This window comes from Pseudonocardia petroleophila (assembly GCF_014235185.1).
Classification (GTDB): Bacteria; Actinomycetota; Actinomycetes; order Mycobacteriales; family Pseudonocardiaceae; genus Pseudonocardia; species Pseudonocardia petroleophila.
The window spans coordinates 5,587,604-5,818,289 of record NZ_CP060131.1; the positions used below are offsets into that span (position 1 = coordinate 5,587,604).

Here is a 230,686-nt window from a genome sequence, read left to right on the forward strand (position 1 = left end):
TGCCCGGTCGACGCCGCGACCGCGGTGGCCATCTCCTGGACCATCCCCGCGGTGCCGTCGCCGAGGGTCCGGGCGATCGTGCGCGGGTTGGCGACCAGCGCGCGGGCCTCGACGCTGAACGCCAGCGGCGTGCCCGCGCGGTCCAGGATCGAACCGCGCTCGGCGGGCACCACCAGCTCGACGGTGCGCTGGCGCTCCGCGGCCGCCGTCAGCTCGGAGGCCTGCACGGTCTGCACGGTGACGAGCTTGAGCGTGGCCAGACCCAGCGCCACGACGAGCACGATCCGGCCGACCTTGAACCGGGCGTCGTGGTCGCGGGCGCGCGGCGCCGGGCGCCGCGGCGCGGCCTTCCGCACGACGGGTGCGGTGCGGGCCGCTCCGCCGGGCCGGGTCCGGGGCGGGGCGGAGGGCATCAGCCCGCGGCCGGGTCGGCGGCGGGCTGCGCGTCGACGGGCTGCGTGTCCGCGGGCTGCGTGGCGACGGGCTCGGCGGCGGGCTCGGCCACGACCGGGGCGACCCCGGCCGCCAGGTCCGGGTCCAGTGCCGCGTTCGGGTCGACCGCGTTCGGGTCGGCCGGCGCGTTCGGGTCCACGGGCGCGTTCGGGTCCACGGCGGCGTTCGGGTCCACCGGCGCGTTCGGGTCCACCGGCGCGTTCGGGTCCACCGGGACCGGGGCGGGCGCCGGGGCCGCGACGACGGGCGGTGCGGGCGCGCGGGCCGCCAGGGGTTCCCCGACGACGGTGACCGCGCCGTCCTCGCCGACGACGAGCCGGGCCGGGTCCTGCACCGGCACCATCCCCATCTCCGACGCGCGGCGGGCGAGCTCGGGGGCCGAGGCCGCCACGGCGACCTCCCGGCGCAGCCGCTCCACCTGCTCGGTCAGCGCGCCGGTCTCGTCACGGGCGGCCTGCAGCCGGTAGGAGTCGGCCGCCGCGGCCGTGGACAGCCACAGCGTCGTCACCAGTCCGACGCCCAGCAGCACCATCACCAGCAGCACGAACTGCGCCCGGCGGGTCGATGGCCCGGACCGCGCGGGACGCGCGCCGCCGCCGACGAGGCGGCGCAGCCGCTCGTCCCGCTTCGCGTAGGCCCGCCGGGCCGCGGGCGCCCCCCGCTGGGCGGGGATCACCGCCGGCTCGGGTGCGCGCGCCGGCCGGGGCGCGGTGCGCACCCGGGAACGTTCGGTCACCGGCGCGCTCATGTCTGCCCCACCTCCGTGCTCATGCCGCGTTCCCCCCCATGGGTCCCGCCTGGATCCGTTCCGCCGCCCGCAGGCGCACCGAGGCGGCCCGCGGGTTGTCGGCGATCTCGTCGTCCGTCGCCTGCTCCGACCCCCGGGTCAGCAGCCGCAGCTCGGGGCCGTGCCCGGGCAGCTCGACGGGCAGGTCGACCGGGGTGCGCGAGCCGGACCGCCCGGCCAGCTCGCGCTTGACCATCCGGTCCTCCAGCGAGTGGTAGGACAGCACCACGAGGCGGCCGCCGACCGCGAGCGCGTCGAGCGCGGCGGGCAGTGCGCCGCGCAGCGCCTCCAGCTCGGCGTTGACCTCGATCCGCAGCGCCTGGAACGTCCGCTTCGCGGGGTGCCCCCCGGTCCGCCGCGACGCCGCGGGCACCGCGGTGTAGAGCAGCTCGACGAGCTCCGCGCTGCGCCGCAGCGGCGCCGTCGCCCGGCGCCTGCCCACCGCCTGGGCGATGCGCAGCGCGAACCGCTCCTCGCCGTACTCCCGCAGCACACGGGCCAGCTGCGGGACGGGGTAGGTGTTGAGCACGTCGGCCGCGGTGGGCCCGGTGGTGGGGTCCATCCGCATGTCGAGGTCGGCGTCGCGGGAGTAGGAGAACCCGCGCTCGTCGGCGTCGAGCTGCAGCGAGGACACGCCGAGGTCGAACAGCACGCCGTCGACGGGCCCCAGCCCCCGATCGGCGAGCACCTCGGCGATCTCGTCGTAGACCGCGTGCACGAGGTGCGTGCGGTCGGCGTACGCGACGAGCCGGCGCCCGGCGAGCGCCAGGGCGTCCGGGTCGCGGTCGAGGCCGACGAGGACCAGCCGCGGGTGCGCCGCCAGCAACGCCGCCGCGTGGCCGCCGAGGCCCAGGGTGGCGTCGATGAGCACGGGGGGTGGCCCGGGCCGCGTCAGAGCGGGCGCGAGCAGCTCGGCCACACGGGGCAGGAGCACCGGGACGTGCCTGGCCCCAGCCGGCCCGTCCTGATCATCCTGCACTGCTCACCTCCCACGCCCTGCCCGCCACCGCCGCCGTACCGCCGTGCCCCGCCGTCGGTGACCCGCGGACCGCACCCGTGCTCCCCAGCCTGGGTGTGGTCGGCGGTGTCCCCACCCGGACGCCGCGCGCACCTCCACGTCACCGCCGGACCTGGCACCGGGGAAGGTGCGCCAGGGCCGCAGGCGTCGGGGAAGGGACGCGGCGCCCGGGTGGGGACACCGACACGTTCGTTCCTCGCGGGCTCAGATGAGCCCGGGAAGGACCTCCTCCTGCGCTTTCGCGTACTCGTCCTCGTGCTGTTCCTGGTACTGCTGCCAGGCCTGCGCGTCCCAGATCTCGGCGCGCGTGAACGCGCCGATCACCACGCAGTCCTTGCTGAGCCCCGCGTAGCGCCGCAGCTCCGCGTTGATCGCGATGCGGCCCTGCGAGTCGGGGTTCTGGTCGTCGGTGCCGGAGAAGAGGTTGCGTTGGAACACCCGGGCCGACTCGCTGGTGAGCGGAGCCGAGGCGACCTTCGCCGCCATCTCGCCGAAGGCCTCCCTGGTGAACACGTAGAGGCAGTGGTCCTGCCCTTTCGTGATCATCAGACCGCCTCGCAGCTCGTCCCGGAACTTGGCGGGCAGCGTGAGCCGCCCCTTGTCGTCCAGCTTCGGGGTGTAGGTGCCGAGGAACATCGGCGCCACCTCCACCGCGGCCGGTGCCGAGGCGATCCCAGTGCGCCCCAGCGATCTCCACACTACCCCACTTCCCTCCACCGTCAACACGTGCCACGACCGCTCATCCGCTGGTCGCACGCGATAACCGCAGCTCAGGGCGTCGTCGATCCGGTGGGGGGCCGTGGGGCACCACACGGCCGCGCGACGACTTTCGTCGCCCAGGATGCTCCATTCAGCTACGCACAGTGACGGATATCGCCACACGAGACCTCCGGAGCCGGGCTGGTGGGGCGCCGTGGGGGGGCCGGTGGGGATCGCCCGCCGGAGCGGTGGGGGGAAGTGGTGGACGCCCCGACGTCACCCGTCCGGGTACGCCGATCGCCGCGGTTTGACAGACTGGGCCGCGGAGCGCCCCGTCGGGGGGCTCACGAAGCGCGAGGAGGTCGGGTGACGACGACGAGCAGCCGTTCCGGTCGGGACGCGGTCCCCGGCGTCGGGCTGGCCGAGGTGGCCGAGCTGAGCGCCCGGGTCGCGGCCAACATCCAGCGCGTGATCGTCGGCAAGCCCGACGTCGTGCGGGTCGCGCTGGTGACGCTGCTGGCCGAGGGCCACCTGCTCGTCGAGGACGTGCCGGGCGTCGGCAAGACGTCGCTGGCGAAGGCGCTGGCCCGGTCGATCGACTGCTCGGTCAGCCGCGTGCAGTTCACCCCCGACCTGCTGCCCGGCGACATCACCGGGATGTCGATCTACAACCGGCAGTCCACGGAGTTCGAGTTCCGGCCCGGCCCGGTGTTCGCCAACATCGTCATCGCCGACGAGATCAACCGGGCGTCGCCGAAGACGCAGTCGGCGCTGCTGGAGTGCATGGCCGAGCACCAGGTCACCGTCGACGGCGCCACCTACGCCCTCGCGAGCCCGTTCATGGTCGTGGCCACGCAGAACCCGATCGAGATGGACGGCACGTACCCGCTGCCCGAGGCCCAGCGCGACCGCTTCACCGCGCGCGTGTCCGTCGGCTACCCCGACGTCGCGGCCGAGCTCGCGATGGTCGACGAGCACGCCACCGTCGACCCCCTCGACTCGCTCGGGCCGGTCACCGACGCCCGTCGGCTGCACGCCGTCATCGAGGCGGTGCGGCACGTGCGCCTCGGGCCGGAGGTGCGGCAGTACTGCGTCGACCTGGTCGGGATCACCCGCCGGCTGCCCGAGGTGCGCCTCGGCGCCTCGCCGCGCGCCACCCTGCAGCTCGTGCGCGCGGCGAAGGCCCAGGCCGCGCTGGCCGGGCGCGGGTTCGTCGTGCCCGACGACGTGCAGGCCGTCGCCGTCCCGGTGCTCGCGCACCGCCTGCTGCTCACCCCGGACGCCCAGGCGTCGCGGCGCTCCGCGGTCGACCTCGTCCGCGCACTGCTCGGCCGCCATCCCGTCCCGCAGCGGGCGGGAGGCTGACCGTGCGGCCGGTGCGGACGACGGGGCGAGTGATCACGTGCGGCTAGCGGGCCTCACGACGCGCGGGCGCTGCCTGCTCGCCGCCGGCGCGGCCACCGCGGTCTCGGCGTTCGTCCTCGACGAGCGCGACCTGCTCCGCGTCGGCGCCTTCGTCGCCCTGCTGCCGCTGCTCGCCCTGCTCGTGTCGGTGTTCACCCGCCGCTCGGTGCGCGGGGCGCGGGAGGTCTCCCCCGAGCGCGTCCCGGCCGGCGGCGAGGTCGCCGTCGCGATCACGCTGCGGGGCGGGCCGCTGGTCGGGGCGCTGCGCCTGGTCGACGCCGTGCCGGACGCCTCGGGCCCGCAGCCGTCGGCGCCGCCCCGGTTCACGGTGCACCGGCTGTCCCCCCGCGCCGGCGCGCAGCTGTCCTACCCGCTGGTCCCCGCCCAGCGCGGCGTGCACCGGATCGGCCCGCTCACCGGCGGCTCCACCGACCCGCTCGGGCTCGCCGAGTTCGAGCGCGAGCTCGCCCCCGCCTCCCGGCTGGTCGCGCTGCCCCGGGTCGTCGCGCTGCGCGGCATGCCGCAGGCGCTCGGCTCCGGCGAGGGCACCCCGGGCGCCGCGCTCGCCCACCAGGGCCAGGGCCGGTCCGACGTCCTCGTGCGCCAGTACCGCCAGGGCGACGAGCTGCGCCGCGTGCACTGGCGCAGCACCGCCCGCCACGACGAGCTGATGGTCCGGCTCGAGGAGCGGCCGTGGCGCACCGGCACCACCGTGCTGCTCGACCGCCGCGACGCCGCGCACCGCGGCCACGGCCCCGACTCCAGCCTGGAGGTCGCGATCAGCCTCGCCGCGAGCATCTGCACCCACCTCGGCGGGCGCGGCGAAGTGATCACGCTGGTCACCGAGGACGGCGCCGAGCTGGGCACGGCCTCCGGCGACATCGACCCGCTGCTCGACACGCTCGCCGCGCTCCGCCCGGCCGCCCGCACCGACCTCGCGGGCCCCGAGCTCGCCGGCGACGTGCTCGCGGTGCTCGGGGCGCTCGGCGCGGGCGACCTGGAGTCGCTGGTCGCCCGCCAGCCCGCGGGCGGGCACGCGGTCCTGCTCGACGTCGCGGGCTGGGAGCCGGCCGGCCGCGGCCCCGACGTCGCCGCCGCGGCCACCGCGCTGCGCCGCGCCGGGTGGCGGGTCGCCGTCGCCCGTGCGGGCGTCGCGCCGGACCGGGCGTGGGACGAGCTGGTCGCCCAGAGCATCGGGAGCACGTCGTGACGCTCACCGCCCCCCGGCCCACCCGCAGCGCGCCCCCGGCCGCGGCCCCCGGCCCCGCGCCGCGCCCGCTGGCCCCGCTGCTGTGCGGGATCGCGGTGCTGCTCGCCGCGGGCCCGGTCTCCGCCGTCGTCCAGGGCCCGGCCTGGCTGGGCTACGCGGGCGCGGCGGTCGGGCTCGTCGCCGTCGTCGGGGTGGCGGCGTCGTTCGTGCCGCGGATCCCGGCCCTCGCCGTGGCCGTCGCGCAGGTCGCGGCGCTGATCGGCCTGCTCACGGCCCTGTTCAGCGACGAGGGCGTCGCCGGTGTGCTGCCCGGACCGGCCGCCGTCGCCGACCTGGGCGCGCTGCTGGTCGGGGCGGGCGGGCAGATCGACGTCGGCACCGCCCCCGTCGCGTCGACGCCGGAGATCCTGTTCCTCGTCACCGCCGCGCTCGGCCTGCTCGCCGTGGCGGTGCACCTGTCCGCCGTGGGGGCCGAGGCGCCCGCCGCGGCCGGGGTGCCGCTGCTCGCCGCGTTCGCGGTGCCCGCCGCGCTCGCCGACGACCTGCTCCCCTGGTGGACCCTCGCCACCGCCGCGCTCGGGTTCGGCCTGCTGCTGCTCGCCCCCGACGGCAACCGCCGCCAGATCCCGGGCGGCGCGGTGCTCGTCGCCGGAGCGGCGGTGCTCGCCCTGCTGGTCGGCACGGCCACGGCCTTCGTCGGCACCGCGGGCCGCTTCGACGGCGGCGGCGACGGCACGGGCCGCGGCGCGATCGGGCTGAGCCCGTTCACCGCGCTGCGCGGCCAGCTCGACCAGAGCACCCCCACCCCGCTGTTCGAGGTCCGTGGGCTGGCGCGGCCGCAGTACCTGCGCGCCCTGACCCTGAGCGACTACCAGGCCGGGGTGGGCTGGCAGGCCACCCGGCCGGGCCCGGGCGTCGACCCCGCCGGACCGTTCACGCCGCCGTCGGTGCCGGGCGACCTCGCCGACGTCACGATCGACAACGTCGGCTTCCGCGACTACTGGCTCCCGCTCTACGGCACCCCGCTGACGGTCGGCGGCCTGGCGCCCGACCTGTTCGTCTACGACGAGCCCAGCGGCATCGCCTACACCGCCCGCCCCCAGCAGCAGGACACGTGGACGCAGCAGGCGTTCCTGCCCGCCCCGACCACCGACCTGCTGCGCGCGGCGCAGGGCGAGCGGCCCGCGGCGATCTACGCGAACATCCTCGGCGTCGACCCCCGGGTCACCGAGATCGCGCAGCAGGTCACGGCGGGCGCCGCCACCGACTTCGACCGGGCGATGGCGCTGCAGGAGTACTTCACCGGGCCCGACAGCGAGTTCACCTACGACCTGGCCACGGCCCCGCCCGCCGGGGACGACGCGCTGGTCGAGTTCCTCACGGTCGGCCGGGTCGGGTACTGCGAGCAGTTCGCCTCCGCGATGGCCGTCATGCTGCGCACCGTCGGGGTGCCGGCGCGGGTGGCTGTCGGGTTCACCGCGGGCGCGCCCGTCGGCGACTACCGCGCCGTCGGCACCGGCGACGCCCACGCCTGGGTGGAGGCGTGGTTCCCCGGGATCGGCTGGACCGTGTTCGACCCCACCCCGCTCACCGACGGCCGCACGATCACCCCGCCGTACGTCGAGCAGGCCCGCGCGGAGGCCGCGAACGGCGGGGCCGGGGCGGACGGCGCCCCCGCTGTGCCGACCGCCCCCGTCCCGACCTCGGCCGCCGCCCCCACCGCCGACCCGCAGACGCCCGGGGCGGCCGCCCCCGCGCCCGCCCCGGCCGAGACCGGCCTGCCGCTGTGGCCGTTCGCCGTGCTGCCGGCGCTGGTGCTGCTGGGGCTGGTCCCGGCCCTGCTCCGGGCGCTGCGCGGGCGCTCCCGCCTCGCGGGCGCCACGGCCGGCGGCGAGGGGGCCGCCGCGGCGGCGTGGGAGGAGATCGTCGCGGCGTCGGTCGACCGCCGGGTGCCCGTCCCGGCCACCGACACCGTGCGGGCCGCCGCCCGACGCCTGGTGCGCGAGCACCGGCTCGACGCCGCGGCCCAGGACGCCGTGCGCGCCGTCGTCACCGCCGTCGAGGCGAGCTGGTTCGGCGACCGGCACCCGGCGCCCGGCGAGCTCACCGCACCGGTCCGGACGGTCCGCGCCGCGATCGCCGCGGGCAGCCCGATCACCCTGCGCGCCCGTCTGCTGCCCCCGTCGGTCCTCACGCGCCCGCCCCGCCCGGCCCCGGACCCGGCGACGACGAGCACCTGACCCGTACATCGCCGGCCCGGCAGCTCACCGGGCCCGGGCGGGCCCGCGCGCACGACAAGAGCCGCGGTGCCCGGACCGTGGTGGTCGGGGCTCCGCGGCTCGTGCGTGCGGGGCGCCTACTCCTGCTCGAAGCGGCGCCGGAAGCGCTCTTCCATGCGTCCGGTGAACCCGTTCTTCTCGGGCTCGGCCTCCGCGCTCGGGGCCGCGCCGGCGGGCGCCTTCCCCGACGAGGTGACGGCGAGCACCGATCCGCCGAGCATCACGACGAATCCCAGGACGCTGAGCACGATCAGCGCGACCATCCCGCCGCCGTCGGAGACGGACTGGATGACCACCCCGACCACGAGCATGACGAGACCGAGGGCGAACAGGGCGACGCCCTGCATGCGCCTGCGGCGGGTGGGTTTGCGCAACCGACCGCCGCGCACGGTCGATGCGAACTTCGGGTCCTCGGCGTAGAGAGCGCGCTCGATCTGTTCGAGCAGTCGCTGCTCGTGCTCGGAGAGGGGCATTACATCGCCTCCGGCACTACGTGTGCTGTTGTCGGTCATCTTCCAGGGTGCCGGAACGACGCGACGAACGCCCGGGGTGGGCCTCCTGAAGCAGAGGATACGAGCCCGCGGCCCAGTCGACCACCCGCACTCGTCGAGCGGGGGGTTGTGATTCACCGACGGCTCGACGAGGCGACCCCATCGGGTGTCCGGCGACCACGCTGCGGAGTGGTTCGACCACCCGGCGCAGTGGACTGCGCCCTCGTCGACCTCCCCGAGGCACCCGGAGGGGGCACCGGGCCCGATCACCGGTGACCGGCCGTCACCCACCCCGACGGGAGGTGCCGGGGATCACTCCGGCGAGCGCCGGGCCAGCACGTGCAGCCGTGCCGCGAGCTCGAGCAGTGCGGGGCGGGCCGCGGCCAGCGCCTCGAGCTCGGCGACCGCGCGGGACGCCGCGGGCCCCCCGTCGCGGACCGAGCCGGGCACCCACCCGTCGAGCACGCCGTCGCCCTGCACGGTCTCCGGCACGAGCCCGCCCTCGACGAGCAGCGCGTGCAGCTCGGCGGCGTCGAGCCGGCGGCGCAGGGGGTCGTCCGGGCCGCAGCGGCCGTTCGGGTCGACCAGCAGGGACCGGGCCTCGGCGAGGCGGCCGGCGATCGTGCGCCCGAGCACGGCGGCGTGGCGCCCCGCGACCAGCACGGAGACCGCCCCGCCGGGCGCGGTCGCGGCGGCCAGGGCCCGGACGGCGTGCCCGGCGTCGTCGACGACCTCCAGCAGACCGTGGCCGAGCACCAGGTCGGCTCCCCCGGCCGGCGCGACGTCGGCGAGCGCGTCGACGTCGCCCTGCACCGGGGTGACCAGCGCGTCGACGCCCGCCTCCCGGGCCCGGCGGTGCAGCGCGGCGAGGGCGTTGGGGCTGTTGTCGACGACGGTGACGGCGCAGCCCAGACGCGCGAGCGCGACGGCCCACGCCCCGCTGCCCCCGCCGACGTCGAGCACGTGCGGGACACCGCCACCGGCGGCCGACCGCTGCGCCGCTCGCGCGACCTCGGCCTCCAGCACGCGGTGCACGGGACCCGACGCCGCGGTCCCCGTCGGGTCGGGCGCGGGCGCATTCATGTCCAGCCTCACCGGCAGCAGCGTAGTGGGAGCCCCGGAGAGGTAGGTTGATCGCCGTGCAGGTCGTCGCCACATTGAGCCTCAAGGGTGGGGTGGGCAAGACCACGGTCGCCCTCGGGCTCGCCGGGGCCGCCCAGCAGCACGGTGTGCGCACCCTGCTGGTCGATCTCGACCCCCAGGCCAACGCCACCATCGCCCTCGACGTGGGCGACACCTCCGCGACGATCGCCGACGTCCTCGACGACCCGCGCCGCTCGGTCCTGCGGCGCGCGATCGTGACCAGCGGCTGGGGCGACGGGCTCGACGTGCTGGTCGGCGCCGAGCAGACCGAGCGGCACAACCACCCCGACCCCGGCGCGAAGCAGCTCAGCCGGCTGAGCCGGGCACTGGGCCGGTTGACCGACGACGGCGACCACGACACCGACGATCCCGACCAGGCGGACCACGACCTGGGCCCCTACCGGCTGGTCGTGATCGACTGCCCGCCGTCGCTCGGCCAGCTCACCCGCAGCGCGCTCGCCGCCGCGCACCGCGCCGTGCTGGTGACCGACCCGACGATGTTCGCGGTGTCCGGGGTGCAGCGCGCCTTCGACGCGGTGCAGACCGAGCGCCAGCGCGGCAACCCCGACCTGCAGCCGCTCGGCGTGCTGATCAACCGCGTGCGCCCGCGCAACGCCGAGCACGAGTTCCGCGTGGCCGAGCTGCGCGAGCTGTTCGGCCCGCTCGTGTTCAGCGGTGTGCTCCCGGACCGGTCGGCGGTGCAGCAGGCCCAGGGCGCGTGCGTGCCCATCCAGCGCTGGGACACCCCGGGCGCCCGCGAGGTGTCGGCGGTGTTCACCACGCTGCTGGGCCGGGTGCTGCGCAGCGAGCGCCGCCCCCGCGCGGCGACGGCGCCGCCGCCCACCCGCTGACGGCCGTCACCGCAGCGGGATCGACCCCGCGACCAGCGCGACGAACTGCTCGGACTGCCGGAGCAGGTCGTCGGCCGCCCGCCGGTCGACCAGCCGGGCGATGCCGGCCTCGGCGGCCGCCCGGGTGTCGGAGCAGGAGGCGAAGAACGCCGCCCACTCCCCCAGCTCGGGTGCGACGGTGGCCAGCAGGTCCCACGCCCCGCGCGGGGCGCCGCGGCGCGGCTGCGGAGCGGCGCGCACCGCCAGGACGGCGGCCGCCGCCCGCAGCGAGGCCAGGTAGGCCGCCGGGTAGCGGCGCAGCGGGTCGGTCTCGTGGTGGGCCTCGGCGAGGCCGTCGGCGGCCTGGCGCAGCAGCGCGAGGGCCGAGCGGGACACCGGGGCCGCACGGGGTGCGGGTACCGGTCGATCGGTCGTGACCGTCATCGGAGCTCCTCCTCGGTGCTGCTGGCTACTCGGCGACCCGGACCAGGTCCCACACCCCGGGGCCCGCGCGCATGCGCAGCACGAACTCCCGGCCGGGGGCCTCCGGCTCCTCCGCCGACCGCGCCTCGACCCGCCAGCAGCGCAACCGGTCGCCCCCGACCGGCATGGGCGAGGGGAACGGCCACGGCGACTGCTCGATCCACCGCTCGCGGACGTCGACGACCAGGTAGCGGACCCCGCGCCGCTCCGGCCTGCGCTGGAACTCGACGGGCTCCCCGTCCTGCCACCGGACCTGGACGGGCGTGGGTTCCCGTGAACGGAACACCCGGCTGAAGGCACTCACCTGCACTCCTCCCGACCGGCCTGTTCCGACCGGCTCGTGCTCCGGCCGGTCTGGGCTCCGGCCGGCCCGGCCGGTCCGGTGGCTGGGCGCTTCCCCCGCCCGGCCACCGGACCCGCCGATGATCGAACGCATGTTCGATCCCCTCCAGTACAGCTCCCCGGGGCCGCCGCGTCAAGTCGCCGATGGTGCGGCGGGACGCGGGGGCGCCCTGCGTGGTCTGATGGCCGGGTGACCACCGCACCGGCCCGGCACCTCGTGGAACTGGGGCCGACCGATCTCGCCGCCCGCGTGGACGAGGCGCTCGCCGTCTACGTGGCGGCGATGGGCTACCCGCCGAGCACCGCCCGGCACCGCCGCACGCTGTGGCTCGACCACGTCCGGCGCCCCGGATGGCGCGCCGTCGGCTGGCTCGACGACGCCGACCGCCTGCTCGGCGTGGCCTACGGCTACTCCGGCGCGCCCGGACAGTGGTGGTATGAGGAGGTGGCCCGCGGGCTGCGCAGGCGCCCGGCCGACCGCATCTGGCTCGAGGACTACTTCGAGCTCACCGAGCTCCACGTCCGCCCCGACGCCCAGGGCGGCGGACTCGGCGAGGGGCTGCTCCGCGCGCTGCTGGCCGGCGCCGCGGCGCGCCGCGTGCTGCTGTCGACGCCCGAGCACGGCGACGGCCCCGTCAACCGGGCCTGGACGCTCTACCGGCGCACCGGGTTCTCCGACGTCCTGCGCCAGCACCGCTTCACCGGCGACGCGCGCCCGTTCGCGGTGCTCGGCCGCGAGCTGCCCCTCCCGGCCCCGCCGACGCCCGCGCCCCCGGGGTGACCGCGGGCGGATGGCACGATGACCCGATGCCGTCGTCGCGCCGCCGCCCCTCGCCCGTGGTGCTGCTGGTCACGCTGCTCGTCGCGCTGCTCGCGCTCTCCGGCTGCGCGCGCGTGCGTGCGGCGCTGGCCGTGCAGCCCGACGACACGGTCCGCGGCGAGATCGTCGTCGCCACCCCGGAGCAGAGCCCGGAGGACCCGGGCCCGGCCCTCACGGTCCCGGCGGGCCTCGCGTCCTCCGTCGACGTCTCGGAGTACCGCCAGGAGGGCTACGCCGGCTCGCTCGTGCGCTTCTCCGACCTGACGTTCCCGCAGGTCAGCGAGCTCATCACGGCCGCGGGAGAGCCGGGCGAGCGGGTGCGCCTCGACCTGCGCCGCGCGGGCAACCGGGTGGTCGTCGACGGGGCGGTGGACCTCACGAGCGTCGACGTCGACCGCTCCGACTTCCAGCTCAAGATCGCGTTCCCCGGCCAGGTGCTCGACGCCAACGGCGAGGCCGACTCCGGCGAGGTCAGCTGGACCTTCGAGGCGGGCGAGGTCGGCGACATCGAGGCCGTCGTGGCGTTCGACGACCCCGACGCCCCCTCCCCGCTGAACTGGAGCATCGGGCTGTTCCTGGTCGTCGCGCTGGCGGCGGGCGCGGTCGTGCTGCTCGCCCGCCGCACCCGCAACCCCCCGGTGCGGCGGGGCTGAGCCGCTAGGCCACCGGGACGCCGCGGCGGGCGCCGAGGTCGAGCCGCGACACCAGCTCCGACGTCGCCGTGGACCGGTTGAACGTGTAGAAGTGCAGCCCGCCCACACCCTCGGCGAGCAGGCGCTCGCATAGCTCGGTGGTGAGGTCCATGCCCGCGGCCCGGAACGCGGCCGGGTCGTCGGCGTAGCGCTCGAGCCGCTCCGCGAGACCGGGGGGCAGCGGGGCGCCGGACAGCTCGGGCCCGCGGTGCAGCGTGCGCACCGTCGTCAGCGGCATGATCCCGGGCAGCATCGGGACGTCGCAGCCGGCCGCGGCCAGGCGGTCGCGCAGCCGCAGGAAGCCCTCGGGCTCCAGGAACAGCTGCGTGATCGCGAAGTCGGCCCCGGCCCGGACCTTGGCGATCAGCCGCTCCAGGTCGGAGTCCTCGTCGGGCGAGCGCGGGTGGCCGTAGGGGAACGCGGCCACGCCGACGCAGAAGTCGCCCAGCCGGCGGGTCAGCGTGACGAGCTCGTCGGCGTAGGTGAGGCCGTCGGGGTGCGCCACCCACTCGCCCAGCGGGTCGCCGGGGGGGTCGCCGCGGACCGCCAGGATGTTGCGGATGCCCGCCGCCGCGTACTCGGCGATGACGTGGCGCAGCTCGGCCACCGAGTGCGAGACGGCCGTGAGGTGCGCCATCGCGACCAGGGTGGTCTCCGAGGCGATCCGGCCGGTGGTGCGCACGGTGCGGTCCCGGCTCGACCCGCCCGCGCCGTAGGTGACCGACGCGAACGCCGGGTCGAGCGGCTCGAGCCGGCGGATCGCCTTCCACAGCTCCGCCTCGCCCACCTCGTCCTTCGGGGGCATGAACTCCACCGAGAACACCGGTCGGTCGCCGCCGATCCGGTCGGTGATCTTCATCGGATGATCTCCAGGGTGTCGTCGCGCACGGCGCCGAGCCTACGGGGCCGGTCAGTCGGCGCGCCGGGCTCCGGCGCCGCCGTTAGGCTCGTCGTGTGCCTCCCCGATCGTCAGCCCGGCCGAGCTCGTGACCCGCACCGCCCCGGACCGCCTCCACGCCGACGACGACGGTCTCCCCGACGCCGTCGAGCGGGTGCTGGCGCAGTACCTGCGACGCCGGTGCGCCGAGGCCCGCGACGTCGACGCGGCCTTCGGTGCGGCCACCGACGCGCTCGCCGAGTTCGTGCTGAGCGGCGGCAAGCGGATCCGTCCGACGTTCGCCTGGTGGGGCTGGCGCGGCGCGGGCGGCTCGCCCGACGGCCCCGAGGCCCCCGCGGTGCTGGAGGCGATCAGCGCGCTGGAGCTGATCCAGGCCTGCGCCCTCGTGCACGACGACCTGATGGACGCCTCGGCCACGCGGCGCGGCCGTCCGACGGTGCACGTCGACTTCGCCCGCCGCCACGCCGAGGCCGGCTGGCGCGGGCGCCCCGCCCGGTTCGGGGCCGCCGCGGCGATCCTGCTCGGTGACCTCGCGCTGGTCTGGGCCGACGACCTGTTCCGGTCGGCGGGGCTCCCCCCGGAGGCCGTGCGCCGCGCCGCGCCGCCGTGGGAGGGCATGCGCACCGAGGTGCTCGGCGGCCAGTACCTCGACGTCCTGCACCAGTCCACCGGCGACGCCTCGCCGCGGGCGGCGCTGCAGGTCGACCGCTACAAGACCGCCGCGTACACCGTCGAGCGCCCGCTGCACCTCGGTGCCGCGATCGCCGACGCCTCCCCCGAGCTGACGGCCTGCTACCGGCGCTTCGGCGCCGACATCGGGATCGCCTTCCAGCTGCGCGACGACCTGCTCGGCGTGTTCGGCGACCCGGCGGTCACCGGCAAGCCCGCGGGCGACGACCTGCGCGAGGGCAAGCGCACGCTGCTGCTCGCCCTCGCCCTGGAGCGCGCGGCCGAGCAGGGAGCCACCGCGGCGGCCGAGGCGATCGAGACCGCGCTGGGCGACCCCGACCTCGACGTCGACGGCGTCGACCGCGTCCGCGGGCTGCTCGTCGACCTCGGCGCGGAGCAGGCGGTGGAGCAGCGCATCGCCGCGATGACCGGCTCCGCGCTCGACGCGCTGAGCACCGCCGACATCGAGGAGCCCGCCGCGACGCGGCTGTCGGAGCTGGCGATCGCGGCCACCCGGCGACGCCGATGAGCCTGCGGACGGTGTCGGGACCCACCGACCACGTGGTGGTCGTCGGCGCGGGGTTCGCCGGTCTCGCCACGGCGCTGCACCTGCTCGGCGCGGGCCGCCGCGTCACGGTCCTGGAGCGCGGCGAGCACCCCGGCGGCCGGGCCGGGCGCCTGGACCTGCACACCTCCGACGGCACCTACCGGGTCGACACCGGCCCCACCGTGCTGACGATGCCCGAGCTGTTCGCCGAGGCGTTCGCCGCCGTCGGGGAGAAGCTGGAGGAGCGGCTCGACCTCGTCGAGCTCGATCCCGCCTACCGCACCCACTTCGCCGACGGCTCCACCATCGACGTCCACGCCGACGCCGGGGCGATGGAGGCCGAGGTCCGGGCCGTCTGCGGTCCCGAGGCCGCCGCGGGCTACGTCCGGATGCGGGAGTGGCTCACGCAGCTCTACCGCGCCGAGATCGACCCGTTCATCGGCGCCAACTTCGACTCCCCGCTCAACCTGCTGGGTCCGGACCTGGCCCGCCTGGCCGTGCTGGGCGGGTTCGGCCGGCTCGGCCCGAAGGTCGAGAAGCTGCTGCCCGACGAGCGGCTGCAGCGGATCTTCTCCTTCCAGGCGCTCTACGCGGGCGTCCCCCCGCAGACCGCGCTCGGTGCCTACGGCGTCATCGCCTACATGGACACGATCGCCGGGGTGTTCTTCCCGAAGGGCGGGATGCGGGCGGTCGGGCAGGCGATGGCCGACGCCGCCGTCGCCGCCGGTGCGGAGATCCACTACGGACGGACGGTCACCGGGCTGGAGCGCGGGGCCGGCCGGATCACCGCCCTGCGCCACCGCCCCACCGACGACCCGGCGGCGGGCACCGACCGCACCGCGGCCGACACCGTGGTGCTCACCCCCGACCTGCCCGTCGTCCACGACCTGCTCGGCCGGGCACCGCGGCGGGTCGTGCCGCTGCGCTACTCCCCCAGCGCCGTCGTGCTGCACGCCGGACTGACGAGCACCCGCACCGAGGCCGCGCACCACACCATCTCCTTCGGCACGAAGTGGCGCGAGACCTTCCGCGAGATCATCGCCGACGGCCGCCCGATGAGCGATCCGTCACTGCTCATCACCCGCCCCACCGCGACCGACCCCTCGCTCGCCCCCGACGGCCGCGACCTGCTGTTCGTCCTCGCCCCCTGCCCCAACCTCGACGGCGCGGGCGGGCGGATCGACTGGGAGCGGATCGGCCCGGCCTACCGCGACGAGGTCCTCGGCGTCCTCGACGCGCGCGGGCACCCCGGGCTCACCGGCATCGCGGGCGACATCGCGGTGTCCGACCTGGTCACGCCGGCCGACTGGGCCGCGCAGGGCATGGCGGCGGGCACCCCGTTCTCCGCCGCGCACACCTTCGCCCAGACCGGCCCGTTCCGCCCGCGCAACCTGGTCCGCGGCTACGACAACGTCGTGCTGGCCGGCTGCGGAACCACCCCGGGCGTCGGGATCCCGCCGGTGCTGCTCTCCGGGCGCCTGGCCGCGGCCCGGATCACCGGCGCGACCCCGGGACGCAGGGTCCCGACGGGGGGCTGAGCACCGTCATGGCAGCATGGTTCGCGTCATGACCGCGCAGCCCTCCTCCCCCGTCGACCGGTCGGAGCCACCCGATCGGGTCGAGGCACCGACCGCCGACGCACCGCGTCCGGCGTCGACCTCTCGCGCCCGTCTGGGCGACCCGCCGCGGGGGACGCTGGTGCTCGGCGTCGTCGCGTCGCTGCTCATGGTCGTGGGCGGGTTCGGCGCGGCGGGTGTGCTCGTCGACGACCCGCTGCTGACGAACTCGCCGGTCGGCTTCTGGCGCTACGGCCACGGCCGCGAGATCGCCAACTCGCTGATCTACCTGGGCGTCGGGCTGCTGTCCTGGGCCTGGGTCCGGCTGGGCCGCGACGTGCTGGCCCGCCGCATCGGCGGCCGCGCCGTGCTGACGACCGCCACGGCCTGGATGCTGCCGATGCTGGTCGCCCCGCCGCTGTTCACCCGCGACGTGTTCAGCTACCTCGCCCAGGGCGCGCTGCCGCTGAACGGCTTCGACCCCTACGCCGTCGGGCCCGAGGTGCTGCCGGGGATCTTCACCGACAACGTCCACTACTTCTGGCAGGACACCCCGGCGCCCTACGGCCCGCTGTTCATCCTCTACGCCAAGTCGATCGCGTGGCTGGCCGGCGACCAGATCATCCTCGGCGTCGTCCTCATGCGCCTCGCGCTGGTCGTCGGGCTGGTCCTGCTGGTCCGGGCGCTGCCGGAGCTCGCGCGCCGGATGGGCGGGCGGCCCTCGCTCGCGCTGTGGATCGTCGTCGCCAACCCCGTGATGGTCATCCACATGGTCGGCGGCGGCCACAACGACCTGCTCGTCATGGGCCTGCTCGCCACCGCGGCGCTCGCCGCGCTGCGCGGGCAGCACGCGTGGACCATCGTGCTCGCCACCCTCGGCATGGCGGTCAAGGCGAGCGCGGGCGTCGCGCTGCCGTTCCTGGTGCTCGTCTGGGCGGCCACGATGACCGGGAGCGTCCTCGTGCGCACGCTGCGCGCCACCGCGTACGGCATCGCGATCTTCACGGGCACGTTCGCCCTGTGCACGGTCGCCGCGGGCGTCGGGCTGGGCTGGCTGCCCGCCCTGTCGGCCCCGTCGATGATCGTCAACTGGATGTCGCTGCCCACCGGCGCGGGCCAGCTGGTGCACTCGATCGTCAGCATCTTCGGGCCCGTGCCGATGCAGCCGTTCGTCAACGTCGGGCGGGCGGTCGGCGCCCTGATCCTGCTCGTCATCGCCGTGCGGCAGTGGTGGGCCGCGCGCGACGGCGGCCCGGACGCGATCCGCCGCGCCGGGATCGTGCTGCTCGCCGTCGCGCTGCTGTCGCCCACCACGCTGCCCTGGTACGTCAGCTGGGGCATGGCCCTGCTCGCGATGGTCGACTGGACGCCCCGCGCGCTGCAGGTCCTCGTGTTCTTCTCGCTCTGGCTGATGATCGTCTACTACCCGGACGGCGAGGCGGCGCTCTACGACCTGGCCGTGCTCGGGATCGGCGCGGCCCTGGCCGCCCTGGCCGCGGTGTCGCTGCTGCGCCCCGACCCGCTGGGGCTGAGCAGGCACCCGACGACCGCCGAGCCGCTTGTCCGGTAGCGGCGAGCTCGACGCCGCCGGGATCACCGACCCCGCGCTGCGGGCCGCGTACGCCACCTGCCGGCGGCTCAACGCCGTCCACGGCCGCACCTACTTCCTCGCCACCCGCCTGCTGCCGCCCGACCGCAGGCCGGCCGTGCACGCCCTGTACGGCTTCGCGCGCTACGCCGACGAGATCGTCGACGACCTCGACGACGACCGGCCCGTCGCGGAGAAGGCCGCCGAGCTCGACGCGCTGACCGCCGGCCTGCGGGCGGCCCTCGACGGCGCCCCGACCGGCGTGCCGGTCCTCACCGCGCTCGCCGACACCGCCCGCCGCCACGGCATCGACCACGCGCACTTCACCGACTTCATGACGTCGATGCGGATGGACACCGAGGTCACCTCCTACGCCACCGACGCCGACCTCGCCGTCTACGTGCACGGGTCGGCCGCGGTCATCGGGCTCCAGATGCTGCCGGTCCTCGGCACGACGGTGCCGATCGAGGAGGCGACGCCGCCCGCCACCGCGCTCGGCGTGGCGTTCCAGCTCACCAACTTCCTGCGCGACGTCGGCGAGGACCTCGACCGCGGGCGCGTCTACCTCCCCGCCGACGAGCTGGCCGCGTTCGGCGTCGACCGGGACCTGCTCACCTGGTGCCGGACCCACCGCCGTACCGACCCGCGCGTGCGGCGCGCGCTCGCGCACCTCGTCGCCCGGACCCGCGCCACCTACCGGCGCGCCCGGCCCGGCATCGGGATGCTGGAGCCGGTCTCCCGGGCCTGCGTCGGCTGCGCCTACACCCTCTACCAGGGCATCCTCGACGAGATCGAGGCGGCCGACTACGCCGTGCTGCACCGGCGGGTGGCCGTGCCGACCCGGCGCAGGCTCGCCGTCGCACTGCCCGGGCTGGGCCGCGCGGTGCTGGCTAGAAGGCCATCGCCTGCGCGCGGCGCTTGATCTCGCGGTGGCGCCCGGCCGCCAGGTTGTCCATCGGGGTGCCGGGCAGCGAGTCGTCCTCGCTGAACAGCCAGCGCAGGATGTCGTCGTCGGAGTACCCGCCGTCGCGCAGCACCGTGATCGTGCCGGGCAGGCCCTTCACGACCTCGGCCCGTTCCTCCTCGGTGACGAGGAACGCCGCGGGCACCACCACCTCGCCGCCGCGGCGCAGCGACAGGATCTGCCCGTCGCGCACCAGTTGGTGCACCCGGGACACGGGCTGGTTCAGCAGGGTTGCGACCTCGGCGACGGGCAACGTGACCACGTCGTCGGCCAGAACGGACACCTCACTCACGGTGGGCAGGATGCCACACGTGGCGGGTTCCCCGCGCCTGGTCCGGGCGCCGGGAGCCCGGCCGGTACCGTCGGGGGCGTGAACGCCCCGCCCGCCGCGCTGCTCGACGCGCGCTACCGGCTCGGTCCGGTGATCGCCCGCGGGGGCATGTCCACCGTCTACCGGGGCACCGACACGCGCCTCGACCGGCCCGTCGCCATCAAGGTGATGGAGCCGCGGCTGGCCGCCGACCCCGCGTTCCGCACCCGCTTCGAGCGCGAGGCCCGGTCCGCGGCCCGGATCGACCATCCCGCCGTCGTCGACGTCTTCGACCAGGGCGACGACCGCAGCGGGCCCGAGCCGGTCCTGTTCCTGGTGATGGAGCTCGTCGAGGGCGCCACCCTGCGCGACGTGCTGCGGCTGCGCGGCCAGCTGGGCGTCCCGGCCGCCGTCGCCGTGCTGGACCGGGTGCTGTCCGGCCTGGCCGAGGCGCACCGGCTCGGTCTGGTGCACCGCGACGTCAAGCCGGAGAACGTGCTCATCAGCTACGCGGGCGAGGTCAAGGTCGCCGACTTCGGGCTCGTCGTCGCGGCCGCCCAGGCGGGCGCCAGCCACGTCGGCACGATCATGGGCACGGTCGCGTACCTCTCCCCCGAGCAGGTCGCCACCGGCGCCGCCGACGCCCGCAGCGACGTCTACGCCGCCGGCATCCTGCTCTACGAGCTCCTCACCGGCGCCCCGCCGTTCACCGGCGACACCGCGATCTCGGTGGCGTTCCGGCACGTCAACGACCGGGTGCCGGCGCCGTCGCTGATCGCGGGCGACGTCCCGCCCGAGCTCGACGCGCTCGTGCTCCGCGCCACCGACCGCGACCCGGCCGCCCGCCCCGCCGACGCCGGCGCCCTGCTCGCCGACCTGCGGCGGGTCGCGCACCGCCTCGAGGTGCCGCGGGTGCCGGTGCCGGTACCCGCGCCGCCGCCGGTCACCGTCGAGGACACCCAGCCCGTGGTGGGCCCCGTCCCGCGCGGCACGCAGGCGCTGCCCGCCGGGCCGCGCACGTCGACCGACCTGCCCGCCCCGCCCGACCACGTCCACGCCCGGCGCCGCAGCCGGAGGTTCTTCGGGATCGGCGTCGCGGTCGTGCTGGTGGTCGCCCTCGCCGTCGGCGCGGTGGCCTGGTGGGTGGGCACCGGGAGGTGGACCGAGGTGCCGTCGCTGGTCGGGGTGCAGCGGTCCGCCGCCACCCAGCTGCTGGAGGACTACGACCTCGTCACCGGGCCCGCCACGGAGACCTTCGACGACGCCGCACCGGCCGGGGCCGTGCTGGCCACCGACCCGCCCGTGGGATCGCGGCTGCTGCGCGGCGAGGTCGTGCGGCTCACCGTGTCCACCGGACGCCCGGTGGTGCCCCTCGTCGACGCCGGCACGCCCGTCGCCGAGGCCGAGCGGCTCGTCCGCGACGCCGGGCTGACGCCCACCCGCACCAGCGGCGACGCCGAGTACGACGACACGGTGCCGGAGGGCGCCGTCATCCGCACCGTGCCCGCGGCCGGGCAGCCGGTGGCGATCGGCGGGCCGGTCACGCTCGTCGTGAGCCGGGGCGTCGAGCCGCCGCCGCAGCCGCAGCGGGTGTCGGTGCCGCTGGTCGTCGGGCAGACCGCGAACGAGGCCCAGGCCCTGCTCGCCGAGCTGGGCCTGAGCACCGTCGTGCAGTCGACGCTGCCGTTCCAGCTCAACGAGAACCCGACGGTGATCGGGCAGACCCCGTCGGCGGGCGCGGTGGTCGAGGCGGGCACCCAGGTCGTGCTGGACACCCTCTGACCCGCCCGCGGGGCTACCCGCGCAGCATCTCCGCCACGAGGAACGCCAGCTCCAGGGACTGCTGGGTGTTCAGGCGGGGGTCGCACGCGGTCTCGTAGCGGCCGCCCAGGTCGGCGTCGGAGATCTCCTGCGCGCCGCCCAGGCACTCCGTGACGTCCTCGCCGGTGACCTCGACGTGGATGCCGCCGGGGTGCGTGCCCAGGCCGCGGTGCACCTCGAAGAAGCCCTGCACCTCGTCGACGATGCGGTCGAAGTGGCGGGTCTTGTAGCCGGAGGTGGACTCGACGGTGTTGCCGTGCATCGGGTCGCACTGCCAGATGACCTTGTGCCCGGAGGCCTCGACCTTCTCCACGATCGACGGCAGCACGTCGCGGACCTTGCCGTTGCCCATCCGGCTGATCAGCGTGAGGCGGCCGGGCACGTTCTTCGGGTCGAGCCGCTCGACGTACTCGACGGCCAGCTCGGGCGTGGTCGTCGGGCCGATCTTCAGGCCGATCGGGTTGGACAGCAGCTCCGCGAGCGCGATGTGGGCGCCGTCGAGCTGGCGGGTGCGCTCGCCGATCCACAGGAAGTGCGCGGACAGGTCGTAGAGCCGCGCCTCCTCCCGCGTGCGGTCCATCCGCAGCATCGCGCGCTCGTAGTCCATGAGCAGCGCCTCGTGCGAGGCGTAGAACTCGACGCTGTGCAGGTTGTGGTCCTCCACGCCGCAGGCGTCCATGAACCGGACGGCGCGCTCGATCTCGGCGGCGACCGCCTCGTACCGCTCCCCCGCCGCCGACGTGCGCACGAAGTCCTTGTTCCAGTCGTGCACGGTGGACAGGTCGGCCATGCCGGTGGCGGTGAGGGCGCGCACCAGGTTCATCGCGGCGCTCGCGTTGGCGTAGGCCCGGACCATGCGCGACGGGTCGGGCCGCCGGGCGTCGGCGTCGGCGACGATCGAGTGCACGATGTCGCCGCGGTAGGACGGCAGCCCCAGCGCGTCGACGGGCGAGCTGCGCGGCTTGGCGTACTGGCCGGCGATCCGGCCGACCTTCACCACCGGCGTCGACGCGCCGTAGGTGAGCACGATCGCCATCTGCAGCAGCGTGCGGATGGTGGCGCGGATGTGCGGCTCGGTGTTGTCGACGAACGTCTCGGCGCAGTCGCCGCCCTGCAGCAGGAACGCCTTGCCGTTCGCGACGTCGGCCAGCCGCGACTGCAGGCGGTCGACCTCCGGCGGCAGCGTCACCGGCGGGACGCTCTCCAGCACCGTGCGGACGTGCGCGACCTCGGCCGCGTCCGGCCAGTCGGGCTGCTGCGCGGCCGGGCGGGAGAGCGCGTCGTCGAGACGGCTCCGCAGGTCGGCGGGAAGCGGCGGGAGCTCGGGCAGCACTTCGACCGGGGCGTCGACGGTCCAGTTCACGACGACACCCTACTCAGCGGGCCGCGACCGCCGACTCGATGGCCTCCCAGCGGCGCAGGTTGAGCCGGGCGTCGGCGAGCGCGTCGTGGGCGTCGGCGGTGGGCGAGGGCAGCGGGGGGCGGCCGGAGTCCTCCCAGCGCTGGCGCAGCTCGCGCGTGAACCGGGGCAGCGCCCGCGGCAGGGCGGGCATGGCCCCCCAGAGCTGGCACAGCGCGACGTGGTCGTAGGCGGCGATCCAGGCCCACAGCTCGATGTCTCCGCCGGGCTCGGTGATGAACTCGAGCAGGTCCGAGCGCAGCCGGGACCGGGAGCGCCACGACGGGTCGGCGGGCGAGGGCAGCTTGGGCAGCACGTTGGCCCGGACCCAGGCGCCCGCGCGCGAGGGGTCGAACTCCGTGGAGACCGCGTAGAACTCCCGTCCGTCCTCCCCGACGACCCCGATGGAGACCAGGTCGATCGTGGTGCCGTCCTCGATGAACTCGCAGTCGTAGAAGAAGCGCACGTCACGAGGTTAGCCGCCGGCGGTGCGGTCCGGCGCACCGCCGGACCGCACGTCGATCCCGGCCCCGCCCCCGCTAACGAAACGGGGCCCGCGGCGATGTCAGCACAGGAGCACCAGGCCCGCACGGCGGACCGGTACCCGCACGGACCTCGGGGGGCCCATGTCCGGACCATCGCCACCCCGTGCGCAGGCACGGGTCGCCGCACTCGTCGGTTCTCCGCCCGTCGCGGGGGCCGTGGTCTTCGTGCTGGCCCTGGCCGCCGCGCTGCTGCGCCCCGAGGGGTCCGGGGTGGCGGCGTGGTGGCCCGCCGCGGGAGTCGGCGTCGCCGCCGCGGCCTGCGCGACCGGCCGCAGGCGCCACGGCGTCCTGGCCGCGGTCGCGGTCGCGACACTCGCGGCCAACCTCGCCGCCGGACGGTCGCCCGTGCTCAGCCTGTGCTTCACCGCGGCCGGCGTCGCCGAGGCCGCCCTCGCCGCGCGGATCCTCACCCGCGACGGGCCCCCCGAGCTGGGCACGCTGCCCCAGCTGGGCCGGCTGTTCGGGGCGGCGGCCGCGGGCGCGGCGCTGGCCGCGACCGTCGCGGCGCTCGCCGTGGCCGGCCTGACCGCGGCCGACCCGTGGGCGGCGTGGTCGGCCGTGGCCGCCGCGCACGGGGCGGCGATCGTCGTGCTGGTCCCGGCGGTGATGCGGGTGCCGCCGCGACCGTCCGCCGCGCGCCGGGCCGAGACGGTCGGGCTGTGGGCGCTGGTCCTCGCCGTGTCCGTCGTCGTCTTCGCCCCGGGCCAGACGCTCCCGCTCGCCTACCTCGCCGTCGCGGCGCTCGTCGGCACGGGGCTGCGCCTGGGGGTCCGGGCGGCGTCGGCCCAGCTCGTCGCCGTCGCGGTGCTCGCCGCCGTGCTCGGCGGCCGGGGCGGCGGGCCGTTCGCCGCGGCCGGCCGGGAGCTCACCCCCGCCGTCGCCGGGACGCTGCTGCAGCTGTTCATCGGCTCGTGCGCACTCGTCGTGCTGGCGCTGGCGATCTCCGTGGCCCAGCGCGAGGCCGCGCTGGGCCGCCTCGCCGGGCAGCGCCGCTTCGACCGGGCCGTGCTCGAGGTCGTCAACGCGGGCGTGCTGGCCTGCGACGCGCAGGGGCGGATCGTCGTGCGCAACCGCGCGCACCGGCTCGCCACCGGCGTCGCGGACACCGGGGACGTCGAGCCGGGCCGGCTCGCCCGCGACCTGCGGGTCACCGCGGACGGGGTCCCGGTACCGGCCGACGGCACGCCGCTGCGGCGCGCGCTGCGCGGGGAGGAGCTCACCGACCTGTCGCTGCGGTTCGAGCCCGACGGGGGGCCGCCCACCGACGTCGTCGCGATGGCCCGCCCGATCCACGACGCCGACGGCGACCTGCTCGGTGCCGTCGCCGCGTTCACCGACGTCACCGCGGAGCGCGCGGTGCAGGAGCGGCTGCGGGAGAGCCTGGCGTTCCGGGAGGCCGTGCTCGCCGTCAGCCCCGACACGCTGTTCCTCGTCGACCCGGTCGCCCGCGAGACCGTGTGGCTCTCCCGCCCGGTCGACGGGCGGCCGGGACAGTCCCCGCCCGAGCTCGTCGCGATGGGGCCCGAGCACTGCCGGGACCGGGTGCATCCCGACGACGTCACGACCCTGCTCGACGCCGACGCGTCGGCGTCCGGGCTGCCCGACGGCGGGGTCCGCAAGGTGCGCCTGCGCATCCGCGACGCCGACGGCCGCTACCGGTGGGTGTCGCGGCGGGTCACCCCCTTCGCCCGCGACGCCGGCGGCACCGTGACCCGGCTGCTCGGCGTGGTCCGCGACATCACCGAGAACGTCGAGCTGGAGGAGCGCCTCGCCGCACAGGCCCTGCACGACCCGCTGACCGGGCTGCCGAACCGGCGGCTGCTCACCGACCGGCTGGCCACGGCGCTGCACCGGACCTCGCGCTCGGGCGACCCCGTGCCGGTCCTCTACTGCGACCTCGACGGATTCAAGATCGTCAACGACACCGCGGGCCACGCCGTCGGGGACGCGGTGCTCTGCGCCACCGCCGCCCGCCTGACGGAGGTGCTCCGGCCCCAGGACACCGTCGCCCGCGTCGGCGGGGACGAGTTCGTCGCCGTGCTCGACCCGGCCCTGCGCGCGGTCGACGACGGCGACGGGGACGGCGACGTGCGCAGCCAGGCCCGGGCGATCGCGCGGCGGATCATCGCCGCGCTGGCCGAGCCGGTCGTCGTCGACGGGGTGGAGCACCGGGTGTCGGTCAGCGTCGGCATGACCTTCGCCCGCTCCGGGGAGTCCCCCGAGCAGGCCCTCGACGACGCCGACCGCGCGATGTACCACGCCAAGCTGCGCGGCAAGGGCCGCCACGAGGTGTTCGACGGGGCGGCCGGTCGGGCGTGAGTCAGGAGGCCCGCGTGTCGGGCACGGGCGGCGGGGCCGGGCGGGGCTCCTCCTTCGCCGCGGCCTTCGCCGCGCGCTCCTTCACCGAGGCCGCGTACATGTCGACGTAGGTCTGCTCGGAGAGCTCCATGAGCGCGTACATGATCTCGTCGGTCATCGACCGCTCGATGAACCGGTCGCCCTCCATGCCGGCGTACCGGCTGAAGTCGAGCGGCTCGCCGACCCGGATGTGGACCTTGTGCGGGCGCCACATGCGCGACCCGATCGGGTTGACCTTGTCGGTGCCGATCATCGCGACCGGGACGACGGGGACGTCGGCCTCCAGCGTCATCCGGGCGACCCCGGTCTTGCCCTTGTAGAGGCGCCCGTCGGGCGAGCGCGTGCCCTCGGGGTAGATGCCGAGCAGCCGGCCCTCGCGCAGCACCCGGACCGCGGTGTCCATGGCGTCGCGGGCCGCGGAGCCGCCGGAGCGGTCGATTGGGATCTGGCCGACGCCGGTGAAGAACGCCTTCTGCAGGCGCCCGATCAGGCCGGGCTTGGTGAAGTACTCCGACTTCGCGGGGAACGTGATCCGCCGCGGCACCAGCAGGGGCAGCAGGAAGGAGTCGACCACGGCCAGGTGGTTGCTCGCGAGGATCGCGCCACCACGGGCCGGGATGTGCTCGAGCCCCTCGATCGTCGGCCGGCAGAACAGCCGCAGCAGCGGACCGAGTAGCACGAACTTGGACCACCAGTACAGCACCTGGGCGTGCCCCCTTCACCGCGACGGGCGTCAGCCTACGGACGGGGCAGGCGCCGCGACAACGGGCCGTGACCCACATCGGTTCCCGCGACCGCGCGGGCGTGTCAGGATGGCCCGGACCGTCGCGCGGCGGTGGGTGTGCGGTGGCGAGGAGTTCACGTGGGCGGCGATCCGGACGAGCGTCCGCACCCCGACGGCGGTGTCGACGACTTCGACGCCATCGTCGCGGGCTGGCGCCGGGAGGGCGAGGTGCCGCGCTGGCCCGACGAGGAGCCGGCGGCCGATCCGCCCGCCTCTCCCCCGCCCGCCCCACCGGCCGCGTCCGTCGTGCGGCCACCGGCGGCGGTCGCACCCGAGGACGAGCACTTCGTCCCCCCGGAGCCCCCGCCGCTGCCCCGGCTGGCCCCGCCCGCCGCCGTCGGGCTGGTGCTGCTGATCCTCGGCATCGTCCTGGTCACCGCGCCCGGGTGGGTCGGGGTGCCGGAGACCTACGGCATGCCGCTGGGGCTGCTCACCCTGGCCGCCGGGCTCGGGTGGCTGGTCCTGCGGCTGTGGCCCTCCCCGCCCCGCCCGGGTGAGGACGACGACGGCGCGGTGCTCTAGCCGCGACGCGGTGAGGCCGGGGCCCGGCCGCTCGATCCGGCGCCCCGCTGCATCCGCACGCCGGAGGAACCCCGCGGAGCGGGTGGATCGCCGCGGCGCACCCTCCTCGGCTGGCGGCTGTGGACGGGCGGGCGGGGATTCAGGCGACGTCGTGCTGACCCGGCCGCGCCGTCGACGGTCGACCGGCCGCCGGCGCGATCTCGGCGTGGTGGACCGCGCCGGTCGGAGTGGTGGTCGTGACCTTTTCTCCGACGACTTCCGCCCGCCATCCCGCGATCTCCCGGACGTGGTTGTGGAATGCGCACAATCCGCGCCCATTGGTGAACTCGGTGGTTCCACCGTCTTTCCAACGGCGGATGTGGTCGATGTGGCGGATCGGGGCGTCGCAGTACGGTTCACGGCAGCGATGCCCGTCCCGGGCCCGGATCAACGCGGCCAACCGCCCGGTGAACAGGCGGCTGCGGGAGTCCCCGCCGATGACGACGCCGTCGCGGGTGATCAGTCGTCGCCAGGTCCTCCGGCCGTCTCCGGTGGTGAGGAGCTCGACCGGGACGGGTCCGTGGCCGGGGACCTCGGCCGGGAGGGGGCTGTCGGCGTCGACCAGCGCTTCCACCGGCACCACGACCTGGATCTCGACGTTCACGTCGCGGGCGGTGGCTTGTCCGGTGAGGCGTTCGACCAGGGCGTCGGCCATGATCTGACCGCGCCCCCGGGTGACCGGTTCGGGCCGCACCGCGGCTTCGTTCACCACGGCGGCGAGGGCGGCGTAGCAGGCCACGGCCTCCTCGACGGGCAGGTGGGCGGTGAGGTCGGCCATGCCGTCGGCGGCGGGGCGGACCGACACGCGTCGTCCGGTGCGGGCGGCCCGGCAGCGGGCGGTGAACTTCTCCGGCGCGACCTGGGCGGCGAGGGACCGGGTGAGGTCGTGGATCCGGCGTACCCCGAGGGTCTCGACCCGCCGCTCGGCCAACCCCCGATCGACCTCCGCCCGCTCGGCGGGTGAGAGGTGCGCGGTGGCCGCCACGATGGTCGCGGTCTGGTACTCGCTCAGCCGTCCCGCGGTGAACAGTTCCCGGACCCGGGTGTGCCCGGCGTGCAGGTCCCGCGCGATCCGGACCCGCCGCCTGCCCTCGGTCGGCGACACCCGACAGGCCAACCCGACCTGGGCGGCGATGCTGCGTTCCAGCGCCTCCGGATCGACCTCACCGGCCGCGATCTGCGATTCCGCGTGTGCAGTCGCGAATTCCAGAACAGCCTCGGACTGCTCGGCGGCGATGGCCGCCTTCCGTTCCTCGAGCAGCGCGATCCGTTCGATGAGCAGCGCCTCGGAAGGCGCGCTGGAACGGGTCGGGGACATGACTCGAATATACCAGCGAATCGCCATTGATGCGAACGTCTGTTCGAACGAGCCGTCCCGAAGAGGTCCTCCGCCCGTGACCTCCTGGGCCGGGTCGCGCCGAGCGGAAAGGTGGGCAACCGGGGTGTCTCGCCGCGCTCACGACCTGCGCCCCGCGCGGTCGAACTGCAGCAGACCGTCGGCGCGGGCCGGGACCGTCGCGCGCCTCGGCGGGGCGACGGAGGACTCGGTGTCGAACACCTCGGCCGTGTCGGAGAGATGGGTCGACGACGCCCGGGCCGACCGAGGCGACCGGCCCCGCCCACGACCCGCGCCGACCCGAGCCGAGCCGAGCCGAGCCGAGCAGTCGACGCGCCTGAGATCGCAGCCGAGGCGACCGGCCCCGCCCCACGACCTGCACCGGGCCGAGCAGAACGGTCGGCAACCGCGATCGCGGCCGAGGCGTCGAGCCCCGCCCCCGTCGCCCGCCCGACGTCGCCGACGCGCGTGGCCGACGCACGGCCGGGCGGGCCCCACGGCCACCGACCCGGCCCCACCCCTCGATCCACCTGCTCACGGCCGACCGCGCACCCGGGACCCCGACCCCGACCCGATCAGCGGTCCACGCGGGCTCCCCACGTCAGACCGCGGCCGCCTCCAACGCGGCGGACCGCCGCACCTCGGCCCGCCCCAGGAGCAGCACGACCACCGCCCCGACGACGCACAGCGCGATCCCCACGAGGACGGCGACGTTCCAGCCCGCCACCAGTCCCGCGGCCCCGGCGTCGGGGCGCACGGCCAGCGCCGTCACCACGGTCACGCCGAACGCCGCCCCGATGTAGCGGCTGGCGTTGTTGATGCCGCTGCCCGCGCCGGCGCTGGTCGGGGGGACGCTGGCGACGGCCTCGCGGGCGAGCGTGGCGTTGAGCAGCCCGGTGCCGACGCCCGCGACCGCCATCCCCGCGACGAGCTGCCCGACCGGGGCGTCGGTGGTGAGCGCGGCCAGCGGGGCGAGACCGACCGCGATCGTCAGCATGCCGACCGCGAGGCGGAGCGCACCGGAGAACCGCAGCGGGATCCGGCGGGCGAGCAGCGAGCACCCGGCGCTGACCCCGGACCACGCCAGCACGAGCACCGACGCCACCACCGCGGAGTACGCCATCCCGCTCTCCAGCACGGTCGCCACGAACGACATCAGCGCGATGATCGACGCCCCCGTGACGAACGCGGCGAACGTGGCCGAGACCAGCGCGGGCCGGCGGAACAGGCCCAGCTCCAGCATGGGCTCGCGCACCCGCCGCTGGTGGACGACGAACAGCGCCAGCACGACCGTCCCGCCGACGAGGAGCCCGATCGCGAGCGGGCCCGTCCAGCCGCGCCTGCCCTCGGTCAGCCCGGCCAGCAGCAGCCCGGTGCCGACGGCGAGGAGCAGCGCGCCCGGGACGTCGACCCGGCGGCCGCGACCGGACCGCGACTCGGTCAGCAGCCGCTGCCCGGTGACCGCCAGCACGACCCCGAGCACCGTGAGGGTCACGTACGCCCAGCGCCAGCCGACCACGGCGTCGAGGACCGAGCCGAGCAGCGGGCCGACCGCCGGACCCGCCCCCATGCACGCGCCCCAGATGCCGGTGGCGCGGGCGCGCTCCGGCCCGGGGAAGGCGTGGCTGATCAGCGCGAGCCCGCAGGCGATCACCGCAGCCGCCCCGACGCCCTGCAGCACCCGCCCGACGACGAACGTCCACGGCCCGGGCGCCGCGGCGGCGGCGACCGAGCCCGCGGCGAGCAGGACCGCCCCGGCGACGAACACCCGCCGCCTGCCCACCTCGTCGCCGATCGCTCCGGAGGTGAGCAGCGCGATCGCCAGCCCGAGGCTCATCGAGCTGAGCACCCAGGACGTGGCGACCGGGCCGGCGCCCAGGTCGCGGGTGACCGCCGGGACGATCGACAGCGGCGCGGTGAACGCCGTCATCGCGAGCAGGGTGCCGCCCGCCGCGACGGCGAGGGTGCCGCCCGCCGTCGACGCCGTGCTGGTGGCCGTGCGGTCCATGCGGGTCCCCCGTTCTCGGATGCCGGACCGTAGCACGAATCGGTTCGGTCATTGAACCGATGTGCGAGGATGGGCACATGGTGCTTCCCCGCGACTACCACGGCCAGCGGTGCTCGATGGCGCGCGCGCTCGAGGTGGTCGGCGAGCGCTGGTCGCTGCTCGTGGTGCGCGACGCCTTCTTCGGGGTGCGGCGGTTCAGCGACTTCTCCCGCCACCTCGGCATCCCGCGCGCGGTGCTCACCGACCGGCTCGACCGCCTGGTCACCGAGGGCGTCCTGGAGCGCGTCCCCGGGCCGGGACAGCGCTCGGAGTACGCGCTGACCGCGAAGGGCATCGCGCTGTGGCCGGTGCTGCGCGCGCTCACCGAGTGGGGCGACGACCACTACGCGCCCGCCGGTCCCCGCCGCGTCTTCACCCACGCCGGCTGCGGCGGCGACGTCGGCGTGGACGGCACCTGCGCGCGGTGCGGCGACGCCGTCCCGGTCGGGGCGACGGTCACGGCGCCGGGCCCGGGCTGGGAGCCGCCCGGTCCGGGGGCCGACGCGGTGAGCCACGCGCTGGGCCGCCCGCACCCCCTCCTGGCCCCGCTGCCGTAGCCGGGTCGCCGGCGTCCTAGCAGGCGTCCCTGGCCAGCCTCGCCGCCCCGACGACCGCGGCGTCCTCGCCGAGCTGCGCGGTGCGGATGCGGGCCAGGGGGCGGCGGCCGGCGCCGGTGAGCCGGGCGGCGTAGTGCTCGCGGGCGTCGTCGAGGAACAGCGGGGCCGACGCCGACACCCCGCCGCCGATGACCACCAGCTCGGGGTCGAACACGTCGGCGACCAGCGCGAGCCCCTCCCCCAGCCAGCGGGCGAGGTCGGCGACCGCCGCGGTCGCGAGCGGGTCGCCGTCGCGGGCGGCCGCGGCGACCCGGCGGCCGGTGACCCGGCCCGGGTCGTCGACGACGAGGCGGCGCAGCGCGGGCGAGAGCCCCGGTTCGCGGGCGATCATCTCGACGGCGGTGGTGGCGAGCGCGGTGCCGCTGCAGTAGCGCTCCCAGCAGCCCGACTTGCCGCACGCGCACGGCCGGCCGCCGGGGACGACCCGCAGGTGCCCGAGCTCGGGCGCGACGCCGTGCGCTCCGCGGAACAGCACGCCGTCGATCAGCAGGGCGGCGCCGATCCCGGTGCCCAGCGCGACGAACACCGTCGTCGACGCCCCCGCGGCCGCCCCGAAGTGCCGCTCGGCCAGCGCGGCGGCGTTGGCGTCGTGCTCCACGACGATCGGCAGCCCGGTGCGCGCGGCGATCCGGTCGGCGACCGGGGCGTCGCGCCAGGACAGGTGCGGGGCGAACCGCACCCCGCGCAGGTCGGGGGTGATGAACCCGGCCAGCGCCAGCCCGGCGGCCCCGATCGGGTGCCGTGCGGCGAGCTCGCCGATCACCCGCGCGACGGTGGCCTCCAGCGCCGCCTCCCCCCGCGGGGTGGGTGCGTGCGCGGTGTCGAGGAGGGCCCCGTCGGCGTCGACGACTCCCGCGCGCACGCTCGTCCCGCCGACGTCCACCCCGACCGTCAGCCCGCTCCGGCTCAGCACGCAGCGGCCTCGCGCACCACGGGGATGTGCTGCACCCGCCGCGTGGGCGCGGGCGCCGGCTCCGGGGCGCCGCCGCCGGGGGCCGGCATCCCGTTGCCCTCGCGCAGCGCGGTCTGCAGCGCGTCGAGGAACCCGGCGGCCTGCTCGGCCAGGCGCACCGCGAGCTCGGGGCGCTCCCCGCGGAGCAGCCCGATCACCGCGCAGACCGGGCACACCGAGCACGGCGACGGCGGCGCCCCGTCCTCCGCCGCCGGGGCGATCCGGTCCAGCAGCAGCACCGCGACGGCGCGCAGCTCGGCCCCGAGCCCGGCGTGCGGCCCGCAGCCGGTCATCGGGTCCACACCGACGGGTCGGGGGTGAACACGACGCACAGGTCGTCGCCGACCAGCCGCGCCCCGGTCACCTCGCAGCGGCGCAGCACCGACGGCAGCGCGACCATCCGCCGTGTGCCGCCCGCGGTGACGGCGAGGTCGTCGCCGACGCGGGCGAGGTCGAGCGGGCCGTCGGCGGCTCCCGGCAGAGCCAGCACCAGCTCGAACTCCGAGTCCTTCGACGTGCCGGTGCCGGCCGTGCGCCGCACCTCCAGCAGGGGCGGGGCCTGGTCGCCGGGCGCGGCGGGGTCGTCGTCGCCGTAGAGCCCGCGGGCGATCTCGCGCAGCGCGGGGACGCCGGTCGGCTCGGCGGAGGTGTGGTCGGCGGTGCGCAGCGGCACCCCGATCGCGTCGAGGTCGGCGAGCACGGCCTGCTGCTCGGTGTGCCGCTCGCGCAGCCAGCGGGCGGCGGGGCCGCGCAGCGAGGGCGGCGGGCCGGGCACCAGCCGGTTGACCACGCAGTCGTCGACGCGCAGGCCGTGCAGGGCGAGCGCGGTGAGCGTGCGGCGGGTCTCCGCGGCCACGACGCGCTCCGGCGTCAGCACGAGCCGGATCGACGTGCGGGTGTGGTCGCCGAGCATCGCCCGCAGACCGCCGAGGTCCTCGGCCAGCGCGTCGAGGGCGACGATCGTGGACTCCCACGCCGACGCGGCCTCCCTGCCCCCCGACGCCATGCCCGCCAGCATCCCCCGGACCGCCCGGCGGTGCGCGGGGAACAGCCGCTCGACGTACCCGGACAGCGCCTCGGGCAGCCCGAGCAGCCGCAGCGTCTCCGCGGTGGGCCCGCAGTCGACGACGACGACGTCCCACGGCCCGTCCTCGGCGAGGCGGCGGACCTCGCCGAGCGCGAGGAGGTCCTCGACGCCGGGCAGCACCGTCAGCTCGTCGGCGACCAGCTCGTCGACCCCGGCCCCGGACAGGATGGTGCGGAGGTGGCCCTGCAGCTGCGACCAGGAGCGGTCCAGCAGCGCGTGGGTGTCGACGTGGGCGGCGTGCAGGCCGGGCTCGAGCTCGACGGGGTCGCCGCCCAGGTCGGCCTCCAGCGCGTCACCGAGGGAGTGGGCCGGGTCGGTGGAGACGACGAGCGCGGAGCGGCCGGCCCCGGCGAGATGGGCGGCCGTCGCCGCGGCGAGGGTGGTCTTGCCGACGCCACCCTTGCCGGTGAACAGGACGACGCGCACGGGGCGCAGGGTATCCGTCGCTCAGTTCGCGCTCTCGACCCGCCGCTTCAGGCCCTTCAGCGCGGTGTCGATGATCACCTTCTCGGCCTTGCGGCGGAGCATGCCGATCATCGGGATGTTGAGGTCGACGGCGAGCGAGTAGGTGACCGTCGTGGTGCCCTTCGCCTCGGTGAGGGCGTAGGAGCCGTCCTGGGCCTTCTGCATCTGGCCCTTGACCAGCGTCCAGGTGACGGCGCGGTCGTCGGGGGCCCAGGTGTAGTCGAGCGTGTAGGAGTCCTTGATCGGACCGGCGTCCATCGTGAACTTCACGCGCGCGGGGCGCCCGCCCGCGCCGGGCTCCAGCACCTCGACGCTCTTCACCTGCTCGGCCCACTCCGGGTAGGCCTCGAAGTCGGCGATCACCGCCATCACCTGCTCCGCGGGGGCGGCGATGTCGATCGAGGAGGTGGTCGCGTTGGCCATGCGGGCAGGTTACCGGCCGGTTTCCGGTGCCGTGTCACCAGCGCAGCACGTACGGCACCCCGGTGCGGCGGAAGTGCCCCACGTTGACGCACTCGGTCCGCCCGACCCGCGCACGCGCCGCCAGCGGCTGGTGCACGTGGCCGAACAGCGACGCCCGCGCCCCGTCGCGCACGCACACGTCGAGCAGCGCGGCCGACGACGACTCGGCGCGCCGCGAGACCACGTCGTAGGCGAGGTCGGGGACCGCGGGCGGGACGTGGCTGCACAGCACGTCGACCGGGCCGATCCGGGCCACGGCGGCGTCGAACTCCTCGGCGCGCAGCATGTTCGCCTTCCACGGCCCGCCGCGGCGCGGGGCGACGCCCGGCGGCAGCGGGGCCCCGCCGACGAACCCGAACCGCAGCCCGCCCAGCGTCACGACCCGGCCGTCGGCGGCCACGACGCCGTCGCGGACGAACTCGGGCCACAGGTCCGGCTGATCGACGTTGCCGGGGATCGCCCAGGTCGGGACCGTCATCGCGGCGAACAGCTCCGCGTACTGCTCGCGCACGGCGTCGGCGACGACCGCGGGCGGGTCGTCCACCGCCGACCAGGCGGCGCGCGCGAACTCCATCAGCTCGCCGGGGCGGCCGTTGGTGCGGATCTCGCCGAACCGGCGGCTGACGTCGGGCCCGAGCACGCGGCCGAGGATGCCGCGCTGCGGGTTCTGGTAGTCGACGAAGTCGACCAGGTCCCCGAGCACCAGCAGGGCGTCGGCCCCGTCGCCCGCACGGGCCAGCGCCTCGGCGTTGCCGTGGACGTCGCAGACCACGTGCACGCGCATGGTCCCGATCCTAGGTGGGCGGCTCGCCCGGGGCCCGCCCCGCCTCCAGCCGGTCCTTGCACGCGAACGCGACCGCCTTCGCCGCGCGCTGGCGGCGCCGGGCCTCCGCCGCCCCGCGCCGGGGCGGGGCGGGGGCCGGGCGCCCGTCGGGACCGGGCGGGTCGGCGCGCAGGAAGTAGTGCAGCACCGTGCCGTCGAGGACGGGTTCGAGCCAGACCTCCATGCTGCCGACGAGCGCGCCGGTCACCGTCCACCGGAAGCCCTGCACCCCGCGGTCGGTGTCGACGGCGAGGCTGAGGTCGGGCCACCAGCGCGCCCAGTGCGCGGGCGCGGCGAACTCCGCGGCCACCACCTCGGGGGGCACCGCCAGGAACGTCTCGTCCACCACGTCGACCGAGGGCACGTCAGCAGACTGCCGGACCGGGCGAATCGGACAGCCGTCACCCCTCCCCCTACCGCTTACCGCGCGGTAGGTTACTGCGAGCTATCAGCCGAGGAGGTCCGGTCCAGTGCGCGAGTACAGCGTTCCCGCCACCACCACCGTGGGTGACGAGGAGAACCTCGTCGACGCGGTCTACGACAACGAGGCCGCCCACGGCGGTGACGTGCTCTACCGCCGGCGCGGGGCGGACCAGCAGTGGACCGACGTCACCGCGGCGGAGTTCGCCGGGCAGGTCACGGCCGTCGCGCGCGGGCTGATCGCCTCCGGGGTCGCCGTCGGCGACCGGGTCGCGCTGCTGTCCCGCACCCGCTACGAGTGGACGCTGCTCGACTTCGCGGTCCTCGCGGTCGGCGGCGTCACCGTGCCGATCTACGAGACCTCGTCGGCCGAGCAGATCAGCTGGATCCTCGAGGACTCCGGCGCGGTCGGGATCGTCGTCGAGTCGCCCAAGCACGAGGCGCTCGTCGCCGGGGTCGCCACCGACGGCCTGAAGGTCTGGCAGATCGACTCCGGCGCCGTGGAGTCGCTGACCGCCGCGGGCGCCGACGTCCCGGCGGAGGAGGTGCAGGCGCGCCGCAGGGCCGTGGGCGCCGACGACCTCGCCACCCTGATCTACACCTCCGGCACCACCGGCCGCCCCAAGGGCTGCGAGCTGACCCACCGCAACCTGATCACCGAGGTGCGCGAGGTCACCGGGGTGTTCCCCGAGCTGTTCACCGCGGGCGGCTCGGTGCTGCTGTTCCTGCCGCTCGCGCACGTGTTCGGCAAGGCGATCCAGTGCGGTGCGCTGATCACGCGCACCATCGTCGGCCACACCCCCGACGTCACGCAGCTGCTGCCCGACCTCGCCTCGTTCAAGCCGACGTTCCTGCTCGCCGTGCCGCGCGTGTTCGAGAAGGTCTACAACGGCGCGCGCCAGCGGGCCCACAACGACGGCAAGGGCAGGATCTTCGACGCGGCCGCCGACACCGCCATCGCCTGGTCGAAGGCCCAGGACACCGGCGGCGCCGGCCTCGCGCTGCGCGCCAAGCACGCGCTGTTCGACAAGCTGGTCTACGGCAAGCTCCGGGCGGCCGTCGGCGGCGAGGTCGTCGCGGCCGTCTCCGGCTCCGCCCCGCTCGGTGCGCGGCTGGGCCACTTCTTCCGCGGGGTCGGGCTGCCCGTCCTGGAGGGCTACGGGCTCACCGAGACCTCCGCGGGCATCACGCTGAACACGCTCGCGGCGCAGCGCGTCGGCAGCGTCGGGCGCCCGGTGCCCGGGCACGCGGTCCGGATCGGCGAGGACGGCGAGATCCTGCTGTCGGGGCCGATCGTGTTCCGCGGGTACTGGCGCAACGAGACCGCGACCGCCGAGGCGATCGAGGACGGCTGGTTCCACAGCGGCGACATCGGCGAGCTCGACGACGCCGGCTTCCTCACGATCACCGGCCGCAAGAAGGAGATCATCGTGACGGCGGGCGGCAAGAACGTCGCCCCCGCCGTGCTCGAGGACCGCCTGCGCGCGCACCCGCTGGTCAGCCAGTGCATGGTCGTCGGCGACGCGCAGCCGTTCATCGGCGCGCTCGTCACCATCGACCCGGAGGCGCTGCCCGGCTGGCGCGAGCGCCACGGCAAGCCCGCCGCCGAGGGGGCCGCCGACCTCGTCGACGACGCCGACCTGCGCGCCGAGATCTCCGCCGCCGTCGACGAGGCGAACAAGGCCGTGTCGCGGGCCGAGCAGATCCGCGAGTTCCGGATCCTGCCCGTCGACTTCACCGAGGCGGGCGGGGAGATGACCCCGACGCTGAAGGTGAAGCGCCAGGTCGTCGCGAAGACCTTCGCCGACGACATCGCGGCCATCTACTCGGGCACCTCCGCGCGGTAGGCCGCTCGGCCCTGGCCGGTGGCCCGCCGCCGTGCCAGGGTCGACCCCGTGACCAGTCCCCCCGGGATCGCCGGCGTCTTCGACCTCGCCGCCGACACCTACGACGACGTCGGCGTGCCCTGGTTCCGGCCGATCGCGGCGGGGCTGGTCGAGGAGCTGGCGGTCGCGCCGGGCGAGCGGGTGCTCGACATCGGCTGCGGCCGGGGCGCCGCCCTCTTCCCGCTGGCCGAGGCCGCAGGTCCGGGTGGCCGCGTCCTCGGCATCGACCTCGCTCCGCGGATGGTAGAGCGCACCACGGCCGACGCACGGCACCTGCCGCAGGTGGAGGTCCGGGTCGCCGACGCCGTCGCCCCCGGTCTCCCCGCGGCGTCGTTCGACGTCGTCGCGTCGGCGCTGGTGCTGTTCTTCCTACCCGACCCGGGGGCCGCGGTCCGCGCCTGGGCCGAGCTGCTGGTCGACGGCGGCCGCACCGGCGTCACGACGTTCGGACCGCAGGACCCCCGGTGGCGGGCCGTCGACGAGGTCTTCGACCCCTACCTCCCGCCCGCGATGCTCGACGCCCGCACCAGCGGCCGCCGCGGCCCGTTCGCCTCCGACGAGGGCGTCGAGGCGCTGCTGCGCGACGCGGGGCTGCGCGAGGTCCGCACCGCGCACCGGACGGTCGAGGCCGTGTTCCGCGACACCGACCAGCTGCTGGCCTTCACCTGGTCGCACGGCCAGCGGGCGATGTGGGAGGCCGTGCCCGCCGACGAGCACGCCGCCGTGGCCCGGCGCGTCGCCGAGACCGCCCGCCACCACGGCGACGGCACGGGCCGGCTGGTCCTCACCCAGCAGGTCCGGCACACCCTCGGCCGCCGCTGACGTCCAGCAGCTCCCGCAGGGTCGCCACGCGCGACGGCCAGGCCCAGTCCCGGACCATCCGGGCCCGCCCGGCCTCCCCCATCGCCGCGGCGCGGCGCGGGTCGGCGAGCAGGGCCGTCACGGCGTCCGCGACGGCGTCGACCCGCCGCCCGTCGACGACGTGGCCGGTCACGCCCGGCTCGACGGTCTCCGGCGCGCCGCCGGAGTCGCCCGCCACCACCGGCAGCCCCGACGCCGCGGCCTCCAGCAGCGCGATCCCGAGCCCCTCGACGTCGAGGCCGCCGCGGCGGGTGCGGCAGGGCAGGGCGAAGACGTCGGCGACGGCGTGGTGCGCGGCCAGCTCGTCGTCGGGGACCTCGCCGGTGAGCACGACGTGCCCGGCCGTCCCGTGCGCGGCGGCGAGCCGGCGCAGGTGGTCGGCGTCCGGACCGCCGCCGACGAGCAGCAGCCGGGCGCCGGGCACGCGCTCCCGGACCCGCGGCCAGGCCCGGACCAGCACGTCCTGGCCCTTGCGCCGCACCAGCCGCGACACGCACGCCACCACCGGGGCGTCCCCGAGCCGGTGGCGCCGCCGCAGCCGGGCCCGGGCGGCGGGGTCGGGGGCGAACCGGGCGGTATCGATGCCCGAGGGCAGCGGCACCAGCGCGGCACCGGGGCCGAACGCGGCGGCGGTGCGGTCGCGGGTCCAGCGCGAGATCGTGGTCAGCGCGTCGGCGTCGGCCCCGATCCGGCCCAGCGCCTGCCGGGCCCCGGGCAGCAGCCGCCAGCCCGCCTCGTGCCCGTGCGTGCTCGCGACCACCCGCTCCACCCCCGCGCGGCGGCGCAGCCAGGGGCCCAGCAGCGCGAGCGGGGCGGCCGCGCCGAACCAGACGGTGCGGGCGTCGTACTGGCGGGCCAGCGCGGCGGCCCGGTGCGCGACGGCGGGGACGGGCAGCATCAGCGACGTCGGGTGGCGGTGCACCGGGTGCGGGAACGCGGCGTCGAACGCGGCTGCCCCCGGCCAGGCGGGCGCGTACACCACCAGCTCACCCGGGGGCAGCCGCCGCGCCAGCTCGTGCAGGTAGGTCTGGATGCCCCCGGTGCGCGGCGGGAAGTCGTTCGTCACCAGCAGGGTGCGGGGCACCCGCCCAGGCTAGATCGGCGGGGCGGAGAGCCCGGGCGGCGGCCGGTGGATCCGGCCGCCGCCCGTACCCGGGGAGCGGACGTGGCTCAGACGCGGCGGGCGCCGCTGAACGCGCTGCTGGACACGGTGGCGTACTTGACGACGTCGCCGGACTGCGGAGCGTTGATCATCTTTCCGTCGCCGGCGTAGATGCCGACGTGGCTGACGGGGCTGTAGTAGAAGACGAGGTCGCCGGGCCGCATGTCGTCCCAGGCCACCGCCTGGCCCACCCGGGCCTGCTGCGACGACGAGCGCGGCAGCGTGACGCCGGCCTCGGAGAAGGCCCACGAGGTGAGGCCGGAGCAGTCGAAGCTGCCCGGGCCCTCCGCCCCCCACTGGTAGGGCTTGCCGAGCTGGGTGATCGCGGCGCGCAGGGCGACGACACCGGCCCCGCTGCCGGTGACCGGCCCGCTGGGCCCGTCGACGGACGGGCCGAGCCGGTCGGCGCGCTGCTGCGGGCTGAGCCGCTCCAGGAGGCGCTCGGCCTCCTCGATGCGCATCTCGGCGTCGCGCTTGCGGGCGGCGACGTCCTGCTCCGCGGCCGCGGCGGCGTCGGCGGCCGACTGCGCCCGCGCGGTGGCGGCGTCGGCCTCGGCCTGGGCCGCCTCCGTCTGCCGCACGACGGCGATCAGCTGCTCCAGCGCCGTCCGCTGGTCGGTGGCCAGCAGCTCCAGCACCGACATCTGGTCGAGGAAGTCCTCGGGCGACCCGCTGGCGAGCAGGGCGTTGAACTGGTCGAGGTTGCCGCCCTCGAAGGTGGACATCGTCAGCGCGTCGACCTGCAGGCGGTACTCCTCCTCGCCGGCGCGGGCGGCGTCGGCGGCCTGCCGGGCGGGCTCGACGGCCGCGCGCATCCGGTCGAGCTCCTCCTGCCGCGCGGTGAGCTCGTCCTTCGCGGCGTGCCACTCCTCGGTCAGCGCCTCGGCCTCGCGCTGGACCTGCTCGAGCGCGGCGGCGGCGTCCTCGGCGTTGTCGGGAGGGGCGGGCTGTGCGGAGGCGACCGGGGCGAGGCCGAGCACGAGGGCCAGCACGCCGGCCACCAGCAACGTCAGCACCGCCGACACTCCGTGCCGGGTACCGCCGGGTGACACCACGCGGACGCGTCTCCTTCGTCTCCACCGTCACTCTCGATCGAACTCGCCGATCGACGTTTCTCCTATGGAGTAACGACGCTCGTCGATCGGAGTAACGACGGTGACCATGCGTTGCCATCCGCGTTCGAATGGCTGACGGACCGCACGGCCTCGGCGAGGTTACGGAGGCGTCCGGGGGGCGTCCAGCACGGGGCTCACCCGGCGCGCCGCGCGCGACGCGCCCACGGACGGCCGCACCGACCTGGGCGAACCGTTCGATAACGGTGTGATGTCACCCCACGTCACGGGACGCTCCCCCGGTGTCGCCGGACCCGGGCATCCGCCGACGCGGGGCGGCCACCAGCCGCAATCTCGGTACCAGGCCTTGATCGGCGAGCACATCGAGGGCGCGCCGCTCCGGTGCGTCGAGCTGCACCGTGGACGCGCCGGGCGGTCCGTCGGCCGCGGGCGCCGCGTCGTGGGGGCGCCGCGCCGGCACGCCGGGCACCCCGAGCAGCACCCCGATCACGCAGTCGCCGCAGGCGTTCCCGCGGACCTCGCAGCTGTCACAGTCGACGATCATGTGGCTCCCTCCCGGACGTGGCTCGTGCTCTGCCGCGCACGGTAGGGACGACCCCCGACAGTTCCGGGGCGCGCGGACCGCTCAGCCGCGCACCAGGCGCGTGAGGATCGCCGTCGACGGCACCGTGTAGGCCCCGCTGCGCTGCACCGACCGCACGACGGCCCCGTCGGACGTCGCCACCAGCACCGGCCGCCCCTGCGGCTCCGCGGCCACCAGCGAGCGGATGACGTCGTCGGCGATCACGCCCTTGTCGCTGAACAGCACCCGCACCCCGCGCGACCCGCGCACCGGGGCCGCCACGACGCCCGCCCCGTCGAACACGACGGTGACCTCCACGCCGGTCCGCGCGGCGAGCGCGGCGAGCTGGCCGACCAGCCGGGTGCGCTGGTCGGCCAGCGTCAGCTCCGGGTAGCCGGTCTTGCTGACGTTGTAGCCGTCGACGACGAGGTGCACGGTGGGCACCGCGAGCAGCGCGTCGAGCGCCGCCAGCCCGTCGACGGCACCGCCGCCCGCCGCCGTGCCCGCGCCCGTCACGAGGTCGCCGGGACGCGGCCCGCCCCCGCCGAGCGCCAGCTCGCGGCGCAGCCCCGCGACGGCCCCGCCGAGGGTGTCGACCAGCAGGCCCAGCCGCACCTCGTCGGCCTGGCGGGCCTCGCGCGCCGCCTGCCGGGCCGCCGCGACCTCCGCCGCCGCCCGGTCGGCCCGCCGGCGCTCCTGCTCCGCCCGGGCCCGCTCGCGGTCGGCGTCGGCCCGCGCGGTGGCCAGGTCGGCGGCCGCCGCCGCGCGCACCTCCTCGACCACGCGGTCGGCCGCCTCCCGCCCGTCGATCGCGGCCCGCAGCTTCGCCCCCTGCTCCGACACGCGCCGGCGCAGCTGCTGGTACTCGGCGTCGCGCTGCTCCCCCGCCGACCGGGCCTGCTCGCGGGCCTCGCCGAGCTCGCCGCGCAGGCGCTCCAGCTCGGTGGTCAGCTTGTCCACGCGCGAGAGCGCCGCGTCCCGCTCGGCGCGCAGCTCCCCCACGTCCCCCCGGCGCGCGGCCGCGGCCACGGCGTCGGCCGCCGCGGCGTCGCCGACCAGCACCGCGGCGGCCGCGGCCGTCAGCGCGTCGTCGGAGGCCGGGGCGAGCTCGCCGGGCCGGTGCTCGTCCCACCAGGCGACGACGGCGGTGCGGAACACCGTGGACGAGGCCAGCTCGGCCAGCAGCGCGGGGCCGCCGAGCTTCGCGCGCTTGGCCGGGGTGAACCGGGCCAGCCGGCGCAGCGGGACGGGCACCTCGGTGGCCGGCAGCCCGCCGACCGCGGCGGCCGCGACGTCGGCGAGCCTGCCCCGCACGGCGTCGGGCAGGCGCGACCAGTCCACGGGGTCCCCCCCGTCGGCTGCTGGCGTCCCGGACATCGCACCAGGTTATCCGCGCCGGGCCGGGGAGACCGCCACCGCGGCGCCGGGACGCCGGATCGGGGCCGGCCGATTCTGTCGGGGGGCCCGGCTAGCGTCCCGCGCCGTGACCGCTCCCCCCGTGTCGCCTCGCCCGTCGCCGCACGTCCAGCTCTCCTTCGACGAGCTGGGCACGCCCCTGCGCGAGGTCACGTTCGTGGTGCTCGACCTGGAGACCACCGGCGGGTCGGCCGCACAGCACGCGATCACCGAGATCGGGGCGGTGAAGGTCCGCGGCGGCGAGCGGATCGGCGAGCTGTCCACGCTGGTCGACGCGGGGGTCGGCATCCCGCCGGGGATCGTCGCGCTCACCGGGATCACCACGGCGATGATCCAGGCCGCCCCGCCGGTCGACGCCGTGCTGCCCGCGCTGCTGGAGTTCCTGCGCGGCGCGGTGCTGGTGGCCCACAACGCCCCGTTCGACACCGGGTTCCTGCGCGCGGCGTGCGAGCGCCACGGGCACGCCTGGCCGCGGCCCCCGGTCCTGTGCACCGCGCGCCTGGCCCGGGCGGTGCTGCCCCGCGAGGAGGCCCCGAGCGTGCGGCTGGGCGCGCTCGCGCAGCTGTTCGGCACCGTCACCACGCCCAACCACCGGGCCCCCGACGACGCGGCCGCCACCGTCGAGGTGCTGCACCACCTGCTCGAACGCATCGGCAACCTCGGCGTGCAGAGCCTGGAGGAGCTGCTCGCGCTGGCGAAGGACTCCGCGCCGCACCGGCCCACCACCGGGCAGCGGCGCAAGCGCACGCTCGCGCGCGGGGTCCCCTCGGCGCCGGGGGTGTACCTGTTCCGCGGCCCGCGCGACGAGGTGCTCTACGTCGGCACGAGCGGCGACCTGGCCCGCCGCGTCCGCAGCTACTTCACCGCCGGGGAGCGCAGGCGGCGGGTGCGCGACATGGTGGCGCTGGCCGAGCGCGTCGACACCGTCGTGTGCGCCCACTCCCTGGAGGCGGCGGTGCGCGAGCTGCGCCTGATCGCCGCGCACCGGCCCCGGTACAACCGCCGCTCGCGCAACCCGCAGCGCGGCTGGTGGGTGACCGCCACCGTGGAGCCGTTCCCGCGGCTGTCGGTCGTCACCGCTCCCCGCGACGGCGCGCTGGGCCCGTTCACCTCGCGCGGGGCGGCCACCGCGGCGGTGGAGACGCTGCTCGACGCCGTCCCGCTCCGCTCGTGCACGCCCCGGATCGCGCTGCGCCCCACCGGCACGCCCTGCGTCCTGCACGAGATGGGGCGCTGCGCCGCGCCGTGCGCCGGCCTGCAGTCGGTGGCCGAGTACGCCCCCGCCGTCGACGCGCTGGCCGACCTGGTCGACGGCCGCGACGACTCGCCGCTGCGCCGCCTCGCCGACGCCGTCGAGGCGCTGGCGGCCCGCGAGCGGTTCGAGGACGCCGCCGCGCGCCGCGACCGGCTGGCCGCCCTGATCCTCGCGCTGGCCCGCACGCAGCGCCTCGCCGCGCTGGCCCGGGTCTCCGAGCTGGTCGGGGCCCGGCCCGACGGGCGCGGCGGCTGGGAGGTCGCGGTGCTGCGCCACGGGCGGCTCGCCGCGGCCGGGGTCGCGCCGCGCGGGACGGCCCCCATGCCCGTGATCGACGCCCTGCGCCTGGGCGCGCAGACCGTCCTCACCGGCCCCGGGCCGCTGCGCGGCGCCCCGCACGAGGAGGTGCGGCTGCTGCACCGCTGGCTCGCCACCGGCGGCACCCGGCTGGTGCACAGCGAGCCCACCTGGTCCGAGCCGGCGCGCGGCGCCCCGTCGTGGGCGGCCTGGGCCGAGCGCGCCCGCCCGCTGGAGCTGCCCGACTGACGGCGACTACCGTCCGGGGCACCCCGCCGCCGACCCCCAGGAGCCCGCCCGTGATCACCGCGATCGTCATGGTGCACACCGCCGCCGACCGCATCCCGGAGACGGCGCAGGCCATCGCCGACCTCGACGGGGTCAGCGAGGTCTACTCCTGCGCGGGCGACGTCGACCTCATCGCGGTCGTGAAGGTCGCCCAGCACGACCAGCTCGCCGACGTCATCGCCGGGCGGCTCAGCAAGGTCGACGGGGTGCGGCGCACCGACACCCACATCGCCTTCCGCTCCTACTCCCGCGCCGACACCGAGTCGACCTTCTCCGCCGGCCTGGACTGAGGCTCAGGCCCGCAGGGCGGTCGAGACCCGGGCCCACTCGGCGAGCAGGCGCTCCCCCGCCCCCGAGTCGATCGCCTCGGCCACCCGCGGCAGGGCCGCGCGCAGGTCGTCGACGAGCGACGGGCCGGGGCCGTCGAAGGCCACCAGCGCCGCGGCGGAGTTGAGCAGCACCGCATCGCGCACCGGGCCGGTCGCCCCGGCCAGCAGGTCGCGGAACACCCCGGCGTTGACCGACGCGTCGCCGCCGCGGAGGTCCGCGTGGGTGGCGCGGGCGATGCCGAGGTCGGCGGGGTCGAGCGTCTCCACCCGCACCGTGCCGTCCGCGACGACCCGCACCGTCGACGTGGTGGCGGTGGTGAGCTCGTCGAGGCCGTCGTCGCCGCGCACGACCAGCGCGGACGCCCCGCGCGCCGCGAGGACGTCGGCGATCACCGGCGGCATCGTCGGGAAGGCGCACCCGATCAGCGACGCGGCGGGCTGGGCCGGGTTGGTCAGCGGGCCGAGCACGTTCATCGCGGTGGGCACGCCGAGCTCCCGGCGGGTGACGGCGGTGTGGCGCATCGCGGGGTGGAACACCGGCGCGAAGCAGAACCCGATCCCCACCTGCGCGACGCACCGCGCCACGGCCTCGGCGGGCAGGTCGATGGCGACGCCGAGCGCCTCCAGCACGTCGGCCGTGCCGCTGGCCGAGGACGCCGCCCGGCCCCCGTGCTTGACGACGGGCGCGCCGGCCGCGGCCACCACCACCGCCGACATCGACGAGATGTTGACGGTGTGGGCCTGGTCACCCCCGGTGCCCACGACGTCGAGGGCCCGGACGGGGACGGTGAACCGGCTCGCGTGCGCGAGCATCGTCTCCGCGAGCCCGCCGATCTCGGCGGCCGTCTCGCCCTTGGCCCGCAGCGCGACCAGGAAGCCGGCGAGCTGGGAGGGTGTGGCCTCGGCGGACAGGACGCGGTCCATCACCCAGGCGGTGTCGCCCGCGTCGAGGTCCTCGCCCCGGATGAGGCTCCCCAGCAGCGCGGGCCAGGTCCGCAGATCAGCCACCGGGAGGCTCAGCCCCGCGAGGGGGCGGACAGCTCGCCGGCCTGGGACCGGCGCAGCACGTCGGCCACCGTCTCGGCGGCGGTGATCGGGTCGAGCGGGTGCACGAGCACGGCGTCGGCCTGCGACCAGGTGGCCAGCCACCGGTCGTCGCGGCGGCGGACCGTCACGATGATCGGCGGGCAGTCGACGATCTCGTTCTTCAGCTGCCGCGAGACGCCCATGCCGCCGGTGGGCTGGGCCTCGCCGTCGAGGATGGCGAGGTCGACGCCCCCGGCGTCGGCGGCCGCCAGCACCTCGGCGATGCCGCTCGCCTCCAGGAACGTGACGCGGCCGAGATCGGGCGCCGGGCGCCTGCCGACGGCGTTGACGATGGCCTCCCGGACCTCGGGCCGGTGGCTGAGCACCAGCACGGTCAGGGCCTCACGGGCGACGGGGCTGTTCACGCGCGGAACTCTAGACCGCGCGGTGGCGGCGGTGTTCGAGAACCCGTTGGGTCCCCGACAGGCTGTAGAAGTTGGTCTGGGGTCATAATGCCCGAGTGACGACAGCGGCTCCCAACATCAGCGCGCGGATCCACTCGCTGAACCGGCCCAACCTGGTCAGCGTCGGCACGATCGTCTGGCTGTCCAGCGAGCTGATGTTCTTCGCCGGGCTCTTCGCGATCTACTTCACCGCGCGCGCACAGCACGAGGGCGAATGGCCCCCTGCCCCGACCGAACTCAACGTGCCCTACGCGCTGGCGGTGACGATCGTCCTGGTGGCGTCGTCGTTCACCTGCCAGTTCGGGGTCTTCGCCGCCGAGCGGGGTGACGTCTTCGGCCTGCGGCGCTGGTACCTGCTGACGCTGGCGATGGGCGCGTTCTTCGTGCTCGGCCAGGCGTACGAGTACAGCGTGCTGGTGCTCGAGCACGACACCACGCTCGCCTCGAGCGCGTACGGCACCGTCTTCTACATGGCGACGGGCTTCCACGCCCTGCACGTCATCGGCGGGCTGGTCGCGTTCGTGTACCTGCTCATCCGCACGAAGCTGAGCAAGTTCACCCCGCAGCAGGCCACCGCCGCGATCGTCGTGTCGTACTACTGGCACTTCGTCGACGTGGTGTGGGTCGGCCTCTTCGCCGTCATCTACTTCATCCGCTGAGATGGCCGACGCGGAGATGCCTGACACCGACATGCCGGAACTACCCGAGGGCGCATCGATGACCACCACACCGAGAACGCGCGGGGCGCGCAGCCGGTTCCGGCGCCGCCTCGCGGGAGCGATGGCGCTGGGCATCGGCCTGCTGTCGGCCGGCGCGCTGTACACCGTCGGCGCCCCGGCGCCGCAGGTCGCGCACGCCCAGGAGGCCGACGCGGCGCTGCTGGCGCAGGGCGAGGAGCTCTACAACAACGCCTGCATCACCTGCCACGGGTCGAACCTGCAGGGCGTCACCGACCGCGGGCCCAGCCTGATCGGCGTCGGCGACGCGGCCACCTACTTCCAGGTCTCCACGGGCCGCATGCCGCTGGCGCGCCAGGAGGCCCAGGCCATCCGCAAGCCCCCGCGCCCGGAGTTCGACCCGGAGACCGAGCAGGGCCAGGCCAACCTCGACGCGCTGGGTGCGTTCATCCAGGCCAACGGCGGCGGTCCGGTCCGGCCCGAGGCCACCGGCGAGGCGCTGCGCGGGGAGGACCCGGCCCGCGGTGGCGAGCTGTTCCGCCTCAACTGCGCGTCCTGCCACAACTTCACCGGCCGCGGCGGGGCCCTGTCCTCGGGCAAGTTCGCCCCGACGCTGGACCCGGCCACCGAGACCGTCATCTACACGGCGATGCTCTCCGGCCCGCAGAACATGCCGAAGTTCTCCGACCGGCAGCTCACGCCGGAGGAGAAGGCCGACATCATCGCCTACGTCAAGTCCGTGTCCGGCGACGTCGCGAACCCCGGCGGTGCCGGTCTCGGCGGCATCGGCCCGGTATCGGAGGGCCTCATCGCCTTCATCGTCGGCCTCGCCGGGCTGATCGGATTCGCTCTGTGGCTGGGAGCCAAGTCATGACCCTCTCCGAACAGGACCACTCGGGCGGGGTCCGCCGCCCCACCCCGGCCGAGCTCGACGAGATGACGCCGGACCAGATCGCCACGCTCGCGGCGAACCTCGACGACGTCGAGATCGTCCACAACGCGCGCAAGTTCCCGATCCCGGGCACGCGGGCGGAGAAGCGGGCCGAGCGGGCCGTGGCCCTCTGGTTCATCATCTCCGCGCTGTCCGGCCTGGCCTTCCTCGCGGCGTTCATCTTCTGGCCCTACGAGTACGTCCCGCCGTCGGACCCCGGTTACGGCGTCTACGTGCTCTACACCCCCGTCATCGGGGGCACGTTCGGCCTCGCGGTGCTGGCGCTGGGCATCGGCGTCATCTCCTACGTCAAGAAGTTCTTCCCCGACGAGGTGTCGGTGCAGCAGCGCCACGACGGCATCTCCGACGAGGTCGACCGCCGCACCGTGGTGGCCCAGCTGGCCAAGGCCGGCCAGGACACCGGGATCGGGCGCCGCAAGCTGATCACCCGCGCGGCGGGCGGCGCGGCGGGCGTGTTCGGGCTCGGGCTGGGCATCGCCGCGGTCGCCCCGCTGGTCCGCAACCCGTGGGCGGGCGGCGACGAGGCGGCCCTGTGGACCACCGGGTGGCGCGCCGTCGACGGCGAGACCGTCTACCTGCGCCGCGACACCGGCATCCCGGACGAGATCTCCCTGGTCCGCCCCGAGGACCAGGAGCCCGGCTCGATGGAGACGGTGTTCCCGTTCCGCGAGTCCGAGCGCGGCGACGAGGAGGCCCTGCTGCGCGCCCTGCGCCGCTCGGACAACCCCGTCATGCTCATCCGCCTGCGCCCGGGCACCGAGACGATCAAGCGCGCGGGCCAGGAGGACTGGAACTACGGCGACTTCTACGCCTACTCCAAGCTCTGCACGCACCTGGGCTGCCCGACCTCGCTGTACGAGACCCAGAGCCAGCGCATCCTGTGCCCGTGCCACCAGAGCCAGTTCCTGGCCACGGAGTACGCGAAGCCCGTCTTCGGTCCGGCCAGCAGGTCGTTGCCGCAGTTGGCGATTACAGTGAACGACGAGGGGTACTTCGTCGCCACCCGTGACATGGAACCCGTCGGACCGGCCTTCTGGGAGCGGAGATCATGAGCTCGATCACGACGCCGACAACGTCCGGCGGGGGCGCCAACGCCCTGGTCGCCGGGGCCCTGGACGGGGTCGACCAGCGCTACCACCCCGCAGCCGGCATGCGGAAGCAGTTCAACAAGGTCTTCCCGACGCACTGGTCGTTCATGCTCGGTGAGGTCGCGCTCTACAGCTTCATCGTGCTGCTGCTGTCCGGCACGTACCTGGCGCTGTTCTACGACCCCTCGATGGCCGAGGTCACCTACAACGGGGTCTTCGACAACCTCCGCGGCGTGCACATGACCCGCGCGTACGAGAGCACCCTGCACATCTCCTTCGAGGTGCGCGGCGGGCTGTTCGTCCGGCAGGTCCACCACTGGGCCGCGCTGCTGTTCATGGCGGCGATGGTCGCCCACATGTTCCGCACCTACTTCACCGGCGCGTTCCGCAAGCCGCGTGAGGCCAACTGGGTCATCGGCATCCTGCTGATCTTCATCGGCACGTTCGAGGGCTTCACCGGCTACTCGCTGCCCGACGACCTGCTCTCGGGCACCGGCCTCCGCATCGCCTCGGGCATCACGCTGTCGGTGCCGGTCATGGGCACGTGGACGCACTGGGCGCTGTTCGGTGGGGAGTTCCCGGGCACGGAGATCATCCCGCGGCTCTACATCATCCACGTGCTGTTGCTGCCGGGCATCCTGCTCGCGCTGATCGCGGTGCACGTGGGGCTGGTCTGGTACCAGAAGCACACCCAGTTCCCCGGCCCGGGCCGCACCGAGAAGAACGTCGTCGGCGTCCGGATCCTGCCGGCCTTCGCGGCCAAGGGCGGCGCGTTCTTCGCGGTGTTCGTCGGCGTCGTCGGCCTGATGGGCGGGTTGCTGCAGATCAACCCGATCTGGAACCTCGGCCCGTACAACCCGTCGCAGATCTCCGCGGGCTCCCAGCCCGACTTCTACATGGGCTGGTCCGACGGGATGGCCCGGCTGTGGCCCGCGTGGGAGATCTACCTGGGCAACTACACGGTCCCGGCGGTCTTCTTCCCGACCGCGGTGTTCCTGCCGATGATCTTCGTGCTGGCCGGGGCGTACCCGTGGATCGAGGCGCGGTTCACCAAGGACAGGGCGCTGCACAACCTGCTGCAGCGTCCGCGCGACGTCCCGGTCCGCACCTCGCTCGGCGCGATGGCGATCATGTTCTACATGGTCCTGCTGATCAGCTCGGCCAACGACTGGTTCGCCTTCTTCTTCGACGTGTCGCTCAACGCCACGACGTGGATGGGCCGGATCGGCCTGCTGATCCTGCCGCCCATCACCTACTGGGCCACCTACCGCATCTGCCTGGGCCTGCAGAAGGGCGACCGCGCGGTGCTGGAGCACGGCATCGAGACCGGCATCATCAAGCGGCTGCCGCACGGTGAGTTCATCGAGGTGCACCAGCCCCTCGCCGGGGTCGACGCCCACGGGCACCCGATCCCGCTCGCCTACCAGGGCGCCCCGGTGCCCAAGCGGATGAACCAGCTCGGCATGGGCGGCAAGCCCGTCGCCGGCTCGATGCTCACGCCCGACCCGCGCGAGGAGACCCTCGCCCTGGAGAAGGCGCGTGCCGAGGAGGCCGCGGCCGAGGCGGCCGTGCACGGCGGTCACTCCGGTGACGACGAGCGCGTGGCCCGCACGGGCCGCAAGGAGCTCGCGGGCAGCCCCGACGGGGGCCGTCCGAAGGACCCCGAGGACTGACCCGCCGCTCGCACGAACGGAAGGCCCCGCCGGATCTCCGGCGGGGCCTTCCGCGTTCCCTCAGACCCGCGTCCGCCGCAGGGACCACACCGCCCCGGCCAGCACCGCGGCGAACAGCGCCAGGTAGGCGTAGGGCCACAGCGAGATCGCACCGGTGGCCGGGACCGGGCCGACGTCGGGCCCGGGCAGCCGCGTGATCACCGCGAGCGTGGCGAGCAGGACCCCGCCCAGCCCGACGGCGGCGGCCCGCTCCCCCGCCGACGCCCGGCGGGCCAGCAGCACGACCAGCGGCACCACCCACACCCAGTGGTGCGACCAGGCGAACGGGGCGGCCGCCGCGGACCCCAGCCCGACGAGCGTGCCGGCCGCCAGGTCGTCGCCCCGGCGGTGCAGGCACGCCGCGACGGCGAGCGTGAGCAGGGCCAGCAGCGCGGCCGGCACCAGGTCGGGCAGGCCCGCCCGGGCCAGGAGGCCGGCGAGCGCGTGGTTGCTGGGCCCGGCGACGTCGGAGATCCGCCCCGCGGAGGCGAACGTGCCCCGCAGCCAGTACTCCACCGAGTCGGCCGGGGCCACCACGAACCCCAGCGCCCCGGCCGCGGCGAACGTGCCGAGCGCGGTGGCCGCCGCCCGGATGCGGCCGGTGAGCAGCAGGTGCGCGACGAACAGCAGCGGGGTGAGCTTCAGCGCCGCCGCCAGCCCGATCCCGACGCCGCGCCACCGGCTGCCCGGCCGCCCGAACAGGTCGCAGGCGACGACTGCGAGCAGCACCAGGTTGATCTGGCCGAGGTAGAGCGTGGTGCGGACCGGGTCGAGCCAGGTCGCGAGCGCCACCACCGCCATGAGGAGCGGCCCGGCCGCCCCGCAGCGCCGCACCACGACGGCGAGCAGCACCAGCCCCAGCAGCGTCCAGCCGGCCGCGAGGACGGGCGGCGGCAGCCAGACCAGCGGCACGAACACGAGAGCGGCGAACGGCGGGTACACGAACGGGAGGTCCAGCAGCACGCCCCCGCCGTAGAGCGGGCGTCCGGCGAGCACGGACTCCCCGCCCGCGCGGTAGACCTGCAGGTCGATGAGCAGGGTGTGGGCCTGCGGCCAGATCGCGAGCACGACGGCGTGGCCCAGCACCGCCGCCACGACGACGGCCGCGGCCGACCGGGCGTTCATGATCCCCACCGTAGGGGGAGGGCGGGTGGCCGCGACCACACGGACGCGCTAGTGTCCTCCCCATGCACATCGCACCCCTCGCCCTCGACGCGGCCGTACCGCCGCGCGTCGGCTGAGCCAGGTCGCCGGCGCGCAGCTCCCCCTCGTCTCCGAGGCCTGGCTCGGGTTCCCGACTCCCCTCGGACCCTGGAGCTCGACATGACCGTTCTGGACCACTCCCCCCGCACCACCTGGACGCCCCGCATCCCGCGTCGCCACGAGATCGTCACGACCGGCGGCATCGAGGGCGTCCTGCGCGTCGGTGACGCGCTGCGCGCCGGCGGCTACCCCGTCCGCGACTTCGCCGCCGACGTCCGTGACGGCGTCCCGTACAGCTCCGTCACCTGCACCGTCTCGCTGACCCGGGCCGAGGAGGCGTCGTTCGCCGACCGCCTCTGCACGCTGCTCGGCGTCGTCTCCGTGGAGCCCTGCTAGCCGGTCACGTTCTCCCGCAGCCGGTCGAGCAGGCCCGCCGGCACGGCGGTGTCGGCGTCGTCGAGGCCGGTGCGCAGGCGGGCGTCGAACGCCACCGCGGCGTCGCGCAGGCGCAGGAACGCGGCCCGCCCCTCCCCGGTCAGCTCCACGACGTGCACGCGGCGGGTCGCGGCGGCGGGTGAGCAGGCCGTCGCGCTCCATCGCGTCGAGGTGGTCGGTGAGCGTGGCGCCCTCGGTGCCGGCGGCCGCAGGGAGCGCCCGCTGGTCGGCGACGGGAGGTGCAGGCCGGTCGGGGGGACGGGGGAAGCCGGCACCGCCGGATCCTCTCCCCGTCCCACCGTTCGACGTCCCACGTTCCCGGACCGTCAGAGGATCTCCGGGCGCACGTCGAGCGTGGTGCGGTCGAGGCTCTCCAGCAGCGCGAACTGCGGGCCGGTGCGGGGGAGCTCGTGGCGCAGGAAGTAGCGGGCGGCGGCGCGCTTGCCGTCGGCGAAGTCGCCCTCGCGCTCCCCCACCGCCACCAGCTGCTCCAGCCAGATCCAGGCGACGACGACGTGCCCGACCGCCTCCAGGTAGGTCGAGGAGTTGGCCAGCGTGACGGCCGGGTCGTCGGCGGCCCACAGCGCGGCGGTGACCTCCGCGGTGCGGGTGGCGGCGGCCCCGACGGCGTCGGCCTCGGCGGTGAGCCCCGCGGCGCGGGCCCGCTCGACGCCCGCGCCGATCGTGTCGAGCAGCAGCCGCAGGCCGGCCCCGTCGTGCAGCACGACCTTGCGGCCGAGCAGGTCGAGGCCCTGGATGCCGTGCGTGCCCTCGTGGATCATGTTGAGCCGGTTGTCGCGCCAGAACTGCTCCACCGCGTACTCGCGGGTGTAGCCGTAGCCGCCGTGCACCTGGATCGCGAGGTCGTTGGCCGCGAGGCACCACTGCGACGGCCAGCTCTTGGCGATCGGGGTGAGCGTGTCGAGCAGCAGGTGCGCGCGGGCCCGGTCCTTCTCGGTCGCCGCCGTCCGCTCGTCGTCGAGCAGGCGGGCGCAGTAGAGGATCAGTGCGACCGCGCCCTCGGCGTAGGACTTCTGCGCGAGCAGCATCCGGGCGACGTCGGGGTGCTCGACGATCGTCGCGGGCCGCCCGTCGCGGCGGCCCTGCACGCGGGTGCGCGCGTAGTCCAGGGCGTGCAGGTAGCCGGTGTAGCCCAGCGCCGCCGCGTTGCCCCCGACGCCGACGCGCGCCTCGTTCATCATGTGGAACATCAGCGCGAGGCCCTTGCCCCGCTCCCCCACGAGGTACCCGACGGCCCCGGCCTCGCCGTCCGGCGTGTGCTTGCCCTCGCCGAAGTTGAGCAGCGTGTTGACGGTGCCGCGGAACCCCATCTTGTGGTTGACGCCCGCGAGCACGACGTCGTTGCGCTGCCCGTCGGGCAGGACCTTGGGCACGATGAACAGCGAGATGCCCTTCACCCCGGCCGGCCCCCCGGGGATCTTGGCCAGCACCAGGTGCACGATGTTCTCGGACAGGTCGTGGTCGCCACCGGAGATCCACATCTTGTTGCCGCGCAGGCGGTAGGTGCCGTCGTCCCGGGGCTCCGCGCGGGTGGTGATGTCGGCCAGCGACGACCCCGCCTGCGGCTCCGACAGGCACATCGTCCCGAAGAACCGGCCCTCCACCATCGGGCCCACCCACGTCTCGACCTGCTCCGGGGAGCCGTGCGCGAGCAGCAGGTTGGCGTTGGCGATCGTCAGGAACGGGTAGGCCGACGTGCCCACGTTGGCCGCCTGGAACCACAGGAAGCAGGCCTGCGCCACGGTCTGCGGCAGCTGCATCCCGCCGACCGACTCGTCCATCCCCGCCGACAGGATCCCGGTGGCGGCGAACGCCTCCAGCGCCTTCGCCACCTCGGGGATCATGTGCACGCGCTCCCCGTCGAACTCGGGCTCGGCGAGGTCGGCGGCCCGGTTGTGCGGGGCGAACTGCTCGGTGGCCACCTGCTCGGAGAGGTCCAGCACGGCGTCGAACGTCTCGCGGGAGTGCTCGGCGAACCGCTCGCGGGAGGTCAGCGCGCCGACGTCGAGCCAGTCGTGGAGCAGGAAGTCGAGGTCGCGGCGGGACAGCAGCAGAGAGCGCACGCCCCGAGGCTAACCCGCGAGTTTGCCGTGGGTGAACGTCGTGTTGTCCGTCGGCGCACGGCCGGGGCCGTGCGTCGGCCGACTCGCCGGGCGGGGATGGACGACTCGCCGGGCGCCGTCGGCAGACTCGCCGGGTGGGGGTGGCGGGGTCGGGTCAGGGTGCGCTGGCGCCGTGCGCCGCGTCGAGCATCTCCGCCAGCTCCGCGACCTTGACGCGCTCGGCGCCGCGCAGGCCGCCGCGGCGGACCTCCTCGGCGTCGAGGCGCAGCCACGACGTCCAGTCGACCGGGCGGACGCCGTGGGCGGCCAGCGCCGCCCGCAGGGCGTCGGGCTCGGGGTGGGCGGGGGCCGGGAGCGAGGGCAGGTCGGCCAGCAGCGCCGCGACCGTCTCCTGCGCGTCGCCCTTGTTCGTGCCGATGACGCCGGTCGGGCCGCGCTTGATCCAGCCCGTGACGTACGCGCCGGGCACCGGGACGCCGTCGGCGACGACCCGCCCGCCCTCGTTGGGGACGGTGCCGGTGGCCTCGTCGAACGGCAGGCCGGGGATCGGCTCGCCCGCGTAGCCGATGGCGCGCACGACCAGCCCGACGTCGAGGGTCTCCTCCTCGCCGGTGCCCACGACCCGCCCGGAGGCGTCGATCGCGGTGCGCTCCACGACGATCCCGGAGACCCGGCCGTCGCCGAGCAGCCGGACCGGGGACCGCAGGAAGCGCAGGTGGATGCGGCGCGGGGCGTCGCCGACGGGGCGGTCGACCCATTCGGTCAGCATCCCGAGGTTCTGCTTCTGCCGCCGGTCCTCCGGCTCGTCGACGCCCGCGGCGAGCAGCCCGTCGTCGTGCACCACGACCTGCGCGTCGGCAAGGTCGCCGATCTGGCGCAGCTCCGCCGGGGTGAACCGGACGTGCTGCGGGCCGCGGCGGATCAGGACGTGCACGTCGCGGACGGCGCTGGAGCGCAGCGCGTCGAGGACCGGGCCGGGGACGTCGGTGGCGGCCATCTCCTCCGCCGACTTCGCCAGCACGCGGGCGACGTCGAGCGCCACGTTGCCCGCCCCGACGACGGCGACGCCGGGGTGGTCGAGCGCCGGGTCGAGCCCGGTGAAGTCGGGGTGCCCGCAGTACCAGCTGACGAACTCCCCCGACCCGTACGAGCCCGCGAGCTCCTCCCCCGGCACGCCGAGGTCGCGGTCGAGCGAGGACCCGGTGGCGTGCACGATCGCGTGGAAGTGGGTGCGCAGCTCGTCGAGCGGGATGCCGCCCTCGCCGATCCGGACCCCGCCGAGGAACTCGACGTCGGCCGGGTCGAACGGCTTCTGCAGCACCCGGATCACCGACTTCATCTTCACGTGGTCGGGCGCCACGCCGTAGCGGACGAGGCCGTACGGCGCGGGCAGCCGGTCGAGCACCTCGATGCTCACCGGGTCCCCCGACGTCAGCAGCGCCGCCGCCGCGTAGAGCCCCGACGGGCCGGCCCCGATCACCGCGACGCGGTAGTTCACGACTCCTCCAGTGGCAGGAAGCGCGGCGCCCGCTTCTCGACGAACGACGCCACCCCCTCGCGCAGGTCCGGGCCGCCGATGAAGCGGTCGACGTGGGTGAACGAGCTCTCCAGCGCCTCCTCGTAGGTGGAGTCGGCGGCCTCGCGCAGCTGGGCGGCGATCACGGCGACGGCGCGCGGGGCGCAGTGCCGGGCCAGGTCGCGGGCGTAGGCCTGGGCGGCGGCCAGTACCTCGTCGCGCGGGACGACCCGGCTGACCAGCCCGAGCCGGTGCGCCTCGGCCGCGTCGAACACCCGGGCGGAGATCAGCAGGTCGGTGGCGTGCTCGGTGCCGATCATCCGCGTGAGCGTCCACGCGATCCCGTACTCCGCGACGAGCCCGCGGCGGGCGAACGCGGTGGTGAACCGGGCGGAGTCGGCGGCGAAGCGGACGTGGCAGAACAGCGCCTGCACCAGCCCGACGCCCGCGCAGGCCCCGTTGATCGCGGCGATCAGCGGTTTCGGGAAGTTCCGCGGCACCTCGACCGACTTGTGCGGCAGCACCGCGCCGTCCTGCGACAGGCCGTCGAGGCGGCCCATGTCGGCGCCGGGGCAGAACGTCGACCCCGCCCCGGTGACGACGACCGCCCGCACGGCCGGGTCGGCTGCGGCCGCGGTGAGGTGGCCGTAGTAGGCGTCCTCGAGGTCCTCACCCCAGCCGTTGCGCCGCTCCGGGTGGTTGAACGTCAGGGTGCGGACGCCGGCGTCGTCGGTGTCGGCCAGCACGGACTCCATGGGACGACCCTAACGGTCGAGTCCAACCGTTCGGCCGAACGAGCACCGGTAATCGTGGGGCTACCCTCCGGCGTCATGGCGCTCCCCGACGGAACGGTCCTGAGCAAGCGGGTGCTCGTCGAGCTCTCGCACGCCATCGAGCGGTTCGCGCTGGCCGCCGAACCGGGTGCCCCGCTCGTCGTCATCGCGATGTTCCAGCGCCTGTCCTACTTCCGGCGCGAGACCGACGTCTACACCGAGATCGCCGCGCGCAGCTCGGTCACCCTCGTCGGGCTCGTCGAGGACTTCCCGCCCGCGCTGCCGCCCGGCGTCCGCCACGTCCTGCTCGCCGAGGACGAGGAGCTGGCCCGCGAGTGGAGCGTCACGGTGCTCAGCCCGAACGGCGGGGCGACGCTCGTCGCGATCGACCAGGAGCGGGTCGACGCGGGCGCCCACACGCTGGAGGAGGGGCGCCGGTTCCGCGGGTACTGGTCCTTCGTCCGGGCCGACGCCTATCGCGAGGTGCTGCGGCTGCGGGCGCGGCTGACCCTGCCCGCCGAGACCGTCGAGGCCGTCGACGAGGTGCTGCACGCCGTGCTCGCCGCGCCGGAGCCGCGCCACCAGGACCGCTGGAACGTGCCGCTGCGCTTCCTGGCCGACCGCGTCGACGCCGGGGTCCGCGAGCGCGCGGGCCTGCAGAACCGGCTCGACTCGGCCGTCGGCCACCACGACGACGTCGCCGAGCGCGACCCCCGCACCGGCCTGCACACCGAGAGGTTCCTGGCCCGCTGGACCGCGGGGCTCGGCGCCGGGCTCCCCGTCGGACTGGTGCTGCTGCGGGTGCCGGGCGTGGCGGCGCTGCGCGCGAAGTACGGCCTGCGGGCCGAGCTGGCCGCGCTCACGGGCATCGCCGGCGGCGTCCAGGAGCTGCTCACCCCGACCGACCGCGTGGTGCGGCTGGGCCGGGAGGACTTCCTGCTGGTGCTGCCGTCCTGGCGCGAGGAGGACGTCCTCGGCCTGTGCGACCAGGTGTGCACCCGGGTGTCGGGCCTGGACCAGCAGTACCCGTTCGTCGCCCTGCCCGCCACGGCCGCCGCCACGGTCACGCGCGAGCGCCCGCTGCCCGTCGACCGCCTCGTCGCCCAGGTCGAGGGCGGGCGGCGGGTGAGCCTGCTCGTGTAGCGGGCTCAGGCCGGGACGCCCCGGAACGTGCGGCGGTAGTCCACCGGCGCGACGCCGACGACCCTGCGGAAGTGGTGGCGCAGCAGCGCACCGGTGCCGAACCCGCAGCGGGCCGCCACGTCGTCGACGCCGAGGGTGGTGTCCTCCAGCAGCCGCTGCGCGAGCAGCACGCGCTGCAGGGTGAGCCAGCGGTGCGGGGTGGTGCCGGTCTCGGCGACGAAGCGGCGGGCGAAGCTGCGGTCCGACATCCGGGCGCGCCGGGCCAGGTCCGACACCGAGTGCTCGTCGTCGAGGTGCTCGAGCACCCAGTCCAGCACCGGCGCGAGGCCGTCGGCGGTGCACTCCGGGATCGGCTGCTCGACGAACTGGCGCTGCCCGCCGTCGCGCTGCGGCGCCACCACCATCCGGCGCGCGATGGTGTTGACCACCGCGCTGCCCAGCTCCCGGCGCACGACGTGCAGGCAGGCGTCGATCCCGGCCGCCGTGCCGGCGCTGGTGATCACGTCGCCGTCGTCGACGTAGAGGACGTCGGGGTCGACGATCGCGCGCGGGAAGCGCTCCCGGAGCTCGTCGACGTGCAGCCAGTGCGTGGTGCACCGGCGACCGTCGAGCAGGCCGGCCGCGCCCAGCACGAACGACCCCGAGCAGACGCTGAGGACCGTCGCGCCGGCCCCGGCGGCGGCGCGCACGGCGTCGAGGACGTCCGGGGCGAACTCGCGCTCGTGGGTGGCCGCGATCGCCACGAGGTCGGCTCCGGCCAGCCCCTCCAGGCCGTGGTCGGGGGTCAGCGACGCCCCGACCCCCGTGCGCAGCGGCCGGCCCGCGACGGGCCCGCAGACCCGCAGGTCGATCGGGGGCAGGCCCTCGGCCGTGCGGTCGACGCCGAACACCTCGCAGAGCGTGGCGAACTCGAACATCGACACGGACGGCAGCACGAGCGCGGCGACGGAACGGAGCATGGCAGGATCTTATTCCTCATCGTCTCCTCTGCCACTGGTGGCGGCATCTTGCCGAGCGGAGACTTACTGCCATGACCACCGCACTCGTCGTCATCGTCCTCGTCGGCCTCGCCGTCTGGCTCTCCGCGGCCCGGCCCTCCCTGCCCCTCCCGGGGTCGTCCGTCGCCCCGGACTCCTACGACCGGGAGCGCCAGCTCGCCGAGCTGCGGGCCCTGTCCCGCTCGCGGGCCGACGTCCACCTGTGACGTCTGTCAGTCCCCGGGGCTGACCCGGCCCACTGCCGCGCCGCGGCCGGGCGCGGGACAGTACGTCCATGACCGATGTTCTGGAGATCGACGGCGTGGGCCACCGCTACGGCGCGCACGTCGCACTGGACGGGGTCGACCTGGCCGTCCGGGCCGGGGAGTGCGTCGCCCTCCTCGGCCCCAACGGCGCGGGCAAGACCACCCTGATCGGGCTCACGACCGGGCTGCTCGCCCGGCAGCGGGGGCGCGTCGCGGTGTGCGGGGGCGACCCCCGGCGCGCGGCCACCCGGCGCAGCCTCGGGGTCGTGCAGCAGACGATGGGCTTCCCGAGCACCGAGACCGTCGGCGAACTGGTGCGCGGTGCGGCGGTGCGGGCCGGTCGCCCGGCGGGCGCCGCGGCCCCCGTGCTCGCCGAGATCGGGATCGCCGACCTGGCGCCGCGGCGCGCCCCGAAGCTCTCCGGCGGGCAGCGCCAGCGCGTCGGGCTGGCGATGGCGCTGGTGGGCGACCCGGCGCTGCTGCTGCTCGACGAGCCCACCGTCGGACTCGACGTCTCCGCGCGGCGCGCGTTCTGGAAGATCCTCGCCGGGCGCCGCGACGCGGGCGTCGGCATGGTGCTGACCACGCACATCGTGGAGGAGGCCGCCGCGTTCGCCGACCGCGTGGTGGTGCTGCACCGCGGGCGGGTCGTCGCCGCCGACACCCCCGACGGCCTGACGTCGCGGCTCCCGGACCGCACCGTCACCGCCCGCACCTCCCTCGACGACCCGGCGCTGCGGGCGCTGCCCGGGGTGCGCACGGTCCGCCGCGACGGCGACCGCGTCCACGTCGGCACCGCCGCCCCCGAGGACCTGCTGCGCGAGTGGCTGGCGCTCGACCGCGGCCTGTCCGACCTGCGCGTCGATGGCGCGGGACTGGAGCAGGCCCTGGTCGCCCTGACCGGCGAGGACCTGGCGGAGGTGCCGGCGTGAGCGTCGCCGTCCTGCGGTCCGAGACCGGGGAGGGGCTGCGCGCGATCCTGCGCGAGCCGACCGCCCTGTTCTTCTCCGTCCTCATGCCCGTCGGCTTCTACGCCCTGTTCACCACGATCTTCGGCGGGCAGCAGCAGGAGAACGGCCTGTCCTTCGCCGCCACCTCGCTGGCCACCTACGGCGCGTTCGGCGTGGTGTCGGTGATGCTGCTCAACCCGGGGATCGGCGTCGCGGAGGACCGCACCCGCGGCTGGCTGCGCGTCAAGATGGTCTCCGCGACGCCGATCGGCGTCAGCCTCGCCGCCCGCCTGCTCGCCGCCCTGCCCTACGCCCTCGGCGTGCTGGTGGCGATGACCGCGGCGTCCGTGCTGATCACCGGCACCGTGATCGACCCGGTGACCTGGCTGCGCCTGGTCGCGGCGCTGGTACTGGGCGGGCTGCCGTTCGCCCTGTTCGGGATGGCCGTCGGGTTCGTGGCCTCGTCGAACGCGGCCGCGGCGATCCTCAACGCGGTCCTGTTCCCGATGGTGCTCGCGTCGGGGCTGTGGATCCCGCTCGGCCTCATGCCGGGGTTCATCCAGGCGATCGCGCCGTTCCTGCCGACCTACCACCTCGCGCAGCTCGCGATGGCCCAGATCACCGGGGCCCCGGCGCTCGGGCACCTGCTCGCGGTGCTGGCCACCACCGTCCTCGGCGCGCTGGTCGCCGGGGTCGCCTACCGTAACCTGCGCGTGTGAAGCGGGGATGGGGGTCGCTGTGGTACCTGCTCTTCCTGGGGTACCTGTTCCTGCAGCCGGCGTTCGACCCCGCCGCGGGGGCGTTCTCGTGGGTCGTCGCGGTCGGGTCGGCGCTGCTGTACGTCGCGTTCGTCCTGTACGCCTCGCCGCCCGGACACTGGGCCCCGGCCCTCGTCGCGGCGCTCGGCGTCCTCGTCGTGCCCGTCAACGTGGGCGGCACGGTGTTCTTTGTCTACGCCGCGGCCCACGCGGGCACGCTGCTCCCCCGCCGCTCGGCCACGCTCTGGCTGGGCGGGCTCACCGCGCTCGTCGGGGCGTCCGCGCTGGTGTCGAGCGCCCCGGCGCCGTACCTGTTCCTCAGCATCGCGCCGCCGCTGGTGTCGCTGTGGATCGTCGGGCTGGGCACGATGGAGGAGGCCGACCAGCGGCGCGCGACGGCCGAGCTGCGCGTCGACAACGCCCGCATCGAGCACCTGGCCACGCTCTCGGAGCGGGAACGGATCTCCCGTGACCTGCACGACCTGCTCGGGCAGACCCTGACCGGCATCGTCGTGCGCGCCCAGCTCGCGCAGCGCCTCCCCGGCCCCGACGCCGCCGCGGAGATGGCCGTGGTCGAGACGATGGCCCGCGACGCGCTCGGCGAGGTGCGGGCCACGGTGTCGGGCTGGCGCCAGGTGTCGGTCGACGACGAGATCACCGTCGCCCGCGACGCCCTCGCCGCCGCGGGCGTGGAGCTCGTCGTCCTCCGCGACGACGACCTCGTGCTCGTCCCGTCGGCGGAGAGCGCGCTGGCCCTGGCCCTGCGCGAGGCCGTCACCAACGTCGTGCGGCACGCGCACGCGCGGCGCTGCACGGTCGCGCTGCGCGGCGTCGACGGGCGGGTGGAGCTGGAGGTCGCCGACGACGGGGTCGGCGGCGCGGCGCGGGACGGCAACGGGCTCAGCGGGATGCGGGAGCGGATCGCGGCACTGGGCGGGTCGGTGCAGCGGCTGGCCCGCGACGGCACGGCGCTGGTCGTCGCGCTGCCCGCGGTGGTCGCCCGATGACCCGCCCGCCGATCCGGCTGGTGCTCGCCGAGGACCAGGCGATGGTGCTCGGGGCGTTCGCGCGGCTGCTGTCGCTGGAGGCCGACCTGGAGGTCGTCGCCACGGCCGTCGACGGCACCGAGGCGCTCGCCGCGGTCCGCGCGCACGACCCGGACGTGCTGGTCACCGACGTGGAGATGCCCGGGGCGACCGGGCTGGAGGTCGCGGCGGCGCTGCAGGGCGGCCGCACCCGGCTGGTGATCGTCACGACGTTCGCGCGGTCGGGCTACCTGCGCCGCGCGATGGACGCCGGGGTCGCGGGCTACGTCCTCAAGGACGCCCCGATCGACCGGCTCGTCGACACCATCCGCCGCGTGCACGCGGGCGAGCGCGTGATCGACCCGGCGCTGGCCGTCGCGGCGTGGGACACCGCCGACCCGATGACCGACCGCGAGCGCGACGTCCTGCGCCTGGCCGCGGACGGCCTGCCCAACGGCGAGATCGCGGCCACCCTGTTCCTCGCCGAGGGCACCGTCCGCAACTACCTGTCCACGGCGATCACCAAGCTCGGCGTGCGCAACCGCATCGAGGCGGCCCGGGTGGCGCGCGACCGCGGCTGGCTCTAGGCGGGCTCGCGCAGGCCGAGGTGGTCGCGCAGCGTCGGCCCGGTGTACCCGGTGCGGTAGCTGCCGAGGTCCTGCAGCTCCGGCACCACCTTCTCGACGAACTCGTCGAGCCCGCCGGGCGTCAGGTGCGGGACGAGGATGAAGCCGTCGGAGGCGTCCGCCTGGACGTAGTCGTCCATCTGCCGGGCCACCTCCTTCGGCGTGCCGACGAACGACTGGCGCGCGGTCGTCTCGATGATCAGCTCGCGGATCGAGAGCCCGCCCTTGGCCTCGGCGAGCTCGCGCCAGCGCTGCGCGACGGCGAGGGGGTCCTTCTCGTGGCGCACGCGGCCGCGGGTGATCTGCGCGCCGGGGTCGGGGTCGATGTCGGGCAGCGGGCCGTCCGGGTCGTAGGCCGACAGGTCGCGGCCCCAGACCTGTTCCAGGAACGCGATCGCGGTCTGCGGGCTGACCTGCGCGGTCCGGATCCGGTGCCCGTTCTCCGCCGCCTCCTCCGGGGTGTCGCCCAGTGCGAACGTGGTGGCGGGCAGGATCGTGATCTCGCTCTGCTCGCGGCCGTACTTCGCCATGCGGCCCTTGAGGTCGCGGTAGAACTCCTGGCCCGCCTCGACGCTGCCGTGCCGGGAGAAGATCGCGTCGGCGGTCTTCGCCCCGAACTCGCGGCCCTGGTCGGAGTCGCCCGACTGGATCAGCACCGGGTGGCCCTGCGGCGTCGGCGGGATCGGGAAGGTGCCGACCACGTCGAACTGGTCGCTGTGGTGGTCGACCGGGCGGCCGTCGGCGAGCCACAGCTCGCGCGCGGCGTCGAGCATCTGCTGGGCGCGGTCGTAGCGCTGCGCCGGATCGAGGAACCCGCCGCGGCGGAAGTTCTCCCCGGTGAACGCGTCCGAGCTCGTGACGAGGTTCCAGGCCGCGCGCCCACCCGAGAGGTGGTCGAGCGAGGCGAACTGCTTGGCCAGCTCCCACGGCTCGTTGAACGTCGTGTTGATCGTGCCGCCCAGCCCGAGGTGGGTGGTGACGGCGGCGATCGCGTTGAGCACGGTGAAGGTGTCCGGACGGCCGACGACGTCGAGGTCGTGGATGCGGCCCTGGTGCTCGCGCAGGCGCAGGCCCTCGGCGAGGAACAGGAAGTCGAACAGCCCGCGCTCGGCGTTCTGGGCGAACGCGACGAAGGACGCGAAGTCGGTCTGGCTGCCGGACTCCGGGTCGCTCCACACCGTGGTGTTGTTGACGCCCGGGAAGTGCGCGGCCAGGTGGATCTGCTTCTTCGGCACGTCAGACTCCGGTGAAGGCGTTGGCGGGGCGGGGCAGCCCGAAGCGCTCCCGCAGGGTGGCGGCGGGGTCGGCCGGGGTGCGCAGGCCCGCGGCGAGCAGCCGCGGCGCGACCTCGTCGGCGAGCACCCGCAGGCCGCCGGGCAGCGTCAGCGGGATCGCGGTGACGCCGTCGACGGCCTGCTCGGCGATCACCTCGACCAGCGCGTCGGGGCCTCCGACGACCCGCAGCGTCCGGGGCGCCAGCTCGCCGAGCTCGTCGAGCTCGCGGCGGGCGGCGTTCGGGTCGGCGGCCAGCAGGATCTCGACGTCGAGCAGGACCGCGACGGTGTCGGGGTCGCGCCCGGCGTCGGCGACCGCGGCGCGGATCCGCTCGCGGGCGGCGTGCGCGGCGGCCGGGTCGGGGGCCTCGATCCGCACGACGTCGGCCCAGCGGGCGGCGACGGCGAGGGAGTCGGGCTCCTCGCGCAGCACGGTCAGCGGGTGCGCCTGCGGGCTGCGGGGCGTGATCGACGGGCCCTTGACGGAGAAGAACTCCCCGGTGAAGTCGACGTAGTGCAGCTTCTCGCGGTCGACGTAGCGGCCGGTCGCGACGTCGCGGATGACCGCGCCGTCCTCCCAGGAGTCCCACAGCGCCACGACGACCTCGATCGTCTCGGCGGCCTCGCGCCACAGCTCGGCGGGCTCCGCGGCCGGCTTGCGGCCGAACTGCGCCGCCTCCTGCGCCGTCCGCGACACCGCGGGCTCCCAGCCGGCGCGGCCGGAGGACACGAGGTCGAGCGTGGCGATCGCCTTCGAGGTGTGGAACGGCTCGGTGTGCGTGGTGGTCACCGTCGGCACGAGACCGATCCCCGGCACGACCGGCGCGACCCGGGCCGCGATCGCGACGGCGTCGAGCCCGGAACCCGGGCCGAACGAGTCCGGGAGGGCGAGGAAGTCGGCCCCGGACTGGGCGGCGAGCTGGGCCGTGGCGATGTGGTGGGCCGGGGTGAGCAGCGCCTCGCGGGGCACCCCCGCCTGCCGCCACGCCTCGGGGTGCCGTCCGAAGCCGGACACCTCCACCGCCAGATGTGCCGTCCGCATGCGCTCTCCCTCGCCGCCGGGTGCTGTCCTCCGGGCAACCGGGCCCGCCCGGGGCGCATTCCCGGCACGGGCGACGGGGTCACGGGGTGAGGGCCACCGCCAGGCGCGTCACCAGGTCCTCGGCCTCCACCGCGTCCGGGCCGGCCAGGTAGGTCTCGGTGACCGGGCCGAGCGGGACGTGGCCGCGTTCGCGGACGTGCTCGAGCAGCGCGGTGTAGGCCATCGGCAGCTCCGGGTACGGCCCGACGTGCAGCGTCGTCGCCCACGGCCCCGCCGGCAGCACCGCGTGGGCGCCCTCGGACGCGGGGCCGGGCAGGCCGACCAGCGTCTCGAACTCGTCGGCGAGGTCCAGCGGGAACACCGCCACCAACGGCGTCCGCGACGTCGTCAGCGCGCAGGCCTCGCGCCACAGGGCGCCGGTGTCGTCGTCGATCGACGCGGCCCGCACGACGCCCGACACCCCCGTGACACCCTGGGCGTCCCGCTCGGTGATCGCCACGTCGTACTGGACGCGCTCGGGGCGGCGCAGCAGCCCGTCGAGGTTGCGCAGCACCTCCTCGCGCCGGGCCAGCTCCTCGCGCAGCTTCTCCCGCTCCCGGGCGAGCACGCTGCTCACCGCGTCGGTGTCCGGGGCGGCGAGCACCTCGCGGACGACGGGCAGCGGCACGTCCATGCCCCGCAGCACCGCGATCGTGGTGGCCGTGCGGACCTGGTCGGCCCGGTAGTAGCGGTAGGCCGAGTGCGGGTCGACGTGCGCCGGGGCGAGCAGCCCCTCCGCGTCGTAGTGCCGCACGGCCTTGACCGTCAGCCGGGCCAGGCGCGCGAACGCCCCGATCGGCATCAGGCCGTCCACACCGGCACCCGGAGGATCGTGCGGTTGCGCGACGGCTCGGTCACGCCCGGGTCGGTGAGGTACACCTCGGTGTGCGCCCCGGCCGGGCGCAGGCCCCGGCCGGCGACGAACCCGTAGAGCGCCGCCAGCGACGGCTTCTCGTCCTCGTGGGCCCCGGAGTGCAGCAGCTGCGCGACGCGCTGCTCCGGCCGGTCCCGCAGCACGACCGGCGCCACGTGGTCGACGGCCGCGAGCGCGTCGGGGGTGACTCCCTCCGGGGCCGGGACGGCGAGGGTCCAGTGCCAGCCGGCGGGCTCGTCGAGGTCGAAGCGCAGCGGGTCGCCGTCCTGGGCGTAGGTGCCCTCCAGCGGCACCCCCATCGGGGCGCCGAGCGCGGCCCTGGCCCGGAACAGGGCCCGCACGGCGGCGGCGAAGGGCAGGCCGTCGGCGCCGCCGCGGCCGTCGACGACGAGCAGGGAGCGGGCGCGGACGGTGGTGAGGGTGAGGTCGCTCGCCGAGACCGTGGGGAGCGTCGGTGTCGTGTCCATGGTGATGACTGTGGTGTCTCCCGCACGGGGAGGGTCAACCGTCACCGTCCGCGCCGGGGTCACCGGAACACGACCGTCCGGTTGCCGTGCACCAGCACCCGGTCCTCCAGGTGCCAGCGCAGCCCGCGGGCGAGCACGAGCCGCTCGATGTCGCGGCCGCGGCGGACCATCTCCGGCGCGGTGTCGGAGTGGTCGACCCGGATCACGTCCTGCTCGATGATCGGGCCGGCGTCGAGGTGCTCGGTGACGTAGTGGCACGTCGCCCCGATCAGCTTGACGCCCCGCGCGTGCGCCTGGTGGTAGGGCAGGGCGCCGATGAACGACGGCAGGAAGCTGTGGTGGATGTTGATCGCCCGGCCCTCCCACTCCGCGCACAGCTCCGGCGGGATGATCTGCATGAACCGGGCCAGCACGATCGCGTCCGGGTCGTGGTCGGCCACCAGTGCCCGCAGCTCCGCGAACGCGCGGTCCTTGTCCTGCCGGGGTCCGCCTGCCGCCGGGAAGGCGACGTGGTGGAACTCCGCGCCGTGCGCCCGCGCGACCGGCCCGAGCGAGGCGTGGTTGCCGATGACCGCGGCCAGGCGGACCGGCAGCTCACCGCTGGAGAACCGGCCCAGGAGGTCGTGCAGGCAGTGCGTCTCCCGGCTGACCAGCAGGACCACGCTCTTGCGGTCCGCCGAGTCGGTGACGGTCCAGCCCGCGTCGGCGCCGATCTGCCGGGCGACCGGGGCGAACCGCCTGCGCAGCTCCGCGGCCCCGAACGGCAGCGACGACGCGCGCACGACCTGCCGCGTGAAGAACCAGCCGGTCTCCGGGTCGGAGTGGTACGCGGCCTCCGCGATCCAGCCCCCCATCTCCCCGATCGCCCCGGCGATCCGGGCGACGACGCCGACCTCGTCGCGGCAGCCCAGGGTCAGCACGAGGCGGCGCTCGTCGACCGGGGCGACGCGGCCCCCCGGCGACTCCCCCGGCCCGGCCACCCGCAGCGCCGCGCGGTGGCGGACGGGACCGGACGCGCCTGCGCCCCGTCCAACGCGTGTTCCTCGTACATCTCGACGCCTCTCCTCACAGGTTCGGGCAGGTCAGGACGACAGTCCCGTGTAGGTGCTGTAACCGAAGGGGGCGAGCAGGACCGGGACGTGGCGGACGAGCCACGGCGAGGTCGGACCGACGGCGATCGTGATGTCCGCCTGCGACGACAGCAGCCCCTGCGCCGCGAAGTACCGGCGGGCGTCGATGACCAGGCGCAGGTCGCGGTCGTGGCCGTCGGCCCCGCCCCAGTCGTCGATCCGGCCCGACTCGTCGGTCGTCGCGGCGGCGACGGCCGTCCAGACCGAGCCGTCGGAGCACTCCAGCCCGACCCGGACGTCGCTGGCCGGCCGACCGTGGGTGAGGTCCACGACCTCCACTGTCAGGGGCACCCGTCCTCCTTCCCCGTGTCCCGGGCTCATCCCGGACCCGGAGGGTGCCGGGGAGGGCGATCCGTCGGCTATCCGTCGGCTATCCGGACACCCGGCCGCCTCCGTTGGGCCGTTCGGGGGGAACCCGCGGGCCGGTGCGTCGCGCTCGGTCCACCGCAGGCCAAGATCAGATGAACTTGCCCTCTCGATGAGGTGATGGCGGGCGCCCGATGGTTGAATCGGGATCCGGGCTTCGGGAGGCAGTGCGTGGAGTTTCGTGTCCTCGGCCCGCTCGAGGTGCGCCGGACCGACGGTGAGACGGTCGACCTGGGTGGCCCACGGCAGCAGATCGTCCTGGCGGTGCTGCTCCTCGAATCGCCGCACGTGGTGTCGGTCGACCGGCTCGTCGACGCGGTGTGGCCGGACTCCCCGCCCGCCACGGCGCGCAGCCAGATCCAGATCTGCGTGTCCAGCCTGCGCCAGCGCCTCCGGTCCGACACCCGGTCGGAGGTCATCACGACCCGCCGTCCCGGGTACCTGCTGCGCACCGGGTCCGCCGCGTTCGACCGGCAGACCTTCACGACCGAGGTGGCACTGGCCCGCGACCACGTGCAGCACGACCGGCTCGACGACGCCGCGGAGCTGTTCCGCTCGGCCCTGGCCCGCTGGCGGGGCACCGCGCTGCCCGGCATCGACAGCCTCGCCGTCCGGGACGCCGCCACGCACCTGGAGGAGGAGCGCGCCCGGGTCGTGGAGGAGCTCGCCGACGTCCAGCTCCGGATGGGCAACCACCGCGACCTCGTCGCCGTCCTGACGAAGGAGATCGACCGGTACCCGCTGCGCGAGGAGCTGCGCGGGCAGCTGATGCTCGCCCTCTACGGGGCCGGCCGCCAGGCCGACGCGCTGCGCGAGTTCCGCCGCGCGCGGGCCCTGTCGATCGAGGAGCTGGGCATCGAGCCCGCCGAGCCGCTGCGGCGCCTCGAGCAGGCGATCCTGCGCGAGGACGACTCCCTCGTCGTCGGGGGCGCCGGGCGGCGGTCGGAGCCGCCCCCGCCGCAGGCGGGCACGGCGCCCCGGATGCTGCCGGCCGAGGTCGCCGACTTCACCGGGCGGACGCGGGCCATCGCCGAGGTGCTGGCCACGCTGGCCGCGACCCGGGACTCGGAGACGACGAGCGCCCCCGCGGTCGTCGTCCTCACCGGTCAGGGCGGGATCGGCAAGTCCGCGCTCGCGCTGCACATCGCGCACCGGCTCGCCGACCGCTTCCCCGACGGCCAGCTCTACGCGAGCCTGCACGGCGCGTCCCGGCCGGTCGCGCCCGCCGAGGTGATCGCCCGGTTCCTGCGTGCGCTGGGCGTGCCCGGCGGGACCATCCCCGACGACCTCGACGAGCGCGCGGAGCTCTACCGCAGCCGGCTGTCCGGCCGCTCCGTCGTGATCGTGCTCGACGACGTCGGCCAGGAGGCGCAGGTGCTCCCGCTGCTGCCGCCCGACCGGGGCAGCGCCGTGCTGCTCACCAGCCGCAGGCGGCTCACCGCCCTGCCGGGGGCGGAGCGGGTCGAGCTCGAGTCGTTCACGACCGAGAGCGCGGTCACCCTGCTGGACCGGGTCATCGGCGGCACGCGCATCGCCGACGACCGCGCCGCGGCGGTCGAGCTCGTCCGGCTCTGCGGGCACCTCCCGCTCGCCGTCCGGATCGCCGCGGCCCGGCTGGCCGCCCGCCCGCACTGGTCGCTGCGCACGATGGTGGAGCGTCTGTCCGACGAGACGATCCAGCTCGACGAGCTCCGCCACGGCGACATGGCGGTGCGCGCGAGCCTGCTGCTCACCTACGAGGCGCTCGGTCCGCAGGCGTGCCGCCTGCTGCGGCTGCTCGCGATGGTCGACGCCCCGCACGTCGGGGCCTGGGCCTGCGCGGCGCTGCTCGACGTCGACCACCGCACCGCGGAGGACCAGCTCGACGAGCTCGTCGAGCTGCACCTGGTCGACATCGAGATCGACCCCGACGGCGACGTCGGCGGCACCCGCTACCACCTGCACGACCTGGTCCGGCTGTTCGCGCGGGAGCGCGCGGTGGCCGAGGACCCGGCGCCGGAGCGCGCCGCGGCCGTGGCCCGCTACCTCGGGGCGATGCTCGGGCTCGCCGAGGAGGCCCACCGCCGCGAGTACGGCGGCGACTTCCTCATCGTGCACGGCGACGCGCGGCGCCACCCGCTCGACGACCGGCTCCGCACCTCGCTGATGGCGCAGCCGCTGCTGTGGCTGGCGCGCGAGCGGCAGGCGCTCGTGGCCGCGGTGGCCCAGGCGTCGGCGGCCGGCCTCGGTTCGCTGTGCTGGGACCTCGCGATCAGCTCGGTCGTGCTGTTCGAGGCGCACGCCCTGTTCGACGACTGGCGGGCCACGCACGACCTCGGGCTGGCCGCGGCCCGCCGCGACCAGGACCGGCTCGGCGAGGCGGTGATGACGTACTCGCTGGGGTCGCTGCACATGTTCGAGCAGCGCTTCGCCGAGGCCGAGGTGTGCCTGGACGACGCTCTGACGGCCTTCACCGCGCTCGGCAACGACGAGGGCCGGGCCATGGTCGTGCGCAACCAGGCCTTCGTCGACCGCGTCACGGCCCGGTACTCCCGGGCCAGGGCCCGCAACGAGCAGGCCCTGGAGATCTTCCGCGCCACCGGTGACCGCGCGGGTGAGGCGTACGTCCTGAGCAACCTCGCCCAGGTCGACCTGGACATCGGTTGCGAGGAGGACGCGCAGGCCCGGTTGCAGGCGGCGGCGGAGATCTGCCGCACGATCCCCAACCGCCGGGTCGGTGCGCAGGTGATGCACCGGCTCGGGGAGATCCAGCTGCAGCAGGGCGACGGCGACCTGGCCCGCGAGTCGTTCGCCGCGGTGCTGGCGTTCGCCGGAGACGTCGGCGACCGCACGGCCGAGGCCTACGGACTGCTGGGGCTGGGCCTGGCCCACATCGCCCGCGACGAGCCCGCGGCGGCCCGGACGGCGCTGGTCGAGGCCGAGCGGATGGCCGGTGAGCTGGCCGAGCTGCGGATCCGCGTGCGGGCCCTGCTGGCCCTGAGCTCCGTCGCACTGGCCGGCGGTGACGTGGCGGGGGCCCGGGAACGGGCCGAGGAGGCGCTGGACGCCTCCGGGGGCATCGATCTGCCCGTCCTGACGGCGGCCTGCCTGACGGCGCTCGGCGACGCCGACGTCGCCGACGGTCGGCACGAGAGCGCGGTGCAGCAGTGGACCGCGGCCCTGGATCATCTACGGAGCACCGCCCCGGCCTTCACCGGCCGGTTGGCGCTGGACCTCGAACGACGGCTCGGCGGTCCCGCGGCGCGCTGACGCGCGATCACTCTCCGTGCACAGCGGACGTCAGCCCCAAGCGGTGTTGCCGTTGGTGGTGGAGCCGCCGCCGTGCGAGGGGCCGCGGGGCTTGAGCGGCTCCCCGAGCCCGCCGAGGACGAGGCCGGCGGCAGCGGCGAGCAGGACGATGGAGCGGGCGATCCGTCGCATGAGGTGTCCCTTCGGAAGAACCGTGGTGGGGTCGGGCTTCCTTGTCCCTCTCCCTGACATTGGTAAAGCTATGACCAAGTCACATCGGTCCCCTATCACTTCTCTATCGATCCCGGTGTGGAGGTGTGAACGCCGGATGGACGGGGTACGCGCCGACCCCCGCAACGCCGACAGCCCGACCGGGAGGACCGGTCGGGCTGCGGGATCAGTGGCCGTGCGCGGGGCTCAGCAGGCGTCGAGGCGGGACTCCAGGTAGTCGTCGAGCCGCTGGGCGCGCACCCGGATGACGTGGCCGCGGCTGAACTCCACGGCGCCGCACTCCTGGAAGCGGCGCAGGAAGTACCCGATCCGCGACCGGGTCGTGCCGACCATGCCGGCCAGCTCCTCCTGGGTGATCCGCTGGCCGATCCGCACGGCGTCGCGCTCCGGCTGGCCGAGGCGTCGGGCCAGGTCGAGGAGGGTGACACCGAGCCGGTGCTCGCTGTCGTCGCCGACCAGGTGGCTGATCGCGCGCTGCTGCTCGGCGAGCCGCTCGCCCAGGTGCCGGATCAGCTGCCGGTGCACGGCGGGCGATCCCATCAGGCGCAGCAGGTGGCTGACCGCGACCCGCTGCACGACGCTCGGGCACATCGCGATCGCGGTCTCGGTGCGCTCGCCGCCCAGGATCGCGAGCTCGCCGAGCACCTCGCCGGGGCTGTGGATCCGCAGCAGGCACCGCCGCCCGGAGCGGGAGTACATGACGGTCTTCGCCCGACCGGAGGTGAGCAGGTAGACCGAGTCGTCGGGGTGCGGGCCGCCGCCGTAGATGGACGTCCCGGCGTCGAAGCGGACCTGGGTGGAGGGCACCGTCCGGTCGGCGATGAGCCCGGCCAGCTGCCCCCCGAACCCGCTCGGCGCCGGGTCCGGCCGGGCCGGGACCGGCCGGATCCCCCGTACCGTCATCGGGTCCGACAGCCGCTCGCTCAACGCGTCCTCCAGGGTGCGAAGGGGGCGCTCGGGGCGAGCGCTTCCTGGTCGCGGTCGGCGAGGGGGCGCGGGCCCGGTCGCTGTCCGTGACCAGAAAGCTAGGAGTTCAGCCTATCGAGTCCCTATCCGACGACTGAACCCGCGCGCCTGCGCACGGCCGTGCACGTGACGCGCGTCCGCCGCGCGCGGTGCCGCGGCGGGGTGGGCGGCGGGACCGCCCGGGCAGCGAGCAGCGCCCCGAGCACGGCCACGACCGCGGCGAGCTCGTCGTCGGTCGGGTGGCCGGCGACGATCCTGATGTCCGGAGGCGGGGTCGGCGCGGCGCCCATCAGATCGGCGGGTTCCCGTGCTTGCGGCACGAGACGGGTGCCTGCTTCGTGCGCAGCACGGCCAGCGAGCGCGCGAGGACCGTGCGGGTCTCCCGCGGGTCGATCACGTCGTCGACCAGGCCGCGCTCCGCCGCGTAGTAGGGGTGCACGAGCTCGCTGCGGTACTCCGCGGTGCGGGCGGCCCGCGCCGCCGCGGGGTCGTCGGCGGCCAGGATCTCCCGGCGGAAGATCACGTTGGCCGCCCCCTCCGCCCCCATCACGGCGATCTCGTTCGTGGGCCAGGCGAACGACAGGTCACAGCCGATCGACCGCGAGTCCATCACGATGTACGCCCCGCCGTAGGCCTTGCGCAGGATCACCTGCACCCGCGGGACGGTCGCCGCGCAGTAGGCGTAGAGCAGCTTCGCGCCGTGCCGGATGATCCCGCCGTGCTCCTGGTCGCGGCCGGGCAGGAAGCCCGGCACGTCCACGAGCGTGACCAGCGGGATGTTGAACGCGTCGCAGGTCTGGACGAAGCGGGCCGCCTTCTCCGACGCCGGGATGTCCAGCACCCCGGCGAGCACCTTGGGCTGGTTGGCGACGATCCCGACGACGTGGCCGTCGATCCGCGCGAGCGCGCAGACGACGTTGGCGGCCCAGCTGTCGTGCAGCTCCAGGAACTCCCCGTCGTCGACGACCTCGGCGATGACGTCGCAGACGTCGTAGAGCTTCGCCGGGTCGGCCGGGACGAGCTCGAGCAGCCGGTCGCAGCTGCGTTCGACGTCGTCGGCGCACCCCGCGACGGGCGGCATCTCGTCGCTGTGCGCGGGCAGCATCGACACCAGGTAGCGGACGTCGGCCAGGCAGGTGACCTCGTCGTCGTAGACGAAGGTGGCCACGCCGGTCCCGCCGTGGACGTCGGCCCCGCCGAGCGCGTCGTGGCTGATCTGCTCGCCGGTGACGGCCTGCACGACGTCCGGGCCGGTGATGAACATCTGCGAGATGTCGCGGACCATGAACACGAAGTCGGTGAGCGCCGGGGAGTAGGCGGCGCCGCCCGCGCACGGGCCGAGCATCACGCTGATCTGCGGGATCGTGCCCGACGCGTGGACGTTGCGGCGGAAGATGCCGCCGTAGCCCGCGAGCGCGGTGACGCCCTCCTGGATGCGGGCCCCGGCGCCGTCGTTGAGGCTGATCAGCGGCGCGCCGGCGGCCTCGGCCAGGTCCATCACCTTGTGGATCTTCTGGGCGTGGGCCTCGCCGAGCGAGCCGCCGAAGATCCGGAAGTCGTGGGCGTAGGCGAACACGGCGCGACCGTCGATCGTGCCCCAGCCGGTGACGACGCCGTCGGTCGGCGGGCGCCGGTCCTCCATCCCGAACCCGGTCGCGCGGTGCCGGCGCATCGACTCCAGCTCCACGAACGAGCCCTCGTCGAACAGCAGGTCCAGCCGCTCGCGCACGGTGAGCTTGCGCCGCGCCCGCTGCGCGTCGGTGGCCCGCTCCCCCGGCCCGGCCAGCACCTCGGCCCGCCGCCGGGCCAGGTCCAGCACCCGGTCCTGCATCGTGGGCGGCAACGGTTGCAGTAGAGCCGGTCGATCCTCGGTCGCCGTCATTCCAGCCACTTCCCCTCGGTCCGGGACACGTATCGATCCGGGCGAAGGTAACGACCGCCGACGGGCCTCCCCGCGCAATTCTGAGCAGCCGTGCGAGTTCTCCCGGAACGCTCAGATGTGAGCAGCGACGGCGTCGGCGACTGCGTACCAAGAAGCTCTCATCCACGTTTCCAGCAGAGGAGAACGTTCATGTACGACGCCATCGTCGTGGGGGCGCGCTGCGCCGGATCGCCGCTCGCCATGCTTCTCGCCCAGCAGGGTCACCGCGTCCTCGTCGTCGACCGGGCGTCGTTCCCGAGCGACACCGTCTCGTCGCACTACATGCACCAGGCCGGGGTGGTGCGGCTGCGGAACTGGGGCCTGCTCGACGAGCTGGTCGCGGTCGGCACCCCCGGCGCGACCCGCATGAGCTACTCGCACCGCGGGGTCGCGTTCAGCGGTTTCGCCGACCCGATCGACGGCATCGACACGGTGTACTGCCCGCGCCGGATCGTGCTCGACGAGATCCTCGTCAACGCCGCACGGCGGGCGGGTGCCGAGGTGCTGGAGTCGTTCACGGTGTCCGACCTGATCTGGGCGGACGGCGCGGTCGCCGGCGTCCGCGGGCGCGTCGGCGACGGGCCGGAGACCGAGTTCCGCGCGCCGATCGTGATCGGCGCGGACGGCGCCCACTCGACGGTGGCCAAGCGCGTCGAGGCGCCGCTCTACAACGTGCGCCCCGCCGCGGGCGCCGCCTACTACTCCTACTTCGAGGGCGTCGACAGCGCCGGCCTGCAGCACCACACCGGGACCGGCGAGCGCTGGGTGGGCAGCTGGCCGACCAACGGCGGGACGCTGGTCGGCGTCATGGCGACGAAGGCGCAGATCAAGGAGTTCCGCCAGGACGTCCCCGGCAACTTCCAGTCGACCGTCGACGCGATCCTGCCCGCGGTCGGCGAGCAGCTCCGCGACGCCACCCGCACCGACCCGTTCATCGCGATGCGCTACCCCGACAACTTCTACCGGCAGGCGTTCGGACCGGGCTGGGCCCTGGTCGGTGACGCCGGGTACCACAAGGACCCGCTCACCGGCTGGGGCATGAGCGACTCCTTCATCCACGCCGAGCAGCTCGCCGCGCGCGTGCACGAGGGCCTGGCCGGGCTGCGCCCGATGGACGAGGCGCTGGCCGAGTTCGCCAAGACCCGCGACGAGGAGACCGCGGTGATGTACGACTACACGACCACGGTCGCCGAGCTGGGCGAGCTCCCGCCGTTCTTCCAGGCGGTCCTCGAGGCCGTCGCCGCGACCGACACGTGGACCACCACGATGCTCGGCTGGATCGCCGGCGGTGTCGACGACGACGCGATCTTCTCCGCCGAGGGGCTCCAGGCCCTCTACGACGACGCCGGCCTCCCCGAGGACCGCCGCGTCTACGACCCCACGGCCTGAGCCCCTCCCCTTCTTCCCCACCGTTCTAGGAGAACGCGATGTCCAGCCCGTCCAGCATGTTCGACCGCATCGGCGACCAGGATCCGGAACGGCCCTACTTCGAGACGGGCGGAACCGGACGGTCGCACGAGTTCTACACCGGTGAGGAGCAGCACCGCCGGGAGATGGAACGCATCTACGGGCGCCGCTGGCTGCCCGTGGACCACGTTTCCCGATTGGCCGAGAAGGGGTCGTACACGACGCTGGACATCGGCACCGGCTCCATTCTCCTGCTGCACGGAGACGAGGGGATCCGCGGTTACCACAACTACTGCCGGCACCGCGGGTACAAGCTGGTCGAGGAGCCGCAGGGCAAGCGGCAGAGCTTCGTCTGCCTCTACCACTGCTGGGTGTACGACCGGAACGGCGCGCTCAAGAGCAACAACGGCACGTACTTCGACCACTTCTTCGACCGGGAGAAGAACGGGCTGATCACGGTCCGGACCGAGATCCGGTTCGGGATCGTCTTCGTCGCCTTCTCCGCCGACGCCCCCGACCTCGACGAGTCCCTCGGCGAGTTCGGGGCGTTCGCGGAGGCCTACGAGCTGGCCGACCTCGAGGTCGTCCAGTGGAAGGACTACCCGGTCGCGTCGAACTGGAAGCTGGTGGCGCACAACGTCAACGAGAGCCTGCACTTCCCGACCGCGCACAAGGACCTGCACCGCGTCACCGACTTCGACGACGCGGGCACCTACGAGCTGACCGGCGACATCGTCGGGGCCTGGCAGGTGATCCGGGACAAGTACAACTCGGTGTCGATGACCGGGACCAGCGCCCGGTCGCCGATCCCGAGCGTGCCCGAGGGCGACATCCAGAAGATCAACTGGATCACGATCCTGCCGAACCTGCTGTTCGGGTTCACCGCCGACTACGTGATGGCGCAGTGGGTGTGGCCCGAGGGGCCGGGCACCTGCACCGTGCGGCACTTCTGGCTGTTCCACCCGTCGGAGACGGCGAAGGAGGACTTCTCCCACGAGGCCGTGTTCGCGCTGTGGGACAAGGCCAACTACGAGGACTGGGAGCTGTGCGAGCGCACGCACCGGGGCCTGTCGAACCCGATGTGGTCGCCGGGCCAGCTCTCGCTCGACGAGGAGGTCGTCGCGCAGATCGACGCCTGGGTGGCGCGCGAGACCGCCGCCGAGCCGAAGGTGGAGGGCCGGCCGTGAGCGCGAGCTGCTACCTCATCGGCGGGACCCGGGTGCTGACGCAGTGCGGCGCCCGGCTGCTCGCCGCGGGCGCCGAGGTGCGCGGGGTGTTCACCGACGACCCCGCCGCGACCGCCTGGGCCGCCGAGCACGACATCGCCGTGCTCGACCCGCGCGGCGACCTCGTCGCCGCCCTGTCCGGCGACCCGTTCGACCTGCTGTTCAGCATGGTCAACTTCCGCATCCTCACCCCGGAGGTACTCGCGCTCCCGCGGCTGGCCGCGGTCAACTTCCACGACGGCCCGCTGCCGCGCTACTCCGGCAGCCACGTGCCGGCGTGGGCGATCTTCGAGGGCGAGCGGCGCCACGCCGCGACCTGGCACGTGATGGCCGCGGCCGTCGACGCCGGGGCGGTGCTCGCCGAGCGCTGGTTCCCGATCCGGCCGCACTCCACCGGGCTGTCGCTGACCTACGAGACCGCCGAGGCCGGCATCGCCCTGTTCGGCGAGCTCGCCGACCGGTTCGCCGCGGGCGAGCTCCCCGACCCGGTCGACACCTCCGACCGCGAGCGGCGCTTCTACCTGCAGTCCGCCCGGATGGCGGGCGGTGGGCTGGTGCACGCCGGCTGCACGGCCGCGGAGGCCGAGCGCACCGCCAAGGCGATGGACTTCGGCTCGTTCCCCAACCCGCTGGGCCTGCCCGCGCTCGTCACGCCGCAGGGCGCGGTGTTCGCGCGGCAGATGCGCATCGTCGGGCGCTCGGGCGGGCGGCCGGACACGGTCGTCGCGTCCGTGGCCGGGTCGTCGATCACGGTGTCGGCCCCGGACGACGACCTCGTCGTGGGCGAGTTCCTGGCCGTCGACGGCAGCGCGCTGTCCGGCCGGGCCGCCGCGCAGCGCCTCGGGCTGACGGCGGGGGCGCGCTTCCCCGCGGCGTCGCCGGAGCAGCTCGCCGCGATCACCGACGCGGTCGCCCCGCTGCGCCGCCACGAGCCGTGGTGGCGCCGCCGGCTGGCCGACGTCGTCCCGCTGCCGGTGCCCGCCGACGACTTCTCGGCGGCCGACTCGCACTACGCCCGCGTCGAGCTGGCGTACCGCCCGGCGTCGCCGGAGGAGAGCCGCACGGTCGTGCAGGCGTTCCTCGCGGTCGTCGCGCGGCGGACCGGGGCGCACGCGTTCGACGTCGCCTGGTCGACCTCGGAGATGCTCGCGCGGCACGGCGCCGCGCACGGGCTCGCCTCCTCCCGGGTGCCGGTGCGCTTCGACGCGGGCGACCCGCGCGCGCTCACCGACGCCGTGGAGCAGGCGACGTCGCGGCTCGGCTTCGCCGCCGACCTGGAGATCCGCAGCGGCCTGGCCCCGCGCCCGCTGGGCACCGACGGCCCCACGTTCACCCGCGCCGCGGTGCTGGAGCGCGCGCCCGGTGAGGAGGCGTCGATCGACCCCGACACCGAGGTCACGCTCGTCTGCGCGGCGGGCGAGGCCCCCCTGGTGTGCGTCCGGGCGACCTGGCTGGACGAGGCCGGGGCGCTGGAGCTCGCCGACGAGGTCGAGGAGGCGGCCCTGCGGGCCCTGCTGCACGGCGACGGGATCGCCGTCGCCGGGATCCCGGCGCAGGACCCGACGCCCGTGCCGCCGACGACCACCACCGTGCTGGAGCAGTTCGCGGCCGCCGCGGCCCGGCGACCGGCGGCGCCGGCCGTCCGGTGCGGCGACCGGACCCTGAGCTACGCCGAGCTGGACGCGTGGGCCGACGCCGTCGCCGCGCACCTCTACGACACCGGCGTCGGTGCCGGGTCGGTCGTCGGGATCATGACCGACCGCGGCCCCGAGCTGCTGCCCGCGATGCTGGGGGTGCTGCGCACCGGCGCCGCGTTCCTGCCGCTGGACCCGACCTACCCGCGCGAGCGCCTCGCCCGCTACGTCGAGGTCGCGCGCGCCGAGCTGGTCCTCACCGACGCCCGCACGCTGGAGCTGGGCCGCGCGCTCGGCCCGGCGTCCGTGGTGCCCCGCAACGACGGGTCGGCGATGGCGAGCCCGCCCGCGCCGACCGCCGACGACCTGGCGTACGTGCTGTTCACCAGCGGCTCGACCGGCGAGCCCAAGGGCGTCGAGATCGAGCACGGCGCGCTGGGCAACTTCCTCGGCGGCATCGGCCCGGTGCTCGGCGTGTCGGCGGGTGACCGCGTGCTCGCCCACACCACGTCCGCCTTCGACATCTCGCTGCTCGAGCTGCTGCTGCCGTTGACCGTCGGCGGCTGCGTGGTGCTCGCCTCGCGGGAGGTGGCGCGCGACCCGCAGCGGCTGGCCGAGCTCACCGCCGGCACCGACTACGCCCAGGCCACGCCGAGCATGTGGCGGCTGCTGCTGGAGACCGGCTGGACGCCGCACCCCGGGCTGACCGTGCTGTCCGGCGGGGAGGCCCTGCCGCCGCAGGTGGCGGAGCGCCTGGTCGGTCCGGCCGCCGCGCTGTGGAACCTCTACGGGCCCACCGAGGCCACGATCTGGGTGTCCTGCCACCGGGTGCGCGAGGTCGGCGGCTTCCTGCCGCTCGGCGAGCCGCTGCCCGGGCTCGCCCTGCACGTGCTCGACGAGGAGCTGCGGCCGGTCGCGCCGGGCGGCACCGGTGACCTGTTCGTCTCCGGCGTCGGGCTCGCCCGCGGGTACGCCCACCGGCCCGCGCGCACCGCCGAGGTGTTCGGCCTGCACCCGCGCACCGGGGTCCGCCAGTACCGCACCGGCGACCAGGTACGCCTGCACACCGACGGCGCGCTGGAATGGCTCGGCCGCGCGGACGCGCAGGTGAAGGTGCGCGGCAACCGCATCGAGCCCGCCGAGATCGAGCGGGCGCTGGAGGGGCGGCCCGACGTGACCGCCGCCGTCGTCGTCGCGGTGGCGTTCGAGGGGCGCGGCGAACCGCAGCTCACCGCGTACGTCGTGGCGGACGGGACGCCGGCGAAGGCCGACCTCGACGCCACCGTGCGGCTCACCCTGCCCGACTACATGGTGCCGACGGTCTACGTGCCGATCGACGCCCTGCCGCTGACCGGCAACGGCAAGACCGACCGGGCCCGGCTGCCGGTCCCGACGCGGGACACGATCCTGCGGACCGGGGCGGCGGCCGTGCCCCCGGCGCCCGTCCCGGCCGCGCCCGCGGCACCCGTTCCGGCCGCGCCCGCGGCGCCCCGCGCGGCCGTCGCCGGGCCGTCCGCGACCGCCGGGCCGCCGGCCGAGCGCCCCGGCGCCGCGCTGGCGCGGATCCTGGGAGAGGTGCTCGGCGTCGACCCGCTGGGCGACCAGGACAACTTCTTCGACCTGGGCGGCGACTCGGCCAACGTCACGATCGCGGCCACCGCGCTCGGGCGGGAGCTGGGCGTCGAGGTCAGCCCGACGGCGATCTTCGCCACCGGGACGCCCGCGAAGCTGGTGGGCCTGCTGGGGCTCGACGCCGAGCCGGCGGCGGACCCGTCCCCCACCGTCCCCGAGCCGGCCCCCGTCACCGAGCCGGCCCCCGTCTCCGGGCCCGCCCCCGTCCCCGCGGACCCCGGCGGCGACGCCGTCGCGATCATCGGGATGGCGTGCCGGTTCCCCGGCGCCGCCACGCCGGACGAGTTCTGGGCCAACCTGGCCGCCGGCCGCACCCACGTCGGCGACGCGCCGGCGGGGCACCGCGGCTGGGGCGACCTGTGGACCGAGGGCGACGAGGTGCCCTCGGGCTGGGTCGACGGCGTCGAGCTGTTCGACGCGGCCCGGTTCGGCATGTCCGAGCGCGAGGCCCGCCGCCTCGACCCGCTGCAGCGGATGCTGCTGGAGGTCACCGACGAGGCGCTGGAGTCCTGCGGCCACGACAGCAGCACGCTCGGCGCCAACACCGGCGTGTTCGTCGGCACCATCGCCAGCGACTTCCCGGAGATCGTCGCCGCGAGCATCGGCCACGCCGACCCGCACACCGCGACCGGCACCGCGATCTCCATGCTGGCCAACCGCCTCTCCCACACCTTCGACTGGACCGGCCCCAGCTCGACGGTCGACACGGCGTGCTCGTCGTCGCTGGTCGCGCTGCACCAAGCCGCGCTGCAGCTGCGGGCGGGCGAGATCGACGCGGCCGTCGTCGGCGCGGCGAACCTGATCCTCACGCCGTCGAAGACGCGGTCGTTCCAGCGCAACGGGATGCTGTCCCCGCGCGGGGTCTGCCGCGCCTTCGACGACGGCGCCGACGGCTACGTGCGCGGCGAGGGTGCGGGCGCGATCGTGCTCAAGCGCCTCGCCGACGCCGAGCGCGACGGCGACCCGGTGCTCGCGGTCGTCCGCGGCGTCGCCGTCAACCACACCGGTGCGAGCTCCGGGTTCCTCACGGCGCCGAGCGCGACCGCGCAGACCGCGGTGATCCGCCGGGCGCTGGCCGCGGCGGGCGTGCCCGACGGCGGGCTCGGCTACGTCGAGGCGCACGGCACCGGCACCCAGCTCGGCGACCTCATCGAGCTGGAGGCGCTGCAGGCCGTGCTCGCCGGGTCGGCGCAGGCGTCGGTGGCGATCGGGTCGGTCAAGACCAACGTCGGGCACCTGGAACCCGCGGCCGGGATGGCCGGTCTGATCAAGACCGTGCTGGCGCTGCAGGCGGGGTCCGTGCCGCCGTCGGTGAACCTGGAGGTGCCGAACTCGCGCTTCCGGTTCGAGGAGTCGGCGCTGTTCGTGCCGGACCGGACCGTGCCGTGGGCCGGTCCGCGGGTCGCGGGCGTGAGCAGCTTCGGGTTCGGCGGCGTCAACGGGCACGTGGTGCTCGCGGGCGCGCCGGGCGCGCCCGACGACGTCGCCGGGCCGGGGCTGCTGACGCTGTCGGCCGGCTCGGCGGAGTCGCTGCACGTGCTCGTCGAGCGGCTGGTCCGGCTGCTGCGCTCGCCGCACTGCCCCCCGCTGGCCCCGCTGTGCGCCGCGAGCAGGCGCCGGGCCCCCGGCGCGCACCGGTTCGCGTGCGTGGTGGAGAGCCTGGAGCAGCTCGAGGACAAGCTGATGCTGTTCCTCGCGGGCACGCGCACCAGCCGGTCGTCCTACGCGGGCACCGCGGCCCCCGGCTCCCGCCGGACCGTGCCGCTGCCGGTGACCGGCGACCGCGCCGCGCTCGACGTGCTGGCCCGGCGCTTCGCCGACGGCGAGGACCTGGCCCCCGACGGCGCCCGGGCCGGGGTCCGCTTCCCGACCGCGCCGCACGAGCCCACCCGGCTCTGGCTGGAGCCCCCCGCCCCCGCGGCGTGGACCGCGCCGGGTGAGTCCGACGGCGAGGGCGGTCTGGTCTGGAGCCGGCTCACCGAGGCCGACGAGCACGTCGTCCTCGGGGAGGCCACGCTGCCCGGCGCCGCCTACCCGGGCAAGGTCGCGGCGCTGCTGGGCCGCGCCGGGTTCGGGCTCAGGGACGTCACGTTCCGGGCGATCGTGCGGCCCCCGGCGCGGCTGACCGGCCGCGTCGACGGGACGTCGGTCGTGTTCCGCGACGGGTCCGGCGCCATGACGTGCGACGCCGAGCTCGGCGCCCCCGCCGGGCCCCGGCCCGAGCTGGTGCCGCCCGCGCTCGACGGGTTCACCGCCGTCGACCTCGACGCGGCCTACCGCTCCTTCGAGCGCGACGGCCTGCGCTACGGCCCCGGCTTCCGCTGCGTGCGGGAGCTGCACACCGCACCCGGGCAGGCCCTCGGGACGCTGGAGGGCGGCGCCGACACCGAGACCGTCGACGCCCGGCTGCTCGACGGCGCGTTCCAGGTCGGCCTGGCCGCCTGCGGCGCGGAGGGGCTCTACGTGCCCTTCGCCGTGGCGCAGCTGTCGGTGCTGGGTCCGCTCCCCCGACGCGCCCGGGTGTACGCCCGGCGCGAGGGCGGGGGCGGGGACCTGGTCACCGCCAGCCTGGTCGTGCTCGACGGCGACCGCCCGGTCGTGCAGGTGCACCGCATGACCTGGAAGCGGATCTCCGCCGCCCCCGGCACGGGGTCCCCGGCCGCGGCCGGTGGCCCGGGCACCGCCACCCCCGGTGGGGCGGACGGCACGCCCGCCCCACCGCCGGCCGCGACCCCCGCGGCCGCCGGTCCCGCCTCCGTGTCCGCCTCTGTGCCCGCCTCTGTGCCCGCCTCCGGGGCGGACGCCGCGTCCGGGCGACCGGCGCGGACGGGCCCGGATCTCGTCGAGGCCGTCACCCGCTGGGTGGCGGAGTCCCTGGAGGTCGACGCCGACGACCTCGAGCCCGACGTGCCGCTGCAGGAGCAGGGGCTCGACTCGATGCTCGCCGTCTCACTCGCCCAGGACCTCCGCGCCCGGCTCGGGGTGGAGATCCCGGTGACGCTGGTGCTGGAGGTCGGCACCGTCGAGGCGCTGGTGGAGGAGCTGCGCACGGAGTACGGCGTCACCGGGGTGCCGGGGGCGGCGGTGGCGGGAGCGGAGGTGCCGGAGCGCGAGCCGGCGTTGCCGGTCCGGTCCTCACCGGTCGCGGCCGAGCCGGCTCCCGCCGTCCAGCCCGCCGTCATCCAGCCGGGCGTCGACCAGCCCGCCGTCGACCGGCCCGCGCTCGACCGGCCGGCCGTCGTGGCGGAGGTCGGCACCGGGGCGCCGCCGGTGCCGGTGGGCACCGACCGCCACGACATCGCGATCGTCGGGATGGACGGGGTGTTCCCCGGCGCGGCCGACCCGGACGCGCTGTGGGACGTCCTGATGGGCGGGCGCGACTGCCTGCGGGAGGTCCCGGCCGAGCGCTGGAACCTCGACGAGTACTACTCCGACGAGGCGACGCCGGGCACGGTCTACCTGCGCCGGGCCGGGTTCGTCGACGACCTCACCGCCTTCGACGCCCCGTTCTTCCGCATCGCCCCCGCCGAGGCGAAGTGGATCGACCCCCAGCAGCGCCACCTCGTGCAGTCCGCATGGCGGGCGATGGAGGACGCGGGGCTCTCGGGTCGCACCGAGGGCCGGGCGGTGGGCGTCTACGTCGGCGCCAGCTACCAGCACTACCGCGACCAGGTCGTCGGCGACGTCGTGCAGACCGCGGCGGGCCTCGGCAACCACAACGCGATCCTCGCCAACCGGGTCAGCTACTTCCTCGACCTGCACGGCCCGAGCATGACGATCGACACGCTGTGCTCGTCGTCGCTGGTCGCGCTGCACACCGCCGTCCGCAGCCTGCGCGACGGCGAGTGCGAGGCGGCCGTCGTCGCCGGGGTGCACATGGCGATGTCGCCGCAGTACTTCCAGCTCGGCTCGCGGCTGCGGTCGTTCTCGCCGAGCGGGTCGTCGCGGGCGTTCGACAACGACGCCGACGGGTTCGTGCCCGGCGAGGGCGTCGTGACGGTCGTCCTCAAGCCGCTGGTCGACGCTCAGCGCGACGGCGACCGGGTGCACGCGGTCATCAAGGGCACCGCGGTCAACCACGGCGGCCGCACGAACGGGCTCACCGTGCCCGCCAGCACCGCCCAGCACGACGTGATCACCGCGGCCCTGCGCGACGCGGACGTCGACCCGGACACCATCGCGATGCTGGAGGCCCACGGGACCGGGACCCCGCTCGGCGATCCCATCGAGGTCGACGGCCTCACCCGCGCCTGGCGCCACCACACCGACCGCACCCAGTTCTGCGCGATCGGCTCGCTCAAGACCAACATCGGGCACCTGGAGCCCGCCGCCGGGCTGGCCGGCCTGACCAAGATCCTGCTCGCGCTGCGGCACGAGACGATCCCGCCGACGCTGCACGTCGACCGGCCCAACGACCACATCCGCTTCGAGGAGACCCCGTTCTACCCGGCGACCGGGCCGGTCCCGTGGCTGCGCGGCGGGGCCCCGCGGCGGGCCGCGCTGTCGGCGTTCGGGATGGGCGGCGTCAACGCGCACGTGGTCGTCGAGGAGGCGCCGGTCCGCGCCGCGGTCCCCGACCTCGAGGGCGGGAGCCACGTCCTGCGGCTCACCGCGCCGACCGAGGACGGCGTCCGCGCACTGGCCGGCCGCTGGTCCGGGCACGTCGCCCGGCACCCGGAGGCGTCGCTGGGCGACCTCTCCTACACCGGCAACACCGGCCGGTCGCCGCACCGCTTCCGGACCGCCGTCGCGGCCGGCACCCGCGAGGAGCTCGTCGCGGCGCTGGACGCCGTGGCGGGCGGGGCGACCCCGGTCGCCCGGCACAGCACCCGCCCCGCTCCCCCGGTGACGTTCCTGTTCACCGGCCAGGGCTCGCAGTACCCGGGGATGGGGCGGGCACTGTACGCGACCGAACCGGTCTTCCGGGACGCCGTCGACGAGTGCGCCGAGCACCTGCCCGGGCTGACCGACCTCCTCCACGGCGACCGCTCCGCCGAGCTGACCCGCACCGACCACGCGCAGGCCGGGATCGTCGCCACGCAGGTGGCGCTGGTACGGCTGCTCGCGGCGTGGGGGGTGCGCCCCGATCACGTCGTCGGGCACAGCGTCGGCGAGCTGACCGCCGCCTGGGCCGCGGGGGTGCTCACGCTGCCCGACCTGCTGCGGCTGGTCGCGCACCGCGGGGCGGCGATGAACGCGCAGCCGTCGACCGGCTCGATGGCGGTCGTCCACGCCGACGCCGACGCCACCGCGGCGGCCCTGGCCGGCTTCCCGGAGCTGGAGATCGCGGCGCACAACTCGCCGAGCAGCACGACGGTCAGCGGACCCGCCGGGGCGCTCGAGCGGTTCCGGGCGGCGTGCGCGCACCCCGTCACGCCGCTGACGGTCAGTCACGCGTTCCACTCGGCGGCGATGGCGGGGGCGGTGGAACCGTTCGCCGCGGCCGTCGCCGCCACGACGCTGCGGGCCCCGGTGATCCCGTTCGCGTCCACGCTCACCGGCGCGCTGCACACGCCGGACTCGGCCACCGACCCCCGGTCCTACGCCGAGGCGATCCGCCGGCCGGTGCTGTTCGCCCCCGCCGTCCGCGCGCTGGACGAGGTGGCGGGCGCGCCCCACGTCTGGTGGGAGATCGGCCCGCACCCCGTGCTGGCCCCGCTCACCGCGCAGGTGCTCGACGCGCCGACCTGCCGCACGACGCTGCACCGCACCGGCGGCGCCGCGCACCTGCACCAGAACCTCGTGGCCCACCACAACACCACGACGACGCGGATCGACCTGGCCGGCCACCACACCGGCAAGGGGCACCGCACGGTGACGGCACCGACGTTCCCGTTCGACGGCCGGCGGCTCTCGGCCCTCCCCGACACCGCACCCACCACCGACGACGAGGGCGGTCACCCGTTCTTCGCCCGTCTGTTCTCCCGAAGCGAGGAATCGTGACGAACCGGGTCGAGCACTACGAGCACACCTTCTCCGCCGACGAGGTGTTCCTCGCCCAGCACCGGTCGGGGGGCACCGGGATCCTGCCGGCGTCGGTCCAGCTGGAGCTGGCCGTCGTGGCGGTGGGCGGGCGGGCGTCGTTCGCGCCGGTCGAGCTGACCGACGTGGCCTTCGTCCGGCCGGTCGCGGTGCCGGACGGGGGGCGGGCGACCGTGGCCCTGTCCGTCGACGCCGGCCGGTTCGAGCTGGGCACCGGGGGCCGGGTCGTGTCCTCGGGCACCGGCCGGACCCTCGACGCCGGGGCCCCGGCGGCCCCGCCCGCGGTGTCCGGCACCTCGTTCCCGGTCGACCGCCTGTACGCGGAGTGGGCGGCGAACGGCCTGCACTACGGCCCGGCGTTCCACACCGTCACGGCCCTGACCGTCGCCGACGGGGCCGCGGAGGCCACCGTGGCGGGCGACGACGGGCACCGCTGGTTCGGCCACCCGCTGCTGCTCGACGCCGTGCTGCAGGTCGTGAGCGTCGCGCTGCAGGACCTCGCGACCGGCCACCCGCCGCGCCCGATGCTGCCGATCGGGATCGCCAGGGTCGCGATGCACGGCCCGTGCGCGGACGGGGTGACCGTCCGCGTCCGGCGCACCGCGGTGCAGGGCGCGTACTCCGTCGCCGACGCCGTGCTGCTCGACGCGGGCGGGCGGGTCGTCGCCGAGCTGACCGGCGTGCGGATGCGCTCGCTGCCCGGTGCGGCACGGACCTCGCCGCTGATCAGCCGCATCCGGTGGACGCCGGCCCCGTCCCCGGCGACGACGCCGTCCGGCACCTGGGTGGTGCTGCACGAGGGCCCGCTCGCCCCGGTCGCGCAGGCGCTGCGCGACGGCGGTGCGCACGTCGTCGAGGTGGGGAGGCGGTCCGACCACGCCGCGCTGTGGGACGAGATCACCTCCGACGGCGCGACGAGGCTCGCGGGTGTCGTGCACGGGTTCGGCGCGGGCCCGCAGCGCGCGGAGGCCGACGAGTTCGACGCCGGGCTGCACGACGTGCTCGCCGCGCTCGTCACCCTGGCGAAGCGGCAGCGCTCCGGCGCGCGGTTCGTCGTGGTGACCCGCGGCGGGCAGGCGGTCGTCGACGGCGACCGCCCGACGCCCGCGCGCGCCGCACTGTGGGGCCTGCTGCGCACGGCCGCGATCGAGTACCCGGGCCTGTCGCCGCGGATCGTCGACGTGGACGCGGTGTCGGTCGGGTCGCTGGCCGCCGAGCTGGGCGAGGGCCCGGTCGAGGTCGCCCTGCGCGACGGCGTCCGGTACGAGCCGGTGCGCGAGTTCGTCACCGAGCCCGCGCCCGGACCGCACCCGGTCCGCCGCGGCGGCCACTACCTGGTCCTCGGCGGGCACGGCGGTCTCGGCCTCGCCGTCGCCGAGCGGCTCGCGAGCGCGGGCGCCGGCTCCGTCGCGCTGGTCAGCCGCTCGGGCGGGCGCGACGTCGACCCGGCCGCGGTCGCCGCGATCACCGCGCACGGCTGCGCGGTCGACCACCGCGCCGTCGACGTCAACACCCCCGGCGGGCTGCGCGAGGTCGTCGCGTCGATCCGCGCGGAACGGGGCGCGCTGCACGGCGTCCTGCACGCCGCGGGTACGCTGCGCGACGGCCTGCTGCGCACCGCGACCCGCGAGGACGTCGCCGCGGTGCTCGCCCCGAAGGTCGACGGGGTGCGCGAGCTCGCCGCCGCCGTCGAGGGGCTGGAGCTGGACTTCGCCGTGCTGTTCGGCTCGGTGTCGGGCGCGTTCGGCAACCTCGGCCAGGGCGGGTACGCCGCCGCCAACGCCTACCTCGACGCGGTGGCGCACGCCGCGGGCGCGCCGTGGGTGAGCATCGACTGGGGCCTGTGGGGCGAGATCGGGATGGGCGTCGCGGTGGCCGAGCAGCTGCGCCGCCGCGGTGTCCGGCCGCTGGGCACCGTCGAGGCACTGGACGCGATGATCACGGTGCTGCGCCTGGGCGAGCGCCAGCTCGTCGTCGCCCACCCGGACGGGGAGCCCGGTGGGGAACCGGCCGCGCCCGCACCGGTCCCGGCGGCCCCGACCGTCGCGCCGGCGCCCGCCGCCCCGGACGGGGGCGTCCCGGGGCCCGCCGGGTCGGAGGAGGCCGTCCGCGCCGCGCTGACCGCGTTCCTGGCCGCCCGCCTGGGCGTCGAGCGGATCGACGGCGACGCCCCGCTCACCGACTTCGGCGTCGATTCGATCATGAGCGTGGAGCTGGCCGAGGAGCTGACGCGGCGGTGGGGCACGAGCCTGCCCGCCACCCTGTTCCTGGAGTACGCCGACGTCGACGAGCTGACCGAGGCGCTGGTCCGCCGCTACGGCGCCGCGCCCCCGTCACCCGTCACCGCGCCGGTCCCGGCCCCAACCGCGGTGCCCGCGGCTCCGGAGGCCGACCCGCGCCCGGCCTTCGCCGGGTCCGTCGCGATGGCCCTCGCCCCGGACGCGACGCCCGTCCCGGCGGCCCCGCCCGTCCCGGACGCCGGCGCCCCGGCGGACGGCCGCTCCGCCCCGGCCCGCGACGACCGCGCGGGCGCCGTCGCGGTCGTCGCCGTGTCCGGTGACCTGCCCGGCGCCGAGGACCTCGACGGCTTCTGGGCGATGCTCCGCGCGGGCGGGCACGCGTTCACCGACGTGCCGGCCGAGCGCTTCGACGTCGACGCCCACGTGCAGGAGCGGTCCGTCGACATGACGGGCACCTACTGCCGCAGCGGAGCGTTCGTCGACCAGGTCGACCGCCTCGACCCGTGCTTCTTCGGCCTGTCGGTCCGCGAGGTGCAGGACATGGACCCGCAGCAGAAGCTGCTGCTCGAGCACTCCTGGTCGGTGCTGCAGGAGGGCGGGATGGCCGGGCGGCGCGACGTCGGGGTCTGGGTCGGCGCCACCTACACCCACCACCGCGACGCCGCGGGCCTCGACACCGTCGGCCCGCACACCGCGCTCGGCTCGATGAACGCCGTGCTCGCCAACCGGATCTCCTACACCCTCGACCTGACCGGGCCGTCGCAGACGGTCGACACCCTGTGCTCGTCGTCGCTGGTCGCGCTGGCCCAGGCGATGACCGCGCTGCGGACGGGGCAGTGCGGGGCGGCGATCGTCGCGGCCTGCCACGTCGGCCTGACGCCCTGGTACTACCGCAGCCTGAGCCAGCTCGGCGCCCTGTCGGCGACCCGGCCCCGGCCCTTCGACGCCCGCGCCGACGGCTTCGTCCCCGGCGAGGGCGCCGTCGCGGTGCTGCTCAAGCCGCTGGCCGACGCCGAGCGCGACGGCGACCGGATCTGGGGCGTGCTGCGCGGGGCCGCGGTCAACCACGGCGGCCGCGGCAGCGCGCTGCCCGTGCCGCGCAGCGAGGCGCAGGTCGCGGTCGTGCGGGCCGCGCTCGCCGACGCGGGCCTGGCGCCCGCCGACGTCTCGCTGATCGAGACCCACGGCACCGCGACCCGGCTCGGCGACCCCATCGAGGTCGCCGCGCTCACCGAGGTCTTCGGCGGCGACCCGGCGCGCACCGAGCCGGTGCGGCTCGGGTCCGTCAAGGCGAACATCGGGCACCTGGAGCCGGCGAGCGGGCTGGCCGGGCTCATCAAGGTGCTGCTGTGCCTGGAGCACGGGGAGGTCCCGGGCCTGGCGGGGTACGCGGAGCCGAGCGCGCACGTCGACCTGTCCTCGGGCACCTTCACGGTGCCGACCGCCCCGGTCCCGTGGCGCTCCGACGGCCCGCGCCGGGCCGGGATCAGCGCCTTCGGCATGGGCGGCACCAACGCGCACGTCGTCGTCGAGGAGCACCTCGCGACGGGCCCCGGACCGTCGGAAGGGGCCGACGACGAGGGCGAGCACCTGCTGCTGCTCTCCGCGCACACCCCCGAGGCGCTGGCCCGCCGCGTCGCCGACGTCGCCGCGCTCGTCGGGGCCGGGACGGACGTGCGGGCGCTGTGCGCGTCGGCCGCGACCGGGCGCCAGCACCTCGCGCACCGCGTCGCCGTGCTGGGGGCGGACGCGGCGGAGCTGGCCGTGGGACTGCGGCACGCGGTCGCCGGTTCCGTCGTGCGCGGCGACCGGGTGGTCGCCGCCGACGGGCTCGCGGCCCGGTTCGTCGCCGGGGAGAAGGTGGTGGCGCCCGCCGGGTCCCGCTCCCCCGGCGGGCGCCTGACGCTGCCGCCGTACCCGTTCCGGGCGCCGGCCGTTCCCGACACGGAGTCCGCGCAGCGGACCGTGATCGGCGCGCACGTGGTGCTGGGGCAGGAGACCGTCCCGGCCGCGCTGCTCGTCGTGCTGGGGCTGGCGCAGGCGCCGGTGCTGGAGGACGTCGCGTTCACCGCCCGCGGCGCGGGCCAGGGGTCCGTGACGGCCGACCGGTCGGGACGGACCGTCACGTTCCGGCACCGCGACCGCGCGATCGGGCACCTCACGCTCGGCGGTCCCGCCCCCGCGGCCCCGCCGGCCGAGTCGGCCGACGCGCTGGCGCGGGCCTGCCCGCGCGAGCTCGACCCGGACGGCCTCTACGCCTGGTTCAGCACCCGGGACATGGAGTACGCCGCGCCGTTGCGCCCCGTCACCGCCGTCCGGTTCGGGCCCGACGCGGTGGTCGCGGGCCTGGTCCTGACCGGTGACCGCGTCACCCGCGCGGTCGCCGCGGTCGACGCCGCCCTGCAGGCGATGGCCGTGCTCACCCTCGCCGACCCGGCCGCGCCCGGCGCGACGCTGCTGCCGGTCGCGGCGGGGCGGGTCGTCGCGTTCGGCGACCCCGCCGACGCCGCACTCGTCCACCTGCGGGCCGACCCGCCCGCCGCCGACGGTGCCCGCCGCGGCCGGATGTCGCTGCTCGGATCCGACGGCCGTGTCCTGCTCACCCTCGACGGCGTGCGGTTCCGGCCGGTGCCCGCCGAGGTCGCGGCGGAGCCGACCGCCGCTCCGGCGGCGCCCGCCGGCCCGGCGTTCACGGAGGCGGCGCTGGTGGAGCTCGTCCGCGCGGTGCTGCGCGACCCGTCGGTCACCGCGACCGGATCGCTGGCCGCGGCGGGGCTCGACTCCATGCTCGCCACGCTGGTCGCGGCCGAGGTCAACCGGCTGCACGGGGCCGCGATCACCCCGATGGACGTGCTCGACGCCCGGGACTGCCGGGCTCTGCACCCGGTCGTCGTGGAGACCCTGCCGCAGCAGGCCCCGGCCGACGAGCGCGCGGTCGCCGAGGCGGCGCTCGTGCGGGCCGTCGAGGAGGCGGTGGCCCCGGCCCTGTCCGACGGGGGGCGCGACCGCGACATGGCCGTCATCGGCCTGTCGTGCGCGCTGCCCGGGGCGGCCGACGCCGACGGCCTGTGGTCGCTGCTGTGCGAGGGCGGCAGCGGTGTGGGCCCGGCGCCGGAGTTCCGCTGGGACGGCCGCGGCGGCCCGCCGCCGGTGGGCGGGTTCCTGCACGACATCGAGGAGTTCGACGCCCGCTTCTTCGACTTCTTCCCCAAGCAGGCCGAGGTGCTCGACCCGCAGGCGCGGTGGCTGCTGCGCACGGCGTGGGAGGCGCTGGAGTCGGCGGGGATCGCCCCGACCGCGGCGCCGCGGCGGACCGGCGTGTTCGTCGGCGCGAGCTACCAGCACTACCGCGAGTACAACGTCGAGCGCGAGCTCGACGCCCACAGCGGCCTGGGCAACCACAACGCGTTCCTGGCCAACCGGATCAGCTACTTCCTCGACCTGCGCGGCCCGAGCATGACCATCGACACGCTGTGCTCGTCGTCGCTGGTGGCGCTGCACACCGCGGTGCGCAGCCTGCGCGACGGGGAGTGCGACACGGCGATCGTGTCCGGGGTCCGGCTCGCGGTGTCGCCGCTGCACTACACCGCGATGCGCAACCTGCGGGCGCTGTCCCCGACCGGGGCGTCGCGGGCGTTCGACAACGACGCCGACGGGTTCGTGCCCGGCGAGGGCGTGATCACGCTGGTGCTCAAGCCGCTGCGCGCGGCGCAGGCCGACCACGACCGGATCCACGCGGTGATCAAGGGCACCGCGGTCAACCACGGCGGGCGCACCAACGGGCTGACCGTGCCCAACAGCACCGCCCAGCACGACGTGATCACCGACGCCCTGCGCGACGCCGACGTGCACCCCGACAGCATCTCCATGCTCGAGGCGCACGGCACCGGCACCCCGCTCGGCGACCCCATCGAGATCGACGGCCTCACCCGCGCCTGGCGCCGCCACACCGACCGCACGCAGTACTGCGCGATCGGGTCGGTGAAGACCAACATCGGGCACCTGGAGCCGGCCGCCGGGCTCGCGGGGCTGGCCAAGGTGCTGCTGGCCCTGCGCCACGACACCATCCCGCCGACCCTGCACGTCGACCGCCCCAACGACCACATCCGCTTCGAGGAGACCCCGTTCTACCCCGCCGCGGCGCCGGTCCCCTGGCGCCGCGACGGATCCCCGCGCCGGGCCGCGGTCTCCGCGTTCGGGATGGGCGGGGTCAACGCGCACGTCGTCGTCGAGGAGCCGCCCGCCCCCGCGCCGCGCCCTCCGGTGGCCGGCCACGACCACGTGCTGCGGGTCAGCGCGGCCACCGAGGAGGGGGTCCGCGCGCTGGCGCTGGCCTACGCGGTGCGCCTCGCCGGGTCCTCCGGCGACACCGAGACCGCCGACCTGGTGCACACCGCCAACGTGGGACGCGCGGTGCTGGAGTTCCAGACCGCGGTGCACGGGCGGTCCGCCGACGCGCTGGCCGCCGAGCTGCGGGCCGTCGCCGACGGGATCGTGCCGGTGGCCCGGGTCGACCGCGAGCGCGCCGCCGACCCGCACGCGAACGTGGTCGCGGCCGTCCGCAGCGGGTACGCGCACGTCGACTGGGCGGCGCTGTCGGCCCCCGGCGCCCGCACCACCGACCTGCCCACCCATCCCTTCGCCCGCGACCGGCACTGGAACCACGCGCCGCCCCACCCCGGCGGCCGCGACGTCCCCGCCCCCGCGCCGCCGGTCCCCGCGACCGCGCTGCGGGTCGTGTGGGAGCCGGGCGCCGCGCCGGACGCCACGCCGGTGGCCGGTGCGGTCCGGGTGCTCGCCCGGTCGGCGGGCGCGGCCGAGCGGGTGAGCGCCGCGCTCCTCGCCGCGGGCGTCCCCGTGGCCGCGGACGGGACGGGTGGGCTCGTCGCCGTCCCCGATCTCGACCGGCCGCACGACGCCGGCCCGTCGGCCGGGGAGTTCTGGACGCAGCTGCGCGACCTCGCCTCGGCGCTGCCGCCCGGTGCGGCCGTCGTGTGGGCCGAGCACCGCTCGGTCGCCGTCGACGACTCCGAGCGCGCCGGGCTCGACCCGGCGGCCGCGGCCCGCACGGCGGCCGTCCGCGCCGCCGGGGCCGAGGGGAAGCTGCGGGTGGCCACCCTCGACCTCGATCCCGCCGATCCCGCCGAGCTGCGGATCCGGCAGGTCGTGGCCGAGCTGCGCACCGCCGACGGCGCCACGGCCTACCGGCGCGGCACGCGGCTGCGCTCGCGGACCGTCCCCCTCCCGGCCGGGGCACCCGCGACGGTCGACGGCGACGGGTTCCACCTGGTCACCGGCGGCCTCGGGGCGGTCGGACGGGAGCTGGTGGCCCAGCTGGCCGCGTCGGGGGCGCGGGCGATCGGGATCGTGGGGCGCTCGGCCGGCGGTGAGCTGCCGTCCGGTCTCGCGGCCGAGCTGGCCTACCTGCCGGCCGACGTCACCGACCCCGCCGCGCTCGCCGCGGTCGTCGCGGAGTTCGGGCGGCGCTGGGGCCGGCTGCGCACGGTCGTGCACTGCTCGGGCGGGGTGAACCCGTTCGGCGCCGTGCGCCGCCGCGGGTTCGCCGACGCCGAGCGCGTGCTGGCGCCGAAGGTCGCCGGTTCGGAGAACGTCGTGCGGCTCGCCAGGGACCACGGCGCCGACGCCGTGGTTCTGGTGTCGTCGATCGCGGGCGCCCTGCCGGAGGCGGGACCGGGGGTCGTCGACTACGCGATGGCCAACGCCCACCAGCTCGCGCTCGCGCAGCGGGAGCACGGTCCGGCCACCGCGGTGACCGCGCACGCCTGGCCGAACTGGAGCGGCACCGGGATGGCGGCCGACGCCGGGTTCGCCGCCGGGCACTCCCTCACCCCGGACGCGGCGCGGGCCGCGTTCGCCGCGCACCTGCGCGCCGGTGGGGCGGTGATCCTCCCCGGCGGGGCGGCGCCCGACCCGGTCGTCGCCGCGCCGGCCGTTCCTGACGCAGCCGCCGTTCCTGACGCGGCCGCTCCTGACCCGGCCGTCGCCGCAGCGGTCGTCCCCGCCCCGGTCGTCCCCGCCCCGGTCGTCTCCGGAGCGGCGGGTGCCGGGCCCGACGCCGACACCGTCGCCCGCGGCGTCCGGCAGGCCTTCCTGGACGTGCTCGGCGAGGACCCCGGCGACGCCGAGATGGCCCGCCTCGGCCTGGACTCGGTGACCATCGCCGAGCTCACCGCGGCCGTCGAGCGCCGGGTCGGGCGCAGCACCGATCCGGCGGTGCTCATGCGCGCCCGCACCGTCGGCGACATCGTCGCCGCGCTCGCCGGACCGGCCGCCCCGGTCCCCGCGCCCCGCGCCGCCGAACCGGCGGCCGCGACGGCGTCGCTCAGCTCGCTGCTCATGACCCTCATCGACCCCACCACCGACGGGAGCCACTGACGTGAACGAGGAACAGATCGCGGTGATCGGCCTCGCCGTGCGGCTGCCGGGGGCCGAGGACGCCACCGACCTGCGCTGGCTGCTGGGCCGCGACGGCGTCGAGGTCGACGAGGTGCCGGTCAGCCGCTGGGCGCGGGAGCTCTACCTGGGCGACCAGGGCCACCAGGGCACGCACCACCGCGGCGCGTTCCTGCAGGACCCGTTCTCCTTCGACCACGACGCGTTCGGGCTGGCCGCCGAGGACGCCGTCCACCTCGACCCGCAGCAGCGGATCATGCTCGAGGTCGGCGGGCGGGCGCTGGAGGACTCCGGCTACCTCGGGGTGCGCTCGCGGCTGCGCGCCGGGGTGTTCGTCGGGGCCCGGATGAACTCCTACGGCTTCGACCAGGGCCGTGGCCTGTCCCCGGACTGGATGATCGGCACCGCCACCGGGCCGGTCACGGGCAGGCCGGTGCCGGCCGCGCTGTGGGGGCGGTCGCAGAACTTCGTGGCGGCGTGGCTGTCGGACCGCTTCGACCTGTCCGGGCCGAGCCTGGTCGTCGACACGGCGTGCTCGTCGTCGCTGACGTCGGTGTGGCTGGCCTGCCAGAGCCTCGCCGCGGGCAGCTGCGACCTCGCCGTCGTCGGCGGCGTCGACCTGCTCCTCGACCCGTTGACGTTCGTGCTCCTCTCCCGCACCGGGGCGCTGTCCCCCGACGGCCTGTGCCGCACGTTCGACGAGCGCGCCGACGGCTACGTGCCCGGCGAGGGCGCGGTGGCGGTGGTGCTCAAGCCGATGGCGGCCGCGCTGGCCGACGGCGACCACGTGCTCGGGGCGATCGCGGGCGTCGGCGTCAACAACGACGGCGCGACGATGGGCGTGACCACGCCGAACCTGGAGGCGCAGGTCGAGCTGCTCACCGAGGTCTACTCGCGGCTGGACCCGCGGACGGTGCAGCTCGTCGAGGCGCACGGCACCGGGACGGCGATCGGCGACCCGATCGAGGTCCGCGCGCTGACCGAGGTGTTCGGGCGCCACCGGGTGCCGCGGGGGTCGGTGGCGCTGGGCTCGCTCAAGCGCCGGATCGGGCACCTGCACTCGGCGTCCGGGCTGGCCGGCCTGGCCAAGATCCTGCTCGGGCTGCACGAGGGCGTGCTCGCGGGCACGCCGGTCGAGGCGCCCAACGCCCGCCTGCGGCTCGACACCTCGCCGTTCCACCTGCCGCCCGCCGCGCAGGCGTGGCCGCAGGCGCCGGTGCGCCGGGCCGCCGTCAGCGCGTTCGGGTTCGGCGGCACCAACGCGCACGTCGTCGCGGAGGGGGTCGACGCCGCACCGCCCTCCGCGGCCGCGCGCGCCGTCGAGGTGCTGGCGCTGTCGGCGGACTCCGACTACGCCCTGCGCGAGCTGGTGGCGCAGTGGATCGAGTTCCTGCCGACGGTCGGCGCGCACCTGGCCGACGTCTGCGCGACGAGCCGGGTCGCGCGCCCGCACCGGACCGCGCGGGTGGCCGTCTCCGGGACCGACGCGGACGGGCTCGCCGCCGCGCTGCGCCGCTGGCTGCTCGGCGGCGGGGCTCCGGACGCGCCCCGCTCCGTGCCGATCCGGCCGACCCCCGCCCCCGCGCCACCGGCCTGGCTCCTCGCGCTGCGCGACGCCCACCCGGCGGTGGCCGAGGTCGTCGGGCGGTTCGAGGCGGCCGTCGCGCGGCCGCTGGGGTCGTTCTCGGGGCGGCTGGTCGAGGTGTGCGCCGGGGTGGCGCTCGCGGTCGCGCTGCGCGCCGTCGGGGTGCCGGGGTCCGCCGTGGACCTGCCGCCCGGCTGGGGCCCGGTCGCCGACTTCGCCGACGGCCGCTGCTCGCTGGAGCAGGCGCTGGGCCCGGTGCTCGCGGCCCCGCCCGCCCCCGGCGGCGGGGACCTGTGCGCCGAGCTCGCCACCGGCGACGTCGACGCGGTGCTCGCCGCCGTCGTCGCCGCGGCCCACAGCGCGGGGCTCGACGTCGACTGGGCCGCCCACCAGGGCGGCGCGCCGTTCCGGCGCCGCCCGCTGCCCGTCGCCCAGGCCCGCGGACGGGCCCTGGACCTGCGCGAGCCGCTGCGCTCGCCCGAGCCCGGCGGCCCGGTCTCGCTCGACTCGGGGTCCGTCGCCGAGGGCTACGTGTTCAGCCGGCTGTTCGGGGCGGGCGAGGTGCCGATCGCGCAGCACGCCGTCTACCGGACGCTGATGCTGCCCGGCGTCGCCTGGTTCGACTTCCTGCGCCAGGGGGCGCACGCGGCGGGCGACCGGTTCACCGGCGTCGACGACCTGCTGTTCCACCGCCCGCTCATCCCCACCAGCGCCACCCGCGTGGTCGGGCGGGTCGACGCCGACGGGACCTTCGTCGTCACCGACCCGGAGGGCACGGCGCCCTACGTCAGCGGCCGCTACGCCCGCGGCCCCGTCGAGCCGGCGGCCCCGCTGCCGCTGGCCGACCTGCTCGCGCGGTGCGGCCGCACCCACGCCGGGTCCGGGATCTACCGGTGGCTGCGCCGCATCGGCTACCACCACGGCCGCTACTACCGCAACATCTCCTGGGTCGCGAGCCTGCCCGGCGGGGGCACGCTGGCCCGGATCGAGGGCGCGCGGCAGCGGGAGATGAACCCGGCGGACGTGGAGCTGTTCCCGGGCCTGCTCGACAGCGTCACGATCGCCGCGATCGACCCCGACGACCCCGTCTTCGGCGCGGCCGACGCGTCGGCGTTCATCCCGCTGTCGGTCGACGGGATCCGGGTGCTCGGCCCGCTCGACGGTGCCGCGTACGTCCGCACCGAGGTCGCGTTCTGGAACGAGCACGCGTGCCGGGTGACGCAGGTCGTCACCGACGACGCGGGGGTCCCGCTGCTGGTGCTGCGCGACATCTCCTCGAAGCGGGTGCCCGCCGACGCCTTCGGCCCCGCGCCCGACAGCAGCCCTGCGGACACCGACCCCCGCCACGAGATCCCCCTCGGAGTGGTCTCCGACCCCACCGACCCCGCTCCCGTGGATCCCGCGCCGCAGCCGGTCGCCGCACAGGCACCGGTGCCGGGCGGGCCGGTCGCGGCGCGTTCGCCGCTCGCCGTCGCGCTGGCCTGGTTCCTGCGCGAGTCGGGCACGGCGGAGGAGCACGCCGACACCGAGTTCCTCTCGGCCGGGTTCGACTCCGTCGGGCTGGTGGAGCTGTCGGACCGGCTCAGCCGCGACCACGGCCTCTCGCTCTATCCGACGGTCTTCTTCGAGTACCCGACGCCGCGGCAGTTCGCGGAGTTCGTGGTGGAGGAGGCCCCGGACCTGGTGGCCGCGCAGTCCCGCGCGGCGGCCGCACCCCCCACCGCCGCATCCGAGCCGGCCACCTCGACCCCGCCACCCGCACCGACCACGCCGCCGACGCCCGTCCCGGTGGCAGCCATCCCGGCCCCCGCCGCCCACGTCACCGCCCCGCAGGTGCCGGCCGTCCCGGAACCCCCTACCCAGGTCGCGGCCCCGCAGACCCCCGCCACCCCGGCACCGGCCGGACCGGTGGCGGGCCCGCCGGCTGTGACCCCGTCCACCACCGCCGCCCGCGCGGCGGCCGCGCACGACGAACACCCCACCCCCCGTCCCGACCGCGACGTCGCGGTCGTCGGCCTGGCGATCCGCGTCCCCACCGCCGACGACCTCGACGGCATGTGGTCGCTGCTCGTCGAGGGCCGCGACACCGTCGGCCCGCTGCCGGAGGGCCGCTGGGCCGAAGGGACGGCGCGGGCGTCGTTCCTGGAGCAGGTCGACGAGTTCGATCCCGCCCCGTTCCGCATCTCCCCGCGCGAGGCCCCGCTGATCGACCCCCAGGCCCGGATCGTCTACGAGACGATCTGGCAGGCCCTCGAGGACGGCGGGCGGATCGGCGAGCGGGCGGAGGGCAGCCGCACCGGCCTGTGGATCGCCTACAGCCACGACCACTACCACGAGGAGCGCGCGCGGCACGGCGTCGCGAGCGGCCGGGGGCTGGGCCTGGAGGCGATGATCCCCAACCGGCTCTCGCACCTCATGGACTGGCACGGCCCGAGCCTGGTGGTCAACACGCTGTGCTCGTCGGCGCTGGTCGCGCTGCACAGCGCGGTGCAGCACCTGCGCTCCGGCGACATCGACACGGCCGTGATCGGCGGGGTGCACGCCGCGATCAGCCCGGAGTACTTCGCGTCGATGCAGGAGATGGGGGCGCTGTCCCCGCACGCGCGCTGCGCCACCTTCGACGACGCCGCCGACGGCTTCGTCCCCGGCGAGGGGGCCGCCGCGGTCGTGCTGCGCCGCGTCGGTGACGCCCGGCGAGACGGGGACCGCGTGCGCGGCGTCGTCAAGGGCGTCGCGGTCAACCACGGCGGCCGCACCACCCGCTACTCCGCGCCGAGCCCGAAGGCCCAGCGCGACGTCATCACCGCGGCGCTGGCCGACGCGGGCGTCCACCCCGACTCGATCGGCATGATCGAGGCCCACGGCACCGGCACCTCGCTCGGCGACCCCATCGAGATCGACGGCCTCACCCGGGCCTGGCGCCACCACACCGACCGCGCGCAGTTCTGCGCGATCGGCTCGGTCAAGACCAACATCGGGCACCTGGAACCGGCCGCGGGCCTGGCCGGCCTGGCCAAGATCCTGCTCGCGCTGCAGCACGACGTCATCCCGCCGACGCTGCACATCACCCGGCCCAACCAGCACATCCGGTTCGAGGAGACCCCGTTCTACCCGGCCGCGGAGCCGGTGGCCTGGCCGCAGACCGGTGGCCCGCGACGCGCCGCGCTGTCGGCGTTCGGGATGGGCGGTGTCAACGCGCACGTGATCGTCGAGGAGCCGCCGGACGCGGACGAGCGGCGGCCGCCCGCGCAGGAGAGCCACGTCCTGCGGCTCACCGCGCCCACCGAGGACGGGGTCCGGGCACTGGCCGCCGACCACGTCGAGCACCTGACCCGGCACCCGGACACCCCGCTCGCCGACCTCGCCCACACCGCGACGCTGGGCCGCGCCCTGCACCGCCACCGCGTCGCCACCCACGCCACGACGACCGACGAGCTCGTGGAGCACCTGCGCGGGATCGCCACCACCGGCCTCGCACCGGGATGGGCGCGCCCGGGCCGCCCGGTCCCGGCGGGCACGCCCGTCGTCCGGCACAGCGGTGCGGACGCGCCCCCGGTCGCGTTCCTGTTCACCGGCCAGGGCTCGCAGTACGCGGGGATGGGCCACGGCCTCTACGGGGCCGAGCCCGTGTTCCGGGACGCGATCGACGAGTGCGCGCAGCACCTGCCGGGGCTGACCGACCTGCTGTACGGCGAGCGCTCGGCCGAGCTCACCCGCACCGACCACGCCCAGGCCGGCATCGTCGCCACGCAGGTGGCGCTGGTCCGCCTGCTCGACGCGTGGGGCGTGCGCCCGGACCTGGTGGCCGGGCACAGCGTCGGCGAGCTGACCGCCGCCTGGGCCGCGGGAGTGCTCACGCTGCCCGACCTGCTGCGCCTGGTCGAGCGCCGCGGCACCGCCATGAACGCCGCACCCGCGGGGGGCACGATGGCCGTGCTGCACGCCGACGCGGCGACGGCACGGCACCTCACCTCCGCCTACCCGGACATCGAGGTCGCCGCGCACAACTCCCCCACCAGCACGACGCTGGCCGGTCCCGCCGACGTCCTGGCCGGGTTCCGCGAGCAGCTGACCGCGTTCAACGCGACCCACGGCACCCGGTTCGCGCTCACCCCGCTGACCGTCAGCCACGCCTTCCACTCCCGCGACATGGCGGGCGCGGTGGCCCCGTTCACCGACGCGCTGCGGGAGACGGCGTTCGCGGCGCCGCGCATCCCGTTCGCCTCCACCGTCACCGGCGCCCTGCACACACCGCGGAGCGCGGCCGACCCGGCGACCTACGCGGCGGCGCTCACGCAGCCGGTGCTGTTCACCGAGGCGCTGCACGCCCTGCACGCGGAGGGGGTCCACACCTACTGGGAGATCGGGCCGCAGCCGGTGCTGGGGGCGTTCACGGCCGCGCTGCCGGAGCCGCACGACCACGTGGTGCGCGCGACGCTGGCCCGCGGCGTCCACGACCAGTCCCACCTGCACCACCACCTCACGGCCCACCACAACGCGACGGGCGCCGACCTGGACTTCGCCGGCGCCCAGCGGGGCAAGGACCGGCGCGCGACGACCGCTCCGGGCTACCCGTTCGACCGCACCCGCTTCTGGGTGACGAACCGGACAGCGGACCGAAAGGGGATCGATAGCGCATCTGCCTAGCGTTCGGCCCGCACGCTCATCGAGGGGAAGAGGCAGGACGCGATGGCAGGCGAGTACGGGCTCAAGCGGCACTTCGACGGCGGAGCGGCGCGGCTGCTCGGCGGCATGGTCGCCGAGCACCACGCCGGGTTCGACGTGGAGGGCTACGCGGCCGAGGTCGAGCGCCGGATCCCGGGGCTGGAGCTCAAGGACCGGGTGCTGGTGCTCGCCGAGGGCCTGCGCGACCGCCTCCCCGCCGACTACCCCGCCGCCGTCGCCGTGCTCCTCGCCGTACTGGGCGACGAGCTGGGCGAGGGCGGCGGGATGTTCAACACCAGCTGGTTCCTCATGCCGGTGGCCCGGTTCGTCGAGGAGTTCGGGCTCGACCACCCGGAGGTCTCCCTCGACGCCATCGAGGAGATCACCAAGCGGCACACCGGCGAGTACGCGATCCGCCCCTACGTCGAACGGCACTACGAGCTGACGATGGCGCGGGTCGCGCGGTGGGCCCGCGACCCCAGCCTCAACGTCCGCCGCCTGGCCAGCGAGGGGGTGCGGCCGCGGCTGCCGTGGGCCCGCACCCTGCACCGGTTCGTCGACGACCCGCACCCGGTCCTGGAGATCCTGGAGCCGCTGCGCAGCGACCCGTCGGAGTACGTGCGCAAGTCGGTGGCCAACCACCTCAACGACATCGCCCGCGACCACCCCGAGATCGCGCTCGCCACCGCCACCCGGTGGTCGCGGGAGAGCCCGACCGACGAGACCGCGTGGATCGTCAAGCACGCGCTGCGGGTGCTGGTGAAGAAGGGCGACCAGCGGGCCCTGGCCCTGCTCGGCGCCACCGGCGGCGAGCACATCACCGTGCACGGCCTGCGGCTGTGGCCGCGCGACCTGCAGCTCCCCGGCACCGTCGCCCTGCAGGTCGACCTGGAGAACACCGACACCGCCCGCCACAGCGTCGCCGTCGACTACGTCGTGCACCACGTCCGGAAGAACGGTCGGACGATCCCCAAGGTCTTCAAGCTCGGCGTCGTCGACCTCGGGCCGGGCGAGCGCCGGACGCTGGAGAAGTCGCACGCCGTCAGGGAGGTGACGACGCGCGCCTACTACCCGGGCGAGCACGTCGTCGACATCCAGGTCAACGGCCTCGCGCTGGCCTCCGACGCGTTCGAGCTGCGCACATGAGCACCGTCACCGCCGTCCACCTGGCCGCCTCCGATCCCGCCGTCGCCGACCACCTCGTCGCCGGGGAACCGGTCCTGCCGGCCGCCGCCCAGATCGAGGCCGTGCTGACCGCGTGCGCCGCGGACCGGCCCGGGGACCGCTGGTGGCTCGACCACGTCGCCTTCCTCGCGCCGCTGCGCGTCGGACCGGCGGGCGTCGAGATCCGCACCGAGATCGCCGACGACGGCACCGCCCTGCTCCGCTCGCGCACCCCCGGCGACGACGACTGGACGACCCACGGCCGCGCCGGCACCACCTCGGGGTCGATGGACCTGCCGCGCTACCTCGACACCGCCGCCCTGCGCGCCCGCTGCACCGAGGCCGTCCCCGCCGCGGAGATCGCCGCGTGGCGCGCCGCCAGCGGCATCGACTACGGCCCCACCTACCGGGCGATCCGCTCCGCCCACCGCGGCGACGGCGTGCTGCTCGCCGTGCTGCGGACGCACGGGACGGCCACGCACGTCGTGCCGCCGTCGCTGCTCGACAGCGTGTTCCAGTGCCTCGGGATGCTCGACGCCGGCGCCGCGGGCGCCTGCCTGCCCTGGTTCGTCGGCCGGATCGCCGTGCGCCGCCCGGTCTCCGGCACGGTCCTCGCGCAGGTCGAGACCACGCCGGGTGACGCGGCCAGCGGTGTGGTCCGCGGGCGCGCGGTGGTGTGCTCGCTGCAGGGCGAGGTGCTGCTGGAGCTGGACCGGATCACGCTCAAGGCCGCCGCCCCCGCTCCCGACCGCGCCGCCCCGGAGCCCGCTTCCCCGGGTCCCGCGGCGGCGCCCCTCCCCCGCACCGGGCCCACCCCGGCCGGACCCGCGCCCGTCGCGGTCACGGCGCTGCCGCCGGTCCCCCGGCCACCGGGCGGGCCGGACGCGGCCCTCGACCGACGGCACCGGGACCGCCCCGCGGCCGCGGCACCTGCCGGGACCGGCACCCGCCCGACCCCGGAGGTCGTCGGCACCGTCCTCGCCCCCGGCTGGGAGGTCGTCACGCCGACCCCTGCCGGGGACGCGGGCACCGTCCTCGTCGTCTCCGACAAGATCGACGGCGCCACCGGCACCGGCGCCGTGCACGACGGGCGGCTCGCCGCCGCGGTCGCGCAGGACCGTCCGGGCCGCGTCGTCTACGTCCCCGGCCCCGACGACGGCACCGCCGCGGGCGCGACCGCCGCAGTGCAGACGGCGTTCGCGCTGGTCCGGGCGCTCGCCGCGCGGCCGCCGATGGTGGATCTCACCGTGGTCACCCGCGGGGCGCAGAGCCTCGGGGGCGGACCGGTGCGGCCGCCGCACACGGCACTGTGGGGGCTGGTGCGGTCGCTGCGGGTGGAGAACCCGCGGACCGCGATCCGGCTGGTCGACCTCGAGCCCGACGCACCGGCGTCGACCGCAGCGAGGATGACCGCGGCCGGGTTCGACGAGCCGGAGCTGGTCCGCCGCGGTGACACCTGGTCGGCGCCCGTGCTCGCGCCGAGCACCGCGACGGGCCGCCCGTTCCCCGTCGCCGGCGGGCGGTTCCTGGTCACCGGCGGGATGAGCGGGATCGGGCTGCACGTCGCGGAGATGCTGGCCGACGACGGCTGCGCGCACCTGACGCTCGTCGGGCGCACCGAGCCGCGCGACGGCGAGCGCCGGGACCGGATCGACCGCCTCGCGGGGCGCTGCGACGTCCGCGTCCTCACCTGCGACGTCCGCGACCTCGCCGCCGCGCTGCACGACGCCCCGCGCTTCGACGGCGTCGTCCACTCGGCCGGGATCCTGCGCGACGGACTGGCCCGAACGCTCACTTCTGAGCGGATCGACGAGGTGCTGGCCCCCAAGATCGGTGGTGCACACGCGATCGACGCGGCGTTCCCCCGGGACCGCCGCCCGGGAGCGGTGGTGCTGTTCTCCTCGATCTCGGCGGTGCACGGCAACCTCGGCCAGAGCTCGTACTCCGCGGCCAACGCCTACCTGGACGGCTTCGCGGCCGCCCGGCGGGCGGCCGGTGAGTCCTGGTCCAGCCTCGGCTGGGGCCTGTGGAACGTCGGGATGGGCGAACAGATCGTGCAGGGAGCGGCCGCCCGCGGGATCCCCGCGCTGTCGGCCGACGAGGGCATCGCGCTGCTGCGGACCGGTCTCGCCCTCCCGCCCGCCCACTACGTCCTGTCCGCTGCCCACCGACCGACGGCCCCTCCACCGGCCGGCCCTCGACCGAAGGACGAACCGATGACGACCGTGGCACCCGAAGGACGGCTGTGGCCGTCGCTGAGCTCGATCCTGCAGTCCACCCTGCACGTGCGGGCGGTCTCCCCCGACGACAACCTGCTCGAGCTGGGCCTCGACTCGATGATGGCCGTCGAGGTGGCCGCGGCGCTGTCCCGGGAGGGCCTGGAGGTCGACCCGGGCACGTTCTTCGAGCACGCCCGGGTCGAGGACCTGGTGGCCCACCTCGACACGCTGCCCCGCACCGGCGCCCCCGGCGCGGGGCTGCCGGCACCGGCGCTGCCCGCCGTCCCCGCAGCGGGCGCCCCCGCGGCGGTTCCCGCACCGGCCGCCCAGGCCCCGGTCGCCCAGGCCCCGGTCGCCCAGGCCCCGGTCGTCCAGCCCCCGGCCACCGTCCCCGGCGGCGGGTTCGTGCCCGACTGGGACCGGTTCCGCGACCTCGACGGCCCCCGCCCCGCCGCGAGCGGCACGCCCCCGCTCGCGGCCACCGCGCCGCAGGCCCCCGCCGCACCGGCCCCGATCGCCCCGATCGCCGCAGCCCCGATCGCACGCGCTCCGATCGCACCCGCTCCGATCGCACCGCCCGCCCCGGCGGCCGCCCCCGCGCACCCGGCGACCCGACGGCCCGCCGCGCCGCCGCTGGGCCCGTCCGGCGTCCCCACCCCGCGCCGCACCCTGCCCGGCCGCCTCACCGACCGCCCCGACGGCACGTTCCTCGACCGCCGCATCGACGCCCTGTCCACCGAGGACCGCGCGATCGTCGCCCAGGACGACTACTTCTACGAGCCGGTGGTCGAGGAGGCGCAGGGCTCCTGGATCAAGTTCGACGGCCGCTGGTTCCTCAACTTCGCCTCCTACTCCTACCTCGGCCTGATCGGCCACGACTACATCGACACCCAGGCCGTGCGGGCGGTCGAGAAGCACGGCACCGGCGCGCACGGCGTCCGCCTGCTGGCGGGCACGCTGCACCTGCACCGCGAGCTGGAGCTGGCGCTGGCCCGCTTCCTCGGCACCGAGGACGCGATCGTCTACTCCAGCGGCTACATGGCCAACGTCGCCACGGTCGGCGCGCTCGTCGGGCCGGGGGACGTCGTGATCGGCGACGTCTACAACCACGCGAGCATCCTCGACGGCTACCGGCTCTCCGGCGCACAGGTGATCACCTACGCGCACAACGACCTCGACGACCTGGAGCGCGCGCTGCGCAAGGTCGGCGACGCCGGGCGCCTCGTCGTCACCGACGCGGTGTTCAGCATGGACGGCGACATCGCGCCGCTGCCGCAGATCGTCGAGCTGTGCGAGCGCTACGACGCCCCGCTGATGGTCGACGAGGCGCACAGCCTGGGCGTGCTCGGCGCGACCGGACGCGGCATCACCGAGCACTTCGGCATCGACCCGGCCCGGGTCGCGGTGAAGATGGGGACGCTGTCGAAGACGGTCCCGAGCGCGGGCGGCTACGTCGCGGGCTCGGCCGACCTGGTGTTCGCGCTGAAGAACAACGCCCGCGGCTGGATGTTCAGCGCGGCGGCGACGCCTGCGCAGGTCGCGGCGGCGAAGGCGGCGGTCGACGTGATCGCGGCCGCCCCGACGATGGTCACCGAGCTGCACCGGCGCACCGAGCGCTACCGCGGCCTGCTGCGCGGGCTGGGCTTCGACACCCTCGCCAGCGAGACGCCGGTCGTCCCGGTGATCTGCCGCAGCGCCGAGCAGGCCCAGGAGATGGCCCGGCTGTGCCAGGCCGACGGCCTGTTCGTCCAGCCGATCGTCTACCCGGCCGTGCCGAAGGCGCTGCCGCGGCTGCGCACGATCGTCAACCTCAGTCACTCCGACGAGGACATCGACCACGCCGTCGCCGCGATCGAGCGGGCCGGGCGGCGCATCGGGCTCATCGCCTGAGCCCGGTACGGGCACACCCCACCGAGAAGGAGATCACGATGGACGAGATCGACGGAGCGGCGTTCTTCGGGGCGGTCCTGCGCGCCGTGGCCTGCACCCGCAACCACAACGAGGACCGGGCCGAGTACGCCGCGGGCGTGCTCGCCCCGGCGGCGCGGATCCGCGAGTTCGAGACCGAGCTCGGCGGGCGGACGCCGACCCGGTCCGAGGCCGAGCAGGTGCTGTCCTGGCTGGACACGATCCTGCGCACCAAGCGGACCCCCGACGAGGAGCGCGAGCACCACACCGGCTACATCGCCCGCGTCTCGGGCCTGTCCCTGGTGCGCGCGGACGTGGCGGCCTGACGTGTCGCGCACCGGTCCCGCGTGGTTCAGCCACGAGCTCTGCTTCTGGCACGACCCCGGTGCCGGATCCGGCTACGTGCCGGTCGGCCCCGGGGTGGAGCCGCTGCGGCAGCACGCGGTCGATCCCGACCTGCGCCGCGCCGAGGGACTGGTGCGCCTGTCCGGTGTGCTGGAGCACTTCGTCCGGCGCACCCCCACCCCGGCCACCGACGAGGACCTGCTGCTCGTCCACACCCCGGCGCACGTCGACCGCGTCGAGGCCGCCTCGGCACTCGGCGCGGGCGACGCGGGGGTGTACGCGCAGGTCAACCACCACAGCGCCCTGGCCGCCCGGCTGGCGGTCGGGGCCTGCGTCCAGGCCGTCGACGACGTGCTGGACGGGCGGCACCCCCGGGCGTACTGCCTGGTCCGCCCGCCCGGTCACCACGCGGAGCCCGACCGCGCGATGGCGCTGTGCCTCTACAACAACCTGGCGGTGGCGGCCCGGTCGGCGCAGCGCCGCGGGGTGGGGCGCGTCCTGGTCCTGGACTGGGACGTGCACCACGGCAACGGGCTGCAGGACGTCTTCTGGTCCGACCCCGACGTCCTCTACGTCTCGATCCACCAGGAAGGGCTGTTCCCCCCGGGTGCGGGCCTGGTGACCGAGACCGGCGGGGGCGCCGGGGCCGGCCGGACCCTCAACGTCCCCCTGCCCGCCGGCTCCGGGCACGGTGCCTACCTGGCCGCGATCGAGCAGGTCGTGGCCCCGGCGGCGCGGGCGTTCGGGCCGGACCTGGTCCTCGTCGCCGCGGGCGTCGACGCGGGCGGGCACGACCCGATGGGTCGGATGATGGCCACCAGCCGCACGTTCCACGCGATGACGACCGCGCTGTGCGAGCTGGCCGACGAGCTGGCGGGCGGGCGGATCGTGCTGGCCCACGAGGGCGGCTACTCCGCCTGGTACCAGCCGACGCTCGTGCTCGCCACCGCCTGCGCGGTCGCCGGGCTGCCCGCCCCGCCCGATCCGTTCCTGCACTCGCTGGAGCACCTGCCCGGGCAGCAGATCCGTCCCCACCAGACCCGGGTCCTGCAGTTCCTGCGCGACCACCACCCCCTGCTGAGCACGGAAGGAGCGGCCCTCCGATGAACCCCTGGCTGCTGAAGGTGGGCGCGCGCCGCCGCGGCCCGGCCGGTGTGCGCCCGGTGGCGCGGGTGATCGGCCTGCCCCACGCGGGCGGCTGGCCCTCGGCCTTCCAGACCTGGCGCCGGGTGCTGCCCGAGCACGTCGAGCTCGTGGTGGCGCAGCTGCCCGGGCGCGGCATGCGCAGCGACGAGGCCCCGCTGCGGCGGGTCGCCCCGATCGTCGCGGGGCTGGCCGACGCGGTCGCCGACCTGGACCCGCTGCCGACGGTCGTGCTCGGCCACAGCTTCGGCAGCGTGCTGGGCTACGAGCTCACCAAGCGGATGGAGCGGCGCGGGCTCGCGCCGGAGCTGCTCGCCGTCTCCGCGCGGCAGCCGCCGTGCTTCCCGAGCCGGGCCCCGTTCGCCCACCAGGGATCCGACGACGAGCTGGTCGCGCACCTGGTGCGGATCGGCGGGGTGTCGCCGGACCTGCTCACCCGCCCTGGCCTCGTCGACACCGCGCTCGGGGCCATCCGGGCCGACCTCGAGGCCCTGGAGACCTACGCCCGCCCACCGGCCGGCACCGCGGTCCCGATCCTGTCCCTCGGCGCCACCGACGACCCCGTCGTCGTCGCCGAGCGGCTGCACCTCTGGTCGGTCGAGACGACCGGCGCCTTCCGCCGCCGCATGTTCACCGGCGGTCACTTCTACCTCTACGACCCGACGACCGCGGCGACCATCGCCGCGGAGCTGCTCGCCGCCCTGCCGGCGCCGGTGACCACCGGGACCGGCCTCGACCGACCCGCCTGACCCCTCCCCTCCCCGACACACACGATTGGATCGATCATGGACACGTCCACCTCAGCCGAGCCGCGCGCCGGCACGCGGGAGTGGCTGGGCCTGGCGGTGCTGGCCCTGCCCACCCTGCTCGTCTCCATGGACGTCAGCGTCCTGCACCTGGCCGTCCCCGCGATCACCTCCAGCCTCTCGGCCGACGCCGGCCAGATGCTGTGGATCATCGACATCTACGGCTTCATGATCGCCGGCTTCCTCGTCACGATGGGCACCCTCGGCGACCGCATCGGCCGCCGCAAGCTGCTCCTCATCGGCGGTGCGGCGTTCGGCGCCGCCTCCGTGCTGGCCGCGTTCGCGACCTCCCCCGAGATGCTCATCGCGAGCCGGGCGCTGCTCGGCGTCGCGGGCGCCACCCTGATGCCCTCGACGCTCTCGCTGATCGTCAACATGTTCCGCAGCGACGCCCAGCGCGGCGTGGCCATCGCGGTCTGGGTGACGATGTTCTCCCTCGGCACGGCGCTCGGCCCGGTCGTCGGCGGCGCACTGCTCGAGTTCTTCTGGTGGGGCTCGGTGTTCCTGCTGGCCGTGCCAGTGATGGTCCTGCTGCTGGTGGCGGGCCCGATCCTGCTCCCCGAGTACCGCGACGCCGACGCCGGCCGGATCGACCTGCTCAGCGTCGCCCTGTCCCTCGCGGCCCTGCTGCCGGTCATCTACGGCCTCAAGGGCCTCGCCACCGGCGCGTCGGCGGTCACCTCGATCGCCGCGATCGTGCTGGGCGTCGTGTTCGCCGTGGTGTTCGCCCTGCGCCAGCGCACCCTGGCCAGCCCGCTGCTGGACATGAGCCTGTTCCGGCAGCGCGCGTTCGCCGTCACCGCGGTCGCGATGCTCGCCTCGATGTTCATCGCGGGCGGCACGTACCTGTTCGTCACCCAGTACCTGCAGCTCGTCACCGGGCTGTCCCCGATGCAGGCCGGCCTGTGGCTGCTGCCCGCCGCGGGGGCGCTCATCGTCACCTCGATGCTCGCCCCGGCGCTGGCCGCGAAGATCAAGCCGCACTACGTGGTGGTCGGCGGCCTGCTGATCTCCACGGTCGGCCAGGTCGTGCTGGCGACGCTCGGCACCGACGACCTCGCCCTGCTGGTCATCGGCTTCCTGCTGGTCTACGCCGGCGGCGGCCCGATGATCTCGCTCGGCACCGACCTGATCATCGGCTCGGCGCCGCCCGAGCAGGCGGGGTCGGCCAGCTCGATCTCCGAGACCGCGACCGAGCTCGGCATGGCGCTGGGCGTGGCCGCGCTCGGCAGCCTGGGCACCGCGGTCTACCGCGGGCTCGCCGTCGTCCCGGCCGGCACGCCCGCCGACCTCGCCGCGGCCGCCCAGGACACGCTGGCCAGTGCGGCCGCCGCGGTGCAGGGCCTGCCCGCCGAGGTCGCCGCCGCGCTGCTGGACCCGAACCGGGCCGCGTTCGTCGGCGGCCTCAACGTCCTGGGCTGGGTGTGCGCCGCGCTGTCCGTCGCCCTCGCCGCACTCATGGTGCTCGGCAACCGCGAGACCCCGGCCGCCGCCGCGACCCCGGAGGGGGTGCGCGACGAGGTGGGTGCCGTCTAGCTCCCCGCCCCGACCGGGCCCGTCACCGCGCTCCCCCGCGGTGGCGGGCCCACCGGCGTCCCGGGGGGTCAGCCCCGGGACGCGCCGGCGAAGGCGGCCGCGAACTCCGGCGACGGCGGGATGGGCGTGATCACGTCGATCAGCACGCCGCTGGGGTCGGCCACGATGAAGTGCCGCTGGCCGAAGTCCTCGCTGCGCAGCTCCTGCTCGGGCACCAGGCCGCCGCGGACGACCAGCCGCTCCCACTCGGCGTCGACGTCGGGGACCTCGACGTTGAGCAGCAGCCCCTGCACCGGCCGGCGGTAGGCGGCGGGGACCGTGGGGTGGTCCTGGTCGAGCAGGGCCAGCTCCTGGCCGTCGGGGCGGCGGAGGCTGACGTACCAGTCGGCCTCGAACGTCGTCTCGAAGCCAAGCCGCTCGGTGTAGAACGCGTGCGACTCGCGGATCCGCGAGGTGCAGATCACCGGGTACATGCTGGTCAGCTTCATGGCGTCGACGCTAGCGAGCCCCGTGCGGACCCCGGTCGGGCGACGTCGGGCTCACTCACGGTGAGTGCAGGGCACTGCGCTCGGTCCCGGGGACCGAGTAGCCGCGCCCGGCGTAGGGGAACCCGTCGAGCTCGGTGGTCTCCGGGCGCTGCTGGTAGTAGGACCGGATCTCGGCGATCCGGCCGTCTGCGGCGAAGACGAACCACTCGGCGCCGCGGGTCGCGACCCGGTCGGCATCGGGGGCGGGCCGCCAGAACATCGTCCACTCGATGACGGCCTCGGTGTCGCCCAGCAGCGCGTGGTCGACCACCCAGCGCGCCCCGATCCGGCCCGCGACCTTCCGCCAGTACCGCGCCAGGTGCTCCCCGCCGCGGACGGCCGTCGACCCGACGTTGGGCGCGAGGAACCAGTGCACGACGTCCGGGTCGAGCGTGCCGAGCATCTGCTCGACATCGCCGGCGGAGCAGCCGTCGTAGTAGCGGGTGATCGTCTCCAGCGCGCCCATCGCCCCAGTCTGACCGACCCGTATCCTGGGCGACATGGCCGGTGGGAAGCCCGACAAGGCAGCGAAGAAGGCAGCTCGGCTGGAGAAGCGGGCCGCGTCGAAGGCGCGTCGCCAGCAGATCTGGCAGGCGTTCCAGATGCAGCGCAAGGAGGACAAGGCGCTCATCCCGTGGATGCTCGGCGCCTTCGTGGTGTCCGTGGCGCTCGCCGTCGGGATCGGGGCGATCTTCGGGATCTGGCTGATCCTGCTGCCCATCGGCATCGCGATCGGCATCCTGGCGGCGATCAGCGTCTTCGGCCGCCGCGTGCAGCGCAACGTCTACACCAAGGCCGACGGGCAGCCGGGCGCCGCGGGCTGGGCGCTCGACAACCTGCGCGGCCAGTGGCGCGTCACGCAGGGCGTCGCGGGCACCACCCACCTCGACGCCGTGCACCGCGTCATCGGCCGCCCCGGCGTCATCCTCGTCGCCGAGGGGGCCCCGCACCGCGTCAAGGGCCTGATCGCGCAGGAGAAGAAGCGCACCGCGCGGATCTCGGGCACCACCCCGATCTACGACGTCATCGTGGGCAACGACGAGGGCCAGGTCCCGCTCAAGGGCCTGCAGCGCCACCTCATGAAGCTGCCGCGCAACATCACCGTCAAGGAGATGGAGACGATCGAGGCGCGCCTGGCCGCCCTCGGCTCCCGCGCCGCCGCGCTGCCCAAGGGACCGATGCCGGCCGGGGCCAAGATGCGCAGCGTGCAGCGCACGGTCCGCCGGCGCTGATCCGGGGGCCTCAGGCCCGGGTGCGCACCACGATCGTGCGGGCCGCGCGGTCGTGCCAGCCCCGGCCGTCGGGGTCGCGCATCAGGGGCGGCAGCACGAGCGCGATCAGCGCCGTGCGCAGCGCCGCCCGCGGCACCCCGACGACGGGCTCCGAGCCGATCGACGCCACCCGGATCCCGAACGCCGTCATGCCCGCGCTCGCGCCGAACACCGCGACGGGCACGACCGTGAGCACGAACCACACGGCCAGCACCGTGAACGGCGACGACGTGACCTCCCCGCCGAGGAACAGCGCGGTGATCCCGTAGCCGAGCAGCCAGTCGACGCTGAGCGCGGCGAGCCGCCTGCCGAACCCCGCAACGGCGCTGACGCCCTCGGCCGGCAGCCCGAACCGCTCCCCCGGGTGGGCCCCCGCGGGGGCCGCGAGCGACGAGCCGGGGAGCCAGGTGTCGATCCATCGGGGCATGTCACCAGCCTAGGCGAGCCGGATGTGACCCGAGTGACGGTCGGTCCCGTTAACCTCTGTGAAACGAGCGAGTGACCGCTGGGCAACACCGCCGCCCTAGCGTCGCCGCAACCCGAGAACCGTTCGAAGGAGTCACCAAGGGTGTTCAGCAACTCCGAAGAGGTCCTGAAGTTCATCAGTGACGAGAAGGTCGAGTACGTCGACATCCGCTTCTGCGACCTTCCCGGCGTGATGCAGCACCTCACCGTGCCCGCCACCGCCTTCGACCAGGACTTCATCGACGGCGGCATCGCCTTCGACGGATCCTCCGTCCGCGGCTTCCAGGCCATCAACGAGTCCGACATGGCGCTGTTCCCGGACGCCGCGACGGCCCGCCTGGACCCGTTCCGCAAGCACAAGACGCTCAACATGAACTTCTTCGTGCACGACCCGATCACCGGCGAGCCCTACAGCCGGGACCCGCGGAACGTCGCGCGCAAGGCCGAGGAGTACCTGGCCGCGTCGGGCGTCGCCGACACCTGCTTCTTCGGCGCCGAGGCGGAGTTCTACATCTTCGACTCCGTCCGGTTCGGGTCGGACCCGCACCAGCAGTACCACCACATCGACTCGGTCGAGGGCTGGTGGAACACCGGCCGCGACGAGGTCGGCGGCAACCTGGGCTACAAGGTCCCCTTCAAGGGCGGCTACTTCCCCGTCCCGCCGGTCGACCACTACGCCGACCTGCGCGACGACATGGCCACCAACCTGATCAACGCGGGCTTCGTGCTCGAGCGCGGCCACCACGAGGTGGGCACCGCGGGCCAGGCGGAGATCAACTACAAGTTCAACACGCTGCTGCACTCGGCCGACGACGTGATGCTGTTCAAGTACATCATCAAGAACACGGCCTGGCACGCGGGCAAGACCGTCACCTTCATGCCGAAGCCGATCTTCGGCGACAACGGCTCGGGCATGCACGCCCACCAGTCGCTGTGGAAGGACGGCCAGCCGCTGTTCCACGACGAGTCCGGCTACGGCGGTCTGTCCGACATCGCCCGCTACTACATCGGCGGCCTGCTGCACCACGCGCCGTCGCTGCTGGCGTTCACCAACCCGACCGTCAACTCGTTCCACCGGCTCGTGCCGGGCTTCGAGGCACCGGTCAACCTGGTGTACTCGGCGCGCAACCGCTCCGCCTGCATCCGGATCCCGCTGACGGGCAACAACCCCAAGGCCAAGCGCCTGGAGTTCCGCTGCCCCGACTCGTCGGGCAACCCGTACCTGGCGTTCTCGGCGATGATGATGGCCGGCATGGACGGCATCAAGAACAAGATCGAGCCGGCCGCCCCCGTCGACAAGGACCTCTACGAGCTCCCGCCCGAGGAGGCCAAGGACATCGCCCAGGTCCCCACCAGCCTCGACGCGGTGCTCGACCGGCTCGAGGTCGATCACGACTACCTGCTCGAGGGTGGCGTCTTCACCCCCGACCTGATCGAGACGTGGATCAACTACAAGCGCGACACGGAGATCACCCCGCTGCGCCTGCGCCCGCACCCGTACGAGTTCGCCCTGTACTACGACGTCTGATTCCAGCGGTTTTCTGACCTGCTGAGCGGACCCGAAAACGGTGGTTGACCTGCGCAGATGCCTTCCGGCGTCTGCCATCGTCAACCACCGTTTTCCGTTCTCGTGTGCCACGGATGTGCCACACCGGAGATCAACACGGCATGACGAGGTGCGATGCGGGACCAGTCGTGGGCCGACTGCGCTGGGTGACCGGAGTCGACTGGCCGCGTGGAAGGCTGTGGCTGTGGCGTGGTCGCCGCGTGGCCGCAGCCGGCAGCTGGCCGTGGACGCGGGTCACCAGACCTCCGTGAGATCGCAACAACAGCATCGAAGAGGTATCCGGTCTGACCTCCGGGGTCAGACGCGTTGGGTGCAACGATCACCAGCAGCGGTCCGGCTGATCACCGACTCACCGATCCCCCCAGCTGGACGGCACAACCGGCGCACGGCGGATGGCCCGGTCACCGGATCAATCCAGACCGCGGTCGAGGCAACCGATCCGGGCTAGCTTGGCGAGAGACCGCCAAGGCCCTCACCTCCGCCGCCGGCTTGCGGAGCAAGATCGAGGCGCCCGCTCCGCGAAGTCACGCCGGCCAGCTCGTCGGCCATCCAGCGCAGCCGGACGGAGCCGGCCGTCGCCCGACTCGTGACCGCGCGGAGGCGCGACCAGGACAGGCCCGCGAACCGAGCGGCGTGGACGGCGGCCTGGAGGCGTTGCTCGATGTCGGCGAACTGCCTGGTCAGTCGTGCACCGCGAGCTCGGCAGGGCGCGGGCCAGGTGGCGTTGCCACCCGGCGAAGGTGGCGCCGCCGGTCTCCCAGCCGTCGACGTCGTCCGGGCGGTACCGCTCGCGCTGGGCCATTCGCTGCGCGGGTAGAACCCGGTATGCCGCGCCAGCCGCACTCGCATGCGGAGCGCCAGCCGCTGACCTCGGACTCGATCCGAGCTGAGCTGCTGCCGGTCTCGGTGCCCCCGAGCAGGACGGGCACGAGGTAGCCGGTGTGGTCGTAGGCCGGCGCATACCCGGTGTCGTGCACCCAAGGCCATGTCCCTCGCCTGCGTCCGCCTCGCGGCGTCGTGTGAGCGCGCCCAGGGTCGGGCGCCGGGTGGGTGGCCGCGTGGTCGTGCCGTGGTCGGCACGTGGTCGTGCCGTGGTCGAGCTGTGGTCAGCGGCGCCCCCCGGGTGACGGCGCATCTGACGAACCCCGGGCTGCCTGGTGACCCCGTGGTCGCGGAGGCGCTGACCTGAGCCACGCACCAGCAACGCTGCAGCAGCGCCGCGACCGGACGCTCCCAACGCAACGGAGGGAGGCACATCCGGTGACGACCGCAGAAGATCAACGCCCCGGGCACGGGCAAGTCGGTGTTCGTGAACGGAGACGACGGCTGACCGTCGCCGGCGTAGCGGGCGGCGTCGGTGCGACCACGATCGCCACCGCGCTCGGCGCTGCGGACCGCGGCATCTTCGTCGGTCGAGCGGTCGACGTGCTGGTGTGCCGGGCGACCGGCGACTCGCTGATCCGGGCCGGCCGTGCCGCCCAGCTGGTCGCACAGGTGACCGGACGGCGGCCGGTGCTCGCGGTGACCGCGGCACACGCGCGCGGCCCCAGCAGGCCGGTGACCACACGCCTGCGGCTGCTGGAACCACACGCCTGCGCGGTCGTCGTGCTGCCCTACGTCCGTCGTTGGGCCGAGCTCGCCGCGCCGCTGGAGGAGGTCCGGGGGCTGCTGGTAGCCCATCCTGCCGAGCTTCCCCGCCGGTTGCGCCGATACGCCGACGCCCTGCGTGACCTCCGGGCCGCCATGGACGGCCGCTCCCCGGCCACGGCCCGCCCGGTCCCCGGGCGGGCCCCCCGGACGACCACAACACCTTCGACGATCGGAAGGACACCATGATCACGTTCCGTGCCTCGGTTCCGGACCCCGGCCCCGTCGCCCCGCCGGGATTCGCCGACCTGGCGAGCGACCTGCTCGGTTGGCTCAAATGGGGTGTGCTGGTCGCCGGCGTGCTCGGCATCCTGATCTGCGCCCTGATGCTGATCATCGGCCGCCGCAACCGGTCGGCCACCGCCTACGAGGGGCTCGTCGGGTCGGCATGGGTGATCGGCGGTCTCGCCCTCGCCTCGGTCGCGGCGCTGCTGGTCGGGGCGTTCCAACTATGAGCCGCGTCGTGGCCCTGGCGATGTGCGCGGGCGCGGTGCTCGCCGCGTCGGTCAGCTGCGCGGCGCCACCGGCGACCGAGGTGGCGGCGGACCGGGTCGTGCTCGTGGCCGTGCCCGGCGGCACCGCCGCATCGTCTCGGCGGCACGGTCCGTCCGGAGAGGACGAGGAGCGGGCGTTCGGGTTCAGCCACGACGAGGTGGGCGCGGCGATCGCCGCGACGCACATCGGGCCCCGGATCGGCCCGAGCGCGGGCGCGGCCGTCGTCGAGGCGACCCTCGACGCCCAATGCTGGGGCGACCTCGCTACCGCCCGGGCGCGGTTCGCAAGCGCGCTACCGGTCCCGGACCAGCCCGCGCGGACGGATCTGATCCCGGCCGCGATCTTCTTCCGGGTGATCGCCGGCGACGGCCAGGGCGACCACGTTGTCGTGTCCCTGCTCGCCGACACACGTCAGGCCCGCGATCGCGGCGGGTACTCACGCGTAGACGCAACGCTGCGCCGGGACGACGGCGACTGGCGCCTGCGCGTTCCCGTCCCGCGCCCGATCCTGCACCCCGACACGGCCGGATACGCCCTGTTGGGGCCCACGTCATGACCGCGCTCGCGCAGCCGCCTCCAGGGCCCGAGTGTGGCACATTCGATCTGGGCTGCCAGGCCGGGCAGGCCGTCGGCTCGGCGTTCCAGGGCATCGTCACCGAGGTCGCCAAGGGCGCCGCCGAGCTGGTGGTGTCGTCGGCGGCGTGGTGGGTGGAGACCGACAGCGTCGACCCGCTCAACCCGGCCGTGGCCGCCGCGCAGGGCGCCACCCGCGACTTGATCCTGATCATCCTGGTCGGGTCGGTGCTGGTGCAGTCGATCCGGCTGATCCTCTCCCGCAAGGGCGAACCGCTGCTCATGGTCGCGACCGGGCTGATCCGCTACGCGGTCGTGTCGGCCCTCGGGTTGGCCGTCCTGCAGATCGCGTTGCGCGCCGGCGACGCGTTGGCCACCGAGCTGCTCGACGGCGCCGCAAGCAACTTCGCCCTGCTGATGCAGGACGTCCTGGTCAACGGCGAGGGCGACGCGGTGTTCCTGGTCCTGCTGGTGTCGCTGATCGCCGCGGTGCTCTCGCTGGTGCAGTGGGTCCTCATGGCGATGCGCCAGGCCGGGCTGCTCGTGCTGGCGGCGATGCTGCCGCTGGCCGCGTCCGGGTCGTTGACCAGGTCGACCCGGGGCTGGTTGGACAAGATCCTGGTGTGGCTGATCGCGATGGTCGTCTACAAGCCCGCGGCGGCGTTCATCTACTACATCGGGTTCTCCTACCTGTCCTCGCCTAGCGCCACCGACGCGGGCAGCACCGGTACGATGATCACCGGGATCATGGTGCTGCTGCTCGCGGTGATCGCGATGCCGGTGCTGCTGAAGTTCTTCGCCTGGTCCGGCACGCAGATCGGTGGCGGGGGCGGTGGCGGGTCCGGGTTCCTGGGCGCGGTCGGCGCCGTGGCCATGACGCAGGGCTATGGCCGTGGCGCAGTCGACCGGGCGGCGGCGATGGAGGCGAACGGCCCCGGGTCCTACGCCACGTTCGGCCAGTACCCGCCCGTCGGCGGCGCCATGGCGCCCACCGGCGCCGCCCCCACGGCCGGCGGAGCCGGTGCCGGTGCGGGCGCGGCAGGCGTCGCGGCAGCGGGCGTGGCGGCAGCCGGCACGGTCGGAGCCGCCGCGGTCCGCACCGTCGCTGGAGGGATGACCGGCGGCAGCGACGGCGCCGGTGACCCACGATGAGCGCCGGTCGGGGGGCCGTTGATGACGGGCCCCGCCTCTACGGGAACTGGCGCGCCGAGCGCGGCTGGGGCATCGGGTCGCTGTCGACGACCGCGACCATCGTGCTGTTCGCCGCGGTGCTCGTGCCGCTACTGGCGGTGTCGGCGTTCCCGTCCGCGACGCTGCCGCTGCTGGGTCTGTCGGCCGCGGTGATCGGTGCGGTCCTGGTCCGGGTGGGCGGGGTCAGCCTCACCGACATCATGGTGCGCCGGGCCCGGTTCCACCGCGCCCGAGCCGCCGGATGGACCGAACTGTCGGGCGGGATCCTCACCGAGCACCCCCGCGGGACGGACCTGCCCGGCGTGCTCGCCCCGTTGCGCCCGCTCGATGTCGACGACGGCCGTGGCGGGCGCCACGCACTGTTGTGGCACCGCCGCACCGGCACGCTGACCGCGGTCCTGCGCTGCTCCCCGATCGGGCTCGACCTCGCCGACCCCGACCGCGCCGACGCCTGGGTCGCGGCCTGGGGAGCACTTTTGGCCGACCTCGGCTACCTGCCGTTGATCCGGCACCTTGCCGTCACCGTCGACACCGCCCCGACCGGCGGCGCCACCGTGCGCGACCACATCGCCTCGGCGCTCGACCCGACCGCACCCGCACTCTCGCGACGGATCATGGCCGAGCTGGCCGAGCTCACCCCTGCCACCGCCGCCGAGGCCGACGCCCGCGTCGCGATCTGCCTCGACCCAGCCCGCGCCACCCCACGCCCGACCGACCTGCTCGCCGCCGCGGTCGAGGTCAGCCGGCGGCTGCCCGCGATCGAGAACCAGCTCGCCGCCTGCGGTGTGGCCGTGCTCGGCCGTGCCTCCACCGGATGGCTGACCACCCGCATCCGCGCGGCGTTCGACCCGCACCACCGCCCTCACCTCAACCAGCCCGATGCGGTGCTCGACTGGCGCGACGCCGGACCGGTCGCCGCCCGCGAGCGCTGGGACTCCTACCGCCACGAGGGCGGGCTATCGGTCACCTGGGCGCTGCGCGAGGCGCCGCGGCAGGCCGTCGGATCCAGGGTGCTGGTACCGCTGCTCGCGCCGGGTGCGTTCCCGCGCCGCACGACCTGGCTCTATCAGCCATACCCCGCCGAGCAGGCCGCGGCGAAGGTCGAGAACGAGGTCACCTCCGGACAGGTCCGCCGTGCCTGGGCCGAACGCACCCGACGCGACGAGACCCAACGCGAACGCGACGACCGCGACCGCGCCCTGCAGTCCGCCCGCGAGGAAGCCCAGGGCGCAGGAGTCGGCCGCTTCACCCTCTACGTCACCACCACCGTTCTGCACGACGACGACCTCCCCGCCGCGATCGCCGACGTCGAGCAACGCGCCGGCCAGTCCAAGCTGCGCCTGCGCCGGCTGCGCGGTGCGCAGGCCGCCGGATTCGCTGCCTCGCTCGGCATCGGGATCGACCCCGCCGACCTGCTCGCCCACCGCCGCGGACGCTGAACGGAGAACCACATGACCAGCGCAGATCCAGTGCCCCGTTCCTGGGGGTGGCCCGTGCGCGACGGCGGCCGGGCCGGGCACGTCGAGGGCGGCAACCGGTTCGCCGGCACCACCAGCCAGATCTGCGGCCTGTTCCCGTTCGCCACCGCGTCGGGCTCCGACGTCCGCGGCGTCCCGATCGGCCGCCACCTGCACACCGCCGAACCCATCGGGCTCGACCCCGCCCACTGGCTACGCACCGGGCTGGTGTCCAACACCGGAGTGTGGGTGCAGGGCCAACCCGGCATCGGGAAGTCTTCGATCACCAAACGCATGCTCGCCGGCCTCGTCGCGTTCGGCATGCGGGCCGTCGTGCCCGGCGATGTCAAGGGCGAGTACACCCCGCTCATCACCGCGCTGGGCGGTTCGGTCTGGCACCTCGGCCGCGGGCTGCAGGCGCTCAACCCGCTCGACGCCGGACCCCTGCGCGCCGCGCTGGCCACCGCGCCCGCGACCGACCGGACCCGGCTGCAGGAGACCCTGCGCGCCCGGCGGCTGACCCTGCTCGAAGCGTTGATCACCATCGTGCGGCGCGACGAACCCGACGTCACTGAACGACGCCTGCTCGGGGCCGCGCTCGACCTCGCCGTCGACACCGCCGGAGCGCGCGAGCCGCTGATCCCCGACGTCCTCGCCGTCCTGCTCTCCGGCGCCGCGCCGCTGCTGACCATCGCCGCCACGCAGGACGATCTCGAGTTCCGTCGCACGTCGCGTTCGCTGGTCAACGCGCTCGGGCTGCTGTGCGAGGGCGCGATCCGCGGCATCTTCGACCGCCCCAGCAGCGCCCGGTTCGACCCCGACACCTGCGCCCTCTCGCTGGACATCAGCGCCCTCGACGACGATGACGACGACGTCGTTGCGGCCGCGATGCTCTGCTCCTGGGCCTGGTCGGCCGCGCTGGCCGACGCCGCTGCCTACGGCGAACGGCGCCGCAACGTCGTGCAGGTCCAGGACGAGCTGTGGCGGGCGCTACGCGTCGCCCCCGGTCTGGTGGAGCGCTCCGACCGGATCACCCGCCTGGGACGGCACCGCGGCGTCGTGTCGTTCCAGGTCACCCACTCCCTCGACGACCTCGAAGCGCTGCCCACCGAAGCCGACCGCGCCAAGGCCCGCGGCCTCGCCTCCCGCAACGGAGTGCTGCTGCTGGGCGGGATGGCCGAGAAGGAACTCGACGGGCTGCGCCGCATCACTTCCCTCAGCGAGGGCGAGGCCGCGTTGATCACCTCCTGGGCCGCGCCGCCGACCTGGCACGCCGGGCGGGTCCATCCCGGCCGCGGCAAGTACCTGATCAAGTCCGGGCAGCGAGTAGGGCTCCCGGTCGCGCTCACGCTGACCCCCAGCGAGATCGCGCTGCACGACACCGACCGCGCGTTCCGGCCCGGTGCCCGATGACCAGCCTCGGTCTGGTGCGCGAAGCCGCCGCTCCCCTACTCCCGCTTGGCGCCATCGCGGCGACGGTCCTGCTCGCGGCTGACGTGTCGGTGGCGGCCGGAGCCGCCGCCCTCGCTGGCACAGGGCACTGGACAGCGCCACCCGTCGGTCCGACCACGCTGATCGCACTGTTGAGGGGCGGCCCCAACGAGGTCCTGCCCGAGAGCGCCAGCGCGCTGGTGTTCGTCACCGCCATGGTCACGACCGTGACCCTGGAGGTGGCCGTTGCCGTAGCGGTGATGGTGCTGGTCGGCCGCGCGCGTGGATCCAGCGGGCCGCAACGATCGCTGCTCCGGGCCCGGGAGCTGGGCGACCTCACCGGACAACCCGCACGAGCCCGAGCACGGACGCTACGGCCCGACGTCGACGAACTCGGCCCGTCGGATCAGGGGCTGCGACTGCTGACCATCCAGCGCCGCGAGGTCTGGATGTCCTGGGAGGACGTCGCCCTGGTCATCATGGGCCCCCGGTCGAACAAGACCAGCGCCATCGCCGTCCCCACCGTGCTCGCAGCACCCGGCCTCGTCGTTGCGACTTCGAACAAGGCCGACCTGTGGGCGCTCACCGCAGGGATGCGCGCGAACGCCGGCCCGGTGTGGACGTTTGACCCCCAGCGCATCGCCCACACCGATCAGACCTGGTGGTGGGACCCGCTGCGGTCCATCGCCGACGCGGACCCCGCCGAACGCGTCGAGGCCGCCGCGCGTCTGGCCGCGCACTTCGTCGGCACCATCGGTGGCGAACGGCGCGACCCGTTCTTCCACGCCGCCGGAGAGCAAGTCCTCACCGCCACCCTGCTCGCCGCCGCGATCAGCGACGGCACCATGCGCGACGTCGTCGCCTGGCTGCAGCCCGGACGTCGTGACGCCATAGCCGCCCTCGACAAGGCCGGCGCCGACGCCGAGGCCGCCGACCTCGAAGCCACGCTGTCCGGAGCCGACGTCACCACCAAGGGCATCTATCAAACCGCGCGTACGGCGACCAAGGCGCTGACCTCCGAGCGGCTCATGCGCTGGATCAGCCCACCCGACACCTGGCGCGACCCACCCGTACCCGGGACGAGGACGCCCGTGGAGCTGGATCTCTGGGACCTCCTCGCCGCCGCCCGTCACGGCCGCGCCACCATGCACCTGCTGTCCAAAGAGGGCGCCGGAACCGCCGCACCGGTCGTCACCGCGCTCGTCGACCGCATCCTGGAGATCGCCGAACTCCTCGCCCAGGCCTCCGGCGGGCGTCTCGAACCGCCAGTCGTTGCGGTCCTCGACGAGGCCGCGAACATCTGCCCCATCCGCGCGCTGCCTCAGCTCTACAGCCACTACGGCTCCCGCGGCATCCAGGTCCTCACCATGTTGCAGAGCTACCAGCAAGGCGTCGGGGTCTGGGGCGAGCAGGGCATGCAGGCCCTCTGGTCCGCCGCGACGATCAAGCTCGTCGGCGCCGGCGTCGACGACCACGCGTTTCTGCAGAAGCTCTCCGGGCTGATCGGCGACCACTACGTCGAGCGGATCTCCACCAGCGTCGACCGCAGCCGTACCTCGCGGCAGTACGCGCAGGCCCGCGAACCCGTTCTCCCCGCCTCGGCCCTGCGTGCGATCACCCGCGACCACGCCGTCCTGCTCTCCACCGGCCGCCGCGTCGGGCTCGGCCGGCTGCATCCCTGGTACCGCGAGCACGACCACGCCGACATCAGCGCCTACGCAGACACCGCGCTCGCCGAACTGCGGCACGCCGCCGCGCTCGCGCTCGGGCCCGATAGCCCGATCAACCAGGCCGAAGGAGGCCGAACGTGACACCCCACGACCCGCCACCGGCGACGGACGCCCGACTGCTGGCCGAACTGTGCGCCCGCGTCCAGGCCCTGGAGGCCTGGCGCGCCCACCAGACCGACCTGCTCGACGAGCTCCTCAACGGCATCCCAGCGACCGAACAGACCCCGCCGGCGGACGACGAGGACGACGACCCCGACGAGGACGACCTCGACGTCGACGCCCTCATCGTCTGGGTGCACGACACCATCACGTCGATGATCGCCCGCCCGCTGCGCGGAGAGCTCACCTGGTGCCCGCTGTGGTGGGAACACCCCGAGGCCGTGTTCCGCCTCGAAGCCCTACGCCGAGCCTGGACCGAGTTCGCCCCCGAACCCGGCGCCGCGATGTCGATCTGGATCCGCGACCACCTCGACCCCTGCCTGCGCGAACTGCTCACCCCACTGGGCCCGTTCGCCGACTGCGTCCACAACGAGCGCTACCGCGCCCTCAGCGGACACACGCCGATCGCGACGCTGCCGACGCGGACACCCGAGTGACGGCGTGCGCGGGCCGCTCATCGCGGGCGGCGGCGTGGTCGCCAGCCTGCTCCTTCCCCTGCTGCTGATCGCCGCGCTGCTCGGCGGGCTCTCCAGCGCAGCACCGGTCCCGGCGGTGAACACCGCGGCCATCCCGCCGCTCGCCGCGCAGCATCTCGAGACCATCGCCGAGGTCACGACGACCACCTGCCCGGAGCTCCCGCCGCTGTGGGTCATTGCCCACGTCGAGGCCGAGTCAAGCTGGGATCCCACTGCCTTCAGCGCCGACCGCAACGGCGGCGCCGCCGGGCTCTACCAGCTCAACGAGGCCAACTGGACCGACGCCGGCGGCGCGCCCTGGGCAGCGACACCACCGCCGGCCGACGCCGACATCCTGCAACCCGACGAGCACCTGCGCCGCGCGATCCCGTGGGTGTGCGCCAACCTGCGCACCGCCACCGCGCACATCGACGCCAGCGGCAAACCCATCAGCGCCCTGGACGGCATGCTCGTATGCCACATCGCCGGCTGCGGCCGGCTCACCGGGTCGACCACGGGCATCCCCGCCGAGGGCGAAGCCGGTTGCGACCGATCCTGCGCCGATCTCGTCGCGACCTACATCGAGCGCGTCCACAGGCTCGTCCAGCAGTACGGCACCGCGTCAGGACCGATATCCGTCGACGACCTGCCCGTCCCAACCCCGTTTGCTGGCGTGAGCGCCGTCTGCAGCGCCACCGACCCCACGGGCGGCCGCTGCCTCACCCCGGCCACACGCCACGCCTACGACGAGATCATCCGCGTCTTCGGCCCACCTGGCCCGGGTGCACCGATCCGCTCGGCAGGCTGCTGGGACGAGCACGCGTGGAACCCCACCAGCGACCATCCGCAGGGCCGCGCCTGCGACTACTTCCCCGATGCTGTAGGCACCTTCCCACAGGGCCAGGAGCTTCAGAACGGATGGCGACTGGCCACCTGGCTCCGCACTCACGCCGCGACGCTCGAGGTCAAGTACCTGATCTGGCAGGGCCGCATCTGGGCCCCCGGCACCCCAGACAGCGACAACGCCTGGGGACGGCCCTATACCGGCGGCGGGGTCTACAACCCAGACGACGCCACCGGCGGTCATTGGGATCACGTGCACGTTTCCATCGCCAGTTAGCAGCGGGATGCCGTCCGTTAGATACTTGCCTTCCGTTGAACAAGGGTGGCAGGGAGTGCGCGTACGTGACGCAGGTGCAGGGGCAGGGATTCATCGACGGAGCCAGCCTCAGCTGGCCGGTCCCGCGCAACCGGACCGCGCCGTGATCGACTCGATCGAGGCCGTCGTGTTCGACGTCGGTGAGTGCCTCGTTGACGAGACCCGGGAGTACGGGACGTGGGCAGACTGGCTCGGCGTCCCCCGGCACACGTTCGCCGCGGTGTTCGGATCGGTGATCGCCCGTGGCCTCGACTACCGCGAGACCTTCCAGGTCTTCGCGCCCGGATTCGATCTGGCTCAGCAGCGGAAGGCCCGTGCGGAGGCGGGCAAGCCCGAGTCGTTCGACGAGCAGGACCTGTACTTCGACGTGCGGCCCGCCCTGGGTGCTCTCCGCGATGCCGGGTGCTGGGTGGGTATCGCCGGCAATCAGACGGTGCGCGCCGGCGGGATCCTCCGGTCCCTGGACCTACCGACGGACATGATCGCCACCTCCGACGACTGGGGCGTGTCGAAGCCGGACCCGGCGTTCTTCGACCACGTGATCGCCGCGGCGCCCTGCACACCCGACCGGATCCTCTACGTCGGCGACCGGCTCGACAACGACATCCGGCCGGCGGCAAGCCGTGGCCTGCGGACCGCGCTGATCCGCCGAGGCCCGTGGGGCCTGATCCAGCAGCACGACCCGGACGCCGACCGCGTACCGACCCTGCGCATCGACAGCCTGGCCGAACTCCCCGTCCTTATCGGCCCGAGATCGCGTTGAGCGTCGTGGCCCAGCCGTAGAGACGGTCGTCGAGCGCCCGGACGCAGGGTTGATCCTGCCACTGGCGCAGGGATCGCCGAACGTCCCGGATGCGGTCCATTCCGGTCTCGTACCAGGTGCGGGAGAGCTCGTCCAGCGCTGCATCCGCAGCACGACAGGCCTCCTCGACATCACCGGCGGCCACGGCGACGGCAGCCAGATCACCCAGGACGACCGAGCGCTGCTTCACATCGGCCGCCGGTAGCGCGTCGAGCACGGCGGTCAGGGTCGTCCGCGCCCGCTTGACATGCCCGGCAGCCAGCTCGGTGTTGCCCTTGAACGCCGCGAGCCGGACCGGGGTGAACCAGTTCATCCAGTCCGGCACAGGGTGCAGGCCGACGTCGACATCGACGGCCAGTTCGGCCTCGGCTCTGCTGATGAGGCCGAGCGCCGCATTCGCGTCGCCGCACCGGCTGGCACATTCCGCTTCGACGGCGTCGATCCAGGCCCGCATCAACGCGGGAGCGGTGCCTCGTCGCGCATACGCCCGTGCCGCGGCCAGACGCTCGGTCGCGCCTTCTCGGTCTCCTGCCCAGCCGGGCACGAACGCGGCGTGGCCCAGGATCGCGGCGCCGAGCAACTGGTCGTCTGCCTCGCCTGCGAACTGGAGTGCGCGGACGAACGTCTCCGCGGCGGCATCGGGGCGCCGCAGGTCGAAGAACTCGATGCGGCCCACGAGCAACGCGGACTCGGCGAGTGCGCGGGCGATCCGCTCGCGCGCAGTGCCGTCGGTCTCGCGCAGCAGCAGCGCCCCCAGCCCGACCTGCTCCGACGCCGATGCGAGCAGGCGTGCGGGATCCACTGACCAGTACATCCGGCGATGTGCGGCGGTGACGGCTACATAGTCCGCGGCGACTGATGGCAGGTGGGTTGGCCGCTGCCGCGACCCACCAGAGGCCGGACGTCGCTCTGTGGACGATCGACCCGGATCAGGTAGCGGTTCCCCGTCCGACCAGGGTGCGATGAATCCGAGTTCGTCCATCCGCAGACCGAGCACGTGCATGAGGATCTGCTGGTGGTGTGGCTGCGGCCATGGTGGATCGGCGGACTCCCACCGGCGCACCTGCCGCGGCCCGATGCTGACACCGCGCAGCCCGAGCTCGCCGGCAGCAGCGCTGAGCGCAACGGCGAGACCTTCCTGCGAGCCGAACCCGCTCGCCAATCGGGCAGCCTTGAGCAGGCGGTTCCCCGGCGGTCGCGGCACGGGCACCTCCGTCTGTTGCACCATCGAGGACTCAAGCCTACGCAACGAAGTCCGCTCGATGTCCGCTGCACGGCCTATTTCAAACACAACCTGCGGCCGATAGTGGTGCCACCTCCACAGATCGGTGACCGATGACGCCCGCCCAGCCTCCAGCCAAACCGCGTGAGCAGAGCTGCATCGCCGAGGCCGCCTTGCTGCTTGCGCACGACCACGGCGCCGCCGAACGACTCCTGGCCGCGCACCGACCGCTGCCGGACGGACGCTGTGCTGGGTGCGGCCGATCGCCGTCCCGGTGGCCGTGCGTACTGGTTGTGATCGCGGAGCAAGCTCGGAGCCTGATCGTCGACGCGCGCACCCGCCCTGCAGCGGCTTCAGTCACGACTCGAGTTGCTGCCGGTCCACGGGCGAGTTGTCCACAGCGCTCGGAGTAGATGCTTGCGGTCCCGACGATCGCTTTCCAGCCTGGGTGGATGATCCCGATCTCCGCCGCGCGAGTCGGCACCGTCATCGCCGTGGCCATCCTGCTCACGGTGGGATGGTCGCGGTTGTCGATGTCAACGGGCGATCTCGATCTGCGAACCGGATGCTCGTTCGTTGTGGCCGAGCGGATCATGGTCGGGTCCGACGTGGTGATGAACGTGCAGGCACGCGACTGTCGCAACCCGGACGGTTCCCTGTTGCTGAGCGACCAGGCTGTCGACCGGCTCGCGCAGGCTGTCTGGCAGTCGCTCGAACTCCAGGTGAACGCGATACGCGTGAAGTTGGGCGGGACGACAACGAACATCCCGAGCGAGGTACTGACTGAGCGCTTCGGCCAGGGCCCGACCGGGGTCGTGTGGCCCGTGTCTGACCCGCCCGACGAGAGCATCTGGGTCATGCTTCCGATCGGGTATCTCGCTCTCGGCGTCATGATGCTCCTGCTCGCACGGCGTCTGCGGCGTGCCGGCGTGGTGGTCGTTCTCCTTCGGCGTTGACGACTGCCGCCATCGGCACGTCGTACGGATCGACGAGCGCCCGTGGGGATCTTCCACTGTTGCCATCAGCGAGGAGCCGGGCGACGGGATCAGGGCTGGTGTCGCCGCCACGAGCGGATCACGCCGCGCAGGCCAGTAGTCCGTTCGAGGGACCCAGTCCCGTTCGCCCACGAAGTCGCGGGGGCACTGGTAAGTCTGTGACCGGCGTCACGATCCTACGGTGACCACGCGAAAACCACGGGAAAGCAACGCAACGACCACGCCCCGACCACAGCATCGACTCGACCAGGAATCGAGGGGGTCACGTGACCACATCGCCACGGATCGCGATGCTGTCGTCCATTCTCACAGCGGCTCTGCTGACCAGCTGCACTGCGACCGCGCCGCCGGTCGGTACACAGCCGAGCACGCCGTCACAGGACGCTTTGCTGGCGTATGAGCGCTACTGGTCCGTTTCCCAGGAAGCGTTCTCGGCGCCGAGCGCGCGCGACTGGACGGCGGACCTGCAGGGAGTGGCGTCGGGGTCCGCGCTGGACAGCCTCATCGATGACGTTCGCAACTATGCCGACTTCCCCGCCCACACCGAAGGGGCCGTCACCCGCTCCCCGACGGTCGGTATCGCGACGGACGATCGGGTCGAGATCGTCGACTGCGTGCAGCTCGGCGACTCGCGCCTGATCGCGGACGCCACGGGCGAGGTTCTCGACGACCTGGCCAACCGGGCGCCGCGCTACCGCTTCCGCGCCGAGGTCGTGTTGCACCGCGACGAGTGGCTCGTGGACCGCACCGAACCGGCCTTGGACGAGCTGTGTTGACCGCGACGGGGTTGGGCGTCGTGCTCCCGATGCTGTTGCTGGCAGCCGCGGGCGACCCCGAGCCGCCTGGATGCGCTGTGTCCGACAGCCACGGGCGATGCCTGGTCATCGCCGTGGACCCGGGGCGGCCAGAACGGCCGTCGAACCCGGATCGCGAGGAAGCCTCAACTCGGCCAGAGACCGACGAGGGGGTTGCCGACGACGAGGCCGGTACGCCATCGGAGCCCGAACGGCCGCGGTTGCAGGCGCTGCCGTTCGGCGACGGCGGCGGTTGGGTCCGGCAAGAGGTACCGGACCCCGCCGGCTTCCTCGACGCGCTACCAGCCGACACCGCGCCGGCAATCGACGCGGCCACGATCGCGCAGGTCCTGGCGCAGAGGGCTGTCGAGCAGTTGACCCTCGACCCGCCCGAACCACGCACCTCGGCCGACGGCCCAGGGTACGTCGGGGTGCCGGTGTGGCTGTGGATTGAAGACGGTGTCGCCTCGACCGGTCCGGTATCGGCCACGGCGACCGTCGGTGCGGCGCGGGTGACCGCGACCGGGCGGCTGTCGGCGGTGGAGTGGTCCATGGGGCCGGCCGGAGCCGACGTGCGCTGCACGGGCCCAGGGACGCCGTGGACCGGGCAGGCCGGGTCGTCGCCCGACTGCGGCTACACCTACGAACAACGCTCCCTGCCGGAGCGGACCGGCGGCGCCGGCCGGTGGACGGTGACCGCCACCAGCGTGTGGACGGTGACATGGACCGGGGTGAGCGGCGGCCTACCGGTGTCCGGTGAGGAGACCGTCCGCGTATCTGCGGAGACATCCCTGGGCGTCGGCGAGATCCAGGTACTGGTCGGAGGCGAACGATGACCGCAACAGTTGCCCGCCCGCCCGAGCAGGTCGAAGCGGCACCCCCGCGTCCGTTACGACCTCGCCGCTCGTCACGGCGTCTGCTGCTGGCCGTGACGTTGGGCGTGATCGGTGCGCTGCTCGGCGCCTACGCGTACCGCGGAGCGGTGGCGCGTGAGGGCGTCGTGGCGATGGCGCGGCCGCTCTCGTTCGGCTCCGTCGTCCAGCTCTCCGACCTGCGTGAGATCCAGCTACCGCTCGATTCGGGACTGGTCTCGGTGACATGGGACGACGTCGGCACCGTTCTGGGACAGCTCGCCGCCACCGATCTACGGGCGGGGCAGACGCTGACGCCCGACTCGGTCACGCCGAACCGAGTTCCCGCTCCCGGCGAGGCGGTCGTCGGGTTGTCGGTGGAGGCGGGGCGGGTGCCGTCCGCGGCGCTGGCGCCACGCGACGAAGTCCTGGTCATCACCGGTGCCGGAAGTCCGCCGAAACGCGCCACGGTCGTCAGGGCAGGTGATGTCGACGTGTCCGGCCGCCGCGACGTCGATGTCCTCGTGCTGCAGGCCGACGCGGAGGAGCTGGCGCTGGCGTCAGTCGACGACCGCGTGGCGATCGTGCTGCTGGGGCGGGGGTGACGACGTGCTCGTGGGACTGGTCTCGGCAAAGGGCAGCCCGGGCGTCACGACGTCAGCGCTCGCCTTGGCATCGCAGTGGCCGCGCGCTGCGCTGATGCTGGAGGCGGACCCGTTCGGCGGAGACGTCCGAGCGGGGCTCGGCAGCGGCGAGTGGCCGCCCGCCGCCGGGATCATGGAGGCGGTCGTCGACCTGCGTTCGACCGATCTGGACGTGGCTTTGGATCGGCGTGTGCACCGGCCTACCGAATACTCGCCGCCGGTGCTGGCCGGGATCGGCTGCGTCGGGCAGGCGTCGACATTGCCGTGGTCCCGGATCGGGGCGGCGTTGGCGCGACTGCCGGGGGCCGATGTCGTCGCGGACTGCGGACGGTTCGCCGTCGCGGACGGGGTGACCCCACTGCTGCGGACATGCGACGTGATCGTCCTGGTGACGGGCTCCTCGCTGCGGGCGATACGCGCGGCGTCCCGGATCGCCCCGCTGTTGCAGGAGGAACTCGACGTGCGGCCTCGGGACCCGCGGGTGTCGGTGCTCGTCGTTGTTCCGGACGCCCCCTACCCGGCCGCGGAAATCTCCGAGGCGTGCCGGCTGCCGCTGCTTGGCGAGCTGCCCGACGACCCGCGCGCCGCGGCCGTCTGGAGCGACGGAGATCGGCCGGGACGCGGCTTCACTCGCAGTCCCCTGCAACGCGGAGCCCGCAGGCTCGCGGGGGCGCTCGCGACATTCGGCGACAACCAGCGAGGTGCGGCATGACGCGAGGACTTAACGGCAAGTCCCACCACTCGGGGACCAGTAGTGCGGCCGGCCCAGCCGTGGACCACGCATCGACCCGCCGGATCCACGACGCTGTGCTGGCCCGGCTGGCCGAGGAACTGGACGGCCATACGCTCGACCCGGCCGATCACCGTCAGCTCGTACTGGCCTGGATCCAGGCCGAGTTCGACGCCGAGGCACGACGGCGCGCCGTCAGCGGCGAACCACAGCTCGACCACGCGACGGAACGCGCCGTCGCCCGCGCGGTGGAGAACGCGCTGTGGGGATTGGGCCGGATACAGGAGCTGCTCGACGTGCCGGGAGTGGAGGACATCCACATCACCGGATGCGACCTGCCGGTGCTGCGGATGTCCGACGGTTCGGTCCGCACGGCGGGCGCACCCGTCGCCGATACGGACGCCGACCTGGTGCAGCAACTGCAACACATGGCTGCGCATCACGGCAGCTCGGAGCGCGCGTTCTCGCCGGCCCAGCCGTGTCTGAACATGCAGCTGCCGGACGGATCCCGGCTGGCGGCGATGCGCGAGGTCGTCCCCCGCCCGGTCGTGACAATCCGCAAGCACAAGCTCGTCGACGTCCGGCTGCGGGACCTGATCCGCCTGGACACCGTGTCGCTCCAGCTCGCGCGCTTCCTCGCCGCGCTGGTGAACGCCCGTCAGAGCATCCTGGTCACGGGAATGCCGTCGAGCGGGAAGACGACCCTTCTCCGGGCGCTGGCGCGCGAGATCGCGCTGGACGAGCGGTTCGCGACGCTCGAGACCGAGTTCGAGCTGAACCTGCACCGCCTGCCTGACAAGCACCCGCTGCTCTACGCCGCCGAGTGCCGCTCCGGGTCGACCGAGCGCGACCCGGCGACCGGCCGTCCGGCGGGTGAGATGACGCTGTCAGATCTGCTGCACCAGACACTGCGTATGTCGGTGACCAGGGTAATAGTCGGCGAGGTAAGGGGCGCAGAGGCGTTGCCCATGCTGGAGGCCATGAACGCCGGCATGCCCGGCTCGATGTGCACGTTGCACGCCGGAACAGCAGCCGAGGCGTTCGAACGGCTCGTCACCGCGACGATGAAGGGCGCCGGGGCGGGATGGTCCGACACCTTCGTCACCAGGTTGGCCGCTCAGGGCATCGACTACGTCGTCCACCTGCGCCACGCCAGGACCACCCCGGAGGGGCGGCGGACACGGTTCGTCGCCGAGGTCGCGGAGGTGACATCGGTCGGTGAGGGCGGTGGGGTCGCGATGAACCGCGTGTTCGCACCCGCACCGGGCAGTGATCCGCGCGCGGTATTCCAGCTGCTGCCCCAGAATCGCCGCCCCTTCGACGAAGCGGGCATCGACCTGGGATTCCTCCACGAGTCGAGCGGGTGGACCCGATGACGCCGGCAGAGCTGGCGGCCGGCGTCGCGGGTGCCTGCGTCGCCACGGCAATCGCACTGTTCGTCGGGGGCCGACGCAGCGCGAGCAACGGCAGGCCCGTCGCGGCACCCGCGTCGTCATGGACACGGCGGCTCCATCGCGCCTGGGTCGCCACCGGTGACCCTGCGCGACCCCAAGCCGATCGCCGCCGCCGGGCGCTGGCGTGGGCCGTGGCGGGTGTCGTCGTGTGGGCACTCTCGGGTTGGCCGGTGGCGGGGTTGGCAACGACCGTTGCGGGGCTGTGGCTCCCGTGGCTGCTGGGATCCACCCGGGTCGTGCGCGAGCGGATCGAGAAGCTCGAAGCGTTGGAGGGCTGGTGTCGGCGCATGGCCGACACCCTGACCGGCGGCGGGGCGATCGGCCTGGCACAGGCCATCGTCACGACCGCGCCACGGGTCGACGAACCGATCGCCCCCGCGGTACACACGCTCGCTCGCCGCATCCGCGACGGTGCGGGAAGCCAGAGCAGCGACCACGCCGCCGCACTGCGCGAGTTCGCCGACGCCGTAGACGACCGGACCGGCGATGTCGTCGCAGCTGCCCTGCTGCTCGCCCTGCATCAGCAGAGCGGCGGCATCGCTGGGGTTCTGCGCCAGCTCGCGGACGGGGTCGCGCGCGACGTCCGTGCCCGTCGCGACATCGAGGCCGCCCGCGCCGAGTCAAGGCAGTCGATCCGCATCCTGTTGATCATCCAGGCCGCTCTGCTCGTACTCATGGGTGTCGTACCAAGCTTCGCCGCGCCGTACGGCACGCCGGTCGGGCAGGTGGTGATGGCGGTACTGCTGTCCGCATCGGCACTGTTGCTGGTCTGGATGCGCAGGCTGGCCATCGGCCGGACCGCGCCCAGATTCTTCGGAGTCTCTGCGCTGCCCGGCGAGCGGGGTGCGTCATGAACGGCGTGCTGGCACTGGTCGGCGGCGGCCTGATGGGCGTCGCGTTGGCGCTCGCTCTCGTCGCGGGCAACCGCCGGCATCCGGTGCTGGTCGACGCGCTCGCCGCGCTCGACGAGCGCAGCTACCGCCCCAACGACACGGACAGCGAGGAACGGGCTCGACGGCGGATCCTGCTGCCGCTGCTGCGCCGGCTACCGGTGGACGTACCGTCCGCCGATCTGGAGCTGCTCGGGCTGGGCCGGGATCGCTTCCTCGTCACCGCCGCCGGGTCTGCAGCGAGCCTGGCCGCGGCCGGGCCGGTGCTCGCCGCGGTGCTGACCCTTCTCGGCACCGGTGTAGGCGTGGTCGTGCCCGTCGGTGTCACCCTCGTGGGACTGCTGGTCGGCTGGACCGGACATGCCCACCGCGTCCGCGACCGCGCCGACGATGCCCGCGACCAGCTCCGCTCGGCACTCGTCGCCTACCTGCAACAGGTCAGCCTGCTGCGCCGGGGCGGCGCCGGAGTCTCGACCGCCCTGACCGTGCCGGGACGGCTGCTGGCCGAGAGCTGGCCGATGCGCCGCCTGCGTGACGAGCTCGAACTCGCCGAACGTGCCGGCGACATGCCGTGGGACGGGTTGCGCAGGTTCGGCGAGCGCATCGACATCGACGAGCTGACAGACCTGTCGGCCATCGCCGCCACCGCCGGGCAGGACGGTGCCGCCGTCGTCGGGACGCTCCTGGCCCGCGCGGAGAGCCTGCGTGACGAGCTTCTCGCCGACGAACACACCGAGGCCAACCGCGCGAGCGGCCAGATGAGCACCCCGGGCGCGCTGCAGGTCTTCCTCATCGCGGCCTGGGTGCTCTTCCCCGCAGGAACAGCACTGCTCACCACCGTATGAACGCCATCGATCCGACCGGGAAGGAACCCGCCATGATCCAGGAACTCAGGACCCGAACTCGCAACTGCGCCCACCACCTCGCCTGGGCGGTCCGACTGCGCCTCGAACCGCTCGACGAACGCGGCGGCGGCCGCAACTCCGACGAAGGCATGCACATCGGTGCCGGCGCGGTGATCGCCGGAACGATCGCCGCCGGGGTTGGCGCATTCATCGCGAGCAAGCTCGGCGCCCTGAAGTAGGTGCCCCCGCGATGGACGGTCTGCGCCCGGACCAGGTCGACGATGGCGAGCGTGGTGGCGCCACCGGCGTCGAGATGGCGCTGCTCTGGATCGTCCTGATCATGCTGATCCTCGCGGTGGTGCAGGTCGCGCTGATCTTCTACGCCGGACAGCTGGCACTGACCGGCGCCCAGGACGGACTACGGTCCGGGCGCGCCTACCTGTCGGAGTCAACCACCGCTGCCGCCCGGCGCGACGCGGAGGCATTCTTGGCCCGCGCCGGTGGCACCGTCCTCACCGACGTCGTCGTGTCCGCTTCGCTCGACGACAGCGGCGGGATCTTGCGCGTTCGGGTCACCGGGTCGGCTCTTTCCCTGGTGCCGGGCGTACCGGTCGCGATCAACCGGGAGGCGGTCGGTGGCGTGGAGAGAGCCACCCCATGAGGGCGCCGGTTCCAGGACAGTCAGGCGAGCGGGGAGGGAGCCCGTCCGTCGAAGCGGCCGTCCTCGTCGTCGCGCTCGGACTGCTCATCGCGTTCGCCGTCGCGGGCGGTCGCCTGGTGGCCGCAGAGGCGGCCACCGACCACGCGGCGCGCTCCGCCGCTCGGGTGGCATCACTGCACCGGGAGCCGGGCGCGGCTGCCGCCGCAGCTCAATTGGCGGCGGAAAGCAGTCTCGCCGAACAAGGCCTGCACTGCGCCGATCTGCGGATCACGCTCGACACGGCGGGCTTCGCCGCGCCGCTCGGGACGCCCGCCTCTGTCACCGCGACGGTGCGATGCGACGTCGAGTGGTCCGACCTCGGCCTGCCCGGCGCCAGCACCCGGGTCATCGAGTCCACATCAGCCAGCCCGATCGATCGTTGGCGGGAGAGGGCATGACGACGAACCACCAGGAGCGAGGCGGCCGGGAACGCGGAGGTGGCGCGGTCAGCGCACCGATGGCGATCGCCACACTCGCGCTGCTCGTCGCGATCGGGCTGGGCATCGACGGCGTGCGGGCGGCGCAGGGACTCGCGACCGCCGACTCGGTCGCCGAGGAAGCCGCACGCGCCGCCGGCCAGGCTCTCGACATCGACCAGTTGCGTCGGGGCACGACCACGGTCGACCCTGTGGCGGCCGTCGCGGCGGCCCAGGCGCATCTTGCCGCCGCCGGCGTTGAAGGCACGGTCACGGTGGTCGGTCCGCTGCGCATCCGGGTCGAGGCGCGCGTCACACGCGCCACGGTCCTGCTGGGCCTGATCGGCCGCGACGAGATCACCAGCACCGGAGAGGCGGAGGCGCTGTTGGTCCCGGTCCTCCCGGAAGGAGGCGTGTCGTGAGGACTCTGTCCCGGGTCGGCGCCGCAGTGGCCGCGGCTTCGGTCACCATCGGCATCCTGTTCGGCGTCCCGACCGCGCTGTGGCTGCTGAGCAGCTCCTTGCTGGACGGCGGCCTTCCGGCGGGGACCTCGGTAATCGACATGCTCCTGGCGCCCGACGACGGCACCTTGCTGATCGGGTTCCTCACGGTGGTCGCGGCCGGAACGTGGTTGGTGCTGGCCATGTCGATTGTGATCGAGTTGACCGCCAGCTTGATCAACCGGCCTGCGCCACGCATCGACCTGCCCGGCTTCCGGCTCGGTCGCACCATCGCGGCTGCGCTGGTCGCCACGATGGTCGGCGCGGGCCCAGCGATGGCTACCCCCGTCACCTCGGCCGCAGGGTCGGTCCTGACCGTCGCTATGTCCGAACTCTCGGCCGCAGGTCCCGGTCGAGCCGCCGAGACAGAGCCGACGGGACCGGTGCACACCGTGGAACACCGCGACACGCTATGGCGGATCGCGGAGACGAGCCTCGGCGACCCCCTGCGCTGGCGGGAGATCTACGACCTCAACGCTGGCCGGATCCAGGACGACGGCGGCCGCTTGACCGAAGCCTCCGGACTCGTCGTGGGATGGCGCCTCGTCCTGCCACCCGACGCCCGGGCAACCGTGCGAGTCGAGCCCGGTGACACGCTAACCGGAATCGCCGGTGAGCACCTCGGCGATCCCAGCCGAACCGACGAGTTGTTCGCGGCCAACGTCTCCGTGCCGCAACCCGGTGGCGAAACGCTCGCCGACCCCGACCTGATCCGACCAGGGTGGACGCTCGTCCTTCCCGACCGCGCACCGTCGCCGGAACCCCGACCCAATGACGAAGGCGCGCTACCCGACGACAGGGCCGAGGAAGCATCCCCGACGGGAGCCCTACCCGAACTACCCGAACCTGAGCCGTCGCAGCCTCCCGAGCTCCCATCGACCGGCTCGCCGACGTCTGACCCGGCACGGCCGGCGACCATGCCCGTCGAGGAACCAACCGGATCGGCGGTCACCCCAGGCGACGCCGGCGCGCAGGACGACGACTCGGGCCCGGCCCTCACGGTCGCATCACTCGGCGTGTCCGCGCTCGTCGCGAGCGGCGTCCTGGCGTCGCTCGTCGTTCGCCGCCGCCGGCAGCAACGACTCCGCCCACTCCGACACCGGATAGCCATGCCCGCGGACGACGACGGGCGGGTGGAACGGTCGCTGCACGCACCCCACCCTCACGACGGGGCGGCCAGCACCGCGCGGCTCCTGGACCTGGCCCTGCGCTCGCTCGCACACCCCGACCGGGAGACGACCGACGGCACACCCATTCCGGTTCTGCTCTCGGCGCGGTTGACCTCCTCGGACACCGTGCTCACGACCTCCCCCGAGACCCGGCTACCACCACCGTTCACGGAGGTCGAACCGGACGGTGGGGTGTGGGGACTCGATCCCGACGACCCGCTGCCGGTTCCCGACGCGGAGGCCGCCGGGTGCTGTGCCCCGTTCCCGGTGCTGGTGTCGATCGCCACCGACGTCGACCGCACCCTCATGATCGACCTCGAACAGCGCGGAGTTCTGCGGATCGGCGGTGACCGGGCGCGCTGCATCGCGCTACTGCGCCATCTCGCCGCCGAGCTCGCTACAAGCAGCACGGCGGAAGACGTCGAGGTTCTGCTCGTCGGCCTCGGCGAGGAACTGATTTCCCTCAACCCGGATCGTCTGGGTGCTGCGCCCGACCTCGACACCGCGCTGGTGGAGACCGAACGCCGAGCCTCGACCACTCGCGGCGCGCTGGACCAATGGCAGATCGAGACGGTCGTGGAAGGGCGGCTGCGCGACCTGGCCTCCGACTCCTGGCTGCCCACGGTGCTGCTCTCCGCAGCGGAACCCGACGACGAACACCGTGCCCGGCTGGAGGCCCTGACGGCCGAACATCGCCGGAGCGCGACCGCGGTGGTCGTCATCGACACCGCCCACGCGGACCTGCGAGTCGGCGACGACGGGCTGCTCGACCTGCCGGACGTCACCGACGGGCCGTGGGAGGTCGCGCGGCTCACCGAGAACGCCGGCACTCACCTCGCGGCCATTCTGGGGGCCACCAGCGCGCCAGCGGTTCCCGTTGGTGCGGCATCGTCCGCCGAACCGTGGGCTGCGGACATGAATGAGGACGGCTCCCTCGCGACCGGAGATCCCGTCCCGCGGGATCCGCTCGCGGATGGCAGACCCGACCCGGGCGGCGCGAGGGAGGTGGACGAGGAACCGGACCTGCCGCGGCCGCAGCGGTCCGCCGGGTCCGCAGCCGGGTCGACGGCCGTCCGGCGGCTCGCCATCGTCGACCACCAGGAGCCCGGCCTGGACGACGATCTCACTGCCTGGCTCGACGCCGGCCCGCCGGCCAAACCGATGATCGCGATTCTCGGCGAGCCCACCATCACCGCGCCCGGTCCGACGCCAGGCACACGCAGGACCTGGTTCGCCGAAGTTCTGGTGTACCTGAGCCTGCACCCGGCCGGGGTGACCTCGGCGAAGGCCGCCACCGACCTGTGGCCCGACGGACGCCGGATCAGCCCGGCCACCCTCCGGCACGCGCTCTACGGGGCCCGCAAGTGGGCCGGCCAGGGCCTGAACGGCGACCCGGACGCGTTTTTCGTCAGCGACATGCAAAACGACAACTGCTACCGACTTCGCGGCTATCAGTTGGACTGGGACCTGTTCCGGCGGCTGCGCAAGCGCGGCCAAGCCCGCAACGAGGCCGGCCATCCCGGCGCGATCACCGACTACGAGGCGGCTCTGAACCTCGTGCGGGAACCCGTGTTCAGCTCGTTGCGACCCGGTGGGTACGGCTGGCTCAACAACCACGATCAGCGCCACGACCTGCAGATACCGGGCTTCATCGTCGACGCCGCGCACGAGCTCGTCGACATCGCCCTCGCCGCCGGCGACACCGCATTGGCCCGCTGGGCCGCCGAGCGCGCGCGCATGATCGATATCGATGTCGCCTTCGACCGGCCGCTGACCGATCTCATGCGCATCGCGCACGCTGAGGACAACCGATCGGAGCTCGAGCTCTACGCCGCGGTTCTGCTCGACGCTCGCGGCTTCGACGTACCGGAGGAACTCTCGCCGGACAGCTTCGCGGTGCTCAACGACCTGATGCCCGCCGGTCCGCGCCGTCCGCGGCCGTGAGCGGCATCGCGAACGCGGCTCTGGTCGCTGTACTCGCCGGACCGACGGTGCTGCTGATCGCCCGGCACACAGTGACAATCGCCATCCGACTCCGGCCGATCGCGGTCACTGCCATCTCCGCGATGGCTGGGCTAATGGTCGGTGTGGTCCTGGCACTCCCCCCAGAGCACGCGATCCTGCTGCTGCCGCTTGCCGTGCTGGGGTGTGCCGCGGCGGTGGTGGACGCCCACGAGGGGCGGCTGCCCGACGTTCTCACCTGGCCCCTGCTCGTCGTGACGCTACTTGCCGGGATTGTCACCGCCAAGGGGAGCGGCGCAGTCGGCGCCACCGTGCTCAGCGTGCTGGCCGGCGGGTGCGTCGCAGTCGTGATGAAGGCGGCGGTCAGCACGGCGTTCGGGTGGGGCGACGCCAAGCTCGTCCCGACGCTTGCCGTCGTGCTGGTCCGGCACGACGCGATCGTCGCCGGCATCGTGTCGATGTCGGTGCTCGTCGCGGTCACCGCGTTCATCGTCGGCATCCGGGCGGCCGACCGCTCCGCGCTGGTGCCCTATGGTCCGGCGATGGTCGTCGGGACGGTGGGCGCCGCGGCGCTCTGACCGGGCGGCCGGTGGATACCCGGTGCGCGCCCGTTCACTTTGGGGGCGGCCGGGCGGCGGGGCCGGGCCACGCGACGGGGTGCGGGGTCGGAGGGTGTCGCGGGTGGGGTGACGACGGCCGGGGCGTCAAGATCGACACCGGCGAAGCGGCCGCGGATGGCCGCGTCCGTCCGCCGGTCGTGGCCGCGCAGGTTGCGCGCCACGGCACGGTCGTCGTCCCGAATGGGATCCAGGTGTTCCACGAACGCGGCCAGGTCGACCTGCTGGGGAAGGGTCGGGACGCGCTGCGGGTCCCGCGTGACCGCCCACGGGGCCAGCTCGCTGGACGGCCGGGTGAGGAAATGCGCGTGTAGTGCATCGGCGATGTCTCTCGACTCGGCTCTGGCGCCGACGGCGCCGAGACCCGGAACGTGCCCGACGACCGCGAACCCGGTCTGACCCGTACCCGCCAGCGCGACGACGTCCGCGGATCGCGGCCCGGTGGCGAGCAGCTGTTGCGCCGCGGTGAAGGTGTCCGTGTCCAGGGTGCGAGGCAGATCGCGCTCCGGGATCGACCTGCCGGTGGCGTTGCCCAGCGCGGTGGCCGCCCCAGCGATGTCGCGCACCGCTTCCGCTCGCGCCGCGCGCCCGTCGCGACCCCGACCGGACCGGTGGTGCCGGCCGAGCCGCTCAGCGATGTAGGTCGCGATGTGCGCGAGCTGGTAGGTCTCATAGCTCCCCAGCGCCATCAACGGGTAGTCCGGCGCCGTCACATCGCCCTCCCGATCGCCGTCCGGGCCACGGGATGCGCCCGCGCCGGCGGGGTCGACCTCGGCGAGACAGTCACCGGCTTGACCGCAACATGGTTGGGGGTGGCGAACAACCGAGCCGCCGTGCGGGCGGCCTGATCGCAGGCACGCTCTTCCGGAGTCGGCGGGAACGCCGTCGCGGCCAGATTGTCGGCGCGCCGGAACGCTGCCATGGCCGAGCGAAGCGCAGCATGGTCACGCACGTCGAAACCGATCCGGCCGAGCGTGACCCACAGGCTGGTCCTACGGCCGGGCGCCTGGTCCAATCGGGCCCCGGCCGGTGGAGATTCCGCTGCTTCCATCATCACCGCCGGCTCAGCGACACCAGCAACGGGCATCACCCGCGTCGGATCCGACCGGACCGGCAACGACCTAGCCTGCTGGGCGCCGGACTGCCACGCCCGATGGAAACAGCTGGCGGTCTCCGCATCATGGATGTAGATCAAGGACCCGCCGACGCGCACGCTGATCGCGGCGCCGTCGGTGCCCGGCCGGTGGGCCACGACCGCGACGTCCTGCGGGCCTACCAGCGAGACGACGACCTTGATCGCCTGGCCGCTGCCTGACATTTGCGCCACCACCTCCACCTGTTCGCCATCGGCTCGCGGAGACCCGACCCGGCGGCCGGATCAACCGCGCGGCATCGTGGAGGATCGCCGCGCCGCGCGGTCGAGGCGTGGTTCGACGCGTGGTCGACGCGCTGCGAATCCGTGGTCGACCAGGTCAGCGTCACCTGCACCCGGGGTGGTGCGGTTCGCCGCCCACCCGTCCAGTGCGTCCGCCGCCGTAGAGGCCGCGGCCGCCTGATGTGGCCGGCCGCCGTCCTGTTGCCAGGCGGCGATCTCACGAACGAGCGCCGAAAGCGCCACGACCAGAGCAACCGCGGCCGCCCCCGGCTCGTCACGGACGCCGAGCATCCGGCGCTGCCGCACGAGCTGGCGCGCCACCCGCCGCAACCCGGCCGCCCGCGCACCCTCCCGGCTGCGAACGCCCCGCGGTGGGCGCGCGGCACGATCAAAGGTCTCGGCCGCTGCGCCCAGCTCGTCGGACCAGAGACCGACGGCCGACAACACCGGGAACGTAGCCTGGGCGATGCCCTGCGCATCGACCTCAGCCCCGCCCTGCCGGACCGAGCCGACCACCGCGCGGGCCGCATCGACGCGCCGTCGCGCGGCCGGCAGCGGGGCCGCCACATCCGAACCCCGCCCCGCCGACTCCCACGCGCGCAGCAGCCGCGGCAACGACAGATCGGCCGCCAACTTGCTGCCGCTGTAGAAGACCGGTTCGCCGGAGGCGCTGACGTCCCCGGGCCGGGCGACCTTGTAGCCCAGCGGGTCACCGGACGGTGCTCGTCGCACCTCGACGAGGTAGCCGGTAGCGCGCAGCGCGGCGACGAACCCGGCGAGACCCTCGGCCCCGACCGCCGCCGTACGGACCGACCTGGTCAGCTCGAGCCGTGCGGGCAACCGCCCCTGCCGGCTGGCCTTCTCGATCTCTCCCCGCTGCGGAGCCTTCGCCGCCGTCCCGTCCGCGGGCGCCGTCACGGTCAGCCCCAACCGCCGCTCGACCCCACGCGCCGCCTCGCGAAGCCGCGGATAGTCGTGCGCGGGCCAGATGCGCCGGCCCGTGTCCTGCCGCACCAGAACCACCGCGATGTGAATGTGATCATCGGCATGCCGGATGGCCACCCACCGAGGCCCACCCGCGTCATCCCGTGCCGCCACGCCGGCACCGTCGAGCAGATCCCGCGCGACCTCTGCCCACTCGGCGTCCGACAGCACCCGGTCACCGCCCGCCACGCGCGCCGAGCAGTGCCACACATACCCGCGCTTACCCTCGTCATCGTGCTCAGGCAAACCAGCCGCCACCGCGGGAGCGCGCAGCGCCCGGATCAGCGGCCCAAGATCCCTGTCGAACTCACCACCGGCCACCTGCGGGGGCTGCCACGCCCCGTCCCGCCCGTCCCAGCTCGCGACGACCCGCGGCCGTACGTGCTCCTGCGCGCGGCCCCGCCCCATCAGGTAGGCGATCAGACCGCCGACCTTCCAGCCGCGCACCACCTTCGTGATCATCGACGTGCTCGATCGCTCGCGGCGACTACCGCATCGATGGCGGCGTCAAGCCGCACAAGCATCTCCGCGACGTCCTCGGGCCGGGTGCAGGTGGACCTCGCGGCGCGCTCGATCGCGACCACATCCGCGTGCAGCCGCACCAGATCCAGCAGACCGACCGAATTGTCTGCACCGCGCGTCGCGACGCCGAGCACCGACTCACCGATCCACGCGCCAACGGCCAGACCTGCCCCCGCGGCACGGTCCCGGACCAGGACCAGCTCCGCATCGGAGAACCGCACCACGACCTGACGCCGCCGACGACTCTCGGCCCGCAGCCGACGACGCGCCGACCCAGGACCATCCCCAACGCCCTCCATGGCCGCCGATGGCACCATCCGGGCGCTGCGGCAGCGTGGTCACCGGCGCGACCGGCACACTCACATGCGTAGTCGAGCCCGCTCGATCAGCAGGTGCACCGCTTGGTGCGGTGCGCGGCAGCGCCGACCAAGGAACGCCCCCGTTCCGCGGTGACCACGCATCGACCACGCCGTCGAAGACTCGCAAGGGCGATATCTCGCTGCCCGTAAAGTAGAGGGGTTCCGGTTCCATGGCCCCGCTCGAGTCAGGTAAGTCCTGGCACCAGGACTCCACGGCAGCGTCATGTCATCGTCAGTCAGTGGCAGAAGCGCTCTACATGCGCCCAGAGAGGGGGCAAGTGATGCGGGGACTGGCGCCTCACATGGCCGCCAAGCTTCGGAGGGGCGAAGACGAACTAGTGGCTCCCGGACGACCTGCAGCACTTCTCGCGGACCCGTGCGGCCTCCACTGGAGGAGCGCGGGAGTTCAGCCCGGCTCCCAAGAACCAGCGACTCACCGACCATCGATCGTGTAGTACCACGTAGCCGGACTGCACATGCGTGTCGAACTGCAGCTCCCACGATTGAGCGTGCACGGCGGGTCTCCCTTGCGCTCACCAGCGTCAGTCCACTGGACTGTTGGCGCGGTTAATCGCTCTGGCCCAGACCCGGCTCAACGCTGCGAACGGTCGTGTCGCGACCTAGCAACCCTTGTTGATTTCTTGAGATTGTCGCTTCGGCGTCTTCACTCGAAATGCCCCAAAGTTGCGCAAGATGTCGAACAGTAGTTTTGATGTCGACCGGGACCGTTGGTCGATTATTACACCTGGAATAAGGTCCGTCGGTTTCCAGCAAAACACGTTCGGCGGGAATTCGCTGCAGGACTGCGGCGATTTTCGCGGAACGCGTCATCGCGGGGTTGACGGAAAACCACAGGCCAGCGGCGAGCGCGTCGTCGACAACTGAAAGCGGGCCTGTGTACCAATGGAGGATGGCATTCACTTGCGCCTGCGCGAGCCTCGCGACGGTTTCTCGTTCGGCGCCGCGACTGTGGACTGTGAGCGGACGTGTCCGAACTTGTGGGTCTGAGAGTATGGCTTCGAAGACCTTGAGTTGTTGCTTCTTGGTGGCCACCCCCGAGCGAGAGAAATCTAGGCCGATCTCTCCGATCCATGAGGTCTGTGGAAGTAGTCGAAAGAACCGTGCGAGATCGTATGGTGCGACGTTTCCTACGCGCAACGGGTGGAATCCCAGCGCGACATGCACCCCCTCGCGACGGCCAAGTCGGGTGCGGAGTCGTCGATAGGCCCCCGGGCCTTCTGTCACCGCTACGATCTGAACTCCACGGGCGGCGGCTTGGTCGAGCACGGACACCGGGTCATTGTAGGCGTCGATGTGGCAATGAGTGTCGATGAGCGTGGCGGTCACCTCAGAGCCCTAACGAGCTGTCCTAGCTCACCACGTGCGTCGGCAATAAGCCAAGCACGCAGTTCTGTGAGGCCGCGGCGCCATACACTGGTAAACGCTGAGCGTTCGCCACGCGGGATTGGGCCATTACGCAGAAGGTCGCGGTCGGGTCGTTCAGTCAGAACACCGGCGAGTACCGCGCGGAGGTCCGATCCTCGGACTCGTCCTCGATCGAGGAGAACCTCTTGATCCTGCTCGTCAAATATGTCCCAGGCGTACTGCTCGTCATCCCACCCGACGTGCGCCAGCGAGGCGCGCCGGATCAAACACGGAAAACAGTACCCGCAGTTTCCCTGTTTGCGGCCGACGTAACGGGCGGTCTCCGGATGGGAACAGGACACGCTCTGCCCCGCTAGCCGCCTGAGCAGCGCGGGGTTACGAGAATGGGCGAGCATCTCACCTTTTGTGCGAAACCGGTACGGGTTGAGCACCGGATTCTGAACGCCAATTGCGGCCGCGCCCTTGACGAGCTGTTGCATGAAATGTGGGTGCGTCGTCCGGGTACTGGCGCTGCCAACGCGCGCGCGGGTCAGCGGCACATTCACACCGATGAATCCGTTCTCCGGCACGTATACGGGTGTATCGGGTCCGCTTGCCGCAGCAAGAGCAAGAGCAGTTGATAGAAACAGCATCGACCGGGAGCGCGTCGTATTCTCCCGACTTCTTGGAAGTGGACGTGCTTGAGAACTATTCGCCGGCGCTGGTCGCAGGTAGAGTGCACGTCGAACGATGCGGTCGGTGCCGTAGTGCGCGGTGAGTTCGTCAAAAATGACTTTTTGAGCTGTAGAGGCTTGGCCGCCTTCATTGTGAGACACCAGGCACAGGCGACGGTGTAGATCCTCCTCCAATAGATCGATTACGCCGCACAACGAGTCCAAACCCCCAGAGAACAGGCACACTCCGTCAACGCCAAGACCAACCGCTCGGTCGAGAATGGGAACACCGGGGACGTCGGTGACCGGGTCTTTGGCGGACTGGTAGGGATCGATGGACCAGCGGTCACCTGTGAGGAAGTTCATCGCTGATGCGAAATTAGCATTCACCCACACGGCCACATCGGCGACGGGGAGACGCACAGTAATCTCTCGCGTCCAGCTGTCGACAGTCTGCCGACGAAGCGTTGTCTTGTCCGCGCAGTACACAGCCGCACCGAACAGCAGAAGATCAGCGGCCTGCCTGGGTGGCCGCCAACCGGCGAAGAACTCCTGTCCAGTGTCTCCGGTCTGAAGCGTCGCAGCGGTGCGGGACGGGGCCCAGTCGAGGAACTGGACTTCCTCGGGCTCGTCAACGGGTGTGGCCATGTCGGTCCGGATCAGGAACTGTGTCACTGCGCGTCTCCGTCCAGGCCCTGCAGGGCCTCGTACGTCAGGCGAACCGCGTCATCGGCGATCTGCTGACCTTCAGACCCAGCCCAGTCCACGGCGAACGGGTCGGAGGGAATCCTGACCGACACCATCACCGCAATGATCTGGCGCATCTCGTCGTCGGCGCGCTGCACCATCTGAGGATCGGTCATGCGATTGAGTCGCTCGGCGATGACCGGCACCCTGTTGTACACGTACCGGGCAAGGAACGACTCCAACAGCATCACAAGGCCGTCACGGCTGACAACGGTGCCTGCAGTGTCGGTCAGCTCTGCCCAGGTGTCGGCGTCACCGAAGATCTGATCCAAGACGTCGCATGCAGCATCCCGGGCAGCTTGAGCGTCCAAGTCGTTGCCGTCGCCAGCAACGAAGGTGATCAGCTCGTCGAGCACGTCGAACCGCTCGCGCCCAACCAAATCGGCCAGTCCTAGCGAAGTCAGCGCATCGCCCAGGTTCGTTTGGCCTACGCCTGCAAGTAGCGCTCCAAGTCGCTGGATGCCTGTACGGCCTGCACGCGCCCCGGAGGTCGCACCCGATGCCCCTCCGAGCACGGGGACGTGGCGAGCTAGTACTCGCTCTGCGTAGGTCCGTGTGCCGGGTGAGCCAGCGGCTAGGCCACGCACGTAGGAGGCAGTGGCGTGCTTAAGCGGAGTCCACGCGCCCCCGCGACCGGCCGTCCGGTCCGCCGACGTACCCATCAGCGGCGTCCGCCACGCCTCTTGCCCTCGCGGACGCTAGCGATCATTGCCCTAAGGCCGGGAGCTTCGCTGCTCTCCCATCGCGCCAACAGTTCCACCACGGCAGCGTCGCCAGCGGGGAGACGCTGCACGGCCTGCGCAGCCCGAGCAGGGCCTACGGCCTGCGGCGGGACCTTCATTAGCATTGCACATACCGCCGACACCGTATCAGGCACTCGTTCTGCGAGTTCGATCGCCGCGAGGAAGCCCGTGCCGGCAGGGTTTCTGAGAACTGCATCCAAGAGTGCATCAAGCAGTTGCGCCCGTTCCGTTTCGGGAAGCTGACCAACCTCTGTGCATGTGAGTCGTCGAAGCGCCTCAGCGTCGGATTGCAGTTTCGATAGCATCTCTTGCAGGTGGGGTGAAAGGCGCGTTACAGCGACACCGAGTGTCAGTTTGTCTCTAGAGTATGTGAAGTAGGGCCGCAGGTCGATACCGCCGAGTAGCGGTTCAAGGCGCAGCCATTTCTGCACGTGAGTCTTTTTAGTCCAGCTAAGCACGTCGTCGCTGACCGACGAGGCGCTCCGATCGTCGGTCGCACCCTCAGTATCGAGTACTATGTCTGCTTCGGCGCTGGTCTCAGACTGCCCTGTCGAGTGGGCATCCGGGTCAGGCGAGGAGGAGTCGTCAGAACCTGCGGTCGACTCAGCTGCCGCGAGCTCCGGAATTGGCCCCGCAGCGGTTAGCTGCCAGTCGAACAAGCGCTGGAAGTCGGTCAGGTGCTGCTCTTCGAGCACCATGAGCTTAGCAAGTACCGGTAGATCGAGGGTGAGCTGTCGGCGCTGCGCGCTTCGGTGCCTGAGCATCAAGTTGTTTAGGAATCGCTTGAGCTGCCGGGGATTTCCTCGCAGTCCTGCTCCAAGGACTTCAGAAATGCTTGTTGCCCAGCCCAAGTCGGCTACCAAATCATCAGGAACCTCGTCAAGCGCCTCGACTGCGACTCCGAGATTAAACGCGACTTGCAAGTTGCCCCCGAGGCGATGCCGACGAGTAGCCTGCAGTACTGTGTCGAATTGCTCTTCGTTAAGACGTAGTTCGGCCAGCAGCAGGTTGGTGTAAGTCTCCGCTTCCGGAGCAGATAGCGACGGGATCGCGACCTTGAGTTGCAGCATCTTCTCTAGGTAGTCCGCGCCGATCCCCGTGCCGTCGGAGCGCCGCAGGTCTGGATAGCGAGAATCGATCGCGGTCTGAACGACGGCCTGATTTGCAGCCAGAACATAAGCGGTCTTCGGGGTATTGAGAAATAGCCGGATTGCCTCGAAGGTGTCTACCACGGTTTCAGGCAGACACCTGTCGAGGTCGTCAATGAAGACAACTACCGCATCGACGTTATTGAGGTCCTTGACCAGCTTCCTGAACTCCGAGCGGAACTGGCCTGCATCAACGACCTCGTCACGTGCTGGCGCATCGGAAGCGACGGCTGGATCTTCGAGCATCTTTCCTGCTTCTCCTGCGACAGCGGTCATACCCGCTGTAGCGACCTCAAGGACACCCGGATCGAGGCCCGCTGCCGGCAGCACGAGCGGACCGGCTACCTGCCCTGCAGCGAGAGCGACACGCCCCCCTCGCCGTCCCCACCGCCCAAAGCCGCGAAGAAACCGCCGAAGCAGCGAGACTTGTTCCTGGTGAGTCTCATCAACGTGTCCAGCGACCGCATCGAGCACGGCCGTCATGAGGGCGACTTTCACATCGCTGTAATCCTCGTGCTGCCAGGGGCTGAAATCGACGCACACGTATCGCGAGCCGGACTCGTCGGTCTCGTGAGCACTACACAGCTCTTGTCTCGTGATGCGCATGAGGCTGGACTTGCCTGACCCCCAGTCACCCAGCAGGCCGACGGTGAGCGGCAGGAGTCTTGGCTCTGTCAACGCGACTAACAGCGTGTCGACCAGGAAATCGAACCCCAGCAGATCGACCTCGGTCTCGTTGTCTGCCCACATAGGCCTGTAAGTCTCACTCTGCAGTCGGCGACGTCAAGGCCGTCAGATGCTGAACGGCGTCGAAGCATGACGTCGGAGGGTGTGCGCTACATCACTAGACGTGATATCGGCGCCGACCCAGCCGCTGTTACTGGCACACGTCGAGTCTCAAAGGTTCGGCCTGCAGCAGGAAGCCGGCCGCCAGCGGACGGCGGGCTTCTGTGCCGACGCGGTCCGAGCAATCGAGGTCGACATGGAGTGCCCCAACCCCAACCTGCAGAGAGACGGCTCTACCGGCCGCGCGGTTGCCCAGGCGCCCAGGTCGAAGTTGGCGCAGCTACGCATCAACCACGATTCAGCCACGATGTGCAGCGGGTCACCACGACACAGACCGCGTTTGAGATGAACAACTGGGTGACTAACCGGATGACTACGGGCCCGGATCTGTCTGGATCTTCACGGACGCGGAGCAACGTCAACAGGCTCTGAGCTGCGATTACGCGCTGGGCGACGAGGGAGGCGGCGTTCTTGTCACGAGGGAGGTCCGACGGCCACCGGGTCCGCTCCACCGGAGCGGACCCGGCCGTAGAGGGTCAGCGCGGGCTGACCTCGCCGGCGAGGCAGTTGAGTTCCTGCAGGGTGTGCTGCAACAGGGTCGCGAGCTGTTCGGTGGCGCTGAGGGCGTACCCGATGTCGGCGTTCGCGGCGGCGTAGGCGAGATCGTCGCGGGCCTGGCAGATCTGGGCTTCGAGGGCCTGTAGGCGGGTGGCGCGGGTGTCGGTCTCGGTGATCTCGCGGGTGGTGGTCATCAGGGCCTCCGGTGCTCGGTGTCGCTGGAACGCGGCTCTGCCTCAGCGCGCCGGGGTGGGGGCCCGCAGGGCCGGCGGGGGTTCTGGGCTCGTCCGACCGGGTGGGAACGCCCGTCAGGGCGTCCGAGCGCAGCGAGGCCTGCCCCACCCGGTCGGATGGGCTCGGGTTCATCGCCGCTCGCCCCACCGCGGTGTGCTGACCCTCGGGGCGATCCATCGGTGCCGTGCGCCGGAGGCACGTCCAGTCACTGCTCGCCGGCACCATCTCGACGCGCAGGGTGTTCAGAGCAACCACGGATCAGCCACGGGGGGATCCGGCGACTCCCGACACCCGGAGGTTGACGGCCAGCTGGTCCCGTTCCGCACTCCTTTCGCGGTCAGCGGTGGCGGGGGTCGACGAAGACGACGATCGCTTCGGCGACCCGCTGCGGGTCGTCGCCGAACCCGTGCTCGACGGCCAGGGCGGTGCCGAGTTCGGCGGCGCGCCGGTAGTGGTCTCCGAAGCTGCCGTCGAGGGCGAGGTCCAGGAACCGTCGGGCGGCGTCGTGGTCGAGGTTCGCAGCGTCGAAGGGCCCACCGTCGTCAAGATCGTCGTATCGAGTCGTGCTGACGGCTGGCGGTCGAGCAAGCTGTCCGCCCGGTTCGCCCGCGGCCGGTGCGTCGGTGCGGCGGGACCGGGTCCAGCGGCGGCCAGGGCCGAGGGCGGCCAGGACCTCGGACAGGTCGGGCTTGTGATCGTTGGACCAGCTGAAGTTCACCAGCGCGGTGCTGACGAGGAGTGTCACGCCGCCCGAACGACGGGTGCGTAGCGGCGTCGAGCGGGGCGGTGGGGTGCGGACATGGCGGGTCTCCGGGGCGTGCGGTCGGGTGGGAACGCCGCCGGCGCCCCGACCACGCCGGCGCGGGTGCCGTAGGGACGGTCCGGGTCGGGCTCCTCCGAGCGGGGGCAATGCCGGCAGGCGTCCGAGCGGAGCGAGGCCCGTGCCGCCGCCTCGGACCGGGGCCACCGCAGCCGGTGTGCTGGCTTGTCGGCGGACCCAACCCCGACAGCCCCGGGGCGCGCGACCGGATCACTCGTCGGCAGCGATGAGGTGCGGGAGTCGATGGCGGGGCCGTCGGGCGCCGTACGCGAGGCCGTCGGTGATGTCGCGATCGACCTGCCGGGCGGTGTAGCCCTCGACCCCGAGGAAGTGGTTGGCGGCGTCGGTGAGAACGGCACGGGCCTCGTGAGCGGTGAGGGCGCCGCCGCCGACCCACTGCCCGAGCCGGCGCGCGGCCCGCAGCAGCGTGCAGTGCCGTTGCCCGACCAGTGCGGCGGCCACGTTGCGCCGCTCCCCCTCGACGACCGCCCGCAGGTAAGCCTGGGCGCGCCAACCCGACAGCGCGAGCTCGTCGACGTACAAGCTCGTCGTGGCCGGAGAGTTGGACTCGGGTCGAGGGGTGAGGGCGGCGGCCAGCCAGCAGGGCAGCTGTACGACGGGGCGCCGAAGCTCACGGTAGGAGCCGGCGGTCAGGCGGGACCCGGCGGCGAGCACGTACCCGCCGTGACCGCGGGTGTCGATGCACCAGCCCAATGCACCCTGGGTGTTGCGCAGGGTCGCGCCGTTTGGTTGGTGGAAGTACAGGTGCCGCCCACCGGACGGCGTCACCACCGTGTACGTGACCGGGAGCGGCTCCCCGGCAGCGGCCGCCAGGCGGGCGAGGACCTCGGCGCCGTCGCGCAAACCGGCCCACTCCCCTGGCGGGTCAAGGCCGTCGCGGTCGAGGTCGACGACCAGCAGGCCCGCCCTTCCGGTCGCGAGTCCGATGTTCCACGGGCGTAACCACCACTCGGTGATCTGGTCGGGATCGGTGGTCGCCGCGTCCTCCCAACCGGTGATCGCCGGGACTTTCGCGCGCGGCCGGACCGGGAACACCGGCCACCCGAGACCGGCCGCATGCAGCGCGGCCCGAGCGAGCCGCCCGAGCGGCTCCGCCGATACGGCCGGCGCCCGAGCGCCGTGCCGAAGGCCGGTGCCCAACGGGGCCGCTCGAGCGTCGCGGTGCGCGGCAGTCGGTCGGCCGGGCTCCTGTCGGATGCGGTCGTGCATCGGGTTGTCCTCCTCGCGTCGGAGCACCGGGACGGCCCGCGGGCGCGGGCCGCGCGCCACACCGTGGCCGCGGCGTGTGGTCGTGGCGTGGCTGGCGCGTGGTCGTGCTCGTGGGCACGGTGCGACGGCGACGCGGGGAGGCCCCGACTACGTCGGACTGTGTGCGTGCCGGTGGGCCCGGACCGCCGTGGTCCGGGCCCACCGGCTGTCGCTCAGTCGGACCCGACGAGTTCGAGGGCGGGCCGCTCGGCGTCGTGGTCGGGCGTGGTGTCGCTGTCCGCGGTCGGCGGCTCGCCCTCGGGCGCCGGGGCGGTGGCCGCGCGCGGGTTGCGGACCAGGGTGGCGGTGGCGTAGCGCAGGCTCGCAGCGACGTCGGCGGCCTCGATCTGGATCCGACGGATGGAGGTGCCGTCCTCGCGCTTGTAGCTGTCGTCGGCGAACTCGCCGGTGACCGCGACCGGGGTGCCCTTGTCCAGGCTCGCGGCGACGTTCTCGGCCAGGGCGTTGAAGCACACGACCCGGTGGAACACCGCGGGCAGATCGGCCCAGTTCCCGGTCTGGCGGTTGAGGCGGCGCCGGTTCGCCGCGATGGTGAACGTGGCGACCGGGACCCCGGAGCGGGAGTGGCGCAGTTCGGGCTTACCGGTGAGGTTGCCGTGGACGGTGATCTTGTTCATGACGATGGCTCCCTGGTGCTCGGTGGTGAATGGGTGACGCGGCCCTGGCCTCAGCACGCCGCGGGCGGGGTCCCGCAGGGAGGGCGGGGGTTCCGGGCTCGTCCGAGCGGGGTGGGAACGCCGCCAGGCGTCCGAGCGCAGCGAGGCCTGTCCCACCCGGTCGGACCGGGCCGGGGTTCATCGCCGCTCGCCCCGCCCACGGTGTGCTGACCTTCGGGCGTCTCCTGCCCACGCCGTGCCCCAGGACGCCACCGGCGAACACACGGTCGTGACACGCGACCGATGGACGGACGATGCGCTCCAGCTGCGGGCCGGTCAGCCCGACGTGGGTCGGCGCGCCAGCCGGTGGACGATCCAGCCCTGCATCGGCGGGGACGGCGGACATCTGTGGTCGTCGTTGGGATATGCCACACCGTCGACGCTGATCGACCAGTCGCCGTCGCGCGCATCACCGTGGCGGCGGTGCCGGGCGCTGGTGTGCACGGTGAGCAATTCGCCGATGGGCAGGTGCGCGGTCGCGGTGACGTCGACGATGACGATCGCGCCGCCGTCCAGCACGGTCTCGGCGTAGTGCAGGCCGGCCGGGTGCGCGCCGCTGTGGCGGCAGGTCTCGACGAGCAGGCCTCGGGCGACGTTATGGGCGCCAAGCATGCCGACATCACCGCGCAGCGCAATGTTGCTGTGCACGTGGGCGGGCAGCAGAAAGCTGCGGCTCCAGTCGTATGGGGTGAAGCAATCGCTGGGCATCGCCGGTTCTCCCTCCGGTCGAGGGCCGGGTGGGGCCGCGGCGCACGGCCCCACCCGGCGGTGCGTCAGCCGGCGGATGCGACCTCGGCAGTGGCCTCCGCAGCCGGGGTGCCGTCCTCGCCTTCCGGTTCGGCCGCGGTGGCGACGTCTTCATCGGCGCCGCGCGCCCTGCCATCGCCGGATGCGCTGTCCGTGCGCTGGACGAGGGTTGCGTCGGTGTCAGAGAGGACGAGCTGCTCGACCGGGGACAGCGGGTAGCCCCAACCACGCAACGCCGCGAAGTAGCTGCGGTTCTCCGCGGACGGGTCACGCCAGGTCTGGCGGCTGGTGGCGTCTTCGGCCGCGCCGAGCAGTACGGCGAGGCTCAGCAGGGTCGCCCGGACCGGGGTGGCGGTGGCGGCGAGGTCCTCGATCGGGTTGGGCCGCGCGGCGTAGACGGTCCCGGTCGGGGCCAGGCCCAGCAGCTCACAGGCGGTGGGGTGCCCGGACTCCATCGCCCGGCGCAGGTCGTGCCCGGCATGCGCGAGCGTCGACGCGATGTAGGACAAGGCATCGCGCGGGGCGGTACGTCGGGAGAGGAAGCCGCGCATCCAGTCACGGCGTACCGCGGCGGCCGAGGCCCAGTCGCGATTGTTCGCGATCACCCGGCGTCGCTCGGCCTTGGCCTGCTCGGCGGCGAGGGCGAGCTCGCGTGCCGTCGCGCCGTCGCCCCCGTCGCCCCCGTCGCCGCCGGCGCTGTCGGTCGGCGCGACACGGCCCCAGCGGGCGACGTGGCCGTGCTCGTCGGCGGCGGTGCACCAGTGCACGACCTTGAGCCGCGGCTCTCGGTCCCATCCGCGGTGCACCTCGACGGTGGCCGCGTGGCCGGGGCACCCGCCGTGGGTGTCGGGGTCGAGTTCGGTTCCGCTGGGTGTCTGCGCGTCGAGCCGCAGCCCGCTGATCTGCGCCGCACCGCCGGTGTTGTCTGGATCGAGGACACGCACGCCCTGTTTGGTCAGCTCGGCGACGGTGTCGGCGACCTGGCGAGCGTCGGCGCGCTGATCGCGAAGCCGCTGGGCGACGTGCGCGAACTGGGCGGGCTCCTTGGCCGCGGTCACGGTGAGCGCCTTGACCGCCTCGACGTCCGGTCCGTCGGGGCTGTCGAACTCGGCGATGACGGCGACCTGGTCGAGGGTCAGGTCGTAGCGCTCCATCGCCGCGGTGGCGATCTCGCTACGCGCGACCGTGGTGGTCTGCTTCGCCCGGGCGGTCGGGACGTGGGTGCGGCGGGCGATCTGCCCCGCGGTCAGCCCGAGGTCGAGCAGCTGCTGGTGCGCGCGGACCTCGTCGACCTCGCTGGTCCCGGCCCGGTGGTGGTTCTCCTCGAGCTGGTCGACGATTCGGTCGATCACCTCGCGACGGTCATCGGCATCCGGGTCATCGCCGGGCCGGCCGGGCTCGACGAGCACCGGGACGCTGTCGCGGCCGGTCTCGACCGCGGCCAGGGTGCGGCGCTTGCCCTTGCGCACGACCAGCGCGCCCTGGTCGTCGCGGCGGACGATGATCGGTTCGCGGACGCCGCGGTCGGCGATCGAGCGCAGGAACGGCTTGTCCAGCGCGACGTCGCGGCGCACGTTCTGGCCGATGATCAGCGTCCGCGGATCGACACGCAGCAACTCGCCCACCGGCTCGTCGTCGTGGCTGTTGGACGTGTCGGCGTCGGCCCGCTCGGTCTCGGCGCCGGCAGTGGTGACAGCGTCGGCGGTCGTCTCGGCGGCGTGCCGGTCGTCGATGGCCGGCAGCTCGTCGAACTGTGCGATGTCGGTGGTGGTCTGGTCGGGTTTGGCGGTGAGGGTCACGGCTGGCTCCTGGGAGGGTTGGCCGGAGCGCGGCTCCAGCGGTTTGGGCGCCCCGGTGCGGGGCGCACTCGTCCAGGGCAGCGCCGTCCGCGGCGGGCGGGGGTTCCGGCTACGCCAGTCAGGGTGGACCGGCGGCGGCCAGAGGTGACCGGCCCGGGTCGACTGAACGACGGTTCACTCCGATGGCGACGGCCGGGTCCATCGGCCGTGGCCGCGGGCCGGCGTGCCAGAGTGCGGCGCCTCGCACCCGGGCGCCCCCGCGCCGACATCGGATGACCGGGAGTGGCGGCACCCTGATCAATAAGCAGCATGGCGCCACTTCGGTCGACATCGTCCTGCTCACGAAGCCCGCCGTCCAACTGTTCACCCCGCTGTAGCTGCGCCAACGGCGCAGGCGCCGGGTCCGGGCATGTGAGCGATGGCCGTTCACAGGCGATGCCGGCCCGACCGACGTTCCGGTGGCCTTACCGCTGCGGCTGTGCCGGAACGTGGTGAATGCCGAGGTCTCGGCGGCTGACACGCTCGGCCGAGGTGTGGGGTCACGTCGGCCGAGCGCCAGTCCGCTGGTCCTACCGCCCGCCGGCATCCGCCACCGGTGGATGCTCCGCCGAGTGGTCGCTCATCGAAGCCCGACCATCCAGGCCCCGGCGCCGAGTCCGGGTGACGATCAGGTCGGCGATCTGCTCCTCGGTCTCCGCGCCGACCTGCCGCACCAGCACGGCGGCGGCACGGTCGGCGGCATCCGGGCCGACCCGCAGGTCCCGGGTCGAAGCCAGCGACGGCCCGTCCCAGGCGAACCGGCCCGGCCCGGCCTGCACCGCCCACGGGAACGCCCACACCGGGTCCTCGGTCGGTGCGCCGGCCAGCAACACCGCGACCCCACCACCCGGGGTGTCGATCACACAGTCGACGCCCACAGCGCGGACCAGCTCGGCGATCCGGTCCAGATCGACCACGGCGTACCCGTCCGCGACTTCGGGCGGCTCATCGGCTGTCTCGCGCGTCGCGCCGCCGGCCAGGGGGTGCTCTCCCCCGCTGGGGGCCGGGGCGGCTGTGATCACGCGGCCGTCGAACTGGCCGACCGTTCGGTCCGGGTCGACTCCCAGCCGAGCGAACCACTCGCAGACGATCGCGACTACGTCCCCGCCGTTCCACGACCCGTCGACCTGCTCGACGCTCTTGAGCTGCACGAACAAGGCGAGCACGGCTCGTACCCCCGGCTGGTCGACATCCAGGACCAGGCGCTCGTCGAGCTGTTGCCCGGCCAGCAGGCCGGCCAGCTCGGCGGCGGGCACCACCCGCGGCGGGAGCGGGTCACGCCCGCGCAACCGGTCGATCTCGTCGTCGACACCGACCACCGGGGGCAGGCCGACGCTCCGGGCCCGAATCTGGTCCATCAGCGCGATCGCCGCCCCGCGCCGGTGCGCGCGGCGCCAGCTCGCGTCGGTCCACGCCCGGAGCCCGTCGTCGGGTTCGATCAGGTCGCGGCACGCCAGCAGCACCCGGTTGTCCGGTGGGTAGCTCGCCGGGGTGACGTCGGGATGTGCGGTGTCGTACACCATCAGATGCACCAGGTCGTCGACCACGGCGACGCGGGCCACCAGAACGTACGTGGCGGCGCCGTGGTTGGGCTGGTGGATGAGGTCTCCGACGCGCAACTGCCCGGCGGGGATCGTCGGGAACGAGCTCACGTGCGGCGGCATGGGGGTCATTGCGGTGGTCCTTTCTCGGAGATGAAGCTGATGAGGCGGGGCCGGTCCCGGCAGGCTCGCCCGGGCCCGGCCCCGTGGCGTGGCTATGCGGCGTGGGCGGCGGCCAGGGTCATCGCGCGCAGCCCCTGGCGCTCCAGGTCATGGGCGGCGTCGGCGTCGGCGAGGGTCTGCGCGACCGAGGTGACTGCGTGCAGGACACCGCCGGAGGTGATGTCGGAGCCGGAGATGAAGTGGGCCAGGATCGTGGCCTGCTGTTCGGTGGTGAACCGCAGCGCCTTCCCGACGTGCTCCAACGTCGCGGCCGGATCGCTGATCGCGACCCCGGCGGCGCGGGTGATCTCGGCCAGCTTCGCCCGGACGTAGCCATGGTCCAGGAACGTGGCCACGGCGTCGCGGGCCTGCTTCACGACCAGATCGAGCACCGCGTCCTGGGTGTCGGCCGACCAGCGCACCACCCCGTCGGACAGCCGCCCGCCCAGGTGGACCTCGCGGACGGCATCCTTCGTGAGGGTCATGCCGTTGTCGCAGACCTGGACGGTGAGCTGCGGGGTCAGCGAGAACGAGCCGTGCCCGGTCTCGGAGTTCGACACCACGAACCCGGCGAACACCACCGGGTTATCCGCACCCCGCGCCCCGGTGAACGGGCTGCGGTAACCGGCCAGCAGGTCGGGGGCGTACTCGGCGACCTGCGGGGCGCGGACCTTCACGTACATTCGGCGCTCGGTCAGGTCACAGCTGGCAATGTCGACCGGCACGCCGGCGCTGCGGATGCCCTCCAGTCCGGCCATGAGGACGTCGAGGTTGTCCACCATGCGGTAGGAGTCCGACAGGAACGCCCGCGCCACCCCGGTCCCGCCGTCCGGGTTGTGCAGGCCGCGGACCAGGAAGCGGCGGTCCGGGTAGTCGGCCAGCCAGGTGTTGACGTTGGCGTCGTAGAGGCCGATCTGCTCCGCGCGTAGCCGGCGCAGGTAGGGCAGCGGGATGCCGAGCTTGTCGGCGATCCCGGCGTCGGCTGTCGCGGTCGGGCGCAGCACGGTCTCCCCCACCGTCACACCGTCCGGGGTGAGCCGGGGCTCGCCGACCCCGATCAACCGCAGATGGCCGTTCTCGGCGAGTAGGTGTCGGGCGGGGGCGACGACGTCGAGCTTCGCGGCGTGTTGGGCCTGCAGCAGCGCGACGAGGTCGGCGACGGTGGCGTTGCGGGTGGTGAGGATCGTGTCGGGCGTGGTCATGACAACTCCGAGAGTGAGGTCCGATGCGCCGCGCGGATCGACACGGCGACCCCATCCACCGGGTGGGGCACGACTGCACGGCCCGACGGCGGCGCGAGCGCGGAGGACCCAAGCTCTCGCTCGATCGACGCGGGACCGCTGTACGTCTGTGTCCGCGTCAGCCCCCGGTGACGGGGCGGTATCGCTCGCATCGGGCGGGTGCTGTGGCCCTTCGCAGCGAGCGACGACGCCGGGCAGAGTCGAATGCCCCATCCGGTGGGGGACCCGCTGCTTCCTCCGGGAACCCGGCGGGCACCTCGTCGATCTGGCCCAACCGACGCACGCGCCTCCCCCGTCTGGTTGTGGTCGATCCCGGCCTGCGCGGGTTCACGCGAGCAGTAAGCAGGTCGACCGCGACAGCCCGACTCAGGTGGACGTGCAGGCCAGAACCGGCGCGCTCGCCGCAACTGGCGGCGAGCATCGACCCACCCCAGCATCATGATCATGGGCAGGGCGTAGCGCTCCTGCATTTGCCCAGCGCGCCACGGGCTGCGTCCAACCCGCCACCAGCAGATCGCACACCACACGCGCAGGAACCCTGGCCTGCGGCAGCTGCGGCGGCACGAGCAGCAGCAACCCCCACGCGGACATCAGACCCGAGATCCTCGCGGCGTAGCGGTGTGCCGTGCGTCGCCACCCGGATGACCCCACGCCGCCCGCACCCGCTGGGCGACGACCGCGACACGCATGATCGTGTGGCCCAGCGTGACGACGACCCGGTCGCCAAGCCCGAATATCGCCGGAACCACCTGTGGCGAGGACGACACGCGTCGACATGACCGGTCGTCGTCGCGATTCTCGGTACGGTCCTCTCGGGGGCCGTCTCGGATGGCGAGCCCAGGAAGGCCAGGTGCGTTCCGAGGTGACCTATGACCTCGAGCAGCTCGGGACCTCGGGCTTCCAGGACCTCTCAGCAAGTCTGGCCGTCGCCGTGTTCGGTCCGGAAGTCCAGGTGATGGGCGCGGGTCGCGACGGCGGTCGCGACATGTACGTCGAGGGCACCCACACCTGGTCCGATCCGCGAGCACACACAGACAGCGATCCGGGCGATCACCAAGTGCGCAGCGACGATCCAGCCGCCTCGGAGATCTGGACCGACTACACCGTCTTCCAGGTCAAGCAGAAGGCCGTTCTCGCAGCGCGCCCGCAGGACAACGCGGCCTGGCTGTGGTCGGAGGTGCGCAAGGAGCTTGAGCTGTGGGTGACGACGTCAGCTGGCCGACGGCGGACACCTCGCCAGTTGGTGTTCATCACCAACGTCGCGCTGACGCCGACACCGGAGACTGGCGGGCACGACTACCTGCTGCGGAAGATCACCGAGTACGGGGACGCCTTAGCCGGTTCGTCCCGGGACGCGAATACGCAATCGGCGGCTGCTCGTCGCCGCAAGCTGCAGCGTCTGCGGAAGATCGAAAAGATCAGGTTGTGGGACCGGAAGATCGTATCCGCCTTACTCAACGTTCACGGAGATGTCCGACGGGCGTTCAAGGCCCTGATGAGCGTGCCCGATGTACTGGCCGACCTGGCCGCCCTGAGCGACACGTTGCCGACGCACGAGCTCGAGGACGGACTACGCCGTCACGCCAGGACGGCCCTGCTGAACGACGGGAAGTTGTACTTCGCCGAGGCGGGCGGGGACAGCTCGTCGGTCCAAGTCCACGACGTCGCCGTCGACCTGCCGGTCCTGGGGGCCGACGCTTTGGGCAACGAGCCCGGCAACCCCGACGGCCCGACCCGTCGATCGTTGATCAATTTAGTGCTGGACCAGGCCGATCACGTGTTGAAGCCGGGCGTGGGTACGTCGCCCGCCCCGCGGCACCTGATCTTGACCGGCGATCCGGGCAACCCCAAAACGACGATCTCCCGGCTGCTGACGCAGGCCTACCGCGCAGCGTTGCTGCGGGACGCCGGAACCTGGGCGCTGATCACAGCACGGTCATAGATGGCACGCAGCAGGCACTGTCACGATTCGGACGGGCTCTGCCTCGTCATCCGCGCTGGCCGATCAGAATCGACCTGGCCGAGTACGCCGAAGAACGCGGACACCTTATCGACGACACGCTGATCCGCTGGATCGCCGAGAAGGTGACCGCCACCTCCAACACCGGTACGGTGACCGCCCGGGCCATGTACGCCTGGCAGACCGAGTGGCCGTGGTTTGTCGTGCTCGACGGCCTGGACGAGGTCACCGAGCCGAGCGTGCGTGCAACGGTCATTGAGCGCGTCATCTCCTTCGTCAACGAGGCGGAAGGTGACGATTGCGACGTGTTCGTCCTGCTTACGACACGCCCCTTCGGCTATATCGAGAACATTTCACCGGCGCACTTCCGCACCCTGTCCCTCGCCGACCTCACGCCGGAAGAGGCCATCAGCTACGGCACCGCTGTCACCAACCTGCGGCTGCGCGACGACGAAGAGCGCCGGACCGCCGTGATCAGGCAGCTCAACGACGCCGCCGAGTCAGAGTCCTATCGACACCTGCTTCGCACCCCGCTCCAGGTGCTCATCCTCACGATCATCATTGATAGCAGCGCCGGCAACCTCGCACCGGACCGGTTCAGCCTGTTCTGGGGCTACTACAACACCGTGTTCACCCGCGAACGCAACAAGCGGACCAGTCTGCGCACCTTGCTGCTCGACCGCGAACCGCAGATCACCAAGCTCCACGAACTCGTCGGCTACGAGTTGCAACGCCGTAGCGAGGGCGGCGACCGCTCCTTTGCCGCACTCAGCGAGGACGAGTTGCGCCGCATCATCCGCGACAACCTCACCGACGCCGGTCACGAACCCGGCGCGGCCGGCGACGACCTCCTCGAGCGGATCCTGACCGCGGCCATGCATCGCCTGGTCCTCATCGCCCCCCGTGGCAAGCACGGCTTCGGTTTTGACGTGCGTCCGCTACAGGAAATGAGCGCCGCCCGGCATCTCACGAACGGTGACTTCGACGATGTCACCGAGCGACTGCGGCGCATAGTCGCCAGCCCGCACTGGCGCAACACATGGATCTTCGCCGCCGGTCGGATCTTCGCCCAGAAGCAGGACCACCTTCTGCCCCGCATCATCGACCTCGTCGACACGATCGACAACGCAGCTCCACGCAGACTTGGACGTGTCGCTCCCGTGGGCCCGCGTCTGGCGCTCGACCTTCTTGACGACGGAATGGCCCGGGCGTGGCCCATCTTCTGCAACCGGCTCCTCCGGCTCGGCCTCACTGTGCTGCACGAGCCCCAGCCGCCGGACCTGCCCGCAATCACGCGTGTCTTGATGCGATACGCGGACACCGGTTCGACCCAGCGCAACGCGGTGGCCGATGAGATACGCAACCTCCTCGCCGGTACCAGGATCACCCGACTCAACATCGACTACATGCAGCAGAACGAGATGGAGGCTGCCGAGGTCCAGGTCCACATCCGGCCGACAACCCGCGGATTGCGACTCGTGCGCAAGGACCGCAATCCCGTCTTGCTCCGGCCGTCGGACCGGACTGGGACGAGTTCGCAGCCGAGATCGAGACCGCTCCGGTGACCGGAGCGGACCGCGAGATCCTCGACCAGGCAGCCGCAATTCTACGGTGCGGCGCGTTAACTACTACGCAGGGACAGGAAGCTATCCGTCACGCCCTTCTCAGTACCGAGACGGCGACCGCGCTTGAGGCAGCACTGACTCACGTTCACGTCCGTGAGGTCACTCCCGATCTGTTTATAAATCTACGCGATCACGTCCTTCCGGACATTTATCGCACGGCTGCACACCGCAGCCCCGATCCATAGACAGTCACCCTCGCCGCGGAGCCGCGAGCTTCTGGCTACGCACAGCTTCCGCCCTGTCTTCGACATACCATCGAACACGGACATGATCAGGTCGTGCGCCTCGGCGTCAGGGTCGATCGCTTCTCCTTACGGCGCGACGCCGTCGCAGCGTAATGATCACTGCCGCCACTGCCACCACGACTGCACCCAGCGGGAGTGTCAGATGAACGGTGTAACCGGTCGTGATGGCTAGCTTCCGTTGCTGGGAACGATACGTCCGGCGAAGGTGATCGCGAAGGCGTTCAGCGCCGGCTTCCAGCGCATCGCCCACCGGGCCCGGCCCTTCCCGGTCGGGTCGAGCGCTCGGGTGACCAGGTAGAGGCACTTGAGCGCGGCCTGCTCGGTCGGGAAGTGGCCGCGGGCCTTGACCGCGCGCCGGTAGCGGGCGTTGATCGACTCGATCGCGTTCGTGCTGCAGATGACCTTCCGGATCTCGACGTCGTAGTCGAGGAACGGCACGAACTCCGACCAGGCCGAGCGCCACAACGCGATGATCGCCGGGTACTGCCCGCCCCAGGTCGCGGCGAACTCGGCGAACCGGTCCTCGGCGGCCGCCTCGGTGGGCGCGGTGTAGACCGGGCGCAGATCCCGCGCCATCTGTTCCCAGTAGCGGCGGGAGGCGTAGCGGAAGGTGTTGCGGATCAGGTGCAGCACACAGGCCTGGACCAGCGCGTGGGGGCCACACGGTGGTGATCGACTCCGGGAGGCCTTTCAGGCCGTCGCAGACCACGATGCAGGCGTCGACCACGCCGCGGTTCTTGATCTCGGTCAGGACGTGGAGCCAGTACTTCGCGCCCTCGCCGCCGTCGCCGGCCCAGATCCCGAGGATGTCGCGGTGCCCGTCCACGGTGACGCCGATGACGACGTAGAAGGGCCGGTTGGTGACCTGGCCGTCGCGGACCTTGATGTGGATGGCGTCGATGAACAGCACCGGGTAGACCGCGTCGAGCGGACGCTGGGCCCATTCGCCCAACTCGTCGAGGACCTTGTCGGTGATCCGCGAGATCGTGTCCTTGGAGACCTTCGCGCCGTAGACCTCGTCGAAATGCGCCGCCACCTCCCCGGTGGTCAGGCCGCGGGCGGTCAGCGACAACACGATCTCGTCGATGCCGTCCAGACGCCGTTGGCGCTTGCGCACGATGACCGGGTCGAAGCTGGCGTCCCGGTCACGGGGCACCTCGATCTGCACCGGCCCGATCTCGGTCAGCACCGTCTTGACGCGAGTCCCGTTGCGGGAGTTGGGGTTCTCCTGCCCGGCCCGGTCGTGGCGGTCATAGCCCAGGTGCTCGGTCATCTCCGCCTCCAGTGCGGTCTCGAGCACCGTCTTCGTCAACCCGGTAAGCAGACCGCCCGGGCCGACAAGCTCCACCCCCTCGGCCCGGGCTGCTTCCACCAACTGCTGGGCGAGCTGCTGCTGATCAATCCGATCCGGCACAGGCTCGATCGTCTCGGTCATTGCTGATCCCTCCCCCGAGCTGCGCTCGGCGTGTCGGACCAGTTACACCGTTCGTCGGACAGTCCCCACCCAGCCACGCCCAGATCGGGACGGACGGGCGGTCGTTGGACGCGGATGGCTCACTGGAACCGGCCATCCCGGCGTGCGGCCCTGGATGCCGCATGTCCGGGCCGTTGATGTCGCCGGCGACAGAGCCGGACACGGTGAAGGTGACGGTACCGCGCACAGGATGCCCGTCGAAGGCGGTGGCGCCGTATCTCAGGATGTACTGGTCGTTGAGCAGGGTCGGCAACGGCTGTACGACCTGTGTCGACGTGACCGTTGGGGGCACCAGCTGCGCCTGGAATCCGGCCGATCCGATCAGCCTGATACTCACCGAGCTCGCATCGATCGCCTCGCCGAACACCAGCGTTACCGGACGATCGACGCCGACCACACTGCCGCCGTCGACGGGGTCGCTGCTCACGAGTTCGCTGTGGGCGAGGGCCGGACCACCGGACAACACCATGAGTGCGTAGATGATCAGCGCCGCCAGTACGGCGCGCGGTGCGACGCCGACGGGGACGCGACCAGTCGCCGCATCCACCACGCGCCGTCGCGCCACCGGACCTCCGTACTTCGGGGCGTCGCATCGACGCCGATGCGCGCGGCGAACCGTATCCACCGGGCTCTCGCGCTATCGCTCCGCCTGCCGCGGACCGGTGGTACCGAACGATGGCACCCCGCGCCACGCCAGCAGGACGGCCACCGCCGCTCCGCACGTGAGAGCGGCGTCGGCGAGGTTGAACGAGGCGAACCACGCCACGTCGATGAAGTCCACGACGGCGCCGCGTGCCACACCGGGCTGGCGGGCGGAAGAGCCGGTCTACGAGGGACGAACACGGCTACCCGGCGAGACGGCGAGGGCGAGCACGGCGACGAGCCCGCCGACCCAAAAGGGCGGCCGCGGCGACGTGCACCCTCAGGCTGTCGGTGGCGAGGTCGTGGGATCCGCCCACCGCGGAATGTCCCGAGGCTGCGACCGGCAGCAGACCCGCGACGGCCACCACGCCGTTGCAGCCCTGGCGTCCGTGCTGTATCCCAACTTCACTGAACACTCGATCGGCGCTAACCACTGCTCGACGACGTCACGCTCCGCCTGCATCGGGCGGTGCGCGCGAAGTTCGACCCCGACGGCCTGTCCCGGGCCGACAACCCATCCCGGCGGTGCCGTGACAGCCCCTGTCCCAGACCCCGACGGAGGACGACCGATGAACCAGCTGTCCGCAGAGCAGGTCGGCGTCGCCGTCGTGGGCGGCGGCCAGGCCGGCTTGGCCATGGGGCACGCGCTGACCCGCCGCGGGCCGCGGGACTTCGTCATCCTCGATGCCGCAGACCGCATCGGGGACAGCTGGGACTCCCGCTGGGACTCGCTCCGCCTGTTCACCCCGGCCGGCCATACCGCGCTGCCGGGCCTGCGGTTCCCCGGCCCCCCGGACGCGTATCCCGGCAAGGACGACGTCGCGAGTTACCTCAGGCGGTACGCGGCCCACTTCGACCTGCGGGTGCGCTCCGGCACCCGGGTGGAGCGGCTGGCCCACGACCCGGGCGGTCGGGGCTTCGTGCTGACGACGAGCCGGGGCACGGTGCGGGCCGGCCGGGTGGTGGCCGCGACCGGGCCGTTCCAGGTGCCCGCCGTGCCCCGGGTGAGCGCCGACCTGGCGCCGCGGGTGGTGCAGTTGCATTCCAGCGAGTACCGCAACCCGGCCCAGCTCCCGGCCGGTCGGGTGGTCGTCGTCGGGGCGGGGAACTCGGGCGCTCAGATCGCCACGGAGCTCGCGGAGACGCATGACGTCACGCTGGCGGTCGGCACCCGGCAGCCCAGCCTGCCGCAGCGCCTCGCGGGTCGGGACCTGTTTTTCTGGCTGACCCGCACCCGCGTCATGGACATCACGGTCGAGTCCCGGCTCGGCAGGCGGCTGGCCACGAAGGAGGCGCTGATCGGCACCCGGCTGGCCGACGTCGGCCGGCTCGGTGTGCGCCTCGCCGGCCGACTCATCGCCGTGGACGGCGACACCGTCTCCGTCACCGGCGGCGAACCGGAGAAGGTGGACGCGGTGGTCTGGGCCACCGGGTTCCGGCCCGACTACTCCTGGTTGCCCACCGACGCGGTCGGCGCGGACGGCTGGCCGCTACACCGCCGCGGCGTGAGCCCGGTTCCGGGCCTCGGGGTGCTGGGCCTGCCGTGGCTGCACACCCGCGGTTCGGCGCTCGTCGGCTGGGTGGGCCGGGACGCGAGTTGGCTCGCCGAGCAGCTCGGCTGAACCTCAGGGCCGCGGGGTGGCGCCCGCGGGAGCGCTGCCTCACTCGTTCGTCGCGTCGAGCAGCTTTGACAGCAGCACTCGGAGTTCCCGGTGCCCGCGCTCGCCCAGGATCTCGATCACCTGGTCCTCGATGCCGTCGATCGTCTGCCGTCCGGCCGCCACGGCGTCGCGGCCGCGCTGGGTGAGAACGATCAGTTTCGCTCGGCCGTCGCCGGGGTCGCGACGACGTACGACGTACCCCATGTCCACGAGCTCGTCGACGAGTTCGCCCATGGACTGAGGGGTCATGTTCGCCTTCCGCGCGAGGTCGGTGAGCCGCGAGCCGTCGGGAGAGATCTGGGCGAACACGGCGGAGTGCTTGGGCTTCTGCGGGAAGCCGGCACCGACCACGCCCTCGACGATCTGGAAGCCCAGCAGGCTGTAGGCCTGGCCCAGCATCGACACCGTGTTCAACCGCTCCTCCATTGACAACGCCCCATCCACAAAGTATTAAGGCTACCTGAACATCTCGCGTACCGCGCCAGTGGGGCGAGTAGGAGTGATGACCATGACGCATGTCGGGACGGGCACGTTTCCTGCCATCTCGGTTCCCGTATGGGTGAGCCGCGCCGGTGCGGCCTGCATGGCGGCGGGCCTCCTCGGAGCCGTCAGCGGCATCCTGTTGGCCGTGTACCCGGGCCAGGTGTCCGAGGAGATGTTCAGCTATCCACTCACGGCGGGCGGTTTCACCGTCATCCAGGTCTGGTTCTTCGTCCAGCACCTCGGACTGCTCGCCGGCATCGTGGCACTCGGCCGAGCGCAGATCATGGCGCCGGGTCGGAACGCCCGCTGGGGCACCGGCCTCGCCGCGGCGGGAATGGCCCTGCTTGCCGTCACCGAGCTGATCGCCATCACCGCACGCGACTCGACCTACCCCGGCAACGGCACCGGCCTTCTCGACGTGCTCTACGGCGTCTCCACCATCGCGGTCGGGGTGGGACTGGGTCTGGCCGGCATTGCCGTGCGCCGCGGGGGACGCTGGACGGGATGGCGCGGGCTCGTGGTGCTGGTCGCCGGCATCTTCGTGTTCGTGCCGATGTTGCCCGCGTTAATGGGCCCATTCGTCCTCGCACGCCTGGCCATCACGGCCTGGATGCTGCTCTTCGCGGGCCTCGGCTACGCGCTGTGGAAGGCCGAAGCGTGATGGACAGCCGCATGATGAGCAGCCACGCGGTCACCGGCACAGCGGCACGAGTCACGGACATGGCCACCGGTCATCCGCACGGCGGCTCGTCGCCGTGGACCTGGGTCGCCGGGGGCGCGGTCTGCGGACTGGCCTGGTCGGCGGCACTGCGTGGCTACATGGTCGAACTCGTCGGGGACGGGTCGACCTTCAGCTGGGGCGGGACGTTCGGCGCACTCCTGCTGCCCGGCGCGGTCACCGGCGGGCTGCTGGGATGGGCCGAGCACCTGCGACGGTCCGGGCCGCCGCGCAGGTGGCGGTGGCTGGCTCTCGCGCCGCTGGCCCTCGCCGTCGCACCCATGCTGATGCCTGGCGCGGTCACCACACTCGTGACGACCGGCATGGGAAGTGCGGCGATCGCGGTCGCGCTGATGGGCATCGTGGGCGGATACGCGCTGTCCGGACGCGGCCGTCGATGGCCCAGGGTCGTGTGCGGTGTCGTCGGCGTCGGTTTCGCGGCCGCCCTCGCCGCGGCGGTTCCGGGTATGACCGATCCTCCGTTGTCCCTCACCGAACCCCGGGGAGCCTGGGCGGCGCTGCTGGCGGCGTCCCTGTACGCCGTACTCGCCCTCGGCTGTTCGATCCCCCACCGGCACGCCGTGCCGGCCGGCGTCGAACCCCGCTGAGCCGGCAGAACGGGAAGGAGCACCACCGTGGTCGTCATCGCGAACCAGACCGTGGTCGCCTGCACGCCCGAGGAACTCTTCGACTACTGCGTCGACATCCGCAACGAGGTCGAGTGGAACCCCACCGCGACGTCGATGGAGAAGCTGACCGACGGGGCGGTGGGCGTCGGCACGAAGTTCCTCGCCCGCTGGAAGGGAGCGCCGTCAGCGATCGAGGTCGAGTGCCTGGAGTTCGACCGGCCCCGCCGATGGGTGCACGACAACGGTGGGCCGATCGCGGTGACCTTCACCGGCAGCGTGGATCCGGTCGACGGCGGGTCGCTGCTGCGCGTCCGGTTCGACGCGCGGCCGCGCGGGTGGTTCCGGCTGGTGTTCCCGCTGTTCGTGGTCATCACACGCCGGCAGGAGAAGGCCAACATGACGCACCTGCGAGCGGCCGTGGAGCGGCGCGCGGGTGCCGTCCCGGGACCGGCCTCCCGCGACATGCCGATCATCCACCGGATCTTCCGGCGCCAGTTCGCCGAGGTGCGCGCCCTACTGCCCGGGGTACCGGCGACCGATGCGGTGCGGGTGGGTGCGGTCGCCGACCACCTGGGGTTCCTGCTCGACAGCCTGCACATGCACCACACCACCGAGGACGACCTGATCTGGCCGAAGCTGCTCGACCGCGTCGGCCGCGACGCCCCACTGGTGGAGCGGATGGCCGCGCAGCACCAGGGCATCGACGGGTCGGTGGCCCAGGTGCGCGCAGCGCGGTCGGCGTGGCATTCGGATCCGGCACCGACCACGTCCGCGGCACTCGCCGACCGGATCGGCGAGTTCCTCGCCGTCCTCGACGAACATCTCGACGACGAGGAGCAGGCGGTGGTGCCCCTGATCGACCGGCACCTCACCGCGGCCGAATTGCAGGAGGTCGGCGAGCGCGGCTTCGAGAAGTTCACCCCGGCCCAGCGTTGGATCGCCCTCGGGCAGCTGCTGGAGGTCGCGACGCCGGCCGAGGCCGCGACGTTCCTCGACGACCTGCCGCTGCCGATCAAGGTGCTCTGGCGGATGGTCGGCAGGCGCCGCTACCACAGGTACATCACGGCCGTCCGCGGTGAACGGCCGAGCTGAACCGGGGCGCACGATGACCGCGGCGGCCGCCGCCTGCTCGATCCTGCTCGGCCTGGGCTTCGGCCTCCCGGGCGCGTACGGCGCCTGGTTCTACTCGCGCACCGGCGAGATGTGGACGTTCCTCGGCTTCCCGACCTACGGCGGCGGCCTGTTCGAGCGCTGGGGATGGCCGACGAGTGTCGCCCTGCTGCTCGGCTTCGTCGCCGTGTGCGTCGCCGAGGTCGTGGTCGGCGTGCTGCTCTGGAGCGACGCCCCGGCAGCTTTGTGGCTGGCGCTGGCCCTGCTGCCGGTCGAGCTCGTGTTCTGGATCGGGTTCGCGCTGCCGTTCGGACCGCTGCTGGGACTGGCGCGCACCGCGCTGGTGGTCGCCGCCCTCGTCACCGGCGACGCCTGACGCGCCGGATAACCCTGGCGGGCTGCCTCCACCGCGACCACACCGACCCGAGTGAACGAGGAGGAGTGATGGATCCGAGACGGACCGCCCGATGGGGCATCGCGGCCAGACTCACCGGCCGCCGAGGAGGCACGATGGCTCGCGCGAGTGCGGTCTTGCGCGGTGGCCGGGTGGACGTGGCCGCCGCCGCGTGCGTCGCGGGGGGCGTCCTGGGGGCAGTACTCGCCGCCTACCTGGCGGGAGCGAGCGGGGCCGCCCGCGTCTACCCGCACCCCGTGCCGGGTTCCGCAGCCCTGCAGATCGTGCTCGCCCTCTGCCATGTCGGGCCGATCGTCGGACTGCTGTCCCTCTGGTCGAGCGGCGTCGTGCCCAGGACACGCCGCGCCCGGCTGGCCCACCACGCCGCGGTGGCCGTGCTGGCCGCGCTCACCGTCGCCGAGGGCGTGGCGATCTCGGTGCCGGTGTCGGCGTCCGGTGCGACGCCACTGGCCTTCGCCGTCGTCTACGCGGCGTACACCGCCCTCCTGGGGATCGCGTTGCTGGTGCTCGGCGCCGAGGTGGCGCGCGGTGGCACCTGGCAGGGCCCGCGGCGGCGGCTCACCGCGGTCCTGGGGCTGTGGCTGCTGGTCGCGGTTCTCCCGGCGCTCGCGTTCGCGCCCGCGCTGGCCGGCTGGGCGGTCGCGGCCTGGCTGCTGCTGTTCGCTGTGCTGGGGGTGACGCTGGTGCCGCGATCCGGGCGGCCCGAGGCCGAGCGCGCGGCCCTCCCCGCCCGCGCCTTCGCGGTGGTGACGTGGGTCTATGTCGCCGGGTTCGGGAGCGCCAGCGTCCCCGTCGCGGCGTCGCTGCTCGAGTCCGGGCAGCTGCCGTCGTTCTTCGGGGTCTTCCGCATGCTCGCCGGCCCGTGGTCCGTCGGGGCGTCGCCCAGCACCCTTCTCATGCTCACCGCCGGCTTCTTCGTCCTGACCCTCACCGCGGCGTGGGCGGCGTGGCTGGTGCGGCACGGGTCGCGCGCCGGCGCCGTCCTCGCCTTCGTCCTGCTGCCCGTCGAGGCGCTGTTCTGGTACGGGCTATCCCTGCCGATCCCATGGCTGCTCGGCGTCGCCCGCCTCCTCCTGCTGGTCGCGGCGTGGCGGACGGTGGGCGCCAGGCCGGCAGCGCTCAGAAGCTGATCGTCGGGGCTGGCATGGCCCTCGTCATATCGATACCTGGCCCTGGGCCAGCTCCTGCTTGATGTGGCTCGTCCGATAATGAGACATGGCTAACTGTTGATGATCGCGGCGTCTATGCTTTCGGTTCATGCGCGCTGTCGCGGCACGTCAGCAGAGTCATCACTGCTGTACACGACCCCACACCGAGGCCGTCGAGGACTTCCTCAAGGCGGTCTTCGACCTCACCACTTGCCGAGGTTCGGCGACCACCAGCTCCCTCGCCGAACTGCTCGGCGTAGCGCCGCCGTCGGTGTCGGCCATGCTCAACCGGCTCGCCGTCGACGATCTCGTCGCGCGGCCCGCAGCTCACCGGGTCGAGCTGACCGACCACGGGAGGCGGCACGCGGTGACGGTGGTCCGCCGTCAACGGCTGGTCGAGGAGTTCCTCGTCAGGGTGCTCGGTGTCCCGTGGGAGGACGTGCATGCGGAGGCCGACATCCTGGAGCATGCCGTGAGCGAGCGGCTCCTCGAGCGCATCGATGCCTTCCTCGGACATCCGACGCATGACCCGCACGGCGATCCGATCCCGCCGCGCCACGGCCACCACGACGATGGCAGGCCACCCGCGCTGAGCCAAGCACGCCCGGGGTCGCACATCGTGGTCAGCCGGGTGTCCGCCCGCGACAGCACCGCTCTGCGCTATCTGGGAGAGCTCGGCATCCGGCCGGGTGTCGCGCTCGAGGTACTGGAGCAGGCCCCTTTCGGAGGGCCGCTGTGGGTCCGACTCGACGGGCGACGCATCCCACTGGGCCCGCAGCTGGCCGATCTCGTCTTCGGAGGAACCACATGACGTCGCGACGGCGGTTCCTGGCCGGTGCGGGCGGGGTTGCGCTCGCCGCGCTTCCCGTCCGCGCATCCGCCGACACCCCTCCGCATTACAGCCCGCCTGAGCCGGGCCCCGGAGCAGGCTCCGGCGGGGGCCACTCCGCGATGGGCGGCGCGAACGGTGCGACGTTCCGCGGCGGTGCCGGTGTCGACCACGCGGCCAACGGCTTCGACCCCCGCACCCTGCTGCGCGAGTTCGACTACGGCACGGTCTCCACCGAGAACGGCCGCACCGTGCGCGACTGGACGATCCGCGCCGAGGACCGCGACATCGAGGTCGCGCCTGGCGTGGTGTTCCCCGCGTGGACGTTCAACGGCTCCATCCCCGGCCCCACCCTGCGCGCCACTGCCGGTGACCTGATGCGCGTGCGCTTCGTCAACGACTCCGAGCACCCCCACACGATGCACTTCCACGGCATCCATCCCGCCGAGATGGACGGCGTCCCGATGGTCGGGCGCGGCATCATCTCCCCGGGCGAGGAGTTCACCTACACCTTCGACGCCGAGCCGTTCGGGCTGCACCTCTACCACTGCCACGTCGGGCCGCTGGCCGAGCACATCGCCCGCGGCATGTACGGCACGTTCATCGTCAACCCGCCCGGCGGCCGTCCCCCCGCCGACGAGATGATCATGGTGCAGCACGGGTACAACACGACGTTTGACGGCGAGGGCAACCAGCTCTACGCCGTCAACGGCATCCCGTTCGTCTACATGAACGATCCGATCCAGGTCCGCCGCGGCGAGCTGGTCCGGATCTACCTGGTGAACATCCTCGAGTACGACCCGATCAACAGCTTCCACCTGCACGGCAACTTCTTCGACTACTACCCCACCGGCACCCGCCTGGAACCGAGCGAGTTCACCGACACCGTCATCCAGGCCCAGGGCCAGCGCGGGATCTGCGAGATCCGGTTCCCCTACCCGGGGAAGTTCATGTTCCACGCCCACAAGACCGAGTTCGCCGACCTCGGCTGGATGGGCTTCTTCGATGTCGTGGACGGAGCCGAGTCATGAGCACCACCGAGGAGAGCCGCGACGCCGAGCGCCCGATGGACCCGGACGCCCGGGCTGACGCCGAGGGGCCGACGCCGGCCGAGACCCGCACCGGCAGGTCCGGGCGGGTCCCGCTGTGGGTCCTGGTCGTCGGCCTGGTCGCCGTCCTGGTCGCGGCCCTGGGCGGTCTGGCCGCCTACGGCGGGCAGACCCTGCCCGAACGGTTGGGCCCCCCCGGTCGAGGAGCTGGCCGTCGAGCGCACGGTCATCGCACCGGGCTCGATCGAACTGGTGCTGCGCAACACCGGCCCAGACCCCGTCGCCGTCGCGCAGGTCTTCGTCAACGACTCCTACGTGGACTTCACCGGCGCGGATGAACCGATCGGCCGGCTGGCGGCCGACACCCTGGTGCTGAACTACCCGTGGCAGGACGGGCAGCCCTACACCGTCTCGATGCTGACCTCCACCGGGCTCGTGATCGAGCACGTCGTCGACGCCGCCGTCGCCACCCCGGAACCCGGGTTCGAGTTCCTCGGCCTGATGGCCCTCGTCGGCACGTACGTCGGTGTACTGCCCGTGCTGCTGGGCATGCTGGTGCTGCCCATCCTGCGCCGCACCAGCGGACGCGTGGTCCGGGTCCTGCTGGCACTGACCGTCGGTCTGCTCGCCTACCTGGCCCTCGACGCCCTGCTCGAGGGCCTCGAGCTGGCCGCACTGTCCGGTGGCGCGTTCGGCGGCCCGGTCCTCGTGTTCCTCGGTGCCGGGCTGGCCTTCCTCGCCCTGACCACCGTCGACAAGGTGCTCACGGGCCGCCGGCCCGACGAGCGCGACGCCGGTTCGGCCGGGATGCGACTGGCGGTGATGATCGCCATCGGGATCGGCCTGCACAACCTCGGCGAGGGCCTCGTGATCGGGTCGGCGTACGCGGTCGGCGAGCTCGCGCTGGGCGCCGCCCTGATCGTGGGCTTCGCCGCGCACAACACCACCGAGGGCCTGGCCATCGTCGCCCCGCTGACGACGCGCCGCCCGTCGCTGTGGTCCCTGGTCGGGCTGGGCCTGATCGCCGGTGCGCCCGCCATCCTCGGCGCCGTGGTCGGCGCATCGGTGGACAACGCGGGCCTCTCGGCTCTGCTGTTCGGTGTCGGCGTCGGGGCGATCGTGCAGGTGATCATCCAGATCGTGCCCGGGCTGCGCGACCGCACCAGCGGTCGCCTGCTCGATCCGGCCATGCTCGGTGGGCTCGGCGCCGGCGTGGTGATCATGTATCTGACCGGTCTCCTGGTCGCCGCCTGACAGTGAGAGGCAACGTCCGGACGGCCCGGACTTTCGCAAACCGGTCATCGTGGGGCACGCTCCAACGGTGAGCAGCGGGGTCACCACCGGAGACACCAGGTCGGCCCGGATGTTGTGAACGGATATGAGCACGCCGCCGTTGCGGTACGACGCCTCGGCGTCCGCCTTGCGGCAGTAGCCGCCGTACTCGCCTTGGTCGCAGCCCTCGGCGGAGTCGCCTTCGTCGCGGCCTCCGCGCTGATGAGCAGCGCTGCGCGCCAGGGGGCGTGCACTCCGTCCGGCGCAGCGGTGCCGATCAAGGCAGGAGGCGACGCCGGGGTCAGCGGCGAGCAACTCTCCAACGCCGCGGCCATCGTGGCCACGGGTCGCGAGCTCGGTGTTCCCGACCGCGGCCTCTGGGTGGCCCTGGGTACCGCACTGCAGGAGTCGGGCCTGCGCAACCTCGACTACGGTGACCGTGACTCCCTCGGCCTGTTCCAGCAGCGTCCATCGCAAGGCTGGGGCAGCCCCGCGCAGGTGCGGGACCCGCGCTACGCGGCCACCCAGTTCTTCGAGAGGTTGCTCGCGGTCCCCGGCTGGACGGAGATGCCGCTGTGGCAGGCGGCCCAGACCGTCCAGCGCTCCGCGTTCCCCCTGGCGTACGCGAAGTGGGAACAGACGGCCGCGGACATCCTCGCGGCGGCCGGCTCCGACGCCACCGTCCTCGCCGCGTCCGCGAGCACGGCCTGCGCCCCCGGCAGCGCCGGATCGGCGCAGGCCTTGGAAGGCGCCGGCGCGGGTTGCACGGCCGAGGACCCGACGAGTACCCGCGGCTGCGTGACCCCCACGACCGCCTACGCCCTGGCCCAGGCCGAGGTGGCTTTCGGCGGGCTGAGGTCCGGACCGGTGATCCGATCGGCCGGCTGCTTCGCCAGCCGACCGGGAAACCCGACGAGTGATCACCCGCGCGGCAAGGGATGTGACCTGTTCCCCGGGGAGGGCGGGCGCTTCGCCCGGGGCGCCGAGATCGACAACGGGTGGCGGGCCGCGGAGTGGTTCCGCGCCAACGCCGACGCGCTGAGCGTCGACTACGTGATCTGGCAGGGCCGCATCTGGACCAGCGGTTCCGGTGACGAGGGAGGCTGGGGCCAGCGCTACAGCGGCGGCGGTGTCTACGACCCCTCGGACGCCACCGGCGGGCACTACGACCACGTCCACGTCAGCTTCCGAGCATAACGAGCGCATCATCGCAAGGCCGCCGATGATGGCCTACGGTGCGAACACCAGGCCCACCGCCCCGCAGGTCAGGGCCACCATCGCGGCGAGCAACGGGTACTGCACGCGGGTGGCGATCGGCGCCGGGAACATCCGCAATGAGCGGTCGTGTGCGCTCACCGCGGCCGCGAGGTGTCCGATCACGATCGCGCCGAGCTGGACGAGCGCGATGGTCGTCGTGCCAACTATCGCGTAGTCCACGGTGCGGTTCGCGGTGCCGAACAGGTCGGTGCCGTTCCCCAGTGGATCGCTGGCCAGGATGAACGTCAGCTGGCCGTCGAACAACAGCAGCGAGAAGTAGTGGGCGATTGCGTAGCCGGCGGCGATCGGGACGAGGGTGGGGGCGTAGCCGGCCGGGAGCGGCGCCCGGCCGGCGCCGGGCCATGGGTCCGGTCGGCGGGTTGCCGCGAGGTAGAGCACAACGACCGCGGCCGTGGCGATCACCAGACCCGCGGTGCGCCATGCCGGCCCGTCGGGCACGGCAGCGGCCCAGAACGAGGTCCGGGACAGCCCGTCGAACGCGGTGGATCCGACGAGCACGAGCACGACCGCCACCAGCCCGGGTACTGCGGGCACGGAGCCCAGCCCGTCGATCGGGTTGCGTAACACGAGCCGCCCGTCGGCGCGACGGCCCAGCGGGGCGAGGGATCCCAGCAGCGTCGAGTACACCTCGAAACCGTCGCCGCGGTCGAACCAGGAGCGGCCGAACACGAGTGCGGCGACGACGTGGACGGCGGAGTATCCGAGGACGAAGGCGGCGACCAACCGAGGGTTGGCCGGGTCCGGATGGGCGAGCTCCAGCCAGAGGAAGACCCCCAGCGACGCCGCTGCAGGCCAGATCCCGATGCGGTCGGGGAGCCGGCGCAGACCTTTGTCGGGGTCGACGCGTGCCACGCGGGCCACGATCGCGTGCAGGAGGCGCAGCGGGTTGAGCAGCCGCCACACCGGCCCCAGCAGCAGCGATGCGGGGACCAGCCCGACCCAGAACGTCACGTACAGCGCCCACGGCGCCACGTTGTCGCTCGGGTCGTCCGGACCGAACAGTCCGATGACGACGACCGCGGTGGCGGCGAGCAGGCCGGCGACCCGCAGGGCCTGGCGCAGCAGCGAGCTGTCGAGCGCCGCCGCGATCGGGCCGGGGAGTGGACGGCCCGCCGTGGTGCCGTCGGGCCGGGCGGTGCGCCACCGGAGTGCGAGTACGGCGAAGGAGATCACCACCGCGAGGCCGGCGCCGACTGCGGCGAGCTCGGCCGGGACCGGCAGGTCGCTGCGTGTGCCCACACCGTGGGCCAGCAGCATCAGCTCACCTCGAGCCGGGCGAGCGGCTCTCCCGACTCCTCGAGCTCGATCTCGAACACCCCGGGGATGTCTGCGGTGAACGACAGGGTGGCCGAACCTCCCGCCGTGACGGGCGCGGACAGATCGTAGCCGTGCAGGTGCACCTCGTCCGCGACGTCGCTGGTGACGGTCAGCTCCACGGCCTCGCCGAGTGCAACGGCGATCCTGTCCGCTGCCCGGTCGGAGCGGCCGTCGGCGAAAGTCAGCGCGATGACCGCAGCGGTGGGGACGGCGGTGGACATGGCGCGGGAATCGGCAGCCGGGTCGGTGGTGGTCGGGGCGCTGGCCGGGGGGGTCGCCTGCGGTGCGCCGCAGCCCGTCGTCAGGACGAGTGCCCCGACGAGGGCCGCGGTGACGATCCGCGAGGTCCGGCTCACCGCAGGCCCCCGGACCGCTCGGTGACGTCGGCGGTCGCGTCGTCTCCCCCTGGCGGCGGATCGTCGTCGCCCACCGGGACAACCGGGGTGAGGGCGCGGAGCACCGCTAACCCGGTGAGGAACAGGCCGATCCCGGCGCCGAAGGTCAGCACGGTGGTGAGCCGATCGAGGTCGGCGCTCCACCCGAAGGGCAGCACGGCGTTGGAGAAGCCTGCGGTGCCGAACGCGGTGACCATTGCGAGGACGGCGCCTGCCAGCCCGCAGAGCAGCAGCCCGAACCGGCGCCCCAGCACGGTCAGGACCACGCCCACCGCCCCGGCGAGCCATGCCGCGAGCCCGGGTCCGGCGCCACTGACGACGACGAAGAGGTAGTCCTGGTCATCCGGGACCAGCGCCGCGCCGAGGACGTGGACCATGTGCCCACCGACAACGAGCACGGTGATCGCCGCCGTCGCGAGGGCGGCCCACCTGCGGGTCAGGCCCATGGTCCCCATCGTTCCGGCGACGACCGCGGCGACGGCCGTGGCCAGCCACCACACCCCCGCGGGCGGGGCCGGGGGGAAGACCTGCTCGCCGTGCACGGAGACCTCGCGGTCGCCGACGAGCAACGGCACCGACCAGGCCCGGACGCCCTCGGCCGGGACCGGGAGCATCGCGGCGTCGATCCGCGAGTCGGTCCAGCGGGCGGTCGTACCGGGGGGGACGATCGGCTCCACCCCGCGGGTGGGCCCGGCCGGCACCACCTGCACGGTCTCGCCGGTGTCGTTGACGATGCGCAGCCGCGCGCCCATCTCGATGACCGCGACGGCGAGGCCGGGCACCGGCGGATCCACGGAGAGGATCCGGGCGACGCTCGGAGATGCCTCGAGCGCGCCCCCGTGAGCGGCGGCGGTGCCGGAGGTCAGGGGGAACAGGACGGCGGTGAGCAGTAGGGCCGCGCCGGCCCGGGCGGCGCAAGGCAGGAACGATCTCAACGCGGGGCATCCTCGTGGTCGGGACCGGCGGGGTCCACCACGCGGTCGAGCAGGTCGGTCACCGGGTGCGGGGCCGACCGGTACAGGACGGTGTGCCCGTCACGCTCGGTGCGTACCATCTCGTGCACGCGCAGCAGGCGGAGCGAGTGGGACACCGTGGTGGCCTTGAGCCCGCTCGCGGCGGCGAGATCGGAGACCGAGATCGGACCGTCGCGGGCGATCAGGACGAGCAGCATGAGCCGGCTGGGATCGCCGAGCACGGCGAACCAGGCGGCCCAGCCGACGACCTGTCGCGGATGGCTCACCCGGCGCACTCCTCGTTCCGCGGGGGACGAGCACTGGCCTATCCTGCAGAGGTGCCGACGGTGCTGCCGGAGCGCCGCCGCGACCGGCCGTCGATCAACGCACCGAATACGAGCCCGACCACGGTCCACAGCACGAGCTGACCACCGATCGACGCCACCCGGAAGTCGTAGAGCACGGCCGCCGGGAAGCCGGCCGGGGTCTCGGCGACCGTCGGCAGGAGGAACCCGACGATCCCCACCGCGACGAGATAGGCAGCGGCCGCCACCAGGGTGGCGTTCCACGAACCCGTCCGCACGGCGAGGCTACGGCCCAACATGACCGCACCGAGGGCGAGCAGCACCGACAGGATGATCAGCACCATGAAGGGTCCGGTGCGCTGCCCGACCGTGGCGTCGAGCGTCGACGCCGGCGGGTTGGCCGGGTATTTGACGAACGGGACGAGGGCGACGGAGACGAACCCGATCCCCGCGATCACCGCCGCGGTCGCCCGCGCGCTGAGCCGTCCGACCCGCCCGACCACCGACGCATACACCAGCGACAGGATCCCACCGACCACCACGCCGTAGACCAGCGCGGCGGTGGCCAGCCCGAGGGTGCTCTGGATCCCCCGGCTGACGAGCGGCTCCTCGGTGGACACCTCACCCGCCGCGGCGGCGACCTGGTCCTCGTAGCCGATGGCCGCCTCGACGGCAGGTTCCCCGAACAGGTAGGCGAACACGAAGTAGGCCAGACCGGCGACGAGCCCGGCGATCATGCCCCGGATCAGCAGGGTCCTCACCATGACGGGTGTCCCGGCCCTCAGTGGCAGGGGAAGCCGAGGAGGTGGCGCCCGTCGTGCACGAACTCGTGCAGCATGCTGCCGGAGATCAGCGACGTAGCGCCCTGGTCCATGCCCACCAGATACAGCAGGGAAAGCAGGATGACCCCGGCGAACACCGCCCACGGCAGGAGCTCGTTCAGGGGGATGGTCACCGGGGTGGACGCGGGGAGTGCCGCCGCATGAGCCATGATCGGATCTCCTTGTCGGGAGGCCGCCGTCCACGTACTTCCGGGCGGCGCCTTTACTCACCTGAACATATGTTCAGGTGACAAGTGTCGGGTGCGGGCCGGATCGGTGTCAAGGACTTCGGAGGGTTTGATGAGCAGCAGGATCACGCTGGTGTCCCATTCGTCGACCTCGGCCACCAACTCGGCCGCGTTCGCCTCGGACGAGCCGCTCGACGCCCGCGGGGCGGGCTGGGTCGAACAGGCCCGCGGACGGCTGCCCCGGGCGGTCCGGGTCTTGACCTCGCCGGCGCCCGCGTGCCGCCAGACCGCCGCCGGGCTGGGGCTCCCGGCTGTGATCGAACCGGCACTGGCCGACTGGGATCCCGGCCGCTGGCGTGGCCGGACGCTTGACGACGTCGCTGCTGCGGAGCCGCACGCCGTGACGACCTGGCTGTCCGAGCCCGGCTCGGCGCCGCACGGCGGCGAGTCACACGTGCAGCTGCTGGCCCGCGTGACCGACTGGCTCGACACGGTGCCCGACGACGGTCACACGGTCGCGGTGACCCACTCGGCTGTCGTCCGGTGCGCAGTGCTCGCCGCGCTCGACGCACCACTCCCGGCGTTCTGGCGCATCGACGTCGCCCCGATGACCGCCACCCAGCTTCGGGGATCGCCCGGTCGGTGGACACTGCGCTCCACCGCCGTGCCACTGGTCCCGCGGAATGGCTAGACGGTGCGGGCCGGCACCGGCGCTGTTGCTCGAGCCGCCGTGGTGGTCAGTGGCCCGCGCTCGCGCCGGTGGTGCCCGCCGTGCCCGCCGCACAGCCCGTACGCCAGCCGCAACCATCCCCGTCGACGGCCGCCTACAGCAACCCGCCGGCCGTCTCCGCCCTCTCAGCGATGAGGGCCGCGCGCGATCCACCCGCGGATACTTCTACAGTTCGTAGATGCTGCTGGCGTGGCACAGTCGACCTGCCCGGCCGACGGCGGACGAGAAGGGCGACCCGAGATGACCTCCCCGGTGACCACCGAGCAGGATCGGCTGGTCGAGCTGTCCGTGTCCGGGATGACGTGCGCGGCCTGCGCCGCCCGGGTCGAGCGCAAGCTCAACCGGCTCACCGGTGTGTCCGCCAGCGTCAACTACGCCACGGGGCGGGCCACGGTGTCCACACATCCGGACGTCGCCGACGAGATGCTGGTCGAGACCGTGGTGCGCAGCGGCTTCGGGGCGGAGCTGCTCCCGCGCGACGGCCACCGTGAACCCGACTCCGACGACGCCGGGCGCGCCCGGACGTTGTGGCGACGGCTGCTGGTCTCGGTGGTGCTGTTCGTCCCGATCGCCGACCTGTCGATCACCCTCACCGTCCTGCCGGAATGGCGCTTCCCTGGCTGGCAGTGGGTGCTGCTCGCGCTCGCGCTGCCGGTGATCGGCTGGGCGGCATGGCCGTTCCACCGGGCCGCGGTGGCGAACGCCCGGCACGGCATCGCCACGATGGACACCCTGGTCTCGCTCGGGGTGCTGGCGGCGACCGCCTGGTCGCTCTACGCGATGTTCGGCCCGCCCGGACCGCCGTCGGATGCCACCGGGCTCGATCTGCTGCTGCGCGGCGAGGACGCGATCTACCTGGAGGTCGCTGCCGGTCTGGTGACGTTCGTGCTGGCCGGGCGCTACTTCGAGGCCAAGGCCCAGCGCTCGGCCGGAACCGCGTTGCGCGAGCTCGCCGCGTTGCGGTCCGCCGACGTCGTCCTGGTGGAACCGGACGGGTCGCAGCGCCCGGTGCTGATCGGTGAGCTGCGGGTCGGGCAGCGGTTCCTGGTCCGGCCGGGCGCGTCGGTGGCCACCGACGGGCGGGTGGTGTCCGGGCAGGCCGCACTCGACACCGCCGCGATGACCGGTGAGTCGGTACCGGTGGAGGTGGGGCCGGCCGACCCGGTGGTCGGCGGTACGACCGTGCGACACGGCTCGCTCGTCGTCGAGGCCACCGGGGTGGGTCGCGACACCCAGCTCGGCGCGATGATCCGGCTGGTCGAGCAGGCACAGACCGGTGAGGCGTCGGTGCAGCGGCTCGCTGACCGAATCTGCGGGTGGTTCGTACCGGCCGTCGTCGCGCTGTCGGTGCTGACCTTCGCCGGGTGGATGCTGCTCGACGGCTCGGTCGAGCGCGCGTTCGCCGCCGCGCTCGCCGTGCTGGTGATCGCCTGCCCGTGTGCGCTCGGACTCGCCACCCCGACCGCGCTGATGGTGGCATCGGGTCGCGGGGCCCGCCTGGGCATCTTCGTCAAGGGCTACCAGGCGCTGGAGGCCACCCGCTCGATCGACACCGTCGTGCTCGACAAGACCGGCACGGTGACCAGCGGACGGATGTCGCTGGCCGAGCTGACCTGGACCGACGGCTTCACCCGTGACGAGGTGTTGCGTGCGGCCGGGTCGCTGGAGCAGGACTCGGAGCACCCGGTGGCCGCTGCAATCGTGGCGGCGGCGCTGACCGAGCTCGGTTCGCTGCCCCGCCCGACCGGGTTCACCAGTGAGCCGGGGCTCGGTGCCGCGGGCGTGGTGGACGGCCACCGGGTGCGCGCCGGGCGGGCTCGGCTGTTCGCGGACCTGGGCATCGAAGTGCCCGCGCGGCTCGACGCGCTGCGCGGCGAGTGGGAGGGGCGGGGCCGGACCACCGTCCTGATCGCCGTCGACGACGCGGTGGTCGGCCTGCTGGGCCTGGCCGATCTCGTGAAACCCTCCGCCCGCGCGGCCGTCGGGCAGTTGCACCGCCTCGGCCTGGCGACCGTGCTGCTGACCGGCGACAACACCGCGACCGCGACGGCCGTGGGCCGCGAGATCGGCGTGGGTTCCGTCGTCGCCGAGGTGCTGCCCGCCGACAAGGCCGAGCAGGTCCGGCGGCTGCAGGCGGGCGGTGCCTGTGTAGCGGTCGTCGGGGACGGGGTCAACGACGCGGCCGCGCTCGCCGTCGCCGACCTGGGCATGGCCGTCGGTGCCGGCACCGATATCGCGATCGACGCCGCCGACCTCATCCTGGTGCGTGACGACCTGCGGGTGGTGCCCGACGCGATCCGCTTGTCCCGGGCCACGCTGCGCACCATCCGCGGCAACCTGTTCTGGGCGTTCGGCTACAACGTGGCGGCGATTCCGCTGGCCGCGCTGGGCCTGCTCAACCCGCTCGTTGCCGGCGCCGCAATGGCGGTGTCGTCGCTGTTCGTGGTGTCCAACAGCCTGCGCCTGCGCCGGTTCTCCCCCGACCTCGAGGATCGCTGATGCTCCCCCCGCCGATCACGGTGCTGGCCTGGATGCCGGATATGGACCAGCCGCCGCTCACCGTCAGCCGGATGCTGACCGCCTGGACGTTCGACCCCGTCATGGTGATCCCGGTGGTGGTCGCGGCCGGGCTCTACCTGTGGGGCGTGCGGATACTGCGTCGCCGGGGCGACGCCTGGCCCCCCTCGCGGACCGCGTACTGGTTCTTCGGGCTCGTACTGGTGTTCGTCGCCACCTCGTCGGCGCTGGGCGTCTACGACCGGACCCTGTTCGTCGTCCCGGCCATCCAGCACATGCTGCTGCAGATGATCGCGCCGGTGGGACTGGCGATGGGCGCCCCGATCACGCTGGCGATGCGCACATTCCCCGTTGAATGGCGCCGCGTCGTGCTGGCCGTGGTGCACAGCGGCCCCGTGCGGTTCATCGGGCGGCCCGGCGTCGCGTTCGCCCTGTTCGCCATCACGCAGTTCGCCTTCTACTACACCCCTCTCTACGAGGCGTCGCTGCGCAACGTCTGGCTGCACGACTTCTCACACGTTCATTTCGTCCTCGTCGGGTTCCTCTTCTACTGGGCGCTGCTGGGCGTCGACCCGGTGCCGCACCGACCACCGTTCTTCTTCAAGTTCATGCTGGTGCTGGCGCTGGCCCCGATGCACATCCTCCTCGGCATCCCGATCATGCTGATGAACGACGTGCTGGCCGAGGGCTTCTACCTGGAGGTGGCGCGCAGCTGGGGCCCGACCCTGCTCGACGACCAGTCGGTCGGCGGCGGGGTGCTGTGGGGGTTCGGCGACGTGGCCGCGGCCGCGTTGATCAGTGCATTCGTGGTGCAGTGGTACCGCTCCGACGAGCGCGACGCCCGGCGCACCGACCGCGCCCTGGACCGGCAGTACGGCAGCGGCCCCACCATGCCGCCGTGGTGGCTGGAGCCCGAACAGGCCGACCGCCCGACCCCGCCCCGCGAGGCGTAGTCAGCGGCCGCGGCTGCCCCGCGTCGAAAGCATGTCCCGGTAGGCCGACGGATCGTCGTCGCCGGGGTCAGAGCGGACACCCGCCAGCTGGTCGTCGGCATGTCCTTCCAGCACCACGGTTCCACCCGTGCGGGCCCTTCGCCCCAGCTCGACCACGGCACGGCTGGTCGAGCTGGGGCGGAGGCCGTCAGTGGCTGTGTCCAGGCTCATCGACGTCGAGCACCAGCCACGGGGTCGGCAGGAGCCGCAATCGACCAGCGACGGAAACCAGCGCGTCGAGGTCGATCCCCAGCGACTGCCCGGGCTCGTGGAACGTGATGCGGTGCACAGTGAGGCCCGGCTGCAGGCGCGGCGCCACGTCGCGGTAGCCCGCGGGGAAGGTCGGCGCCGCACCGGTGCCTGCGGCCAGCTCCTCCGTCGTGACGTGGCTGAGCCGGTACGCGCTGTGCCGGTCGGTCGGGCCGAGGACGCGCGGACTACGCCAGTAGCCGTCGTAGTGGCGGATCGCGGCGACGACGGTGTCGCCGGTGAAGACCTCGCCGTAGTCGGTGAGCTCTGCCTGCAGCTTGGCGAGCAGCGGCGCGAGGTCGTGCCGCACGCGCAAGAACTCATCGGCGAGCTGGGCGAGCCCGCCCGCCGCGTCCCCGCTGCCCTCCTGCTCCCCACCTCCGCAACCGGCCACGGCGACACCGAATGCGAGCGCGAGCAGCCGCAGCAGGTGGCGCCGACCGAGCCGCCGGTCGGCGCCACGGGCCGGGGCTGCAGCGCGGGCCAAGGGGCCTCCTTGGGCAGGGCAGAGCCGCGATCGTCGTCAACCCCGACCCGACCGCGCAAGCGCCGCCCGGGTGACTACCGGTGTGCGGGACGCGACCAGTGGCATCTGCCGAGGATTCGGCCGATCCTCGTCTCGACCGACTCGCCGACGGCCAGCTGCGCCACCCGCGACCGCGAAGCCAGGGCCCGCAGGGGACGGTGACGAGGGTCAGCAGCTCCTCAACGCCTGGACATGAGCGAAGCCGAGGTGTTATACATGCATTAATTCGCATGTATTGATGACAGAGGGGCACGGACATGGGTCAGGGACACGGCCACGGCCACTCCGGGCAACAGGACCGCCGCAAGCTCGCCACGGCACTCGGAATCACACTCGTCACCGCGGTGCTCGGGGCCGTCGGGGCCGCGCTGACGGGCTCGCTCGCCCTGCTCGCCGACCTCGGACACCTACTCACCGACGCCGGCGCGCTGGCCGCGGCGTTCGTCGCCTCCATCGTGGCCGCCCGGCCCCGCACCGGGCGCCGCACCTACGGATGGGGTCGGGTGGAGGTGCTCGTCGCCGGCCTCAACGCGATCGCGCTCGTCGCCGTCGTGGCGTGGGTCGCCGTCGAGGGCGTACGGCGCCTGTTCGAGCCGGCCGAAGTTCCCGGTCTGCCGCTGCTCGTGATCGGCGCGCTCGGCCTTGTCGGCAACCTTCTGGCGCTGTGGGTGCTCTCCGGCGGGGACGGGCAGAACATGAACGTCCGCGGAGCCGCGCTGCACGTGCTGGGCGACGCGCTCGGCTCCGTCGGAGTCCTGGCGGCCGCGGTCGTCCTGCTCACCACCCGCTGGCCATACGCCGACACCGTCGCGTCGCTGTTCATCGTCGCGCTGATCCTCCCGCGCGCGCTCGGACTGCTACGTGAGGTGGGTCACGTGCTGCTCGAGGGCGCCCCGCGTGACGTCGACGTCGCAACAGTCGAGGACGCGCTGCGCGCGATTCCCGGGGTCGCTGCCGTGCACGACCTCCACGTGTGGACGATCAACGACCGCTCCCCCGCTGCATCGGCACACCTGGTCGTCACGGGGACCCCGGACGCCGGATGCGGCGAGGACTCAGTGCTCGACGCAGCGTCCGCACTGCTGCGGGATCGATTCGGCGTGGCGCACAGCACGCTGCAGGTCGAACGGGACACCCACGGCGACCACGAGGACCCCTGCACGTAGCCCGACCGCACATCACGTGCCGCCGCGTGGCGTCATAGCGGACCCGGTCGGCTGGTAGACGCCGCCCTGGTCACCGTCGGCGTCAACGGACTCCAGATCGTGCAGACGGCTACAGATCTGGCCGTTCTGGAAACAGCCACGCCTTCTTCCCGATCAGATCGGCGCAGGCCGTCGCCGATGCCATGCAGGGCGTGCCCGGCGCGACCGGCGCGGCCTGCGGCGCGGCGGCAATTGCGCACCGACCGCGCCCTACGGCAGCGGCCCGACCATGCCGCCGTGGTGGCTGGAGCCCGACGAGGCCGAACGCCCGCCCCCGCCCCGGGAGGCGTAGTCAGCCGCCGCGGCTGCGGCGCAGCGTCGAGAGCATGTCCCGGTAGGCCGCCGCATCGTCGTCGCCGGGGTCGGAGCGGAAACCCGCCAGCTGGTCGTAGCGGTACCACTGGACCAGCAGCACGACCTGGGTCGTGATCAGCAGCAGCTCGCCGAGCACCAGCGACAGCACCCCGGCGAGCTGCTGGTCGGCGACCAGGTCGACCGACCACGGCAGGCCGAGCGTGCGGTAGTACTCCCCCGCGACCGCCTCGGTCCGAGTGATCAACAGCACCGCGAAGATCACGTGGAACGGCATGACGGCGAACACGACGCCGAGCCGCCCCAGGTGCGGGAGCCGCCGGGGTGCCGCGTCGGCCCCGGCCACCACCCAGCAGAACTGGTACCCGATCACCAGGATGACCACGTTGAGCGCCGTCCGCGACCAGTGCTCGCCGATCACCGTCTCGAACAGGCCAGTGAGGTAGAGCAGGTAGTAGGAGCCGCCGAACGCCACGGCGGCGAGGCCGGGGTGGGCGAGCAACCGGGCGACCGGGGAGTCGATGAGGGCCAGCAGCCACTCGTGCGGCCCGGCCGGTTCTCCGTCCCGGGCCGGGACAAGTGCGCGCAGCGCCAACGTGACCGGTGCGCCGAGCACCAGGGCCAGCGGCGCGATCATGTTCAGGGCCATGTGCGCCAGCATGTGCATGCTGAACACCGCCGGCGCGTAGGCACCCACACCCGACGAGGTGGCCAGGAACACCACCGCGCACCCGGTCACCCAGGACGCGCTCCGGGCCGGCGACCAGGTTCGCCCGGCGCGGCGCAACCGGCGCACGCCGGCGAGGTAGAGCACCGCCGCCACCACCGCCGCGGTGCCCAGCAGCAGGTCCGGTCGCCACGTGACGAGAACGTCCAGCAGCCCCGGCGCATTCGGGAGCCGGTAGCCGATGGATGCCTCGACCGGGTCGAGCGCGGTGCGGGCCGGGGGGCTACCGACGAGTCCGGTCACCGCGGCGACGGTCACGACCAGCACACCAGTCTCGACGCCCGACACGAGCGCACCGGCCCGGAACCGCGACCGGCGCAATGCGACGACGCCCAGCACGGCGACAGCAGCGAGGTCCGCCAGCACCAGCCATCCGAGCGCCGTGCCCAACGGCGGCGTGAGTGGGACGAGGACCAGTGCCGCCACTGCCCCGGAGAGCACGAGCACCGTCCAGCACACCACGGAGAACCGGCAGTACCGCTGCGTCACCGTCCCGTGCGTCGTGAGCCGGACCCCGAGCCACATCGACGCGGCGACGACGTGCAGCAGCAACGCATTCGTGGCGAGGTCGAGGTCGGGACCGCCCACTGCCCGGCTCGAGACCACGGGCGGCGCGAGCCCGGCCAGGGCCGGGAGCAGCAGTCCGACGACCGGTCGCCACCGCGTCGTCCACCAGCAGCCCAGCGCCACGACCACCGCCAGAACGGCGACCACGATCCCTGGCGTAGCGGACATGTGCTCGCCCACGACATCCAGCGGAACGAGCGACACCGCGGCCACGGCCCACACCCATGCGAACCACCAGCCGCCCGCGACCGATCGCGGCGCGGACGACCGACCGGCCGCCGATGGGCGGAAGAAGGCACCGACGACGAGCACACCGACCGCACCGGCTGCGGCGACGGCTGCGACGAACCGCAGCAGCGCCGACGGCACCCCCACACCGGTGGCCACCGCCCCGAGCACGACGACGCCGAGCGCGAGTGTCGCCAGCCCGGCGGCGGCGAACCGCCCACCACGCCGATGCGGGACCGGGTCGGGGGGCGCTAGATCGGGGGCCATTGCAACCGCGCAGAGACCGAGAGCATCCGGCTCATGATCAGCGTCCAGCCACCCGTCATCATCAGCACCGACACCGTGCACCCAGCACCGTGAACGATGTGCCGCACCGCGCGCACGGGGAGCTGAACGACACCGCCCCGGCCACCGGCGCCGGCGAAACCAGCGCAAACACGTCCACGGCCGCTTCCTCCGATGCCGACCCGGTTGCAGACACGGAACTTCTACACCGCATAGTAAGAACACCGATAGTAGAAGCCGCATGCGATGTGCCGAACCGCGGATGACATGCCACACGCTGGGCCCTTCATCGCACGGGCCGTGCTCCCGGGCGCGGTGGCAGGCAGCTGGGCCTCCGCGAGACCGAACCCGAGCCGCTGACCCGACCTGGAGCACGATGCCGACCATGCCCCCCTCACCCCGCGGCGGCGCCACAGTCGTGGCCGTCACCTGGGCCGTCGCCGGTGCGGTGCACCTGTGGATCGCGCTGGACGCCGCAGGCGCGGCGGTCGTCCTGGGTTTCGCCCTCGCCGCGGTGGCGTTCGTCGGTGCGGCCGCGCTCATCGTGGAGCCCCGCCCCGAACTGCTGGTCGCCGCCGCCGTCACCGGGGTGATCGGAGTGGGCGCGTTCGCGATCCCGCTGATCCTGCCTCTCCTCGGCATCGGTGACCCCGTAGCCGATCCCGTCAGCCCCTGGGGCATCGGCGGATTCCTCGTCGATGGGCTGACCGTCCGGCTGGCCGCATTCACGCTGCGCCGGGCTAGAGCCAGCCGACCCTCCCCGCCAGCAGGACGTAACCCAGGAACGCCACAACGTTGATCAGCGTGTGGGCGCCGACGAGCATCCACAGCCGGTTGGTTCGCTGCCAGACCCGCGCGAAGACCAGACCCATCACCAGGTTGCCGAAGAACCCGCTCGCGCCCTGGTAGAGGTGGTAGCAACCGCGCAGGAACGCCGAGGCCAACGCGGCACGGTTGGCCGACCACCCGAGCTGGCGCAGCCGGGTCAACAGGTAGCCGACCTCGACGACCTCCTCGGCCCACGCGTTCGCCGCCGACGAAGCGACCAGCAGCGGCAGCTCCCACCAGGTATCGCCCAGCGTCGTCGGCGCGATCGTCGCACTCAGGCCGGACGCCCGGGCGATCAGGTAGAGCCCGAGACCCGGGACCCCGATCAGAGCGGCGAGCCCCATCGCCCCGCCCAGGTCCCGCCCGGGACGGCTGGCGTCCAGACCCACCGACCGCAGCGTGAAACCGGCCCGCAGCAGCAGGTAGGCGCCGAGCGCACCCCAGCCGACCAGCTGCAGCACCCGGACCAGCTGCAGCGCCAGATCGACCAGCTCGACGTCCGCGGCGGGAGCGTTGAGCACCACCTGCTGCTGTGCCAGCGGTGTCGGCGCCAGCAGCGCGTCGACGAGGCTGAGTGCGCTGCGCAACGCGGACAGGCCGGTGGTGACGGTGAGCACCACGAGCAACTCGACGAGGATCAGCCGCCGGCGCCGCGGGTCCACGACGACGGGGGTGGTCGACGGAGGGGGGAGGATCCAGTCCCGCACGGTGCCCGCCACGGAGCCGACGCTATCGCCGAAGCCACCAGCCGGTGACGGCGCGCTCCGCCCGGCAAGTGACAAGCCGGCGCGGCTGTGGGCCGCGGTGAGATTCGCCATATCCCATTTGGCCTCTCGACCATCACCTTCATGTACTTCAGGGGGTTATCGGTTGACACCAGGAGTGAGGAGTTCCATGCGCACGCTCAGCCGGGTTCGCCGTCGGGCTGCGATGATCGGGCTGGTCGTGGCGATGCTGCTGTCGGCAGGTTCCATAGCGCTCGCCGGGCCGATACCCGGGCCTCCCGTGCCAGCCCCGCTCGTGCCGGGCACCCCGTGCACCGTGACGGCCAGGGCCTGCGCGGACCTGATCGGGCTGCAGGCCTGGCTGTTCCAGGACGGCCGGATCCTGCGCGGCCCGGTCCCGATCAGCATCGGCGACGAGTTCGACCCCACACCACCCGGCCGATACGCCGTGGAATGGAAGGCCAAGGACTGGGTGAGCCGCGAATACGGCACGCCCATGCCCTACTCGGTGTTCTTCGCCCCCGGCGGCATCGCGTTCCACGAAGGCAGCCTGCAGACCAGCTCCGCAGGATGTATCCGCATGGAACGGGACAACGCGGCGGCGTTCTTCGACCACCTCCAGGTCGGCGACGAGGTCCAGGTGCACAGCGATGCCCCGGCGGTCGGGTAGCAGCCCTCTCGCATCCGGGGTCGAGGCTCGCCTGTACTCGTAGCCGATCGCAGCTACCGACCCGACCCAGCGCTCGACGACCGGCGACACCGCTCCCACGATCGTCGAGATCCGGTCCCGTGGCGGGGCCCTCCGGCCCTGGCGTCGGTGAGACGGTCCACCGCCGGCTCCCGCGCAGCGGGCGTAGCGCCCGCCTTGGTGAGATCAGCCCGCCCGGTGCTCGGCACCGCTCACTGGGCCACCCTTATGCGGTGCCGGCGGTCGTCCTGGCTGTCGATGCACTCGAGGTGCTACCCGGTCACTGCCCACTTAAGCCGACATCCCCGCCGGGGATGTCCAGCCTGAGAAACGCAGGGCCGGGTGGTCGCCTGGGTCGCGCGGACCGTCGACAGGCTGAGCGCCACCAGAGCGCAGGACGAACGACGTGACGCCGACGATCAGCGGTGCACACTCCCCCGCGGGATCGGACAAGGGTTACATGGCAGGACTGCAGCGGCACGTTGCCGTCCTGCGACGCCGCTTCGGTTACGGCGCCGCGGTGGGCGGATCGGCTGCCACCGGATTGTCCTGGTGCTGCTCCAGGAGCCTCTTCAGGCGTTCGTCGTCGCGACGGGCATCGCGAGCCAGCACCCGCGCCAGCAGAGGCTCCAGCATCCGGCCCCACCCCGCTGCCCGGAACTCCATCCGGCCGAGCAGCAGGGTTGCTGCGCCCCGGGATTCGACCACGTAGGAGGCGCGCCCCGACACCCAACCGTCGGGAATCTCGAACTCCACGATCCGCGGCGGCTCGAATCGCACGAAGCGGTTGACCGCCTGCAGCTCGCGACCGGCGAACCGCCGGACGAACATGTGCTCGCTGCCCACCCCGATCGGACCGGGCGTGAGCCGGCGGACCTCGTGAAGTCCCTGTTGCCAGCGCGGCGCGTTGGTCTGGTCGGCGACGAATGCGAACACCTCGGCAGGCGCTCGATCGATGGACGTCTGGACCTCGACGACGAACACGAGCCCACCTCCTCAACCCTGCCCACTAGTGCAAGTTACTGATGTGACGCTCTAGTGGGAGCGACTAGTATGGTGTGGTGTCGTGGCCGACGTCAACGATCCATCCCGTCGCGCACGGGCTCGCCGGACGCGCAGGGGCATCGTCCAGGCGGCGCACGCCGAGCTCGTCGAGCACGGGTATCACGGCGCGACCATCGCCGCGATCGCCCGTCGCGCCGGCGTCGCCACCCAGACCGTCTACTTCGTCTTCCACACCAAGGCCGAGCTGGCCGGAAGCGTCATCGACGCCGCCGTGCTCGGCCCCGATCCGACCGTCCCGCAGGACAGCACGTGGTGGGCCGAGATGCGGTCCGCGCCCACCGCGCACCAAGCCCTGCACACGTTCGTGATCGGAGCCGCCCCACTCCTGGCCCGCGCCGCGGCGGTGTCCGAGGTCGTGCGCGCCGCGGCTCTCACCGACCCCGAGGTCCGGGCCATCCACCAGCAGCACCACAACCTGCAGGCCAGCGGCTACCGAGAGGTTGTCGACACCGTCGCGACCAGGAGTCCGTTGCGCGACGGGCTCACCCCCGAGACGGCGACCGATGTCCTGCTGACCCTCTGCGGTGATCGCTCCTACGTGCAACTCACCACCGACGGTGGCTGGACCCACGACCAAGTCGTCGAGTGGCTCATCGACGTCACCCCACTACTGCTACTTCCTCCGCGCTGAAACATCCTGGTCCGGTAGCGGGCGCCCCGTCGCGCGAGCAGAGAGGTTGACACAGGGCTCTCACAGCGGCCACGGACGACGGCGAGTCGTCGCGGGCTCCGGACGCGGCGGTGCGGGCGCGCGGGCTCCAGCGGCCAAGTGCAGCGGGTCCGGCCGCAGCAGCGAGACCGCCGCCAGGCCGGCGAGCAGCGCGCACACCGCCAGGTAGGGCCAGTTGTAGAGCGCGGTCTCGCCATCCGGATAGTAGACGACGAGCAGCCACACCGAGCCGAACACCACGTACGCGAGGCCGCGCGGCGTCCAGGCCGTCATCGCCAACAGCACCATGCCCCAGCTCACGTACCACGGCAGCATCGTCGGCGACAGCAGGGCGACAGCGAGCAGCACGACGCCCGCCTGGCGGACGGCGTCGGGCCCGCCGTCGCGAGCCGCCCACCACTGCCGCACAGCGATCACCACCAGCACCGCCGCGCCGAGGATCCGCGCAACGTTGACGAACGGCTGCTTGTCGACCTCGGCGACGAGGTTGACGGCGGTGAACGCCACCTCGCCGACACCGGTCGGCATCGACAGCCAGTTCACGATCATCGACGGCGCGGACAGGGCGGGCAGCCAGCCCACCCCGAACCCCGCGACGAAGGTCCAGAAGGCGAACACGGCCCCGAACACGCCGAGCCCTGCCGCAGTCGCCTTCGCGAGCCGGACGCGAAACGAGCCCGGGAGCCGGGCCGCCCACACGAGCACGAGGAACGGCAGCGCCACCCCGGCGGTGGCCTTGACCGCCATCGCGCTTGTCACGATCGCGATCGCGGTGACGTGCCGCCCGCGCAGCGCGAACAGGCTGCCCGCGGCCAGCAGTCCGACGACCAGCAGGTCGTTGTGGATCCCGCCGACCATGTGGATCACCGTGACGGGGTTCGCCACCGCGATCCACAGCGCTACCGGTACCCGCCCGCCGAGGCGCCGGGTGAGCTCAGGCAGCGCCCAGACCACCAGCAGCAGGCCGGGCAGCAGGAGCAACCGCCACCCGACGACGCCGACGATCATGCTCTGCCCGGTGGCGGAGAACAGCCAGGACATGCCCTGGGCGAGCAGGATGAACAGCGGCCCGTAGGGAGCCGGGGTCTCCTGCCAGAAGTAGTGCACGTTCTCGCTGAGCACGTCCCCGAGGACATCGGGGCCGACCTGGTAGGGGTCGTGACCGCGCAGCGGCAGCGTGCCCTGGGCGAGGTAGCTGAAGACGTCGCGGGTGAACAGCGGCGGCGCCACGAGCATCGGTGCGAACCACACCGCGGCGGTGCTCAGCACCGCGCGCCCGCTCACCCGGCTCGCAAGGACGTCGCGTCCCAGCCGCACCCACGCCCACACCAGAAGCCCGACTCCGAGGTACACCAGCGCCGTCGCCATCTCGCGGCCGTGACCGTAGCGCCAGAAGCCCAGCGCTGAGTTCGTCAGCACCGGATCCCGAACCAGCACCCCGCCCGCACCGAAGCCGCCCACAACCAGGAGCACCGAACCCGTAAGGCCCAGCAGCACCGTGCGACGCGGCGGGCAACCAAAGCGTGCGAGCCACCGCGGCGCAACGGGCGCAGGCGCCTCCGGGAGGGACGCCGGTCCGTCGATCGGTGGAGAGGGCTGTGCGCTCACGGGTCATCCTGCTTCTCTCGGTGATGCCGGTTGGCCGTGATCGGTTGGCACCGAACGCGCGACCGGCAGTGCGGGCGGCTCGTGACCCTCGGGCAGGGCGTCGAGGACCATCAGGCTGGCAGTGGGGCTGCGCCCCGCTCGGCGAGCATCTGACGGATGGACTGACTTTCCGCGGTCTGGGCGGTGAGCATCTGGGCGGCCAGGTTCCGGACCTGCTGCCGCCCGGCCCGCTCGGCGGCGTAGCCCAGCATGCCGGCACCGCCTTCGTGATGGCGCAGCATCAGCTGCAGGAACAGCACATCGGCGTCTGGCCCCGTGCTGGCCCGGAGCCGGGCGAGATCCTCGGTCGAAGCCATTCCCGGCATCCGTGCCCTGCCGTCTGCGACGTGGCCCATGCCGAGCTCTGTACTCATGTCCGACATCCACCGCATGTATCCGTTGATCGAGGAGGCAGGCGCGTCCCATAGGGCGAGCCAGCCTTGCATCTGCCCGATCTGGGCGGTCTGTGCGGATTCGATGTCGAAGGCGAGGGTGCGGACGGTCGGATCGCCGCTGTTGTCGCGCGCCCAACTGGCCATCTGCACGGCGTTGCGATGATGCACGCTCATGTCCTGGGCGAACCCGACGTCGACCGAGTCCGTATCCGGCACGGCCGACCCCGCGGAGCCGGACCGCCCGAGGAGCAGGCCTCCGGTTGCCGCCAGCAGCAACAGCGCCAGCACCGCACCCGCTGCGATCACCCTCCGCGGCCAACGCGCCGGCCCGGCCGACTCGGCCGGCGGCACGTCTGCTGAGGCGTCGGCGCGGGTGTCAGCGCTGTCGGCAGGTGTCCGGCCGGTCATGATCCGTCTCCGGTGGGCTGCTCTGCGGCGGTCTCGGTCTCCGCCCGGACGCCCGGTTGCCCGGCCGCAGAGACCGGTGGGGCAGGCTTATAGGGCGGTGGAGCGTCCTGATCGAACTGGCCGGGCCCCAGCGCGTCGCAGCTGGCCCTGTTCTCGGGGTGGGTGTTCAGGTTGGCGCGAAGCGCAGCCACGAACTGGTCGATACGAGGGTCGGCGGCGTCGGCGAGCTTGAGCTGATGCCCCCAGGACTGCAACGCGATCGGCTGGTCGAGACCCGGGTACGGGGACAGCGCCATGTAGGGCCGGTCCTGAACACGGTCGGCGAGTTGCTCGAGGGCGGCACCGCCGAGCTGGTCGGGGTTGTAGGCGATCCACACCGCCCCGTGTTCCATCGAGTGCACCAGGTTCTCACTACGCACCGGCTGGTCATAGACCACGCCGGAGCAAGCGGCCCACGCCTGGTCATGCGTGCCACCGGTCGGTGGGGACTGGGTGTAGGCCACCTGCTCGGTCGGGCCGACGTGCTGGCCGCCCTCGTAGGTCTGTTCAGCGACTCCCGGGATCTGGGTCGAGGGATCCTGGTTGGCCGCCGACGGAGTGAAGGCGGAAAGCGCCTCGGCACGCGCGTTGCCGGCCTGGGACTCCAGCAGGGCGTAGCCGAAGACACCGCCCGCGAACAGCACCACCACCAGTACCGCGACGATCGTCCCCCACGGGGTTGACCGGTCGGTCACGAGCGAGGTCTTGGCCCGGTCCTGGCGGGTTCGCTTGCTCTGTTTTCCGCTGACCATCATCTCATCCTCATCACATTCGGCTGCGGCGATGACGGGAGCAGGAGGGACGACTGAGCAACACCTTGAGAGCTTTCCTGCCACCCTGTGCAGTGTCTCGTGGCGTCGATTCGAAAACTCCTGGTACGCCTTCATGGTTCACGACCCGGACTCCAAGGCGGCGATCGTCGCGCGGGCGATCGGTGCCTGCAGCGGGTTGAAGTAGGGATTGATGGACATCGCCTCGCTCAAAGCCGCCCGCGACTCATCGCGGCGACCCAGCGAGGTCAAGATCATTCCCCGGTGATAGAAATAGCTCGCATTTCGCCAACCGAGCTCAGCAGCCCGGTCCGCAAACGTGATCGCCTCGGCATAGCGGCCGTTCACGTACAGGGCCCAGGCCATCGAATCGGCACTGAAGATGCTCTGCCTCCGGCCCCATTCGGCCTCAGCCAGCCTCAACGCCTCCGCCGGCTCGCCGTGGTCGGCCGCGATCAACGCGGCCACCTGGTCGTCGGTGGACCCGTCTGCGGCGTAGAGCCGCTGCTGGACGGCGAGGACGTCGTACTGCGCCTGTGCCTCCTCGGTGCGACCCACGGCCTGCAACAATTCGCCGTACTCCAGCAGGTATCCCGGAAGCGGAACCCGGTTGGTGATTTCCTGGAAGCCCACGAGCGCATCGTCAGTGCGACCCTGTGCATAGGCCACCTTGGCCATGCCCTGCAGCAAGGCGCACGGGCACTCGGGGACGGATCAGCTACATAAGCTGTGAACGGTTCGAAAACCGCGCAGAAAGGGCGGCGAGTCAAGTGCATTTCGGGCATCGCATCCTGGCTCCGGCGAGCCGCCAACCGTGCGCGGCTGTGACCGATATTCCGTGGACAGGACCGGTGAAATGCACAGCGTCCGAGCCCTCGGAGTACTTGATGCCACACTCGGCACACCGCACCGTCCAGCACGCGCGTGATGCGGCCTGCGAGGACTCATCCGAGGAATCGTGAATCTCCCGGCCTTCGTCAGTGTTCCGCACGTTGCAGGCCGCCTGTTCGGCGATGATGCCGACCGGCGGCTCGGGACGCTGCGACGCGCGACGCGGTGCAGCCGCGAAGACGGCCGCGGCGATGACTCCGACGATGGCCAGCGGTATCCCGCCGAACACCAGCACCGCCTCCAGGGTGTTCATCGTCGAGCCCTGCGGACGGATGGAACCGTGTGGGGGTTTGTCGAACGGTGAAGGTGCACGGCAACTCCGACGGCTACCTGATCATGGCTGGCGGACGAGGCGAACTGCGTCGAGCGGGCCACGTTGGGGACCTGCGCCGTCCTGCGGTTCGACACCCCAGGCGGCACATGCAGTCGCATCAGGCGACGGTCAGCCTCGACGGAGGTCCGCGGCGACGGAACTGGCCAGCGCCGGGTCCGGGTACGGCTGCTGCGAGAACGTCGACGAGCGGTGGCGTTCGTCGCGCGGGGACCGGGAGACGGCGTCGCGGTAGCCGAATCGCCCGCCACAACGCACCGGCCAGCAAGAATAGTGATTCCGCCCCAGCGACAGCCGCAGTGACGAGCACGGCCAGCACCATCTGCAGCGGGAGGATCGCGCGGTCGCCGGAATGCTCGGTCCCGTAGGGGAGAACGGCCATCGCGGCATGCACAACGGGCTCACTGACCAATATCCCGCTGGCTGCTGCGAAGAAGCCTCGATGTCGGCCCGGCTGTGCCAGGCGCATCAGCCCCAGTGCGATTGCGGCTGCACCCAGAGTTGCTGTGTGCAGCGGGTGACTCCCGGCCACAGCTCCAGCGGTCACGGCAACCAGCACGGTTGTCATCGCTGCGAACGCCGCAGTACGCGTGCCGGGAGTCGTGATGTCACGGCCCTGCTTCATCGAGCCGCCCTCCTCGCACCCGGTATCCGGACCCATGCCGAGCGATGGGCGGTGGCGTACCGGGCAAGTCAGCGAACTGCACCTGGAAGTCCTGGGGCCGCCACGCTTCTACACAGCATAGTAGGTGCACGATCCGCCGGACCACGGGACCACAGGTTGAGGTGTCCACGACGATTCATCGCGCAGCGCGGCCATTACGACCGCCGAGTCGGGTGACGGTGATGGTCACGAAGGGTACGGCCGAGGCGAGCAGATGCCTCGTGCCGTCGAAGCGGCGGATCCGACGAGACGGACTCTGTGAGCAGTCCGCGAACATTGCGTAGTCCGCCGAACGGGCTCGACGTATGGCGTAACGACCATGCACCCGCTCGACTGCAGGACTGCGCATGTCTCCGGACCTGCACCGCGCTATCACCTCCTCGACGGACCGCTCGTGATCAGGTGCCTCGATCCGGTGCCGTGCGGTACGGCACTGCGGACCCGGCCCCCGGTGGGCGACGGCGCAGCCGGTGCCGACCGCCCCGGGACCGGGTCGGTTCCTCGGCCGGCAGGAGACCGCGACGGCGAAGCGCACCCACGGCGGCCGCGCAGCCGGCCCCGACGATGATCAGTACCACCCATGGGGCCGCCGGGACGCCGGTGGACCGGGCGATGTCCAGCGCCCAGCCGGTTCCCAGGTTGCCCAGCAGGATGCCCACGCCGCAGACGGTGTTGTAGAGCCCGTAGTGGGTGGCGACCCGGCGGTTTCCGGAGAGCGCGACGATGGTGTTCATCTCGAACGGGAACACGATCGTCGTGCCCAGGGCGAGCACCGCGGCGGACAGCACCAGCGCGATCATGCCGACCGCCCCGCCCAGGCGGCCGGGGCCCGGCGGGATGGCTTCCGCGGCGAGGAGCGGTACGAACGCCGCGGCCAGGACGAGCAGCCCGGCGGTCATCGCGCGGGCGGGACCGAGCCGGGTGCGGCACCAGGCGGTGACCCGCAGCTGGCCGAGGATGGTTACCAGCCCGGACACGGCGAACAGGACGGCGACGAGGATCGTGGCGTCGGAGGCGGTCGCGGTGACCACCCGGGCCTGCAGTGGCAGGGCCAGGTAGACCTGGAACGACAGCACGTAGGACCCGGCCATCGCCGCGGCGAACAGCAGGAACGACCGGTTGCCGAGGATCTCCCGCCAACCGGCCGAGGTCGCGTCGGCGCTGCTGTCCTGTGCACCACCGCGTGGGGGGAGCGCTCGGATCTGGAGCAGGGTGAGCACGGCGAAGACCCCTGCGGCGACCAGGCACGTCACCGAGAACGCGATGCCGGTGAGCGCCAGCCCGACGAGCGGACCGAGCAGGATGCCTGCCTGGTAGAAGACGCTGAACAGGGCGAACGCCTCGACCCGCCGCTCCCCCGCGTCGTGCGCCAGGTAGGCGCGGACCGCGGGGTTGAACAGCGCACCGGCGAATCCCGTGGCCGCCGAGGCCACGATCAGCGCCGGTACGGAGTCGACGAATCCCAGTAGCGCGAACCCGACGGTCCGCAGCGCGCACCCGGCGACGATCAGCGGCTTGTACCCGAAGCGGTCGGCCAGTGCGCCGCCGACGAGGAACATGCCCTGCTGGGCGAAGTTGCGGACCCCGAGGATCAGCCCCACCAGCCATGTCGCCAGCCCCAGCCCGCCCGACAGGTGGGCCGCCAGGTACGGGATCAACATGTAGAAGCCGAGGTTGATGGTGAGCTGGTTGAGCAGCAGCAGCCGCACCGGCCGCGGGAACGAGCGGTACTGGGCCAGCGTGCGCATCACGGGATCCGCATCGTGCGGGACCCTGTGGGGTCGACGACAGTCGTGCACCGCGTCCAGCTCGTCACCTCGCGCTCGCCCGGGTCGTCGATGCGGGCGGGATGGAGGTCGGGGGCCGCACCGAGCAGGCCGTGGCGGCCGCAGAACTCGTCGTTGTAGACGGTGTCGAAGTAGCGCTGCGGACCGTCGGGGAAGATCGCCACGATCCGGGTCCCGGCGGGATGTGTACGGGCGGCCCAGCCGGCGACCAGCCCGACCGCGCCGACGCTCCAGCCACCGCTCGCATAGCTCGTCGACGCCAGCCGGCGGCACGCCCACACGGCCTCGGCGGGCGCGACCCAGTGGACCTCGTCGAACGTCGGGTAGTCGACGTTGCGCGGGTAGATGCTCGATCCGAGGCCGCGCATCAGCCGCGGGCGGGGGGACTGGCCGAAGATCGTCGATCCGATCGCGTCGACGCCGATCACGCGCAGGCCGGGGATGTGCTCGCGGAGCACGGAGGACAGACCTGCCGAGTGACCACCGGTGCCGACCGAGCACACGAGGACGTCGATACCGTCGGTCTGCTCGAGGAGCTCATGAGCCATCGGTGCGTAGGCCGCGACGTTGTCCGGGTTGTGGTACTGGTCCGGGCAGTACGCACCCGGGTGGTCGCGCAGGATGCGGCCGACGGCGCGACGGCGCGCCTCCTGCCAGCCGCCCTCGACGCACGGCTCGTCGACCGTGTGGACCTCGGCTCCGTATGCCCGCAGGAGCCGAAGCATGAGCGGCTCCATACCGGGGTCGCTCACCAACGTCACCGGGTGTCCGTAGGCGATCCCGGCCAGGGCCAGCCCGAGGCCCAGGGTGCCGCTCGTGGACTCGACGATCCGGGCGCCGTCGGCGAGATCACCGCGTTCCCTGGCGCGCCGGACCATGTGCAGGGCCGGCCGGTCCTTGATCCCACCGGGATTGAAGCCCTCCAACTTCGCCCAGAAGCCCCGCGAGTCACCGGTGAAGGGTTGATCGATCCTGACGAGTGGGGTGTTGCCGACCACCAGCGGCAGTCGAGGAGCCGGCGGTCCGGCCAGGTCGGGTTCCGCTGCGGGAAGGGCTGCGGGCAGGGACAGGGCACGTGCAGACACGGGTACGTTCCTCGGATCACGCCGCAGGCGCGGCGACAGACGGGACAGGAGCACGACTCCGGTCCTGTCACGTCCACCGGGGCGGGCTTGCGCCGCCTCCACCCGCTCAATATATAGTCGTATCGCAAACTGTGCATGAATCTGACGGGCGGGGAGAGATTCTGATGCGAAACGCTGGGACGCCGGGCGGGCGCCAGGGGGCTCCCGCGAGCGTCACCCTCGATCTGCAGGAGCTGCTGCCCGAGGCGCTGCAGGGCGCCGATGGGATCGGGAAGGCCGACCGCTGCGTCGGCAGGCTGTCCGGTGACCTCGCCGCCGCCGCCGGGGTGGAGGACGCCCACGTGCTCGAGGCCGACGCGGGTCCGGCTCGGCTGTGTGTGCACTACGACCCGGCGCGGGCGGGTCACCAGGGCCTGCAGGATCTGGCCCGGCGCACCGCGGCCGAGCTCGCCGCCCGTTACGGGCACCTGCGGTGGCAGGCCCGCGACGGCGGTGCGGATCCCGGCCGCCTCGCCGCCCGGATCGAGCGGATCCCTGGCGTCGTCGAGGTCACCACCGGCGCGGGGGGTGCGCTGCACGTCGAGTTCGACCGCCGCCGGGTCACCGCCGAGGAGCTGGCCGAGGCGCTGGCCGAGCCGGAGACCCTCGAGCGGCCGGGCTCCGGCACCAACGTCGAACAGGCCGGCCCCGCCCAAACCGGGCACGAGCCGGGCCTCGGACCCGACAGACACGACCGCGACGAGGACGCCGGGCACGGGCACGGGCACGGGCACGGGCACGGGGGCATCTTCGGCGAGCGTAGCGAGCTGATCTTCGCGGGCCTGTCCGGGCTACTGCTGCTCGCGGGCTGGGTGATGGCGGCCTTCCTGGACACCCCCCGCCCGGCCGAGCTGGCCGTGTACTCGGCCGCGTTCTTCTTCGGCGCCTACTACACCGTGCAGGAGGCCTACCGCAGCGTTCGGGCCCGCCGCTTCGAGATCGACTTCTTGATGCTGGTGGCGGCGGCGGGCGCCGCGGTGCTCGGCGAAGTTGCCGAGGGCGCGCTGCTGTTGTTCCTGTTCAGCATCGGGCACGCCCTCGAGGGCTATGCGATGGGCCGGGCCCGCCGCGCCATCGAGGCGCTGGCCGAGATTGCCCCCAAGACCGCGCTGGTCCGCCGCGATGGCACCGGCGAGGCGGTCGAGGTGCCGGTGGAGCAGTTGCGGATCGGCGACGTCGTGGTGGTCCGGCCGAACCTGCGGCTGCCCGCGGACGGGTTCGTGATCGCCGGCACCAGCAGCGTGGATCAGGCCCCGGTCACCGGGGAGAGCGTCCCGGTGGACAAGGCCCCGGTGCCCGACGTCGCCGCCGCCGCCGCCGCCCCGGACCGGGTCGACGCCGGCTCGCGAGTGTTCGCCGGCACCATCAACGGCTCGGGCGTGCTGGAGGTGCAGGTCACCCGGCTCGCCACGGACTCCACGATGGCGCGCGTCGTGCGCCTGGTCACCGAGGCCCAGACCAAGACCTCCCCCACCCAACGGTTCACCGACCGGTTCCAGAAGATCTTCGTCCCGGCCGTGCTCGGCACCGTGTTCGCGCTGCTGTTCGCCGGGCTGGTCATCGACGAACCGTTCAGCGCCACCCTCTACCGGGCGCTCGCAGTGCTGGTCGCGGCCAGCCCGTGCGCGCTGGCCATCGCCACCCCCAGCGCCGTGCTGTCCGCGGTCGCGCGGGCGGCCCGCGCCGGCGTGCTGGTCAAGGGCGGCGCCCCGCTGGAGGAACTGGGCCGGCTCAACGCGATCGCCTTCGACAAGACCGGCACGCTGACCCGGGGCCGCCCACGCATCGCCGACGTCGTCGCGGCCGCCGGCGTCACCGAGGCCGAACTGCTCGCCGTCGCCATCGCGGTCGAGGAGCAGAGCGACCACCCGCTGGCCCGCGCCGTGGTCCGCGACGGGCGCGAGCGGCTCGACCGCACCACCCCGGTACCCCGCGCGCAGAACGTCCGAGCCGTCACCGGGCAGGGCGTGCTCGCCGAGGTCGACGGGGTACAGGTCGGCGTCGGCCGGCGCGCACTGTTCCCCGCCGACGGACCCGCCCTGCCCGCCGAGCTGGACCGCGCGGTCACCCGGCTCGAGGACACCGGACGCACCACCATGCTCGTGCGCGCCGGGAACCGGTGGCTCGGCGCGATCGGTCTGATGGACCTGCCCCGGCCCGAGGCCGCCACGGTCATCGACCGGCTGCACCGGCTGGGCATCCGCAACACCGTCATGCTCTCCGGGGACAACCAGCGTGTCGCCGACGCGATCGCCGCCGACGTCGGCGTCGACCACGCCCGGGGCGGGCTGATGCCCGAGGACAAGGTCACCGAGATCGACCGGCTGCGGGCAAGCGCCGGGCGGGTGGCGATGGTCGGCGACGGCGTCAACGACGCGCCCGCCATGGCCACCGCCACGGTCGGTATCGCGATGGGCGCCGCCGGCTCGGACGTGGCCCTGGAGACCGCCGACATCGCGCTGATGGCCGACGACCTCACGGCGCTGCCCGTCGCGGTGGGCCTGAGCCGGCGCGCCAGCCGGATCATCGCGCAGAACCTGTGGGCCAGCCTCGGGGTGGTCGCCGTCCTCATCCCGGCCACCATCCTCGGGCTCGGTATCGGACCCGCCGTGCTCATCCACGAGGGATCCACCCTGATCGTGGTGGCCAACGCGCTGCGGCTGCTGGCCTACCGCGACCGCACGTGAACCCTCGGCCCGTGCAGTCCGGGCGCAGCGGCGACCAGCCCAGCGGCGACCGGCACAACATCGACGTCGTCCGGGTGCCGCCGCGCGGTGGCGGTGCCACGGTGGCCGCGGTGTGGGCCGCCGCCGGCGTGGCGCACCGGTGGCCGGCGATCTCGATACCGGCGCCGTGCCTCGCCTGGCGACGGCGCAGGTGAGCGACAGTCGCCGAGTTCCTGTGGTCGTCTCGGCAGGCCGGCGGCGTCGCCTGGTGATCGGCGCCGGGCTGGCGCTGCTGATCGTCGTCGGGGCGGTCGCCGCGATCGTCGCCGTCGGGGGGACCGGTCCTACCGGTGCCCCGCCCGTCGGCGACGGCCGGGGCAGCGACGTGCCGATCACCGTCGAGGGCGACCGGATCCTGCGCGACGGGCAGCCGTGGTGGTTGCTGGGCTACAACTCTTTCGTCTGGTCGGGCGACTGCGGCAACGACGACGAGCAGATGTCCGCCGAGGACGTCGACGCCTGGTTCTCCTCGCTGCGCCGCGACGGGCACGCCGGGGTGCGGCTGTTCTTCTTCGAGAACTGGGACATCGCGCGGCTCGACGCCGCGGTGGAGTCGGCCAAGCGCTACGGCATCTACCTCACGATCACCCTCGACGACGCGATCGGCGGCTGCGGGGAGACGGAGAAGAACTCCGCCTGGTTCGCCGACCAGGGTGAGCGCGACGCCTTCCGCGCGCACATGACCTCGGTACTGGAGCGCTACCGCGGCGAGACCACGATCGCGTGGTTCGAGTACTTCAACGAGCCCGACTTCGCCGAGGGCCGCCTCCGCGGGTTCTACGACGAGATGGGCGCGGTGGCCGACGGGATCGACCCCGACCGGCTCTTCGCGACCGGCACCCTCGCGCCGTACGCCGTCGGCGAGGACGGGGACTTCGCGACGCTGAACGAGTCGCCGGGCGTCGACATCGCCTCGCTGCACGAGTACGACGAGAACGAGGTCGAGTCCAACCAAGGACCCGGCACCCGCGCTGACGCGGCGGGCAAGCCGGTGATCGTCGGGGAGTTCGGGCTCTACGCCTCGGAGTCGGGCGCCGGCTGCGACCGCGACTTCGCCGCGCGCGCCGAGCAGGTGCTCGCCAAGGCCAGGGTGTACACCACCGTCGCCGGCTACGCGGGCGCGATGATGTGGGCTTGGCAGCCGGGCACGAACAACGCCTCGGAGTGCGAGTACGGCAACCTCGACGTCGACCCGGCCGTCCAGGACGTGCTGCGCACCTTCACGCCCTGAGTGCCTGTCGCTGCAGGACCGCGGGCGTCCAGGACGTGAGGCGCAGCGCCGGCCACTCCACCCACGTCCCGCACCGGGTGGATCCGTGCTGCTTTCAGCCCCGGAGCGGAGCGGCGCCGCGGGCGGCGAGCAACTGTCGGATGGGCTGGCTCTCGGCGGTCTGGGCGGTGAGCTCTGCGCGGCGAGCCGCCTTCGTGGTGGCGCAGCATCAGCTGCAGGAACAGCACGTCCCCGACCGGGCCGGTGCTGTTCCGCAGCCGGACCAGGTCCTTTGCCGAGGCCATCCCGGGCATGGCCGCCAGCCCGTCGCTCGCGTGACCCATCCCATACCTGTCACCATGTCCGGCATCCACCGCATGTAGCCGCCGGTGGATCGGGCGGGGGCGTTCCACAGCGAAAGCCCGCCCTGGGTCTGCCCGATCTGGTCTGCTTGCCTGGCTGTATCTGTCGGTAAGCATGCTCGTTCCAACCGGCTGACTGCTGTGCACCCGACGACCGTCCTCCCCGCCGCCCCGAAAGATGGGCGCTATGGCCCGAACTACCGGGGTGCCCGATCAGGGCGCGGCTGCCGCAGGCGGCTTCGTCGGGGTGATACCCAGATGGAAGTGATCCTGGTGGACGTCGTCGGTGAAGAAGCCGGTGCCGGCCGGAACGATCGGCCCGCCGACCTCGGTGGCGCCCGCCTGCCCGGCTGCCGCCATGAACTCGGCGATCACCGGATCCTCGCGGGGTATCTCGACCACCGGTCGACCGTCGATCGCCCGGATGTCGACCGCGCGGCCCACGGTGTGGTTCGACAACCGGGTCGTCGGGAACACGGTGCCGGGATGGCCGGAGACGACGACGTGCACGTCCAGGTCATAGGTGCGGGCGAGAACGTCGAGTACGGCCAGGATCGGGTCGTTCACACGGCGCTCGATCATGTCGGCTCGGCCGGGCTCGGGGATGCGGATGAGCGGGTTGTCCAGAACGGCGCGGCCGAGGTCGGTGGGCCCGCCAGCGCGGGCCGGTGCGTACTCGGGGCGGGGTGGGTCGACGACCGGGGTGACTTCCCAGCCACCGGGCTCCGGTCGCAGCCGGACGTCGAGCAGGATCTCCCGGGTCCGTTCGCCGCCGTCGGTGCGCAACTGCTGGCGGGCTAGGACCATCACGCTCGCCGCGGTGTCGGTCAGTCCCCCGTACTGGGGATAGACGATCGTCGTGTTGGCCTCCTGCGCGGGCATGTCCAGCAGCGGTGCGGCCGTCGCGGCCATCTCCGGTGCGTACCCGGCGTCGACCACGCGTGAGGTCGTGTCTGCGGGACCCGGCGCGCTCCAGGTCCCGACCCGTTGAACGAATCGCGCAGCCGCCTCCTTGACCTGCCCGTTCACATCGAGGGGGCTCGCGACGAAGCCCTCGCCCGCTGCGGTGGAGGCGGCCGGGACCGATGAGGTCTCGCCTGGTGCGGCCGGCGCGGGGTCGGGCGGCGGAGTCGTGTCCGGATCCCGCGGGCCGCCCGTGGCCAGCGCGGTGACGCCCATGGCCAGGACGACGACCACGGCGGCCATCACGACGCCGATACGGATCTCGATCTTCATCCGGGCACCTCCGGGATATCGGTCCATCGGACGAACCGCTGGAGGGCGCGCCCATCACGGGTGTCGTAGCGGCGCCGGGCGGTCCATCCCGTGCTGGTGTAGAAGGCGACCGCCGCAGCGGAGTCGGCGGCCGCGACGAGCTCGACCCGGACCGCACCCGCCGCGGTACAGCGGTCGATGAACTCCTCGGTGAGCCTGCGCCCGGTGCCGGTGCGGCGCAGTACCGGGTCGACCGCAAGGGCGGAGAGCTCGGCCACCGGGGCCGCTGGCTGCGCGCCGGGCGGTACCGCTTGCACCCGGCGAGGCGCACGGAGCCGATGCAGATAGGGCCGCAGACGAGTGCGCAGGAAGTCGGCCAGAACGGGCGGTCGCAGGGCGAGGGCGACGACCGCGCGAACCGCCAACCGCGTCCGGTGCCGGGTCAGCAGCTCCTGCTGGAACGCGAGCCGGTCGAGAGCGCCGACCAGGAACCCGGCGATGCGCCCGTCACCGTCCGACGCCGGGTCGACGGCAACCAGGGCGACGGCGTGGGGGCTCTGCACGTACGCGCGGTGCCAGCATGCGACGAACCGGAGACCCAGGCGAGGGAACAGTCCCACCGAGAGGTGTTCGATGTGCAGCCTTGCGGTGGCGTAGACGTCGGCCGCGACCGCCTCACGTACGAGTACCGGTCCAGCGAGCCTCGTTCGCCCTGGGTGAGGCCGCATGATGGGCAGCGGACGGGGTACGAAACCATGAAGTGAATCTCGGGGACGGGGAAGCGGTTGCACGAGCAGCTCCACGGGGTGAAGGCCGGTCGCGACCGGCCCGGCAGACCGCCGCCGAGCCCGAGTGGAGAACTGAGCGTTCAGACGGCGAGGACGGGAGCAGCCGCGGGCGGGCCCCGCCTGTGGCGTGGGATGAGGGGAACCCGGCGTTGAGCGGGCGTCGCCCGGACCGCGCCGATGGGCGCACCGGCGGACCGGCGGGCGACGACCAGATCGGACATGCGCAGCCAGCGGACGACCGTACGGCGCACGTCGACCATGTCCAGCAGTTGCTCTGCGCAGGCCACCGCCACCACGATCGCGGCGGCGACCACGACGGGGAGTATCGATAACGATGTCTCCTGGACCGTGTGACCGGCCGATCCGGCCGGAACCGAGAAGCCGAGGACTTTTGTCGCGGCATCCAGAACCGGTTGAGCCACGAACGATGCGGTCATCGCGGCGAACAGCCCGCGGTGCCGTCCGGCGAGGCGAATCCGGAGCAGCGCCACGATCACCCCGATCAGGCCCAAGGACATCGTGTGCAGGGGTCGCCCGCCTGCGACCACGTCCGACCCGACGGCGACAACCGCGGCGAGGGCCGCTGCGCCAGCGGTGATGGCCGGTGAGCGAGGGTCGACGTCACGGTGCATCGAGACGTTCACCTCCCGCCCAGTCAGTCAGTGCTACCTCGGAACGTAGCCCGGGTGCCGCACCCACGGACGGTTACCCCACCTGCTGGGGCCTCGGGCCGGATCCAGGCGCCCCAGGCCGGCAACAACGCCGCCCCGTACACCAGCACCGCGACGACCGGGACGGGGCGCAGGCCGGTCAGTCGGATCAGCACCCGGGCAGCCGCAGCGCCACGGCGGCGAGCAGCGCAATGACCCGACCCGGGCCCGCGCCGGCGTGGCGGGTAAGCCGGTGATCATGGGGAGTCCGGGGATCTACGCCTCGGAGTCGGGCGCCGGGGAGTCGGGCGCCGGCTGCGACCGCGGCTTCGCCGCCCGTGTCCCGCTGCCTCAGTACCTGCTCGAGTACGGCGAGATGCTGCAGGCCGTGTCGCGGACGCCCAGGCCCAGTACGAGGTGCTCGGCGTGCAGCAGGCGCTCTACGCCGCGGAGGCCTCGACCGACGACCAGGTCGCCGCACTGATCGCCGCCGACCATGGCGATCCCGCCGAGGCGCTGGCGCTGACGCTGGCCGAGTGGGAACGGCGGCAGAGCATCTTCAGTGCCGACTCGATGGCCTGGGCGTTGTATGTGAACGGAGGTTGCTGGTCGCGTCGACGGTTCTCAGCGTGCTGAACTCCTGCAGCCAGCCGCTGCGGTCATGTACTCCACAGAGCCGAGGTCGAGGCGGTGGTTGGGCTGGCGTGCAGCGGGCAGTCAGGAGCCATCAACGGCTTGGTCTCCGCGGTGCGGCGGGGTATTGGGCAGGATGGGGCATCGACACCCTCGGGCTACGGCCTCCGCGCTACCCGGCGCGGGGCTGCCCCTATGGTACGGGGCCGGCGATGGGTCCCCCTCGGTGAGTCGGTGACGACCTCGGGAACTGTCCCCGCGCCTGGACGACAGTCCTTGCCCCGGCTCGTCAGCAAGCCGATGGCGCATGAGCTCAGCGTGGCACACCGGCCAATCGATGAGGCCCATATGACGCGGTGGCCGCGCTGAGCCTCACTGGGCTCGCGGCCGCTCGCGAGCGGGCCGCGGCCTGCTCGGTCGACGGTTTTCACCCGGCGGTAGGGGGCGGGCTCGTTTCATGCCGCCGCCATGCCGTTGGCCCGCAGGTCGGCCAGGACCTGGTCGGGATCGCGTCCGGTGCCGTCCTCCCAGTCGTCGCACATCACGACCAGTTCGTCGTCGTAGTCGGTGGGCTCGGTAGGGTCCTCCATGATCAGCGGGCCGTACAGGCCGCGATCGAGCTGAGCGCCGATGTGCGGGTGGAACATGTAGGTGCCCGGGTCGGCACGGTGAACTCGTAGGTAGGCCAACCAGGCCGCCGACTGCCTTATCGCGCTCAGCGCGAGCGTGGGTCGTCGTCGGGCTGCGCTTCACGGCCGACTGCTTGGCTCAGTTTCTCCCCCGGGTCCGACCTGCCACCGATGTGGGCCTCCTCGCGGAACTGCTCGACGAGGTGCGGGTAGTGCAGCTCGAACGCCGGGCGCTCGGAGCGGATCCGGGGCAGCTCGGTGAAGTTGTGCCGCGGCGGCGGGCAGGACGTGGCCCATTCCAGCGAGTTGCCGAAGCCCCACGGGTCGTCGACGGTGACCACGCGGCCGTAGCGGTAGCTCTTGAACACGTTCCAGATGAACGGCAGCGTCGAGGCACCGAGCACGAACGCGCCCACCGAGGAGATCGAGTTGAGCACGGTGAACCCGTCCTGGGGCTGGTAATCGACGTAGCGCCGCGGCATGCCGGTGTTGCCCAGCCAGTGCTGCACCAGGAACGTCAGGTGGAAGCCGATGAACGTGGTCCAGAAGTGGAACTTGCCCAGCGTCTCGTCCATCATCCGGCCGGTCATCTTCGGGAACCAGAAGTAGATGCCGGCGTAGGTGGCGAACACGATCGTGCCGAACAGCACGTAGTGGAAGTGCGCCACCACGAAGTAGGTGTCGGAGACGTGGAAGTCGATGGGCGGGCTGGCCAGCAGCACGCCTGTCAGGCCACCGAACAGGAACGTGGCGAGGAAGCCGACCGAGAACAGCATCGGCGTCTCGAACGTCAGCTTGCCCTTCCACATCGTGCCGATCCAGTTGACGAACTTGACGCCCGTCGGGATCGCGATGAGGAACGTGGTGAAGGAGAAGAAGGCCAGCAGCACCGCGCCGGTGGCGTACATGTGGTGCGCCCACACGGCGACCGAGAGGACCGCGATCGCGATCGTCGCGTAGATCAGGGTCTTGTAGCCGAAGACGGGCTTGCGGCTGAACACCGGGAAGATCTCCGAGACGATGCCGAAGAACGGCAGCGCCACGATGTAGACCTCCGGGTGGCCGAAGAACCAGAACAGGTGCTGGTAGAGGATCGTGCCGCCGTTGGCGGGGTCGAACACGTGCGCGCCGAGGTGGCGGTCGGCCAGCAGCCCGAACAGGGCGGCGGTCAGCACCGGGAACGCGATGAGGATGAGCAGCGCCGTCACGAAGATGTTCCACGTGAAGATCGGCATCCGGAACATCGTCATGCCGGGCGCGCGCATGCAGACGATCGTGGTGATGAAGTTGACGCCACCGAGGATCGTGCCGAGCCCGGAGACGATCAGGCCGACGATCCACAGGTCGCCACCGGCGCCCGGGGAGTACGTGGCGTTGCTCAGCGGGGTGTAGGCGAACCAACCGAAGTCGGCGGCACCGCCCGGCGTGAGGAAGCCCGAGATGACCGTGAGGCCGCCGAACAGGAACAGCCAGTACGAGAACGCGTTGAGCCGCGGGAACGCGACGTCGGGGGCGCCGATCTGCAGCGGCACGATGTAGTTGGCGAACCCGAAGAGGATCGGCGTGGCGTAGAGCAGCAGCATGATCGTGCCGTGCATCGTGAACAGCTGATTGTACTGCTCGTTCGACAGGAACTGCTGCCCCGGCACGGCCAGCTCGCCGCGCATCAGCAGCGCCATGGCGCCGCCGGCCAGGAAGAAGCCGAACGACGTGACCATGTAAAGGATCGCGATGTCCTTGGGGTCCGTCGTCCTGATCATCTTCAGGAACGTGGAACCCTTGCCGGTACGGCGCGCCGGGTACGGGCGCGACGTAATCGGCTTCGGGGCGACGGCTGTCACTGAGGACTCCTGCACTGGGCCTACCTGCTCAGACCCCGGACTTCGTCGGCGGTATGGATTGACCCGGATCGTAGCTCTACACGCTGTAGAAACTCTACACGTGGAACTCCTCTCGCCCATGGGGCCTGGGCGAGCACCGCATCCGGGTCGGGCCGATCACCGCCGAAATGCGCTCGCCGCACGGCAGGACCTCATGATCCTGACAGGCGTGCGGCCGGCTTCGTGGCCGCGACGTCGGCCGTTCGCCGGGCGAGAGGGGCCTGTGCAGGTAGCGTCGGGGTATGGGCTCACCCGAGGCGAGACCGCCGACCGGGACGGGCCGGCTAAACGCGCGGGCGTACCCGCCCGGCCCGAACCAGCTGGCCGCGAGGTACCCGCCGGACCCACTCCTCGAGCATCCTGACCCGCAGGCCCACGGCAGCCCCGGGCCGGCCGCGGGCGGACCGCCGCCCGCCGAGCCGGATGCGCGGCCACTCGGGCGACCGCAGCGCCGCCACCGCTGGGGCCTTGGCGCTTTCGTGCTCGCCGAGCTGATGTTCCTCGGCGTCTCGGCCCTGGTCGCCCCGCTTGTCGCGGGGGAGAACCCGAGCGCGGTCGCGCTGGGCACGGCCGTCGCGGTGCCGACCGTGCTCGCCGCCACGGTGGCGCTGCTCATCACCCGGCTGCGCGGCAACGGTCCGAAGGCGGACCTCGGCCTGGTGTGGTCGTGGCGCGACCTCGAGATCGGCCTGGCGTTCGGGGTCGCAGGCCTTGCCCTCACGCTCGTCGCGACCGCGGTGTTCGTGGCGATGGCCGGACCGGACGTGACGTCCGCGGTGGGCGACCTTTTCGGCGGTCGGCGCGCCGAACCCGCCGCCGCTGTGCTGATCCTGCTGATCGTCGTGCTCGTGGCGCCGGTGTGTGAGGAGATCCTCTATCGCGGCCTGCTGTGGGGCGCCCTGGAGAAGCTGGGCGCGGGGCGCTGGGTGGCCTTCGGTCTCGTGACGGTGATCTTCTCGCTGGCGCACTTCGAGATCACCCGCATGCCGTTGCTGCTGGTCATCTCAATCCCCCTCGGCCTCGCCCGGCTGTACACCGGACGGCTGCTGGCCAGCATCGTGGCCCATCAGGTCAACAATCTCCTGCCGGGGATCGCGCTGTACCTCATGCTGACCGGCGCCGTCCCGGTGTGACGCCGATCCGGGCTCCTCGCGGAGCCCGGTGCTACTCATCGCCGCTCAGGCCGACATCGTGCTGCCCCAGGCGTGGGGCGGTGGGCTGCTCGCGGCGGTGGACGGCGTCGGTCCGTGGTGCCGGTACGCAGCATCGACGCCCGCCCCAACCCGCGCTACTTCGGCCGCCGCCGCGGAGTGCGCTGCTCAATCTGGTCAACGACCAGGCCGTCGGGCTGGCCGGCCAGGTCGTGTCGGGCACGCCGCGTGACTCGCTGCACGTGATCGACCTGATCTACCGGCAGGACGGCGGGCGCCGCCCGGAGGTCATCCTCAGCGACACCGGCTCCTACAGCGACACGGTGTGCGGGCTGATGCGGTTGCTCGGGTTCGACTACCGCCCGCAGCTGGCCGACCTGCCCGACGCGAAGCTGTGGCGGATCAATCCGGGCGCGGAGTACGGCCGCTCACCACCGCCGCCCGCGGGAAGATCGACCTCGGGCGGATCCGGGCGCACTGGCGTGATCTGCTGCGCCTGGCCGGGTCGATCCACACCGGCACGGTCAGCGCGCATGACGTGCTGCGGATGCTCGCCCGCGGCGGGAACCCGACCCAGCTCGGCGAGGCGGTGGCGCACCACGGACGATCTTTAAACCCTGCACGTGCAGTCGCATGCCGATCAGGCGCCCTATCGGGCGCAGATCAAGGGCATGCGCAACCTGCAGGAAGGCCGCCACGACCTGGCCCGGCACGTCTTCCACGGCCGCCGCGGCGATCTCCGCCGCACCTACCACGACGGGATGGAGGACCAGCTCGGCGCTCGGGCTGGTCCTGAACTGCATCACGCTGTGGAACACGTCTACCTCGACGCCGCCCTTCGGGCGGCTCCTCGGCTCCGCGACGAGGGATACCCGGTGCGTGACGAGGACGTTGTGCGGCTCTCGGCCTACATGCGCCGTCACCTCAACGTGCACGGGCACTACTCGTTCCAGCTCCCCGACCTCGCCGGGACCCGCCGCGCGCTGCGCGACCCCGATAACAGCGACGACGACGAGGCGGACCGCTAACGCCGCTCTACCGGCGCCGATCGGCCGACCTCTCGCCGCGCTGCGCCTGTCGTTCCAGCAGCATGAGGTGGTGCACCAGTTGCTCCATGCTGGCGCAGGCCTCCGCGGTGAGCTGCTGGGTCGTGGGGTCATCCACCGCCGCGGCGGTGGAGCTGAGCTTGTCGGCGCGCCGCGACAGAGACCGTGCTTCGCGCAGCAGCGCCGTGATCGCCTTCGCCGATGGCGGCTCCGGCAGGTCCACATCGTCGTCGCCCATGCTGCTGATTGTGCTGTGCACCGGAGGACACGAGACCGGTGTGACCGACCGTCACCAGTTCTCGGTGACGGTCGCCCGCAGGCGTCGACCTACGATCGCGGCCTCGGCCTGTCACGCCGCTGTTCACGCTGCAGCGCGAGGTACCGGCGGCCCGGCCGACGCCGGCAAAGCGCGACGAGGATCCTCATCGGTTGTCGACTATGACAGCGACGAACAATGCTAGCATCGTCGCATGACGATGCCGCGGCCTGGCCAATCGTGTTCACAGCTCTCGTCATGCCGCTTTTGGGTCACGCGTGCACGCCCGCGCTGCGTCACGTGCCCGGAGAACTGACAGCGTGTAGGACCGCCCGCGGAGCGCCCGCGCCGCCGTAGCGGTCCTCGCCCCCGCGCGCGGCGCCCCACCGCTCGGTCGGCAGGTCATGTCGTAGCTCACCGGGATCACGCTCCGCTGGAGCGGCGTGCCCAAACCGCCATACCGCCCGCTCCCCGGCGGCCGACTCTCCCCGGCCGAACGATGCCGGTGATCACTCAAAAGGCAGCAGCCATGGAACCCCCCCCCCCACCTGGACCCTGCAGGCCATCGGCCTGTTCATGGTCACCAACATCGACGACGTCATCATCCTGTCGCTGTTCTACGCCCGAGGTGCCGGCGCCCCGGGCACCACCGCCAAGATCCTCGGCGGTCAGTACCTTGGATTCGGCGCCATCCTGGCCGTGGCGGTGCTCGTCGCCCTGGGCGCGCGCAGCTTCTTGCCCGAGGAGGTCATTCCGTACTTCGGGCTCATTCCGCTGGTCCTGGGCCTGCTCGCGGCGTGGCGTGCCTGGCGCGAGGATGATGATGACGACGACGAGGGCAAGATGAGCGGTAGGGCCCTCAGCGTGCCCACCATCGCCGCGGTCACCTTCGCCAACGGCGCGGACAACGTCGGCGTGTACGTGCCGATCTTCGCCACCATCGGTACCGCAGGCATCATCGCCTACTCGATCGTGTTCCTCGCCCTGGTGGCCGTGCTGTGGCCGCGGCGCGCTTCGTCGCCACGCGCAAGCCGATCGCCGAGGTGCTGGAGCGCTGGGAGCGGGTGCTGTTCCCGATCGTCCTGATCGGTCTGGGCATCGTCATCCTGGTCGAGGGCGGCGCCTTCGGCCTGTAGCGCCGCGCTGCCGCAGGTGCCCGCGCTGCAGGTGCCGGCGCTGCGCCCGTGCGGCGAGGGCCGCCTTGGGTGCCAGCGCCTCATCCCTTCTTGACGACGCCCCGCCCCGCCGTTGTCATCGACATCGCTGTCTATCATCGCCTCATGACGATTCCCGCTAGTGCCGACGGGAGCTCTGTCGGGCGCGAAGCCGAACGACGGGACGGAGTCGTAGTGAGATTCCGGCCGAGTTGGCGCTCGGTCGCCGTCGCGGGTGCCGCGGCGGTGGTCGCTGTGTTGGTCGACATCGTGACCAAGTGGCTGGCCGACACTCGACTGCCTGGCGCGCCGGTGGACCTCGGGATCGGGCGCCTGCAGCTCAGCTACAACACCGGAGTGGCGTTCAGTCTGGGTGACGGGCTGCCGACCTGGGCCGTGCTCGGGCTGGCCGGGGTGATCACCAGTGGTGTGCTGGTCGCGATCGTCGCCGGCTGGTTGCGCCCGCCGGTGCCGGCGGGCCTGGTGCTTGGCGGTGCGGTGGCCAACATCGTGGACCGGGCCGGGGACGGCGCCGTCACCGACTTCCTGTGGCTGGGCTGGTTCCCGACGTTCAACCTGGCCGACACCGCGATCACCCTCGGAGTGCTCGCCCTGCTGTGGGCGTCGTGGCGCACTGAGAGCTCTACCGGCACAGGGACGGAGCAGAAATCGGCAGACCAGGGCCGCCCCCCATCGGACGGCACCTCGTGAACGGACGGCACCTCGTGAGCGCAGCGCTGGCGACCGCGCGCCCGAACCAGCCGCCGACACTGCGGAGACGCAGGGTGGTGCGCGGGCCGGGTGCGATGCTGACCCGCAAGGCCAGCCGCCGACACCGAGGTTTCGGCCGGATCTACCTCGGGCGCGCTGGTCGGGCTGGGCCGGACGGCGCCGGTCCTGCCGCCTCGCCAGCCTCGCCCCCGGGGTCGGCGAGGCGGTGGCGCCATTCGGGGTGCTCGTGCAGGGCCACGCCGGCGAAGGCCACGTACCAGGCCACGTACCAGGCCGCGGCCACGGTCGGGCGCACGAAGTTGAGCAGGGCGACGCCGGCGGGCAACGGCCGCCCGCGCAGGTCCCGGGCCGTCGCGACCACGTACAGCGCGGTACCGGGCGCGGGGTGGATCTGCCCGAGGCGGGCCCGGCGGACCAGCCCGGCCGCCCACCGGCCCAGCCGCCAGCGGGCCAGGGCGGCACGGGCGAAGGGCCGCCCCGGCGTGCCGAACCCCTCGACGATGTCGGCGAGCTGCCGCGCCCGCCGGGGCAGCTCCGCGGAGGCCACCGGGATCCCGGCCCACGGCAGCACGGCCGCGCCCAGGACCTGCACGGCCTCGTCGAACAGCCATACCGGCGCACCGCCCGCCCAGCGCCGGGTGACCGCCTGCCACTCCTGCTCGGCGCGCCGCCCGAGGTCGGCCACCGCGTCGGCGGTGAGCACCCGCAGGTACAGCGCGTTGCGGTGGTGGTGCTCGGCGTCGTCGAGACCGTGCACCGTGTCCCGGCCGAACAGCACCAGCTTCAACGGGGCCTGGCAGCGACCCGCGGCGGCGCAGCCGCGGATCGTAGAAGCGACGCACCCCAGCCGGGCCGCCGATCAGCACCGCGCGGCGACCCAGCAGCCGGGTCGCTACCGCCCACGGGGCCGTCGGGGCGTCTGGCCGCAGCCCGCCGACCCAGCGATACCCCTGACGGATCAACTCCAGCGTCTGGTCCCTCACCACCTCGCGCACCTACCCCGCACCTCATGAACCCGTCCGCTGGTCACCGGCATCAGGCGCGGCGGGCGGCGTCGAGCGGTTGCGGGCGCGTCGACGCCGACGGCGGGAGCACCGCGGCGGCGGTGGGAGACAGCGCGCGGGCGCGGCCGGCGCGTACCCCGTTGGCGATGACCAGGATCTCGGCGAGTTCGTGCACGGCGACGACCGCGGCCAGGCCGAGGACGCCGAACAGGGCCAGCGGCATCAGCCCGACGATGATGGCCAGTGACAGCCCGACGTTCTGCAGCATGATCCGCCGGGCCCGCCGGGCGTGGTCCAGCGCCTGGGGCAGATGGCGCAGGTCCTCGCCCATCAGGGCGACGTCCGCGGTCTCGATGGCCACGTCGGTGCCCATCGCGCCCATCGCGATGCCCAGATCGGCGGTGGCCAGGGCGGGGGCGTCGTTGACGCCGTCGCCGACCATCGCCGTGGGCCGCTCGGCGCGCAGCTTCCGGACCAGGTCCGCCTTGTCCTCGGGGCGCAGCTCGGCGTGCACCTCGCTGATCCCGGCCTGGGCGGCGAGCGCGGCGGCGGTGGCGTGGTTGTCCCCGGTGAGCATCGCCACCCGGTAGCCGTCACGGCGCAGCCGGGCGACCACCTCGGCGGCCTCGGGCCGGAGCTCGTCGCGCACGGCGACCGCGCCGATGACCGTCCCGTCGGCCTCGATGAGCACCGCGGTCGCCCCGGCCTCCTGCATGCTGCGCACCGGCCCGGCCAGGTCGCCGGGGTCGATCCAGCCCGGCCGGCCCAGCCGCAGCGCGCGCCCGTCCAGACGGCCGGTGAGCCCAGCGCCGGGCACGGCCTCGACGTCTGCGGCCGGGGTGACCTGGTCGACCGCGGCCAGGATCGCGCGGGCCAGAGGGTGTTCGCTGCGCGCCTCCAGGGCAGCGGCCAGCGCGAGGACCTGCTCGCGGGTGGCGCCACCGGTCGTGGCGACCTCGACGACGGTGGGTCGGTTGCGGGTCAGGGTGCCGGTCTTGTCCAGCGCGACCTGACGGATCCGGCCCAGGGCCTCCAGCGCGGCACCGCCCTTGACCAGCACCCCCATCTTGCTCGCCGCACCGACCGCGGCGACCACGGTCACCGGGATCGCGATCGCCAGCGCGCACGGTGACGCGGCGACCAGGACGACCAGCGCGCGTTCGATCCACACCAGCGGGTCGCCCAGCAGGCTGCCGATCCCGGCGATCAGTGCGGCGGCGATCATCACCCCGGGCACCAGCGGACGCGCGATCCGGTCGGCGAGGCGCTGCGCGGCGCCCTTGCGGGACTGCTCGGCCTCCACGATCGCCACGATCCGGGCCAGCGAGTTGTCCGCAGCGGTGCTGGTGACCTCGACCTCCAGCGCGCCGGTGCCGTTGATCGACCCGGCGTACACCTCGTCGCCGGGTCCGGCCTCGACCGGCACCGACTCCCCGGTGATCGCCGAGACGTCCAGCGCGGTCCGCCCGGTCCGGACGGTCCCGTCGGTGGCCAGGCGCTCCCCGGGGCGTACCAGCATGGTGTCCCCGACCCGCAGCTCACCCGGTGCGACGACGACCTCCAGGGCGCCGCGCAGCACCGTGGCCTGCTCGGGGACCAGCGACAGCAGCGCGCGCAGGCCGCGGCGGGTCCGGGCGATCGAGTACTCCTCCAGGCCCTCGCTGATGGAGAACAGGAACGCCAGCATCGCGGCCTCGCCGACCTCGCCCAGCGCGACCGCACCGACCGCGGCAATGGTCATCAGGGTGCCGACCCCGATCTTGCCCTTGGCCAGGCGGCGCAGTGTGGACGGCACGAACGTCCACGCCCCCACCCCCAGCGCGAGGACCTGCAGGGCGAGCTCCACCGCCGCCGGCCCACCGGACCAGCCCACGATCAGCGACGCGCCGAGCAGCACCCCGGCCACCGCGGCGGCGCGCAGCTCCGAGACCTCCCACAGCCGCTCCGGCTCACGCTCCGCCACGACCTCGCCGGTCTCGGCGTCGACGCGGGGCTCGTCGTCGCCGCACCCGCACGCGTCACTCACCGCGCACCCCCACGCCCGTCGCCGCGGAGGCACCCGCGGCGCCGAAGTTCGGGCACAGCGCCACCGCCGACCCGGTCGCCCCCAACAGCGTCTCCGCGGCGGTGAGCAGGTCCAGCAGCTCCGGGCGGGTCAGCGAGTAGAACATCTGCCGGCCCTCGGGTCGGCCCATCACCAGGCCGCAGTCCCGCAGGCACGCCAGGTGCGCCGACACCGTCGACTGCGCCGACCCGAGCCGCTCGGTCAGGTCCACCACCCGCGCCTCGCCGCGGGCGAGGTGCTGCACGATCGCGAGCCGGGTCGGGTCGGAGAGGCTGTGGAACAACGCCGCAGCCGGCATCAGTTCCTGGCGCAGGGGGACCACCACCCGATTTGGCATCGTCATACAGCGATGATAACGCACGGAGCGAGTGACCGGCACCGGCTCCCGTGTCGCCCCCTTGCGTGCCAGCACCCGCTGGACAGCGGCGTCGCACATCTGCTATCCATCGCTCTAGAACGATGACACCGTTTGATGTGGATAGCTTGGAGGTCGGGTCGTGTTGATGAACCGGGCGGAGACGGCTCTGGTGAACAGCCCACCGCGTCGGGCGTTGCAGCGGTTCTACGAGGTCCCGACGCTGCTGCGGCTGGGCGGTGCGCTGCCCCCGAACGCGCGAGTACTGGAGGTGGGGTGCGGGGCCGGGTACGGCACCGAGCTGATCCTGCGCCGGTTCGCCGCAGCCCGAGTGGACGCGCTCGACCTGGACCCGGCGATGATCGGCCGGGCTAAGCGCCGGCTGGCCGGTTACGCGGACCGGGTGCGGCTGGCCACCGGCGATATGACCGACCTGCGCGCCGCCCTGGGCGCCGAGGACGGCAGCTTCGACGCGGTGTTCGACTTCGCGATCGTCCATCATGTCCTCGACTGGCGGGCGGCGCTGGGCGAGATCGTTCGGGTACTCAAGCCGGGCGGGCGGTTCTACTTCGACGAGGTCACCGCCGCCGCGCTGGCCACCCGCGGCTACCGGTGGCTGTTCGACCACCCCACCGAGGACCGGTTCACCGCGCAGGAGTTCGTCGCCGAACTGGAACGCCAGGGCCTGCAGGTCGGCTCGCGGTGGCGCACCCGGATCCGCGGGCACTACCTGCTCGGGGTGGCCCAGCGCCCCTACAGCGACGCCGCATCGCGGTGAGTCCCGCCGACGAGGACGGGGCGTTGCGGCTGCTGCTCGACGCCCGCCGGACCTACTGACACGGCTCGGCGGCGATCGCCGCCCGCTGGGACCGGGCGCACCTACACCGCTTCGCCCTCGCCGACGGCACCCAGATCGGCCGGCCCGACTGAGAGGGCGACGACGACTGGGGCCAGGCACCACCGCTAACCGGCGGGCGCCGACTCACCCTGGGGGCCAGCTGCGCGGCGGCGAGCAGTTCCTCTACACCTTCGACCTGGGTCAAGTCCGCTGGCGGTGTGTTGCTCTTAGCCTCCAAGTGGGGCGGCGCCGCGCTCGGCGAGCATCTGTCGGATGGCCTGGCTCTCGGCGGTCTGGGCGGTGAGCATCTGCGCGGCGAGGTTGCGAACCTGGGGCAGCTCCGCGTTGTCGGCGGCGTAGCGCAGCATCGCGGCACCGCCCTCGTGGTGGCGCAGCATCAGCTGCAGGAACAGCACGTCCCCGGCCGGTCCGGTGCTGTTCCGCAGCCGGGCCAGGTCCTCCGCTGAGGCCATCCCAGGCATGGCCGCCAGCCCGTCGCTCGCGTGACCCATACCCATGCCTGTCACCATGTCCGGCATCCACCGCATGTAGCCGCTGGTGGATCGGGTGGGGGCGTTCCACAGCGAAAGCCAGCCCTGCATCTGCCCGACCTGCGCGGTCTGCCCGGACTCGATGTCGTAGGCGAGTTGGCGGATCGCGGGATCGGTGCTGCGGTCGCGCGCCCCGACGGCCATCTGCACGGCGTTGCCGTGGTGCACGCTCATGTCCTGAGCGAACCCGACGCTGACCGATTCCAGATCGGGCGTCGCCGGGGCGTCACCGGGCCGCCCGAGCAGCAGCCCCCCGGTCGCGCCGAGCAGCAGCAGCGCCGCGGCCAGGCAAGCCGTGATCAGTCCCCGTGCCCACCGTGGCCGCCCGCCCGGCCCGCGACCGCCGCCGGCGTCGCCACCATCGGCGTCGCCATCGTCGGGGGGGTTCGCGGCCGGTGGGCCACCGGCGTCCGTGGTGTCCCCGCTGTGCCGGATGTCCGCGCCGCTCATGAGCCGGTTCCGGGCATCGAGGCGGCGCCGTCACCGGGCGCGGCCGGGGAGGTCTCGTCCGCGGCGCGCACGCCGGGTTGGCCCACCGCGTCCACCGGGGGGGCCGGTTGGAACGGGGGCGGTTGGTCCTGGTCGAACTGGTCGGGCCCGAGCGCCTCACAGGTGGCACCGACCTCGGGGTGGGTGTACTGGTTGGTGCGCAGCGCGGCGAGGAACTGGTCGATCCGCGGGTCGGCCGGGTCGGCGAGTTTGAGCTGATGCCCCCAGGTCTGCAGCGAGATCGGCTGGTCGAGCCCGGGGTAGGGGGACAGCGCGGTGTAGGGCTGGTCCTGCACCCGGGCGGTGAGCTGGTCGAGGGCGGCGCCGCTGATCTGCTCGGGGTCATAGGCGATCCATGCCGCGCCGTGCTCCATGGAGTGCACCAGGTTCTCGCTGCGCACCGGCTGGTCATAGACCACCCCGGTGCAGGTCGCCCAGGACTGGTCGTGAGCGCCGCCGGTCGGCGGGAACTGGGTGTAGGCGACCTGGTCGGTGGGGGCCACGTGCTGGGCGGCCTGGTCGTGCTGCTCGGTGACCCCGGGGATCTGCTGCGCCGGGTCCTGGTTGCTCGCCGACGGAGTGAACGCCGCCAACGCCGCGTCGCGGCTCTGCGCCTGCCGGTCGAGCACGAAGACGTAGCCGAACACGCCGACGGCGAACAGCAACACCACCAGCGTCCCGGCGATCGTGCTCCACGGCCGGGACCGCCCGGTCACCGCCACGATGCCCCGGCGGGTCTGTTTGCTCTTCCTACCACTGACCACCTCGGCCACGTCCTTCGTCGACTGGGTCGCTGGGGAGCGCGGCCGAGTGTAGGAGCCGCGGCTGAGAACGGCCTGAGCGCAAGCTGAGGGTGCCTCGGCCCGCGCACCATCCCCGCGCATGTCCACCTCATCGGTCACGAAACTGTGGCGCAGCCACGGGCAGCTGCACCCGCGGTGATCATGATCACCGGTCGGGCCCCCGGGGCGCCGGCACCGGGCCGTGTACCCGCATGTTCGGTCACTGTCGGTGACTGACATGTGGCGTGTTGCCGTGGTGCCCGTGGCGGGCCCGGAACGGGCTTTCCCGACCCGGCGTTGCCGTGGTGCTGCCGGGCGCACCTGGCGCCGAGTGAGCTTCGCTCCCCTGTCCCATGTTCCGAGAGGTTGTCGTGCCCTCGACGTCTGCCCCGCCCGTGGCCCCACCCGTGGCCCCACCTGTGGCTCCGCCCGATTCGCCGCTACCTGACCTGCCGGGCTGGAGCAGGCTGCGCGCGGATCTGAGTGCGTCGTTGGTGGTGTTCCTGGTCGCGGTGCCGTTGTCACTGGGCATCGCGCTGGCCTCCGGGGCGCCGATCATGGCCGGGTTGATCGCCGCGGTCGTCGGGGGGATCGTCGCGGGGCTACTCGGCGGGTCGCCGCTGCAGGTCAGCGGGCCCGCGGCCGGGTTGACGGTGGTCGTCGCGGACCTCATCGTCCGGTTCGGCTGGGAGCTGACCGGTCTGATCACCGTGCTGGCCGGGCTGCTGCAGATGTTGTTCGGGGTGAGCAGGCTGGCCCGGTTCGCCACGGCCATCCCGCCGGCGGTGGTGCACGGGATGCTCGCCGGGATCGGGGCGACGATCGCACTGGCCCAGCTGCACGTCGTGCTGGGCGGGGCGCCGCGCACCGGCGCCGTGGACAGCGTCCTGCAGCTGCCCGGGCAGCTGGCCGGGTTGGAGGGCCACGCCGTGCTGGTCGGGCTGGTGACCATCGCGGTGGTGCTGGTGTGGCCGCGGATGCCGCGGCGGCTGCGGGTGGTACCCGGGCCGCTAATCGCGGTGGGCACCGCGACGGCCCTGGCGGTGTGGTGGCCGGACGTGCCGCGCGTCGACCTGCCCGGCGGCCTGCTAGAGGCGGTCGCGGTGCCCTCGGTGCTACCCGAAGGCGGCCAGTGGGTCGGGGTCGGGGCCGGCGCGGTGACCGTGGCGGTGATCGCCAGCGTGGAGAGCCTGCTCTCCGCGGTGGCCGTGCACCGGCTGCGGCCCGGTGTCCGCGCCGACCCCGACCGGGAGCTGCTCGGCCAGGGAGCGGCGAACACGCTGTCCGGGCTGGCGGGCGGGCTGCCGGTCACCGGGGTGATCGTGCGCAGCTCGGCCAACGTCGCCGCCGGCGCGCGCACCCGGGCCTCCGCAGTGCTGCACGGGGTGTGGATCGCGGTGTTCGCGATCGCGCTGGTCGGCGCCGTGGAGCGGGTTCCGCTCGCCGCGCTCGCCGGGCTGCTCGTGGTGGTCGGCGCCCAGCTGATCAAACCGGCCGACCTGCGCACCGCCCGCCGCCACGGCGAGCTGCCCATCTACCTGGCCACCGCGCTCGGGGTCACCCTGTTCACCCTGCTCGAGGGTGTCGCGATCGGGCTCGCCGTCGCCGGGATCATCATGCTGCGCCGCGCGGTCCGCGCCCGGATCCGGCTCGAGCCACCCGGCCCGACCGGCGCCGAACACCGGATCGTGGTCGACGGCACGCTCAGCTTCCTGTCGGTGCCCGCGCTGTCGCGGGTGCTCGCCCAGGTGCCCGCCGGCGAGCCGGTCCGCATCGACCTGCCCGTGGACTACCTCGACCACACCGCCTCCGACCACCTCGACACCTGGACCCGCACACACCGCGCCACCGGCGCCGAGGTCGACATGCGCGAGCCCGGCCACCCCGCCGCCGACCGCCCCCGCCCCCGGTCCGCCACCTGGTCGCAGTGGCGCACCCACGGGCCGGACCCCGAGGAGGTCGCGCGGGTCGACGGCTCGCCGTCCGCGCCGATGCTCGCCGGCGTCGCGGCGTACCAGGCGCACACCGCCGGGCTCATCCAGCCGACGCTGCACCGCCTCGCGAGCGGGCAGACCCCCGCCGGGCTGTTGCTGACCTGCGCCGACTCCCGCGTCGTCCCGAACGTGATCACGCACAGCGGGCCGGGTGACCTGTTCACCGTGCAGAACGTTGGCAACCTCGTCGCCGGCACCGCCACCCACGCGGCCGTCCAGTACGCCCTGACCGAGCTGCGGGTGCCGCTCATCGCCGTGTGCGGGCACTCCGGGTGCGGCGCGATGCGCGGGCTGCTCACCGCCACCGGCCGGGCCCCGCGGGGACCCCTGGACCAGTGGCTGCGCAGCGGCGCCCCGAGCCTGCACGCCCTGCGCGCCGGGCATCCCGTCGGCCGCGCCGCCCGCGCCGCTGGCCGCAGCGAGGTCGACGCCCTCGCCATGGTCAACGTCGCACTGCAGCTCGACCAGCTGCGCCGCCACGGAGCCCGCGCCGAGCTCATGGGCCTGTTCTTCGACATCCCCAGCGCCCAGGTCCTCGTCCTGGACCGCGACACCGGCCGGTTCCAGCCGGTGACCAACCCGCCCCCGACGGCAGCTGACGCCGACAACCCCTCTGCGTAGGACACAACGGTAGGTGTCGGCAGGTGAGGTGATCGCCCAGGTGGGCACTGCCGTGCTCGGCTATGTGGTGGTGCTGCGGTCGGCCCCGGACCTGCCGCCAGTGTCGTCCGCGCGTTCACCGTAGGTGCTCTGCTCAGCCTGCGATCGAGGAGCTGGAGCCGGTGGCGCACGACCAGGGCCGCAGCCGGGGCGACGCCTTCTTTCTCGTCACCGGGTCCGGGTGTTCGTCGCCGTGATGCTCGACGTCCCCGCGGAGTGAGGGCACCGGGTCCGGTCAGCACCGCACCGACGCGATCGACCCGCCTGGCGCCGGGTCGAAGGAAATGTGCACATGCTCCATGTGGTTCTCCACCGGCGAGCCGCGGTCTTCCATCTGCCGCCATCCGGTGCCGCTGTTGATGCGCTGCCGGAAGATGACGTACTTGACCGCGAGCGGGCCGCGGTTGCGCAGGGCGCATTCGGCCAGTGCGTCCCCGGTGGTCCGGTCGACGAAGAAGTCGAGAGCCAGCCCGACCGGGTGGTCCGACACCCGGCCGCGGGGCCCCACCCCGCCCACCGAGGCGATGCCGAAGCGGCAGCGCAGCAGTTGGCCCGCGTCGGACACCCAGCGCTTCACCGGTCCCCAGCGGGGAACACCCGCCCGGCAGGCGTACTCCGGCCCGAGGTCGGCCGCGCGGGGCGGACCTGCCGCCGAGTCCCCGGCGGTCGCCGCCTGCGCGGCGCGCTGCCGCTCCTGCTCCGCCGCGCGGTCCGCCTTCTCGCGGTATGACTGGTACTCCGCGCGCTGCCCACGCAGCCGCTGGTCGGCGGTCTGCACCCGCTGGAGGTCGGCGTCGACCGCGGCCCGCTCCGCGTCGAGTTCACGCAGGCGCGTCTCCTCCTCGCCGACGGCGGCGCGCGCCTCCTCGACCGCGGCGTCGGCCGCGACCCGGGCGCGCTCGGCCTCCTCGCTGAGAACCCGTGCCTCGTCCGCCGCGGCCCGCAGGGTCGACTCCGCGTTGACCTGCTCCACGAACGCCCGGCCCAACGCGTCCATGGCCCGGGCCTGCTCGGCCGCGACGACGTTCCCGAACTCGGCCCGCGCGATGAGGTCCTCAGGCGTGATCGAATCGGTCAGCAGCCCGAGCGGTCCGAGGTCGATCGTCTGCTGGTAGGTGGCGGCGACGAACACGTCGAGCCGCTGCTGCGCCTCCTCGATCGCCGACCCGGCGGCGCCGGTCGCGACCCGGGCACCGGCCACGCGGCCGGCAGCCGCGGCGGCGCCGGCCGCAGCCTCCTGCGCCTCGGTGAGCCGCGCGAAGGCCCGCTCGCGGCGGTCCTGCAGCGCCGTGCGCGTCTCGCCCGCCCGGCGGTCGAGATCGGCGACGAGCAGCGACAGCCGTCCCAGCTCCGCCGCCTGCTCGACCACCGCCTCCCGGCCCGCCGCGAGCTCCTGATCCGACGGGTTCGGGGGAGGCTCGGGCTGCGCCCACGCGCCCGGGGCCGTGAGGAGCAGGGCGGCGGTGGTGGACACCGCGACCAGCACGGTCCTCACAGATTCCCTCCTCCGGGCGACGGGCGGCAGCCAGCCGGGAGTCTGCCGCCCGCGGCGAATGGAGTACGCGCACCACGCCGCAGCCGCAGCCTCGTTCACCCATCGGGTCCTCTACCGGTGACGCGGGCTTCGGCGCGCTCGGCTTGTTGCTGCCGCTCGACCCGCGGTGCTCGTGGTGGGCGCGGGTGGTGGTTGTGGCGTTCGTCGTGCCTCTGCTCCTCCCTCTGCTGGGGGCCGGCGGTAAACCCGGTGGCGGACCCGGCAGCGGCGTCGCCGGCGTGGTCGCTGGGCGCGTTCGCGCCGACCATCCGGCTGGCGGTGTCAACCCGATGCGCCGGAAGGTTTACAGCCAAGGCGATGACGGCGGGTCCGAAGAACAACAGGCCGTCCGCGCACCGTCCGCGCGCAGCAGGTCCTCGACCGCCGGGACGTCGGCGTCGCGCTGCGCGCCCTCCGTGCCCCACCTCCCACAGCAGGGCGATCGAGCGGGGGAGGCTCAGTGCGACGATGAACAGCGAGGCGACGGTGTCGGCATAGGAGGGCCAGCCGGTGACGAGCACCGGGGCGAAGAACCTGTTCCGGGCCAGATGCAGATGGCGGCGTCGCTCGGCTGGCACAGCCTCTGCCGCACCGTAGCACTCCGGCCCGGCCTTTCAGGCGGTTCTGATCGACGTCCCGGTAATCGTGATCTTCCTCGCGGGTAGGGGGCGGGTCGCTGGGCCGTTGCTGACGGTGCCATCGGTGATCGCGAACCTGCTGCCGTGGCACGGGCAGTTGATGGTGCCGTCTTCCACGGTCGTGACGAGGCAGCGCTGGTGGGTGCAGGTCGCGGAGAAGGCTGCGAACGTTCCCGCCGTGGGTTGGGTGACGACGAGGTCGTACTCGGCGAAGACGTTCCCGCCGCCGACGGGGATGTCGGACGTCGATGCGACCGGCGTTCCGGGTGCCGGGGCGGTGATCTCGGCGCGGCCGGTGGCGCATCCGGCCATCGCGGTGGCACCGGTCGCGCACATCCCGATCAGGGCGGTTCGCCTGGTGAGGCTCGGCCTGTCGTGCTCGTCCGCCGGGCCTGCCGCGCAGTCGGTGGCTCGGTCGGCGGAGGTCCCGGTCATGGTCGGTGTCCCGGCGGTTATGCCGCGGAGAACAGGCTTGTCGCGTACATGAGCAGTACCCCCAGCGCGAATCCCCCGACGACACGGGCGTCGAACGTGCGGGTGCCCGGTTCGCGCAGGCTGGGCAGGATCTGCACGACGACCTGCGCGATGGCGCCGACCCCGAGACCGAACAGCACCGCGGCCAGGGCCGGGTTGTTCACGGCTCCGCCGATCACCGCGCCGAGGATGGCCGGGGCGCCGGCGACGAGCCCGAGCCCGAGCAGCGCGAGCCATCCCGGTCGTCGGTCGGCCAGCGGCGCGACGATGGCGACACCCTCGGTGACGTTGTTGATGACGAACCCGATGATCAGCGCAGCGCCCAGAGCGAGTTCGCCGACGGCGTAGGCCGAGCCGATCACCAGGCCCTCGGCCATGTTGTGCAGCCCGATCCCGATGGCGATCAGCAGCGCCAGGCGCATCCCGCCCGCCGCGTCGTGCCGGCGGGCGGCCGCGGTACGGGAGCGCAGCCAACGGTCCACACCCATCAGCACCAGGTAGGCGAACCCGGCGCCGAGGACGACCAGCAGTACGCCCCCGAACACGGCCCCGCTCGCGGCCAGCTCGGCCCCCTCGATGATGGCGTCGACGGCGAGGAAGGCCAGCACGCCGACGCTGAGCGCCAGCAGGATCTTGACCGATCGACCGCGCGCCTGGCGCAGCACCGGGAGGAACAGCATCCCCAGCAGCACCGGGATGATGCCGATGTAGGTGCCGATCAGGACCATCCGCCCGAAGAAGTCCGCGTCCGCGGGCGGGGTGATGACCGCGGCGGCAATCTCGTGTTCGATCACCAGCCCGGTCGAGGTCAGCATCGAGACGATATAGGGGGTTCCGTCCGACCACGGGTAGTCCAACGCAAGCGTGGTGGTGCTGAGCCGCTGCAGCGGCTCGCCGCCGCCGGTGAACCCGACATAGGCGTCGTTGACGAACACCTGGCTGACCTGCACCGGGTCCGACCCGATATTGCGCACGGTCAGCTCGATGACGCCGGGCGAGAGCACGGTGCGCTCGACGGCCAGCTCCTCGATGGGCGGTCCGGCCCGCTCGGGCAGCGTCCCGGCGCCGAACACGGCCAGCAGGCCCAGCACGAGGCCGATCACGGCCGTGACCGCCACGCCGAGCACCCACAGTGGTACCCGCACCGCGCGGCCGGCCGTTCCATTCCCATCGTGGGGTCGCGGCTGCGGGCCGTCGTCCGCCTCGGCGGGTCCGGCGGTGACCTGTTCGGTGTCCCGGGGGCCGGGTTCGCGGTCCTGCGGCCCGGCGGTCTTCGAGTCGGTGCGTTCGGTCATGGGGTCACCTCGAAGAAGCCCATCCAGCCGAGCTCGGCGAACTCGCTCTTGTGCGCGTGGAACATGAACATCCCCTCGGTCGGGAACCTCATCTCGCAGATGCCGCGCTGGCCCTGCGCCTGCATGATCGTGTCGGTGAGCTCGGCGGGGGTCAGGCTGGTACCGGTCGGGTAGTAGTTGAAGAAGTTGCCGTGCAGGTGAAAGCTGTTGATCGGGTCGTACTCCAGGATGTTCACCAGGTAGACCCGCACCAGCTCACCCACCCGAACCCGGATCGGCTCGTTCATGTAGGCGAACGGGATGCCGTTGACAGCGTAGAGCTGGTTGCCCTGGGCGTCGAGGGTGGTGTTGTAGCCGTGCTGCACCATCACCATCTCGTCGGCCGGCGGGCGGCCCTGCTTCGGGTCGATGATGAACGTGCCGTACATGCCGCGGGCGATGTGCTCGGCCAGCGGGCCCACGTGGCAGTGGAACAGGTGCAGCCCGAACGGTTCGGCGTCGAACTCGTAGACGAACTCCTCACCCGGGGAGATCACCCCGCGGCCGACCATCGGGACACCGTCCATGTCGGCCGGGTGGATGCCGTGGAAATGCAGGGTGTGCGGATGCTCGGAGGCGTTGACGAACCGAACGCGTAGCCGGTCGCCCTCGGTGCAGCGCAGCGTCGGCCCCGGGATGCGGCCGTTGAGCGTCCAGGCCGGGAAGACCACGCCCGGGGCGACCTCGATCTCCTTGTCCACCGCGGTGATCGACCACTCCCGCAACGTCCGCCCGTCGGGCATCGTCGAGGTCCGGCCGAGGTCGAAGTCGCGCAGGATGTCGGTCGGGTTGAACCCGTTCGCCTCGTAGTCCACCGTCGCGCCCTGCGCGAACATCGGACCGTTGACCCCGCCGCCGTGGCTCGCACCGGCGCCGCCCCGCTCGGCTCCGGCAGCGTGTGCACTCGGGGCCTGCAACAACTCGCGCGCGCCGAGCGCGAGACCCGCCGACCCGGCCACGGCGCCACCCAAGAACCGGCGCCGGGAGGAACGCAACGACCTCGGCATCACACCGTCCTTCCGTGCAGAACCTGGACCAGCCCGGAACCCAGGGGGTGTCGGCGCCCGTCGATATCGATCCACAACGGCCCACCGAAGGGCGCCCACTCGCCCACCACCAGAACAGCGCCCGGGCGGATACCGAGCTCAGCGAGGTGACGCAGCACCCGACCATCGCGGTCGCCGACCCGTTCCACCCGGAACCGGCTGCCCGCCGGCGCGGTCGCCAACGGGCTGGCCCAGTCCTCCACGTGCGGCCCGGACGCGGGCGGGATCGGATCACCGTGCGGATCGCGCGTGGGATGCCCCAGCAAGGCGTCGATCCGCGCCTCGAGCCGGTCGCTGATGGCGTGCTCGAGGATCTCGGCCTCGGCGTGCACCTCATCCCACGGCACGCCGAGGACCTCGGCGAGGAACACCTCGACCAGCCGGTGCCGCCGCACGACCGCCAGCGCGTGCCGCTCCCCGTGCTCGGTCAGCCGGATGTGATGATCACTTGAGCGGCGAACCAGATCATGCGCCTGTAGCCGCTTGAGCATCGCCGACACTGTCGGCGCCGCGACCCCCAGCTCGCCGGCCACCATGGAGGTCGTCGCCGCGTCGCCGCGGGTAGCAAGCGCGAAGATGGTCTTGAGGTAATCCTCAACGGTTTCGGTGTGCGTTATCGCGCAGCATCCAAGCCCAGTACGACCATCGTTCGTAGTCGCCATCATGTCCGGAGGTTAGCCCCATCTAAAAACACTGGTCAAGAGATGTTTGGTCGGTCGATTGACAACCGTCTGTGCTGCGTGTGCACCTGCTCCCGCCGGCGCGGTGGCGTGGCTGGCCGAGCTCACGCGGCCGCGAGCGCGAGGTTGTGGCTGGTCGCGTACAAGGGCGGGCTCGACGTCGGGCACCGCGCCGCTCTCGGCGAGACCGGGTCGGGCAGCGCCGGCCCGGCGACTGGCCGGCCGTGGCGTTGGCGCTGCTGCCAGGCCCCGCGGCACTGGATGGCGAGTTCCTCGAGGTACCCGATGTCAAGTTCCCGCTGTTCTGCACGGCGGCACGGCGGCTGCTCGACCCGGCCGGTGTCGCCCGCGTCGACGCGCCCTACCGACCCCGCCCTGCTGACCGGACGGGACGTCGCGCGGCTGGGCCCGGCCCGGCGCCGGGCCGGCATCGAGCGACCTCCGCCACGGCGCTGCGTGTGCTGCAGTCGTGGATCTCCGCCACGCGGAACGACGGCCGTGAAGGTACTGCCCCGGCGTGCGCGGTCCCGCCGCCGAGGAACTCCTCCGTCCGGATCTGCAGGTGTCAGGCTCGGCCACCGCGTCCGACGGGGTTTGCCATTCTTTTGCCTGGCACGCACCGGGTCATTGCCAGCCGATCGCTAGCGTTGTCGGTGTTCGTCAGCCCGAGGAGTGCGCATCCGTGATCAGTAACAAGGCCGCCCCGCCTCTACGCATCGTCTACCGGTCCGCGGAAGCGGAGAACACCAAGCCCCGGCCGACGTACTACAGCAAGACGCTGGCACTCGTGTCGCTGCTGCGGGCCGCCGCGGCCCTGCCCGTCCCGCCGGAGATCGTGTTCCTCAACGACGGTGACATCCCCGGTGACCGGCTTGCCCTGATGGAGGCGCACGGCACGGTGCGCGCGATCGATGGCGGCAGCAACCGGACGACCTTCCGCGTCGCCGTGGCCCGCCAGGCCGCGCTGGCCACCGACACCGACGACCTCGTCTGGTTCGCCGAGGACGACTACCTGTACTCGCCGCACGCCTTTACCTCCCTGCTGGCCGCGGCGTCGTCGTTCCCGTGTGCCCACTACTTCTCCCTCTACGGCTCCGACGCGCTCGATCCGTCGGCCCCGGGCCGGCGCCCGACCCGGCGCCCGGAGCCCGGAGCCGTGCTCGATCCCGAGGCCCGCACGGCCGGCGCCGCCACCTGGTACCGCGCCTACGCCACCACGAGCACGTTCGCGGTGCGCAGCCGCATCCTGCGCGAGGACGCCGCCCTCCTGCGCTTGATGCCGTTCATCGGGGGCGCCTGGGACACCGCCACGTGCCTGACCTACCAGGGCTACCTGCCGTTCGGGGTCACCGACCTGCTCCCCGACGGCACCACGTCCGCCCTACGCGCGATCCCCCGCGGCCTCGCGCGGACGGTGATCGGCCTGCGCTCGCTGCGCCGCCCGTCCCGGCGGCGGGTGCAGCTCGGCGCCGATCCCGAGCTGATCAGTCACATGGAGACCGCCGACCCCACCACCCGCTCGGTGAGCGCCAAGACCGAGGCCGTCGACTGGCAGCAGCTCGCCGTCGACACGATGTTCTGGGCCGCCGACCGCGGCATCCCGGTACCCATTGGATCGGGCCCCCCGGTCACCGCCCAGCCCAGGGGTCGGCGAGCACACGGGGTCGAGCACCGCGCCGAAGGACACCCACCGGTCTCCCCCTCATGACCGGGTTCACCATGGGTACGTGCTGATGCCCAGCCCGCGCCGAGGCCTCACCGATGGTGTAAGCGGAAGCCCCACCGCGAACAAGCGCGAACGTCGGTGCCGCGTATATCGTGGAAGTTGATGTTGCGGTCAGCGCAGGAGAGCCGCCGGCGGGCGGTGATGCTCGCCGTGCTGGTGATCGGTCTGCTTGCGGGGCTGATCGCCATGCATCACCTGTCCGCTGGTTTGTCGGGCACTCACCAGACGGTCGTCTCGGTCAGCGACGCTGGGTCCACGCACGCCCCGACTTCGGGCGCAGACGCCGCCATGCAGCGCGATGACATGCAGGGTGCCCCAGCGCGTACCCCTGTGCCGACCGACCACAGCGACACCAGGCTGTTACACATGTGCCTGGCGATCCTGATCGGCGTCGTGGTCATCACCGCGGCGATGTCGGGATGGCGGTGGAGCGTGACACCGACCGTTCGGCCACCGCTGCGGGCGTCCCGACCGGTGCCGGCTTCCCGGGCTCGACCGCCGTCGGCGCCGGCCAGGCTGGCGCTGCTGTGCGTGCTGCGGACGTGAGGTCGACCGAGCGACTCGGTTGACCGCACGCCCACGGACACGTTCGAGAGGAACTACCACACCATGAGCAGAAATTTCACTGCCGCACGTCTGCTGGTCGCCACCGCCGTCGCCGGACTGGCCCTCGCCGGTTGCGCGTCCGGCGCGGACACCGCCGCCCCCGGCGCCACCGGCTCCGGGTCGTCCTCGGCCGTCAAGCAGGGCACCCAGAACGAGGCGGACATCACGTTCGCGCAGGGCATGATCCCGCACCACCGGCAGGCCGTCGAGATGGCCGAGCTCGCCGCAGGTCGCAGCGAAAATCCCAAGGTCCTCGACCTATCGACCCGGATCGGAGCCGCTCAGGGCCCGGAGATCGAGACCATGACTCGTTGGCTTCAGGCGTGGGGGGCAGAGGTTCCCGCCGAAGGTGACCTGGACGGCATGGGCGGGGTGAAAGACGGCGGTATGGGCGGGATGATGACGCCCGAGCAGATGCAGGGGCTGGAGCAGGCCACCGCCGCCGCCTTCGACCGCATGTTCCTGGAGATGATGGTCGAGCACCACCGAAGCGCGGTGGGAATGGCGCAGGTCGAGCTCGCCGAGGGCGCCGACCCCGCCGCACTCGAGCTGGCCCAGACGATCATCGACACCCAGCGGGCCGAGATCACCGAGATGGAAACTCTGCTCACGCAGGTCTGATCGGCTGCGCTGCCCGGTCGCGGCGTCCGCGACCGGGCAGTGCCCGATCGTCCTGGTACCGCCCCGAGTCGAGCCTGTAGCTGACCTGGGAACGGCCTCGGGTTGAGACTGAGGGCGTGTGTCCACGGCTGGCCGGAGGCTGGGTGAGAGCGTTCGTGCTGCTCAGGTGGGGTCGAGGGTGGTGATCCGGGGCGGCGGGGTGAGTCCGAGGCCCGGGAGAATGCCCGACTGGCGGTCGTCGGTTCGGTGGTTTGGACGACGGTCCCGGCCGGCCGCCGAGTGTTCGCGTGTAACCGGCCCAGCTCGCGGGCGATGGTGCGCCAGGTCTGGCCGGTGCGGCGCTCGGCGACCCGGTCAGCAGCAGCGCGAGCCAGCAGAGCCGGACGTGGGCGCGGCTGCGGCGCTCGATCCGGTGGAACACCGGGCGCAGCTCGGATGGTCGACTTCAGGTCGCGGAACCCGCGCTCGGCTCCGAGCAGGTTCGTGTAACCCAGAGCGACGTCCTTGGCTGACAGGTTCGGGTCCGAGGTGGACAGCAGGTACTTCCCGTCCAACTGGGCTTCGGCGGTGATCTCCGCCCGGTCCAGGACCAGGCGCCCGGACGGGGTCTGGCGCAGCCACCGGCCCGAGGCGGGGTGCTCGCGCAGCGAGCACTCGGCCTTGACGTACACGGCCTCGTCGAGATCGGCCTTGCCTTGTTGCGGGCCGCCGCGCTCATCGCGGCCGATGCGGCGCGGCGGGCGCGGGCCCTGCTCGGGTTCGGGCGCGGGCGTTGGTGATCGAGCTCGGCGGCGAATCGCCCACCACGATGGGGGTTGGGTCGGGGGCCGCGCCTAGATCGGGGGCCATTGCAACCGTGCATAGACCGCGAGCATCCGGCTCATGATCAGCGTCCAGCCATCCGTCATCATCAGCACCCCGGTGACCGCCAGACCGATCCCGCCGGCGATCTCGATCCGCCGGGCGTGGCGGCGCAGCCAGCCGAAACGGTCCCGCCCCCGGGCCACACCCGCGGCCAGGACCAGGAACGGCACCCCGAGCCCGAGGGCGTAGGCCAGCAGCAGCACCGCGCCACGCCCCGGATCGGCCGAGCCCGCCGCCGCGGTGAGGATGGACGCGAGCACCGGCCCGACGCACGGCGTCCAGGCGAACGCGAACGCCGCACCCAGCGGGAACGCGCCCCCCGGTCCGGTGCCGATCGCGGTCAGCTCGAACCGGGCCTGGCGCTGGAGCAGCGGGATCCGCAGCAGACCGGTCATGGCCAGGCCCAGCACGACCACGACGGCACCACCGACGAGGTTGACGACGTCGAGGTTCTGCCGCAGCAGCAGCCCCAGAGCCGACGCCGTGGCGCCCAGCACCGTGAACACCGTCGCGAACCCGGCGACGAACAACCCGGCGCCGAGCCGGACGCGCCGCCGCTGCGCGAGGCCGAGCGTGCTCGCAGGCGCACCGCCACCGGACTGTGCGCCGCACAGACCGGACACGTAGGACACGTAGCCGGGCAGCAGCGGCAGCACGCACGGGGAGCTGAACGACACCGCCCCGGCCACCAGGGCCAGCGAGACCAGCGCGAACAGTTCCACGGCCGCTCCCTCCGATGTCGACCTGATTGCATGCCGACCCGGTTGCACGCACGGAACTTCTACACCTCATAGTAGAAGCACTCATAGTATGAAGCCGCATGCGATGAGCCGAACCGGGGACGACATGCCACCTACTGGACTCTCCACCGCACGGGCCGCGCTCCCGGGCGCGGCGGCAGGCGGTCGGCCATCCGGCTGGGCGGTGTGCCTGGACGGCGTGGCGGTGACCGTCCGCCGAACACCGGTGCTGCGCGACCTCGACCTGCGGCTGCCCGCCGGTGCGGTGCTCGGCGTGCTCGGGGCCAACGGATCGGGCAAGACCACGCTGCTGCGGCTGCTGGCGACCCTGGCCGTCCCCTCGGCCGGCCGGGCCGAGGTCCTCGGCCACGAACTCGGCGGACCCGGCGTGCCGGAGGTACGCACCCGGATCGCGATGGTCGGCCATCTCCCGGCGCTCTACCCGCAGCTCACCCTGGCCGAGAATCTGCACTTCGTCGCCCGGTTGACCGGCCGCAGCGACGAGGCCGCGGACCGGGCGCTGGCCGCGGTCGGGCTCGCCGGCGCCGCCGCACGCCGCGCGGAGGGCTGCTCGCAGGGCATGGCGCGGCGCACCGACCTGGCCAGGGTGCTGCTGACCGAGCCGTCGCTGCTGCTGCTCGACGAGGTGCACGCGGGCCTGGACCACGGTGCCGCCGACCTGGTCGACCACCTCGTCGGGCAGGTACGGGCGCGCGGTGGGACATGTGTGCTGGTCTCCCACGAACCGGA

Annotated in this window: 201 protein-coding genes and 3 pseudogenes (2 of these 204 cut by a window edge); 102 read left to right on the plus strand and 102 right to left on the minus strand. The window is 73.4% G+C overall.

Going from position 1 to position 230,686, the window contains the following annotated elements; all coding sequences use genetic code 11:
- The 4 genes from H6H00_RS27495 to mraZ all read right to left on the minus strand — a co-directional run.
- Positions 1 to 413, minus strand: the 5' portion of a protein-coding gene (locus H6H00_RS27495) for a peptidoglycan D,D-transpeptidase FtsI family protein (protein ID WP_185718553.1). Its footprint begins 1,426 nt before the window's first position; 413 of the gene's 1,839 nt are visible here — the first part of the coding sequence; the start codon lies at positions 411 to 413; the stop codon falls past the left edge of the window.
- A complete protein-coding gene (gene ftsL / locus H6H00_RS27500; RefSeq protein ID WP_185718554.1) occupies positions 413 to 1,201 on the minus strand; it encodes a cell division protein FtsL in 789 nt (262 codons plus the stop codon). The genes H6H00_RS27495 and ftsL overlap by 1 nt, the downstream gene beginning before the upstream one ends.
- 19 nt (positions 1,202 to 1,220) lie before the next feature.
- On the minus strand, positions 1,221 to 2,219 hold the full coding sequence (gene rsmH, locus H6H00_RS27505) for a 16S rRNA (cytosine(1402)-N(4))-methyltransferase RsmH (protein ID WP_185718555.1): 999 nt from the start codon (positions 2,217 to 2,219) through the stop codon (positions 1,221 to 1,223).
- Between the two features lie 243 nt (positions 2,220 to 2,462).
- Entirely contained in the window at positions 2,463 to 2,894 is a 432-nt protein-coding gene (gene mraZ / locus H6H00_RS27510) for a division/cell wall cluster transcriptional repressor MraZ (RefSeq protein ID WP_185718556.1), read from the minus strand.
- Positions 2,895 to 3,374: 480 nt separating this feature from the next.
- Here mraZ and H6H00_RS27515 point away from each other — a divergent pair, with 480 nt between their 5' ends.
- Genes H6H00_RS27515 through H6H00_RS27525 form a run of 3 tightly spaced genes read left to right on the plus strand, consistent with a single transcriptional unit; the run spans position 3,375 to position 7,811 of the window.
- Positions 3,375 to 4,322, plus strand: a complete 948-nt coding sequence (locus H6H00_RS27515) for an AAA family ATPase (protein WP_255425888.1) — start codon at positions 3,375 to 3,377, stop codon at positions 4,320 to 4,322.
- Between the two features lie 37 nt (positions 4,323 to 4,359).
- A complete protein-coding gene (locus H6H00_RS27520; RefSeq protein WP_185718558.1) occupies positions 4,360 to 5,571 on the plus strand; it encodes a DUF58 domain-containing protein in 1,212 nt (403 codons plus the stop codon).
- Positions 5,568 to 7,811 carry a transglutaminase TgpA family protein gene (locus H6H00_RS27525; protein WP_185718559.1) on the plus strand — a complete coding sequence of 748 codons (2,244 nt, stop codon included), beginning with the start codon at positions 5,568 to 5,570 and terminating at the stop codon, positions 7,809 to 7,811. The genes H6H00_RS27520 and H6H00_RS27525 overlap by 4 nt, the downstream gene beginning before the upstream one ends.
- Before the next feature lie 116 nt (positions 7,812 to 7,927).
- Here H6H00_RS27525 and H6H00_RS27530 read toward each other — a convergent pair whose 3' ends face one another.
- Positions 7,928 to 8,323, minus strand: coding sequence for an SCO2097 family morphological protein (locus H6H00_RS27530; protein WP_185718560.1), 396 nt, complete (start codon positions 8,321 to 8,323; stop codon positions 7,928 to 7,930).
- Positions 8,324 to 8,653: 330 nt separating this feature from the next.
- The gene (locus tag H6H00_RS27535; protein ID WP_185722817.1) at positions 8,654 to 9,424 is read right to left on the minus strand and encodes an SAM-dependent methyltransferase; all 771 of its coding nucleotides are present in this window, start codon (positions 9,422 to 9,424) and stop codon (positions 8,654 to 8,656) included.
- A gap of 56 nt (positions 9,425 to 9,480) precedes the next feature.
- Here H6H00_RS27535 and H6H00_RS27540 point away from each other — a divergent pair, with 56 nt between their 5' ends.
- Entirely contained in the window at positions 9,481 to 10,335 is an 855-nt protein-coding gene (locus H6H00_RS27540) for a ParA family protein (protein ID WP_185718561.1), read from the plus strand.
- Positions 10,336 to 10,341: 6 nt separating this feature from the next.
- Here H6H00_RS27540 and H6H00_RS27545 read toward each other — a convergent pair whose 3' ends face one another.
- Together H6H00_RS27545 and H6H00_RS27550 are read right to left on the minus strand one after the other, a co-directional pair.
- Entirely contained in the window at positions 10,342 to 10,758 is a 417-nt protein-coding gene (locus H6H00_RS27545; RefSeq protein WP_185718562.1) for an SAV_6107 family HEPN domain-containing protein, read from the minus strand.
- 25 nt (positions 10,759 to 10,783) lie between these two features.
- On the minus strand, positions 10,784 to 11,101 hold the full coding sequence (locus tag H6H00_RS27550; protein ID WP_185718563.1) for a hypothetical protein: 318 nt from the start codon (positions 11,099 to 11,101) through the stop codon (positions 10,784 to 10,786).
- A 228-nt stretch (positions 11,102 to 11,329) separates the two neighbouring features.
- Here H6H00_RS27550 and H6H00_RS27555 point away from each other — a divergent pair, with 228 nt between their 5' ends.
- Both H6H00_RS27555 and H6H00_RS27560 read left to right on the plus strand, forming a co-directional pair.
- A complete protein-coding gene (locus H6H00_RS27555) occupies positions 11,330 to 11,920 on the plus strand; it encodes a GNAT family N-acetyltransferase (RefSeq protein WP_185718564.1) in 591 nt (196 codons plus the stop codon).
- Between the two features lie 26 nt (positions 11,921 to 11,946).
- On the plus strand, positions 11,947 to 12,612 hold the full coding sequence (locus H6H00_RS27560; protein ID WP_185718565.1) for an LppM family (lipo)protein: 666 nt from the start codon (positions 11,947 to 11,949) through the stop codon (positions 12,610 to 12,612).
- A gap of 4 nt (positions 12,613 to 12,616) precedes the next feature.
- Here the strand turns inward: H6H00_RS27560 and H6H00_RS27565 are convergent, their stop codons facing one another.
- Entirely contained in the window at positions 12,617 to 13,510 is an 894-nt protein-coding gene (locus H6H00_RS27565) for a methylenetetrahydrofolate reductase (protein ID WP_185718566.1), read from the minus strand.
- A 127-nt stretch (positions 13,511 to 13,637) separates the two neighbouring features.
- Between H6H00_RS27565 and H6H00_RS27570 the strand changes: the two genes are divergently transcribed.
- Genes H6H00_RS27570 through H6H00_RS27585 form a run of 4 tightly spaced genes read left to right on the plus strand, consistent with a single transcriptional unit; the run spans position 13,638 to position 18,831 of the window.
- The gene (locus H6H00_RS27570) at positions 13,638 to 14,747 is read left to right on the plus strand and encodes a polyprenyl synthetase family protein (protein ID WP_185718567.1); all 1,110 of its coding nucleotides are present in this window, start codon (positions 13,638 to 13,640) and stop codon (positions 14,745 to 14,747) included.
- Positions 14,748 to 14,749: 2 nt separating this feature from the next.
- On the plus strand, positions 14,750 to 16,303 hold the full coding sequence (gene crtI, locus H6H00_RS27575) for a phytoene desaturase family protein (RefSeq protein ID WP_185722818.1): 1,554 nt from the start codon (positions 14,750 to 14,752) through the stop codon (positions 16,301 to 16,303).
- Between the two features lie 28 nt (positions 16,304 to 16,331).
- Positions 16,332 to 17,891, plus strand: a complete 1,560-nt coding sequence (mptB, locus tag H6H00_RS27580) for a polyprenol phosphomannose-dependent alpha 1,6 mannosyltransferase MptB (RefSeq protein ID WP_255425399.1) — start codon at positions 16,332 to 16,334, stop codon at positions 17,889 to 17,891.
- Positions 17,881 to 18,831, plus strand: a complete 951-nt coding sequence (locus H6H00_RS27585) for a phytoene/squalene synthase family protein (protein WP_185718569.1) — start codon at positions 17,881 to 17,883, stop codon at positions 18,829 to 18,831. The genes mptB (H6H00_RS27580) and H6H00_RS27585 overlap by 11 nt, the downstream gene beginning before the upstream one ends.
- Here H6H00_RS27585 and H6H00_RS27590 read toward each other — a convergent pair.
- On the minus strand, positions 18,800 to 19,165 hold the full coding sequence (locus H6H00_RS27590) for an Rv2175c family DNA-binding protein (RefSeq protein WP_255425400.1): 366 nt from the start codon (positions 19,163 to 19,165) through the stop codon (positions 18,800 to 18,802). The two genes, H6H00_RS27585 and H6H00_RS27590, sit on opposite strands and share 32 nt — an antisense overlap.
- Positions 19,166 to 19,243: 78 nt before the next feature.
- Between H6H00_RS27590 and pknB the strand changes: the two genes are divergently transcribed.
- Positions 19,244 to 20,965, plus strand: coding sequence for a Stk1 family PASTA domain-containing Ser/Thr kinase (gene pknB / locus H6H00_RS27595; protein ID WP_185718570.1), 1,722 nt, complete (start codon positions 19,244 to 19,246; stop codon positions 20,963 to 20,965).
- Between the two features lie 13 nt (positions 20,966 to 20,978).
- Here the strand turns inward: pknB and H6H00_RS27600 are convergent, their stop codons facing one another.
- Entirely contained in the window at positions 20,979 to 22,367 is a 1,389-nt protein-coding gene (locus tag H6H00_RS27600) for a class II 3-deoxy-7-phosphoheptulonate synthase (protein WP_185718571.1), read from the minus strand.
- A 13-nt stretch (positions 22,368 to 22,380) separates the two neighbouring features.
- Positions 22,381 to 22,869: a polyadenylate-specific 3'-exoribonuclease AS gene (locus H6H00_RS27605; RefSeq protein ID WP_185718572.1), complete on the minus strand. Its 489-nt coding sequence runs from the start codon at positions 22,867 to 22,869 to the stop codon at positions 22,381 to 22,383.
- 235 nt (positions 22,870 to 23,104) lie between these two features.
- Here H6H00_RS27605 and H6H00_RS27610 point away from each other — a divergent pair, with 235 nt between their 5' ends.
- A complete protein-coding gene (locus H6H00_RS27610) occupies positions 23,105 to 25,267 on the plus strand; it encodes a sensor domain-containing diguanylate cyclase (protein ID WP_185718573.1) in 2,163 nt (720 codons plus the stop codon).
- Position 25,268: 1 nt separating this feature from the next.
- Here H6H00_RS27610 and H6H00_RS27615 read toward each other — a convergent pair whose 3' ends face one another.
- Positions 25,269 to 26,009 carry a lysophospholipid acyltransferase family protein gene (locus H6H00_RS27615; RefSeq protein WP_185718574.1) on the minus strand — a complete coding sequence of 247 codons (741 nt, stop codon included), beginning with the start codon at positions 26,007 to 26,009 and terminating at the stop codon, positions 25,269 to 25,271.
- Between the two features lie 159 nt (positions 26,010 to 26,168).
- On the opposite strand from H6H00_RS27615, the gene H6H00_RS27620 reads away from it, so the two are divergent.
- The gene (locus tag H6H00_RS27620; RefSeq protein ID WP_185718575.1) at positions 26,169 to 26,612 is read left to right on the plus strand and encodes a hypothetical protein; all 444 of its coding nucleotides are present in this window, start codon (positions 26,169 to 26,171) and stop codon (positions 26,610 to 26,612) included.
- A gap of 139 nt (positions 26,613 to 26,751) precedes the next feature.
- Here H6H00_RS27620 and H6H00_RS27625 read toward each other — a convergent pair whose 3' ends face one another.
- Both H6H00_RS27625 and H6H00_RS27630 read right to left on the minus strand, forming a co-directional pair.
- Complete coding sequence (locus H6H00_RS27625) at positions 26,752 to 27,969, minus strand: HNH endonuclease (protein ID WP_255425401.1); 1,218 nt, start codon at positions 27,967 to 27,969, stop codon at positions 26,752 to 26,754.
- Positions 27,970 to 28,588: 619 nt separating this feature from the next.
- Complete coding sequence (locus tag H6H00_RS27630) at positions 28,589 to 29,995, minus strand: MFS transporter (RefSeq protein WP_185718577.1); 1,407 nt, start codon at positions 29,993 to 29,995, stop codon at positions 28,589 to 28,591.
- A 77-nt stretch (positions 29,996 to 30,072) separates the two neighbouring features.
- Between H6H00_RS27630 and H6H00_RS27635 the strand changes: the two genes are divergently transcribed.
- Complete coding sequence (locus tag H6H00_RS27635; RefSeq protein WP_185718578.1) at positions 30,073 to 30,591, plus strand: winged helix-turn-helix transcriptional regulator; 519 nt, start codon at positions 30,073 to 30,075, stop codon at positions 30,589 to 30,591.
- 16 nt (positions 30,592 to 30,607) lie between these two features.
- On the opposite strand, the gene H6H00_RS27640 is transcribed toward H6H00_RS27635, so the two are convergent.
- Genes H6H00_RS27640 through H6H00_RS27665 form a run of 6 tightly spaced genes read right to left on the minus strand, consistent with a single transcriptional unit; the run spans position 30,608 to position 34,804 of the window.
- Positions 30,608 to 31,534 carry an ROK family protein gene (locus tag H6H00_RS27640; RefSeq protein WP_185722820.1) on the minus strand — a complete coding sequence of 309 codons (927 nt, stop codon included), beginning with the start codon at positions 31,532 to 31,534 and terminating at the stop codon, positions 30,608 to 30,610.
- 23 nt (positions 31,535 to 31,557) lie between these two features.
- Positions 31,558 to 31,896 (minus strand): hypothetical protein, encoded by a 339-nt coding sequence (locus H6H00_RS27645; RefSeq protein ID WP_185718579.1) that lies wholly within the window; start codon positions 31,894 to 31,896, stop codon positions 31,558 to 31,560.
- A complete protein-coding gene (locus H6H00_RS27650; RefSeq protein WP_185718580.1) occupies positions 31,893 to 33,116 on the minus strand; it encodes an ArsA family ATPase in 1,224 nt (407 codons plus the stop codon). The genes H6H00_RS27645 and H6H00_RS27650 overlap by 4 nt, the downstream gene beginning before the upstream one ends.
- A gap of 21 nt (positions 33,117 to 33,137) precedes the next feature.
- Complete coding sequence (locus H6H00_RS27655; protein ID WP_185718581.1) at positions 33,138 to 33,578, minus strand: SRPBCC family protein; 441 nt, start codon at positions 33,576 to 33,578, stop codon at positions 33,138 to 33,140.
- A gap of 34 nt (positions 33,579 to 33,612) precedes the next feature.
- Positions 33,613 to 34,401, minus strand: a complete 789-nt coding sequence (locus H6H00_RS27660) for a metallophosphoesterase family protein (protein ID WP_185718582.1) — start codon at positions 34,399 to 34,401, stop codon at positions 33,613 to 33,615.
- Positions 34,402 to 34,411: 10 nt separating this feature from the next.
- The gene (locus H6H00_RS27665; protein WP_185718583.1) at positions 34,412 to 34,804 is read right to left on the minus strand and encodes a polyketide cyclase / dehydrase and lipid transport; all 393 of its coding nucleotides are present in this window, start codon (positions 34,802 to 34,804) and stop codon (positions 34,412 to 34,414) included.
- A 106-nt stretch (positions 34,805 to 34,910) separates the two neighbouring features.
- Between H6H00_RS27665 and H6H00_RS27670 the strand changes: the two genes are divergently transcribed.
- Together H6H00_RS27670 and H6H00_RS27675 are read left to right on the plus strand one after the other, a co-directional pair.
- Positions 34,911 to 36,707, plus strand: coding sequence for an AMP-dependent synthetase/ligase (locus tag H6H00_RS27670; RefSeq protein WP_185718584.1), 1,797 nt, complete (start codon positions 34,911 to 34,913; stop codon positions 36,705 to 36,707).
- Positions 36,708 to 36,755: 48 nt separating this feature from the next.
- Positions 36,756 to 37,568, plus strand: coding sequence for a class I SAM-dependent methyltransferase (locus H6H00_RS27675; RefSeq protein WP_185718585.1), 813 nt, complete (start codon positions 36,756 to 36,758; stop codon positions 37,566 to 37,568).
- On the opposite strand, the gene H6H00_RS27680 is transcribed toward H6H00_RS27675, so the two are convergent.
- The 4 genes from H6H00_RS27680 to H6H00_RS27695 all read right to left on the minus strand — a co-directional run bounded on the left by H6H00_RS27680 (position 37,531) and on the right by H6H00_RS27695 (position 41,781).
- Positions 37,531 to 38,691 (minus strand): glycosyltransferase family 4 protein, encoded by a 1,161-nt coding sequence (locus tag H6H00_RS27680; RefSeq protein ID WP_185718586.1) that lies wholly within the window; start codon positions 38,689 to 38,691, stop codon positions 37,531 to 37,533. The two genes, H6H00_RS27675 and H6H00_RS27680, sit on opposite strands and share 38 nt — an antisense overlap.
- Before the next feature lie 86 nt (positions 38,692 to 38,777).
- Positions 38,778 to 39,785, minus strand: a complete 1,008-nt coding sequence (locus tag H6H00_RS27685) for an NlpC/P60 family protein (RefSeq protein WP_185718587.1) — start codon at positions 39,783 to 39,785, stop codon at positions 38,778 to 38,780.
- A gap of 310 nt (positions 39,786 to 40,095) precedes the next feature.
- A complete protein-coding gene (locus H6H00_RS27690) occupies positions 40,096 to 40,386 on the minus strand; it encodes a hypothetical protein (protein WP_185718588.1) in 291 nt (96 codons plus the stop codon).
- Positions 40,387 to 40,467: 81 nt separating this feature from the next.
- On the minus strand, positions 40,468 to 41,781 hold the full coding sequence (locus H6H00_RS27695) for an NYN domain-containing protein (protein ID WP_185718589.1): 1,314 nt from the start codon (positions 41,779 to 41,781) through the stop codon (positions 40,468 to 40,470).
- A 106-nt stretch (positions 41,782 to 41,887) separates the two neighbouring features.
- On the opposite strand from H6H00_RS27695, the gene H6H00_RS27700 reads away from it, so the two are divergent.
- Both H6H00_RS27700 and H6H00_RS27705 read left to right on the plus strand, forming a co-directional pair.
- A complete protein-coding gene (locus H6H00_RS27700; RefSeq protein WP_255425402.1) occupies positions 41,888 to 43,621 on the plus strand; it encodes a DEDD exonuclease domain-containing protein in 1,734 nt (577 codons plus the stop codon).
- A 50-nt stretch (positions 43,622 to 43,671) separates the two neighbouring features.
- Entirely contained in the window at positions 43,672 to 43,950 is a 279-nt protein-coding gene (locus tag H6H00_RS27705; RefSeq protein ID WP_185718590.1) for an Lrp/AsnC family transcriptional regulator, read from the plus strand.
- Between the two features lie 3 nt (positions 43,951 to 43,953).
- On the opposite strand, the gene trpD is transcribed toward H6H00_RS27705, so the two are convergent.
- Both trpD and H6H00_RS27715 read right to left on the minus strand, forming a co-directional pair.
- Positions 43,954 to 44,997 (minus strand): anthranilate phosphoribosyltransferase, encoded by a 1,044-nt coding sequence (gene trpD / locus H6H00_RS27710; protein ID WP_185718591.1) that lies wholly within the window; start codon positions 44,995 to 44,997, stop codon positions 43,954 to 43,956.
- 8 nt (positions 44,998 to 45,005) lie between these two features.
- Complete coding sequence (locus tag H6H00_RS27715; protein ID WP_185718592.1) at positions 45,006 to 45,440, minus strand: hypothetical protein; 435 nt, start codon at positions 45,438 to 45,440, stop codon at positions 45,006 to 45,008.
- A 95-nt stretch (positions 45,441 to 45,535) separates the two neighbouring features.
- Here H6H00_RS27715 and ctaE point away from each other — a divergent pair, with 95 nt between their 5' ends.
- The 4 genes from ctaE to qcrB are packed head-to-tail and all read left to right on the plus strand — an operon-like array spanning position 45,536 to position 49,869.
- The gene (gene ctaE, locus H6H00_RS27720; RefSeq protein WP_185718593.1) at positions 45,536 to 46,138 is read left to right on the plus strand and encodes an aa3-type cytochrome oxidase subunit III; all 603 of its coding nucleotides are present in this window, start codon (positions 45,536 to 45,538) and stop codon (positions 46,136 to 46,138) included.
- Positions 46,139 to 46,196: 58 nt separating this feature from the next.
- Positions 46,197 to 47,030 (plus strand): cytochrome bc1 complex diheme cytochrome c subunit, encoded by an 834-nt coding sequence (gene qcrC / locus H6H00_RS27725; protein ID WP_185718594.1) that lies wholly within the window; start codon positions 46,197 to 46,199, stop codon positions 47,028 to 47,030.
- The gene (gene qcrA / locus H6H00_RS27730) at positions 47,027 to 48,160 is read left to right on the plus strand and encodes a cytochrome bc1 complex Rieske iron-sulfur subunit (protein ID WP_185718595.1); all 1,134 of its coding nucleotides are present in this window, start codon (positions 47,027 to 47,029) and stop codon (positions 48,158 to 48,160) included. The genes qcrC and qcrA overlap by 4 nt, the downstream gene beginning before the upstream one ends.
- On the plus strand, positions 48,157 to 49,869 hold the full coding sequence (gene qcrB, locus H6H00_RS27735; protein WP_185718596.1) for a cytochrome bc1 complex cytochrome b subunit: 1,713 nt from the start codon (positions 48,157 to 48,159) through the stop codon (positions 49,867 to 49,869). Before qcrA ends, qcrB begins: the two co-directional genes overlap by 4 nt.
- Before the next feature lie 60 nt (positions 49,870 to 49,929).
- Here the strand turns inward: qcrB and H6H00_RS27740 are convergent, their stop codons facing one another.
- Positions 49,930 to 51,033, minus strand: a complete 1,104-nt coding sequence (locus H6H00_RS27740) for a glycosyltransferase 87 family protein (RefSeq protein WP_185718597.1) — start codon at positions 51,031 to 51,033, stop codon at positions 49,930 to 49,932.
- Positions 51,034 to 51,231: 198 nt separating this feature from the next.
- Between H6H00_RS27740 and H6H00_RS27745 the strand changes: the two genes are divergently transcribed.
- The gene (locus H6H00_RS27745; RefSeq protein WP_185718598.1) at positions 51,232 to 51,507 is read left to right on the plus strand and encodes a hypothetical protein; all 276 of its coding nucleotides are present in this window, start codon (positions 51,232 to 51,234) and stop codon (positions 51,505 to 51,507) included.
- On the opposite strand, the gene H6H00_RS33030 is transcribed toward H6H00_RS27745, so the two are convergent.
- From H6H00_RS33030 to H6H00_RS27765, 4 genes are all read right to left on the minus strand, one after another.
- Entirely contained in the window at positions 51,504 to 51,656 is a 153-nt protein-coding gene (locus H6H00_RS33030; RefSeq protein ID WP_185718599.1) for a hypothetical protein, read from the minus strand. The two genes, H6H00_RS27745 and H6H00_RS33030, sit on opposite strands and share 4 nt — an antisense overlap.
- A 216-nt stretch (positions 51,657 to 51,872) precedes the next feature.
- Positions 51,873 to 53,630 (minus strand): acyl-CoA dehydrogenase, encoded by a 1,758-nt coding sequence (locus H6H00_RS27755; protein WP_185718600.1) that lies wholly within the window; start codon positions 53,628 to 53,630, stop codon positions 51,873 to 51,875.
- Positions 53,631 to 53,784: 154 nt separating this feature from the next.
- Positions 53,785 to 55,128 (minus strand): FAD-dependent oxidoreductase, encoded by a 1,344-nt coding sequence (locus H6H00_RS27760; protein ID WP_185718601.1) that lies wholly within the window; start codon positions 55,126 to 55,128, stop codon positions 53,785 to 53,787.
- Positions 55,125 to 55,901 (minus strand): enoyl-CoA hydratase-related protein, encoded by a 777-nt coding sequence (locus H6H00_RS27765; RefSeq protein WP_185718602.1) that lies wholly within the window; start codon positions 55,899 to 55,901, stop codon positions 55,125 to 55,127. The genes H6H00_RS27760 and H6H00_RS27765 overlap by 4 nt, the downstream gene beginning before the upstream one ends.
- 75 nt (positions 55,902 to 55,976) lie before the next feature.
- On the opposite strand from H6H00_RS27765, the gene H6H00_RS27770 reads away from it, so the two are divergent.
- Positions 55,977 to 57,062 (plus strand): DICT sensory domain-containing protein, encoded by a 1,086-nt coding sequence (locus H6H00_RS27770; RefSeq protein WP_185718603.1) that lies wholly within the window; start codon positions 55,977 to 55,979, stop codon positions 57,060 to 57,062.
- A 5-nt stretch (positions 57,063 to 57,067) separates the two neighbouring features.
- On the opposite strand, the gene H6H00_RS27775 is transcribed toward H6H00_RS27770, so the two are convergent.
- Positions 57,068 to 58,021: a GlxA family transcriptional regulator gene (locus tag H6H00_RS27775; RefSeq protein WP_185718604.1), complete on the minus strand. Its 954-nt coding sequence runs from the start codon at positions 58,019 to 58,021 to the stop codon at positions 57,068 to 57,070.
- 71 nt (positions 58,022 to 58,092) lie between these two features.
- Here H6H00_RS27775 and H6H00_RS27780 point away from each other — a divergent pair, with 71 nt between their 5' ends.
- From H6H00_RS27780 to H6H00_RS27800, 5 genes are all read left to right on the plus strand, one after another.
- The gene (locus H6H00_RS27780; RefSeq protein WP_185718605.1) at positions 58,093 to 58,266 is read left to right on the plus strand and encodes a hypothetical protein; all 174 of its coding nucleotides are present in this window, start codon (positions 58,093 to 58,095) and stop codon (positions 58,264 to 58,266) included.
- Positions 58,267 to 58,334: 68 nt separating this feature from the next.
- On the plus strand, positions 58,335 to 59,237 hold the full coding sequence (locus tag H6H00_RS27785) for an ABC transporter ATP-binding protein (RefSeq protein WP_185718606.1): 903 nt from the start codon (positions 58,335 to 58,337) through the stop codon (positions 59,235 to 59,237).
- Positions 59,234 to 59,974, plus strand: a complete 741-nt coding sequence (locus H6H00_RS27790; protein WP_255425403.1) for an ABC transporter permease — start codon at positions 59,234 to 59,236, stop codon at positions 59,972 to 59,974. Before H6H00_RS27785 ends, H6H00_RS27790 begins: the two co-directional genes overlap by 4 nt.
- Positions 59,971 to 61,020: a sensor histidine kinase gene (locus tag H6H00_RS27795; protein WP_185718607.1), complete on the plus strand. Its 1,050-nt coding sequence runs from the start codon at positions 59,971 to 59,973 to the stop codon at positions 61,018 to 61,020. The genes H6H00_RS27790 and H6H00_RS27795 overlap by 4 nt, the downstream gene beginning before the upstream one ends.
- Positions 61,017 to 61,625 (plus strand): response regulator transcription factor, encoded by a 609-nt coding sequence (locus H6H00_RS27800; RefSeq protein WP_185718608.1) that lies wholly within the window; start codon positions 61,017 to 61,019, stop codon positions 61,623 to 61,625. The genes H6H00_RS27795 and H6H00_RS27800 overlap by 4 nt, the downstream gene beginning before the upstream one ends.
- Here the strand turns inward: H6H00_RS27800 and H6H00_RS27805 are convergent.
- The 6 genes from H6H00_RS27805 to H6H00_RS27830 form a co-directional block, all read right to left on the minus strand.
- Positions 61,622 to 62,899: an LLM class flavin-dependent oxidoreductase gene (locus H6H00_RS27805; protein ID WP_185718609.1), complete on the minus strand. Its 1,278-nt coding sequence runs from the start codon at positions 62,897 to 62,899 to the stop codon at positions 61,622 to 61,624. The genes H6H00_RS27800 and H6H00_RS27805 overlap by 4 nt on opposite strands.
- A gap of 1 nt (position 62,900) precedes the next feature.
- Entirely contained in the window at positions 62,901 to 63,980 is a 1,080-nt protein-coding gene (locus H6H00_RS27810; protein ID WP_185718610.1) for an LLM class flavin-dependent oxidoreductase, read from the minus strand.
- 79 nt (positions 63,981 to 64,059) lie between these two features.
- The gene (locus H6H00_RS27815; RefSeq protein WP_185718611.1) at positions 64,060 to 64,833 is read right to left on the minus strand and encodes a MerR family transcriptional regulator; all 774 of its coding nucleotides are present in this window, start codon (positions 64,831 to 64,833) and stop codon (positions 64,060 to 64,062) included.
- Entirely contained in the window at positions 64,821 to 65,360 is a 540-nt protein-coding gene (locus tag H6H00_RS27820) for a GyrI-like domain-containing protein (protein ID WP_185718612.1), read from the minus strand. Before H6H00_RS27820 ends, H6H00_RS27815 begins: the two co-directional genes overlap by 13 nt.
- 59 nt (positions 65,361 to 65,419) lie before the next feature.
- Complete coding sequence (gene purU, locus H6H00_RS27825; RefSeq protein ID WP_185722823.1) at positions 65,420 to 66,280, minus strand: formyltetrahydrofolate deformylase; 861 nt, start codon at positions 66,278 to 66,280, stop codon at positions 65,420 to 65,422.
- A gap of 162 nt (positions 66,281 to 66,442) precedes the next feature.
- On the minus strand, positions 66,443 to 66,781 hold the full coding sequence (locus H6H00_RS27830; RefSeq protein ID WP_185718613.1) for a hydroxyisourate hydrolase: 339 nt from the start codon (positions 66,779 to 66,781) through the stop codon (positions 66,443 to 66,445).
- A 246-nt stretch (positions 66,782 to 67,027) separates the two neighbouring features.
- Between H6H00_RS27830 and H6H00_RS27835 the strand changes: the two genes are divergently transcribed.
- Positions 67,028 to 70,105 carry an AfsR/SARP family transcriptional regulator gene (locus H6H00_RS27835; protein ID WP_185718614.1) on the plus strand — a complete coding sequence of 1,026 codons (3,078 nt, stop codon included), beginning with the start codon at positions 67,028 to 67,030 and terminating at the stop codon, positions 70,103 to 70,105.
- Positions 70,106 to 70,135: 30 nt separating this feature from the next.
- On the opposite strand, the gene H6H00_RS27840 is transcribed toward H6H00_RS27835, so the two are convergent.
- From H6H00_RS27840 to H6H00_RS27855, 4 genes are all read right to left on the minus strand, one after another.
- Complete coding sequence (locus H6H00_RS27840; RefSeq protein WP_185718615.1) at positions 70,136 to 70,276, minus strand: hypothetical protein; 141 nt, start codon at positions 70,274 to 70,276, stop codon at positions 70,136 to 70,138.
- Between the two features lie 225 nt (positions 70,277 to 70,501).
- Positions 70,502 to 71,242, minus strand: a complete 741-nt coding sequence (locus H6H00_RS27845) for a Crp/Fnr family transcriptional regulator (protein ID WP_185718616.1) — start codon at positions 71,240 to 71,242, stop codon at positions 70,502 to 70,504.
- A 122-nt stretch (positions 71,243 to 71,364) separates the two neighbouring features.
- Positions 71,365 to 71,571 (minus strand): acyl-CoA carboxylase subunit epsilon, encoded by a 207-nt coding sequence (locus H6H00_RS27850; RefSeq protein ID WP_185718617.1) that lies wholly within the window; start codon positions 71,569 to 71,571, stop codon positions 71,365 to 71,367.
- The gene (locus H6H00_RS27855) at positions 71,571 to 73,163 is read right to left on the minus strand and encodes an acyl-CoA carboxylase subunit beta (protein ID WP_185718618.1); all 1,593 of its coding nucleotides are present in this window, start codon (positions 73,161 to 73,163) and stop codon (positions 71,571 to 71,573) included. Before H6H00_RS27855 ends, H6H00_RS27850 begins: the two co-directional genes overlap by 1 nt.
- Positions 73,164 to 73,352: 189 nt before the next feature.
- Between H6H00_RS27855 and H6H00_RS27860 the strand changes: the two genes are divergently transcribed.
- From H6H00_RS27860 to H6H00_RS27910, 11 genes are read left to right on the plus strand one after another with little or no spacing between them, the layout of a single operon-like run.
- Positions 73,353 to 74,591 carry an NAD(P)/FAD-dependent oxidoreductase gene (locus H6H00_RS27860; protein WP_185718619.1) on the plus strand — a complete coding sequence of 413 codons (1,239 nt, stop codon included), beginning with the start codon at positions 73,353 to 73,355 and terminating at the stop codon, positions 74,589 to 74,591.
- Between the two features lie 38 nt (positions 74,592 to 74,629).
- Positions 74,630 to 75,796: an aromatic ring-hydroxylating oxygenase subunit alpha gene (locus H6H00_RS27865; RefSeq protein ID WP_221775684.1), complete on the plus strand. Its 1,167-nt coding sequence runs from the start codon at positions 74,630 to 74,632 to the stop codon at positions 75,794 to 75,796.
- A complete protein-coding gene (locus H6H00_RS27870; protein ID WP_185718620.1) occupies positions 75,793 to 85,044 on the plus strand; it encodes a polyketide synthase in 9,252 nt (3,083 codons plus the stop codon). Before H6H00_RS27865 ends, H6H00_RS27870 begins: the two co-directional genes overlap by 4 nt.
- Positions 85,041 to 93,719 (plus strand): SDR family NAD(P)-dependent oxidoreductase, encoded by an 8,679-nt coding sequence (locus tag H6H00_RS27875; RefSeq protein WP_185718621.1) that lies wholly within the window; start codon positions 85,041 to 85,043, stop codon positions 93,717 to 93,719. The genes H6H00_RS27870 and H6H00_RS27875 overlap by 4 nt, the downstream gene beginning before the upstream one ends.
- A 1-nt stretch (position 93,720) precedes the next feature.
- Complete coding sequence (locus H6H00_RS32705; protein WP_185718622.1) at positions 93,721 to 99,969, plus strand: type I polyketide synthase; 6,249 nt, start codon at positions 93,721 to 93,723, stop codon at positions 99,967 to 99,969.
- Between the two features lie 42 nt (positions 99,970 to 100,011).
- Positions 100,012 to 101,133 carry a DNA alkylation repair protein gene (locus tag H6H00_RS27885; protein ID WP_185718623.1) on the plus strand — a complete coding sequence of 374 codons (1,122 nt, stop codon included), beginning with the start codon at positions 100,012 to 100,014 and terminating at the stop codon, positions 101,131 to 101,133.
- Positions 101,130 to 105,260 (plus strand): bifunctional SDR family oxidoreductase/pyridoxal phosphate-dependent aminotransferase family protein, encoded by a 4,131-nt coding sequence (locus H6H00_RS27890; protein ID WP_185718624.1) that lies wholly within the window; start codon positions 101,130 to 101,132, stop codon positions 105,258 to 105,260. Before H6H00_RS27885 ends, H6H00_RS27890 begins: the two co-directional genes overlap by 4 nt.
- A gap of 38 nt (positions 105,261 to 105,298) precedes the next feature.
- Positions 105,299 to 105,604 carry a hypothetical protein gene (locus H6H00_RS27895; RefSeq protein WP_185718625.1) on the plus strand — a complete coding sequence of 102 codons (306 nt, stop codon included), beginning with the start codon at positions 105,299 to 105,301 and terminating at the stop codon, positions 105,602 to 105,604.
- A gap of 1 nt (position 105,605) precedes the next feature.
- Entirely contained in the window at positions 105,606 to 106,730 is a 1,125-nt protein-coding gene (locus H6H00_RS27900; protein WP_185718626.1) for a class II histone deacetylase, read from the plus strand.
- Positions 106,727 to 107,515 (plus strand): thioesterase II family protein, encoded by a 789-nt coding sequence (locus H6H00_RS27905; RefSeq protein ID WP_185718627.1) that lies wholly within the window; start codon positions 106,727 to 106,729, stop codon positions 107,513 to 107,515. Before H6H00_RS27900 ends, H6H00_RS27905 begins: the two co-directional genes overlap by 4 nt.
- Positions 107,516 to 107,551: 36 nt before the next feature.
- On the plus strand, positions 107,552 to 109,108 hold the full coding sequence (locus H6H00_RS27910) for an MFS transporter (RefSeq protein ID WP_185718628.1): 1,557 nt from the start codon (positions 107,552 to 107,554) through the stop codon (positions 109,106 to 109,108).
- A gap of 68 nt (positions 109,109 to 109,176) precedes the next feature.
- On the opposite strand, the gene H6H00_RS27915 is transcribed toward H6H00_RS27910, so the two are convergent.
- Together H6H00_RS27915 and H6H00_RS27920 are read right to left on the minus strand one after the other, a co-directional pair.
- A complete protein-coding gene (locus H6H00_RS27915; RefSeq protein WP_185718629.1) occupies positions 109,177 to 109,596 on the minus strand; it encodes a VOC family protein in 420 nt (139 codons plus the stop codon).
- A gap of 55 nt (positions 109,597 to 109,651) precedes the next feature.
- Entirely contained in the window at positions 109,652 to 110,101 is a 450-nt protein-coding gene (locus H6H00_RS27920) for a nuclear transport factor 2 family protein (protein WP_185718630.1), read from the minus strand.
- 34 nt (positions 110,102 to 110,135) lie between these two features.
- Between H6H00_RS27920 and H6H00_RS27925 the strand changes: the two genes are divergently transcribed.
- A complete protein-coding gene (locus H6H00_RS27925) occupies positions 110,136 to 110,867 on the plus strand; it encodes a DUF4191 domain-containing protein (RefSeq protein WP_185718631.1) in 732 nt (243 codons plus the stop codon).
- Between the two features lie 10 nt (positions 110,868 to 110,877).
- Here the strand turns inward: H6H00_RS27925 and H6H00_RS27930 are convergent, their stop codons facing one another.
- Positions 110,878 to 111,333 carry an RDD family protein gene (locus H6H00_RS27930; RefSeq protein ID WP_185718632.1) on the minus strand — a complete coding sequence of 152 codons (456 nt, stop codon included), beginning with the start codon at positions 111,331 to 111,333 and terminating at the stop codon, positions 110,878 to 110,880.
- Between the two features lie 141 nt (positions 111,334 to 111,474).
- Between H6H00_RS27930 and glnA the strand changes: the two genes are divergently transcribed.
- The 11 genes from glnA to H6H00_RS27985 all read left to right on the plus strand — a co-directional run bounded on the left by glnA (position 111,475) and on the right by H6H00_RS27985 (position 123,998).
- On the plus strand, positions 111,475 to 112,899 hold the full coding sequence (gene glnA / locus H6H00_RS27935; RefSeq protein ID WP_185718633.1) for a type I glutamate--ammonia ligase: 1,425 nt from the start codon (positions 111,475 to 111,477) through the stop codon (positions 112,897 to 112,899).
- A gap of 1,299 nt (positions 112,900 to 114,198) precedes the next feature.
- Positions 114,199 to 114,774, plus strand: coding sequence for a hypothetical protein (locus tag H6H00_RS27940; protein WP_185718634.1), 576 nt, complete (start codon positions 114,199 to 114,201; stop codon positions 114,772 to 114,774).
- Positions 114,771 to 115,040, plus strand: coding sequence for a hypothetical protein (locus H6H00_RS27945; RefSeq protein ID WP_185718635.1), 270 nt, complete (start codon positions 114,771 to 114,773; stop codon positions 115,038 to 115,040). The genes H6H00_RS27940 and H6H00_RS27945 overlap by 4 nt, the downstream gene beginning before the upstream one ends.
- A gap of 20 nt (positions 115,041 to 115,060) precedes the next feature.
- Positions 115,061 to 115,636, plus strand: coding sequence for a DUF8175 domain-containg protein (locus H6H00_RS27950; RefSeq protein WP_500801832.1), 576 nt, complete (start codon positions 115,061 to 115,063; stop codon positions 115,634 to 115,636).
- Positions 115,633 to 116,805 (plus strand): hypothetical protein, encoded by a 1,173-nt coding sequence (locus tag H6H00_RS27955; RefSeq protein ID WP_185718637.1) that lies wholly within the window; start codon positions 115,633 to 115,635, stop codon positions 116,803 to 116,805. Before H6H00_RS27950 ends, H6H00_RS27955 begins: the two co-directional genes overlap by 4 nt.
- Positions 116,802 to 118,283, plus strand: a complete 1,482-nt coding sequence (locus H6H00_RS27960; RefSeq protein ID WP_185718638.1) for an SCO6880 family protein — start codon at positions 116,802 to 116,804, stop codon at positions 118,281 to 118,283. Before H6H00_RS27955 ends, H6H00_RS27960 begins: the two co-directional genes overlap by 4 nt.
- Before the next feature lie 12 nt (positions 118,284 to 118,295).
- Positions 118,296 to 119,714, plus strand: coding sequence for a putative type IV secretion/conjugal transfer ATPase (locus tag H6H00_RS27965; protein ID WP_185718639.1), 1,419 nt, complete (start codon positions 118,296 to 118,298; stop codon positions 119,712 to 119,714).
- A complete protein-coding gene (locus tag H6H00_RS27970) occupies positions 119,711 to 121,543 on the plus strand; it encodes a type IV secretory system conjugative DNA transfer family protein (RefSeq protein ID WP_185718640.1) in 1,833 nt (610 codons plus the stop codon). Before H6H00_RS27965 ends, H6H00_RS27970 begins: the two co-directional genes overlap by 4 nt.
- Positions 121,540 to 122,058 (plus strand): DUF4913 domain-containing protein, encoded by a 519-nt coding sequence (locus H6H00_RS32005; protein ID WP_221775685.1) that lies wholly within the window; start codon positions 121,540 to 121,542, stop codon positions 122,056 to 122,058. Before H6H00_RS27970 ends, H6H00_RS32005 begins: the two co-directional genes overlap by 4 nt.
- Before the next feature lie 4 nt (positions 122,059 to 122,062).
- The gene (locus H6H00_RS27980; protein WP_185718641.1) at positions 122,063 to 123,196 is read left to right on the plus strand and encodes a VldE C-terminal domain-containing protein; all 1,134 of its coding nucleotides are present in this window, start codon (positions 122,063 to 122,065) and stop codon (positions 123,194 to 123,196) included.
- A gap of 142 nt (positions 123,197 to 123,338) precedes the next feature.
- Entirely contained in the window at positions 123,339 to 123,998 is a 660-nt protein-coding gene (locus H6H00_RS27985; protein WP_255425404.1) for an HAD family hydrolase, read from the plus strand.
- Here the strand turns inward: H6H00_RS27985 and H6H00_RS27990 are convergent.
- Positions 123,976 to 125,265 (minus strand): NsdA family TPR-like regulatory protein, encoded by a 1,290-nt coding sequence (locus H6H00_RS27990; protein WP_221775686.1) that lies wholly within the window; start codon positions 125,263 to 125,265, stop codon positions 123,976 to 123,978. The genes H6H00_RS27985 and H6H00_RS27990 overlap by 23 nt on opposite strands.
- 446 nt (positions 125,266 to 125,711) lie before the next feature.
- Here H6H00_RS27990 and H6H00_RS27995 point away from each other — a divergent pair, with 446 nt between their 5' ends.
- From H6H00_RS27995 to H6H00_RS28060, 14 genes are all read left to right on the plus strand, one after another.
- Positions 125,712 to 126,215: a hypothetical protein gene (locus tag H6H00_RS27995; RefSeq protein ID WP_185718643.1), complete on the plus strand. Its 504-nt coding sequence runs from the start codon at positions 125,712 to 125,714 to the stop codon at positions 126,213 to 126,215.
- 305 nt (positions 126,216 to 126,520) lie between these two features.
- Entirely contained in the window at positions 126,521 to 127,030 is a 510-nt protein-coding gene (locus H6H00_RS28000) for a hypothetical protein (RefSeq protein WP_185718644.1), read from the plus strand.
- A gap of 29 nt (positions 127,031 to 127,059) precedes the next feature.
- Entirely contained in the window at positions 127,060 to 127,884 is an 825-nt protein-coding gene (locus tag H6H00_RS28005) for a hypothetical protein (protein WP_185718645.1), read from the plus strand.
- A gap of 104 nt (positions 127,885 to 127,988) precedes the next feature.
- Positions 127,989 to 128,504, plus strand: a complete 516-nt coding sequence (locus H6H00_RS28010; RefSeq protein WP_185718646.1) for an SAF domain-containing protein — start codon at positions 127,989 to 127,991, stop codon at positions 128,502 to 128,504.
- A gap of 4 nt (positions 128,505 to 128,508) precedes the next feature.
- Complete coding sequence (locus H6H00_RS28015; RefSeq protein ID WP_185718647.1) at positions 128,509 to 129,255, plus strand: CpaE/TadZ family protein; 747 nt, start codon at positions 128,509 to 128,511, stop codon at positions 129,253 to 129,255.
- A gap of 95 nt (positions 129,256 to 129,350) precedes the next feature.
- The gene (locus H6H00_RS28020; RefSeq protein ID WP_185718648.1) at positions 129,351 to 130,649 is read left to right on the plus strand and encodes a TadA family conjugal transfer-associated ATPase; all 1,299 of its coding nucleotides are present in this window, start codon (positions 129,351 to 129,353) and stop codon (positions 130,647 to 130,649) included.
- Positions 130,646 to 131,581 (plus strand): type II secretion system F family protein, encoded by a 936-nt coding sequence (locus H6H00_RS28025; protein ID WP_185718649.1) that lies wholly within the window; start codon positions 130,646 to 130,648, stop codon positions 131,579 to 131,581. The genes H6H00_RS28020 and H6H00_RS28025 overlap by 4 nt, the downstream gene beginning before the upstream one ends.
- Positions 131,578 to 132,462 (plus strand): type II secretion system F family protein, encoded by an 885-nt coding sequence (locus H6H00_RS28030; RefSeq protein ID WP_185718650.1) that lies wholly within the window; start codon positions 131,578 to 131,580, stop codon positions 132,460 to 132,462. The genes H6H00_RS28025 and H6H00_RS28030 overlap by 4 nt, the downstream gene beginning before the upstream one ends.
- Positions 132,459 to 132,701, plus strand: coding sequence for a hypothetical protein (locus H6H00_RS28035; RefSeq protein ID WP_185718651.1), 243 nt, complete (start codon positions 132,459 to 132,461; stop codon positions 132,699 to 132,701). Before H6H00_RS28030 ends, H6H00_RS28035 begins: the two co-directional genes overlap by 4 nt.
- Positions 132,702 to 132,712: 11 nt before the next feature.
- Positions 132,713 to 133,123 (plus strand): TadE/TadG family type IV pilus assembly protein, encoded by a 411-nt coding sequence (locus H6H00_RS28040; protein WP_185718652.1) that lies wholly within the window; start codon positions 132,713 to 132,715, stop codon positions 133,121 to 133,123.
- Positions 133,120 to 133,560 (plus strand): pilus assembly protein, encoded by a 441-nt coding sequence (locus tag H6H00_RS28045; RefSeq protein WP_185718653.1) that lies wholly within the window; start codon positions 133,120 to 133,122, stop codon positions 133,558 to 133,560. Before H6H00_RS28040 ends, H6H00_RS28045 begins: the two co-directional genes overlap by 4 nt.
- Positions 133,557 to 134,000, plus strand: a complete 444-nt coding sequence (locus H6H00_RS28050; protein WP_185718654.1) for a hypothetical protein — start codon at positions 133,557 to 133,559, stop codon at positions 133,998 to 134,000. The genes H6H00_RS28045 and H6H00_RS28050 overlap by 4 nt, the downstream gene beginning before the upstream one ends.
- Entirely contained in the window at positions 133,997 to 137,191 is a 3,195-nt protein-coding gene (locus H6H00_RS28055; protein ID WP_185718655.1) for a LysM peptidoglycan-binding domain-containing protein, read from the plus strand. Before H6H00_RS28050 ends, H6H00_RS28055 begins: the two co-directional genes overlap by 4 nt.
- Positions 137,188 to 137,787: a prepilin peptidase gene (locus H6H00_RS28060; RefSeq protein ID WP_185718656.1), complete on the plus strand. Its 600-nt coding sequence runs from the start codon at positions 137,188 to 137,190 to the stop codon at positions 137,785 to 137,787. Before H6H00_RS28055 ends, H6H00_RS28060 begins: the two co-directional genes overlap by 4 nt.
- Here the strand turns inward: H6H00_RS28060 and H6H00_RS28065 are convergent.
- From H6H00_RS28065 to H6H00_RS28140, 16 genes are all read right to left on the minus strand, one after another.
- A complete protein-coding gene (locus tag H6H00_RS28065; protein WP_185718657.1) occupies positions 137,739 to 138,515 on the minus strand; it encodes a hypothetical protein in 777 nt (258 codons plus the stop codon). The genes H6H00_RS28060 and H6H00_RS28065 overlap by 49 nt on opposite strands.
- A gap of 20 nt (positions 138,516 to 138,535) precedes the next feature.
- A complete protein-coding gene (locus H6H00_RS28070; protein WP_185718658.1) occupies positions 138,536 to 139,162 on the minus strand; it encodes a hypothetical protein in 627 nt (208 codons plus the stop codon).
- A gap of 42 nt (positions 139,163 to 139,204) precedes the next feature.
- Positions 139,205 to 140,647 (minus strand): relaxase/mobilization nuclease domain-containing protein, encoded by a 1,443-nt coding sequence (locus tag H6H00_RS28075; protein ID WP_185718659.1) that lies wholly within the window; start codon positions 140,645 to 140,647, stop codon positions 139,205 to 139,207.
- On the minus strand, positions 140,644 to 140,931 hold the full coding sequence (locus tag H6H00_RS28080; RefSeq protein WP_185718660.1) for a hypothetical protein: 288 nt from the start codon (positions 140,929 to 140,931) through the stop codon (positions 140,644 to 140,646). Before H6H00_RS28080 ends, H6H00_RS28075 begins: the two co-directional genes overlap by 4 nt.
- A 702-nt stretch (positions 140,932 to 141,633) precedes the next feature.
- Positions 141,634 to 142,413 carry a TatD family hydrolase gene (locus H6H00_RS28085; protein ID WP_185718661.1) on the minus strand — a complete coding sequence of 260 codons (780 nt, stop codon included), beginning with the start codon at positions 142,411 to 142,413 and terminating at the stop codon, positions 141,634 to 141,636.
- Positions 142,410 to 143,780 carry a Qat anti-phage system QueC-like protein QatC gene (gene qatC, locus H6H00_RS28090; RefSeq protein ID WP_221775687.1) on the minus strand — a complete coding sequence of 457 codons (1,371 nt, stop codon included), beginning with the start codon at positions 143,778 to 143,780 and terminating at the stop codon, positions 142,410 to 142,412. The genes H6H00_RS28085 and qatC overlap by 4 nt, the downstream gene beginning before the upstream one ends.
- Positions 143,777 to 144,514: a Qat anti-phage system associated protein QatB gene (locus H6H00_RS33040; protein WP_185718662.1), complete on the minus strand. Its 738-nt coding sequence runs from the start codon at positions 144,512 to 144,514 to the stop codon at positions 143,777 to 143,779. Before H6H00_RS33040 ends, qatC begins: the two co-directional genes overlap by 4 nt.
- Positions 144,514 to 146,493, minus strand: a complete 1,980-nt coding sequence (locus H6H00_RS28100; protein WP_185718663.1) for a KAP family P-loop NTPase fold protein — start codon at positions 146,491 to 146,493, stop codon at positions 144,514 to 144,516. Before H6H00_RS28100 ends, H6H00_RS33040 begins: the two co-directional genes overlap by 1 nt.
- 572 nt (positions 146,494 to 147,065) lie before the next feature.
- On the minus strand, positions 147,066 to 147,281 hold the full coding sequence (locus H6H00_RS28105) for a hypothetical protein (RefSeq protein ID WP_185718664.1): 216 nt from the start codon (positions 147,279 to 147,281) through the stop codon (positions 147,066 to 147,068).
- 377 nt (positions 147,282 to 147,658) lie between these two features.
- Positions 147,659 to 148,066 carry a hypothetical protein gene (locus tag H6H00_RS28110; RefSeq protein WP_185718665.1) on the minus strand — a complete coding sequence of 136 codons (408 nt, stop codon included), beginning with the start codon at positions 148,064 to 148,066 and terminating at the stop codon, positions 147,659 to 147,661.
- Between the two features lie 285 nt (positions 148,067 to 148,351).
- A complete protein-coding gene (locus H6H00_RS28115) occupies positions 148,352 to 149,302 on the minus strand; it encodes a bifunctional DNA primase/polymerase (RefSeq protein ID WP_255425405.1) in 951 nt (316 codons plus the stop codon).
- A gap of 281 nt (positions 149,303 to 149,583) precedes the next feature.
- Positions 149,584 to 150,048 carry a single-stranded DNA-binding protein gene (locus H6H00_RS28120; protein WP_185718667.1) on the minus strand — a complete coding sequence of 155 codons (465 nt, stop codon included), beginning with the start codon at positions 150,046 to 150,048 and terminating at the stop codon, positions 149,584 to 149,586.
- Between the two features lie 315 nt (positions 150,049 to 150,363).
- On the minus strand, positions 150,364 to 150,795 hold the full coding sequence (locus tag H6H00_RS28125; protein WP_185718668.1) for a hypothetical protein: 432 nt from the start codon (positions 150,793 to 150,795) through the stop codon (positions 150,364 to 150,366).
- 65 nt (positions 150,796 to 150,860) lie between these two features.
- On the minus strand, positions 150,861 to 152,633 hold the full coding sequence (locus H6H00_RS28130) for a ParB/RepB/Spo0J family partition protein (protein WP_185718669.1): 1,773 nt from the start codon (positions 152,631 to 152,633) through the stop codon (positions 150,861 to 150,863).
- A 569-nt stretch (positions 152,634 to 153,202) separates the two neighbouring features.
- Positions 153,203 to 154,345: a hypothetical protein gene (locus H6H00_RS28135; protein WP_185718670.1), complete on the minus strand. Its 1,143-nt coding sequence runs from the start codon at positions 154,343 to 154,345 to the stop codon at positions 153,203 to 153,205.
- An 83-nt stretch (positions 154,346 to 154,428) separates the two neighbouring features.
- The gene (locus tag H6H00_RS28140; protein ID WP_185718671.1) at positions 154,429 to 155,577 is read right to left on the minus strand and encodes a DUF932 domain-containing protein; all 1,149 of its coding nucleotides are present in this window, start codon (positions 155,575 to 155,577) and stop codon (positions 154,429 to 154,431) included.
- 889 nt (positions 155,578 to 156,466) lie between these two features.
- On the opposite strand from H6H00_RS28140, the gene H6H00_RS28145 reads away from it, so the two are divergent.
- Positions 156,467 to 157,558, plus strand: coding sequence for a hypothetical protein (locus H6H00_RS28145; RefSeq protein ID WP_185718672.1), 1,092 nt, complete (start codon positions 156,467 to 156,469; stop codon positions 157,556 to 157,558).
- Between the two features lie 143 nt (positions 157,559 to 157,701).
- Positions 157,702 to 159,141, plus strand: coding sequence for an NACHT domain-containing protein (locus tag H6H00_RS28150; RefSeq protein WP_185718673.1), 1,440 nt, complete (start codon positions 157,702 to 157,704; stop codon positions 159,139 to 159,141).
- Between the two features lie 473 nt (positions 159,142 to 159,614).
- Here the strand turns inward: H6H00_RS28150 and H6H00_RS28155 are convergent.
- The 3 genes and pseudogenes from H6H00_RS28155 to H6H00_RS32925 form a co-directional block, all read right to left on the minus strand.
- Positions 159,615 to 160,881, minus strand: a pseudogene (locus H6H00_RS28155) (IS256 family transposase).
- Positions 160,844 to 161,485: a copper resistance CopC family protein gene (locus tag H6H00_RS28160; RefSeq protein ID WP_185718674.1), complete on the minus strand. Its 642-nt coding sequence runs from the start codon at positions 161,483 to 161,485 to the stop codon at positions 160,844 to 160,846. The pseudogene H6H00_RS28155 and the gene H6H00_RS28160 overlap by 38 nt, the downstream one beginning before the upstream one ends.
- Positions 161,486 to 161,557: 72 nt before the next feature.
- Positions 161,558 to 161,719 (minus strand): signal peptidase II, encoded by a 162-nt coding sequence (locus H6H00_RS32925; protein WP_185718675.1) that lies wholly within the window; start codon positions 161,717 to 161,719, stop codon positions 161,558 to 161,560.
- A 412-nt stretch (positions 161,720 to 162,131) separates the two neighbouring features.
- Here H6H00_RS32925 and H6H00_RS28170 point away from each other — a divergent pair, with 412 nt between their 5' ends.
- Entirely contained in the window at positions 162,132 to 163,184 is a 1,053-nt protein-coding gene (locus H6H00_RS28170) for a flavin-containing monooxygenase (protein WP_185718676.1), read from the plus strand.
- Positions 163,185 to 163,223: 39 nt separating this feature from the next.
- On the opposite strand, the gene H6H00_RS28175 is transcribed toward H6H00_RS28170, so the two are convergent.
- A complete protein-coding gene (locus H6H00_RS28175) occupies positions 163,224 to 163,622 on the minus strand; it encodes a MarR family winged helix-turn-helix transcriptional regulator (RefSeq protein WP_221776041.1) in 399 nt (132 codons plus the stop codon).
- Positions 163,623 to 163,725: 103 nt separating this feature from the next.
- Between H6H00_RS28175 and H6H00_RS28180 the strand changes: the two genes are divergently transcribed.
- The 9 genes from H6H00_RS28180 to H6H00_RS28220 all read left to right on the plus strand — a co-directional run bounded on the left by H6H00_RS28180 (position 163,726) and on the right by H6H00_RS28220 (position 172,073).
- On the plus strand, positions 163,726 to 164,367 hold the full coding sequence (locus H6H00_RS28180; protein WP_185718677.1) for a hypothetical protein: 642 nt from the start codon (positions 163,726 to 163,728) through the stop codon (positions 164,365 to 164,367).
- 59 nt (positions 164,368 to 164,426) lie between these two features.
- Positions 164,427 to 165,032 carry a hypothetical protein gene (locus H6H00_RS28185; RefSeq protein WP_185718678.1) on the plus strand — a complete coding sequence of 202 codons (606 nt, stop codon included), beginning with the start codon at positions 164,427 to 164,429 and terminating at the stop codon, positions 165,030 to 165,032.
- A gap of 27 nt (positions 165,033 to 165,059) precedes the next feature.
- On the plus strand, positions 165,060 to 166,145 hold the full coding sequence (locus H6H00_RS28190; RefSeq protein ID WP_185718679.1) for a hemerythrin domain-containing protein: 1,086 nt from the start codon (positions 165,060 to 165,062) through the stop codon (positions 166,143 to 166,145).
- A gap of 13 nt (positions 166,146 to 166,158) precedes the next feature.
- On the plus strand, positions 166,159 to 166,539 hold the full coding sequence (locus H6H00_RS28195) for a hypothetical protein (RefSeq protein WP_185718680.1): 381 nt from the start codon (positions 166,159 to 166,161) through the stop codon (positions 166,537 to 166,539).
- Between the two features lie 170 nt (positions 166,540 to 166,709).
- A complete protein-coding gene (locus tag H6H00_RS32015) occupies positions 166,710 to 167,708 on the plus strand; it encodes a hypothetical protein (protein ID WP_221775690.1) in 999 nt (332 codons plus the stop codon).
- A 127-nt stretch (positions 167,709 to 167,835) separates the two neighbouring features.
- The gene (locus H6H00_RS28205) at positions 167,836 to 168,537 is read left to right on the plus strand and encodes a metal-dependent transcriptional regulator (protein WP_185718681.1); all 702 of its coding nucleotides are present in this window, start codon (positions 167,836 to 167,838) and stop codon (positions 168,535 to 168,537) included.
- A gap of 140 nt (positions 168,538 to 168,677) precedes the next feature.
- Positions 168,678 to 169,586, plus strand: coding sequence for a multicopper oxidase domain-containing protein (locus H6H00_RS28210; RefSeq protein ID WP_221775691.1), 909 nt, complete (start codon positions 168,678 to 168,680; stop codon positions 169,584 to 169,586).
- Positions 169,587 to 169,856: 270 nt separating this feature from the next.
- Positions 169,857 to 170,858 carry a ZIP family metal transporter gene (locus tag H6H00_RS28215; protein ID WP_221775692.1) on the plus strand — a complete coding sequence of 334 codons (1,002 nt, stop codon included), beginning with the start codon at positions 169,857 to 169,859 and terminating at the stop codon, positions 170,856 to 170,858.
- 192 nt (positions 170,859 to 171,050) lie between these two features.
- Positions 171,051 to 172,073 carry a VldE C-terminal domain-containing protein gene (locus H6H00_RS28220; protein WP_185718683.1) on the plus strand — a complete coding sequence of 341 codons (1,023 nt, stop codon included), beginning with the start codon at positions 171,051 to 171,053 and terminating at the stop codon, positions 172,071 to 172,073.
- A 33-nt stretch (positions 172,074 to 172,106) separates the two neighbouring features.
- On the opposite strand, the gene H6H00_RS28225 is transcribed toward H6H00_RS28220, so the two are convergent.
- From H6H00_RS28225 to H6H00_RS28250, 6 genes are all read right to left on the minus strand, one after another.
- Complete coding sequence (locus H6H00_RS28225) at positions 172,107 to 173,411, minus strand: hypothetical protein (protein WP_185718684.1); 1,305 nt, start codon at positions 173,409 to 173,411, stop codon at positions 172,107 to 172,109.
- The gene (locus tag H6H00_RS28230) at positions 173,411 to 173,827 is read right to left on the minus strand and encodes a cupredoxin domain-containing protein (RefSeq protein WP_255425406.1); all 417 of its coding nucleotides are present in this window, start codon (positions 173,825 to 173,827) and stop codon (positions 173,411 to 173,413) included. The genes H6H00_RS28225 and H6H00_RS28230 overlap by 1 nt, the downstream gene beginning before the upstream one ends.
- A complete protein-coding gene (locus H6H00_RS28235; protein ID WP_185718685.1) occupies positions 173,824 to 174,660 on the minus strand; it encodes a hypothetical protein in 837 nt (278 codons plus the stop codon). Before H6H00_RS28235 ends, H6H00_RS28230 begins: the two co-directional genes overlap by 4 nt.
- Before the next feature lie 137 nt (positions 174,661 to 174,797).
- Positions 174,798 to 175,106 carry an ArsR/SmtB family transcription factor gene (locus H6H00_RS28240; RefSeq protein WP_185718686.1) on the minus strand — a complete coding sequence of 103 codons (309 nt, stop codon included), beginning with the start codon at positions 175,104 to 175,106 and terminating at the stop codon, positions 174,798 to 174,800.
- 38 nt (positions 175,107 to 175,144) lie between these two features.
- Positions 175,145 to 175,888, minus strand: coding sequence for a CbtA family protein (locus H6H00_RS28245; protein WP_185718687.1), 744 nt, complete (start codon positions 175,886 to 175,888; stop codon positions 175,145 to 175,147).
- Positions 175,889 to 175,905: 17 nt separating this feature from the next.
- Positions 175,906 to 176,115: a CbtB domain-containing protein gene (locus tag H6H00_RS28250; RefSeq protein WP_185718688.1), complete on the minus strand. Its 210-nt coding sequence runs from the start codon at positions 176,113 to 176,115 to the stop codon at positions 175,906 to 175,908.
- A 130-nt stretch (positions 176,116 to 176,245) separates the two neighbouring features.
- Between H6H00_RS28250 and H6H00_RS28255 the strand changes: the two genes are divergently transcribed.
- The 3 genes from H6H00_RS28255 to H6H00_RS28265 all read left to right on the plus strand — a co-directional run bounded on the left by H6H00_RS28255 (position 176,246) and on the right by H6H00_RS28265 (position 180,333).
- Positions 176,246 to 176,824, plus strand: a complete 579-nt coding sequence (locus H6H00_RS28255; protein ID WP_185718689.1) for a histidine phosphatase family protein — start codon at positions 176,246 to 176,248, stop codon at positions 176,822 to 176,824.
- A gap of 279 nt (positions 176,825 to 177,103) precedes the next feature.
- Positions 177,104 to 179,362, plus strand: coding sequence for a heavy metal translocating P-type ATPase (locus H6H00_RS28260; RefSeq protein WP_185718690.1), 2,259 nt, complete (start codon positions 177,104 to 177,106; stop codon positions 179,360 to 179,362).
- Complete coding sequence (locus H6H00_RS28265) at positions 179,362 to 180,333, plus strand: cytochrome c oxidase assembly protein (RefSeq protein WP_185718691.1); 972 nt, start codon at positions 179,362 to 179,364, stop codon at positions 180,331 to 180,333. The genes H6H00_RS28260 and H6H00_RS28265 overlap by 1 nt, the downstream gene beginning before the upstream one ends.
- Positions 180,334 to 180,520: 187 nt before the next feature.
- On the opposite strand, the gene H6H00_RS28270 is transcribed toward H6H00_RS28265, so the two are convergent.
- The gene (locus H6H00_RS28270; protein WP_185718692.1) at positions 180,521 to 181,108 is read right to left on the minus strand and encodes a hypothetical protein; all 588 of its coding nucleotides are present in this window, start codon (positions 181,106 to 181,108) and stop codon (positions 180,521 to 180,523) included.
- A 296-nt stretch (positions 181,109 to 181,404) separates the two neighbouring features.
- Between H6H00_RS28270 and H6H00_RS28275 the strand changes: the two genes are divergently transcribed.
- On the plus strand, positions 181,405 to 182,313 hold the full coding sequence (locus H6H00_RS28275) for a cation diffusion facilitator family transporter (protein ID WP_185718693.1): 909 nt from the start codon (positions 181,405 to 181,407) through the stop codon (positions 182,311 to 182,313).
- A 331-nt stretch (positions 182,314 to 182,644) separates the two neighbouring features.
- On the opposite strand, the gene H6H00_RS28280 is transcribed toward H6H00_RS28275, so the two are convergent.
- Positions 182,645 to 184,453: a cytochrome c oxidase assembly protein gene (locus H6H00_RS28280; protein WP_185718694.1), complete on the minus strand. Its 1,809-nt coding sequence runs from the start codon at positions 184,451 to 184,453 to the stop codon at positions 182,645 to 182,647.
- Between the two features lie 403 nt (positions 184,454 to 184,856).
- Here H6H00_RS28280 and H6H00_RS28285 point away from each other — a divergent pair, with 403 nt between their 5' ends.
- The gene (locus tag H6H00_RS28285; RefSeq protein WP_185718695.1) at positions 184,857 to 185,270 is read left to right on the plus strand and encodes a hypothetical protein; all 414 of its coding nucleotides are present in this window, start codon (positions 184,857 to 184,859) and stop codon (positions 185,268 to 185,270) included.
- Here H6H00_RS28285 and H6H00_RS28290 read toward each other — a convergent pair.
- A complete protein-coding gene (locus H6H00_RS28290) occupies positions 185,212 to 186,018 on the minus strand; it encodes a CPBP family intramembrane glutamic endopeptidase (protein ID WP_255425407.1) in 807 nt (268 codons plus the stop codon). The genes H6H00_RS28285 and H6H00_RS28290 overlap by 59 nt on opposite strands.
- 175 nt (positions 186,019 to 186,193) lie before the next feature.
- Between H6H00_RS28290 and H6H00_RS28295 the strand changes: the two genes are divergently transcribed.
- Positions 186,194 to 186,694, plus strand: coding sequence for a L,D-transpeptidase (locus H6H00_RS28295; protein ID WP_185718697.1), 501 nt, complete (start codon positions 186,194 to 186,196; stop codon positions 186,692 to 186,694).
- 525 nt (positions 186,695 to 187,219) lie between these two features.
- On the opposite strand, the gene H6H00_RS28300 is transcribed toward H6H00_RS28295, so the two are convergent.
- Positions 187,220 to 187,696, minus strand: a complete 477-nt coding sequence (locus tag H6H00_RS28300; protein ID WP_185718698.1) for an SRPBCC family protein — start codon at positions 187,694 to 187,696, stop codon at positions 187,220 to 187,222.
- A gap of 82 nt (positions 187,697 to 187,778) precedes the next feature.
- Here H6H00_RS28300 and H6H00_RS28305 point away from each other — a divergent pair, with 82 nt between their 5' ends.
- The gene (locus H6H00_RS28305; protein WP_185718699.1) at positions 187,779 to 188,408 is read left to right on the plus strand and encodes a TetR/AcrR family transcriptional regulator; all 630 of its coding nucleotides are present in this window, start codon (positions 187,779 to 187,781) and stop codon (positions 188,406 to 188,408) included.
- 60 nt (positions 188,409 to 188,468) lie between these two features.
- On the opposite strand, the gene mptB (H6H00_RS28310) is transcribed toward H6H00_RS28305, so the two are convergent.
- The 7 genes from mptB (H6H00_RS28310) to H6H00_RS28340 form a co-directional block, all read right to left on the minus strand.
- Entirely contained in the window at positions 188,469 to 190,055 is a 1,587-nt protein-coding gene (gene mptB / locus H6H00_RS28310; protein ID WP_185718700.1) for a polyprenol phosphomannose-dependent alpha 1,6 mannosyltransferase MptB, read from the minus strand.
- Between the two features lie 110 nt (positions 190,056 to 190,165).
- Positions 190,166 to 190,897 carry a DUF305 domain-containing protein gene (locus H6H00_RS28315; protein ID WP_185718701.1) on the minus strand — a complete coding sequence of 244 codons (732 nt, stop codon included), beginning with the start codon at positions 190,895 to 190,897 and terminating at the stop codon, positions 190,166 to 190,168.
- Positions 190,894 to 191,823, minus strand: a complete 930-nt coding sequence (locus tag H6H00_RS28320; protein ID WP_255425409.1) for a thioredoxin-like domain-containing protein — start codon at positions 191,821 to 191,823, stop codon at positions 190,894 to 190,896. Before H6H00_RS28320 ends, H6H00_RS28315 begins: the two co-directional genes overlap by 4 nt.
- Positions 191,824 to 191,826: 3 nt before the next feature.
- Positions 191,827 to 192,384 (minus strand): tetratricopeptide repeat protein, encoded by a 558-nt coding sequence (locus H6H00_RS28325; protein WP_185718702.1) that lies wholly within the window; start codon positions 192,382 to 192,384, stop codon positions 191,827 to 191,829.
- A gap of 88 nt (positions 192,385 to 192,472) precedes the next feature.
- Positions 192,473 to 192,850: a hypothetical protein gene (locus H6H00_RS28330; RefSeq protein ID WP_185718703.1), complete on the minus strand. Its 378-nt coding sequence runs from the start codon at positions 192,848 to 192,850 to the stop codon at positions 192,473 to 192,475.
- Positions 192,851 to 193,990: 1,140 nt separating this feature from the next.
- Complete coding sequence (locus H6H00_RS28335; protein ID WP_185718704.1) at positions 193,991 to 195,340, minus strand: MFS transporter; 1,350 nt, start codon at positions 195,338 to 195,340, stop codon at positions 193,991 to 193,993.
- On the minus strand, positions 195,340 to 196,410 hold the full coding sequence (locus H6H00_RS28340) for a PLP-dependent cysteine synthase family protein (protein ID WP_255425891.1): 1,071 nt from the start codon (positions 196,408 to 196,410) through the stop codon (positions 195,340 to 195,342). Before H6H00_RS28340 ends, H6H00_RS28335 begins: the two co-directional genes overlap by 1 nt.
- A gap of 218 nt (positions 196,411 to 196,628) precedes the next feature.
- On the opposite strand from H6H00_RS28340, the gene H6H00_RS28345 reads away from it, so the two are divergent.
- Genes H6H00_RS28345 through H6H00_RS28355 form a run of 3 tightly spaced genes read left to right on the plus strand, consistent with a single transcriptional unit; the run spans position 196,629 to position 200,460 of the window.
- Complete coding sequence (locus H6H00_RS28345; RefSeq protein WP_185718705.1) at positions 196,629 to 199,190, plus strand: heavy metal translocating P-type ATPase; 2,562 nt, start codon at positions 196,629 to 196,631, stop codon at positions 199,188 to 199,190.
- Entirely contained in the window at positions 199,187 to 199,384 is a 198-nt protein-coding gene (locus H6H00_RS28350; RefSeq protein WP_185718706.1) for a hypothetical protein, read from the plus strand. Before H6H00_RS28345 ends, H6H00_RS28350 begins: the two co-directional genes overlap by 4 nt.
- A 20-nt stretch (positions 199,385 to 199,404) precedes the next feature.
- A complete protein-coding gene (locus H6H00_RS28355) occupies positions 199,405 to 200,460 on the plus strand; it encodes a cellulase family glycosylhydrolase (RefSeq protein ID WP_185718707.1) in 1,056 nt (351 codons plus the stop codon).
- A 197-nt stretch (positions 200,461 to 200,657) separates the two neighbouring features.
- On the opposite strand, the pseudogene H6H00_RS32930 reads toward H6H00_RS28355, so the two are convergent.
- From H6H00_RS32930 to H6H00_RS28370, 4 genes and pseudogenes are all read right to left on the minus strand, one after another.
- Positions 200,658 to 200,918: pseudogene (locus H6H00_RS32930) on the minus strand (DUF305 domain-containing protein); the annotation flags it as partial.
- A gap of 96 nt (positions 200,919 to 201,014) precedes the next feature.
- A complete protein-coding gene (locus H6H00_RS28360; protein WP_185718708.1) occupies positions 201,015 to 201,713 on the minus strand; it encodes a hypothetical protein in 699 nt (232 codons plus the stop codon).
- A 320-nt stretch (positions 201,714 to 202,033) separates the two neighbouring features.
- A complete protein-coding gene (locus H6H00_RS28365) occupies positions 202,034 to 202,636 on the minus strand; it encodes a GNAT family N-acetyltransferase (protein ID WP_185718709.1) in 603 nt (200 codons plus the stop codon).
- A 248-nt stretch (positions 202,637 to 202,884) separates the two neighbouring features.
- The gene (locus H6H00_RS28370) at positions 202,885 to 203,448 is read right to left on the minus strand and encodes a hypothetical protein (RefSeq protein WP_185718710.1); all 564 of its coding nucleotides are present in this window, start codon (positions 203,446 to 203,448) and stop codon (positions 202,885 to 202,887) included.
- A gap of 432 nt (positions 203,449 to 203,880) precedes the next feature.
- Between H6H00_RS28370 and H6H00_RS28375 the strand changes: the two genes are divergently transcribed.
- The gene (locus tag H6H00_RS28375) at positions 203,881 to 204,090 is read left to right on the plus strand and encodes a hypothetical protein (protein WP_185718711.1); all 210 of its coding nucleotides are present in this window, start codon (positions 203,881 to 203,883) and stop codon (positions 204,088 to 204,090) included.
- Between the two features lie 452 nt (positions 204,091 to 204,542).
- Here the strand turns inward: H6H00_RS28375 and H6H00_RS28380 are convergent, their stop codons facing one another.
- Both H6H00_RS28380 and ctaD read right to left on the minus strand, forming a co-directional pair.
- Complete coding sequence (locus H6H00_RS28380; RefSeq protein WP_185718712.1) at positions 204,543 to 204,734, minus strand: hypothetical protein; 192 nt, start codon at positions 204,732 to 204,734, stop codon at positions 204,543 to 204,545.
- 68 nt (positions 204,735 to 204,802) lie between these two features.
- On the minus strand, positions 204,803 to 206,557 hold the full coding sequence (gene ctaD, locus H6H00_RS28385) for an aa3-type cytochrome oxidase subunit I (RefSeq protein WP_185718713.1): 1,755 nt from the start codon (positions 206,555 to 206,557) through the stop codon (positions 204,803 to 204,805).
- Between the two features lie 518 nt (positions 206,558 to 207,075).
- On the opposite strand from ctaD, the gene H6H00_RS28390 reads away from it, so the two are divergent.
- From H6H00_RS28390 to H6H00_RS28400, 3 genes and pseudogenes are all read left to right on the plus strand, one after another.
- The gene (locus tag H6H00_RS28390; protein ID WP_255425411.1) at positions 207,076 to 207,729 is read left to right on the plus strand and encodes a CPBP family intramembrane glutamic endopeptidase; all 654 of its coding nucleotides are present in this window, start codon (positions 207,076 to 207,078) and stop codon (positions 207,727 to 207,729) included.
- A gap of 230 nt (positions 207,730 to 207,959) precedes the next feature.
- Positions 207,960 to 208,294 (plus strand): annotated as a pseudogene (locus tag H6H00_RS32565) (Tn3 family transposase); the annotation flags it as partial.
- Between the two features lie 76 nt (positions 208,295 to 208,370).
- On the plus strand, positions 208,371 to 208,775 hold the full coding sequence (locus H6H00_RS28400; RefSeq protein ID WP_185718716.1) for a Tn3 family transposase: 405 nt from the start codon (positions 208,371 to 208,373) through the stop codon (positions 208,773 to 208,775).
- 7 nt (positions 208,776 to 208,782) lie between these two features.
- On the opposite strand, the gene H6H00_RS28405 is transcribed toward H6H00_RS28400, so the two are convergent.
- The gene (locus H6H00_RS28405; RefSeq protein WP_185718717.1) at positions 208,783 to 209,031 is read right to left on the minus strand and encodes a hypothetical protein; all 249 of its coding nucleotides are present in this window, start codon (positions 209,029 to 209,031) and stop codon (positions 208,783 to 208,785) included.
- A 594-nt stretch (positions 209,032 to 209,625) separates the two neighbouring features.
- Here H6H00_RS28405 and H6H00_RS28410 point away from each other — a divergent pair.
- Both H6H00_RS28410 and H6H00_RS28415 read left to right on the plus strand, forming a co-directional pair.
- Positions 209,626 to 210,135 (plus strand): cadmium resistance transporter, encoded by a 510-nt coding sequence (locus tag H6H00_RS28410; RefSeq protein WP_425566734.1) that lies wholly within the window; start codon positions 209,626 to 209,628, stop codon positions 210,133 to 210,135.
- A 194-nt stretch (positions 210,136 to 210,329) separates the two neighbouring features.
- Positions 210,330 to 210,914 (plus strand): signal peptidase II, encoded by a 585-nt coding sequence (locus H6H00_RS28415; protein WP_185718718.1) that lies wholly within the window; start codon positions 210,330 to 210,332, stop codon positions 210,912 to 210,914.
- A 142-nt stretch (positions 210,915 to 211,056) separates the two neighbouring features.
- On the opposite strand, the gene H6H00_RS28420 is transcribed toward H6H00_RS28415, so the two are convergent.
- The 3 genes from H6H00_RS28420 to H6H00_RS28430 all read right to left on the minus strand — a co-directional run bounded on the left by H6H00_RS28420 (position 211,057) and on the right by H6H00_RS28430 (position 214,347).
- A complete protein-coding gene (locus H6H00_RS28420) occupies positions 211,057 to 211,722 on the minus strand; it encodes a cytochrome P450 family protein (RefSeq protein ID WP_185718719.1) in 666 nt (221 codons plus the stop codon).
- A 248-nt stretch (positions 211,723 to 211,970) separates the two neighbouring features.
- A complete protein-coding gene (locus H6H00_RS28425) occupies positions 211,971 to 213,965 on the minus strand; it encodes a heavy metal translocating P-type ATPase (RefSeq protein WP_185718720.1) in 1,995 nt (664 codons plus the stop codon).
- The gene (locus tag H6H00_RS28430) at positions 213,958 to 214,347 is read right to left on the minus strand and encodes an ArsR/SmtB family transcription factor (RefSeq protein WP_379540061.1); all 390 of its coding nucleotides are present in this window, start codon (positions 214,345 to 214,347) and stop codon (positions 213,958 to 213,960) included. Before H6H00_RS28430 ends, H6H00_RS28425 begins: the two co-directional genes overlap by 8 nt.
- A 160-nt stretch (positions 214,348 to 214,507) precedes the next feature.
- Between H6H00_RS28430 and H6H00_RS28435 the strand changes: the two genes are divergently transcribed.
- Positions 214,508 to 215,137 (plus strand): class I SAM-dependent methyltransferase, encoded by a 630-nt coding sequence (locus tag H6H00_RS28435; RefSeq protein WP_185722834.1) that lies wholly within the window; start codon positions 214,508 to 214,510, stop codon positions 215,135 to 215,137.
- A 287-nt stretch (positions 215,138 to 215,424) separates the two neighbouring features.
- Here H6H00_RS28435 and H6H00_RS28440 read toward each other — a convergent pair whose 3' ends face one another.
- Both H6H00_RS28440 and H6H00_RS28445 read right to left on the minus strand, forming a co-directional pair.
- The gene (locus H6H00_RS28440; protein ID WP_185718721.1) at positions 215,425 to 216,198 is read right to left on the minus strand and encodes a DUF305 domain-containing protein; all 774 of its coding nucleotides are present in this window, start codon (positions 216,196 to 216,198) and stop codon (positions 215,425 to 215,427) included.
- Positions 216,195 to 216,953 carry a thioredoxin-like domain-containing protein gene (locus tag H6H00_RS28445; protein WP_185718722.1) on the minus strand — a complete coding sequence of 253 codons (759 nt, stop codon included), beginning with the start codon at positions 216,951 to 216,953 and terminating at the stop codon, positions 216,195 to 216,197. Before H6H00_RS28445 ends, H6H00_RS28440 begins: the two co-directional genes overlap by 4 nt.
- Positions 216,954 to 217,438: 485 nt before the next feature.
- On the opposite strand from H6H00_RS28445, the gene H6H00_RS28450 reads away from it, so the two are divergent.
- A complete protein-coding gene (locus H6H00_RS28450; RefSeq protein ID WP_255425412.1) occupies positions 217,439 to 219,634 on the plus strand; it encodes a SulP family inorganic anion transporter in 2,196 nt (731 codons plus the stop codon).
- A 274-nt stretch (positions 219,635 to 219,908) separates the two neighbouring features.
- Here H6H00_RS28450 and H6H00_RS28455 read toward each other — a convergent pair whose 3' ends face one another.
- The 5 genes from H6H00_RS28455 to H6H00_RS28475 all read right to left on the minus strand — a co-directional run bounded on the left by H6H00_RS28455 (position 219,909) and on the right by H6H00_RS28475 (position 225,364).
- Complete coding sequence (locus H6H00_RS28455) at positions 219,909 to 221,168, minus strand: coiled-coil domain-containing protein (RefSeq protein ID WP_185718724.1); 1,260 nt, start codon at positions 221,166 to 221,168, stop codon at positions 219,909 to 219,911.
- Between the two features lie 653 nt (positions 221,169 to 221,821).
- A complete protein-coding gene (locus tag H6H00_RS28460) occupies positions 221,822 to 222,280 on the minus strand; it encodes a Rieske (2Fe-2S) protein (RefSeq protein WP_255425413.1) in 459 nt (152 codons plus the stop codon).
- 17 nt (positions 222,281 to 222,297) lie between these two features.
- Positions 222,298 to 223,614 carry a ZIP family metal transporter gene (locus H6H00_RS28465; protein ID WP_221775695.1) on the minus strand — a complete coding sequence of 439 codons (1,317 nt, stop codon included), beginning with the start codon at positions 223,612 to 223,614 and terminating at the stop codon, positions 222,298 to 222,300.
- Positions 223,611 to 224,612, minus strand: coding sequence for a multicopper oxidase domain-containing protein (locus H6H00_RS28470; RefSeq protein WP_221775696.1), 1,002 nt, complete (start codon positions 224,610 to 224,612; stop codon positions 223,611 to 223,613). Before H6H00_RS28470 ends, H6H00_RS28465 begins: the two co-directional genes overlap by 4 nt.
- Positions 224,613 to 224,659: 47 nt before the next feature.
- Positions 224,660 to 225,364: a metal-dependent transcriptional regulator gene (locus H6H00_RS28475; protein WP_221775697.1), complete on the minus strand. Its 705-nt coding sequence runs from the start codon at positions 225,362 to 225,364 to the stop codon at positions 224,660 to 224,662.
- A 697-nt stretch (positions 225,365 to 226,061) separates the two neighbouring features.
- Here H6H00_RS28475 and H6H00_RS28480 point away from each other — a divergent pair.
- From H6H00_RS28480 to H6H00_RS28495, 4 genes are all read left to right on the plus strand, one after another.
- Entirely contained in the window at positions 226,062 to 227,087 is a 1,026-nt protein-coding gene (locus H6H00_RS28480) for a hypothetical protein (protein ID WP_185718726.1), read from the plus strand.
- A gap of 120 nt (positions 227,088 to 227,207) precedes the next feature.
- Positions 227,208 to 227,651 carry a DUF6153 family protein gene (locus H6H00_RS28485; RefSeq protein WP_185718727.1) on the plus strand — a complete coding sequence of 148 codons (444 nt, stop codon included), beginning with the start codon at positions 227,208 to 227,210 and terminating at the stop codon, positions 227,649 to 227,651.
- A 63-nt stretch (positions 227,652 to 227,714) separates the two neighbouring features.
- Positions 227,715 to 228,332, plus strand: coding sequence for a DUF305 domain-containing protein (locus H6H00_RS28490; RefSeq protein ID WP_185718728.1), 618 nt, complete (start codon positions 227,715 to 227,717; stop codon positions 228,330 to 228,332).
- A 635-nt stretch (positions 228,333 to 228,967) separates the two neighbouring features.
- Positions 228,968 to 229,111, plus strand: a complete 144-nt coding sequence (locus tag H6H00_RS28495; protein WP_185718729.1) for a hypothetical protein — start codon at positions 228,968 to 228,970, stop codon at positions 229,109 to 229,111.
- A 54-nt stretch (positions 229,112 to 229,165) separates the two neighbouring features.
- On the opposite strand, the gene H6H00_RS28500 is transcribed toward H6H00_RS28495, so the two are convergent.
- The gene (locus H6H00_RS28500) at positions 229,166 to 229,918 is read right to left on the minus strand and encodes a cytochrome c biogenesis CcdA family protein (protein ID WP_185718730.1); all 753 of its coding nucleotides are present in this window, start codon (positions 229,916 to 229,918) and stop codon (positions 229,166 to 229,168) included.
- A 103-nt stretch (positions 229,919 to 230,021) separates the two neighbouring features.
- Between H6H00_RS28500 and H6H00_RS28505 the strand changes: the two genes are divergently transcribed.
- Positions 230,022 to 230,686: the 5' portion of an ABC transporter ATP-binding protein gene (locus H6H00_RS28505; RefSeq protein WP_255425414.1), read on the plus strand. 73 nt of this gene lie beyond the right edge of the window; only the first 665 of its 738 coding nucleotides appear in the window; the start codon lies at positions 230,022 to 230,024; its stop codon lies beyond the right edge, outside the window.

Bases quoted from the DNA above. Each gene is read 5' to 3' on its own strand.
- H6H00_RS27645 (WP_185718579.1), bottom strand. From the start codon at position 31,896: ATGACCGGCTGCGGGCCGCACGCCGGGCTCGGGGCCGAGCTGCGCGCC.
- H6H00_RS28430 (WP_379540061.1), bottom strand. From the start codon at position 214,347: ATGACGATGCCAAATCGGGTGGTGGTCCCCCTGCGCCAGGAACTGATG.
- H6H00_RS28465 (WP_221775695.1), bottom strand. From the start codon at position 223,614: ATGACCGAACGCACCGACTCGAAGACCGCCGGGCCGCAGGACCGCGAA.
- H6H00_RS28360 (WP_185718708.1), bottom strand. From the start codon at position 201,713: ATGGCCGCGACGGCCGCACCGCTGCTGGACATGCCCGCGCAGGAGGCC.
- H6H00_RS28225 (WP_185718684.1), bottom strand. From the start codon at position 173,411: ATGCTGCTGGCCCACGGTGTGGGCACACGCAGCGACCTGCCGGTCCCG.
- H6H00_RS28475 (WP_221775697.1), bottom strand. From the start codon at position 225,364: ATGATGGCGACTACGAACGATGGTCGTACTGGGCTTGGATGCTGCGCG.
- H6H00_RS27765 (WP_185718602.1), bottom strand. From the start codon at position 55,901: ATGGAGTCCGTGCTGGCCGACACCGACGACGCCGGCGTCCGCACCCTG.
- H6H00_RS28435 (WP_185722834.1), top strand. From the start codon at position 214,508: ATGAACCGGGCGGAGACGGCTCTGGTGAACAGCCCACCGCGTCGGGCG.
- H6H00_RS27890 (WP_185718624.1), top strand. From the start codon at position 101,130: ATGAGCACCGTCACCGCCGTCCACCTGGCCGCCTCCGATCCCGCCGTC.
- H6H00_RS28250 (WP_185718688.1), bottom strand. From the start codon at position 176,115: ATGGCTCATGCGGCGGCACTCCCCGCGTCCACCCCGGTGACCATCCCC.
- ftsL (WP_185718554.1), bottom strand. From the start codon at position 1,201: ATGAGCGCGCCGGTGACCGAACGTTCCCGGGTGCGCACCGCGCCCCGG.
- H6H00_RS28100 (WP_185718663.1), bottom strand. From the start codon at position 146,493: ATGTGGGCAGACAACGAGACCGAGGTCGATCTGCTGGGGTTCGATTTC.
- H6H00_RS33040 (WP_185718662.1), bottom strand. From the start codon at position 144,514: ATGGGTACGTCGGCGGACCGGACGGCCGGTCGCGGGGGCGCGTGGACT.
- H6H00_RS28415 (WP_185718718.1), top strand. From the start codon at position 210,330: ATGACGATTCCCGCTAGTGCCGACGGGAGCTCTGTCGGGCGCGAAGCC.
- H6H00_RS28125 (WP_185718668.1), bottom strand. From the start codon at position 150,795: ATGCCCAGCGATTGCTTCACCCCATACGACTGGAGCCGCAGCTTTCTG.
- H6H00_RS27690 (WP_185718588.1), bottom strand. From the start codon at position 40,386: ATGATCGTCGACTGTGACAGCTGCGAGGTCCGCGGGAACGCCTGCGGC.
- H6H00_RS27535 (WP_185722817.1), bottom strand. From the start codon at position 9,424: ATGAATGCGCCCGCGCCCGACCCGACGGGGACCGCGGCGTCGGGTCCC.
- H6H00_RS27560 (WP_185718565.1), top strand. From the start codon at position 11,947: ATGCCGTCGTCGCGCCGCCGCCCCTCGCCCGTGGTGCTGCTGGTCACG.
- mraZ (WP_185718556.1), bottom strand. From the start codon at position 2,894: ATGTTCCTCGGCACCTACACCCCGAAGCTGGACGACAAGGGGCGGCTC.
- H6H00_RS27860 (WP_185718619.1), top strand. From the start codon at position 73,353: ATGTACGACGCCATCGTCGTGGGGGCGCGCTGCGCCGGATCGCCGCTC.
- H6H00_RS28105 (WP_185718664.1), bottom strand. From the start codon at position 147,281: ATGACCACCACCCGCGAGATCACCGAGACCGACACCCGCGCCACCCGC.
- H6H00_RS28035 (WP_185718651.1), top strand. From the start codon at position 132,459: ATGAACGCCATCGATCCGACCGGGAAGGAACCCGCCATGATCCAGGAA.
- H6H00_RS28345 (WP_185718705.1), top strand. From the start codon at position 196,629: ATGCGAAACGCTGGGACGCCGGGCGGGCGCCAGGGGGCTCCCGCGAGC.
- H6H00_RS27745 (WP_185718598.1), top strand. From the start codon at position 51,232: ATGACCGTTCTGGACCACTCCCCCCGCACCACCTGGACGCCCCGCATC.
- H6H00_RS27635 (WP_185718578.1), top strand. From the start codon at position 30,073: ATGGTGCTTCCCCGCGACTACCACGGCCAGCGGTGCTCGATGGCGCGC.
- H6H00_RS28050 (WP_185718654.1), top strand. From the start codon at position 133,557: ATGACGACGAACCACCAGGAGCGAGGCGGCCGGGAACGCGGAGGTGGC.
- H6H00_RS28295 (WP_185718697.1), top strand. From the start codon at position 186,194: ATGCGCACGCTCAGCCGGGTTCGCCGTCGGGCTGCGATGATCGGGCTG.
- H6H00_RS27925 (WP_185718631.1), top strand. From the start codon at position 110,136: ATGGCCGGTGGGAAGCCCGACAAGGCAGCGAAGAAGGCAGCTCGGCTG.
- H6H00_RS27930 (WP_185718632.1), bottom strand. From the start codon at position 111,333: ATGCCCCGATGGATCGACACCTGGCTCCCCGGCTCGTCGCTCGCGGCC.
- H6H00_RS28185 (WP_185718678.1), top strand. From the start codon at position 164,427: ATGGCCACCGGTCATCCGCACGGCGGCTCGTCGCCGTGGACCTGGGTC.
- H6H00_RS27625 (WP_255425401.1), bottom strand. From the start codon at position 27,969: ATGTCCCCGACCCGTTCCAGCGCGCCTTCCGAGGCGCTGCTCATCGAA.
- H6H00_RS27655 (WP_185718581.1), bottom strand. From the start codon at position 33,578: ATGGCCAACGCGACCACCTCCTCGATCGACATCGCCGCCCCCGCGGAG.
- H6H00_RS27995 (WP_185718643.1), top strand. From the start codon at position 125,712: ATGATCCCGATCTCCGCCGCGCGAGTCGGCACCGTCATCGCCGTGGCC.
- H6H00_RS28325 (WP_185718702.1), bottom strand. From the start codon at position 192,384: ATGGCCAAGGTGGCCTATGCACAGGGTCGCACTGACGATGCGCTCGTG.
- H6H00_RS27785 (WP_185718606.1), top strand. From the start codon at position 58,335: ATGACCGATGTTCTGGAGATCGACGGCGTGGGCCACCGCTACGGCGCG.
- H6H00_RS28315 (WP_185718701.1), bottom strand. From the start codon at position 190,897: ATGACCGGCCGGACACCTGCCGACAGCGCTGACACCCGCGCCGACGCC.
- H6H00_RS27960 (WP_185718638.1), top strand. From the start codon at position 116,802: ATGAGCGCCGGTCGGGGGGCCGTTGATGACGGGCCCCGCCTCTACGGG.
- H6H00_RS28075 (WP_185718659.1), bottom strand. From the start codon at position 140,647: ATGATCACGAAGGTGGTGCGCGGCTGGAAGGTCGGCGGTCTGATCGCC.
- H6H00_RS28180 (WP_185718677.1), top strand. From the start codon at position 163,726: ATGACCATGACGCATGTCGGGACGGGCACGTTTCCTGCCATCTCGGTT.
- H6H00_RS28065 (WP_185718657.1), bottom strand. From the start codon at position 138,515: ATGGCGCTGGGGAGCTATGAGACCTACCAGCTCGCGCACATCGCGACC.
- H6H00_RS27855 (WP_185718618.1), bottom strand. From the start codon at position 73,163: ATGACGGCGACCGAGGATCGACCGGCTCTACTGCAACCGTTGCCGCCC.
- H6H00_RS28255 (WP_185718689.1), top strand. From the start codon at position 176,246: ATGAGCAGCAGGATCACGCTGGTGTCCCATTCGTCGACCTCGGCCACC.
- H6H00_RS27955 (WP_185718637.1), top strand. From the start codon at position 115,633: ATGACCGCGCTCGCGCAGCCGCCTCCAGGGCCCGAGTGTGGCACATTC.
- H6H00_RS27770 (WP_185718603.1), top strand. From the start codon at position 55,977: ATGGCGCTCCCCGACGGAACGGTCCTGAGCAAGCGGGTGCTCGTCGAG.
- H6H00_RS28490 (WP_185718728.1), top strand. From the start codon at position 227,715: ATGAGCAGAAATTTCACTGCCGCACGTCTGCTGGTCGCCACCGCCGTC.
- H6H00_RS27965 (WP_185718639.1), top strand. From the start codon at position 118,296: ATGACCAGCGCAGATCCAGTGCCCCGTTCCTGGGGGTGGCCCGTGCGC.
- H6H00_RS27565 (WP_185718566.1), bottom strand. From the start codon at position 13,510: ATGAAGATCACCGACCGGATCGGCGGCGACCGACCGGTGTTCTCGGTG.
- H6H00_RS28485 (WP_185718727.1), top strand. From the start codon at position 227,208: ATGTTGCGGTCAGCGCAGGAGAGCCGCCGGCGGGCGGTGATGCTCGCC.
- H6H00_RS28280 (WP_185718694.1), bottom strand. From the start codon at position 184,453: ATGGCCCCCGATCTAGCGCCCCCCGACCCGGTCCCGCATCGGCGTGGT.
- H6H00_RS27740 (WP_185718597.1), bottom strand. From the start codon at position 51,033: ATGAACGCCCGGTCGGCCGCGGCCGTCGTCGTGGCGGCGGTGCTGGGC.
- H6H00_RS28005 (WP_185718645.1), top strand. From the start codon at position 127,060: ATGCTGTTGCTGGCAGCCGCGGGCGACCCCGAGCCGCCTGGATGCGCT.
- H6H00_RS28275 (WP_185718693.1), top strand. From the start codon at position 181,405: ATGGGTCAGGGACACGGCCACGGCCACTCCGGGCAACAGGACCGCCGC.
- H6H00_RS28135 (WP_185718670.1), bottom strand. From the start codon at position 154,345: ATGACCCCCATGCCGCCGCACGTGAGCTCGTTCCCGACGATCCCCGCC.
- qcrC (WP_185718594.1), top strand. From the start codon at position 46,197: ATGACCACCACACCGAGAACGCGCGGGGCGCGCAGCCGGTTCCGGCGC.
- H6H00_RS28405 (WP_185718717.1), bottom strand. From the start codon at position 209,031: ATGGGCGACGACGATGTGGACCTGCCGGAGCCGCCATCGGCGAAGGCG.
- H6H00_RS27695 (WP_185718589.1), bottom strand. From the start codon at position 41,781: ATGTCCGGGACGCCAGCAGCCGACGGGGGGGACCCCGTGGACTGGTCG.
- H6H00_RS28030 (WP_185718650.1), top strand. From the start codon at position 131,578: ATGAACGGCGTGCTGGCACTGGTCGGCGGCGGCCTGATGGGCGTCGCG.
- H6H00_RS27950 (WP_500801832.1), top strand. From the start codon at position 115,061: ATGTGCGCGGGCGCGGTGCTCGCCGCGTCGGTCAGCTGCGCGGCGCCA.
- H6H00_RS27865 (WP_221775684.1), top strand. From the start codon at position 74,630: ATGTCCAGCCCGTCCAGCATGTTCGACCGCATCGGCGACCAGGATCCG.
- qcrA (WP_185718595.1), top strand. From the start codon at position 47,027: ATGACCCTCTCCGAACAGGACCACTCGGGCGGGGTCCGCCGCCCCACC.
- H6H00_RS27915 (WP_185718629.1), bottom strand. From the start codon at position 109,596: ATGAAGCTGACCAGCATGTACCCGGTGATCTGCACCTCGCGGATCCGC.
- H6H00_RS27820 (WP_185718612.1), bottom strand. From the start codon at position 65,360: ATGGACACGACACCGACGCTCCCCACGGTCTCGGCGAGCGACCTCACC.
- H6H00_RS28045 (WP_185718653.1), top strand. From the start codon at position 133,120: ATGAGGGCGCCGGTTCCAGGACAGTCAGGCGAGCGGGGAGGGAGCCCG.
- H6H00_RS27545 (WP_185718562.1), bottom strand. From the start codon at position 10,758: ATGACGGTCACGACCGATCGACCGGTACCCGCACCCCGTGCGGCCCCG.
- H6H00_RS27895 (WP_185718625.1), top strand. From the start codon at position 105,299: ATGGACGAGATCGACGGAGCGGCGTTCTTCGGGGCGGTCCTGCGCGCC.
- H6H00_RS28195 (WP_185718680.1), top strand. From the start codon at position 166,159: ATGACCGCGGCGGCCGCCGCCTGCTCGATCCTGCTCGGCCTGGGCTTC.
- H6H00_RS28380 (WP_185718712.1), bottom strand. From the start codon at position 204,734: ATGTTCCACCCGCACATCGGCGCTCAGCTCGATCGCGGCCTGTACGGC.
- H6H00_RS27850 (WP_185718617.1), bottom strand. From the start codon at position 71,571: ATGGGCGCCGCGCCGACCCCGCCTCCGGACATCAGGATCGTCGCCGGC.
- H6H00_RS27920 (WP_185718630.1), bottom strand. From the start codon at position 110,101: ATGGGCGCGCTGGAGACGATCACCCGCTACTACGACGGCTGCTCCGCC.
- H6H00_RS27990 (WP_221775686.1), bottom strand. From the start codon at position 125,265: ATGGTGCAACAGACGGAGGTGCCCGTGCCGCGACCGCCGGGGAACCGC.
- qcrB (WP_185718596.1), top strand. From the start codon at position 48,157: ATGAGCTCGATCACGACGCCGACAACGTCCGGCGGGGGCGCCAACGCC.
- H6H00_RS28440 (WP_185718721.1), bottom strand. From the start codon at position 216,198: ATGAGCGGCGCGGACATCCGGCACAGCGGGGACACCACGGACGCCGGT.
- H6H00_RS28285 (WP_185718695.1), top strand. From the start codon at position 184,857: ATGCCCCCCTCACCCCGCGGCGGCGCCACAGTCGTGGCCGTCACCTGG.
- H6H00_RS27775 (WP_185718604.1), bottom strand. From the start codon at position 58,021: ATGCTCCGTTCCGTCGCCGCGCTCGTGCTGCCGTCCGTGTCGATGTTC.
- H6H00_RS27630 (WP_185718577.1), bottom strand. From the start codon at position 29,995: ATGGACCGCACGGCCACCAGCACGGCGTCGACGGCGGGCGGCACCCTC.
- H6H00_RS28170 (WP_185718676.1), top strand. From the start codon at position 162,132: ATGAACCAGCTGTCCGCAGAGCAGGTCGGCGTCGCCGTCGTGGGCGGC.
- mptB (WP_255425399.1), top strand. From the start codon at position 16,332: ATGACCGCGCAGCCCTCCTCCCCCGTCGACCGGTCGGAGCCACCCGAT.
- H6H00_RS28265 (WP_185718691.1), top strand. From the start codon at position 179,362: ATGCTCCCCCCGCCGATCACGGTGCTGGCCTGGATGCCGGATATGGAC.
- H6H00_RS28320 (WP_255425409.1), bottom strand. From the start codon at position 191,823: ATGAAGGCGTACCAGGAGTTTTCGAATCGACGCCACGAGACACTGCAC.
- H6H00_RS27945 (WP_185718635.1), top strand. From the start codon at position 114,771: ATGATCACGTTCCGTGCCTCGGTTCCGGACCCCGGCCCCGTCGCCCCG.
- H6H00_RS28025 (WP_185718649.1), top strand. From the start codon at position 130,646: ATGACGCCGGCAGAGCTGGCGGCCGGCGTCGCGGGTGCCTGCGTCGCC.
- H6H00_RS27660 (WP_185718582.1), bottom strand. From the start codon at position 34,401: ATGCGCGTGCACGTGGTCTGCGACGTCCACGGCAACGCCGAGGCGCTG.
- H6H00_RS27840 (WP_185718615.1), bottom strand. From the start codon at position 70,276: ATGCGACGGATCGCCCGCTCCATCGTCCTGCTCGCCGCTGCCGCCGGC.
- H6H00_RS28245 (WP_185718687.1), bottom strand. From the start codon at position 175,888: ATGGTGAGGACCCTGCTGATCCGGGGCATGATCGCCGGGCTCGTCGCC.
- H6H00_RS27970 (WP_185718640.1), top strand. From the start codon at position 119,711: ATGACCAGCCTCGGTCTGGTGCGCGAAGCCGCCGCTCCCCTACTCCCG.
- H6H00_RS28260 (WP_185718690.1), top strand. From the start codon at position 177,104: ATGACCTCCCCGGTGACCACCGAGCAGGATCGGCTGGTCGAGCTGTCC.
- H6H00_RS27910 (WP_185718628.1), top strand. From the start codon at position 107,552: ATGGACACGTCCACCTCAGCCGAGCCGCGCGCCGGCACGCGGGAGTGG.
- H6H00_RS27780 (WP_185718605.1), top strand. From the start codon at position 58,093: ATGACCACCGCACTCGTCGTCATCGTCCTCGTCGGCCTCGCCGTCTGG.
- H6H00_RS28175 (WP_221776041.1), bottom strand. From the start codon at position 163,622: ATGCTGGGCCAGGCCTACAGCCTGCTGGGCTTCCAGATCGTCGAGGGC.
- H6H00_RS28040 (WP_185718652.1), top strand. From the start codon at position 132,713: ATGGACGGTCTGCGCCCGGACCAGGTCGACGATGGCGAGCGTGGTGGC.
- H6H00_RS28330 (WP_185718703.1), bottom strand. From the start codon at position 192,850: ATGAACACCCTGGAGGCGGTGCTGGTGTTCGGCGGGATACCGCTGGCC.
- H6H00_RS27810 (WP_185718610.1), bottom strand. From the start codon at position 63,980: ATGCGGACGGCACATCTGGCGGTGGAGGTGTCCGGCTTCGGACGGCAC.
- H6H00_RS27800 (WP_185718608.1), top strand. From the start codon at position 61,017: ATGACCCGCCCGCCGATCCGGCTGGTGCTCGCCGAGGACCAGGCGATG.
- H6H00_RS27905 (WP_185718627.1), top strand. From the start codon at position 106,727: ATGAACCCCTGGCTGCTGAAGGTGGGCGCGCGCCGCCGCGGCCCGGCC.
- H6H00_RS28120 (WP_185718667.1), bottom strand. From the start codon at position 150,048: ATGAACAAGATCACCGTCCACGGCAACCTCACCGGTAAGCCCGAACTG.
- H6H00_RS27885 (WP_185718623.1), top strand. From the start codon at position 100,012: ATGGCAGGCGAGTACGGGCTCAAGCGGCACTTCGACGGCGGAGCGGCG.
- H6H00_RS28140 (WP_185718671.1), bottom strand. From the start codon at position 155,577: ATGACCACGCCCGACACGATCCTCACCACCCGCAACGCCACCGTCGCC.
- H6H00_RS28410 (WP_425566734.1), top strand. From the start codon at position 209,626: ATGGTCACCAACATCGACGACGTCATCATCCTGTCGCTGTTCTACGCC.
- H6H00_RS28210 (WP_221775691.1), top strand. From the start codon at position 168,678: ATGGGCGGCGCGAACGGTGCGACGTTCCGCGGCGGTGCCGGTGTCGAC.
- H6H00_RS27530 (WP_185718560.1), bottom strand. From the start codon at position 8,323: ATGCCCCTCTCCGAGCACGAGCAGCGACTGCTCGAACAGATCGAGCGC.
- H6H00_RS28460 (WP_255425413.1), bottom strand. From the start codon at position 222,280: ATGACCGGGACCTCCGCCGACCGAGCCACCGACTGCGCGGCAGGCCCG.
- H6H00_RS28335 (WP_185718704.1), bottom strand. From the start codon at position 195,340: ATGCGCACGCTGGCCCAGTACCGCTCGTTCCCGCGGCCGGTGCGGCTG.
- H6H00_RS28205 (WP_185718681.1), top strand. From the start codon at position 167,836: ATGCGCGCTGTCGCGGCACGTCAGCAGAGTCATCACTGCTGTACACGA.